The following is a 210478-nucleotide window of genomic DNA, read 5'->3' as shown; positions in this document are numbered from 1 at the left end:
CCCCATGCCGAACTCAGAAGTGAAACGCCGTAGCGCCGATGGTAGTGTGGGGTCTCCCCATGTGAGAGTAGGGAACTGCCAGGCATCAAATAAGTGAAGAGGCCATCCGAAAGGATGGCCTTTTTGCGTTTTTATCCCTTCCTCGTTGCTCTAAACTAATCACCTATCCCCCCGTATATACGGTAAACTATCCCGGTTTTTGTCTCAGGATAGCGTCTATGAATCACTCCCTTAAGCCCTGGAATACCTTTGGCATTCAACGTAATGCCAATAAAATTGTACGTGCCGATACTGCACAGCAGCTGCTGGATGCCTGGCAAAGCGCAACAGAACAAGACGAACCTGTACTGATTCTGGGCGAAGGAAGTAATGTCCTGTTTCTCGATGATTTTGCGGGAACGGTGATCGTTAACCGTATCATGGGAATTGATGTGGAAGAGCGCGCCGATAGCTGGTATCTGCACGTTGGCGCCGGTGAAAACTGGCATCATCTGGTGCAATACACCCTGGACAAAGGGATGCCTGGACTGGAAAACCTTGCCCTTATCCCTGGCTGCGCCGGATCATCCCCCATTCAAAATATCGGTGCCTATGGCATCGAACTGAAACACGTTTGTGAATACGTAGATTGTATTGAGCTGGCGACCGGCGCGGCTCAGCGTTTAACCGCTGAACAGTGCCGTTTTGGCTACCGTGACAGTATTTTCAAGCATGAATATCAGGATCGCTACGTGATTGTCGCCGTAGGCCTGCGTCTGTCAAAAAACTGGCAGCCGGTGCTGACCTACGGTGATTTAACGCGTCTCGATCCCGAAACGGCGACTGCCCGTGACGTTTTTGACTCGGTGTGCCATATGCGCACGACCAAACTTCCTGATCCTAAAGTGAATGGAAATGCGGGAAGCTTCTTCAAAAACCCGGTTATCAGCAGCGAAAACGCACAAGCGTTTCTTGCAGGTTGGCCTGCCGCCCCCCATTACCCACAGGCGGATGGTAGCGTGAAGCTGGCCGCGGGCTGGCTTATCGATCAGTGCCAGTTAAAAGGCGCCTCCGTGGGCGGTGCGGCCGTTCATCGCCAGCAGGCTCTGGTGCTGATTAATCAAAACGATGCGACCAGCGAGGATGTTGTCCAGTTGGCCCATCACGTCCGTCAGCAAGTGGGCGAAAAATTTAACGTCTGGCTGGAGCCAGAGGTCCGCTTCATTGGCCGTACGGGTGAAGTGAATGCCGTGGAGGTTATCGCGTGAAGGACAATACTATCCCTTTAACCCTGATAAGCATTCTTGCCGACGGTGAATTCCATTCCGGCGAGCAGTTGGGTGAACACCTGGGCATGAGCCGTGCCGCCATTAACAAGCATATCCAGACTCTCCGCGACTGGGGTGTTGATGTCTTTACGGTACCCGGAAAAGGCTATAGCCTGCCGGAGCCGATTCAGCTGCTGAATGAAGAGCTGATCCGCAGCCAGGTAGAGCATGGCAATGTTGCGGTCTTGCCGGTGATCGATTCGACCAACCAGTACCTTATGGATCGACTCAGCGAATTATCCTCCGGGGATGCCTGTGTAGCCGAGTACCAGCAGGCCGGGCGTGGCCGTCGAGGCCGCAAGTGGTTTTCGCCATTTGGTGCCAACCTCTATCTCTCCATGTACTGGCGTCTGGAGCAGGGTCCCGCTGCTGCTGTTGGCCTGAGTCTGGTCATCGGGATTGTGATGGCAGAAGTGTTGCACGATCTGGGCGCTGATAAGGTGCGGGTGAAATGGCCAAACGATCTTTATCTGAACGATCGTAAACTTGCCGGTATTCTCGTTGAATTAACGGGTAAAACAGGCGACGCGGCGCAAATTGTCATTGGTGCAGGCCTCAATATGGTGATGCGCAATGTACAAAATGACGTGGTGAATCAGGCGTGGACCAACCTGCAGGAAGCGGGGATCACCATCGATCGCAACACCCTTGCCGTGCGTATGATTAAAGAATTACGCAGTTCGCTTTCGCTCTTTGAACAAGAGGGGCTGGCATCCTTCCTGTCCCGTTGGGAAAAGCTGGATAACTTTATTAACCGTCCGGTGAAATTGCTGATTGGTGATAAAGAGATCTACGGTATTTCCCGCGGCATCGACGCACAGGGCGCGTTGCTCCTGGAGCAGGATGGCGTGATCAAACCCTGGGTGGGCGGTGAGATTTCACTGCGCAGCGCGGAATAACCCATTATGCGAAAACCCGCATGCGCCGCTCTGGCCGTCATGATGAGTTTACTGTTCTCCCCCCTCTCTCAGGCGGGCCAGGCCTGGGAGAGTTACAAAGCACGCTTCTTTACGCCGGAAGGGCGGATTGTCGATACCGGCAACGGCAATGTTTCGCATACTGAAGGCCAGGGCTTCGCCATGCTGATGGCGGTGGCTAACGACGATAAAGCCACGTTCGATAAGCTCTGGAAATGGACTGACGGTACGTTAAAGAACAAAGAAAATGGTCTGTTTTACTGGCGTTATAACCCTGCCGAGTCCAACCCGATTGCTGACAAAAATAACGCCGCCGATGGCGATGTCCTGATTGCCTGGGCGCTGTTGAAAGCGGATACGCGCTGGCATGACAAACAGTACAGCGCCGCATCGGATGCGATAACGAAAGCACTCATTAGCCACACCGTGACCCGTTATGCGGGTTACCGCGTGATGCTGCCCGGTGTCCAGGGGTTTACCCTCGACGGTGAGATCGTGCTTAACCCCTCTTATTTCGTCTTCCCGGCCTGGCAGGCCTTTGCCAGCCGCAGCCATTCGCCGGTCTGGGGCAAGTTGATTCAGGATGGCCATCGCTTGCTGGCAAAAATGGGATCGGGTAAAGCCAGACTTCCCACGGACTGGGTCTCACTGGGCTCTACGGGCACGCTGTCCCCGGCCAAAGCCTGGCCGCCACGGATGAGCTACGACGCGATCCGCATTCCACTTTACCTTGCCTGGTCTGATAAGAAGAGCCCGCTGTTAACGCCGTGGCGAGCCTGGTTCGGTCAGTTCCCCCGCGAACAAACTCCCGCATGGGTAAACGTGACGACCAATGAATATGCGCCTTACATGATGGAAGGGGGGCTGCTGGCGGTACGTGATTTAACGATGGGACAGCCATCCGGAGAACCCGAGATCACTGCAAAGGATGATTACTACTCCGCAAGCCTGAAAATGCTTGTATGGCTTGCTGAGCAGCCATAACGGAACGGGTGAGCCCTCTCCCCTGGGGGGAGAGGGAAATGCGGTTTACTGCGGATAAGGTACCCAGTCTCCACCGTTCAGGCGAACGTACGGTTTGTTCTGATACTGAATCACAACCGCGTTCGCGTTCTCAGAGACTTCGGCAGTTTGCGGCAGGTTACTGGTGAGCTGATCCCAGTTCACGCTGTCTTCCACAAACAGTTTGCCGTCAACCGCGCGGGCAACCAGTTCTGAAATGGCCAGATAGCTGGTTGGCTGAGCGATCTCAATCGGTGCGCCCTGATGAGGTGCCTTCATACCAAAGAATTTAATGCCTGCCGGTACGTTGGTAATAGACGGGCTAGGGATATCACGCAGACCTGACACCTGCATTCTGTCGCCTTTCAGCGCGGCGCCGTGTTCAGGTACCACAACCACCATCACTTTACGGCCCGATTTATCCAGCTCCGTAAAGAACGCGTCCAGTTCATCGAAGAATTTCTGCGCACGAACTTTATAATCTGCCGTTTTGCTCACGCCAGGGAAGTGGTTACCATCGTGAAGCGGCAGCGTGTTGTAGAACGTTGCACTGCGCGGATTACTGTCTTTTTCGATGGTCTTCAGCCAGCGTTGCAGCACGGCGGTATCGTCATAAACAGGTGAACCGTCAAAGCCCAGCAGAGTGACCGGCAGTCCGGTTTGATCCATCAGCTGTGCCTGCATACCACCCTGTTCGCGCACCTCTTTCAGGAAGTTACCGAACTGGCCGTTATGTCCCAGCATCAGATGCTGCGTGAAGCCCAGTTTTGAGAGGTTATCGAACAGATAACACTGGTTGCCGGCGGGTTGATACAGGTTCTTATGCGATGTCTGACCGCAGCTTGCGCGAAGCAGGCGAATTGCCGCCGGGCCGCTGTACGAAGTGGCAGAGTTAAAGTCTTTAAACTGGATATCGAAATGGGACCACAGCGGGTGAGACATCAAACCCGCGGCATCGACGTCAGCCCAGGAGAGGGAACAGATGTTGATCACCAGCAGCTCAAACGGCTGAGCATCCGCCGGCAGGGCTTCCGGGAATTTGGTCTGACGTTTATCTTCCGCGGTATAGAAGCTGGAGAGCCAGGCGTTCAGGTTAGTGGACGTCGGCGGTGCGGTCTGCGTCGGGATATCGCCGACCACAGGCGTATCACCTGCCGTCGTGACGGTTGCCGCTGCACTTCCCCCGGTAGTGGTCACCGTGGTCGTGGGTTGACCCGCGGGCCACAGGGAGAAGTCTGGACCTGCAAGCGTTAGCACGTTCAGCCAGATCATAATGGCGACGACAAATACCGTGACGCGGATCCATTGTGACAGGAACAGCCAGGCCACCAGCAGCACAAAGACGGCACCTATCATTTGCCAGTTAATAAAGCGCTCGGTCAGGTCAAGGACATAGCTGGCGCTAAACCCTGCCACCTGCGAACCCTGACTCATAATGCTGTCCGGTCCCGGCAGCCAGGTGTCATGCCAGAACAGAGCAAAGCCGACAGGGATAGCAATCCAGTGACGCAAGCGATGCAGCCTGATATTGGGCAAAGGCATCAGCAGGAAAGCCATAAACACCAGGTTGAGCAGGGGATGGAAATTCAGATAGCCTGCCCACAGCAGACCAAACTTCACCAGAAAGTAGAAGTTCCAGCCGGAAAGGCCGCGCCAGTATTGCCAGAGCGGCGATGGTGACGAAGCGGTATAGGTAGAATTAGTCATGTTTTCGGTCTGCCTTGACGTGTGATGCCCGTGTCAGTGTTCCGGCTGGTTTTACATAGCGAGGTTTTACAAACAGCACTCTGGCCGTATCGCGGATACGGCGTATGGAATGGCGTGCATAGTAGCCAAGCGGGAAAAAGATCAGCGCACAGAATACGACCAGTTGAATGATATCGCTGATATTCATGATGGTGCGTTCTCCCCATTCTCAGTTAACAGGCGAAGGGGTTCCGGTATTCGCCGCCAGACGTGTCCGTCATGTCGGGCGTTGAGAATCGGTTTGGCATCGCTCTTCACGGTGAGCGGTTTCGCCCATTGTTCAGGCTCGAGGGCGCGCATCTGCACCAGCTCTGCACTGATAGAATTATCTTCGAACCAGATCATACGGTTCGAGAAAATATCCCCGGTTGGCAGGGGGAAGATATGGTTAAGGGCGGTATCAAGATCGTTTATCCGGCAGAAGGACAAGAACAGCACCAGGCGGTTGTCGCCGATGGTCATAATGTCTCCTGTGCGGTTCGGACGGCATAACGTGAGCGCCTGTTCAACGCGGATACCCGGTACCGGGCGCAGGGCAACCATCACCCCTTTCCCGTCTGCAGGAAGCAGCGTGTTGCTCATCATGTTGCCGACGGCGTCGCAGAAGGTATCCCATTTCTGGTATCCGCGCAGCTTCATCGGCTGCGTCATGGAGAGCAGGGTGGAGATATCTTCCGGTACGTGACGGTTGAACTGCTGGCCCTGAACGCTTTCGAGAAGCGTCAGGCAGCGTGATAACGGCGCATTCCACGGAATCACCATATTGGCACCGCAGCCCAGAAGCAGGCGCTCATCCGTGGCGCGAAGGCTGGTGTTATTTTCGCGCACCACTATTTTTAAGGCGCTTCCGCGCTGGCGACGTAAGGTGTGGATCTGTCGCGCCAGCGTTTCAATCTGGTTATTTTGCATGAGCGAAAAAACAATGGTTGCTGCCTGGGTTGTGCGAGCTTCATTAAAAAGCGCTTCGTTAGAATCAAACAACGACCAATTTTCCGAGAGCGCAGGCGCCCCCTCTAAAACGGCAATATGGCTCAGGATTCGTTTTTCATCGCTGCGCGGTTGCACCACGGTTTCTTCCTGCTGCGCCAGGTGCCATTCGCCCTCAATATGTTTAAGGGTGAGCTGTTGTCTGGCGCTTACGCCTTTTTCATTACACCAGAACGCAATATCGTAGAGATAGCTGTCTGCCTGGTTCCGAAGACTCGCCAGACCAAACAGGGAGCGATATTCGCCCATTAAAAGGGAAAACAGTTTGTCGTTATTACTGCCAGGATTGACTATCAATAGCGTGCAATTTTGAAATTTTGCCCATTTATTGATTTTTTCCAGCCAGGGCAGTAGTTTTTCAGCAGGGATATTTTGCAGGGCGTTATTTGAGCATTTCAGAATCACCAGATAGTGATCCGGATCAATAGAGCACTGAATGTCGCGGGACAAAAAGTATAGACTATCGGCCTCCGCAGGCATGGAAAATAATCGCACCGTCTGCGGACCGCGATCGTTTTCAAGGGTGATAATTTTCTTTGGCTCTTCGCCCATGCTCACGACGGCCACGCGGGAATCCTTGCCCTGAGCGGCAATTGTCTTGTTTACCAGACTGATAGCATCTTCATTACGATCCGTATTAATCCACCAGACTCCTCCGACTGGCATGTGGCTCAATTCGTCCCATAATGACTGGATGCCAATAGAAAATATGGAGTCCACGGTGTCCCTCTTTTCGTTTAATTTCTCTGTATCTCAGTTTACTAGCGAAAGCGTAGAAATAAACCTAACATTGAAATTAAAGAACATCAGATTTAGCATGTAAATGAAATTTGATAGGGCAGGAAGCCTCGCTACTTCTGATTGTGCGATTTTACTCAAAGGGATGGAATAGAATGGATAATAACGAACCCGGCACCCCAGTCGACTCAACCCTGGGTTACACATTCCAGAACGACTTTCTGGCGCTGACGCAGGCGTTTTCATTACCTGAAATAGATTACACCGACATTTCCCAGCGGGAACAGTTGGCCGCGGCTATTAAACGTTGGCCGCTATTAGCTGAATTTGCCCAACAACAATAAGGGAGCCATTGATGGCCATACTAGGATTACAGGGCGTCCGTGGTGGAGTAGGTACAACATCCGTTACCGCGGCGCTGGCGTGGTCATTACAGCTTTTAGGTGAATCGGTATTGGTGATTGACGCCTGTGCCGATAATTTGCTGCGCATGTCGTTTAATGTCGACTTTACGCGTACAGAGGGTTGGGCTCGCGCGCTGCTTGATGATAAAGACTGGCGCGATGCGGGTATGCGTTATACCTCGCAGCTTGATGTACTGCCCTTTGGCCAATTGACCACTACCGAGCGTGAAAATGAAGCTGCCTATCAGCGTCTGTTTTCCCAGTTCACCGTCGCGCTGCAGGAGCTGAAAGAAAAAGGCCATTATAAGTGGATCCTTCTGGATCTGCCGCACGGCGCCGGCACGCTGACCCGACAGCTTATGGCGCAGTGCGATCGCGTGCTGTCGATTGTGAACGTCGACGCGAATTGCCATATCCGTCTGCATCAGCAAGGGTTGCCTGAAAATGGTCATATCCTGATTAATGATTTACGCATTGGCAGCCAGATCCAGGACGACCTGTATCAGGTTTGGCTGCAAAGCCAGCGCCGTCTGCTGCCGATTGTTATCCATCGTGATGAGGGCATGGCGGAATGCCTGGCCTCCAAACAGCCACTCGGTGAATACCGCAGCGATTCCCTGGCGGCAGAAGAGATCCTGACGCTGGCGAATTGGTGTCTGCTGCACTTTGCCAAAGGGGCAGAGCCTGCAGGGAGTTCTGTATGAGCCGTCTCGCCAGCTGGTTACTCATCCCGCCGGTCAGTTCGCGTCTGAGCGAACATTACCGGCATTTTCGCCGGCACGGAGCTTCGGCATTCAGCGCCGCGCTCGGCTGCTTCTGGATGATTCTGGCCTGGACGTTCATTCCTCTCGAACACCCGCGCTGGCAGCGCATTCGTGCGCAGCACAGTGAGTTATATCCGCATATTCATCCCGACCGCCCGCGACCGTTGGATCCGGCGCGTTATATCATTCAGGCTGTCTGGCTGGTGGCCACGTCGTCCCGCTCAGAACACAAAGCGCCGCGCTGGCGCAGCTTCTCCCGCGTGCAACATTTACGTGAGCGCTATCACCAGTGGCTGGACAGTTTGCCTGACCGTGTGGGTGACAAGACCAGCCATCTGGATAACCATAAAGAGCTCGGGCATCTGCACCCGGGCTTGCGGCGTTTTATACTCGGCGTAATCGTCGTTTTCTCGCTCATTCTGGCCCTGGTCTGTATTACGCAGCCCTTTAACCCTCTGGCGCAGTTCACCTTCCTGATCCTGCTGTGGGGCGTGGCATTGCTGGTGCGCCGTATCCCGGGACGCTTCTCCGCCCTGATGCTGATTGTGCTGTCACTGACCGTCTCCTGTCGCTACATCTGGTGGCGTTACACCTCAACGCTCAACTGGGATGACCCGGTCAGCCTGGTGTGCGGTCTGGTTCTGCTGTTTGCGGAAACGTACGCCTGGGTTGTACTGGTGCTGGGGTATTTCCAGGTCATCTGGCCGCTCAACCGTCAGCCGGTTCCGCTGCCAAAAGACACGTCACAATGGCCGTCTGTCGATCTCTTCGTGCCGACCTACAACGAAGACCTGAGCGTGGTAAAAAACACGATTTACGCCGCGCTGGGCATCGACTGGCCGAAAGATAAACTCAAAATCTGGGTCCTGGATGACGGCGGCCGCCCGGCGTTCCGCCAGTTCGCGGAAGAGGTGGGTGTCGAGTACATCGCCCGTACCACGCATGAACACGCAAAGGCCGGGAACATCAACAACGCCCTCAAGTATGCCAAAGGTGAGTTTGTCTCAATCTTTGACTGCGACCACGTGCCGACGCGCTCGTTCCTGCAGATGACGATGGGCTGGTTCCTGAAGGGGAAAGAGCTGGCGATGATGCAGACGCCGCACCATTTCTTCTCGCCGGATCCATTTGAACGTAACCTTGGCCGTTTCCGTAAAACCCCTAACGAAGGTACGCTGTTCTATGGCCTGGTGCAGGACGGGAACGACATGTGGGATGCGACTTTCTTCTGCGGTTCCTGTGCGGTTATTCGCCGTAAACCGCTGGATGAGATCGGTGGCATTGCCGTCGAAACGGTCACCGAAGATGCGCATACCTCGCTGCGCCTGCACCGTCGGGGCTACACCTCTGCGTATATGCGTATTCCGCAGGCCGCGGGTCTGGCAACGGAATCTCTCTCGGCGCACATCGGCCAGCGTATTCGCTGGGCGCGCGGCATGGTGCAGATTTTCCGTCTCGATAACCCCCTGATTGGGAAAGGGCTGAAACTCGCGCAGCGTCTGTGCTACGTCAACGCCATGTTCCACTTCCTGTCCGGTATCCCGCGCCTCATCTTCCTGACCGCGCCGCTGGCGTTCCTGCTTCTTCACGCCTATATCATCTACGCGCCTGCGCTGATGATTGCGCTGTTCGTTCTGCCGCACATGATTCACGCGAGCCTGACGAACTCGAAGATTCAGGGTAAATACCGCCATTCGTTCTGGAGTGAAATCTACGAAACGGTGCTGGCCTGGTACATCGCGCCGCCGACGATGGTGGCGCTGATCAACCCGCACAAAGGTAAATTCAACGTCACCGCGAAGGGCGGTCTGGTGGAAGAGGAGTATGTCGACTGGGTCATCTCCCGGCCGTACATCTTCCTGGTGTTGCTGAATATCGTGGGCGTGATTGCCGGTATCTGGCGCTACTTCTACGGCCCGGAAAACGAGATCCTGACCGTGTTCGTGAGCATGGCATGGGTGTTCTACAACCTGATTATCCTCGGCGGCGCGGTTGCGGTGTCGGTGGAGAGCAAACAGGTCCGCCGTGCGCATCGCGTGGAAATCTGCATGCCTGCGGCAATCGCCCGTGAAGATGGTCACCTCTTCTCCTGTACCGTGCACGACTTCTCAGACGGTGGTCTGGGGATAAAAATCAACGGTCAGGCGAAGGTGCTGGAAGGGCAGAAGGTTAACCTGCTGCTGAAGCGCGGCCAGCAGGAGTACGTCTTCCCGACGCAGGTGGTGCGTGTAGCCGGTAATGAAGTCGGTCTGCAACTGATGCCGCTGACGAAAAAGCAACATATTGATTTTGTGCAGTGTACGTTTGCCCGCGCGGACACGTGGGCTCTCTGGCAGGACAGCTTCCCGGAAGATAAACCTCTGGAAAGCCTGCTGGATATTCTGAAGCTGGGGTTCCGTGGCTATCGTCACCTTGCAGAATTTGCCCCGTCGTCGGTGAAATTAATTTTCCGGTCCCTTACTTCGCTGGTTTCCTGGATCGTATCGTTCGTTCCTCGTCGTCCCGAGCGGGATGAGGCGAAGCAGGCGGACCCGGTTATGGCTCAACAATGATGATAACGCGATGAAAACTAAACTTTCCTGGTTATGTGCAGTGGCAATGGGGGTAAGTGCGCTCCCCACAACGATGGCTAACGCAGCACCCGATAACGCAGCGGCAACGCCTGCTCCGACGGTACCTGTGGTCGCCCAGGCGACCGATCCGGTTATCACCGCGGCACCCGGTCAAACGGAAAACGTCATTCCGAACCAGCCTACGGACGGCAACACCCTGCCGGCAGACAGCAATGTCGTCGGTCAGGTGATGCCGGGCGTACAGGGAGCGAACGCGCCTATTGTCGCGGAAGATGCCCCGTCACGGGACGTGAAGCTGAGCTTTGCGCAGATTGCGCCGCCGCCGGGCAGCATGGTGCTGCGCGGTATTAACCCTAACGGCGGCATTGAGTTCGGTATGCGCAGCGATGAGGTTGTCTCTCACGCCATGCTGAACCTTGAATACACGCCATCGCCGTCGCTGTTGCCGGTACAGTCTCAGCTGAAGGTTTACCTGAATGATGAGCTGATGGACGTCCTGCCCGTCACAAAAGAGCAACTGGGTAAGAAAACACAGGCCCAGGTGCCGATTAACCCTCTTTTCATCACCGACTTTAACCGCATACGTCTGGAGTTTGTCGGTCACTACCGTGACGTCTGTGAGAACCCTGCCAGCAATACCCTGTGGGTAGACGTAGGACGCAACTCTTCGCTGCAGATGACCTACCAGTCGCTGGCGCTGAAAAACGACCTCTCGTCGTTCCCGGTTCCGTTCTTTGATCCGCGTGATAGTCGTCAGTTAGTGCTGCCAATGGTGTTTGCGGCGTCTCCGGACGTCACCGAGCAGCTGGCGGCCACCATTGTGGCATCGTGGTTTGGTTCACGTTCTGGCTGGCGCGGGCAGAACTTCCCGGTGATGTACGACAAAATGCCGGACAGAAACGCGATCGTGTTTGCGACCAACGCGAAACGTCCTGCCTTCCTGCGCGATCACCCGGACGTAAAAGCGCCGACCATTGAGATGATGAGCCACCCGGATAACCCGTACGTGAAGCTGCTGGTGGTCTTCGGGCGTGATGATAAAGACCTGGTGCAGGCGGCCAAGGGCATTGCCCAGGGTAACGTTCTGTTCCGTGGAAACAGCGTGGTGGTGGATGAGGTTAAACCGCTGCTGCCGCGTAAACCTTATGACGCACCAAACTGGGTGCGCACTGACCGTGCCGTCACGTTTGGCGAATTGAAAACGTATGAAGAACAGCTGCAGGCGACGGGGCTTGAGCCAGCCCCGATTAGTCTGTCACTGAATCTGCCGCCAGACCTGTACCTGCTGCGCACCAACGGTATTGATATCAATCTGAGCTACCGTTACACCGCGCCGGCAACCAAAGACAGTTCACGCATGGATATCAGCCTGAACAACCAGTTCCTGCAATCTTTCAGTCTGACAAGCACGCAGGATACTAACCGACTGATGCTCCGTCTGCCGGTGTTGCAGGGGCTGCTGGACGGGAAAACGGACGTCTCTATTCCGGCGCTGAAGCTTGGGGCGATCAACCAGCTGCGCTTTGATTTCCAGTATATGAACCCGATGCCTGGCGGCTCGGTGGATAACTGCATCACCTTCCAGCAAGTACAGAACCACGTTGTGATTGGGGATGAGTCAACCATCGACTTCTCGAAGTATTACCACTTCCTTGCCATGCCGGACCTGCGTGCATTTGCTAATGCCAGCTTCCCGTTCAGCCGTATGGCCGATCTCTCTGAATCCATTGTCGTCATGCCAAAAGCGCCAAATGAGGGCCAGGTGACGACCCTGCTGGACACCATGGCGTCCGTGGGTGCGCAGACCGGATTACCGGCAATTAACGTCACGTTGACTGACGATGGTAGCCAGATCCAGAACAAAGACGCGGACATCATGGTCATCGGTAACATCCCGGATAAGCTGAAGGATGACAAGCGTATCGATCTGCTGGTCAAAGCAGCCCAGTCCTGGGTTAACACGCCACTGCGTCAGACCGAGTTCCCGAGCATTATGCCGGATATTAACGATCGTCAGGCCAGCGTGCAGACAACCGTTACGTCTCAGGGACCAATGGCCGCGGTGGTTGGCTTCCAGTCACCTTACAACGAGCAGCGTAGCGTAGTGGCGCTCCTGGCGGACAGCCCGCGTGGGTATGCGTTACTCAACAGCGCGATGAACGACAGCGGCAAACGTGCCGCGATGTATGGTTCGGTGGCGGTGATCCGCGAGTCTGGGGTCAATAGCCTGCGCGTGGGCGATGTGTACTATGTGGGCCATCTGCCGTGGTTCGAGCGTCTGTGGTATGCGCTGGCTAACCATCCGGTTCTGCTGGCTATCCTGGCAGCCGTCAGCGTGGTGTTGCTGGCGTGGGTGCTGTGGCGTCTGCTGCGTATCATCAGCCGTCGTCGCCTTAACCCGGATGAGTAACAGGTGATGAAAGCGTTTCGCTGGTGTGTGTTAGCAGCGTTGATGCTGGCGGCGATCCCTCTTCGCGCCGCCTGCACCTGGCCTGCCTGGGAGCAGTTTAAAAAGGATTACATCAGTGAGAGCGGGCGTGTCATTGATCCCAGCGACACGCGCAAAATCACCACGTCGGAAGGGCAAAGCTATGCGTTGTTCTTTGCCCTGGCCGCGAACGATCGCAAAGCCTTTGATCAATTGCTGACGTGGACGCGCGACAACCTGGCCGGGGGCAATCTGAACGATAATTTGCCCGCCTGGCTATGGGGTCAGAAAGACCACGACAACTGGGCGATAATCGATACCAACTCCGCCTCGGATGCCGATGTCTGGATTGCATGGTCACTGCTTGAGGCGGGCCGGCTGTGGAAACATCCGGACTATACCCGCACGGGTAAGGCGCTCCTTAAACGCATTGCCCATGAGGAAGTGGTGAAAGTACCGGGACTCGGCTCCATGCTGCTGCCCGGGAAGGTCGGTTTTGCCGAGGAGAAAGCCTGGCGCTTTAACCCCAGCTATCTTCCTCCGCAGATAGCGAGCTATTTCACGCGCTTTGGTGCCCCGTGGACGACCCTTCGTGAAACCAACCTGCGCTTGTTGCTGGAAACGGCGCCAAAGGGGTTTTCGCCGGACTGGGTGCAGTATCAGAAAAACAGAGGCTGGCATTTGCAGCAGGATAAATCGCTGGTGGGCGGCTACGACGCCATCCGCGTCTACCTCTGGGTCGGAATGATGAGTGACAAAGACGCCCAGAAAGCCCGGTTGCTTACGCGCTTCCGGCCGATGGCGACAATGACAACGAAACACGGTGTACCGCCGGAAAAAGTGGATGTGGCGAGCGGGAAGCCTGCGGGCAAGGGGCCGGTCGGCTTTTCCGCTGCGATGCTGCCTTTTTTACAGCAGCGTGATGCGCAGGCGGTACAGCGCCAGCGCGTTGCAGATAATTTTCCCGATAATAATGCCTATTACAGCTACGTACTGACTCTCTTCGGGCAAGGATGGGATCAGCATCGTTTTCGCTTCACCGCTCAAGGTGAATTAATACCGGACTGGGGCCAGGAATGCGCAACTTCACAGTAAATCTTCTCAGTTTATCGCTTGGCCTGGCGCTGATGCCGCTGGCTCAGGCCGCTAACTCCCCGCAGCAGCAACAGCTGCTGCAACAGGTGCGGCTGGGTGAATCGACGCAGCGTGAGGATTTGGTTCGTCAGTCGCTCTACCGCCTTGAGCTGATTGACCCGAACAACCCCGACGTCATTGCGGCGCGCTTTCGTTACCTGCTTCGTCAGGGTGATAACGCCGGTGCGCAAAAAGAGCTGGATCGTCTGAAAGGGATCGCGCCGGGCTCCAGTGCGTATCAGTCCTCGCGCAATACGATGCTGCTTTCTACGCCTGAAGGCCGTCAGCAGTTACAGCAGGCCCGGTTACTGGCTACAACGGGTCATACTCAGGAGGCCATTGCGGCCTATGACAAGCTTTTTGACGGTAATCCGCCGGGCGGTGACGTGGCGACGGAATACTGGAATGTTGTGGCGAAAGATCCTGCCCGCCGTAGCGTCGCCATTAACCAGCTGAAGAAAATTAACGCCAGCAGCCCGGGCAATACGCAGCTGCAGGGCACGCTGGCACAGCTGCTGTTCCAGACCGGTCGTCGCGATGAAGGCTTTGCGGTGTTGCAGGAGATGGCCAAATCCAGCAATGGTCGCAGCCAGGCATCTGATATGTGGTATGAGCAGATCAAAGATCAGCCTGTCAGCAACGCCAGCGTCAGCGCGCTGCAAAAATACCTGAGCGTCTTCAGCGACGGCGACAGCGTAGCGGCGGCGCGTACTCAACTTGATACGCAGCAAAAACAGCTCGCCGATCCAACCTTCCGTGCGAAAGCACAAGGGCTGGCGGCGGTGGATGCCGGGCAGGGCGATAAGGCGGTGGCGGATCTGCAAAAAGCGGTCAGCGCAAATCATGCCGACAGCGAAGCCGTGGGCGCGCTTGGACAGGCGTACTCTCAGAAAGGCGATCGCGCCCGTGCGGTGGCGCAGTTTGAAAAGGCGATCGCCCTCGATCCGCAGAGCGATAACCGCGGTAAATGGGACAGTTTGCTGAAAGTTAACCGCTACTGGCTGCTGATCCAGCAGGGTGATACCGCCCTGAAAGCGAACAATACGGCGCAGGCGGAACGTTATTACCAGCAGGCGCGTGCCCTCGACAATACCGACAGTTATGCGGTGCTGGGGCTGGGAGATGCTGCGGCGGCGCGTAAAGACACGGCTGCGGCAGAACGTTATTACCGTCAGGCGCTGCGTATGGACAGCGGTAACAGCAATGCCGTTCGTGGCCTTGCCAATGTTTATCGTGCGCAGTCCCCGGAAAAGGCCTCGCAGTTTATCCAGTCGCTCTCTGCCAGCCAGCGCCGAAGCATTGATGATATTGAACGCAGCCTGACCAACGAGCAGCTGTCAGCCCAGGCGGAACAGCTGGAAAATCAGGGCCAATACGCTCAGGCGGCGGAAATTCAGCGTCGTCGTCTGGCACTCTCTCCGGGCGACGTCTGGATAACCTACCGTCTGTCGCGCGATCTCTATAGCGCGGGCCAGCGCAGCCAGGCGGATAACCTGATGCGCCAGCTTGCCAGCCAGAAACCGTCCGATCCGGAACAGGTGTATGCCAGTGGGCTGTATCTCTCCGGAAACGATCAGGACCGGGCCGCGCTCACGCATCTGGAGACGCTTCCGCGCAGCCAGTGGAACGCCAATATTAAGGAGCTTGCCGACCGCCTGCAGAGTAACCAGACGCTGGAAACGGCAAACCGACTGCGCGACAGCGGCAAAGAGCAGGAGGCGGAAAACCTCCTTCGCCAGCAACCGTCCTCTACCCGTATCGACTTAACCCTTGCGGACTGGGCGCAGCAGCGTGGCGATCTGGAGGCCGCGAAAACGGCTTACAACACCGTGCTGGAGCGTGAACCGCAGAACGAAGATGCGATCCTCGGTCTGACCGAAGTGTATAGCGCCCAGGGCAACAAAGAGGCAGCCCGTGCCGCGCTGGCAAAACTGCCTGCTGCGCAAAACGGAGAGCCGCTGTCGCTCAATATGCAGCGCCGGATCGCGATGGCGCAGGCAGGCCTTGGGGATTCCGCCGCCGCAGAGCAGACGTTCAGCAAGATTATTCCTCAGGCGAAATCACAGCCTGCATCTATGGAAAACGCGCTGGTATTACGTGATGCCGCCCGTTTCCAGACGCAAAATGGTCAGCCTCAGCAGGCACTGGAAACGTATAAAGATGCGATGGTGTCGTCAGGCGTCACGACGACACGTCCGGCTGACAATGACAGCTTTACCCGCCTGACGCGTAACGACGAAAAAGACGACTGGCTGAAACGCGGCGTGCGTAGCGACGCCGGTGATTTGTACCGTCAGCAGGATGTTAACGTCACGCTGCAGCATGATTACTGGGGCTCCAGCGGCACCGGCGGCTATTCCGATCTTAAAGCGCATACCACCATGTTACAGGCGGATGCACCACTGGCGGATGGCCGTATGTTCCTGCGTAGCGATTTGGTCAATATGGATGCCGGGTCCTTTTCCACCGATAACGGTACCTACGATCCGAAATGGGGCACTTGTGCCGAAACGCCGTGTAGTGGCAACACGCATCAGTCAGCAAATGGTGCGAGTATTGCCGTGGGCTGGCAGAACAAAACCTGGGCGTGGGATATTGGTACCACGCCGATGGGCTTTGACGTTGTCGACGTGGTCGGTGGTGTAAGCTACAGCAGTGACCTGGGGCCAATCGGTTATACCGTTAATGCCCATCGTCGCCCGATCTCCAGCTCTCTGCTCGCCTTTGCCGGGCAAAAAGATACCAACACCGGCACCACCTGGGGCGGCGTGCGCGCAACCGGCGGTGGCGCGAGCATCAGTTATGACAAAGGTGAGGCGCACGGCGTCTGGTCGAGCCTGAATGCGGAAACGCTGACGGGTAAAAATGTGGAAGATAACTGGCGCGTCCGCTGGATGACCGGTTACTACTACAAGCTCATCAATAAAAACAATGAGCGTCTGACCGTCGGCGTGAGCAACATGCTCTGGCACTACGATAAAGATCTGAGTGGTTATACCCTGGGTCAGGGCGGTTATTACAGCCCGCAGGAGTATGTCTCCTTCGCGTTGCCTGTCACCTGGCGTAAACGTACCGAGAACTGGTCCTGGGAGCTGGGCGGATCGGTGTCATGGTCTCATTCTAAAACTAACGACGTGATGCGCTACCCCATTCAGGGACTGATTCCGACCGATGAGCCCGGTCGCTACACCGACAGAGGCGAAATGGAAACCGGCAGCAGCTCCTCAGGCACGGGTTATACCGCACGGGCCATTATCGAGCGCCGGGTCACGTCCAACTGGTTTGTGGGCCTCGGTGTGGATATTCAGGAAGCAAAAGATTATACCCCAAGCCACGCACTGCTTTATGTACGCTACTCTGCTGCAGGCTGGCAGGGCGATATGGACTTACCGCCGCAGCCGCTGATCCCTTATGCGGACTGGTAATCGGATTTAACTTAATCCATTTGTAAGTCTCTCTTAAAAGTACAGCAATCGGGTATACTCAGGCGCACCAGGTTTACACCCTGGTGCGCCCTGCGCTTCGAGTTTTGTGGAGAGTCATTTTGCGTGTCAGCCGTTCCTTAACTATCAAACAGATGGCGATGGTTTCTGCCGTCACAATGCTGTTTGTACTCCTTTTTTGCGTAATTTTGCTGTTTCATTCCGTACAGCAGAATCGCTATAACACGGCTTCGCAATTAGAAAGTATTGCCCGCTCAGTGCGTGGCCCGCTCTCTGCCTCTATTTTGAAAGGGGATATTCCCGAAGCGGAAACCATTTTAAAACGCATTCAGCCTGCCGGTGTCGTGAGCCGCGCAGACGTGGTGTTACCCAATCAGTTTCAGGCGCTGCGGATGAGTTTTATCCCCGAGCGACCGGTTCCCATGATGGTGATGCGACTGTTTGAACTGCCGGTGCAGATTTCGCTGCCGGTCTATTCGCTTGAGCGTCCCGCGAATCCACAGCCGTTGGCCTACCTTGTTCTGCAGGCAGACTCGTACCGCATGTACAAGTTCGTCATGAGCTGGGTTGTCACGTTAGTGACCACTTGCTTACTTATGACGCTTATTCTGAGCGTGGCGCTGACCTGGTGTATTAACCGTCTGATTGTGCATCCGCTACGCCGGATTGCCCGGGAGTTGAACACGCTTTCACCGCAGGACCAGGTGGGGCATCAGCTTCCGCTGCCGCGTCTTCATCATGATGACGAGATTGGTATGCTGGTACGCAGCTATAACCTCAACCAGCAGCGGATGCAGCGCCAGCAGGATGAGCTGAACAGCAGCGCCACGCGCTTCCCGGTGTCGGAGCTGCCCAATAAAGCCTTCCTGATGGCGATGCTGGAACAGACTGTTGCCCGCCAGCAAACTACCGCGCTGATGGTGATCGCCTGTGAAACCCTGCAGGACACCGCCGGCGTGCTCAAAGAGAACCAGCGTGAAATGCTGCTCCTGACGCTGGTGGAGAAAGTGAAGTCCGTGCTGGCCCCGCGCATGGTGCTGACCCAGGTCAGCGGGTATGACCTGGTGGTAATTGCCAACGGCGTGAAAGAGCCGTGGCATGCGATCACGTTAGGTCAGCAAGTACTCACTGTCATTAATGAGCGGCTGCCCATTCAGGGCATCCAGCTTCGTCCAAGCGCCAGTATCGGTATTGCGATGTACTACGGTGACTTAACGGCGGAACAGCTTTACCGTCGTGCTTTCTCGGCGGCGTTTACCGCCCGGCGCAAAGGGAAAAATCAGATCCAGTTCTTCGACCCGGAACAGATGGAAAGGGCGCAGCAGCGCCTGACGGAAGAGAGCGACATTTTGACCGCGCTGGATAACCGTCAGTTTGCCCTCTGGCTCCAGCCGCAGGTGAATTTGCTGACGGGCGAGGTGATCAGCGCGGAAGCGCTGCTGCGCGTGCAGCAGCCGGATGGTTCATGGGAATTGCCGGAAGGGCTCATTGAGCGCATCGAATCCTGTGGCCTGATGGTCACCGTCGGTTACTGGGTGCTGGAGGAGTCGTGCCGACAGCTTGCTGCCTGGCAGGAACGAGGCGTGACGCTCCCGCTGTCGGTCAACTTGTCCGCCCTGCAGCTGATGCATCCGACCATGGTGTCTGAGATGCTGGAGCTGATCCATCGTTACCGGATCAAGCCTGATACGCTGACGCTGGAAGTCACGGAAAGCCGGCGTATTGACGATCCTAATGAGGCGGTCGCGATTCTGAAACCGCTGCGTAATGCCGGTATACGCATCGCGCTGGACGATTTCGGTATGGGTTATGCCGGGCTGCGTCAGCTCCAGCATATGAAAACCCTGCCGGTGGATGTGCTGAAAATCGACAAAGCCTTTGTTGAAGGGTTGCCGGAAGACAGCAGCATGGTCCAGGCCATTATCCAGCTGGCCCGCAGCCTGAAACTGCAGCTGATTGCCGAAGGGATTGAGACAGACGCGCAGCGCACCTGGCTGGCTGAAGCGGGCGTGGAGGGCGGACAGGGCTTCCTGTTTGCACCGGCTGTTCCGTCGGATGTCTTTGAACAACGCTACCTTTCCGGTGGGGACAATAGCGCAAACGTGTAATTTTGTTGCTGGCTTGTGCGAGCCAGCTCAAAGTTCTTAACATTTGTGTTTCAAATTTGAACTGGGTTTATTTCTGTCCTGTTATACGGGTGTTATTTTAAAGCCGCAGGTTAACCATAACCTTACAAAGCCTGTGGTTTTTCTTCCCAAGGACACCGTATGAAAACCTCACTCTTCAAAAGTCTCTATTTTCAGGTCCTGACAGCCATCGCAATCGGTATTTTGCTTGGTCACTATTACCCTGAACTTGGCGCACAAATGAAACCGCTTGGCGACGCATTCGTTAAGCTCATCAAAATGGTCATCGCCCCGGTGATCTTCTGTACCGTCGTGACGGGCATCGCTGGCATGGAAAGCATGAAGGCGGTAGGCCGTACCGGTGCAGTGGCGCTTCTCTATTTCGAAGTGGTCAGTACCCTTGCGCTGATTATTGGTCTTATCATCGTAAACGTGGTGCAGCCCGGCGCGGGGATGAACGTTGACCCGTCGACGCTGGATGCCAAAGCAGTCGCGGTGTATGCCGATCAGGCGAAAGACCAGGGGGTAGTGGCCTTCCTGCTGGACGTTATCCCAGGCAGCGTCATCGGTGCATTCGCCAGCGGTAACATTCTGCAGGTGCTGCTGTTTGCCGTCATGTTTGGCTTTGCCCTGCACCGTCTGGGCAACAAAGGCCAGCTGATCTTTAACGTCATTGAAAGCTTCTCGCAGGTCATCTTCGGCATCATCAATATGATCATGCGCCTGGCGCCCATTGGGGCCTTCGGTGCGATGGCATTCACCATCGGTAAGTACGGCGTGGGTACCCTGGTGCAGCTGGGCCAGCTCATCATCTGCTTCTATATCACCTGTATTCTGTTCGTGGTGGTGGTGCTGGGCTCAATCGCCCGCGCGGCAGGGTTCAGCATTTTCAAATTTATCCGTTATATCCGCGAAGAGCTGCTGATTGTTCTGGGGACCTCTTCATCAGAATCGGCCCTGCCGCGCATGCTCGATAAGATGGAAAAGCTGGGCTGCCGTAAATCGGTGGTGGGGCTGGTCATCCCGACGGGCTACTCCTTCAACCTTGATGGCACCTCGATATACCTGACAATGGCGGCCGTGTTTATCGCTCAGGCGACCAACAGCCATATGGACATTTTCCATCAGGTTACCCTGCTGGTGGTGCTCCTGCTCTCGTCTAAAGGGGCCGCAGGTGTCACTGGCAGTGGCTTTATCGTGCTGGCGGCCACCATTTCCGCGGTCGGACACCTGCCGGTGGCGGGGCTGGCGCTGATTCTCGGTATTGACCGCTTTATGTCTGAAGCCCGTGCCTTAACCAACCTCGTAGGTAACGGTGTGGCAACGGTAGTCGTGGCAAAATGGGTGAAAGAGCTGGATCACAAAAAGCTCGACGATACGTTAAATAATCGCCAGTCAGACAGCAAAACTCCTGGTTTATCCTCTTAATATTGTCACAAATGCCCGCATTCCCTTGTCGGGATGCGGGCTCCTGCGCATAATAACTGTTCGTACCTGTCATAATTCGACAAGATTTTTTTTGGGTATATTTCACTTCTGACCGTGACGTTTTGTAGAACACGCGGTCTAATCGACGTGTTTTCATCGTCATCTTTTAGAGTGAAACGCGTCGCGAGACACTCTCTTTAACCAGGAATGTTGATCAGGGGTTCACATGCAGGGCACAAAAATTCGACTCTTAACCGGCGGTTTGCTGATGATGGCAGCAGCCAGTTATGTGCAGGCAGATGCGCTCCAGCCAGACCCGGCCTGGCAACAAGGGACACTAGCGAACGGTTTTCAGTGGCAGGTTTTAGCCACCCCACAACGTCCAAGTGATCGTGTTGAAATCCGTCTGTCTGTTAATACCGGCTCCCTCACGGAAAGCACTCAGCAAACCGGTTTTAGCCATTTTATTCCCCGACTGGCGCTCACGCAGAGCGGCAGTTTGCAAGCAGTTCAGGTGCGTTCGCTCTGGCAACAGGCCATTGATCCGAAACGCCCGCTTCCGCCGGCAGTGGTCTCGTATGACTACACCATGTTCAACCTGAGCCTGCCAAATAACCGTAACGACCTGCTCAAAGAAGCCCTTACGTATCTCGCCGATGCGTCGGGCAATCTGGCGATTACGCCGGAAACCGTTAACTATGCGCTGAGCAACAGTGACATGGTTGCCACCTGGCCTGTGGACACCAAAGAGGGCTGGTGGCGTTACCGCCTGAAGGGTTCAACGCTGCTTGGGCATGACCCGGCCGAGCCGCTGAAACAGCCGGTGGACGCTGAGCAGGTAAAATCGTTCTACCAGAAATGGTACACCCCGGACGCGATGACGCTTATCGTGGTGGGGAATGTGGACAGCCGTGCGGTGGTGGAGCAGATCAACAAAGCGTTTGGCGAACTGAAAGGCAAACGCGAAACACCGGCCCCTGTCCCAACGCTCTCTCCACTGCGTGCAGAGCCTGTCAGCATTATGACGGATACCGTTCGTCAGGACCGCCTCTCCGTCATGTGGGATAACGCCTGGCAGCCAATTCGTGAGTCAGCGGCGCTGCTGCGCTACTGGCGTGCCGATCTGGCACGTGAAGCGCTGTTCTGGCACGTTCAGCAGACGCTCAGCAAGAATAACGTGAAGAATATCGGTCTCGGCTTTGACTGCCGCGTGCTGTTCCAGCGTGCACAGTGTGCCATTAACGTTGAATCGCCGGGCGATAAGCTGAATGCGAATCTGGGCGTGGTGGCAAAAGAGCTGGCAAAAGTGCGCAAAGAGGGCCTGTCGGAAGAAGAGTTCAATGCACTGGTCGCGCAGAAAAAACTTGAGCTGCAGAAGCTGTTTGCAACGTATGCCCGCGCCGATACCGACATTCTGATCAGCCAGCGTATTCGCTCACTGCAGAATCAGGTGGTGGATATCGCGCCGGAGCAGTACCAGAAGCTTCGTCAGGACTTCCTGGAGGGGTTGACCGTCGATATGTTGAATCAGGACTTACGTCAGCAGCTGTCGCAGGAAATGGCGTTGATTCTTCTGCAGCCGAAAGGCGAGCCGGAATATGACATGAAGGAACTTCAGTCGACCTGGAATACCATTATGGCCTCCGCGCCGCAGCCATCGCAGGCTGCTACGGCAGATGATTTGCACCAGGACGCAACGGATATCCCGCAGGGGCAGTAATGCCCCTCATCCAGAACCCTCTCCCTGTCGGAGAGGGTTTTTTTTACTGTGGCATTGCCTCACGCGGAATAATTGCCCCGCGATACTGGATCACGGTGCTCGCCGTCAGGTGTCCACGCTGGGCTGCCGCTTCAGGCGTCCCGCCCGTCAGACGCACCGCCAGATAGCCCGCACTGAATGAATCACCCGCCGCCGTCGTATCAATCACTTTCTCTTTCGGCAACGTCACCGCAGGAACGTCGATGACGGCTTCACCTGGGATGGCGACCAGACATGAATCAGCCCCGCGCTTAATCACCACTTCACTTACGCCGGCGGCCTGCGTACGCGCAATCACCTCATCAACGGGTTTCTCACCCCACAGCGCATCTTCATCATCGAGCGTCAGAAAGGCGATATCGGTGCATTGCAGTATCTGCTGATAAACCTGCTGCGTCTCTTCACGGCTGGCCCACAGGCGCGGGCGGTAGTTATTATCGAAAATAACCTTGCCGCCATTGGCGCGGCATTCACGCAGTAACGACAGCAGCTTTTCACGGCTGGCTGAGCTTAAAATAGCCAGGCTAATCCCGCTCAGATAAAGATAATCAAAGGTGGCTAACGCTTCGCAGATGGCTGCCGCAGCGTCGCTCTCCAGCCAGAATTTGGCCGCGGCTTCGTTACGCCAGTAGTAGAAGGTCCGCTCGCCGGTATCGTCGGTTTCAATGTAGTAAAGCCCCGGCAGGCGGTTTTCCATACGCTGTATCAGCGAGGTGTCCACCTGCTCACTCTGCCAGGCTTCCAGCATTTGCTGGCTGAAACTGTCCGTCCCCAGGGCGGTGACGTAGTTCACGGTAAGGGCCTCTGGGGCAACCTGACGGGCAATATAAACGGAGGTGTTTAACGTATCGCCACCAAAACCGCGGCTGACTTCCGCGCCTTTTTGTGACAGCTCAATCATGCATTCGCCAATCACGGCAATTTTCTTGGTCATAGTCGTGAACCTGAACAGAGTAATTTTCGGTAGTGTGCGCTGAGTGAATTATGCGGTCAACTATATTAAAACGACGTTCCATTATTTTATTTGAGCCAGCGCGTGTTCCTGTTAATTTCTGCCCGCTTAATTTCATTTTCCGGGTGAATTGAACATAAAGTTCTCAATTGCCGGGCCGATAACCCTTTGACGAGTCCAGAAAGGCCATCCAACAACAGGACATCTGAAATGAAGTCAGAGCAGGTTATCCAGCGGCTGAGCACTACGCCTGAGGCAAGTATTGAGAACTTGCAGGAGCATCGCTACTGGCTGCAATGTGAGCGTGCGTACACCTATCAGCCGATCTACCGAACGGACGGTCGACTGATGGCTATTGAAATTTTGACCGTCGTGACGCACCCGTCAAACCCCTCACAGCGTATCGCACCGGACCGCTATTTTGCCGAAGTTGCCGTGCGCCAGCGCCTGGATGTGCTGGAAGAACAGCTCCGTATGCTGGCAACCAAACAGGCCTTTTTCGAACAGCACGCCATCCTCGCCTCGGTCAACGTCGATGGACCCACCCTGCTGGCGCTGCGCCAGAACGCGAAATTACAGGAGCTGATCGCCTCCTTACCGTGGATGCGCTTTGAGCTGGTGGAGCATGTTCGTCTGCCACAGGACTCATCATTTGCCTCGATGTGCGAATTCGGCCCGCTGTGGCTGGATGACTTTGGCACCGGGATGGCGAACTTCTCTGCCCTCAGCGAAGTGCGTTACGACTACATTAAAGTGGCCCGCGACCTGTTCATTATGCTGCGCCAGACCCCGGAAGGGCGGAATCTGTTTACGCTGTTATTACAGCTGATGAACCGCTACTGCCAGGGCGTGATAGTGGAAGGTGTGGAAACGCTGGAAGAGTGGCGTGATGTGCAAAATTCTCCCGCGGCGGCGGCACAAGGCTATTTCCTCTCTCGTCCGGTCCCAATGGATACCCTCGATTCCGTGATAACGATCCTCTGATCTGCCCGCTTCCCTTTGTCTGAACTATAGTTTTACAGGTAAGGTCATCAGGAAAGGGGATAACAATGACAAAAACAACCAGGGTAATCTCCTGGACAGCAGGGATTTTATTGTTGTTGATCGTGGTCGCCGTCGTCATTATCGCGACGTTTGACTGGAACCGCCTTAAGCCGACCATCAACCAGAAAGTCTCCACCGAACTCAATCGCCCCTTCGCCATACGCGGCGATCTCGGGGTGGTGTGGGAACGCCAGAAAGAGGAGACCGGCTGGCGAAGCTGGATCCCCTGGCCGCATGTCCACGCCGACGACATCATTCTCGGCAACCCGCCGGATATTCCTGACGTGACTATGGTGCATCTGCCCCGCGTAGAAGCCACGCTGGCCCCGTTAGCGCTACTGACCAAAACGGTTTACCTGCCGTGGATCAAGCTTCAGCAGCCCGATGCGCGCCTGATCCGCCTTTCCGAAAAGAACAACAACTGGACATTTGATCTCGCCAGCAGCGACGAAAAAGATCCCAATGCGCAACCCTCATCATGGTCATTCCGTCTCGACAATATTCTCTTCGATCGCGGGCGGATCGCCATCGACGACAAAGTTAGCAAGGCTGATATTGAGATCCTGGTCGATCCGTTGGGCAAACCGCTGCCGTTTAGCGAAGTGACCGGTGCAAAAGCGAAGGGCGATAATGCCAAAGCCGGGGATTATGTTTTCGGCCTGAAGACCGAAGGGCGCTACAAAGGGCAGCCCCTGACCGGCACTGGCAAAATTGGCGGCATGCTGGCGCTTCGAAGCGACTCGACGCCATTTCCTGTGCAGGCGGATTTCCGCTCCGGGAACACGCGGGTGGCCTTCACCGGGACCGTCAACGACCCTATGAACATGGGGGGTGTTGATCTGCGGCTGAAATTTGCCGGTGATTCGCTGGGTGAACTGTATGAACTCACTGGCGTCCTGCTGCCAGATACGCCACCGTTTGAGACGGACGGACATCTGGTGGCAAAAATCGACACGGAAAAATCGTCGGTATTTGATTATCGCGATTTCAATGGCCGTATTGGCGACAGCGATATCCATGGCTCGTTGACCTACACCACCGGAAAATCGCGTCCGAAACTGGAAGGCGATGTGGAGTCTCGCCAGCTGCGGCTGGCCGATTTGGGGCCGCTGATCGGGATTGATTCCGGTAAAGGCACGAAATCGAAAGAGGTGAAGAAAGATCGCCAGCCGGCGGGGAAAGTCCTGCCTTACGATCGCTTTGAGACCGATAAGTGGGACGTAATGGATGCGGATGTTCGCTTTAGAGGGGGCAAAATCGAACATGGCAGTACGCTGCCGATCAGCAATCTTTCGACCCATATCCTGCTTAAAAATGCCGATTTACGCCTGCAGCCGCTGAAGTTTGGCATGGCGGGTGGGACCCTCTCATCGAACATTCACCTCGAAGGCGATAAAAAGCCGATGCAGGGGCGTGCCGATATTAAGGCCCGCCGGCTCAAACTGAAAGAGCTGATGCCGAACGTGGAATTGATGCAGAAAACCCTGGGTGAAATGAACGGCGATGCGGATATCCGCGGCGTGGGGAATTCCGTGGCTGCACTGCTCGGGAGCAGTAACGGTAACCTGAAGCTTCTGATGAACGACGGGCTGGTGAGCCGCAACCTGATGGAGATCCTTGGGCTGAACGTCGGGAACTACGTCATCGGGCAAATCTTCGGTGATGATGAGGTGCGGGTGAACTGTGCGGCGGCCAACCTGGATCTGGTCAACGGCGTGGCGCGCCCGCAAATTTTTGCCTTCGATACAGAGAACGCGGTCATCAACGTGACCGGCACCGCCAGTATGGCCTCCGAGCAGCTTGATTTAACCATCGATCCGGAAAGTAAGGGGATTCGTATCATCACCCTGCGTTCGCCGCTCTACGTGCGTGGGACCTTTAAAAATCCGCAGGCGGGTGTGAAACCCGGTCCGCTGATTGCGCGCGGCGCGGTGGCGGCAGCACTCGCGACGCTGGTTACGCCAGCGGCGGCGCTGTTGGCGTTAATTTCGCCGTCAGAAGGGGATGCGAATCAGTGCCGGAACATTTTGTCGCAGATGAAAAAATAACGTGCGGCTTTCGGGACCTTTACCCTCTCCCTGGGGGAGAGGGTATCAGGCCGCGGTGAATTACAGAGACTGGTGCTTCGTCTCGTGGGTCAGCAGCAGGGCAATCAGCGTCAACGCTGCCATGGCGGCCAGGTAAACGCCCACGTAGAACAGGCCATAATTTGCCTGCAGCCAGGTGGCGATATAAGGCGCAACGGACGCACCCAGAATAGAGGCAACGTTATAGGAGAACGACGCGCCGGTATAACGCACTTCCGTCGGGAACAGCTCTGGCAGCAGCGCGCCCATCGGGCCGAAGGTCAGGCCCATCAGGCTCAGACCAATGAGCAGGTACGCCATGACCAGCGCAGGGCTACCTGAACCCAGTAGCGGCGGGAAGACGAACAGGGCAAACAGAATGATCAGCGTGGTGATAACAATCATGCTTGAGCGACGACCAAACTTATCCGCCAGCAGGCCGGCAATCGGCACCATGACGCCAAACCCAATGACCGCCATCATCAACATCCACAGCACTTCGTTACGCGGCAGGCCGAGCCCAACCGGCGCGGCGGCGGTGCTGAACGTCATTGAATAGACCGTCATGATATAGAACAGCGTGTAGGTCGCGAGCATGATAAATGTGCCCAGTACCGTCACGCGGACGTGTTTAGTCAGCAGCGTACCCAGCGGCACTTTTACCTGTTTTTTCTCGGCGGCAACTTTAGCGAAAACCGGCGTTTCGTGAAGTGACACGCGGACATACAGGCCAATCAGTACCAGCACGGCGGAGAAGACGAACGGAATACGCCAGCCCCAGCTCATGAACTGTTCGTCCGTCAGCAGCCAGGAGAGCAGCAGGAAAGTCCCGTTCGCAAAGAAGAAGCCAATCGGTGCACCAAGCTGCGGGAATGAACCGTACAGCGCGCGTTTGCGTGCCGGTGCGTTCTCCGTGGCCAGCAGCGCCGCACCACCCCATTCACCGCCCAGCCCCAGACCCTGACCAAAACGCGCCAGCGCCAGCAGCATCGGGGCCAGAATACCAATGGTTTCGTAGGTAGGCAGCAAGCCGATAGCGACGGTGGAGATCCCCATCGTCAGCAGCGAGGCTACCAGCGTGACCTTACGGCCGATGCGATCGCCGAAGTGTCCGAACAGGGCAGAGCCAATCGGACGCGCAACAAACGCGATCGCAAAGGTAGCCAGAGACTGCAGCGTGGCTGCCGTCGGGTCACCCTGCGGGAAGAAAATATGCGGGAAGACAATGACCGCTGCGGTGGCATAAATGTAAAAGTCGAAGAACTCAATGGCGGTGCCAATCAGCGAGGCGACGACAACTTTGTTTCGCGAGTTAACCGGCGCGGTTTCCGCACCGGAGTCGAGTGTTGTGGCTGTTGCTTGCATAATATTTTCTTATTTTTAGTCGGACGAAAGGCCATATTACGCACAGCAAAAGCGACATTTCAATCTGTAACAAAGCCGCGCGCTGGTGATAAAAGCAACAAAAAGCGGATAATGTTCAGGCCAGACAAAACACTTCCATGAAATGCTTCACAGTTTTCAAATATCAGCTGATAAAACTGGTTTTTGGTTAAATAAAAGTTACGGACTGGATTTATATGCTGAAATGATGAATCGGGCTGAAGTTTCAGCCCGGGAGAGGCGTTATCGGTGTGTTTTACCCGGCATACGCGGGTCGTCTTTGTACTCGGCGGTGGCAATCCACGCCGCGCAGAACAAGGTCAGGCGGGCGAAGAAGTAGAAGAACGCCATCAGCCCCAGCACCGAGCCAAACGCCGCGCCAGAAGGGGATTTCACCAGCGATGGCAGAGTGTAAGTCATCACAATTTTGATCACTTCAAAGCCTATCGCCGCAATCAATGTGCCGCGGATCAGCGCCTTCTTACGCGGACGATGGCGGGGCAAGCGCCAGAAGATCCAGAAGAACAGCAGATAGTTGGCGAAGATGGAAATAGCCAGTCCAATGCCGCGCCACGCGGGCTTCAGCCACTCGATGTAATCCAGATAGAGCGCAGAGATAATCATCTGCTGCGCCGAACCGGCGACAGAGGTGATGGAGAGCGTCACAATCAGCGCGACGAGCAGGCCAATCAGCGAAACAAAGTCGCGAAGATACTTAACCCAGATTTTCTCCTGGTCCTGAGGCTTACGCTCCCACACCTCGCGCGACTGGGCACGAATGGCCTCGCGGAGGTTGCCCATCCAGTTAATCCCAGAGTAAAGGGCAATCAACAGACCGACGATACCGACCGTCGTACGTTGCTGTACGGCGGTATTAATGGTGTTTTTGAGCGTGGTGGCGAGGGTCGGATCACTGACGTTATTCAGGATTTTATTGAAGATATCCTGCAGCAGCGTTGGGTGTGACGCGAGCACAAAACCGGCTGCGGCAAAAGACACCATCAGGATCGGGATCATCGATAAAAAAGAGAAATAGGTGATGGCAGCCCCAAACTGGTTACCCATGCGGTCATTAAACCGCTCTGTCGCGCGTATCAGGTGCGCAATCATGGGGAACTGCTGTATCCGCTCTGCCAGGCTGGTGACAGTCCCCAGCGCTTTGCTGGCGGTGCCTGCCATTTTTACTTCTTCGGGCCCGGTTTCCATCTTCTGGATGGGTTCGTAATCTAAATGTTGGGTAGGTCGTTGCGGGTTGTTTTCCGGCGTCACGCGACTTTTCCTTTTCGTTTGGCTGGATGTTATTGAATTATAGCTTGCGACTAATCCACGTAAGCTTTTGTGAGTGCAGTCAGCCACTCCATAAACAGATGTACCCGACGGGAGAGGTTGCGCCGGTGGGGATAAATCAGCGATACCGGCATCGGTTCCGCCCGGTACTGCGGGAGAACTTCAATCAACTTCCTGGTGCGCAGAGCGTCACGCACGCCAACGCGCGGCACCTGGATAATACCCAGTCCGGCGATGCACGCCGCCTGATACGTTTCTGTGCTGTTGACGGTCAAAACCCCGCCCGTCTTCACCCACTGCGTCGTCGTGCCGTTATAAAATTCAAAGCCCTGGGGACGTGTTCCCAGCGTGGCGGCATAGTGAATGACGGCGTGTGAACCCAAATCTTCCAGCGTGTCCGGATAGCCAAAACGCGTGACATAATCCGGGCTGGCGCAGTTAATCACCGACAGCTTGCCCAGCGGGCGGGCGATAAGTCCCGAGTCTTTGAGCGCGCCGACGCGTACCACACAATCAAACCCTTCACGAATAACATCCACCAGGCGATCGCTGCTGCTAAGTTCCAGCTCGATGCCCGGATATTGCTGCAGAAAAGCAGGCAGTTTGGGGATGACTAAATTTCGAGCAACGCTGACGGGCATATCCACGCGTAACCGACCGCTGATGGTGGAGGGGTCATGCTGGAACATACCGTCCAGTTCATCCAGGTTTGTCAGAAGATCTTTTGCCCGCTCGTAATACACCATGCCGTCCTGCGTCAGGCTTACGCGACGCGTGGTTCGGTGCAATAGCTGGGTTCCCAGTCGGTTTTCCAGCGCCTGAATTTGCCGCGAAACACTGCCTTTCGGCAGCGTCAGTGACTCCGCCGCCCGGGAAAAACTCTCCAGTTCCGCGACACGAACAAACAGCTGCATTGCGTGAATTTTATCCATAGACGAAGCTCATTGTTGTTGCAATTGAAACAGTGAAGCGCTCTGCGACATCTTTATTGATCTTCTATCACCTAATAAGCTCTTTCTCAATCTCCACAACAGTCAAAACGAGGTTTCTTATGTCTGAACGTATTGCATTAGTCACAGGTGGTAGCCGTGGTCTGGGTAAAAACGCGGCGTTGAAGCTCGCAGCAGACGGAACGGGAATTATCCTGACCTATAACCGAAGCCAACAGGACGCGCTGGATGTTGTGCGCGAAATTCAGCAAAAAGGCGTTAACGCGGCAGCATTGCAGCTCAACGTCGGAGATGTTGCCAGTTTCGACCTTTTTGCCGCTCAGCTTCAGGAAATCCTTAAGACCGTATGGCAGCGTGAAACCTTTGATTATTTATTAAACAACGCCGGGACGGGCTTGTACGCGCCCTATGCCGAGACAACGGAAGCCCAGTTTGATGAGGCGCTGAATATCCATTTCAAAGGGCCTTTTTTCCTGACGCAGCGTTTGCTTCCCTTGCTGAACGACGGTGGGCGGATCCTGAACGTCTCCAGCGGGCTGGCCCGTTTTACGCAACCCGGTTCCGGCACCTATGCAGCAATGAAAGGGGCGATGGAAGTGCTGACCCGCTACCAGGCGAAAGAGCTGGGCGCGCGCGGTATCTCCGTCAATATCATTGCTCCCGGTGCGATAGAAACCGACTTTGGCGGCGGACGCGTGCGTGACAACGCGCAGCTTAATCAGATGCTGGCATCGCAGACGGCGCTCGGGCGCGTAGGGCTGCCGGATGATATCGGTGATGCCATTGCGGCACTGCTCAGCGATAAACTGGGCTGGATGAATGCGCAACGTATTGAAGTGTCAGGCGGTATGTTCCTGTGATGCCTTCGCTTAAGGGGAAGGAAACTCTTAAGGAAATCCTCAAATTGAATGTGTCCAGATACTGGGAGATATAAATAACACTGGTGGATTTGTAACGTCTCCGTTCATTGAGTTTTTTCTTAAATAATGCCTCTGTAGAATCTCCCTTCGCGACTCTCAGAGGGAGAAAAACGATGCGGGTAATTATGTTTGACAGGCAGTCCCTGTTTATTCACGGAGCGATACACAGTCTTCAGAAATTAATTCCGGAAATAAATATTACGGGAAGCTGTCAGGCAGAAGATTTATGGGCGCAAATTTCAGCGTCACCCACGGCTATCGTCATGATTGACGGGAATTTAATTGAGGATGAGGGGATCGCCTGGCTGGAAGCGATCATGCAGCGTTTTCCGTCGATACGCGTGGTAATGGTTCTGGCTAAAAAAGAGGCCCGATGGGTTGAGCAATTGCTGCAGCGAAACGTGATGGCCATTATTCCCCGCAATGCGCACCCGGAGCGCTTTTCCGCAGTGCTGGATTCGGTCTCCCGAGGAATGGTGTGCTTCCCCGGTGAGTGGGTGAGGCAACCGTCGGCGCCGCAGGCGTTATTATCCTTAAGCGAACGCCAGCGCGAAGTCCTGAAATTACTGGCGGCGGGGGAGTCCAACAAAGAGATCGGGCGCAATCTCAACATCAGCGCCGCCACGGTGAAAGCGCACCTGGAAGCGCTTTTCCGCCGCCTGGAGGTGAAAAACAGAACCCAGGCCGCGATGTACTATACCCGGGCGACGGCCTGAAGAATTGCGGTCGGGAGTGAGGTCGTCTCACCGAAACTGAGCATCATTAACACCAGCGCGTCGTGCTGCTGTTGGGTTAACGGGCGTTTAAATTTTTCCCGCAGCAGCGTTTCGCACAGCTGAATATCATCGTGAAGTAAATATTCAGCCTGTAGCGGCGTGATAAGACGCTGAAAACATTCGCCCTGGCGAATAACATGGCCATAGCCAATAACCCATAAACCGTTTTCATCACGATATTTCTCCAGAGAAAGCCCCTGGTGTTTTTTTATTAACGCAATGGCGGCAGAAGATATCTTCAGCGCATGACCTTTCATATTCGTTTCCTCTTAATGGCAATATTGTAGAGGAAACGACACACGCGAAATATCCGCCAAATGGCTATAGATCAGAAATGATTGCTGAGATATTCCTGCTTCAATAAACCGAACAGCCAGTCATTATGCCATTGTCCGCCAAGGTAATAACTCTCGCGTAACTCGCCTTCCAGACGAAAGCCCGTTTTTTCCAGCAGGCGTCTGGAGGCGATATTCCCCGCCGTGACGGTGGCGGTGAGGCGGCGTATGCCGCCCTGATGAAAGGCGTAACCGCACAGCGCCTGCAGCGATTCGAAGCCGTAGCCTTTCCCCTGGGCCGCAGGTGCAAAAAGAAAACCCACTTCCGCGCAATCGTCATCGCGATGAATATAACCGGTGACGCCGAGCGGTACGCCGGAGGTGGCGTCACGCACAACGAGGCAAAGCCAGTGCGCGCTGCCCGGCGTCCAGGGCGTCAGACGAGATTCGAACGCCTCGCGGATCGCCTCCACGGGGCGATCTTCCGCGACAAAACGCATCACCTCGGGGTCGTGCTGCAACGCCAGGAAAAAGGGCCAGTCATGGTCTTGCAGCGGTGAACAGATAAGACGCGATGTCGTTAAGACAGGCATTCAGATTCTCCTGAAACATTTAAAATGATTTTCGTGGTGTCACTTTATTTCAACAGAAAGTCAGGTATGGTTAACCTCGTATAAATAAAAAGAAAAACGGCCATTACGGGCCCATTCTGGTTGTCTTCGTTGTCGCTTAAGGAAAACAATGACTCTCAGCACAGCACACCCTATCCGCGAACAGTTCGAACACTGTCTGGCGGTTATTCGCCAGGCCTCGGTTGAAATTTTACTTCTCCTGAATGTACATGTTTCTGAGGGAAAAGATCCACGCTGGTTTCTGGAACAACTGGACAGCGCGCGTTTAGGCCTGGGGGGCTGGAATGCGGTTGCGAAGACGCTCAATTTGAATGACGCGGAGATGTCCGAATTCACGCTACAATTGCGTCTGCTTCAGCAGCGTGTTCCTCAGTACGAAAGCGGTCAGGATGTCAGTGAAAACCAGCTGATTGCTGCGATGCGGTTTGTGACCACCCTGGAGCACCTTCGTTTGCAGCAGCCTCTTCTGACCTACAGCACCGAAGTGGAGCCAGGCAGTGAACTCCAGCAACAACAGGCGCACAAGCAGGTGCGTACAATTGAGTTGATGATAAAAGGGCTCATCCAGCAGGCCTGGCCCGATCAGGTGCGGCTGAATAACCATCTTAAAACCCTGTTTAACGCGGACCGCGTGCGGCGCTGGCTGAAGCTTGGTGACATCAATGATGTACTGAGCGGCATGATGTTCAGTGAGCTGGCACAGATGCTGGTGGATAAAAAAGAGTTCAGCCGCTACTACGCCTCGCTGTTTAGCGATCCGTCAATGCTCACGCTGATGGTGGAACCGCGGAAAACCCTGCAAACCTTCCTCGATGATATTCGGCAAATCCGTAACAATATTACCGTGCAGAAGGCGTTAAGTTCGGCGCAAATCCAGCTGCTGGATAACTACTACACGCAGATCACCCGACCGGTTCAACGTGCTTTTGAAGAGGGGAGAACCCGCGTCAACCCGGCCGGACTGATGGCGGTGGATGCCAGCGAGCTGCATGCTTTCTGGGAAAAGGCGCAGAAAATGGATCGTGTGACCGGCGGGGATCTCTTTGAGGTTCGTGACACGATTGAAAAACCGACCCAGCGCGCACCGCGCACGCCAGAACAGCGTGAGCAGCTTATTTCCGGCGCGTTATGGGGGGCGGTTGGCGTGATGGTGATTGCCATTGTGGCGGGCGGCTTCTGGCTGGTAACCAGCAGTAAACCCCAGCCTGCAGCCGGGAACGTTGCAGAAACGGCCCAGCCTCAGGAGATGCGCGAAACCCCGTCCTCGCGCGAGACGCTGTCGCGCATGGGCGTGACCTGGGACGAGAATAATTTCCGCTCGGCGATTAACCGCAATGATACCCGGGTGGCACTGCTGTTTTTGCAGGGAGGGATGGACTGGAAGCTCTCCTGGACGGAAGAGGCGATGTCGGCTGACTATGACGACGTTCTGGAGCTGATGTTGCGCTACCGACAGAACATGGTGGAACAGAAGCCGTGCCGGCGCTTTATCAACACGCTCAGCCATGCCATGTCGAATGGCGAGTCCCTGACGTCAATGCGTAAACAGTATCTGAAGGCGTTTTGCACCGTGCCTGCCGTGGTGAAGCGCCAGCAGCATGATCTGGATTTGGCGACGCGTCGGGCACAATCACAGCCGGATGCCACCACAAAAAAATGGCAGTCCATCCAGACCGCCATTTATGAAGTGATTCGTTAATCCTGTCTTCTCCCTCTCCCGGCAGGAGAGGGATGGATACGGGCATCAGACCGCAGAAGGTCACGGCTCCCCATACAACCCTATCAACCGCCGTACCACGCCGTTAGTCCAGCCGAAGCCATCCTGCAGCGGGTACTCACCCCCGCCCCCTTCGCGCGGCGTACTGCTGGCGATGTGATATTTCTCAATCAGCTTATGGTGGGCTTTATAGAAATGATTCACCGTCTGCAGCCAGCTCCAGGCAATCTCATCGCCCAGCGAGTCATTGCCGTACTGTTTGAAGCCCTGAATCGCCATCCACTGCAGCGGCGCCCAGCCGTTGGGTTTATCCCACTGCTCGCCGGTCTCGTACTCGGTGGCCAGAATCCCGCCCGGCGTCAGCAGACGTGCTTTTACCGCATCAGACAAGCGTTCAGCCTGCTCGTGGGTCGCCATGCCAACGTACAGCGGCACAATGCTCGCCGCTGAGAACAGCGCCATGACCTCGCGGCGCCAGTCGTAGTCACGGTAACAGCCATTCTCGTCATCCCACAGATACCGGTTCACCGCGGCGCGGCGATCGCTGGCTTTCTGGCGGAACAGTTCCGCGGTCTCTTTATCCCCTTTCGATGCCGAAATATTGGCGATCGCGCTTTCCAGCTTGAACAGGAACGCGTTCAAATCGATAGGGATAAACTGCGTGGTGCGGATGCTGGCAAGTCGGCCAGGCTCCCGCAGCCAGCGCGAGGAGTAATCCCAGCCGGAGGCCGCACCTGCGCGCAAATCGCGATAAACCTCATTCGGCGGACGGCCAGAGTGACGGGCGGTTTCCACATCCTCAATCCATGATTCATCACGCGGCGTGTCACGGTCGTCCCAGTAGCGGTTTAACAGCGAGCCATCCGGCATACGCACCGCACTGCGATAGGCCTGATTAAGCAGCAGCGATTCCGCCCCGTCCATCCAGAAGGCATGCTCCATTTTGAGGTGTTCAAGGTAGCGCTTTGCACCGCGCACACCATCCTCTTCAAACAGCTCCACCATCAGGGCAAATACCGGCGGCTGGGAGCGGCTGAGATAATAGGTACGGTTACCGTTCGGGATATGGCCGTAGCGTTCAATCAACCACGCGAAGTTATCCGCCATACATTTCAGCAGATCGTTACGTCCGCTCTCTGCCAGACCCAGCATAGAGAAGTAGGAATCCCAGTAATAGGTCTCACTAAAACGCCCGCCGGGCACGATATAGGCCTGCGGCAGCGCCAGCAGAGAAGACCAGGGGATGTGGTCCTGCGGCTCGCGCGTCAGCACGGGCCACAGGCTGTCAATGTGCTCTTTTAGCGACAGGCCGGGGTCGGAGACATATTCCGTGGTATAGGTCTCTGGCAGCCAGAAGTGGTTCTCCACGAACCGGCGCAGGTCGAAATCCCGGTGGCGCCTGACCTTGCGATAGCGGATCAGAATATCCAGAGGATCCATCTTCGGGGCACAGTCGGGGAAGGTTTTGCTGTCCGCAAACAGCCGTGTCGACTGCACGTGCTCGAACAGTTCCAGATAGCGATCGGCGGGCGTCAGAGCATCAGAGGCGGGTAGCCCCTCAATCATTTCGGGTTCCGGCTCCGCCTCAATCATTTCATCCAGTTTTAACTCGCAGGGATCGGTCTCGTAGCGCAGCTCTTCTGCAATCTCGAACTCGATGTTCTCGGCAGCCTGTAGTTTCTGGTTGAACATGGCGATAAGGACCTCCGGTTGTGTGTTCAAAATAACAGTTTTTTCCGGGCGTCTTATAAGCGTAGACATTCGCTTCGGTGTTGGCTGAGGGAAATGTGCGGTTGATCACGTTTTTAAACGCGGGGTATTTGCGGAGTTAAAACAGTAATTGCCTGAAAAATAAAGGCTAAAAGGGATTTTGAGAAAGATTTATGGGGCAAATAATTCAGAGCATTCGTTGTGCAACGATTTATGTCTGAAACAAACGCCCCTCCGCAGAGGGGCATTTTGCTTAACGCATGGTGACAAATTCTTCGGCCGCTGTCGGGTGGATCGCAACGGTGTTATCGAAGTCTTTCTTGGTGGCACCCATTTTCAACGCCACGGCGAAGCCCTGCAGGATCTCGTCCATGCCAAAGCCAATGCCGTGGATACCGACAATCTTCTCTTCCGGACCCACGCAGACCAGCTTCATGCGGCATGGCTGACGGTGAGAGGTGACGGCGGTATACATCGCGGTGAACGCGGATTTATACACTTTCACCTGGTCGTCGCCATACTGCTCGCGCGCCTGAGGTTCTGTTAAGCCCACTGTGCCGATTGGCGGGTGGCTGAAGACCACGGTCGGAATGTTACTGTAGTCCAGATGCTCTTCCGGTTTGTTGTTAAACAGACGCTCAGAGAGGCGACGGCCCGCGGCAACCGCAACCGGCGTCAGTTCGACCGCACCGGTGTTATCGCCCACCGCGTAAATGCCCGGAACGCTGGTGTTCTGGAATTTATCGACAACGATATACCCTTTCTCATCGGTTTTAACGCCCGTCGCCGCCAGGTTGAAGTTGTCGTTAGCCGGTTCACGACCAATCGCCCAGATCAGGCAATCCACGGTCTGGCTACGGCCATCTTCCAGCTCAAGCGTCAGGCTACCGTCTGCATTTTTCACGACCGCTTTTGGCACGGCGTGGGTGTGCAGCGTTGGGCCTTCGGTATTCATCACTTCGACCAGCGTATCGACGATCAGCGGGTCAAAGTTGCGCAGCGGCGCGTGTTTACGCACGAACAGGTGCGTTTCTGCGCCCAGGCCATTAATCACACCGGCCAGTTCTACGGCGATGTATCCCGCGCCCACCACGGCAACACGTTCTGGCAGAGCAGGCAGCTCGAAGAAACCGTCGGAGTCGATACCGTATTCCACACCGGGAATATCCGGGTGGCTCGGACGCCCGCCGGTCGCGATCAGGATGTGATCGGCAGTGATCGTCTCACCGTTAACGTCGATCGTCTTCGCATCAATAAAGCGCGCAAAACCATGAATAACATCGACGTTGTTCTTGCCCAGCACATTGTCGTACGAGGTATGAATACGGTCGATATAGGCTGTACGGCTGGCGATCAGCTTGTTCCAGTCAAAGTTATTGATGGTGGTGTCAAAGCCGTAATCCGGACCATACATATGGATTGCTTCACGGATTTGGGCCGCATGCCACATCACTTTCTTCGGTACACAACCCACGTTGACGCAGGTGCCGCCCAGCGCTTTGGCTTCGATCAGCGCACATTTCTGGCCATACATGGCCGCGCGGTTGATGGAGGCGATGCCGCCGCTGCCGCCGCCGATTGCGATGTAGTCATAATGCTTAGTCATAGCTTTTATCCTTAATCGTGAATTGCCGCGATTGTATACCTGAAATCAATAGTTTCCACCGATGACTGCGATTACTCCGGCACGATCCAACTGACGGTGGCATGGCCCGTTCCGGCCGGCACCAGCGTCTTGTGCAGCCACGGCAGCACGTTGTTCATCTGCGCTTCGAGCTTCCATGGCGGGTTGATCACAATCATGCCGGAAGCGGTCATGCCGCGCTGGTCGCTGTCCGGGCGCACGGCCAGTTCAATTTGCAGAATTTTGCGGATACCGGTCGCTTCCAGGTCTTTGATCATGCGTTTAATTTGCGCACGCAGCACCACCGGATACCACAGGGCATAGGTGCCCGTCGCAAAGCGTTTGTAGCCGTCGTTAATACCGCTCACTACCGCCTGATAATCGGTTTTGATCTCATAAGGCGGGTCGATCAGCACCAGACCGCGACGGGATACCGGCGGCAGTTTGGCCTTCAGCTGCTGGTAGCCATCCGCCTTTTCCACACGGGCGCGGCTGTCTTTCTGGAATTCAGAACGCAGCAGCGGGAAGTCGCTTGGGTGCAGCTCGGTCAGCTGAAGGCTGTCCTGCTCGCGCAGCAGCTGGCGGGCAATCAACGGCGAGCCAGGGTAGTAGCGCAGCTGGCCGTTGCGGTTAAAATGATTCACCACACCAATGTAGGGCTCCAGCTCTGCCGGCAGGTCGTCCTGCTGCCAGATGCGGGCGATCCCTTCCAGGTATTCCCCGGTGCGTTCGGCATGTTCGCCGCTCAGCTGATAACGTCCCGCGCCCGCGTGGGTGTCCAGATAGAGAAACGGTTTATCTTTCTCTTTGAGTGATTCAATGATCAGGCTCTGAACGGTGTGTTTAAGGACGTCGGCGTGGTTGCCTGCGTGAAAGCTGTGGCGATAACTGAGCATGAATGAATGTGTTCCAGGTAGTAAACGTAGGCCTGATAAGCGTAGCGCCATCGGGCAAAAATAGAGCGTATCGCCACAGTATACAGAAAAGTTTATCCTGCCGCGAAAGCGCAACGTCTGGCATTGAAATCCTCTACACTTATCCCCATTCTAGATCGCATATGCACAGCGCCGGATGCGCGCTTCATTCATCTTATTCAACAGGACAGCGTTTATGACCAATCCATTACTGACGCCTTTTTCGTTGCCACCGTTTTCTAAAATCCGCCCTGAGCATGTGGTTCCAGCCGTAACACAGGCGCTGGACAACTGCCGTGCGGCGGTAGAAAGCGTGGTGGCGCAGGGCGCGCCGTACACCTGGGAAAATCTGTGTCAGCCGCTGGCCGAAGTGGATGACGTGCTGGGACGCCTCTTCTCCCCGGTAAGCCATCTGAATTCAGTGAAAAACAGCCCGGAACTCCGTGAAGCGTATGAACAAACCCTGCCGTTGCTCTCTGAGTACAGCACCTGGGTTGGTCAACACGAGGGGCTGTACAAAGCCTATCGCGACCTGCGCGATGGCGACCACTATGCCGAACTCAACACCGCGCAGAAAAAATCGGTCGATAACGCTCTGCGTGATTTCGAACTCTCCGGCATTGGTTTGCCGAAAGAGAAACAGACCCGTTACGGTGAAATTGCGGCCCGTCTGTCTGAGCTGGGCAACCAGTACAGCAACAACGTGCTGGACGCGACCATGGGCTGGACGAAGCTGATTACCGACGAAGCCGAGCTGGCCGGTATGCCGGAAAGCGCGCTGGCGGCGGCGAAAGCGCAGGCCGAAGCGAAAGAGCAGGAAGGCTTCCTCTTAACCCTGGACATCCCGAGCTACCTGCCGGTCATGACCTACTGCGACAATCAGGCGCTGCGCGAAGAGATGTACCGTGCGTACAGCACCCGCGCTTCCGATCAGGGTCCGAATGCCGGTAAGTGGGATAACAGCCCGGTGATGGCTGAAATCCTCGCGCTGCGTCACGAGCTGGCACAGCTGCTGGGCTTTGAGAGCTACGCCTCCAAATCCCTCGCCACCAAAATGGCGGAAAATCCACAGCAGGTCCTCGATTTCCTGACTGACCTGGCGAAACGTGCGCGTCCGCAGGGCGAGAAAGAGCTGGCACAGCTGCGCGCCTTCGCGAAAGCGGAATACGGTGTCGATGAGCTGCAGCCGTGGGATATCGCCTGGTACAGTGAAAAACAGAAACAGCACCTTTACAGCATCAGCGATGAGCAGCTGCGTCCTTACTTCCCGGAAAACAAAGCCGTTAACGGTCTGTTTGAAGTGGTTAAACGCATTTACGGGATCACCGCCAAAGAACGTACCGACATCGACGTCTGGCATCCGGACGTGCGCTTCTTCGAACTGTATGACGAGAAGAACGAGCTGCGCGGGAGCTTCTACCTGGATCTGTACGCTCGCGAGAACAAACGCGGCGGTGCATGGATGGATGATTGCGTCGGGCAGATGCGCAAAGCGGACGGTTCCCTGCAGAAGCCGGTGGCGTACCTGACCTGTAACTTTAACCGTCCGGTGAATGGCAAACCTGCGCTGTTTACCCATGACGAAGTGATTACCCTGTTCCACGAATTCGGTCACGGCCTGCACCATATGCTGACCCGCATCGAAACCGCAGGCGTTGCCGGTATCAGCGGTGTGCCATGGGATGCGGTCGAACTGCCAAGCCAGTTTATGGAAAACTGGTGCTGGGAGCCGGACGCGCTGGCGTTCATCTCCGGCCATTACGAAACTGGCGAGCCGCTGCCTAAAGAACTGCTGGATAAAATGCTGGCGGCGAAAAACTACCAGGCGGCGATGTTTATCCTGCGCCAGCTGGAGTTCGGCCTGTTCGACTTCCGTCTGCACGCCGAGTTTAGTCCGGAGCAGGGGGCGAAAATCCTCGAGACGCTGGCCGAGATCAAAAAGCAGGTCGCCGTTATTCCTGGCCCAACCTGGGGCCGCTTCCCGCACGCGTTCAGCCATATCTTCGCGGGCGGCTATGCGGCAGGCTATTACAGCTACCTGTGGGCCGACGTGCTGGCGGCGGATGCGTTCTCTCGCTTTGAAGAAGAGGGCATATTCAACCGTGAAACCGGCCAGTCGTTCCTTGATAACATCCTGACGCGCGGCGGTTCTGAAGAGCCAATGGTGCTGTTCAAACGCTTCCGTGGCCGCGAGCCGCAGCTGGATGCGATGCTTGAGCACTACGGAATTAAAGGCTAACCGTTACGTGAAGATTTGTTTAGTCGATGAAACAGGCGCCGGAGACGGCGCCTTATCTGTTCTGGCCGCCCGCTGGGGGCTGGAGCATGATGATGAAAACCTGATGGCGCTGGTGATGACGCCGGCGCATCTGGAATTACGTAAGCGTGACGAACCCAGGCTCGGCGGGATATTTGTCGATTTTGTGGGGGGCGCTATGGCGCACCGGCGCAAGTTCGGCGGCGGTCGCGGTGAAGCGGTTGCCAAAGCGGTTGGCGTCAAAGGAAGCTATCTTCCGGACGTGGTAGATGCCACGGCGGGTTTAGGGCGCGATGCGTTTGTCCTGGCCTCGGTAGGGTGTCACGTGCGGATGCTGGAGCGCAATCCGGTCGTGGCCGCGCTGCTCGACGACGGGCTGACGCGCGGCTATGCCGACCCGGAGATTGGACTGTGGCTGCAGGCACGCTTGCAGTTGATTCACGCCTCCAGCCTGACGGCCCTGACCGATATCACTCCGCGTCCGCAGGTGGTCTACCTCGACCCGATGTTCCCGCATAAGCAGAAAAGCGCGCTGGTGAAGAAAGAGATGCGGGTGTTCCAGTCGCTGGTCGGGCCGGATTTAGACGCGGATGGTTTGCTGGTGCCTGCTCGTCAGTTAGCCACGAAGCGCGTGGTGGTGAAACGCCCGGACTATGCGCCGCCGCTGGCGGACGTGGCCACGGCCAATGCGGTGGTTACCAAAGGGCACCGGTTTGATATTTATTCGGGGACGCCGGAACAGGAAGGTTAGGGTGTGCGGTTTGATGCCGTCACCCCAACCCGCGCTGGAAAGAGGCTCGAACGGTTCCCTCTCCCTTTGGGAGAGGGAAAGCAGACTTACTCGTCTTCTTCGTCACGCAGTGGAACAATCAGCATATCCACATGAACGGTGTTAATCAGTTGACGCGCTGAAGACATCAGCTTGCTCCAGAAGTCCTGGTGGTGACCACAAACGACCAGGTCCATATCGTATTTCTTAATCGCATCAACCAGCACCTGACCCAGATCGCCGCTGCCGCTTAAGGTTTCGGTGATAGGGTAGCCCGCGTTGGTGGACAGTTCGCTCAGGGCGTGGTGTGTCTCTTCAGAGATGCGTTTCTGCATATCACCGAGATTGACGTCAATCAGACCGGTATAGAGGTCGGAGTAATTCACATCAACGTGGATAAGAGAAACTTTCGCGTTGTAAGGGCGTGCCATGGATACCGCTTTATCAACCAGCACTTTACTCTCCGGAGAGAGGTCTACCGCGATGAGAATGTGTTTGTAAGCCATAGTGTTACTCCTTCCTTAAGTTATCGATGACTAAATGGAAAAGCCGTCGTCTGATGCTTTCATTACGGCCCAGTAAAACATATTTTTCAAGCTTTGGTGTTGATAACGATTAACCTTGTGGCAAAAAAATTAACGGATCTCCTACACTATTTAATGAGCCGTTCGGATATTAAAACGCGAACCGGATCGACTTTTGTTCATTCTTTCACTGAACTGTCTGTCAGGGCACTGGAGTGCGGTAGCTCAGAGGCCTTGCTTCGTGGGCGTACGCCGGGGAGGATGTATGATTAGCACCGTCGCATTGTTTTGGGCGTTATGCGTGGTTTGCATAGTGAATATGGCGCGCTACTTCTCATCGTTACGTGCGCTGTTAGTGGTACTTCGTGGTTGCGATCCGTTGCTTTATCAGTATGTGGACGGTGGAGGGTTCTTCACCTCGCACGGACAGCCCAGCAAGCAGATGCGTCTGGTAGGGTATATCTATTACCAGCGCTATCGCGATCACCACGATGAAGAGTTTATTCGCCGTTGCGAGCGTCTTCGCCGTCAGTTCATTTTAACCAGCGCTCTGTGTGGTCTGGTTGTGGTCAGCATGATTGCCTTGATGATTTGGCACTGAGCATAAAAAAAGCGGGTCAGTTTCCTGAGCCGCTTTTTTATCGCGTTCTGCCGATTAGATAAGCTTCAGCGAAATCCAGTACAACCCACCCGACAGCAGGATAGAGGCCGGAAGGGTAAATACCCAGGCCATCAGAATGTTGGTCACGGTTTTGCGTTGCAGACCGCCGCCGTCAACAATCATGGTCCCTGCCACGGAAGAGGAGAGTACGTGGGTGGTCGAAACTGGCATACCGGTATAGCTCGCCAGACCGATTGAAACCGCCGCCGTCATCTGCGCGGACATACCCTGCGCATACGTCATGCCTTTCTTACCGATCTTCTCGCCGATGGTGGTCGCCACACGACGCCAGCCAATCATCGTACCGATACCGAGAGCCAGTGCGACAGCCATGATGATCCAGATTGGCGCGTACTCAATAGTATTGAGCATATCGCCTTTCAGTTTCTTCAGCAGACGCTGGTCGTCAGCATTCACTTCTGGCAGCTTCGCCACTTTATCCGTGACATCAGAGATGCACAGCATAATGCGACGCAGTTGACCACGTTGCTCAACGGACAGTTTGTCGTAGCTTTCGATATTACCCAGCATGCCTTTGGCACGTTCCAGCGCGTTAATCGCGTTTGCCGGATGGCAGTGGAATTCGCCCGGCGCAGTGGTAGCGCCTGCTTCAGGAGAAGGGATCAACTGGTCAACGCCGGTTGCCTTCTTCAGCAGCTCAGGGTGTTGCTGGAAGTAGATTTCAACGTTGTTCACCGCATCACGGGTACGGGTGATTTCGTAACCGGAGGCGTTCATGTTAACCACGAATCCCGCCGGTGCGACGCCAATCAGTACCAGCATTACCAGACCAATGCCTTTCTGACCGTCGTTCGCGCCGTGAGAGAAGGCAACGCCGATAGCGGAAAGGATCAGGGCAATCCGCGTCCAGAATGGCGGCTTTTTCTTGCCGTCTTTCTTCTCACGCTCTGCAGGCGTCAGGTGAATACGGGAGCGTTTTTTTGTATTGCTCCAGTAACGACGCAGGATGAAAATCAATCCGCCTGCGACCACCAGACCCACGATAGGGGAGACAATCAGTGAGGCGAAAATTCCCAGCACTTTCGGGATGTTTAACGCATCAACAACCGAGGTACCGGTCATGAGGGCATTCGTTAACCCAATACCGATAATCGCGCCGATGAGGGTGTGAGAACTGGATGCAGGCAGGCCGAAATACCAGGTACCGAGGTTCCAGATAATTGCAGCAAGCAGCATTGAGAACACCATAGCGAGGCCATGGCCAGAACTAACGTTGAGAAGCAGATCCGTTGGCAACATATGCACGATCGCATATGCAACGCTCAGTCCACCCAGAAGAACACCAAAAAAGTTAAATACCGCCGCCATAACAACCGCGAGCTGCGATCGCATTGCGCGAGTGTAGATAACCGTTGCTACTGCGTTTGCAGTGTCGTGGAAGCCGTTGATCGCTTCGTAAAACAGTACAAAAACCAGAGCAAGCAATAATAAAAGCCCGGTATGTAAATCCAGGCCAGCAAACAAATGTAGCATAGGACGTTACGCCATTTTGAGGACATGAACGCGGCGCATTATCCAGGACAAATGCGCGGCGGGCAAAGTGAAATATAGCTTTTTTTTGATATAACTTCGGCTTTGTTGGCGTTAGGTAAAGAAATATATTTTATATTTCAAGTATATGACTGATATCTCGGTTAATTGCGCTGGTGTGACCACAGAGGAAACTTTACAATCCGCGGCAGTTAACGAAGAGGATTTTGACGTGGAAAGGTTTGATGCCGTGGTAATTGGCGCCGGTGCGGCGGGTATGTTTTGTGCGGCGATGGCCGGACAGGCGGGTCGTCGCGTGCTGTTGCTGGATAACGGTAAAAAGCCAGGACGTAAAATTCTGATGTCCGGTGGCGGGCGCTGCAACTTTACAAATCTCTATGTCGAACCCGCAGCTTATCTGAGCCAGAACCGTCATTTTTGCAAATCGGCCCTGGCGCGTTACACCCAGTGGGACTTTATCGACCTGGTGGGTAAGCACGGTATCGCATGGCATGAGAAGACGCTGGGCCAGCTGTTCTGTGATGACTCCGCCCAGCAGATTGTCGATATGCTGGTGGCCGAGTGCGAGAAGGGCGGCGTGGTAATGCGCCTGCGCACGGAAGTGCTGGAGGTGTCCCGCGATGAGCAGGGCTACACGCTGCAGTTAAACGGGGAAAGCGTCAGCGCCGATAACCTGGTGATTGCCAGCGGTGGCCTCTCCATGCCGGGGCTCGGTGCTTCACCATTCGGCTACAAGATTGCCGAACAGTTTGGCCTGAACGTGCTGCCCACCCGTGCGGGGCTGGTACCGTTCACCCTGCATAAGCCCCTGCTGGAACAGCTCCAGACGATTTCTGGCGTCTCGGTTCCGTCGGTCATTACGGCTGAAGACGGTACGGTGTTCCGTGAAAATCTGCTGTTTACCCACCGTGGTCTTTCCGGCCCGGCGGTACTGCAAATCTCCAGCTACTGGCAGCCGGGGGAGTTTGTCACGGTTAACCTGCTACCCGAATGCGACCTGGAGGCTTTCCTCAACGAGCAACGCGCGGCGCACCCGAATCAAAGCCTGAAAAACACGCTGGCCATGCAGTTGCCAAAACGTCTGGTGGAATGTTTGCAGGTGCTGGGTCAGATCCCCGATGTGTCGCTCAAGCAGCTTAACAGCCGCGAACAGGAGGTGCTGGTTGAGACGCTGACAGCCTGGCGGGTGCAGCCCAACGGCACCGAAGGCTACCGCACGGCGGAAGTGACGCTTGGCGGGGTCGACACCCATGAACTCTCCTCACGCACCATGGAAGCGCGCAACGTGCCGGGGCTCTATTTTATTGGTGAGGTGATGGATGTGACCGGCTGGCTCGGCGGATACAATTTCCAGTGGGCATGGGCAAGTGCCTGGGCGTGCGCTCAGGCGCTGGCAGAAGACAAGTGACATAAGAGCACTGCCACTCGTCACAGATGGCTTTACGGGCTGACGGTGGTTACGTCTGTTACAGCAAGAATATTGCTCGCGGCCACGGTCCCCATCTTGATATATGACGCTGCGGTAACGCCGCCAATATGCGGTGAAATAACCACGTTTTCTACGGACTGCCAGCGGTGCGGCGCCGTCAGCGGCTCGTGGGTAAAGCTGTCCAGCGCTGCGCTGTGCAGCGTGCCATCCCTGAGCGCCGCCAGTAACGATTCATCGTCGATCAGTCCGCCGCGTGCCGTATTTACCAGAATTGCGTTCCGCTTGCAGTGTGCGAGCGTCTGGCTATTGATCATCCCCCGATTCTCATCGGTCAGCGGACAGTGCAAAGAGATGACATCGGAACGGGAAAGAAGTCCTTTCAGCGTTTCTGCGCGTTCGCACAGGGCAGGCATGGACTTAGCATAGGGATCGTAAGCCAGCACCTTCATGCCGAATGCGTGACCAATATGTGCCACACGCGAGCCGATAGCACCCAATCCGATGAGCCCTAACGTTAAGCCCTCCAGTTCAATGGATTTATGCGTCGCCTTATCCCAGTGCCCGTCTCGCAGGCGCTTGTCCAGAGGCACCACCGACTTTGCGCAGGCGAGGATCTGCGCCCAGGTATGTTCAGCCACTGCCGCCGCGTTTGCACCTGGCGCAGCGCGGACGGCGATGTTGCGCTCGGCCGCTGCCGTCTGGTCTATCACATCGATCCCGCTTCCGTGCTTGGAAATAACCTGCAGAGCGGGGGCGGCATCCATGACTTTCGCGGTAATCTTGCCGTAACGTACCAGAATCGCCACAGGATTGTGTCGTTCACACAGCGCGATCAGTTCATCTTCTGTGGGCTGGCGGCCCGCAAACACCACCTCAAAGCCCTGCAACATCACCATGGCCTGCTCCGCCAGGTCGCTTCCGGTAACCAGAACTACGTCTTTGCCCCCCATCACAGCGTCTCCCCGTCATCTAACATACCTGCCTTACGCAGCGCGTCATCAAGCCAGTGTGGACGTAAATCGCCTTCACGGATGGCGGCAAGGCGTCGGGTCTCCATCTCCAGCTTTCCTTTTGCCAGCGCGATAACTTCCTGAACCTCATCGCGCGGGATGACTACCACGCCGTCGATATCCGCGACAACCAGATCCCCGGCCTGAACCGTCGCCCCGGCGACTGAAATGGGATGATTAACCCGACCAGAAATTAGCTTTGTCGGGCCGCAGGGGTTCAGACCGGCAGAAAAGACAGGGTAGTGACCTTTGCTTAAGGTATCGGCGTCACGTACAGCGCCGTCAATAATAATGCCCGCAATGCCGCTCGCCTGAGCCTGAGTGGCCATGATTTCCCCAAGCAGCGCGCAGCTCAGGTCGCCTTTGCCATCGACGATCAGGACATCGCCGGGCTGCGCCACCGCCATCGCGGCATGAATCGCCAGATTATCACCCGGACGGACTTCAACGGTGATGGCCGGACCCGCAACGGACATGTGTGGGGCCAGCGGTTTGATGCGGCCATGAAGCGTACCGCGGCGACCGGCCACGTCGGCCAGAATAGCGGCCTGATACTCGGCAGCCCGACGAACGTCCTCGGCAGAAACGCGATCAAACTGGCGATTAATCGGTTTTTTTTCAGTAACGGACATGAATGCCTCCATATTGTTTTACTAAGTACAATGCAGGTGTACAGTGCAAAACAACTATAGCGGTGTTGCTTTCCTTTTAGCCAGACCCGAGATGGCGTTTGTGATGTAAACACGAAGTGACTCACAAAATTTGAGGTACACTCACTGCCGGGCTAACAAGGAGATAATGATGGGGAATGAAGGCGTTGTAGCGGTTGAAAAAGCGCTGGCTTTACTGGATTGCTTCCGTCCTGGAGATGAGAGCCTGACGCTGACCGCGCTGGCACAGCTATCGGGTTATCACAAAACCACGGTTTACCGCTTGATGAATTCTCTTGAACGGATGAATTACGTCGTCAGGCATGAAGACGGCAATTATGCGCTGGGCCCACGTCTGCTTTACCTCGGCAAGCTGTATGAACAATCTTTCCATCTTTCCCGAGTGGTTCAGCCAGAGCTTCAGGCCTTATCCCTGGCGTCTCAGGAGAGTGCCAGCTGGTATGTGCTGGAGGGAGGGCAGCGGCTTTGCCTGTTTCGCGCTGAAGCGTCGCATGGCCTGCGACACAGCAATCTTCCCGGTAGCCAGTTTCCGCTCGATAATTCGGCCATCAGTAAGGTATTACGCCATTGGGGGCTCAATGAGAGCCTGCCGGAGGGAGACGCTGAACTCCCATTCTACACGTCAGGCGCACGCGATCCCCACACCGCTGCGTTTGCGATGCCTGTCTTCGGTGTTCACGACAAGCTGGTTGCGGCGTTAGCCCTGACCGGCCCCATCTCACGGCTGACGGAAGATCGTCGTGAGAAGGAGATAGGTCAGTTGATGAAGGCGGCAGCAAGCCGTCTGTCGCAGAAAATGGGAGCCAGTAAGCTCTTCTGTCAGCAGTTTTTTGGGGAAACGAGCGATACGGCGGAAGAACATCTTTAAATGCAGAAGCGGGACAGTTGTCCCGCTTCTGTCAACGCTAATGCGTGACCTGTTTTTCGTGTAGCTGAGCGTTGCGGGCCTGTCGGCCCATAATGAGCACCGCTATCCCCCCGGCCACGCACAGCGCGGCCAGTGGAAGCATCGCCAGCGTGTAGCTGCCCGTCCGCTCATTGATAATGCCGTACGCGTTTACCATCACCGCCCCGCCTATCAGGTTTGCGATGGCGCCAATCGCGGCCAGTCCCGCCGCCGCTGAGGTACTGCTCATCCAACCGGACGCCAGCGCCCAGAAAGGCCCTTTCATTGAATAGGCGCCTATCAGCATAATGCTGAGGATAACGATCGTGGCAGACAGCGAGACGCTCACAAAGGCGGCGAACACGCCGGCGGCAATTATGAATAGCGTGAGTGCGGTATGCCAGCGGCGTTCGTTGGTACGATCGGAATTCCGCCCCCATACAATCATGAGAACAGATGCCAGACCGTAAGGAATGGCGTTAAGCAGACCTGTCTCAAGATTATCGAGATGGAAGGATTTCAGCAGTTGAGGAGACCAGACGCTGATGGTGGTACCCGCGGACGATGCACCCGCGTAAATCAGCGCCATCAGCCAGATTTGGCGATGCTTTAACAACTGCCAGGTGGTCTGGTGTCCGATATTCTTTTGCTGATTGCGCTCGGTTTCCAGCGTGGTTTCCAGCCAGTGTTTCTGTTCACTGCTAAGCCAGCTCGCCTGATGAGGGCGATCCCGGAGAATAAACCAGGCTGCAATACCCAGCAGCACCGCCGGCAAGCCTTCAATAATGAACAGCAGATGCCAGCCGCGAAGACCCAGCCAGCCATCCAGGGACAGTATCAACCCGGAAAGCGGGGAGCCAATGAAGTTAGCGAGTGGGATGGCGACCATAAAGGACGCAATAATGCGTGCGCGGTAGCGGGACGGGATCCACCAGGTCAGATACAGCACGACGCCCGGGAAGAAGCCCGCCTCTGCAGCACCGAGAAGAAAACGGACGATATAGAGCGACGTGGTGTTCTGCACCAGGGACATACACATGGAGACGATGCCCCAACTGATCATAATGCGCGGGATCCACAGCCGGGCGCCGACTTTCTGCATGGCCAGGTTGCTGGGTACTTCAAACAGAAAATAGGCCACGAAATAAAGACTGCTGGCGAAGCCAAATGCAGCTTTGCTGAGGCCAAGGTCCTCATTCATCTGCAGCGAAGCCATGCCGATATTCCCGCGATCGATAATGGAGACCAGGTAACTGACAATCAGAAACGGGAGAATACGCCAGATCACCTTCCGCATCGTCTCTCTTTCTATGTCCTCGGTGGCGGTAGCACCGTTACGTAAATGTTCTGTCATTGTGTCCTCGCAGGGTATGTTCTTTGTTTTATTAGGTACAACTGAGTTTTATTAAACAAAACCACTATAGCGACGGCGCGTTCTTTTTATCCAGTTAATGGAAGGTTTAAATGATGTAAATAAGAGGTGACTCACAGATAGTGCGCTCCAGATATATCGCTCACAGCAGTCGAACCAGCCGCAAAGAGGAGACTCTAAAAGGGTGATAATCACGCAGCGCAATTATTGCACCAACTTTTTTCCTCCGATCCACTAAGCTTCGACCAGGCCAGACAACTCCAGGTGCCCCGCTGCGTTCGCGGGGTCATTTTTCTTCCCGGTCAGAGCACCTTTCATGCAGCTACTCAGCATCATTATTTTGCTTACCCTTACGGTGGTCATCCATTCGCTGTGGATGTTTTGCGTTTTAAAATTCATTAACTTAGAGGTCGACTCTGCGGTGCGTGTGGTTTTGCGTAACGTCGGGATCGTTATCTCCATGATCTTCGCCCATCTTCTTGAAGCCGGTCTCTTCGCCGGGTTTTATTTTGTTATTGATGCATTTAACGACTGGAACACCAGCTTCTACTTTTCGCTGGTCAGTTACGCCACGGTGGGATACGGCGATGTCACGTTGCCTCAGCACTGGCGGCTGATTGGGGGTGTGGAAGGTCTGGTCGGCGCCTTGATGGTGGGCTGGTCAGTGGCGGTTCTGGTGGCCGTACTGCAGCGTTTGCGCGGCATGAGCGCCTAAACGGCAGATGCGCGACCCCATGGAGTGCGGTAAAGTACCTCTCTTTGCCGGGCCTGGAAGGCCGCGGCTTTAAGGGGTAAAGGCTGGTAAACAGCCTGCCCCTTTCCGTTCCTGGTTTACGCCAGTTTGCATGGTGCTGTGTTTTGTCTGCCAAAAGGGTTGTGTATGTCTGCTGCTCATCTCGGTTTCCCGACTGAAACCGTTGTTGTCTTTGTAGTGATGGCCGTCGGGGCGATGTTTATCGACCTCTTTATGCACCGTCACGATAAACCGATCTCGCTGAAAAGCGCTGCCATGTGGTCCCTCTTCTGGGTCATGATGGCCATGGCTTTCGCCGGGTTCCTGTATGTTCACCACGGCGCAGAGATGGCAAGCCTGTTCCTCACCGGTTACGCGCTGGAAGAGGTGCTCTCCGTTGATAACCTGTTTGTGATGATGGCGATTTTTGCCTGGTTCGGCGTGCCGGATAAATATCGTCACCGCGTCCTCTACTGGGGCGTGCTCGGGGCGATTGTTTTCCGCGGTATCTTTGTGGCCATCGGGACCAGCCTGTTGAGTCTGGGGCCTTACGTCGAGGTTATCTTCGCGCTGGTCGTCGGCTGGACGGCGGTGATGATGCTCAGACGTAATGAAGAGAGTGACGAGGTTGAAGATTACTCCGGCCATCTGGCTTACCGTCTGGTGAAACGCTTCTATCCTGTCTGGCCTAAAATCAGCAGCAATGCCTTTATTCTGACCCAGAAAGAGGTGGACGCGGAGCTGGAGAAACCTGAAAACCAGGACGTAACGGTTGGACGCGTGAAGAAGGCGAAACGCTACGCAACGCCGCTGCTGCTTTGCGTGGCGGTCGTGGAACTCTCTGATGTGATGTTCGCGTTTGACTCCGTGCCGGCCATTATTGCCGTCAGCCGTGAGCCGCTTATTATTTACAGCGCAATGATGTTCGCCATCCTCGGCTTGCGTACGCTCTACTTCGTGCTGGAAGCGCTGAAGCAGTATCTGGTGCATCTGGAGAAAGCGGTGGTGCTGCTGCTGTTCTTCGTGGCGTTCAAGCTCGGATTAAATGCCACCGATCACTTCTGGCACCACGGTTACAGCATTGGTGCCACGGCAAGCCTGTTAGTGGTGCTTGGCGTGCTGGCGCTGGGGATTATCACCAGCGTGATGTTCCCGGGTAAGAAAGAAGCCCATTAAAAGCAAAACGGCAACCTTTGGTTGCCGTTTTCGGGTAGACAGTGTCTAACACTTAATCGGTGAATGTCGACGCTTGCGCGGTGGATGGAAGTGCCGCCAGTGTGCATCCTGCGCCGCCGCCAGCAGTTCATGGTCACCGCGGGTATCGCCCCACGCGCGCAGGTGGTAGCTATTCAGATCGCCATACACTTTTTCCAGCCTCGCCACCTTCTGGGCACAGCGGCAGTTGTTGCCGGTGATACGTCCGGTCAGCTTGCCGTCTTTCACTTCCAGCTGTGTGCCAATCAGCTTAATCCCTAGCTTGTCAGCCCATGGCTGGAGCACCAGCGCCGGAGAGGCGGAGCAGATGGTCACTTCCGCACCGGAATTCACCTCTGCGGCGACGGCCAGTACGCCGGCAGGGCGCATCAGCTTGTCCCAGTATTTTTCGCAAAACGCTTCCGCCTTCTGGCGTAGCCAGTGTTCATCCACGCCCGTCAGGAACGTTTTAATCAGCACTTCCTTCAGCTCATCGCGCGTCAGCTTACGACGCACGCAGTGGAGCGTGGGTAAGGCCATACGCACCAGGCGGCCCGCGAAGTAACGTTTACCAAAGGCAAAACGCAGGAAAGGGATAAAGCTGTCGTGGTGCGTCAGTGTTCCATCAAAGTCGAAGACGGAGAGCACGTTGGATTTGGCCACGGCCTCGTCGGCAATCATATTGGTCATAAATACGTCTTAGCTAAAATACACATTCTGTTGATTAGTTTACCTGCTTTACCCTGTCTGTCCTTCTGTCTTGAGCATTTTTTTCGCGATCTTGCGATCGGAAAGTGAGTCCATTTTTGGTCTCAATAATAATTGGTTGAAAAGCGAGCTGTCTATATTATCGCCACATTGAGCGCTATTTCGGGGGAACGTTGGCCCCCACCGGTAAGGAAAATATTCACTCACTGAATCTATTTTGATATGACGTTTAGATCGCTTATTTCAATCCTCTCGTTAAGTCTGGCTTCGTTTTCGGCATTGAGTTTTCAACTGCCGGCGTCGATGCTGTCAATGAACCGCGAGCTCACCCTTTCTCCGGCAAAATCCGCGCTGCTGCACCAGGAAACAGGACCACTGCGTACCCGGATCCTTGATCAATACCAGAAGTGGAAAGGCACCCACTATCAGTGGGGCGGGACCACACATCGGGGCGTTGACTGCTCCGCGCTGATGCAGCATCTGTTCAGCGATGCGGCGCACCTTAATCTGCCGCGCACGACGGGCGAACAGATCCATCGCGGCGTGAAGGTGGCGCAATACCGTCTGAAGGCGGGGGATTTGGTCTTCTTTCAGATCGGTCCAGACCGAAGGCACGTGGGCGTGTACATCGGCAATAGCCAGTTTATTCATGCTTCACGCAGCCAGGGCGTAACCGTCTCAACCCTGACTGATGACTACTGGCAGGCGCACTATATTACTGCCCGACGGGTCACAGACCGTTCTGTCTGAGGGATCAGATGATGTCATCCACCACGCCGCCATCGACGCGCAGTGCCGCGCCCGAGGTGGCGGAGGCCTGGGGCGAGCAGACATACACCACCATATTGGCGACTTCTTCCACCGTCGCGGCACGCTGGATAACCGAGCTCGGGCGGTGAGTCATCACAAACTCTTTCGCCAGTTCCTCCAGCGATTTGCCGGTTCTTTCGATCTCGTCTTTCATCATGCCGGCAAAACCGTCTGAAAGGGTGGGGCCGGGCAATACGCTGTTCACCGTGACACCGCTTCCCGCCACGAACTTCGCCAGCCCGCGAGCGAGCGACAGCTGCGCCGTTTTGGTCACGCCATAGTGGATCATGTCCGCCGGGATATTGCAGGCCGACTCGGACGAAATAAACACCACGCGTCCCCAGCCTTTCTGCACCATACCGGGCAGCAGCGCACGGGAGATACGCACGCCGGACATCACGTTTGTCTGCCAGTAACGCTCCCAGGTATCATCGTCGGTGCCATAAAAATCCTGCTGGCCGTAAATGCCGGCATTGTTGACCAGGATGTCGACGTGGGTCGCCACGTTCAGCAGCGATTCCACCCCTTCAGCCGTGCTGAGGTCGGCAATCGCGGCGCGTACCTGCACCCCAGGCACAACCTGTTGTAGCTGCTGGATACCTTTATTCACCGACTCCGTGCTACGGCCATTGATGATCACTTCCGCACCGCTTTCAGCCAGCCCTCGGGCTATGGCGAAGCCGATCCCGCCGGTAGAGGCGGTCACCAGCGCGACTTTCCCCGTAAAATCGATCTTCATCATCTGCTCCTTATCGTGTTTAACGTTCGGACCTTAAAGCGTAGCAGGTGAGGATGGCGGCTCCTGGCTAAAAAGGCGCAGCAGGGTCTCAACCTGTTCATCCAGCGGGCCGAGGGAGCGTTTCACAATCAGGTGCAGCGGCGTAGCCCGGCGTGCGCCATGGCTAAGCGGCAGGCGTTTAAGCACCCCCAGATCAAGCTGGGTCTGAATACGCTCCTCTGGCAGCCAGCCATAGCCGACCTGAGACATTACCGCTTCTATGGCTGCGTCAATGGTGGAAAAGGTCCACGACTCACCGGCCGCACGCGCGGCGGTCTGGCTGTCGGCTATCTGAATGAGCGGCCACGGGCGCAGCATATCGTCGTTAAGCGGCGCGTCGAGGCTAAAGAGGGGATGTTGATGATGCGCCACGGCAACAAAGTCGATATTCATCAGCCATTCGCCAAGACCGGTTATGTCCTGGCGGCGGGTTAACACCATCACGTCGGCTTCATCATTAATGACATCGGTGCGGCTATTTTCCAGCACTTCGGTGAGGCGGACCTGCGTTTGCGGATACAGCTGCTGGAACTGACGCAAAATAGCAAACAGGCGTCGGCGCGGGAAAATGCTGTCCACCACCAGATCTAACCGCGTGCGCATTCCGTTACGCAGGCTTGCCGCACGGGTCTCAACATAGGCGAAGGCTTTCAGCAACGGTTTAACCTGGTTGAGCAGGAGTTCGCCGGCCGGGGTCAAGACAGCCCGCCGCCCCTCAGGCACCAGCAGCGCCACGCCCAGCCGCTCCTGCAGCAGCGACAGGTTATAGCTGACCGAGGACTGGCTGCGGTTGGTCTCTTCCGCTGCTTTGGCAAAGCTGCCTGCCTCGACCACTCTTTCCAGTAATGACCATTGTTCAAGCGTCGTCTTATGCATGATTAATCTAAAATTTGGATGAATTTGATTCAAACATAGCGTTATTCATTCATTTTTTGAAGGGGTACGATCGTCTCATCAAAACAAAGGAGACACATTATGAACACCTTCGACAAACATGACTTAAGCGGCTTCGTCGGCAAACACCTTGTATATACCTATGATAATGGCTGGAACTACGAGATTTATGTCAAAAACGAAACCACCCTTGATTACCGTATTCACAGCGGGATTGTGGCGAACCGTTGGGTGAAAGATCAGCAGGCTTATATTGTTCGCGTAGGGGAGAGCATCTATAAAATTTCCTGGACAGAACCAACCGGTACCGACGTGAGCCTGATTGCAAACCTGGGTGACAAACTGTTCCACGGCACCATCTTCTTCCCACGTTGGGTGATCAACAATCCAGAAAAAACCGTCTGCTTCCAGAACGATCATATTCCATTGATGAATGCGTATCGTGATGCGGGTCCGGCATACCCCACTGAAGTCATTGATGAATTTGCGACGATCACCTTTGTTCGCGACTGTGGGGCGAATAATGAAAGCGTTATTGCCTGCGCGGCGAGCGAGTTACCAAAAAACTTTCCTGATAATTTAAAATAAGCGCGACAATTAACTAAAAAGAAAAGTTCCCGGCTATTTCTTCTTTTAAAAGAAATAGCCGGGATTTTTTTTGTTTGTTGATGTTATGTTTAAAAAATTGCAGGCAAAGGTCGAGTTTGATCACACAATAAATAATTCATAATAATTTAACTCTTTGTATTTTAAGTGGTTAATGGGTTGATAAAGTGAATGGAATGTCTTTCTTAATTTTTCCCTAAGAAATGTTAGCTACCTTGATATAAGTTTATGGTTCGTTGAAATAAACGAGCCGGCATTTGGTTAATATCAAAAGCGTGCCATTCTTATTTCAAGGAAATTAATGATGAGTGATTTTTTGCCTTTTTCCCGGCCGTCCATGGGTAGCGAGGAATTAGCGGCGTTGCAGGAGGTATTAACCTCCGGCTGGATCACCACAGGACCGAAAAATCAGGCGCTTGAAGAGGCATTCTGTCAGCTAACCGGGAATCAACATGCGATTGCCGTCAGCTCAGCGACCGCGGGAATGCATGTCACGCTGATGGCGCTGGGTATTGGTCCAGGCGATGAGGTGATTACCCCCTCCCTGACCTGGGTATCCACACTGAATATGATTGTGCTGCTGGGCGCAACCCCGGTGATGATTGATGTTGACCGGGATACGTTGATGGTCACGCCGGATGCGATCGACGCCGCCATTACGCCGCGCACAAAAGCGATTGTTCCGGTTCATTATGCCGGCGCGCCGTGTGACATCGACGCCATTCGCGCCATCGGGGAACGTCATGGTATCCCGGTCATTGAAGATGCGGCGCATGCAGCCGGCACGTACTACCACTCGCATCACGTGGGCTGGCAGGGCACCGCGATTTTCTCATTCCACGCCATTAAAAACATGACCTGCGCCGAAGGCGGGTTAGTGGTCACGGACGATGCGCAACTGGCGCAGCGGATCCGTAGCCTGAAATTCCACGGCCTGGGTGTGGACGCCTACGACCGCCAGACGCACGGTCGTGCGCCGCAGGCAGAAGTTATCACGCCCGGCTTCAAATACAACCTGGCGGATATCAACGCCGCGCTGGCGCTGGTGCAGTTGGGCAAACTGAAAGAGGCCAACGCACGACGTCATGACATTGCTGAACGCTATCTGCGCGAGCTTGCCGATACGCCGTTCCACCCGCTGCGTATTCCTTCATGGCCGCACGTCCACGCCTGGCATCTGTTCATCATTCGCGTGGATGAAGCCCGTTGCGGGATTTCTCGCGACAACCTGATGGCAGCCCTGAAGGAAAAAGGCATTGGCACCGGCCTGCATTTCCGCGCGGCGCACACGCAAAAATACTACCGCGAGCGTTTTCCTGATGTATCGCTCCCGAATTCTGAATGGAATAGCGCGCGTATTTGTTCTCTCCCCCTTTTCCCGGACATGACTCATGACGACACAACCCGCGTCATTACCGCGCTCCATCAGCTTGCAGGAAATTGATATGTTCAGCGCACCGCCTGTACAAAAAGTTTCTGTGGTTATCCCCGTTTACAACGAACAGGAGAGCCTGCCCGAACTGATCAGCCGCACGACGGCCGCCTGCGACACGTTCGGCAAAGCCTATGAAATACTGCTGGTGGATGATGGCAGTAGCGATAATTCCGCGCTGATGCTGACCGAAGCCGCGCAGGCCGAGGGCAGCCATATTGTTGCCGTGCTGCTTAACCGTAACTACGGCCAGCACTCCGCCATTATGGCCGGGTTCAGCCATGTGACGGGCGATCTGATTATTACGCTTGATGCCGATCTGCAAAACCCGCCGGAAGAGATCCCGCGTCTGGTTGCAAAGGCCGATGAAGGGTACGACGTGGTCGGCACGGTGCGGCAAAACCGTCAGGACAGCCTGTTCCGTAAGCTGGCTTCCCGCACAATCAACCGTCTGATCCAGCGGACCACCGGCAAAGCGATGGGCGATTATGGCTGCATGCTGCGCGCCTACCGCCGCCATATTGTCGACGCCATGCTGCACTGCCATGAACGCAGCACGTTTATTCCCATTCTCGCGAACACCTTTGCCCGTAAGGCGACGGAAATCCCGGTACTGCACGCCGAGCGCGAGCACGGGGAGTCGAAGTACAGCTTTATGCGTCTCATCAACCTGATGTACGACCTTATCACCTGCCTGACCACCACGCCGCTGCGCCTGTTGAGCGTTTTCGGCAGCATCATTGCCGTGTTCGGCTTCGCGCTCTCCGTGCTGCTGGTGTTACTCCGCCTGATCTACGGTCCCCAGTGGGCGGCGGAAGGGGTCTTCATGCTCTTTGCCGTGCTGTTTATGTTCATCGGCGCCCAGTTTGTCGGGATGGGCCTGCTCGGGGAATACATTGGCCGTATTTATAACGATGTTCGCGCACGTCCGCGCTACTTTATTCAACGTGTTGTCCGCCAGGAACACAAAGCATCTCAAGAGGAAATTCACCCATGAAAGCTGTTGTCTTTGCCTATCACGATATGGGGTGTGCGGGCACGCTGGCCCTGCTGGAAGCGGGCTATGAAATCGCTGCAATCTTCACGCATCCGGACACGGCCGGAGAGAATAACTTCTTTGGCTCGGTGGCGCGTATCGCCGCAGAGCGAGGTATTCCGGTTTACGCCCCGGACGATGTCAACCATCCGCTGTGGGTGGATCGCATCCGGGCGCTCGCGCCTGATGCCATCTTCTCGTTCTATTATCGCAACCTGATTTGCGATGAGATTTTAAGTCTGGCCGCAAAAGGGGCATTTAATCTTCACGGCTCTTTGCTGCCCGCCTACCGTGGCCGCGCACCGCTGAACTGGGTGCTGGTGAACGGCGAAACGGAAACCGGCGTCACTTTACACCGTATGGTGCACCGCGCAGATGCCGGTGCCATCATCGCGCAGCAGCGCGTGGCTATCGACGCGGATGAAACTGCGCTGCAGCTTCATCAGAAGCTCTGCACCGTAGCGCAAAGCCTGTTACGTGATGTGTTGCCGGCGATCCTTAACGGCACCTTCAGCGAGACCGCGCAGGATGAGAGCAAGGCGAGTTGTTTTGGCCGTCGCCGGCCAGAAGATGGTCGCCTGGACTGGAACAAGCCGGCTCGTCAGTTGCACAACCTGGTGCGTGCCGTTACCGACCCCTGGCCGGGGGCGTACAGCTTTGCAGGCGTAAGTAAATTTATCGTCTGGAAATCCCGCGTACGCGACGACATTTCTGCCGCCAAACCGGGCACCGTTGTCTCAGCTTCCCCGCTGATTGTCAGCTGCGGCGAGCAGGCGCTGGAGATCGTTACCGGGCAAACCGATAACGGCGTTTACGTTCAGGGCGCGCAGCTGGCTCAGTCTCTGGGGCTGGTCACTGGCGCACTGATCACCAGCGCACCGGTTGTGGCCATCAAACGCCGCACCCGCGTGCTGATCCTCGGCGTCAACGGTTTTATCGGCAACCACCTGACCGAGCGTCTGCTGAAAGACGATAACTACGAAATTTATGGTCTGGATATCGGTGCTGATGCCATCAGTCGTTTCCTCGACAACCCGCGTTTCCACTTTGTGGAAGGGGATATCAGCATTCACTCCGAGTGGATTGAATATCACATTAAAAAATGTGACGTGGTGCTGCCGCTGGTGGCGATTGCCACGCCGATTGAGTACACCCGTAACCCGCTGCGCGTGTTCGAGCTGGACTTCGAAGAGAACCTGAAGATCATCCGCGACTGTGTGAAATACGACAAGCGCATTATCTTCCCGTCAACTTCTGAAGTGTACGGCATGTGTACTGACAAAAACTTCGACGAAGACACTTCTAACCTGGTCGTCGGGCCGATCAACAAACAGCGCTGGATTTATTCCGTCTCCAAGCAGCTGCTCGACCGCGTGATCTGGGCCTACGGCGAGAAAGCGGGTCTGCGCTTTACGCTGTTCCGTCCGTTTAACTGGATGGGGCCACGTCTGGATAACCTTAACGCGGCGCGTATCGGCAGCTCACGTGCCATCACCCAACTGATCCTGAACCTGGTGGAAGGCTCGCCCATCAAGCTTATCGAAGGCGGTAAACAAAAACGCTGCTTTACGGATATCAGCGACGGTATCGAGGCGCTGTTCCGCATCATCGAAAACAAAGAGGGTCGCTGCAACGGAGAGATCATCAACATCGGTAACCCGGATAACGAAGCGAGCATTCGCGAGCTGGCTGAGATGCTGCTGGCAAGCTTTGAACGTCATCCGCTGCGCGATCGCTTCCCGCCGTTTGCCGGTTTCCGTGAAGTGGAAAGCAGCAGCTACTACGGTAAAGGTTATCAGGACGTTGAGCACCGTAAACCGAGCATTCGTAATGCGAAACGCTGCCTGAACTGGACACCGACGGTGAAGATGGATCAGACCATTGATGAAACGCTCGATTTCTTCCTGCGCACCGTGGAGCTGTCGGAACAGGTCTCATGAGAAAAGTCGGTTTACGCATTGATGTCGACACCTTCAGGGGGACGCGTGACGGCGTACCCAAACTGCTGGAACTGCTGAGCAAGCACAACGTGCGCTCATCCATTTTCTTCAGCGTGGGGCCTGACAATATGGGACGTCATTTATGGCGTCTGGTTAAACCGGCATTTCTGTTCAAAATGCTGCGCTCACGCGCAGCCTCTCTCTACGGCTGGGATATTTTGCTGGCCGGAACCGCATGGCCCGGCAGGCGCATTGGCGCGGGTAATGAAGCCGTTATCCGCGACGCGGCGCAGCACCATGAGGTTGGACTGCATGCCTGGGATCACCATGCCTGGCAGGCCTGGGCTGGCGTCTGGGATATTCCACGCCTGTCGCGTGAAGTTGAGCGCGGCATGCTGGAGCTGGAGGCCATTACCGGTCAGACGATTCGCTGCTCCGCCGTGGCGGGATGGCGTGCCGACCAACGCGTGGTGAAAGCCAAAGAACCCTTCGCGTTTCGCTACAACAGCGATTGCCGCGGCACAGGGCCTTTTTTGCCGCTCATCGGGGAGAATCGCCTGGGGACGGTGCAAATCCCGGTCACGCTTCCCACCTGGGATGAAGTGGTTGGCCGCGAGGTTAGTGCCGGAGGGTTCAATCGCTATATTCTGGACTGCATTCATCGCGACACCGGTACGCCCGTCTATACCATCCACGCGGAAGTGGAGGGGATTGCGTATCAGCATGATTTCGATGCACTGTTGACGATGGCCGCTCAGGAGGGCATTCAGTTTTGTCCATTGAGCGAATTGCTGCCAGAGGATCTTAGCGTCCTGCCCGTGGGCAAAATTGTGCGTAATGAACTGGCTGGCCGGGAAGGCTGGCTTGGCTATCAACAAACCGTGAGTCCGGTATCATGAAAGCAGCCCGTTATGGCTTAGCGCTTCTCGCACTGTTTATCGTTTACTACCTCATTCCGGTCGATATTCGCCTGCTGTGGCAGCCTGATGAAACGCGCTATGCGGAAATCAGCCGCGAAATGCTGGCGTCTGGAGACTGGATTGTCCCGCATTTTCTGGGGCTGCGTTACTTTGAAAAGCCGATTGCGGGCTACTGGATCAACAGTATCGGGCAACTGCTGTTTGGGCATACTAACTTTGCCGTGCGCGCCGGCGCCATATTCTCAACCGGGTTGACGGCTCTGCTGGTGATCTGGATGGCGTGGCGCCTGTGGCGGGATAAGCGCGTTGCCATTTTCTCCGGCCTTATCTTCCTGACCCTGTTCCTGGTGTATGGCATTGGTACGTACGCCGTGCTGGATCCCATCATTACCCTGTGGCTGGTGGCCGCTATGTGCAGCTTCTGGCTGGCCTCGCAGGCTGAAACCGTGGCCGGAAAAGCGGGTGGCTACGTGCTGCTCGGGCTTGCCTGCGGCATGGGGGTGATGACCAAAGGATTCCTGGCGCTGGCGGTGCCGGTGATAGGCGTGCTGCCGTGGGTGATTGCGCAGAAGCGCTGGAAAGAGGTGCTGATCTTTGGCTGGCTGGCCATCGTGAGCTGTGTGCTGATCGTCCTGCCCTGGGCGCTGGCCATTGCGCATCGAGAGCCTGATTTCTGGCGCTACTTCTTCTGGGTTGAGCATATTCAGCGCTTTGCCCAGAGCGATGCCCAGCACAAAGCGCCGTTCTGGTACTACCTGCCGTTCCTGCTGGCCGGCAGTCTGCCGTGGCTGGCGCTGTTGCCCGGCGCGTTTCGGCTGGGCTGGCGCGAAAGAGACAACACGGGCGGTGGCTTTTATCTGCTTGGATGGGTCGTGATGCCGCTGCTGTTCTTCAGCATTGCCAAAGGCAAACTGCCAACCTACATCCTGCCGTGTTTTGCTCCGCTGGCTATTCTGATGGCGCGCTATGCCTGCATCGCGGCGGACAAAGGGGCCAGAGCGTTACGCATTAACGGCGGGATTAACCTGGCGTTTGGTGTGATTGGCGTGGTGGCGGCGCTGGTGGTCTCGCCGTGGGGGATTGCTAAGCATCCGGTCTGGACATCCGTTGAGCTGTATAAAGTCTTCTGCGCGGTGCTGGCGTTTCTCGTCTGGGCGGCTGTCGGCTGGTTTACCGTGCGGCAAAGCGCGCAGCGCTGGTGGCTGGCGGCGTTGTGTCCTGCTGGCGTGGCGCTGCTGATTGGGTTTGCCATTCCTAACCTGGTGGTAGATTCCAAACAGCCGCAGTCGCTGGTGGATACCATCCGTGACCCGCTTCAGAGCAGCCGGTTTGTGCTGGCGAACAATGTTGGTGTGGCCTCCGGGCTGGCGTGGGAGCTTAAGCGTAATGACATCATTCTGTTTGGTCAGAGCGGCGAGCTGAGCTACGGGCTAGCGTACCCGGATGTGAAAGACCGGTTTGTCGAGAAAGATAATTTTGCGCAGTGGCTGGCAACGCATCGCCAGCAGGGGGGCGTGTCACTGGTGATCCTGCTGTCAAAACACGACGATATTAAGCGGGCTCATCTGCCAGAACCGGACAGCCTGTATATTCAGGGCCGTCTGGCCTGGCTGCAGTATTTACCGCAATGACGACCTGGCTCTGGTTGATACTGGCAAGCCTGCTGACCTGCGCAGGGCAGCTGTGTCAGAAGCAGGCCACCCGTCCGGCGAAAGCCGGGCGGCGTGGCGCGCATATTATGCTGTGGCTGGGCCTGGCATTGCTGGCGCTGGGCAGCGGCATGCTGGTCTGGCTGGTGGTCCTGCAGCGCCTGCCTGTCGGCGTTGCCTACCCTATGCTGAGCCTCAATTTTGTCTGGGTGACCCTGGCGGCGAAAGCATTCTGGCATGAAAAAGTCGCGTTGCATCACTGGCTGGGCGTCGGGTTCATCATCATCGGCATTGTTATCCTCGGAGGAAGCCTGTGAGAGGAACGTTCTGGGCGTTATGCAGCGTAATGCTGGTCAGCGCGGCGCAGCTGCTGCTGCGCTATGCCATGCAGGCTCTGCCGCCAGTCAGCGAGCTTTATGCGTTTGTCTCCGCGCTCTGGCACTTCTCATCCGGTACTGGCGCGCTGCTGCTGGGACTCATGGGGTATGTGGCCTCGATGGGCTGCTGGTATCTGGCGTTGCATCGCATGGCGCTCAGCAAAGCGTATGCCTTGCTGAGCCTCAGTTACATTCTGGTGTGGGCCGCGGCCATTTTGTTGCCCGGCTGGAACGAACACTTTTCCTGGCACGGGCTGGCGGGGGTCGGGATGATTATTCTCGGCGTGCTGGTGATTTTTATGCCACGGACATCCCGTGGTGAGCAATCGTCCCGGCGGTAAGGGTATAAGGCGTTGAGGTGCAGACGGCAAGACTGAGCGAGCCGAACTGGAGCTGGCTTACCGAATGCGTCTGCGACGTGCTGTCGATGCTGACAATCTGCCAGGCGCTGCCGCCTCGCTGCTTCACGATGGCCTCTTTACGCGTCCAGATCCCCCAGAAAGCAGAAAGCTTTGTCTCCGGGTCTTCGCGCTCCAGCTCCGCATGTTCCGCCACGCTGAAGACGGCGTTAGCCAGCGCCTGCCAGTTTTCACGTGGGCGGATAACTTCGATATCACATCCCACTTCGCCTTCGTCGCTCAGCAGCAGCGCGATATTATCGCCGCTGTGACTCAGGTTAAACCAGAAGGGCTGCGCATCCACGAAGGCCGGCTTCCCTTGCTCACCATAGACGATCTCGGGTAACGGAGAAGGAGAAAGCGTTTTGGCGAGCAGGGTTCTCCCCGCCAGCCAGGATGCATTTCGTGCACCCGCAGGTGCCATATGTGCAAGCGTCGACGCCAGCGGGTCTGCGCTCAGGGTGGAGATCTTTCCCAGTATAAACTGGTACATAGTTACGCCCAGCGTTTGATGATTATCGACGTGTTGATGCCGCCAAATGCGAAGTTATTGCTTTGCAGATACTCGCAGTCAATCTGACGGGCTTCACCCATAATATAATCTAAAGCACCACATTGCTCATCCGGTTGTCTTAAATTGAGCGTCGGGGCAAACCAGCCCTCACGCATCATCTGCAGACTCATCCAGGCTTCCAGCGCCCCACAGGCGCCTAACGTGTGGCCAAAATAGCTCTTCAGCGACGAAATTGGCACGTTGTCGCCAAAGATGGCGGCGGTGGCCTGGCTTTCGGCGATATCACCGCGATCGGTGGCGGTACCGTGCGCGGAGATGTACCCCATGTCCCGCGCGCTTAACCCTGCTAACGCCAGCGACTGCTCCATACAAATTTGCATGGTGTCACGTTGTGGCTGGGTGATATGGGCTGCATCACAGTTGGTGGCGAAGCCAACGATCTCGCCATAGATAGTTGCACCGCGTGCTCTGGCATGCTCAAGCTCTTCCAGAATCAGGGTGCCTGCGCCTTCCCCAATGACCAGACCATCACGCTGCGTATCAAATGGCGAAGGGGTGGTTTTCGGCGCATCGTTGCGCTGGCTGGTCGCGAATAAGGTGTCAAATACCGCCGCCTCTGACGGACAAAGCTCCTCTGCTCCGCCTGCGACCATCACGGTCTGATAACCGTGACGAATGGCTTCCCAGGCGTAGCCAATGGCCTGACTGCCCGACGTACAGGCACTCGACGTCGGGATAACGCGACCCCGAAGGCCAAAGAACAGGCCGGTATTCACCGCGGTCGTGTGCGGCATCATCTGCACATAGGTCGTACCGGTGATGTTGTGGGTGTGTTTTTCGGTGAGCATGGTGGCGAATTCGCTGACTGGCCCGGTACTGCCTGTGGAGGAGCCATAGGCGATACCGGTTTGGCCATTCGTGAGCACCGCCTCGCCAATCAGCCCCGCCTGCTCCAGCGCCAGCTCGGTGGCGCGGGTCGACATCAACGACACGCGGCCCATGGCGCGAATACGCTTGCGGGTATAGTGTTCCGGCAGGGTGAAATCATCAATCGGCGCGCCCAGCAGTGTGTGCAGGCCATCGTAAACCTGCCACTCCGGCATTTTGCGTACCGCGTTGTCATACGCCAGCAGCCTGCGGGAAACGGATTGCCAGTCCTCGCCGAAGGCGGTAACGCCGCCCATACCGGTAATCACCACGCGACGCGTCATAGCATTCCTCCGTTAATGGAAATGACCTGGCGGGTAACGTAGCCTGCAATATCTGACATCAGATAGCTGGCAAGTCCTGCAACCTCTTCGGCCTGGCCCATCCGTTTCATTGGAATGATGGACATTGCCTCTTTCAGCGCAGCCTCTTCCATTTCAATCATGCCGGTATCAATCAGCCCCGGCGCAATGCAGTTCACGGTGATGTTGCGTTTTGCCAGCTCAATCGCCAGTGCTTTGGTCGCGCCAATAATGCCCGCTTTTGCCGCGCTGTAGTTCACCTGACCGCGGTTGCCCATCATGCCGGACACGGAGGATAAGGTGATAATGCGCCCCCCTTTTCGGGTGGCGATCATCGGCATAATGCAGGGTTGAATAACGTTATAAAAACTGTCGAGGTTGGTATGGATGACGCTGTCCCAGTCGTCTTCGCTGAGGGCCGGAAACGCACCGTCGCGGGTGATACCGGCATTACTGACCACGCCATACCATGCGCCGTGGGCCTCGATATTCTGCTCCAGCACGTCACGGCACTGTTCGCGGTTACCTGCATCGAAAGAGAGCAGGCGACCCTGACCGCCCGCCTGTGTGATGGTATCCAGCGTCGCCTGCGCGCCTGCGGCGTCACGGTGGTAATGTACGCCTACGGTAAACCCGTCAGCGGCAAGCTGGCAGGCGATGGCACGACCAATGCCTTTGCTGGCCCCGGTGACCAGTACGGAACGACTCATGCGTGAGATCCCTGATTAAAAAGCGATGTTAATTCTTCTGCGCTCGGCTGGAAGGTATTGACCCGGCCCGTGGCCAGCGTCTCCTCACCTGAGGAGATCGTACATTCAAAACTGCCGAAGCGTTCATCCTGCATCAGCAGTCTGACGGTGATGTCCAGCGTCGCGTCTTTTGCGAAACGTCCGCTGGCGCAGACCAACTCGCGCGCACCCAGCACCATGCCCAGCGCAATATGATCTTGCCCTTTCTGCTGGCGATGCCAGCCTGACCAGACGCCAACGGTCTGCGCCATCAGTTCGAGCGCGTACCAGCCAGGCAAATCGCCCTCGGCATTTAAAAAGGGCGCCAGTACGCTTTGGCCGTTGACCGCGACACGGCATACGGCGGAATCGTCGGTGACGCGTTCAACGGATCCCAGCAGCATCATTGGCGCATCGTGCGGCAGATAGTCGACGGGTGATAAGTAGCTCATGACACTCTCCCCAGCAGGATGCTGGCGTTGTTGCCACCAAACGCGAACGAGTTAGATAAAATGACCGGTTTTTTCAGCGCGGTGCTCTGGTGCAGCACGCCGCACGGCGACAGCGTCTCGTCCGGCGCGTAGCGGGCGAAATCCTGTGGGGGTAACGGCAGGTCACGCGTCAGAATAAGCCAGCTCAACGCCGCTTCGGTGATACCGGCAGCGCCCAGCGTATGGCCGGTAAGGTGTTTGGTAGAACTGCAGGGCACGTTTTCTCCAAAGAGGTCGTGTACCACGTGTGATTCAATCTGGTCATTGAGCGGTGTGGCGGTGCCGTGCAGGTTGATATAGCCAATATCCTCCGGCTGCAGACCCGCGTCATTGAGCGCCTGGGTAATGGCGCGAATGGCGCCTTCACCCTGCGGATGCGGCGCCGAAATATGGTAAGCATCGCTGGACTCGCCTGTTCCCAGCAGCGCGACCCCGGCGGGTTCACGGCTCAACACCATCAGCGCAGCGGCTTCACCAATGGTGATACCCCGACGGTCGCGGCCAAACGGCTCGCAGAGCGTTGGAGAAAGCGATTCCAGACTGTGAAAGCCATTGACGGGCATCCGGCTCAGGGTATCTGCGCCGCCCACAATGGCAATATCCACCAGCCCGGCATCAATCAGACGCCGGCCGCTGATAATTGCCCGCGCGCTGGAGGAGCAGGCGGTCGAGAGGGTATATGCCGGGCCCTCAAGCTGTAACCAGTTAGCCAGAAAGCGGGACGGATCGCCCAGCTCCTGTTGCGGATACTGCCACCGGGTGCTGGCTTCGCCGTTGAGCGTTAATCGTACGTGCTCATCCCCTTCATTGAGGCCGGAGGTGCTGGTACCCAAAACCACGGCCACGCGGTCGCGGCCGACCCGGGTAATCGCGTCGTCAACGGTGGATTGAATCTGTGCCAGCGCGGCCAGCAGCAGCTGGTTATTGCGGGTGCGGTGCGCGGCCAGGGTATCTGGAATGGACGGCAACTCGCCTTCCACGCCGCCCAGCACGGCATCGGGCGCATCCTGCAACCAGCCGGACCGACAATGCATGCCGGGGGCTACGCCCGCCGTCAGGTTAGCGGCAATCTCATCCAGCGAGTTACCCAGCGCGTTGACCATGCCAACAGCAGAAATGTAAATCATCTCAGTCACCCAGATATTGAATGGTGATGTGGTAGTTAAAGACGTGTTGCTCGATGCTGATTGGCACGCGCTTGCCTTTGCGTTGCAGGTAGACAATGTCAGTGACCAGCTTGCCGCTGGCATTGCGTAGCTCGCGCCGATCGCCCTTGTCTTTAAGCGTCCAGCCCTTCGGCAGTTGTGGCTGCCAGGCGCTGAGTGGCCAGTGGCTGAGCATCACATCGGCCAGTACCTGGCTGGCGGGAGGCAGCTGCGGCACAACGATCGACTGTTCGGTGTGGATCCCGGTGTCGTCGTAAGTCGCCAGGAACAGACGGATACCGACGGAAGAGAGCCCGGCAAGCGTCACTTTGTGATCATCCGCGTTGAGCATGACCAGCAGAGACTGCGTTTGTCCGTTGAAGGTTCCGGTCAGCAGCTGCTGCGAACTGACCGCCGGGGTAATACCGGGCGGTGGCAGCGTCACTCGGGTTCCCGGCTGAAGCCAGGCCTGCGGACGTGTCCCTTCAGTATCGGTCGAATGGCTACAGCCTGCCAGCAACAGCGTCGCCACCAGCGCGGCTGCGCGGTAAAAAGCATTCATTTTCGTTTTCTCTCTTTCTTAACAGGCATCGCCAGTGGCGCCAGCAGGAAGGCGGTAAAAATGCCGCTCACCAGCACAATACCGAAGCTGCTGATGGCCTGCGTGGCGCTGAACACGAGCATGCCTAACGTCAGCAGCGTGGTCATCATCGCCAGCGTGATGGCCAGCATCGACGTCAGCGGCGTACCGCGCGGGTTGCCGAAAAACAGCGTGTAGTTAATGCCAATGCCGAGCACCAGGACCAGCGCCAGCAGTGAAAACAGATTTACCGGATGCCCCGTGACGGCCAGCGCGGCCAGCCCGCAGCTGAGCGACAGCACGGACGGGACCAGACTGATAAGCCCTTTTCGCCAGCCGAGGCGTACCATCGCCCCGCAGGCAATCACCGCCAGCGCGACAAACAAGAGTCCCGTTAACAGCGTGCGGTAGAGCTCAAACAGGCTGTCAAAACTGGCCTTGCGATCGACCCAGACGACGCCCGCATGACGGGCGGCTACTTCGCTGAGTGCGGCGCTGTTCCGGGCGTTGTCCACCGGCACTAACACACCGCTTTCGCCGTCAGGCAGGGTCTGCCACAGCAGACGCCAGCCTTCGCTGGCCGGGCTGGCGAGCCACGCCTCCACGCTCACGGGCATGGCATTCAGATTCGGTGTGACGGTGCTCAGTCCCGCGTTTCGCAGCGCGTTCGTTATGGCCGGCGCGGCCTGCTGCAACAGCAGCAGATCGCTTTTCTGGCGCGCCAGCGAATTTAAGGGCAGGGTCCGCCAGCGGGTAATATCCCCCGCTTTTTGGGCCTGGGCTAACGCCGGGGTAAAGGCTTCCAGCCGTTCCAGCGTTTGCTGCGGCGATGCGCCATACACCACAAACCATTTCTGATCGACACCTTGCCCGGTCAGGGCGGTAATGGTTTTCTCCTGCGCCAGAATGTCTTTGGGCAGCGCCTGTAGCTGGGCGATATCGTCGTTGACCTTCAGGGTGGCAAGCCCGGCAGCCGAGACCAGCGCCAGTACCACAGGCAGGCCCACAGAGAGTTTTTTATTGCGTCGCCAGGCGGCCAGCCAGCGCAACATCAGGACCATAAACGGAACCGGCCGCACCGGCAAACCACGACACAGCCAGGGATGCCAGAAAATCACCGTCAGGCAGGAGGCGCTCAGCCCCACCGCGGCAAACACTGCCATCTGGCGGATCCCGGGGAAGGGGGCCAGCATCATAATCAGGTAGGCGGCAACGGTCGTCAGCAGCGCCAGCAGCAGCGCATTACGTACTTTGGCCAGGCTTTGCCACGGGGAATGTTCTGCGCCGTGCACCATGCGTTCGGTGAGGTAATAGAGCGTGTAATCCGCTGAAATTCCGATGATGCTCATGCTCATCACCAGCGTCATCAGATGCAGTTCGCCAAACAGCAGCAGCGTCACCACCGTACCCGCCAGCGCACCTGTGGCAATGGAAATCAGACACAGCAGCAGGGGTTTCAGGGAACGAAACACTGCCAGGATGAGCAGGATAACCCCAAGGATCGTGACGATGCCCAGCGTGGAGATGTCCCGTTTTGCCTGCTGGCTGGCGTAATCACTGTAAAACACGGTACCGCGTGAGAGCAGCTGCGCCTGCGGAAAGCGTGTTTTCAGCGTCTCCTGCAGGGCAGTAAGGGTGGTTACCAGCTGATGGGTTTGCTGCATATCAAACGATGAGCCCGCCAGCTCACCGTGCAGCATATACCAGTAATTTCCACTGGCATCCTGGGTGACCAGCCAGCCGTCCATCAGCCGTAGCTTCTGGCTGTTTTGCGCCAGCGCCAGCTGCGAGCCGCGCATCAGCATCAGGGGATCGTTTTGCAACTCTTTGCCACTCACGCCGGAAAAGGCCGAGTAGAGCTGGGATAAAATCCACTGCGCCTGCGCCTCACCGCCGTTTTGCAGGCGGGCCCGGGTGGCCGAATCAATCAGGCCGTTGCGATGCTGCCAGAAGAACTCGCCCCAGGCTTTTTGCCCGGCGGCGTCCATCGGGCCTTTAACCTCCCTGAGCGAATGGCTGTTTTTCAACAGATCCAGCCACTGCTGCGCCACCCTCGGATCGGGTTCTTTACCGGGACTGACCAGCCAGACAAGCTGGCGGTCAAGACGCTGCATAAATGCGTCGTTGAGTGCCGGCGGGATTGCCCCGAGCGTCTGCTTCGGCAGCATAGCCAGTACGCTGCTGTTCAGGCGCGCGCCGGGCAGCAGGGACAGCAACACGCCCAACAGAATCAGGCATACCGTCGCCCACAGCAGCGCCGGGCGCAGGGATTTACGGTGCGGCAAAGCGTTGGCGTTCGTCATCGGTCAGGCTGGCGGGCGTCAGTGTGTGGCGGGAAAGGACGATATCGGTACGATCGCCCTGCTTATCGTTGAGGCGAATCGTCTCAAGGTAGGTCGCGCCGCCCAGATCGAGGGTGGCGAAAATTTTGTCCAGCGGTGTCGTTGTGGGGGTCAGCACCAGCGACCAGCGGCCTTCGCCGAGATCGCGAAAATCGATGCGGAAGTTCTCTTCCAGCACCTTGCGGTCGGCCTGGAACAGCGCCCGCAGCAGGTGGTTGAACTGGAACATCTGCGGATTATTGTCGGCGGTAATGGTCTGCGGAGGCTGGCCGTTGATCGTCTGGATCATCCGTTTATCATCCAGCAACAACGTCATGGGGAAAGGCGCTTTTTGATCCCACAGCAGGCCGCTGTCGCGTGCGATCAACATTTCGCCCTGCGAGCGCAGCGGCTGCGGCAGATCCTTAATCGTCCGGACCTGTTCGAAATGCGCGCGCACGACAGGTTGCCCGGTAAACCGCTGCTGCAGCTCATCCAGCGTCACGGCGCTCACCAGCGGGCTGATCATCAGTGCCAGCACAGGCAACCATTTCATGGCGTAACTCCCATTCGTTCAAACAATATAGCCGGGCTGACAAAGCACATTTCACGGCTGGCTTCTTTGACGGCCACCTGGATGGTATAGCCTGTGGTGGTGCGTTTACCGGTTTGCGCGTCGAAAATTTGATAGGCGATGCGCAGACGGTTTTCATACTCTTCGATGTGCGCGCGCACACGGATGCGCTGCTCAAAGGTCACCGCATCGCGGTATTTCACCCGGGTATCGACTACCGGCCAGACATAGCCTGACGCCTTCATCTGGCGATAGCCGTAGTTAAACTGGTTGAGCAGCGCCTCGCGGGCAATCTCAAAGTAGCGAAAATAGTTGCCGTGCCAGACCACGCCCATCATATCGACATCGTGGAACGGAACGGTGATTTCTACTTCGGTCGTAAAGCGGGGATCGGTCAGCACCCTTTACTCCTTCTCTTTGGCATCCGGCAGGTGCCAGAAATCGAAAAAATTAAACCAGTCGAGCGGTGACATTAAGGCGTAATACTCAAGCCGCTGTGCATAGCGATCGACGGCCTGTTGCAGCGCCTGCTGGCGCTCCCCGCGTGGCAGAAGCAGCGGGTCGGCAAACGGCTCGCAGTGTATCGTGAGCGCACCCTGCTGACGCAGGGCGTAAATCAGCACCACCGGGCAGCGCAGAATGGAGGCGAGAATAAACGGCCCTTGCGGGAATGGGGCGGGCTGTCCCATAAACGAACTCCAGATCACCCGCCAGTCGCCGCCGCGCTGTGGCGTGACCGCTATGCGATCGCCCACAATGGCGACCCATTCACCGCGCTCAAGCTTCTCTTTGATGGCGATGGCGGTATCTGGCCCAATGTCCGTCACGGGCATCAGGTTAACCCCCGCCTGGGGTGCCATCTCGGTCATGATCTGTTTAAAGCGCTGCGCGTTATCGCTAAAGACCAGCGCGTTGATGACTTTGCTGCCTTCCAGCTGAGCCAGTGCCCGGCAGGCTTCCACATCGCCAAGATGCGATGCGAGCAGCAGTTTGCCTTGCGATGCGTCAGCATCCAGCACGTCATACGCACCGGGAGCAAAGACCACGTCACGATGAAACTTCAGTTCGCCGCGCCAGCTGGCGACTTTATCCAGCATGGCGTTGCCGAAGCGCATAAAATGGAAAAAGCTGTTAAGGCGTGGCGGAACAGGCATGTTCCGCTGCGTCAGCACCTGCTTCACTCGTGCTGTCCACTGCTGCGAAGCCTGTCGCGCCTGTTGGGCCGTAAGCCAGTACACCCCGATAACCGGCCACAGCAGCACGGTAAAGGCCCGGCGGCCAAACAGCTGCCAGACGCGCAGCATCAGGCGCATTCCCCACAGGCCCTTCACCTCGTCCTGCTGCGCCCAGTGCTGGCGGCGACGACGAAGCAGCAGGGCGGGAATGCGGGGCAGCATGCCGAAGAACAGCCGGGTGTGCATCAGTGAGATCCGCACGTTGTCTTTGAGCGCGTCGAAATGGGATAACCCGTCCGGCGGATAGGTAACGCGGGTCGGCAGAAAATAGCTGGTATTGCCCTGCCAGTAGAGACGGACCATCACTTCGGTGTCAAAGTCCATACGTTTACCAAGCGGCACGCGTGCGGCCAGCTGCAGCGTGGGCGAGACCGGGTAGACCCGAAAACCGCACATGCTGTCTTTAAGTTGCAGGGACAGGGTTTCAATCCATACCCAGACGTGCGTTATCCAGCGACCGTAGAGGCGGGAGCGCGGAATGGAATCATCGTAAATGGGCTGGCCAGATATCAGCGCCTCCGGGTGACGCTCAGCCAGAGCCAGCATTTTGGGGATATCCTCAATAGCATGCTGGCCGTCGGCATCCACCTGTACGGCGTGGGTATAGCCCGCGCGGGCCGACTCTTCCAGCCCCTTAATGACCGCGGCACCTTTACCTGCGTTTTGCGCCAGACGTACCAGCGTAACCTGGGGCTGCCCGGCGGCCAGATGCTCCAGAATGCGGCGCGTCTGCTCGTCACTTCCGTCATCGACCACCAGGCAGGGCAAGCCGAACGGCGCCAGCCGCGACAGTACCTTTGCCATCATCGCGCCATGGTTGTAGCACGGGATCAGCACGCAGGGGCGGAAGGTTACTGACACAGGCGAATCTTCCCGCTGCTGGCAGTATGGCGATTGTCACCGGCATGGCGCTGGTAGCTGAAGGTCAGTATCTGACGTTCGGCATGCCAGTTAAGGACCAGCGTGACCGTGGTATCCGGTAGCAGAGGGGCCTGGAATTTCACATTTTGGATGCTGTGAAAACGGTAACCCGGTGCCAGCAGCGTGGTGGCGTAGTGCATGACCCAGTCAATCTGTGCCACGCCTGGCAGCAACGGCTGTACGGCAAAATGCCCCTGGAACCAGAACAGGGAGGGGTCAAGATGCAAAACGATTTCCAGGTGCTGCGGCTGTGCCTGGTGGCGTTCGATTTCATGAATTTTCATGAAACAACTCCTGTAACTGCGCATAGACACGCTTGTTCATACTGTTTACCGGCATCTCATCGATAATGCGCCAGTAGCGGGGGACGGCGACCGGCTCAAGCCAGGGCCGCAGGGCGCGGCGCCAGGCCAGTTCCTGCGTTTTTTTGCCCTGCTGATGCCAGCGCTGACGGGTCTTCTCATCCAGAACCAGCAGGACACCTATACCCTGACGACCTCCGCGGGTAACCGGTAATGCTGCGGCTTCACATATGCCCTCAAGCTCCAGCAGGCGACATTCAATCTCGTTCAGTGAGATACGCTTTTCTTCGATTTTGACCACCCGACCACGACGTCCGGCAATGCTAAAAAAACCGTTACTGTCGAAGTGCAGGATATCGTCCAGCTGTAACCCTGCGGCTTCGTGAATGAGCGGGGAGGTCACGCGGCAGATTTCCCCTTCACTCTGGAACACCACGCCGGGGAAGGCGAACCAGGGTACGCTGTCCGCCTGACGGTGCCGCCAGGCGAGGATCCCGGTTTCGGTGCTGCCGTAGATTTCATCCGGCCAGACGTTAAGCCAGCCATGGGACTCCGTGACATCGCACCAGGGCAGCATTCCCCCGGCGGAGATCAGCATCACGACAGGAGGGGCAGTCAGCTCGGTATCCAGCCGTTTCAGGAATGCCGGACTGCTGATAAAAAGGTAGTGCCTGTCGTGAGGGAGTGCCGCCAGTTGCTCAGCGTAATAGAGCATGGCGGCGTGCAGCGGAAGCCCCATCGCCATTGGCAACATGATGCGGAACGTCAGGCCATAGAGATGTTGTGGCACGACCGAGGCCACAATGCTGCAGCCCGCCAGGCGTTCGCCAAAACGGTTCGCCAGCAGGCATGCTTCACGGTCCAGGCTGGCGATGTGCTTAATGACCCGGCGTGGGGTGCCCGTGGAGCCCGATGTAAAAAGCTCAACAAAGCGCGCGTCGTCAATGACGGGCAACGGTGCCCATTGGCGCGCGGTCTGAGGGGAGGAGGTCACCACAATGACCTTTCCCTGAATATCCAGCGTCTGATCGCTCAGGACACCGCTAAACAGCGACCGCTGTTCGTCGAGCAGAGAGACCCGGCTATGGCCTGGAATGACCGGGGTTTTACCGGCATGCAGTGAGGCCAGCAGCGCAACAATAAACAGGTAGCTGTTTTCAAAGCACAGCGCCCAGCGTTCACCCTCCTGCTGTCGCAATGCTTCTACCAGCAAGGTGACATCGTGGCGCAACTCACCCAGCGTCCAGGTGCGATCGTCAAGCCAGGCGATCGGCGTGTCGTCAGGGCGTGGAGCATTTAACCACTGGCCCAGCGGGAGGGGTTTATTCATCGAGCTTCTCTTTTTTCATCACCCGTTGACGCACCAGCCACTCTGTCGCCATCAGCGTGCCCATCAGAAAATAAGCCACCATACCGTTCCACACTGTCCAGACATGCATATCGCCGTGTAGCACGGTAAACAGGGCTATCGCACCGTTACCGAGGAAAAACCCGCACCACACCAGCGTCACCTTACGGGTATATCGCACACCCGCCGGAGGCAAATTCGGTTCACGCAGACGTGCCAGCCGTTCAACCAGCGGCATGGTTGTCCACAGTGAGCCGCCAAACACGGCCAGCATCACGAGATTAACCACCACCGGATAGAGCAGCAGCCACTGGTGCGCTTTCAGCAGATAGCTCGCCGCGCAGAGCGCCAGGCCTGCCAGCGCAATACACTGCACCACATACCGCATCGGGCCTGCGTTTCGCCGCGCCTGATGCAGACGCAGCACCAGCACCAGGGCCATCAACGGCAACAGCCAGTGCAGACCGTTGTGCGTCAGCCCCAATCCAATCAGGAATGGCCACGCCAGCAACACGACTCCCGTCAGGAGTGGGATCGCCGGAAACGCTCGTCCTCCAGGCACGGTGGTTTACTCGTCGCGCAAAAGCTGAGCGACAGCGTCAACCACATCCTGCACGGTACGGACAGATTTGAAGGTTTCCGGTTTGATTTTCGTCCCCGTTTTCTTCTGCAGGTGAACAATCATGTCCACTGCATCGATACTGTCCAGATCCAGATCTTCGTACAGGCGAGCCTCAGGCGTGATTTCCTGTGGGTCGAGTTCAAACAGCGTAGCCAGGAGTTCGCAGACTTCCTGATAAATGGTTTCTTGTTCAGTCATAACGGATCACATCTCAGGCGCGTTGAGCGTTGATAAAAGAAGCCAGCGTGGCGACGGAAAAGAAGTGCTGACGCATCTCTTCGCTTTCGGCAGACAGCACCACGCCATACTGGTTTTTCACGGCCAGGCCAAGTTCGAGGGCGTCGATAGAGTCGAGACCCAGTCCATCACCAAACAGCGCAGCATCGGTATCGATATCCTCGGCGGTAAGCTCGTCCAGATTCAGCGTGGTGATGATGAGATTTTTAATTTCAAGATGAAGCGCTTGCATCATTAATTCCTGACAAAGATTGAAGGCCTGATGTTAATCGATGCTGCAGATGCCGGTTTAACTGCCTTGCCGCCAGTGCCGGTTCTTGTGTCTTTGCATCGTAAAAAGCGTCGATATTCACGCGATCGCGAACATCTACGGTGAAAACAGGTTTTACGGGCGGTACGTCGTACCAGTGACTTTTTTTATCCAGCAGAGGTTCGCTGCAGTGGATCACCACGATGCGCAGGTCGCTGTGGCAGCGCACGGCAATATTTGCCGCGCCGCGCTGGAGGGAGATTGCCTCTCCCGACCGGGTTCGTGTGCCTTCCGGGAAAATTAACAGCGTGTCGCCCTGGGCCAGACGCTGCTGGCTTGCACTGAGGAGCGTTTCCGCTTCGCTGTTAATCAGGTAATCCGCTGCGCGAATGACGCCGCTGACAAAGGGGTTGCGGAGCAACGCACTTTTCACCAGACAGTCGGTTTCGGGCATGACGGACGCCAGGATCACGTAATCAATCAGCGTCGGGTGATTGGCCACCACCAGACAACCGCGATCCCCGCGAAGGGCGTCAAGATTGTGAATGCGATAGTCCAGTACCCCGGTGCCACGGGCGACATGTAAGAAAAAGCGGAAGCTGGCCGCGATACTGCGACGCGCCAGGCGACGGCGTCTGGCGCGGTCGCGCTGAACCAGCAACAGCAGATTGAACCACACCAGCGACAGCAGCAACCCGCCCGTGCCAAACAGCACGAAGCAGAAGCCGGTCATCATCAGACGCCATAACCAGTTGATACGGGCAGTCAGGCGGCTCATTCGCGTGTCCATTGCCACAGCAGACGTTCGCCTGAAACCACAAACTGCCGTTCATCGCGGAGGTACCGTTGCAGGAACATCAGGCTCTGCGGCAGGGGAGGTTCTTCACCCGTGCTGCCGCTGCGGGTTTCGCACTGCAGTGTGCTCCCGGCTTCAATCACCAGGGCCAGCGCGTAGGGCCAGGTGGGCATCTGCGGCGGTAAACCCGGATGATAAAAATCGGGCAGGGCACCGTCAAAATCGACCAGCAAGACGCGGGAATAGCCCGCCTGAAGCAGGCTCAACACTTCACATAATGCCTGCTGGAAGGTGTCCAGCCCGGCAGAAACAGAAGACGAGACGATGGGGTGTCGCGCAGTGATCGTCAGGTTGCCCACCGCCGAATTGTGCACGGACATGGCAAAGTCTGTCGGCGAGACGGCCTGACCGGTCGCCAGGGAGTGCAGGATGCGGAAATTACGCTCCAGTTCGCCATGACGGCTGGAATAGACAACGGCATCAATCGCGTGGCGGCGAAGCAGGGTGAGTCCGAGGTCTACCGCCAGCTTACTGCCCGAGTTGAGGCGGCGCGCGGTCATCATCGGCAGTTCGGTAAGCTTAGGCAGCGGCGCAGCCGGGTCGAGGGTAAGGTGCTGGCGTGACCACGCCTGCCACTCTGCGGCATCGCTCAGGCCTGGCGCTCTTGCCTGCCAGTCAATTATGTTCAGTGAAAATTTCATCTACGCGCGTCCGCGGAAAACCATCATTAAAAGACAGGCAAGCCTGCCGGGCAGTTCAACTGCTCTATTGTTCAATTTTTTGACAAATCAATAGGGTATGACCTACCCCAAGGTTGTCCAGCCGCTGTTCTACGTGGAAACCGGCCCGCTCCAGATAGTGATAAAATTTCTCTACACTGTAAAACCGGCTGTTGCCGTTCGCCATACAGGTGAAATAAAGCGAGGTAGCATTCAGGCTGAATGAGGCGGCTTCAAATTTTTGGGCATCCCAGAACAGTTCCATGATGCACAGTCGCGCGCCGGGCTTCATAACCTGTGCAACGCGAGTCAACATGGCGACAATCTGGTCCGGAGAGAAACAATCCAGGAACTGGCTCATCCACCAGATATCGGCTTCACCCGGCAATGTCGCATGACTAAGCATATCGACAGCATGGAAGCCAATGCGATGAGATAAACCTGCTTTTTCGATGTTTTCCTGCGCCAGCGTTATCTGCTGTGGCAGGTCAAGGATCGTCACGGCAACATTGTCGTCATAGCGGCAGCAGCGTAACGCCCATTTACCCGTATTTCCGCCCACATCGTACAATTTTGTCGGCGAGCTTGCGAATATATATGGCAGCGCCGCGTCGAAAGCGGCATCAGAATAGTAATGATCAAAAGCGAACCAGCTCTCTTTTGCCTGCTCGGGTAATTGTGATAATGCCGGATAGATAGTTGGCCAGTTGCCAAACACGGATAATCCCGCCGGTTTTTCTTCCTGCAGGGCATCGGCCAGATGGAATAATCCCTGGTAACAAACATCCTGCGTGAAATCCATATTCACGCGGGTCATGGTGTCATGCAATAAGAAATGACCCACCTTTGCCAGGAAATAGCGCCCTTCTTTACAGGTAACGATCCGTCCGCTTAATCCCATATCCAGCAATACGCTTACGCTATAACTGCTCAGGGTACTGTTTTCGGTTATTTCCTCGAGACTTGCCCCTGTTTTCCCTTTTTTATCCAGCCAGGAAAGCACGCCCGAATTACGCAGACAACGCGCGGTCTGAAACAGCATCGGCGCAAAAGCGATGCGTTGCGCTTCGGTAATGGCGTCCAGCGCGTTGAGGGTGTCCTTTTCGTACATGCGTGCGTAACCTTATGAGGCCGAGAAAAACGTTATCGGGCCATGTCGGCCCGACATGAGGAAAATATTACAGCGCGGCGCCTGCAGAGAGGTTCATCTGAATATCGTGGTCGAGGTTATGAACCCAGCGGTTATAGTTCTTGTGGATTTTACCGTCGGCGGCTTTCAGGTTCATACTGCTTTCGTAATTAATTGAATAGCTTGTCGCAGAATAAGGAATACGGATTTCGACCGAGTGGTCGCGTGCCTGCAGACGGCCTTTAATTACGCCCGGGCCTGCTTCGCTCATGATCCAGTTGCGCTTCTGGCCTGCTTTCAGAATGGCGGTTTTCACCTGCTCAGCGGTGTGGCCTGTACTGACAGTAGCGTGAACCTGATCGATTGGGGCGGTACGCGCGCAACCGACCAGTGCGCCGACGACAGCAACAGCAGCAAACCATTTAATGATCTTTTTCATCAACAACTCCGTATCAATAATAACAATTTAAATCAGTAATTTTAAAAAATTATATTTTGGCGGAGTATTATCGCTAATGAGGATAATTTTTGTCGATATAAAAGTGGGTATTTGTTTTACGCGAGGGGAGGTGTAATGCATTGAAACGAAAGGGTGAGAATTATATGCCATGTAATTTGCGTTAAATAAATATTTGCATGACGATTCATTTATTATGGCAAGATAAATAACGCGAAATCCTCCTTAGCGAAAATGAAAATTACCGCGCGGTGAGCGTCGCGGTAATTTTCGGTGTGTTGCACAGTTACGCGCTGTGGGACCCGTTATCCCGGCAGTCGGCTTTTCGGTCGCCCGGGACCCAACAGGATCGCCAGTTTACTGCCACCTTTGGTGGTTTCCATCCAGATCTTACACACGCTGGTCAGCGGTACTGACAGTAACATCCCGACCGGCCCCAGCAGCCATCCCCAGATCAGCAACGACAAGAACACCACCAGCGTCGACATTCCGAGACGGTGGCCCATCATGCGCGGCTCAAGGATATTGCCCAGCACCATATGCACGACCAGGAACAGCGCCCCCACCAGCATGCACTCGTAAAAGCCATTGAACAGAAACGCCTGAATCATCGGCGGCACGGCGGAAAGCACCGCGCCGATGTTGGGTACGTAATTCAGCAGAAACGCCAGTACGCCCCACATCAGCGCGAACTGCACGCCCATCAGCATCAGTCCCAGCCAGACAATCACCCCGGTCCAGACGCTTAACAGCGTTTTCAGGGCCAGATATTTGGACACGCCCTTCAGGGCCCGGTGTAAACCCGCAATATGAATTTGCGGGTTATTCAGCGCAAAGCGCAGCTTATAAGGAACATGGCGGACCTCGAACAGCATAAACACCACCGTCATCACCAGCAGCAGGATGCTGGCCATCGCGCCGGAAAGGCCGGTCATCAGGGTGGTGGCGTAGGTCATGACCTTCTCTGAATCCATGCGGCGTAACATCCGCTCGGGTGAGATATGCAGGTTAAGAAAAGGCATCATCTCCTGAAGCGAAACGATCTTACGCGTCAGCTCTTTGTTGTACTGCGGGAGCATGGTGGAGAATTCACTGAGCGACGCCGCGAGCACGCCGAAAAGCGCCGTCAGGGCAATCATCATCACGATGACCACGATAGTAATGGCCACCGGACGGCTGATGCCCCGGCGCAAAAACCAGGTCACCAGCGGATTAAGCACAATGGCAAAAAAGAGCGCCAGCAGGAGCTGGACAATGATGTCAGCGGCAGCATGGATACCTGCGAGGATAACCACCAGGCAGGCGAGTTTTAATAAGATGTGAAGTCCTGCTTTGTCGGACTGGTTCGGTATCATGCGGGTTCCTTAATGTGATAGCCCGTTAAGTGTAGTGCCCGGTGGCCGCTTCGTCTGGAGCCGATAATCTGAAAGTCAGTGCTGATTTTCTTATCCTGCCGTGGTAATAGTGAAACACTGTTGTAAAAATTCAGGTTAAACCCCATGCCAGAGCATGCCGCCGAACCGGCGCTGAGCGGATTGCGCCTCAATCTGCGCATTGTTTCCGTTGTGATTTTTAACTTCGCCAGTTATCTGACGATTGGCCTGCCGCTGGCGGTGTTGCCGGGCTATGTCCATGACGTCATGGGTTTTAGCGCATTCTGGGCGGGGCTGGTCATCAGCCTGCAGTATTTCGCCACGCTCCTGAGCCGCCCGCATGCCGGGCGCTATGCGGATCTGTTTGGGCCAAAGCGCATCGTCATAGTGGGGCTCTGCGGCTGTTTTCTGAGTGGTCTGGGCTACCTGCTGGCCGCCACCACCAGCCACTGGCCGCTGGTCAGCCTGGCGCTGCTCTGTCTGGGGCGAGTGATTCTGGGTATCGGACAAAGTCTGGCGGGTACCGGTTCGACGCTGTGGGGCGTGGGTGTGGTGGGTGCGTCCCATATTGGCCGGGTGATCTCGTGGAACGGTATCGTCACTTACGGCGCAATGGCGCTGGGCGCACCGCTGGGGGTGATCTGTTATGCCTATGGCGGGCTATCCGGGCTGGCTATCACCATTATGGTCGTCGCGCTGCTCGCGATTCTGTTTGCCCTGCCGCGCCCGAAGGTGAAGGCCAGCAAAGGCAAGCCACTGCCGTTCAGGGCGGTGCTGGGGCGCGTCTGGCCTTATGGTATGGCGCTGGCGCTGGCAACCACCGGCTTCGGCGTGATCGCCACGTTCATCACTCTCTTCTATGACGCCAAAGGCTGGGACGGCGCAGCCTTTGCCCTGACGCTGTTTAGCTGTGCGTTTGTCGGCTCGCGTTTGCTCTTCCCGAACGGTATCAACCGTCTGGGGGGACTGAATGTGGCGTTGATCTGCTTTGCGGTAGAGATTGTCGGGCTGGTGTTGACCGGGATTGCCACCGCACCGTGGATGGCGAAAATGGGCGTTTTCCTCGCCGGCGCTGGCTTTTCGCTGGTCTTCCCGGCACTCGGCGTGGTCGCGGTAAAAGCCGTGCCGCAGCAGAACCAGGGGTCGGCGCTGGCGACCTACACGGTGTTTATGGACATGTCGCTGGGCATTACCGGGCCGCTGGCGGGGCTGGTGATGGCGTGGGCAGGGGTACCGGTAATCTATCTTGCCGCGGCGGGTCTGGTGGTTATCGCATTGATGCTGACATGGCGGCTAAAAAAATGGCCCCCGGTGCAGGCACCGGAGGCCACGTCATCATCGTGAAGAATTACTGGATCACGATGGTGTTAATGATGTTTTCAGCAGCCGTCTGCGCTTTCTGCTGATTTTCCGCCGGCAGAGTGATCTGCAGGGTCAGCAGTTTATTATCGACCTTGCCAAGCACCACGGAAGAGTAAGCGGTCTGGCCTTTTGCTGAAATGATGCTGTCCAGCTGTTGCAGCGTATGGCCTTTCAGTTCGATAGATTTATTGGTCACGACCTGCAGCTGCGGATCGCGGCTGCGCTGCTGATCTTCCAGACGTTTGGTCATGACGGCCAGGTCTTCGCTGGTGTCGTCGCCCACAATCACAATAACGGCTTTCTGCCCGGTTGCATCGGAGTAAACGTGCATATTGTTCGCCTGGGTACCCAGCTTGCCGCTCTGGTCAGTCATATCTGCCGGCAGAGAGAAACTGAGTTTACCGTCCAGCAGACTCACCGGATGACCGGTGGCGTTGCTCTCTGCAGACGCGCCCTGAGCAGGCGTTTTCGTGTCGCTGTTATCACAGGCTGCAAGGCCCACAACCAGCAGGCCAATCCCGACATATTTAACCAGATTGCGCATTAACTTCTTCCTTTCGATAAACGGCCATAACGGCTGATTGGCTCATCTTATCACAACTGATAAAGCGAACCCTTAACCAGCCTGCAATGCTGTGATTTCAGATTTATCTGCGAGTCTTTTCAGCAGCATATTTAGCAGGACGCCGTACATCGGCAGGAAGAACACAATGCTGATAAGCACCTTGAAGCAGTAGTCCACAAGGGCGATTTCCATCCAGTGCTGGGCCATAAATGCGTCCGGGCTACGCCAGAATGCGATAAAGAAGAAGGCCAGCGTGTCGCTGACGTTGCCGAACAGCGTGGACGCCGTGGGTGCCATCCACCAGCGATGATTTTGACGCAGGCGGTTAAACACGTGAACGTCGAGGATCTGCCCCAGCGCGTAGGCCATAAAGCTGGCGGAGGCGATACGGGCGACAAAGAGGTTGAAGTGTGTTAATGCCTCGAACCCCTGCCAGCTTCCCATATAAAACAGGGAAGAGATCACGTACGAAATGAACAGCGCCGGCAGCATGACCGCAAAAATAATGCGGCGAGCCAGCGGTGCGCCGAAAATACGCACGGTCAAATCAGTGGCGAGAAAAATAAACGGGAAACTGAACGCACCCCACGTGGTATGAAAACCAAAGATGGAGATCGGGAGTTGCACCAGATAGTTGCTGGAGGTAATCACCAGCAAATGAAAAAGCGAAAGCCAGAACAACGCTTTAACGCGCTGCGAATCAGAAAACTGCATCATGTTGTAACCTTTTTATACGTTGGGGTGAGGGAACCCAATAAAAACCGCAGCATGATACTGCTTTGGCCGGACATTGCAATGGTTAGTTTTTACGCAATCGTTAACCTGGTTGCATTGCCGACGATGGGGCGTAAACTACAGCCGTTTTTACCTGACCGAGAAGAACATGACCGATCTGTTTTCCAGCCCAGACCACACCCTTGATGCTCAGGGCCTTCGCTGCCCGGAGCCGGTAATGATGGTACGTAAAACCGTGCGCAACATGCAGACCGGTGAGACGCTGCTGATCATCGCCGACGACCCCGCCACCACCCGCGACATTCCCGGTTTTTGTACCTTTATGGAACATGAGCTGGTGGCACAGCAGACCGAAACGCTGCCGTACCGGTATGTGATCCGTAAGGGGTAAATGCGGCCTGATGGCCTCACCCCGACCCTCTCCCACAAGGAGAGGGAGAAAACCTTTCTAAACCATCGTTTCAAAATTTCACGCTTTTGTGAGGCGCTTCACCTCCGCTTTTCCGGCCGTAGTCTAGTTTTTAAGCGTACAAAAATAAAACACTGTTTTAACGCTTATCTCACTACCCTGGAGTTGACCCGATGAAAACGACCCTCAAGCCGTTACTGGCCGCCCTGTGCCTCTCCGCTTTTGCCTGCTCTGTCGCTGCGCAAACCATCAAAGCCGCCGATGTGCACCCTGAAGGCTACCCGAACGTGGTGGCGGTTCAGCAAATGGGTGAAAAACTCAAACAACAAACCGATGGCAAGCTGGAGATCAAGGTCTTCCCCGGCGGCGTGCTGGGGGATGAAAAACAGATGATTGAGCAGGCGCAGATGGGGGCGATCGATATGATCCGCGTCTCGATGGCGCCGGTGGCGGCCATCCTGCCCGATATCGAAGTCTTCACGCTGCCCTACGTTTTCCGCGATGAAGACCACATGCACAAAGTGATCGACGGGGATATCGGCAAGCAGATTGGCGATAAGCTAACCGCTAACCCGAAATCACGACTGGTGTTCCTCGGCTGGATGGACTCCGGCACCCGCAACCTGATCACCAAAGATCCGATTGTTAAACCCGACGATCTGAAAGGGAAGAAAATCCGCGTACAGGGCAGTCCGGTGGCGCTGGCGACGCTGAAAGATATGGGCGCTAACGCGGTGGCGATGGGGGTGAGCGAAGTTTACAGCGGGATGCAAACCGGCGTGATTGACGGCGCGGAGAATAATCCACCGACCTATGTCGCGCATAACTATATGCCGGTCGCCAAAAACTACACCCTCAGCGGCCACTTTATCACCCCGGAAATGCTGCTCTACTCAAAAGTGAAGTGGGACAAACTCAGCGCCGACGAGCAGAAAAAGATCCTGACCCTGGCCCGTGAAGCCCAGTTTGAACAACGTAAGTTGTGGGAAGCCTATAACGCCCAGGCGCTGGAAAAAATGAAGGCTGGCGGGGTGCAGTTCCACGAGATCGACAAAACGGTATTTATCAAAGCCACAGAGCCGGTGCGCGCCCAGTATGGCGAAAAGCATCAGGATCTGATGAAAGCCATCGCTGACGTCAAGTAACCGGAGTACGTATGTCCGAACTCTATCTGAAGTGGATGGACCGTCTCTACCTGCTGGCGATGGCCGTGGCGGGCATCTCGCTGCTGGTGATGACGATTGTGATCCCCATCGGCATCTTTTCGCGCTATGTGCTTAACCGCGGTGAATCCTGGCCGGAGCCGGTTGCCATCATCTGCATGGTGACCTTCACCTTTATCGGCGCGGCGGTCAGCTACCGTGCCGGTTCGCACATTGCGGTGAATATGCTCACCGACCGGCTACCCGGGCCGTTAAAAACCGTCTGCGCACGGGCCGTTGATCTGCTGATGCTGCTGATCGCTGGCCTGATGTTCTGGTACAGCTACTGGCTGTGCGTCGAACTCTGGGAGCAACCGGTCGCCGAATTTCCGGTCCTGACCTCCGGCGAGACCTATCTGCCGCTGCCGGTGGGCTCTGCCGTCCTGATCCTGTTTGTGATTGAGCGCCTGCTGTTTGGTTCGCAGGAAAACCGTCCCGTCGTGCTGATCGGCAACCACAGTTAAGGGGTGAACAATGGATGCATTCGTTTTGTTATTCACCCTCGCCATTTTGCTGGCGCTGGGGATGCCGGTGGCTTTTGCCGTCGGGCTAAGCGCCGTCGCGGGCGCGTTGTGGATAGATTTACCCCTCGAGGCGCTGATGATTCAGATAACCAGCGGGGTGAATAAATTCACGCTGCTGGCGATCCCCTTCTTTATTCTCGCGGGTGCGATTATGGCGGAAGGGGGGATTGCCCGACGGCTGGTCAATTTCGCCTACGTGTTTGTTGGCTTTATTCGCGGTGGGCTGTCGCTGGTGAATATTGTGGCCTCCACGTTCTTCGGCGCGATTTCCGGCTCGTCGGTGGCGGATACGGCCTCCATTGGCAGCGTAATGATCCCGGAGATGGAGAAGAAGGGCTATCCGCGCGAGTATGCGGCGGCGGTGACCGCCAGCGGGTCGGTACAGGCGATTTTGATCCCGCCCAGCCACAACTCGGTAATTTATTCCCTCGCGGCAGGCGGAACGGTCTCTATCGCGACGCTGTTTATCGCGGGGGTGCTGCCAGGGCTGCTGCTCGGCGTAAGCCTGATGGCAATGTGTCTGGGCTTTGCCCGCAAACGTGGCTACCCGAAAGGGGAAAAAATTCCCTTTAAGCAGGCGCTGAAAATCACGCTGGACGCGCTGTGGGGGCTGATGACCGTGGTGATTATTCTCGGCGGGATACTGTCCGGAATATTTACCGCAACGGAATCCGCTGCCGTGGCCTGTCTGTGGGCGTTCTTTGTCACCATGTTTATCTACCGGGACTACAAATGGAACGAGCTGCCGAAGCTGATGTGCAGGACGGTGAAAACCGTCACCATCGTGATGATACTGATTGGCTTTGCGGCGGCGTTTGGCGCGGTGATGACCTACATGCAGCTCCCGAGCCGTATCACCGAGTTCTTCACCTCGCTCTCCGATAACAAGTACGTGATCCTGATGTATCTCAACATCATGCTGCTGCTGATCGGCACGTTAATGGACATGGCGCCGATCATCCTGATCCTGACGCCAGTGCTGTTGCCGGTGACCAATTCGCTGGGCATCGATCCGGTGCATTTTGGGATGATCATGATGGTGAACCTGGGGATCGGGCTGATTACGCCGCCGGTCGGTTCGGTGCTGTTTGTGGCGAGCGCGGTAAGTAAACAGAAAATCGAGCATGTGGTTCGCGCCATGCTGCCGTTTTACGGCATGCTGCTGGTGGTGCTGGCGATGGTGACGTACATCCCGGCCATCTCGCTGTGGCTGCCGCGCGTGTTAGGGATGCAGTGACGCCGTTTTCCGCCCTCTCCCGGTGGGAGAGGGCATCTCGTGTTATTGTCGACGTAATAAGCGGAGCGCGTTCGCCGTCACCAGTACCGTCGCGCCGGTATCCGCCAGCACCGCCAGCCACAGGCCGGTTATACCGAGCAGCGTGGTGACCAGGAAAATTCCCTTCAGACCCAGCGCAATCCCGATGTTCTGACGGATATTGGCCCGCGTGGCGCGCGCCAGAGCAATCATCTGCGCCAGCCCGGTCAGGCGGTTGTGGGTGAGCGCCGCGTCGGCGGTTTCCAGCGCCACGTCGGTGCCGCTGCCCATTGCAATGCCAATGGTGGCGGCTTTCATCGCCGGGGCATCGTTGATTCCGTCACCCACCATTGCCAGTGGTGCATGGTTGTTCAGTTCCGTTACGGCGCGCACTTTATCCGCAGGCAATAACCCGGCTTTAAACGCCAGCCCCAGCTCACCGGCAATCGCTGCCGCGGCTCGCGGGTTATCCCCGGTGAGGATCACCCCCTGCACGCCCAGTTGATGCAGCGCGGCGACGGCGTCTTTTGCATCGTCACGCAGCGTGTCACGCAGTGCCAGCATCCCTATCGCCACGCCGTTTTGCACCACCATCACCACGGTTTGCCCGGCCTGTTCCAGCGCCTGGACTGGCTGGCTCAGCCCGTCCGCCGGAAACGTATTCGCGGCAACGATCAGGACGTTATTCCCTTCAACGTCGGCTTCAATTCCGGACCCGACCAGCGCCCGCTGTGCGGTGGCGGCAGGGATGTCCAGCCCACGCGACTGCGCCTCGCGAACTATCGCCTGTGCCAGCGGGTGGGTGGAGCCTTGTTCGACGGCAGCGGCCAGGGTGAGCAGCGTATTTTCACTGACCTCCTGAGGATAAATGCCCGTGACCTGCGGTTTACCCACCGTCAGCGTACCGGTTTTATCGAAGGCGATATGTTGCACCTGGCTCAGCTGCTCCAGCGCCGCACCGCCTTTAATCAGCGCTCCACGACGCGCCGCGGCCGCTAGACCGGAGGTAATGGCCGCCGGCGTGGAGATCACCAGCGCACACGGGCAACCAATCAGCAGCAACGTCAGACCTTTATAAACCCAGCCTTCCCAGGCTGCGCCCAGGAACAGCGGTGGAATAATTGTCACCAGCAGGGCGATCAGCATGATGGCGGGGGTGTAGATCCGGCTGAAGCGATCGATAAAGCGCTCAACGGGTGCGCGACGCTCCTCGGCCTCTTCTATCAGCTTCAGGATGCGGTCGATGGCGCTCTCACCCGGTCCGGAGAGGACCGTGAGTTGTACCAGACGATCGACGCTGGTGGCGCCTGCAGGCACTTTCTCGCCCGCTGAGCGTTCAACCGGAATCGACTCGCCGGTGAGGGCACTTTCATCGAAACTCGCCGTGGCGGTAAGCAATTCACCGTCCGCAGGCAGACGCCCGCCGGCGGCGACCTCAATCACATCACCCGGGCGCAGCGTGTTAATAGCCACCGTCTGGCGTTCGCTGCCTGTCACCCGCGTTGCGGTTTCCGGTTTCAGCGCCATCAGCGCGCTGACCCCTTTCCGTGCCCGACTCGCCGCCCAGCCCTCAAGGCGCTCGCCAATTAAGAACAGCAGCAGCACCATGGCCGCTTCCGCCGTCGCGCCAATAAACAACGCGCCGATCGCCGCCACGCTCATCAGCGTTTCGATGGCGAACCAGCTTCCGCTTTTCATCAGTCGCACGGCCTGACGGGCAATCGGGAACAGTCCGACAAGCGTCGTGGCGATGAACGCCAGGTTACCGAACGGGTGGTTAAACTGCTCCAGACCCCAGCTCAGGGCCATCATGATGACAAGGGTGATAATGGGCAGGTTTTCTCGCAGGGCTGACGTCTTTTCGACAGATGCGGTTTCGCTGCGCAGGCTGTAACCGGCCTTACTGACGGCGGCTTCAACCAGCGTGCTGATGTCATTATCGGCACTGACCAGAAGTTTCTCGGTGGCGAAGAGCACCTGGACGTGGCTGACGCCCGGGACCTGTTTTACCGCGTTTTCGACTTTACGGGCGCAGGCCGCGCAGTCCATACCGTTGACCACCCAGCTGTAGCGGTTTGCGCTTTCCGGGAGCGGCGGCGTGTTTTGCGTTTCGCATGCGCCGTCGCAGCAGCAGTCGTCCTTCACGGGAACGGGGCTGAGCTTAAGTGCCGAGAATTGTGGAACTTTTTTAGGTGTTTCTGGAGTCGACATGGCAGTCTCCGGTAATGATAATTTTCTCATTAACCGCAGCATACACTCTGGAGTCGACTCCAGAGTCAAGGCTTATTTAGATATACAGTGAACGCACAATCAGGAAGTGCCCGGCAAAGTAGCAGGCGGCGGCAATCGCGTTATCCGCACGGAAGCGGCGACGATAGTGGCTGCCCAGCCAGACGATATTCCCGAGTAACAGCAGCGTGGCACCAAAGAACGCGGACATTGCCGGTGCCGTCGGACGGAAGAACCACAGTTCACCCGCCAGCCATACCATCACCAGCGTCATGGCGATAAACGTGCAGACAGGCAAGCGCATCTCTTCCAGACGCGTCCAGATCACCGCGATCAACAGTGCGCCAATGACCAGCAGCACCAGCGGCAGCGGCCAGAAGAAGGAGAGCGTCATCTGGCTGGCGAAGTAAATGGTATAAAGCAGATGCGACAGGAAAAATGCCCCAACGGCATACAGCAGGCGCTGTCGCGGCAGCAGGGTTAAGGCATCACCAATCAGGGACGCACACAGACCGGCAAGAACCAGATAGCTGACGGCGTTAAACATGGGCGCTTGCCAGGCAAGCAGCAGGAGTAACAACAGCGTGACGGGTTTAAACAACCATCGCTGCCAGGCAGGGCCGCGATAGGATGCATCGACGTAAAGCCATGCGGAAAAACAGACAGCGATAAATGACCAAAGCATATTAACTCCCTGTAACTGTTGAGTCTGAATAATCAGTTTCTTATTCAGTGTAGTGATGGGGGCAGGCGTTTGGCAATGCCGGGGAAGGCAAGGTATCCTGAATTCCGTATAATCTGATGGGATTTTTGAATGAGCAAGATGCCGCTTTTTTTCGTTATCGTGGTGGCGATTATCGTCATTGCCGCCTCCTTTCGTTTCGTGCAGCAGCGCCGTGAGAAGGCGGACAACGATGCCGCGCCGCTGATGCAAAAACGCGTGGTGGTAAGCAATAAACGCGAGAAAGCCCTCAATGACCGACGCTCGCGCCAGCAGCAGGTTACGCCGGCGGGAGCCACCATGCGCTATGAAGCGAGCTTTAAGCCGGAAACCGGCGGGCTGGAGATGACCTACCGTCTGGAGGCGCAGCAGTACCATCAACTGACGGTGGGAGAAAAAGGGATTCTGAGTTACAAAGGGTCGCGGTTTGAAGGGTTTACGCCAGATCGGTAATGTTCCCTCTCCCGCAGGGAGAGGGGTAAGCTGAGGCTTGAGGCGCCTTACTTCTTCGCCTGGGCCTTAAATTTCTTCATCCACACCAGCAGTTCAAATACGCCAAAAATAAACACGCGCAGCTGCTGCCAGCCGGTCATCTGCGGACCGTCTTTTGGCAGGCCGTTTTTCAGCATCACCATCTGCAGGGCGTGCATGAAGGTGGTAAAGATAAAGGCCACGTTCACAAAGATGTTCATCGGGCGCGGGAACGGGTGCACCAGATTGAGGAGCAGAAATGCCCAGACGCCCAGCATCAACAAACGTCCCACATTAATCAGTACTGGCATTGGATTCTCCTTGTGCCTGACGGTGATACAGACGATAAGCGACCTGACCTGCCACTTTTTCTCGGTGCAGATCCCAGTGTACCGGGACCGGCGGTAAACCATTTTCGACTTCGCTTTCGACGTAGATTAACGCGTCATCCGCCAGCCAGCCGTTGTTTTCCAGCAGGGATAACGTCTCTTCCAGCAGCCCCTTGCGGAACGGCGGGTCGACAAACACCACGTTGTGCGGCGTGCCCTTTTGCGCGAGGAAGCTCAGTGTGTTGGTATTCACTACTTTGGCGTTGGTCGCTTTCAGCGTTGCCAGATTTTGCTGCAACGTCTGCGCAACGCCGCGCTCCATTTCCAGCAGCGTGGCGCTGGCGGCATAGCGCGACAGCGCCTCCAGACCCAGCGCGCCGCTGCCCGCGAAGCAGTCCAGGCAGTGGGCATCCACCATTGAGGGGGCCAGCCAGTTAAACAGCGTTTCGCGTACGCGGTCCGTGGTTGGGCGTAGTCCGGGGCTATCCGGCACCGGTAATTTCCGGCCTCGCCACTGGCCGCCGATAATACGAATTTGACCGGCTGGGGCGCGGTTGGGTTTCTTCATCTCTGGAAAGCTCTGTTAACAATTGGCCTGCGATTGCGGGCGGTGATGTCAATTAAGTAAAGTGTTAGACTATTTCATCATTTTTTTAGCTTCCATGTATATAGCGCCGCGAGGAGTGTAGTCGCAGATGGCAAAACAAAAAAAACGTGGCTTCTTTTCCTGGCTGGGCTTCGGTGAAAAAGAGCAAGAAACAGAGCAGAAAACCGAAGAACAACAAGCCGTTGAAGAGCAGTCTCAGCCTGAAACGCCGGTAGAAACTGCCGCCGTTGTCGACGCGGAAGAGCACGCGCACAGCAAAGAAGAGACCGAAGCCTTTGCTGAAGAGGTGGTGGAAGTTACCGAACAGGTTCAGGAAAGCGAGAAGCCAGAACCCGTTGTGGTAGAAGACGTTATCGATACGCCGCAGGCGATTATCGAGCATGAAACGTTGCCGCTGCCGGAAGAGGTGAAAGCCGAAGAGGTTTCAGCGCAGGAGTGGCAGGCCGAGGCAGAAACCGTCGAAATTGTTGAGGCGGTGGAAGAAGAAGCACAAGACGAGCCAGCGCTTACCGACGAAGAGCTGGAAGCCCAGGCGCTGGCGGCAGACGCGGCGGAAGAAGCGGTTATCGTCGTGCCGGTGGAAGCGCAACCAGAGCAGGGTGAAGAGGTTGCTCAGGAGCAGGAAAAACCCACCAAAGAAGGTTTCTTCGCCCGCCTGAAGCGTAGCCTGCTCAAAACCAAAGAAAACTTAGGTTCCGGATTTATCAGTCTGTTCCGCGGCAAGAAGATCGACGACGATCTCTTTGAAGAGCTGGAAGAGCAACTGCTGATCGCCGACGTTGGGGTGGAAACAACCCGTAAGATCATCGCCAGTCTGACCGAAGGGGCGAGCCGCAAGGCGCTGCGTGACGCCGAAGCGCTGTACGGTCTGCTGAAAGACGAGATGGGCGAAATCCTCGCAAAAGTTGACGAACCGCTTAATATTGAAGGCAAAACGCCATTTGTTATTCTGATGGTTGGCGTGAACGGTGTGGGGAAAACCACCACCATCGGCAAGCTGGCGCGACAGTTTGAGCAGCAGGGCAAATCGGTAATGCTGGCGGCAGGTGATACCTTCCGTGCGGCGGCGGTTGAGCAGCTGCAGGTCTGGGGCCAGCGTAACAACATCCCGGTGATTGCGCAGCATACCGGTGCGGATTCCGCCTCCGTTATCTTTGACGCCATCCAGGCGGCGAAGTCGCGTAACGTGGATGTGCTGATTGCCGATACCGCAGGGCGTTTGCAGAACAAAGCGCACCTGATGGAAGAGTTGAAGAAAATCGTCCGCGTCATGAAGAAGCTGGACGAAGAGGCACCGCATGAAATTATGCTGACCATTGATGCCAGCACCGGACAGAACGCCATCAGCCAGGCGAAGCTGTTCCATGAAGCGGTAGGGCTGACCGGGATCACGCTGACCAAACTGGACGGCACCGCGAAAGGCGGGGTGATCTTCTCCGTGGCCGATCAGTTCAATATTCCTATCCGTTACATCGGTGTGGGCGAGCGTATTGAGGATTTACGTCCGTTTAAAGCGGACGACTTTATTGAGGCACTATTTGCCCGAGAGGACTAACAATGATTCGCTTTGAACACGTCAGCAAGGCCTATCTCGGTGGGAGACAAGCGCTGCAGGGGGTGACATTCCACCTGCAGCCAGGCGAGATGGCATTCCTGACCGGCCATTCCGGCGCGGGGAAAAGTACCCTGCTCAAGCTTATCTGTGGGATCGAGCGGCCGAGCGCCGGGAAAATCTGGTTCAGCGGCCATGATATTAGCCGTCTGAAAAACCGTGAGGTGCCGTTCCTGCGTCGTCAGATTGGCATGATTTTCCAGGACCACCACCTGCTGATGGATCGCACCGTTTTCGATAACGTGGCCATTCCGCTGATTATTGCCGGTGCCAGCTATGATGATATCCGTCGTCGCGTCTCTGCGGCGCTGGATAAAGTCGGGCTGCTGGACAAAGCGAAGAACTTCCCGATCCAGCTGTCTGGCGGTGAACAGCAGCGTGTGGGGATTGCCCGTGCGGTGGTGAACAAACCTGCGGTACTGCTGGCGGATGAACCGACCGGTAACCTGGACGACGCCCTGTCAGAAGGGATTTTGCGTCTGTTTGAGGAATTTAACCGCGTTGGGGTGACGGTATTGATGGCAACGCACGACATCGGGCTGATTTCCCGTCGTTCGTACCGCATGCTGACCCTGAGCGACGGTCATTTGCACGGAGGCCTCGGTGAATAAGCGTGATGCAATAAACCAGATTCGGCAGTTCGGAAACCGGTTTGACCGCTTCCGTAAGCCGCAGGGCGGCGGTGACGGCAATCGTAATGCGCCAAAGCGTGCGAAAGCGGCGCCTAAGCCGAACTCCCGCAAAACCAACGTGTTCAACGAGCAGGTGCGTTATGCGTTCCACGGTGCGTTGCAGGACCTGAAAAGCAAACCGCTGGCGACGTTCCTGACGGTGATGGTGATTGCCATCTCCCTGACGCTGCCAAGCGTCTGCTACATGGTCTATAAAAACGTTAACCAGGCGGCGTCGCAGTACTATCCTTCTCCGCAGATCACGGTCTATCTGGATAAGGCGCTCGACGATAACGCGGCGGCGCAGGTTGTGGGGCAAATCCAGGCCGAACAGGGCGTAGAGAAAGTGAATTTTCTCTCTCGTGAAGAAGCCCTGGGTGAGTTCCGTAACTGGTCAGGCTTTGGCGGTGCGCTGGACATGCTTGAAGAGAACCCCCTCCCGGCCGTGGCGGTGGTGATCCCGAAACTCGATTTCCAGGGGACCGATTCGCTCAACACCCTGCGTGACCGCATCACCCGTATCAACGGGATTGATGAAGTGCGCATGGATGACAGCTGGTTTGCGCGTCTTGCTGCGCTGACCGGGCTGGTAGGGCGCGTGGCGGCGATGATTGGTGTGCTGATGGTGGCGGCGGTCTTCCTCGTCATCGGTAACAGCGTGCGCCTGAGCATTTTCGCGCGTCGCGACACCATCAACGTGCAGAAACTGATTGGTGCGACGGATGGCTTCATCCTGCGTCCGTTCCTGTACGGCGGCGCATTGCTCGGTTTTTCCGGCGCATTTCTTTCACTGATATTGTCAGAAATTTTGGTGATGCGGCTGTCCTCTGCCGTAACCGAGGTGGCGCAGGTTTTCGGAACGAAGTTTGATATCAGCGGCTTAGGGTTCGATGAGTGCCTGTTACTGCTGCTGGTGTGCTCGATGATCGGCTGGGTGGCAGCATGGCTGGCAACCGTGCAACATTTACGTCACTTTACTCCCGACTAATAAAAGCGTGATATAATCTTTCCCTGCACCGAGATGTTCGCTCTGCAGGGAAAGCGTCCCTGTTGTCTCTTCCCCTGTTATCATCTCCATGTCACAATTTGTGCGTAATTTATTCACCGTTGCACCTGGAACTTGTGGATAAAATCACTGTCTGATAAAAGAGTGAATGCTAATCTCGTGGCTCAAACGCTTTGGCATGGTTGTTGCCTGATGGGGACAGCCTGGACCAGAAGAAACATTGAGAGGAATGAATGACCAAAGAAATGCAAACTTTAGCTTTAGCCCCTGTTGGTAACCTGGAATCTTATATCCGGGCTGCGAACACCTGGCCGATGTTAACGGCCGAGGAAGAAAAGGAGCTTGCTGAAAAGCTGCATTACCAGGGCGATCTGGAAGCAGCGAAAAAGCTGATCCTGTCTCACCTGCGCTTTGTTGTTCACATTGCTCGTAATTATGCGGGCTATGGCCTGCCGCAGGCGGACTTGATTCAGGAAGGTAACATCGGTCTGATGAAGGCTGTACGTCGCTTCAACCCGGAAGTGGGTGTGCGACTGGTCTCCTTCGCCGTGCACTGGATCAAAGCAGAAATTCATGAATACGTGCTGCGCAACTGGCGTATCGTGAAAGTCGCCACGACAAAAGCGCAACGTAAACTGTTCTTCAACCTGCGTAAAACCAAGCAGCGTCTGGGCTGGTTCAATCAGGATGAAGTTGAAATGGTGGCGCGCGAGCTGGGCGTATCCAGCAAAGACGTGCGTGAGATGGAATCCCGTATGGCCGCGCAGGACATGACCTTCGATATGTCCTCCGACGACGACGGCTCTGACAGCCAGCCAATGGCACCGGTTCTGTATCTGCAGGATAAAACCTCTAACTTTGCTGACGGCATTGAAGAGGATAACTGGGAAGATCAGGCCGCGAACAAGCTGACTTCAGCAATGGAAGGCCTCGACGAACGTAGCCAGGATATTATCCGCGCCCGCTGGCTGGACGAAGACAACAAGTCCACGCTGCAGGAGCTGGCCGACCGCTACGGCGTCTCCGCTGAACGTGTGCGTCAGCTTGAAAAGAACGCCATGAAAAAACTTCGCGCCGCTATCGAAGCGTAATTTCCGCGATGTTCCCGATAACCCTCGAATGCAAATTCGGGGGTTTTGTTTTTTTATCTCCCGCTCTGGCGAATTCCCTCCCCCTGGCAAACACTTACAGATGCGCTAAGCAGGTGACTTTCTCAGGGGGACAGGGTGAAAAACAGTGAACTGAATGACCGGCGTTTGCAGGCGACGCCGCGCGGTATCGGCGTGATGTGTAACTTCTACGCCGATAAAGCCGAAAATGCCACGGTGTGGGACGTCGAGGGCAACGAGTATATCGACTTCGCCGCCGGGATCGCGGTGCTGAATACCGGCCATCGGCATCCAAAAGTTATTGCCGCCATCGAAAAACAACTCCACGCATTTACCCATACGGCATATCAGATTGTCCCGTACGAAGGCTATGTGGCGCTTGCCGAGCGCATCAACCAACGTGTACCTGTTGATGGGCCTGCCAAAACGGCTTTCTTCTCTACGGGAGCAGAGGCGGTCGAAAACGCGGTAAAAATTGCCCGCGCGTATACCCGTCGTCCTGGCCTGATCGCCTTTGGCGGTGCCTTCCACGGCCGTACCTTTATGACGATGGCGTTGACGGGGAAAGTGGCGCCGTACAAACTCGGTTTCGGTCCGTTTCCCGGATCGGTTTATCACGCACACTATCCAAATGATCTGTACGGCGTCAGCACGGCAGAAGCGTTAAAAAGTCTCGAACGCATCTTCAAAGCAGACATTGCGCCGGACCAGGTGGCGGCCATTATCCTGGAACCGGTTCAGGGGGAGGGGGGATTCAACATTGCCCCCGCCGATTTTATGCAGGCCCTGCGCGAACTGTGCGATACGCACGGAATTTTGCTGATTGCCGATGAAGTGCAAAGTGGCTTTGCGCGAACCGGCAAGCTATTCTCGATGGAACACCATTGCGTGAAGCCGGATCTGATCACCATGGCGAAAAGCCTGGCCGGCGGGATGCCGCTCTCGGCGGTCTCTGGCCGGGCGGAGGTGATGGATGCCCCCGCACCTGGCGGGCTGGGCGGGACTTACGCCGGCAACCCGCTGGCGATTGCCGCAGCCCATGCCGTGCTGGATGTGATTGATGAAGAGGATCTCTGCACACGCGCGGCGCATCTTGGCCATCATCTGGTGGAAGTGCTGAACAAAGCGAAGGGCGACTGTCCGTTTATTGCCGATATCCGTGCCCAGGGTTCAATGGTGGCGGTGGAGTTTAACGACCCGCAAACCGGGCTGCCGTCGCCGGAATTCACGCGTCAGGTCCAGGAGCTTGCGTTACAGGAAGGTCTATTGCTGCTGAGCTGCGGCGTGTACGGCAACGTTATCCGTTTCCTCTATCCGCTTACCATCCCCGAAGTTCAGTTCCGTAAAGCGCTGGATATTATCTCCGCGTCGCTGACACGTTAAAGCCCTGGCCCGGCGGTGATCCCTGCCGGGCTTATCATATATTCATTTCAAATTAGCTATTCCAAAATCATAAAAATGGGGTATGTTTTAGCAGAGTATGCTGAAAAAGCGCGACTGTCATACCTATAACTGAAATAAAGCGCTACACAACAACATCACGACAATCGTAATAACCATAATAATGGGGAATCTCAGGATGAATATGAAGGGTAAAGCGTTACTGGCAGGATGTATTGCGTTGGCATTCAGCACGATGGCACAGGCCGATATTAAAGTGGCTGTCGTGGGCGCGATGTCCGGTCCGGTAGCACAGTACGGCGACCAGGAATTTACCGGCGCAGAACAGGCGGTTGCAGACATTAATGCTAAGGGCGGCATCAAGGGCGAAAAACTGCAGATCGTAAAATATGATGATGCCTGTGACCCGAAACAAGCGGTTGCCGTGGCGAACAAAGTGGTGAACGACGGGATCAAATACGTTATCGGTCACCTGTGCTCCTCTTCCACGCAGCCCGCGTCTGATATCTACGAAGACGAAGGCATTCTGATGATCACCCCGGCTGCAACGGCGCCGGAGCTGACCGCACGTGGCTATAAGCTGACCCTGCGTACCACCGGTCTGGATTCAGACCAGGGCCCAACCGCGGCAAAATACATTCTGGACAACGTGAAGCCGAAGCGTATCGCGATTGTTCACGACAAACAGCAGTATGGTGAAGGTCTGGCGCGTGCCGTGCAGGATGGTCTGAAGAAAGGCAATGCCAATGTGGTCTTCTTCGACGGTATCACCGCCGGTGAGAAAGACTTCTCCACTCTGGTGGCGCGTCTGAAGAAAGAGAATATTGATTTCGTTTACTACGGTGGCTATCACCCTGAAATGGGCCAGATCCTGCGTCAGGCACGTGCGGCCGGCCTGAAAACCCAGTTTATGGGCCCGGAAGGGGTGGCGAACGTTTCCCTGTCTAACATTGCCGGTGAGTCTGCTGAAGGCCTGCTGGTGACCAAACCGAAGAACTATGACCAGGTGCCTGCGAACAAACCGATCGTAGATGCCATCAAGGCGAAGAAACAGGATCCAAGCGGCGCGTTCGTCTGGACCACCTACGCTGCGCTGCAGTCTCTGCAGGCGGGTCTGAACCAGTCAGCCGATCCGGCTGAGATTGCCACCTGGCTGAAGGCTAACTCTGTCGATACCGTGATGGGGCCGCTTTCCTGGGATGCGAAGGGCGATCTGAAAGGCTTCGAGTTCGGCGTGTTTGACTGGCATGCTAACGGAACGGCGACCGACGCCAAATAAAAGCAAACGGCAACCTTTCGGTTGCCGTTTTAGTATTTGCACCCTCTCCTGTGGGAGAGGGTCGGGGTGAGGGCATCAGGCGGCATTCAGCAAACCTGACGTTTCTCCCACCCGTTCTCCTGCGCCGTAAACCCTAACGCCTGCATAAACGCCGCCATCACACCGCGGTCTTCCACGCCCACGTCGGCCATCCACCAGGAGGTAACGTTCGGGTTTTCACGGATTATCTCTTCAATTAAATACTGCCCCACACCGCGACGACGGGTCACGTCACGTACGCGCAGTGAGTCCAGCGCCCCTTCGGTGCCGCTCAGGGTCACGCGAACCGCGGCGAGCAGACGCTCGTTAAAGCGTGCGGCGTAGATGCGGTGTGTCTCATCGACGCGGAGCGACGAAGGGGAATATTCCGGCCAGATCTTGCCCAGGTCGATATGATCCTGGTCGCTAAAGGTCACCAGACGCACGATAGTCAGTTTCATTAGCTGCTTGTCCAAATCAAATTGAGTAGGGGCAGTGTACTCAATTTATTCCCTCAGCGGCTTCCTCTTTTTATCCCGGCTCACCAGGTGATTAGTTTTTTGGCAGCGCAAAGGGCAGTTTGAAAACACATGGATCGAAAAATAAGCAGAATTTTAACCTGAATGGCAGTGAATTATTCGGCGCTTTGTACCGTTATTTTATGCTGCAAACTGCAATTTTATTTGTTTATCTCTGCCTTGTTTCAGAATATTATCTTTGCTTAATCGCCTGAAAAATCGAGATTTTAGTCTGGTTTTTATGAAAAAACTGCGCTAAACCATTAAAGGCGCTGGTAAAAATAGCGTTGTGCATTAAAAGTACAGAATGCTTTTTAACCATAATAAAACAAAATATATACACGACATCACGAATGGGGATTCAGAGATGAAAAGGAACGCGAAGACGTTACTCGCGGGGATGGTTGCATTGGCGATTTCGCATGCAGCCATGGCGGAAGATATTAAGGTTGCTGTAGTGGGTGCGATGTCCGGTCCTGTTGCCCAGTGGGGGGATATGGAGTTCAACGGTGCTCGCCAGGCAATCAAAGACATCAACGCCAAAGGCGGCATCAAAGGCGACAAGCTGGTTGGCGTGGAATATGACGACGCCTGCGATCCCAAACAGGCCGTCGCGGTTGCTAACAAAATCGTGAACGATGGTATTCAGTACGTGATTGGCCACCTGTGCTCGTCGTCCACCCAGCCTGCGTCGGACATCTACGAAGACGAAGGCATTCTGATGATTACCCCGGGCGCAACCAACCCTGAACTGACTCAGCGCGGTTATCAGCACATCATGCGTACTGCCGGTCTGGACTCGTCTCAGGGACCAACCGCCGCCCGATACATCCTCGACACCGTCAAGCCGACGCGCATCGCCATTATTTATGACAAACAGCAGTACGGCGAAGGCCTGGCGCGTTCCGTTCAGGACGGGCTGAAAAAAGGCGGCGCGAATATCGTCTTCTTTGATGGCATCACCGCTGGCGAGAAAGATTTCTCCGCGCTGATCGCCCGCCTGCAAAAAGAGAATATCGATTTTGTTTACTACGGCGGCTACTACCCGGAAATGGGTCAGATGCTGCGTCAGGCGCGTTCGGTCGGGCTGAAAACCCAGTTTATGGGGCCAGAAGGCGTCGGTAACGCCTCCCTGTCGAACATCGCCGGGGACGCAGGCGAAGGCATGCTGGTGACGATGCCAAAACGCTATGACCAGGATCCTGCGAACAAGGCTATCGTAGACGCGCTCAAGGCGCAGAAGAAAGATCCAAGTGGTCCGTACGTCTGGATCACCTACGCGGCGGTGCAGTCTCTGGCAACCGCGCTGGATCGCACCGGCAGCAAAGAACCGCTGGATCTGGTGAAAGATTTAAAAGCACACGGGGCGAACACCGTGATTGGGCCGCTGAACTGGGATGAGAAAGGCGATCTGAAGGGATTTGAGTTTGGTGTCTTTAAGTGGCACGCCGACGGTTCGTCCTCGGTCGCCAAATAATTATCCCACCGCCCGGACCGCCGGGCGGGTATAAAAAGGTTTGCATATGTCCGAGCAGTTTCTCTATTTCCTGCAGCAGATGTTTAACGGCGTCACGCTGGGAAGCACCTACGCGCTGATCGCCATCGGCTACACGATGGTTTACGGCATTATCGGCATGATTAACTTCGCCCACGGCGAGGTCTACATGATCGGTAGCTATGTCTCCTTTATGATTATCGCCGCCCTGATGATGATGGGTATCGACAGCAGCTGGCTGCTGGTCGCCGCCGGGTTTGTCGGCGCGATTGTGATTGCCAGCGCCTATGGCTGGAGCATTGAACGCGTGGCGTACCGGCCGGTGCGTAGCTCCAAACGCCTGATTGCGCTGATCTCCGCCATCGGGATGTCGATCTTCCTGCAAAACTACGTCAGCCTGACGGAAGGCTCGCGCGACGTGGCGCTGCCAAGCCTGTTCAACGGTCAGTGGGTGGTCGGTGCCAGCGAGAACTTCTCTGCCTCTATCACCACCATGCAGCTGGTGATCTGGGTGGTGACCTTCGTTGCAATGCTCGCCCTGACGGTCTTTATCCGCTACTCGCGTATGGGACGCGCCTGCCGTGCCTGCGCAGAAGATCTGAAGATGGCGAGCCTGCTTGGCATCAACACCGACCGCGTTATCGCCCTGACCTTTGTGATTGGGGCAGCGATGGCGGCGGTCGCGGGTGTCCTGCTGGGGCAATTCTACGGCGTTATCAACCCGTACATCGGCTTTATGGCCGGGATGAAAGCCTTCACCGCGGCGGTCCTGGGCGGTATCGGCAGTATTCCAGGCGCGATGATTGGCGGCCTGATCCTGGGCGTGGCCGAAGCGCTCTCCTCCGCGTATCTGAGTACGGAATATAAAGATGTGGTGTCATTTGCCCTGCTGATTCTGGTTCTGCTGGTAATGCCTACCGGTATTCTGGGTCGTCCGGAGGTAGAGAAAGTATGAAACCGATGCATTTCGCAATGGCGCTCCTCTCTGCCGCCATGTTCTTCGTGCTGGCAGGCGTCTTTATGGGCGTCCAGTTAGAGCTGGACGGCACAAAACTGGTGGTGGATACCGCCGCCGACATTCGCTGGCAGTGGATATTCATTGGCACCGCGGTCGTGTTTCTGTTCCAGATGCTGCGTCCTGTGTTCCAGAAGACGCTGAAAAGTGTCTCCGGTCCGAAATTCGTTCTGCCGGCTCTCGACGGCTCAACCGTTAAGCAGAAGCTGTTCTTCGTGGCGCTGCTGGTGGCTGCGGTGGCGTGGCCGTTTGTGGTCTCTCGCGGTACGGTCGATATCGCGACCCTGACCATGATCTACGTGATCCTCGGTCTGGGCCTGAACGTGGTGGTGGGGCTGTCTGGCCTGCTGGTGCTGGGCTACGGTGGTTTCTACGCCATCGGGGCCTATACCTTCGCGCTGCTGAACCACTATTACGGTCTCGGCTTCTGGACCTGTCTGCCGCTGGCGGGCCTGGTCTCCGCCGCGGCGGGCTTCCTGCTGGGCTTCCCGGTCTTACGCCTGCGCGGTGACTATCTGGCGATTGTGACCTTAGGCTTCGGCGAAATCGTGCGTATCCTGCTGCTCAACAACACCGAAGTGACCGGCGGCCCGAACGGGATCAGCCAGATCCCGAAACCGACCTTCTTTGGTCTGGAGTTCAGCCGTACGGCTCGCGAAGGGGGCTGGGATACCTTCAGCAACTTCTTTGGCGTGAAGTACGATCCGTCCGACCGGGTGATTTGGCTCTACCTGGTGGCGCTGCTGCTGGTGGTGCTTACCCTGTTCGTGATTAACCGTCTGCTGCGTATGCCGCTGGGCCGTGCGTGGGAAGCGCTGCGTGAAGATGAAATCGCCTGCCGTTCACTGGGCCTCAACCCGACCCGCATCAAGCTGACTGCGTTTACCATCAGCGCCGCGTTTGCCGGTTTTGCCGGTACGCTGTTTGCCGCGCGTCAGGGCTTTGTCAGCCCCGAATCGTTTACCTTTGCCGAATCTGCCTTTGTGCTGGCGATTGTGGTGCTCGGCGGTATGGGCTCGCAGTTTGCCGTTATCCTGGCGGCCATTCTGCTGGTGGTTTCCCGTGAGCTGATGCGCGACTTTAACGAATACAGCATGCTGATGCTGGGTGGTTTGATGGTGCTGATGATGATCTGGCGTCCGCAGGGCTTGCTGCCGATGACCCGTCCACAGCTGAAGCTGAAAAACGGGCAAGCGAAAGGAGAGCAGGCATGAGCCAGCCATTATTATCCGTTAACGGCCTGATGATGCGTTTTGGCGGCCTGCTGGCCGTCAACAACGTGAATCTGGATCTGCACAAGAAAGAGATTGTCTCCCTGATTGGCCCTAACGGCGCGGGGAAAACCACGGTCTTTAACTGCCTGACCGGTTTCTACAAGCCGACGGGTGGCACCATCAAGCTGCGCGATCAGCATCTGGAAGGGCTTCCGGGCCAGCAGATTGCCCGCATGGGGGTGGTGCGTACCTTCCAGCACGTGCGTCTGTTCCGCGAGATGACGGTGATAGAGAACCTGCTGGTGGCGCAACACCTGCAGCTCAAAACCGGCCTTTTCTCTGGCCTGCTGAAAACCCCGGCCTTCCGCCGTGCTCAGGATGAAGCGCTCGACCGCGCCGCCACCTGGCTCGACCGTATCGGCCTGCTGCAGCATGCGAACCGTCAGGCCAGCAACCTGGCCTACGGTGACCAGCGTCGTCTGGAGATCGTACGCTGCATGGTGACGCAGCCAGAAATCCTGATGCTCGATGAACCGGCGGCAGGGCTTAACCCGAAAGAGACCAAAGAGCTGGACGAGTTGATTGCCGAACTGCGCGATCATCACGACACCACCATCCTGCTGATTGAGCATGATATGAAGCTGGTGATGGGCATTTCTGACCGTATCTACGTGGTAAACCAGGGCACGCCGCTGGCAAACGGGACGCCGGAAGAGATCCGCAACAACCCGGACGTGATCCGTGCATACCTGGGTGAGGCATAAGATGGAAAAAGCGATGTTAACGTTCGACAAGGTTAATGCTCACTACGGCAAGATACAGGCGCTGCACGACGTCAGCCTGCATATCAATCAGGGCGAAATCGTCACCCTGATTGGCGCGAACGGTGCGGGTAAAACCACGCTGCTCGGCACCCTGTGCGGCGACCCGCGCGCCACCAGCGGGCGGATTGTCTTTGATGGCAAAGATATTACCGACTGGCAAACCGCCAGAATCATGCGTGAAGCGGTAGCGATTGTCCCGGAAGGGCGTCGCGTCTTCTCACGAATGACGGTGGAAGAGAACCTTGCGATGGGCGGCTTCTTTGCTGACCGCGACCAGTACCAGTCCCGCATCAAATGGGTCTATGAGCTGTTTCCACGTTTGTGGGAGCGCCGTATTCAGCGGGCCGGCACGATGTCTGGTGGTGAACAGCAGATGCTGGCGATTGGTCGCGCGCTGATGAGCCAGCCGCGTTTGCTGCTGCTGGATGAACCGTCGCTCGGTCTTGCGCCGATCATCATTCAGCAAATCTTCGACACCATCGAACAGCTGCGTAAAGAGGGGATGACCATCTTCCTCGTCGAGCAGAACGCCAACCAGGCGCTGAAGCTCGCCGACCGCGGCTACGTGCTGGAAAACGGCCACGTGGTGCTCTCCGATACCGGTGACGCGCTGCTGGCGAACGAAGCGGTGCGAAGCGCCTATCTCGGCGGCTAGATAAAAGCAAAAGTAAAAAGGCAACGTCAGTTGCCTTTTTTCATGCAGGGCACCAGACCGTACCGAACTTACCCCAACCGCCTTCACACAACCATCATCCGCCTGACGTTTTGTTGTCATCTCACTGTAAAGAAACAGTTATTTTTCTGTCATTCGAGCATGTCATGTTACCTCGCGAGCATAAAAACGCGTGATATCGCGCATCCGGCACAATAAGAGAGATGACAATGACATCGTTACGACACACAGCTTTGGGTCTGGCAATGGGGCTGACTTTTGCGGCGAACGCAATGGCTGTCACCACCATTCCGTTCTGGCATTCCATGGAAGGGGAGTTGGGTAAAGAAGTTGACTCCCTGGCGCAGCGTTTCAACGACACCCATCCGGATTACAAAATTGTGCCGGTGTACAAAGGTAACTACGAGCAGAGCCTGAGCGCGGGCATTGCCGCTTTCCGTACCGGTAATGCACCTGCGCTGCTTCAGGTTTACGAAGTCGGTACTGCGACCATGATGGCCTCTAAAGCCATTAAACCGGTCTACGAAGTGTTTAAAGACGCAGGTATCAACTTCGACGAATCGCAGTTCGTGCCGACCGTGGCGGGTTACTACACCGATTCCAAAACCGGTCATCTGCTGTCTCAGCCGTTTAACAGCTCCACGCCGGTGCTGTACTACAACAAAGACGCCTTCAAGAAAGCCGGTTTAGATCCGGAACAACCGCCAAAAACCTGGCAGGACCTGGCGGCGTACACCGCTAAGCTGAAAGCGGCGGGGATGAAGTGCGGCTACGCCAGCGGCTGGCAGGGCTGGATCCAGATTGAAAACTTCAGCGCCTGGCACGGCCTGCCGGTGGCCACCAAAAACAACGGCTTCGACGGCACCGACGCGGTACTGGAGTTCAACAAGCCAGAGCAGGTGAAGCACATCGCTCTGCTCGCCGATCTCAACAAGAAGGGCGATTTCAGCTACTTCGGGCGTAAAGACGAATCCACCGAGAAGTTCTACAACGGTGACTGCGCGATTACGACCGCCTCTTCCGGCTCTCTGGCGGATATCCGTCATTACGCAAAATTCAACTACGGCGTAGGCATGATGCCTTACGACGCTGATGTGAAAGGCGCACCGCAGAACGCCATCATCGGTGGGGCGAGCCTGTGGGTCATGCAGGGCAAAGACAAGGGCACCTACAAGGGCGTGGCTGAGTTCCTCGACTTCCTGGCGAAACCAGAGAATGCCGCCGAATGGCATCAGAAAACCGGCTACCTGCCTATCACCACGGCCGCGTATGACCTGACCCGCGAGCAGGGCTTCTACAGCAAAAACCCGGGCGCGGATATCGCGACGCGTCAGATGCTCAACAAGCCGCCATTGCCGTTCACCAAAGGCCTGCGTCTGGGGAACATGCCGCAGATCCGTACCATCGTAGATGAAGAGCTGGAAAGCGTGTGGACCGGGAAGAAAACCCCACAGCAGGCGCTGGATTCTGCGGTAGAGCGCGGTAATCAGCTGCTGCGCCGCTTTGAGCAATCAACAAAGTCTTAATCATTTTACCCTCATCCTGTCCCTCTCCCTGCGGGAAGGGCTGGGGTGAGGGCTACCTACGCTGAGCTAAACTATGTCCTCATCCCGTCCGGTGTTCCGTTCGCGCTGGCTGCCGTATTTGCTGGTCGCGCCGCAGCTGGTCATCACCGTTATCTTCTTTATCTGGCCTGCGGGCGAGGCGCTCTGGTACTCGGTACAAAGCGTCGATCCGTTTGGGCTTTCCAGCCAGTTTGTCGGGCTGGACAACTTTACCGCGCTGTTCCACGACAGCTATTACCTCGACGCCTTCTGGACGACCATGAAGTTCAGCGCGCTGGTCACTGTCAGCGGTCTTGTCGCATCGCTCTTTTTCGCGGCGCTGGTGGATTACGTGGTGCGCGGCAGCAGTCTGTATCAGACGCTGATGCTGCTACCTTACGCCGTGGCGCCTGCCGTCGCCGCCGTGCTGTGGATCTTCCTGTTTAACCCAGGGCGCGGGCTGATTACCCATTTCCTGGCGGAGTTCGGCTACGACTGGAACCACGCCCAGAACAGCGGTCAGGCGATGTTCCTGGTGGTCTTCGCGTCGGTGTGGAAACAGATCAGCTACAACTTCCTGTTCTTCTTTGCTGCGCTGCAGTCTATTCCGCGCTCGCTGGTTGAAGCCGCGGCGATTGATGGTGCAGGGCCGGTCCGTCGTTTCTTTAGGCTGTCGCTGCCGCTGATTGCCCCGGTGAGTTTCTTCCTGCTGGTGGTCAACCTGGTTTACGCCTTCTTCGACACCTTCCCGGTGATCGACGCCGCCACGGCCGGTGGCCCGGTGCAGGCCACGACGACGCTTATCTATAAGATCTATCGCGAAGGCTTTGCCGGTCTGGATCTCTCGGCATCCGCCGCCCAGTCGGTCGTGCTGATGTTCCTCGTCATCCTTCTCACGGTAGTGCAGTTCCGTTATGTCGAAAGTAAGGTGCGCTACCAATGATCGAGAACCGTCGCGGGCTGACGATGTTCAGCCACACCATGCTGATTTTGGGCATCATCGTCATTCTGTTCCCGCTGTATGTGGCCTTCGTTGCCGCCACGCTGGACACCAAAGCGGTGTTTGATACGCCGATGACGCTGATCCCAGGCGGGCATCTTTTCGAAAACATGAAAACCATCTGGACCCAGGGCGTGGGCGCTAACAGCGCGCCATTCTGGCTGATGATGCTGAACAGCTTCATCATGGCGTTCGGTATTACGGTGGGCAAAATCACGGTGTCGATGCTCTCGGCCTTCGCCATCGTCTGGTTCCGCTTTCCCCTGCGTAACCTGTTCTTCTGGATGATCTTCATCACCCTGATGCTGCCGGTCGAAGTGCGTATCTTCCCGACGGTGGAAGTGATCGCCAACCTGAAGATGCTGGACAGCTACGCAGGTTTAACCCTGCCGCTGATGGCCTCGGCCACCGCCACCTTCCTGTTCCGCCAGTTCTTTATGACCCTGCCGGACGAGCTGATTGAGGCCGCGCGTATTGACGGAGCCTCGCCGATGCGCTTCTTCCGTGACATCGTGCTGCCGCTGTCGAAAACCAACCTTGCGGCGCTGTTTGTCATCACCTTTATCTACGGCTGGAACCAGTATCTGTGGCCGCTGCTGATTATTCAGGACGTCAATCTTGGCACCGCCGTGGCGGGCATCAAAGGCATGATCGCCACCGGTGAAGGCACCACGCTCTGGAATCAGGTGATGGCGGCGATGCTGCTCACCCTTATCCCCCCGGTCGTTATCGTTTTAGCCATGCAACGTGCGTTCGTGCGTGGTTTAGTGGACAGTGAGAAATAACATGGCAGGTTTAAAATTACAGGCAGTGACCAAAAGCTGGGACAACAAAACCCAGGTCATTCAGCCGTTAACGCTCGACGTGGCGGACGGGGAGTTTATCGTGATGGTTGGCCCGTCAGGCTGCGGCAAATCGACGCTGCTGCGTATGGTTGCCGGGCTTGAACGTGTGACCAGCGGCGATATCTGGATCGATCGCCAGCGCGTGACCGAGATGGAGCCGAAGGACCGGGGCATCGCGATGGTGTTTCAGAACTACGCCCTTTACCCGCACATGAGCGTGGAAGAGAACATGGCCTGGGGGCTGAAAATCCGCGGGATGGGCAAAAGCCATATCGATGAGCGCGTGAAAGAGGCGGCGCGTATTCTGGAACTGGATGGCCTGCTCAAGCGACGTCCGCGTGAACTGTCCGGCGGACAGCGCCAGCGCGTGGCGATGGGGCGCGCCATTGTGCGTGACCCCGCGGTGTTCCTGTTCGACGAGCCGCTCTCAAACCTTGATGCCAAGCTGCGCGTGCAGATGCGCCTTGAGCTGCAGCAACTGCACCGTCGTCTGAAAACCACCTCCCTGTATGTGACGCACGATCAGGTGGAAGCGATGACCCTCGCCCAGCGCGTGATGGTGATGAACAAAGGCGTCGCCGAGCAGATTGGCACCCCGGTGGAGGTATACGAGAAACCGGCCTCCCGCTTTGTGGCAAGCTTTATTGGCAGCCCGGCGATGAACCTGCTGGAAGGGCGGATCAGCAGCGCCGGTACGCACTTTGAGCTGGAAAGTGGGATGGCGCTGCCCGTAAACGGGTACTATCGTGGCTATGCCGGGCGTAAGATGACGCTCGGTATCCGCCCGGAACATATTGGGTTAACCTCACAGGCGGAAGGCGGCGTGCCGCTGGTCATGGACACGCTGGAGATGCTGGGGGCTGACAACCTGGCGCACGGACGTTGGGGTGAACAAAAAATGGTGGTGCGTCTGGCCCATCAGGAGCGCCCTAAAGCAGGCAGCACGCTGTGGCTGCATCTGCCGGAAAATCACCTGCACGTATTCGACGGTGAAACAGGACAACGTATATGAGTAACTGGCCTTATCCCCACATCGTCGCCCACCGGGGCGGCGGTAAACTGGCGCCGGAAAACACGCTGGCGGCTATCGATATGGGCGCGCATTACGGTCACATGATGATCGAGTTCGACGCCAAACTATCGAAAGACGGCGAGATTTTCCTTCTGCATGATGACAACCTCGAACGCACCAGCAATGGCTGGGGCGTGGCGGGAGACCTGCCGTGGCGCGATCTGCTGAACGTCGACGCCGGAAGCTGGTACAGCAGCGAGTTCAAAGGCGAGCCGCTGCCGCTGCTGGCGGAAGTGGCCGACCGCTGTCGCCTGCACGGCATGATGGCCAATATCGAAATCAAACCAACCACCGGCACCGGGCCGCTCACAGGTAAAGTCATTGCGCTGGCCGCGCGTGAGCTGTGGGAGGGCATGACGCCACCCCTGCTGTCGTCGTTTGACATTGATGCCCTGGAGGCGGCGCAGGCGTCCGTTCCGGCGTTGCCGCGCGGACTGCTGCTCGACACGTGGCGTGATGACTGGCGTGAACTGACCAGCCGTTTAGGGTGTGTGTCGATTCACCTGAACCACGCGCTGCTGGATGAGGCGCGGGTAAAAATGTTGAAAGAGGCGGGGCTGCATATCCTGGTCTATACCGTCAACAAACCCCAGCGCGCGGCAGAACTGCTGCGCTGGGGGGTGGACAGTATCTGTACCGATGCGATTGACGCGATCGGCCCGAACTTTAGTTCTGCGAAGAATTAAGCATCCCGCCATTCGACGGTGACTGGGACGGCAGCATATGCTGCTGTCCGCTGCCCGACGAGGTCATGCCGCCCAGCATTCCGCCGTTCGGGTTAGGCAGCGGCTGCTCACGCACCTGACCCTGCTGTATGCGCTGGGTGTTGGTGTTCATCTGGTTTTGCAGGCTTTGCTGCTGCATCTGGGTCTGCGTTTTCAACTGCTGGTTCAGCATCCCTTTCTGCTGTTGCTGCTGGCTCATCATCTCCGTTTGCATACGCTGCTGGCTTGGAATGACGTAGCCCTGCTGGTTCGGGTTGTTCATCGTATTGAGTGGCTGTGCGAGCGCGGCAAACGGAAGCAGCGCCGTAAGAATCAGTAAGCGTTTCATTGTCATCTCCCTTCTTTTGAGGCTTCTCTTAAGTTTACCCTGATTTCACCATGACGATGATTTTTTAGGAGTTGTGAACCAGGCTTAAGCGGGGAATATGGCCCTCTTCACCTGGAGAACAATAATGATGAAACCAACGTTTTTGCGCTGGATAGCGATCGCCGCGCTGATGGCAGGCGGCACATTTAGCGTGGCGGCCAACCCGCCAGCGGCTCCGCCAGTCTCGTACGGCGTGGAGGAAGATGTTTTTCATCCCGTGCGGGCAACGCAGGGTATGGTGGCGTCGGTGGATGCGCTGGCAACGAAAGTGGGCGTCGATATTCTCCGGCAGGGCGGTAATGCGGTGGATGCGGCAGTCGCGGTGGGCTATGCGCTGGCGGTGACGCATCCGCAGGCGGGGAACCTGGGCGGCGGCGGCTTTATGATGCTGCGGACCAAAGACGGCAAAACCACCGCCATCGACTTCCGTGAGATGGCCCCCGGACAGGCTTCCCGCGATATGTTCCTTGACGATCAAGGCAACCCGGACAGCAAAAAATCCCTGACCTCGCATCTCGCCTCCGGTACGCCGGGCACCGTCGCAGGCTTCTCCCTGGCGCTGGAAAAATATGGCACCCTGCCGCTCAACAAAGTGGTACAGCCTGCGATTAAGCTCGCCCGCGAAGGTTTTGTGGTGAATGACGCCCTGGCTGACGATCTTAAAACCTATGGCAGCGAAGTGATTCCGAATCACGAAAACAGCAAGGCTATCTTCTGGAAAGACGGCGAACCGCTGAAGAAGGGCGATAAGCTGGTGCAGAAGAACCTGGCAAAAAGTCTGGAGCTGATTGCGGAGCACGGCCCGGATGCGTTCTACAAAGGGGCGATTGCCGACCAGATTGCCGAAGAGATGCAAAAGAACGGTGGGCTTATCACCAAAGCGGATCTCGCGGAGTACAAGGCCGTCGAGCGTGAGCCGATTCACGGAAGCTATCGCGGCTATGACGTTTTCTCAATGCCACCTCCGTCTTCCGGCGGCATTCACATCGTGCAGATCCTTAACATTCTTGAAAACTTCGATATGCACAAGTTCGGCTTCGGCAGCGCGGATGCCATGCAGGTGATGGCAGAGGCGGAAAAACGCGCCTACGCCGACCGTTCAGAATACCTGGGCGACCCGGACTTCGTGAAGGTGCCGTGGCAGGCGCTGACCAATAAAGCTTATGCTAAATCGATTGCTGATGAGATTGACATCAACAAAGCCAAACCGTCGAGCGAGATCCGCCCGGGCAAGCTGGCACCGTATGAGAGCAACCAGACCACCCACTTCTCGGTGGTGGATAAAGACGGTAACGCGGTGGCGGTGACCTATACCCTCAACACCACCTTTGGTACAGGCATCGTGGCAGGCAACAGCGGGATTCTGCTCAATAACGAGATGGATGACTTCTCGGCCAAACCGGGCGTGCCGAACGTCTACGGGCTGGTAGGTGGGGATGCAAATGCGGTCGGGCCGAAGAAGCGTCCGCTGTCGTCCATGTCGCCTACCATCGTGGTCAAAGACGGTAAAACCTGGCTGGTGACTGGTAGCCCTGGCGGCAGCCGTATTATCACCACGGTGCTGCAGATGGTGGTGAACAGCATCGACTTTGGAATGAATGTCGCCGAAGCGACGAATGCACCACGTTTCCATCATCAATGGCTGCCGGACGAGCTGCGTGTTGAGAAGGGCTTTAGCCCGGACACCTTAAAACTGCTGGAGCAGCGCGGACAGAAGGTGGCGCTGAAAGAGGCAATGGGCAGCACCCAGAGCATTATGGTCGGCCCGGACGGCACGCTGTTTGGGGCCTCGGATCCGCGTTCGGTGGATGATTTGACGGCGGGGTTCTGATTTTATTGCCCGGTAAGCGTCGCGCTACCGGGCAATTTATCACTTCAGCCGCGCCATGTAATACGCGTCCACATAGTCGCCGTTACGCAGGGCGAAGTTCCTGCCGGTCCCTTCGATTTCAAACCCAAACTTCTTATACAGCGCCAGTGCCGCAGGGTTATCCGCAAAAACCGTGAGCTCAATGCGTTCAATGCGCAACCAGTTGTCGCAGAGATTGACCATTTCGCGCATGAGCGCACGACCCACACCGCGTCCCTGTACATCAGCGGCCACGCTAATGCCGAACGTTGCAACGTGGCTGCGGCGGGGATTTTCCATCACATCGAGTGCCATATGGCCAACCACTCGCTGGTCCAGACAGGCGACGAGATGCCGTCTTCCCGGTTTCGTCGCGACCCGGTCATGCCACATATCCATTGAGGGATGGGGAAGTTGTAGTGTGTCGTGATACACCCCAGGATGCGACATAATGTCACGTAACGCTTCTGCATCGCGGGCTTCGATATGGCGTATCACAATCTCACTCATTCCTTCATCCTCAGTCAGTTAAACGTCCATTCCAACATCAGTGAGATTAAAATTTGAGTCAACTGCTAATTTTTGCAAAAAAGATTGGACAAGTGCGAATGAGAATGATTATTATTGCTCTGCGTTCAGGAAGACCACGACGGGAACCTGAAAGCACGACATTGCTCACATTGCTTCCAGTATTACTTTAGCCAGCTTTTCGCTGGCTTTTTTTTGTCTTTTTTCGCCCGCTCCCCGTGGAAGAGGGCTGGGGTGAGGGCAAAACTTGCGCTATGGTTGCACTCAGTAACCTTAAAAAGGACTGAGCCATGACATTACATTGCGCATTTATTGGATTTGGCAAAAGCACCACGCGTTACCACCTTCCGTATGTTCTCAACCGCAAAGACAGCTGGCACGTTGCCCATATCTACCGGCGTCGCGCGAAGCCGGAAGAGCAGTCTCCCCAGTACTCCCATATTCATTTCACCAGCGATCTTGATGAGGTCCTCAACGATCCGCAGGTCAAACTGGTGATTGTCTGTACCCACGCTGACAGCCATTTCGAGTACGCAAAACGCGCGCTGGAGGCGGGCAAAAACGTGCTGGTGGAAAAGCCGTTTACCCCGACAATGGCAGAGGCGAAAACGTTGTTTGACCTGGCGAAGCGCAAAGGGCTGACCGTCACGCCGTACCAAAACCGCCGCTTTGACAGCTGCTTCCTGACGGCAAAAAAAGTGATTGAGAGCGGTAAACTGGGTGACATCGTCGAGATTGAAAGCCACTTTGATTACTACCGTCCGGTGGCCGAAACGCATCCCGGCCTGCCGCAGGATGGCTCATTCTATGGTCTGGGCGTGCATACGCTCGATCAAATCATCTCTCTGTTTGGCCGACCGGACCACATGGCGTACGACATCCGCAGCCTGCGCAACAAAGCCAATCCGGATGATACCTTCGAAGCCCAGCTGTTTTACGGCGACCTGAAAGCCATCGTCAAAACCAGCCATCTGGTGAAAATTGACTACCCGAAATTTATTGTGCATGGCACCAGAGGCTCGTTTATCAAGTACGGTATCGACCAGCAGGAGACCAGCCTGAAGGCGAACATTATGCCCGGCGACCCGGAGTTTGCGGCGGATGACTCCGTGGGCGTGCTGGAGTACGTCAACGCAGAGGGCATCACCGTTAAAGAGGACGTGAAACCCGAAGCGGGTGACTATGGCCGCGTTTACGATGCGCTGTATGAGACCCTGACTAACGGTGCGCCCAATTACGTCAAGGAATCTGAAGTTATGACCAATCTCGAACTCCTTGAACGGGCCTTCGAACAGGCCTCTCCTGCCACGATAACCCTCGCCAGATAAGAAAACATGACTCCTCTTTGCTTGTTCTAAATTTTTGAACAGAGGAGTCAATTTTCACCCTCTATGATCCCAGGCCGTTTGCGTCCACACTTACTCCATCGAAACGAACTGAGGGTGAAACAATGATCTACTTACGCAAAGCAAACGAACGTGGTCACGCGAATCATGGCTGGCTGGACTCATGGCATTCATTCTCGTTTGCCGACTACTACGACCCGAACTTTATGGGCTTCTCCGCACTGCGCGTCATTAACGATGACGTGATTGATGCAGGCCAGGGCTTCGGTACCCACCCGCACAAAGACATGGAAATCCTGACGTATGTGCTGGAAGGGGCGGTTGAGCACCAGGACAGCATGGGCAACAAAGAGCAGGTTCCGGCGGGCGAGTTCCAGATTATGAGTGCGGGTACCGGGGTGCGTCACTCTGAATACAACCCAAGCAAAACGGAAAAACTGCACCTGTATCAAATCTGGATCATTCCGGAAGAAACCGGCATCACCCCGCGCTACGAACAGCGCCGCTTTGATGCTAAACAGGGCAAACAGCTGGTGCTCTCTCCGGATGCGCGTGACGGTTCGCTGAAAGTGCATCAGGATATGGAACTGTACCGCTGGGCGCTGGCAAAAGACGAACAGTCTGTCCATCAGATTGCCGCTAACCGCCGCGTCTGGATCCAGGTGGTGAAAGGCGAGGTGTCTATTAACGGCACGAAAGCCACCACGGCGGATGGTCTGGCAATCTGGGATGAGCAGGCACTGTCCGTGCATGCCGACAGTGAAAGCGAAATTCTGCTGTTTGATCTGCCACCGGTGTAATAAATCATAAATAAATGCCCATCCTTCCCTTTGACAGGGGAAGGATGGGCTTTGTCCGTGATAAACTGAGCAAATCTATCACTTACGATTTCTCAGGACGATGAAAAAGAAACGCCCCGTACTTCAGGATGTAGCCGATCGCGTCGGTGTGACCAAAATGACGGTCAGCCGGTTTTTACGTAACCCGGAACAGGTTTCCGTGGCGTTGCGTGGCAAGATTGCCGCTGCCCTCGATGAACTGGGGTATATCCCTAACCGCGCCCCCGATATTCTTTCGAATGCGACCAGCCGCGCGGTTGGCGTCCTCCTGCCTTCCTTAACCAACCAGGTTTTTGCCGAAGTGTTGCGCGGCATTGAAAGCGTGACCGATGCCTTTGGCTATCAGACCATGCTCGCTCACTATGGGTACAAGCCGGAACTGGAAGAAGAACGTCTTGAGTCCATGCTCTCCTGGAACATCGACGGCCTGATTTTAACCGAACGTACTCACACCCCCCGTACGCTAAAAATGATTGAAGTGGCAGGCATTCCGGTGGTGGAGCTGATGGACAGCCAGTCGCCGTGTCTCGATATTGCGGTGGGCTTTGATAACTTCGAAGCGGCGCGCCAGATGACGGCGGCCATCATTGCCCGCGGCCATCGCCATATTGCCTACCTGGGTGCACGTCTGGATGAACGTACTATCATCAAACAGAAGGGATACGAGCAGGCAATGCTCGACGCCGGTTTAACACCGTACAGCGTGATGGTTGAGCAGTCTTCATCCTATACGTCGGGTATTGAACTGATGCGTCAGGCACGACGCGAGTATCCGCAACTGGACGGTATTTTCTGTACCAACGATGACCTTGCGGTCGGTGCAGCGTTCGAATGCCAGCGTCTGGGGCTGAAGATCCCCGAAGACATGGCGATTGCCGGTTTCCACGGCCACGACATCGGCCAGGTGATGGAACCCCGTCTGGCGAGCGTCCTGACACCGCGTGAACGTATGGGCCGTATTGGCGCAGAACGCCTGCTGGCGCGCATACGTGGCGAGACGGTGACGCCGAAAATGTTAGATTTAGGTTTCACCTTGTCACCGGGTGGATCTATTTAAGCTGACAAATTTGAAGTGGGTCACACTTATTCACTTCGCGCACGTTTGGATATTGCTTCTCTTTTGCCCCGGCAGGACAATGTTACCGATAACTGTTACCCGTAACAATTGACTGAGGGACACCCTTTGAGCACGACTAATCATGATCACCACGTTTACGTCCTGATGGGCGTTTCCGGTAGCGGTAAATCTGCCGTGGCCAGCGAAGTGGCGCATCAACTTCATGCGGCGTTTCTTGATGGCGACTTCCTCCATCCGCGCAGCAATATCATGAAAATGGCCTCCGGCGAGCCGCTGAACGATGACGACCGCAAACCGTGGTTGCAGGCGCTGAATGACGCCGCGTTCGCGATGCAGCGTACCAACAAGGTCTCCCTGATCGTCTGCTCCGCGCTGAAAAAAACCTACCGCGACCTGCTGCGTGACGGCAACCCGAACCTCTCTTTCATCTATCTGAAAGGCGATTTCGAGGTGATTGAAAGCCGTCTGAAGGCGCGTAAAGGCCACTTCTTCAAAACCCAGATGCTGGTGACGCAGTTCGAAGCGTTGCAGGAGCCGGGTGACGATGAGAAAGACGTCTTAGTGGTTGATATCGATCAGTCACTGGAGGGTGTTGTTGCCAGCACCATCGAGGTCATTAATAAAAGGCAGTAAGTTTTGAGTACATTAACGCTAGTTTTAACAGCAGTTGGTTCCGTATTGCTGCTGCTGTTTTTAGTGATGAAAGCGCGTATGCATGCTTTCGTTGCCTTAATGGTGGTGTCTATTGGTGCAGGTCTCTTTTCCGGTATGCCGCTCGATAAGATCGCAGCGACGATGGAAAAAGGGATGGGAGGCACGCTGGGTTTCCTGGCCATTGTGGTCGCGCTGGGCGCGATGTTTGGCAAGATCCTGCATGAGACGGGCGCAGTCGACCAGATTGCCGTCAAAATGCTCAAATCTTTCGGACACAGCCGTGCGCACTACGCGATTGGCCTCGCCGGTCTGATTTGTGCGCTGCCGCTGTTCTTCGAAGTGGCCGTGGTGCTGCTGATTAGCGTGGCGTTCTCGATGGCGCGCCATACCGGCACTAACCTCGTGAAGCTGGTGATTCCGCTGTTTGCGGGCGTGGCGGCAGCGGCGGCGTTCCTGCTGCCTGGGCCTGCGCCGATGCTGCTGGCTTCTCAGATGCACGCCGATTTTGGCTGGATGATCCTGATTGGCCTGTGTGCAGCGATCCCGGGAATGATTATTGCCGGCCCGCTGTGGGGCAACTTCATCAGCCGTTACGTTGAGCTTCACATTCCGGATGACGTCACCGAGCCGCACCTTGGCGAAGGCAAAATGCCGTCCTTCGGCTTCAGCCTGGCGCTGATCCTGCTGCCGCTGGTGCTGGTGGGGCTGAAAACCATCGCCGCGCGTTTCGTGCCGGTGGGGTCTACCGCGTACGAATGGTTTGAGTTTATCGGCCACCCGTTCACCGCGATCCTGGTGGCGTGTCTGGTGGCGATGTACGGCCTGGCGATGCGCCAGGGCATGCCGAAAGACAAAGTGATGGAAATCTGCGGCCATGCGCTGCAGCCGGCGGGTATCATTCTGCTGGTGATCGGTGCCGGTGGCGTGTTCAAACAGGTGCTGGTGGATTCCGGCGTGGGTCCGGCGCTGGGCGAAGCCCTGACCGGCATGGGGCTGCCCATTGCGGTGACCTGTTTCGTACTGGCTGCGGCGGTGCGTATCATCCAGGGCTCTGCGACGGTGGCATGTTTAACCGCCGTGGGTCTGGTGATGCCGGTGATTGAACAGCTTAACTACTCCGGTGCCCAGATGGCCGCGCTCTCAATCTGTATTGCGGGCGGTTCGATTGTGGTGTCACACGTCAACGACGCCGGCTTCTGGCTGTTCGGTAAATTTACCGGTGCGACCGAAGCGCAAACCCTGAAAACCTGGACGCTGATGGAAACCATCCTCGGCACGACGGGTGCCATTGTCGGGATGATTGCGTTTACGCTGCTGAGTTAAACCCGGCTAAAAGCAAAAGGACAACGTGAGTTGTCCTTTTTTGTTGTCATCCCTAAACCACCTCCTGGGGAGGTGGTGATTGTTCCTGTAAGGCTCTAGCCTGAAGAATGCCCATGTCGGAATATCTTTGCTTACTCACCACAAGTAAAAGGAGACAAACCGACATGGGGCTTTACAGGAGTTCATCACATGTATATTGGCGTTGCAAATACCACATAGTCTGGACGCCGAAGTACCGTTTCAGGATCCTGAAAGATAAGCTGGGTAAAGAACTTTACAGGACAATCTACATTCTCTGCGGAATCAAAGATTGTGAGGTTCTGGAGCTAAATGTTCAGCCAGATCATGTACATCTCGTTGTCATTGTCCCACCGAAAATTTCTATATCCACTCTGATGGGGCATCTGAAAGGCCGCAGCGCTATCAGGCTCTACAATCGTTTTCCGCACATAAGAAAGAAGCTATGGGGCAATCATTTTTGGTCCCGCGGATACTTTGTAGATACGGTGGGGGTAAATGAAGAAATAATCAGACGATATGTGCGGCATCAGGAGAAAACGGAACAGACACATGAACAGCAGATGGAATTGTTAGAGTAGTTAGTGGAAAGTGATAGTAGCCCCCCTTACAGGGGGCATTCTCAAAAGCCACCTTCTAAGAAGGTGGTCTTTTACTTTTACCTAGCCCTTCATCCACGCGCGGATCCCGTCCAGGAACATCTGCGTTGCCATCATCACCAGAATCAACCCCATCAGGCGCTCCAGCGCGTTTACGCCTTTCTCACCCAGCAGACGCAGGAACAACGACGACTGCAGCAGAATGATAAACGTCCCGCCCCAGGCAATCAGCAAGGCAATCACCAGATGGCTCATCTGATTGGGGTACTGATGCGACAGCAGCATCAGCGTTGCCAGAATCGTCGGTCCGGCGACAAGGGGAATCGCCAGCGGCACAATAAACGGCTCTTCCCCCGCGGGCAGGCCGCTGCTGCTGCCTTCGGCGCTCGGGAAAATCATCTTAATCGCTATCAGGAACAGGATAATCCCACCGGAAATCGAAACCGTTTCGGCACGCAGATTCAGGAAGGCGAGGATTTTCTCACCGGCAAACAGGAAGATGAACATCACCAGCAGCGCGATAAGCAGCTCGCGGATCATGATCGCCCGACGGCGTTTGGGTTCGGTGTGCTTCAGCACCGACATGAAGATAGGCAGGTTGCCCAGAGGATCCATTATCAGGATCAATAAAACCGCCGCGGATATGATTTCACTCATTAAAATTATCCCTGAAACTCTCTATGGTTATTATGATGATTAGCGCTATTTCTGATTGGCGGGCCATCATCGATTAATTTCGCTTGCGACTTTGGCAGCATTTTGTAATGTGAAGCATATCCCAGTTGAATACTGGTTTGCACAATCAGCACACACCCTCTGCAGGAAAAAAATGCTATGAAAAACGTTGGTTTTATCGGCTGGCGCGGTATGGTCGGCTCTGTTCTCATGCAACGCATGGTTGAAGAGCGCGATTTTGACGCCATCCGCCCGGTCTTCTTCTCCACTTCCCAGCTCGGCCAGGCTGCACCTTCTTTTGGCGGCAGCACCGGTACGTTGCAGGATGCTTTCGATCTGGAAGCGCTGAAGGCACTCGACATTATTGTCACTTGCCAGGGCGGCGATTATACCAACGAAATTTATCCAAAGCTGCGTGAAAGCGGCTGGCAGGGCTACTGGATTGATGCGGCGTCTTCACTGCGCATGAAAGACGATGCCATCATCATTCTCGACCCGGTCAACCAGGACGTCATCACCGACGGCCTGAACAACGGCGTAAAAACCTTTGTCGGCGGTAACTGCACCGTCAGCCTGATGCTGATGTCACTCGGCGGCCTGTTCGCGCAGGACCTGGTGGAGTGGGTCTCCGTGGCGACTTACCAGGCCGCGTCCGGCGGCGGTGCGCGACATATGCGTGAACTGCTGACGCAGATGGGCCAGTTGCACCACAGCGTTGCGACCGAGCTGGCAAACCCGGCCTCCGCTATTCTCGATATCGAGCGTAAAGTCACCGAGCTGACCCGCAGCGGCGAGCTGCCGGTGGATAATTTTGGTGTACCGCTGGCCGGTGGTCTGATCCCGTGGATCGACAAACAGCTGGATAACGGCCAGACCCGCGAAGAGTGGAAAGGTCAGGCTGAGACCAACAAAATACTCAATACCGCGAACACCATTCCAGTTGACGGTCTGTGCGTACGTATCGGCGCGCTGCGCTGCCACAGCCAGGCCTTCACGATTAAACTGAAAAAAGATGTGTCGATTCCGACCGTGGAAGAGCTGCTGGCTGCACACAACCCGTGGGCGAAAGTGGTTCCAAACGATCGCGACATCACCATGCGTGAATTGACCCCGGCTGCCGTCACCGGCACGCTGACCACCCCGGTGGGTCGTCTGCGTAAGCTGAACATGGGGCCGGAGTTCCTTTCTGCATTCACCGTCGGCGACCAGCTTCTGTGGGGCGCAGCCGAGCCGCTGCGTCGCATGCTGCGCCAGCTGGCGTAATAATTTGTTAAACCCCGGGGGGTGATTTTCACCCCCTTTTCCGCGTACTACATGGAGTAAAACGCATATGTCTTATTTTTTATCAGGAGTCATTTAGAGCGTTGGCTATGCTTTAAGGAAGAGTTATTTCTTACCTGAGGTTAGGACGGGGCTGAGAGGATGCCCGTTCAGGTCACATTAAAGTCGTCCCAGGCGCTAAAAAAGGACGACATAAAAAACAGGATGAATACCATGTCCGATCGTGTGGATAGAGACGTGATTAATGCGCTTATTGCGGGTCATTTTGCCGACCCCTTTTCCGTACTGGGGATGCACCGTACCGAGGCCGGGCTGGAAGTCCGGGCACTGTTACCTGATGCCACAGAAGTGTGGGTTATCGAACCCAAAACCGGCCGCAAGGTCGGCAATCTGGAATGCCTCGATTCTCGTGGCTTCTTTTCGGGCGTAATGCCCCGTCGTAAAAACCCTTTTCGTTATCAGCTTGCCGTTATCTGGCATGGTCAGCAAAATCTCATCGATGATCCCTACAGCTTTGGGCCTCTTTTACAGGAGATGGACGCGTGGCTGCTGTCTGAAGGTACCCACCTGCGACCTTATGAAACGCTGGGTGCCCATGCCGATACGATGGATGGCATCACCGGCACGCGGTTTGCCGTGTGGGCGCCTAACGCCCAGCGAGTCTCCGTTGTTGGCCAGTTCAACTACTGGGATGGCCGTCGTCACCCGATGCGTCTGCGCCGTGAAAGCGGTATCTGGGAGCTGTTTATCCCCGGCGCGCACAACGGCCAGCTGTATAAATTCGAGATGATCGATGCGCACGGCAAGCTGCGTATTAAGTCCGACCCGTACGCCTTCGAAGCGCAGATGCGTCCGGAAACCGCGTCAATGATTTGCGGCCTGCCGGAGAAAGTTGTCCAGAGTGAAGAACGCAAGCAGGCCAACCGCTTTGATGCGCCAATCTCCGTCTACGAAGTGCATCTCGGTTCCTGGCGTCGCCATACCGATAATAACTTCTGGCTCAGCTACCGGGAGCTTGCCGACCAGCTGGTTCCGTACGCGAAATGGATGGGCTTTACCCACCTTGAGCTGCTGCCAATTAATGAACACCCGTTCGACGGAAGCTGGGGTTATCAGCCGACCGGGATGTACGCCCCGACGCGTCGCTTCGGCACGCGCGATGACTTCCGCTATTTTATCAATGCCGCGCACGCCGCCGGGTTAAACGTGATCCTCGACTGGGTGCCGGGCCATTTCCCGTCCGATGATTTTAGTCTTTCAGAGTTTGACGGCACTAAGCTGTACGAACACAGCGACCCGCGCGAAGGCTATCATCAGGACTGGAACACGCTGATCTACAACTACGGTCGTCGTGAAGTGGCAAACTACCTCGTGGGCAATGCGCTGTACTGGATTGAGCGCTTTGGCATTGATGCCCTGCGCGTTGATGCCGTGGCGTCGATGATCTACCGCGACTACAGTCGCAAAGAAGGCGAGTGGATCCCGAACGAGTATGGCGGCCGTGAAAACCTGGAAGCGATTGAGTTTCTGCGCAACACCAACCGTATTATCGGCGAGCAGGTAGACGGTGCGGTGACGATGGCGGAAGAGTCCACCGACTTCCCTGGCGTCTCCCGTCCACCGTCAACCGGCGGACTGGGGTTCTGGTACAAATGGAACCTGGGGTGGATGCACGACACGCTCGACTACATGAAGCTGGATCCCGTCTACCGCCAGTATCACCATGACAAGCTCACCTTCGGGCTGCTCTACAACTACACCGAGAACTTCATGCTGCCGCTGTCGCATGACGAAGTGGTGCATGGCAAAAAATCCATTCTCGACCGCATGCCGGGCGATGCATGGCAGAAGTTCGCCAACCTGCGCGCCTACTACGGCTGGATGTTCGCCTTCCCGGGTAAAAAACTGCTGTTTATGGGCAATGAGTTCGCCCAGGGGCGCGAGTGGAACCACGACACCAGCCTCGACTGGCATCTGCTGGAAGGGGGCGACAACTGGCACCACGGCGTACAGCGTCTGGTGCGGGACCTGAACCTGACCTACCGTCACCACAAAGCCCTGCATGAGCTTGATTTTGACCCGTACGGTTTCGAGTGGCTGGTGGTGGATGACCATGAACGCTCGGTGTTTGTCTTTGTGCGGCGGGATAAAGCCGGCAACGAAATTATCGTCGCCAGCAACTTTACCCCTGTACCGCGCCATCATTATCGCTTCGGGATTAACCAGGCCGGCAAGTGGCGTGAAATCCTGAATACCGATTCCACGCACTACCACGGCAGCAATGCCGGTAACGGCGGTCTGGTGCAAAGCGATGCCATTGAGAGCCACGGACGACCGAATTCCCTGAGCCTTACGCTACCGCCGCTCAGCACCATCTGGCTGATCCGGGAGGGGGAATGACCCAGCTTACGGCAGGTAAACCCGAACCGCTCGGGGCACATTTTGATGGAAAGGGGGTGAATTTCACGCTCTTTTCTGCCCATGCGGAGCGGGTTGAACTGTGCGTATTTGACGGCGAGGGTAATGAACATCGTTACGACCTGCCGTCTCGCACAGGAGATACCTGGCACGGCTACCTGGCCGGGGGACGGCCAGGAATGCACTACGGCTATCGCGTACACGGCCCGTGGGCACCTGCGCAGGGGCACTGGTTTAACCCGGCGAAGCTGCTGATCGATCCGTGTGCGCACCGCGTGGATGGCGAGTTTAAAGACGACCCTATTTTCCATGTCGGCTACGGTGAACCCGACCACCGCGACAGCGCCCCCGTGGCGCCTAAAAGCGTGGTGGTGAACGATCTCTACGACTGGGAAGACGATGCCCCGCCGCGCACGCCGTGGGGCAACACCGTTATCTACGAGGCGCATGTCAAAGGGCTGACGTATCTGCATCCGTCAATCCCGAAAGAGATGCGCGGCACCTACAAGGCGCTCGGTCATCCGACCATGATTGCCTACTTCAAGCACCTCGGGATCACGGCCCTGGAGCTGTTGCCCGTCGCGCATTTTGCCAGTGAACCTCGTCTGCAGCGGCTGGGGCTCAGTAACTACTGGGGCTACAACCCACTGGCGATGTTTGCGCTCGAACCCCGCTATGCCGCTCATCCGGACAAGGCGCGGGACGAGTTTCGTGATGCGGTAAAGGCGCTTCATGCGGCAGGCATTGAGGTCATTCTGGACGTGGTACTGAACCACAGTGCGGAAAGCGATCTCGATGGACCGACGCTCTCCATGCGCGGAATTGATAACCGTAGCTATTATTGGATCAGGGACGATGGCGATTACTTCAACTGGACCGGTTGCGGTAACACGCTCAATCTCAGCCACCCGGCGATCATGCATTTCGCGTATGAATGCCTGAAGTACTGGGTGGACACGTTCCACGTCGACGGTTTTCGTTTTGATCTGGCACCGGTTATGGGGCGTACGCCGGCCTTCAGCCAGCAGGCGCCGCTGTTTGAAGCGATCAAAAACTGTCCGGTGCTGTCACAGGTGAAGCTCATTGCCGAGCCGTGGGACATCGGTGAAGGGGGTTATCAGGTCGGGAATTTCCCGCCCCTGTTTGCCGAGTGGAACGATCACTATCGCGATGCCGCGCGCCGCTTCTGGCTGGAACGGAATCTGTCGCTGGGGGAGTTCGCCGGACGCTTTGCCGGGTCCAGCGATCTTTTTAAGCGCGATGGCAAACGACCGTCTGCGACGATCAACCTGCTGACGGCGCACGACGGTTTTACGCTCCGGGACTGCGTTTGTTTCAATCAGAAACACAATGAAGCGAACGGCGAGGAGAATCGCGATGGCACTAACAATAACCATAGCTTCAATCATGGTATAGAAGGGTTAGGCGGAAGCCTTGATGTTATCGAGCGGCGACGCGCCAGCGTGCATGCGCTGCTGACAACGCTGTTATTGTCGCAGGGCACGCCGATGCTGCTGGCAGGCGATGAACATGGTCACAGTCAGCATGGTAACAACAATGCGTATTGCCAGGACAACACGTTGACCTGGCTCGACTGGGGTGAAGCGAACAGCGGGTTGATTCACTTTACCGCTGCGCTGATCCATCTTCGCCAGCAAATTCCCGCGCTCACCGCCGATCGCTGGTGGGAAGAGGGCGACGGTAATGTCCGCTGGCTGAATCAAGACGCGCAACCCTTAAGCGCGCAAGAGTGGCAACACGGCGTACCACGCCTGCAAATCCTGCTTTCGGAGAGGTGGCTGGTCACGCTGAACGCGACGGATGACGTCGCTGAGATTGTTTTACCTGACGGGGAATGGCGCGCTGTTCCCCCATTTGCCGGAGCGGATAATCCGGTAGTAATGGCTGTCTGGCACGGGCCTGCGCACGGAGTGTGCGTATTCCAAAGATGATAAAAAAGGAGTTAGTCATGGTTAGATTAGAGAAGAACGATCCCTTAATGTTGGCACGCCAGCTACCATTAAAAACTGTTGCCCTGATACTCGCAGGCGGGCGTGGTACTCGTCTGAAAGATTTGACCATCAAACGCGCCAAACCTGCCGTCCACTTTGGTGGTAAGTTCCGTATTATCGACTTTGCGCTCTCCAACTGCCTGAACTCAGGCATTCGCCGCATTGGCGTCATTACGCAGTATCAGTCGCATACTCTGGTGCAGCACATCCAGCGCGGCTGGTCATTCTTCAGTGAAGAGATGAATGAGTTTGTCGATCTTCTGCCTGCCCAGCAACGCGTTCACGGTGAGAACTGGTATCGCGGGACGGCGGATGCGGTGACGCAAAACCTCGACATTATTCGCCGTTATAACGCGGAATACATCGTGATCCTCGCGGGCGATCATATCTACAAGCAAGACTACTCCCACATGCTGATCGACCACGTCGAAAAAGGGGCGCGTTGCACCGTGGCATGCCTGCCCGTGCCTGTTGCTGAGGCGACGGCATTTGGGGTGATGCATGTCGACGCCGACGACAAGATTATCGATTTTGTCGAAAAACCGGCGAACCCACCGACAATGCCAGGGGACGATACCAAATCGCTCGCCAGCATGGGGATCTATGTCTTTGATGCCGATTATCTTTACGCGCTTCTGGAAGAAGACGACAAAGACGAAAACTCCAGCCACGACTTCGGCAAAGATATCATTCCGAAAATTACCAAAGCTGGCATGGCGTATGCACATCCCTTCCCGTTGTCCTGCGTGCAGTCTGATCCGAATGCTGAACCTTACTGGCGCGACGTCGGAACGCTGGAGGCCTACTGGAAGGCAAACCTCGATCTCGCGTCGGTGACGCCTGAACTGGATATGTACGACCAGAACTGGCCAATCCGTACCCACATGGAATCGCTGCCGCCGGCGAAATTCGTTCAGGACCGCTCCGGCAGTCACGGCATGACGCTGAACTCGCTGGTGTCCGGCGGATGCATTATCTCGGGGTCGGTGGTGGTGCAGTCGGTGCTGTTCCCCCGCGTGCGCGTGAACTCATTCTGTAATATCGATTCGGCGGTGCTGTTGCCGGATGTCTGGGTCGGACGCTCATGCCGTCTGCGCCGTTGCGTTATCGACCGTGCCTGCGTCATACCTGAAGGCATGGTGATTGGTGAAAATGCGGAAGAAGACGCGCGTCGTTTCTACCGTTCGGAAGAGGGGATCGTGTTAGTAACACGGGAAATGTTGCGGAAGCTGCAGGTCAAACAGGAGCGATAATGCAGGTTTTACATGTATGTTCTGAGATGTTCCCGTTGTTAAAAACGGGCGGTCTGGCGGATGTTCTTGGCGCATTGCCTGCGGCGCAAATCGCCGGGGGTGTAGATACCCGAGTTCTGTTGCCCGCTTTTCCGGATATCCGGCGTGGTATTCCAGATGCAAAGGTGGTCACTCGTCGTGAAACCTTCGCCGGACGCATCACCCTGCTGTTTGGACATTACAATGGCGTAGGCATTTACCTGATTGATGCGCCGCATTTATACGATCGACCGGGTAGCCCGTATCACGATACGAACCTGTTCGCCTATACCGACAACGTGCTGCGTTTCGCACTGCTCGGCTGGGTCGGTGCTGAAATGGCAACCGGGCTGGATCCGTTCTGGCGCCCGAACGTGGTACACGCTCACGACTGGCACGCCGGGCTTGCACCGGCGTATCTGGCGGCGCGCGGCCACCCGGCGAAATCGGTCTTTACCGTTCACAACCTGGCGTATCAGGGCATGTACTATGCCCATCACATGAATGACATCGATCTGCCATGGTCGTTCTATAACATGCACGGGCTGGAGTTTAACGGGCAGATTTCGTTCCTGAAAGCCGGCATCTACTACGCCGATCACATTACGGCCGTGAGCCCGACCTACGCCCGGGAAATTACCCAGCCGGAGTTTGGTAACGGTCTGGAAGGGTTGCTGCGACAGCGCCATCGTGAGGGCCGCCTGTCGGGGATCCTCAACGGCGTTGATGAGCAGATCTGGAATCCGGAGACCGATCTTCTGCTGGCGGCACGCTATGGCCGCGATTCCGTGGAAGACAAAGCGGAAAACAAACGCCAGCTGCAGATTGCGATGGGGTTGAAGGTGAACGATAAAGTGCCGCTGTTCGCCGTCGTCAGCCGTCTGACCAGCCAGAAAGGGCTGGATTTAGTGCTGGAGGCGCTGCCGGGCTTACTGGAGCAGGGGGGGCAACTGGCGCTGCTCGGTGCCGGCGACCCGGTGCTGCAGGAAGGTTTCCTTGCGGCAGCGGCGGAACACCCCGGGCAGGTAGGGGTACAGATTGGCTATCACGAAGCGTTTTCGCACCGGATTATGGGCGGTGCTGACGTCATTCTGGTGCCGAGCCGTTTCGAACCGTGTGGCCTGACGCAGCTCTATGGCCTGAAATACGGCACGCTACCGCTGGTACGTCGTACCGGCGGGCTGGCGGATACCGTATCGGACAGTTCTCTGGAAAACCTTGCGGACGGTATCGCCAGCGGGTTTGTCTTTGAGGACAGTAATGCCTGGTCGCTGCTGCGGGCGATTCGGCGTGCTTTCGTCTTGTGGTCCCGTCCATCTCTGTGGCGTTACGTTCAGCGTCAGGCGATGTCTCTGGACTTTGGCTGGCACGTTGCGGCGCAGTCATACCGCGACCTTTATCAACGCTTGATGTAACGAGGCGAAGTTACTGATATGAATGCTCCTTTTAGCTATTCTTCACCCACGCTCAGCGTTGAGGCGTTAAAGCACTCTATCGCCTATAAGCTGATGTTCACCATCGGGAAAGACCCGGTCATCGCCAACAAACACGAGTGGCTGAACGCCACGCTGTTTGCCGTGCGTGACCGCTTAGTGGAACGCTGGCTGCGCTCTAACCGCGCCCAGCTCTCGCAGGAAACGCGGCAGGTTTATTACCTGTCGATGGAATTTTTGATTGGCCGCACGCTGTCCAATGCGCTGTTGTCGCTCGGTATCTATGACGACGTCAAAACCGCACTGGAAGAGATGGGGTTAGATTTAGAAGAGCTGATTGACGAAGAGAACGACCCGGGCCTCGGTAACGGCGGCCTGGGGCGTCTGGCCGCCTGTTTCCTGGACTCGCTGGCGACGCTGGCCCTGCCGGGCCGCGGCTACGGGATTCGCTACGACTACGGCATGTTCAAACAGAACATTGTGGAAGGCCGACAGAAAGAGTCTCCGGACTACTGGCTTGAGTACGGCAACCCGTGGGAATTCAAACGACACAATACGCGCTACAAAGTGCGCTTTGGTGGCCGTATCCAGCAGGAGGGAAAAAAATCCCGCTGGGTTGAGACGGAAGAGATCCTGGCCGTGGCCTATGACCAGATTATCCCCGGCTACGACACCGATGCCACCAACACCCTGCGCCTGTGGAGCGCCCAGGCCAGTAGCGAAATCAACCTCGGTAAATTCAACCAGGGCGACTATTTTGCGGCGGTGGAAGATAAAAACCACTCTGAAAACGTCTCCCGCGTACTTTATCCGGACGACTCGACCTATTCCGGACGCGAACTGCGTTTGCGTCAGGAGTATTTCCTTGTGTCCGCGACGATTCAGGACATCCTGAGCCGTCACTATCAGCTGCACAAAACCTACAGTAACCTGGCGGAAAAAACCGCCATTCACCTCAACGACACCCACCCGGTGCTTTCGATCCCCGAGCTTATGCGTCTGCTGATCGACGAGCACAAGTTCAGCTGGGATGATGCGTTTGAAGTGACCTGCCAGGTCTTCTCGTACACCAACCACACCCTGATGAGCGAAGCGCTGGAAACCTGGCCGGTCGACATGCTCGGTAAAATTTTGCCGCGCCATCTGCAGATTATCTTTGAGATTAACGACTACTTCCTGAAGACGCTGCAGGAGCAGTATCCAAACGATACTGGCCTGCTGAGCCGGGCCTCAATAATTGATGAATCCAACGGTCGCCGCGTGCGTATGGCCTGGCTGGCGGTGGTGATCAGCCACAAGGTGAACGGGGTTTCCGGACTGCACTCGAACCTGATGGTGCAGTCGCTGTTTGCTGATTTCGCGAAGATCTTCCCGACGCGTTTTTGCAACGTGACGAACGGTGTTACCCCGCGTCGCTGGCTGGCGCTGGCTAACCAGCCGCTCTCCGACGTCCTGGACGAACATATTGGCCGCACCTGGCGTACCGATTTGAGTCAGTTGGGCGAGCTTGAACAGCACCTGGATTTCCCGGCGGTGAACAAAGCCGTGCGTGAAGCCAAGCTTCTGAACAAGAAGCGGCTGTCGGTGTATCTTGCGCTGCACCTGAACGTGGTGGCCAACCCGAAAGCGTTGTTTGATGTGCAAATCAAGCGTATCCATGAGTACAAGCGACAGCTCATGAACGTGCTGCACGTCATCACGCACTACAATCGCATCAAAGCCGACCCAACGGCCGACTGGGTGCCACGGGTGAAAATCTTTGCCGGTAAGGCGGCGTCGGCATACTACATGGCGAAGCACATTATTCATCTCATCAATGATGTGGCGAAGGTGGTCAACAACGATCCGGATATCGGTGACAAGCTGAAGGTGGTCTTTGTCCCGAACTACAGTGTGAGTCTGGCGCAGTTGATCATTCCGGCGGCGGACCTGTCTGAGCAGATTTCCACGGCCGGTACGGAAGCCTCCGGCACCAGTAATATGAAGTTTGCCCTGAATGGCGCACTGACCATCGGTACGCTGGATGGCGCGAACGTTGAGATGCTGGAGCATGTCGGGGCAGAGAATATCTTTATCTTCGGTAACACGACGGAGGAGGTGGAGGCGCTTCGCAGGAAGGGCTACTCGCCGCGCGAGTACTACGAAGAAGATGAAGAGCTGCGCCAGGTGTTGACGCAAATCGCCACCGGCGTGTTTAACCCTGAAGAGCCGAGCCGCTATCGCGATCTGGTCGATTCACTGATTAACTTTGGTGACCACTATCAGGTGCTGGCGGATTACCGCAGCTATGTCGACTGCCAGGACAACGTGGACGAGTTGTACCGTCAGCAGGAGAAGTGGACCAGCGCCGCGATGCATAACATCGCCAATATGGGCTATTTCTCATCAGACCGTACTATCAAAGAATATGCTGAAACTATCTGGCATATCGATCCCGTGCGGTTATAAAAAAACAGAGCCGGGTGGCGGCTTCGCCTGACCCGGCTTATGCGATCTGCAGGCCCGGGAAGCGTAACGCCACCGGGCCTTTTTACATCACGATGCTAATGACAGCTCACGCTTTCCCGCGTTCTGCGCCAGCCACTGCGCCACGCGCGACTGCTGCTCGGCATCCAGCCACATCCCTTCTTTGGTACGACGCCAGATGGCATCATCCAGGCGGCGCACCCACTCGTTCTCAACCAGATAGCGCAGTTCGGCTTCGTAGAGTTCGTGACCGAAATGTTCACCCAGGTCGGCAAGCGTTTTGGCTTCACCCAGGATCCATTCCGTATTACTGCCGTAGGTACGGGCGTAGTGACGCGCCATCCCTTCGGTGATGAACGGGTAACGACGGCGCAGTTTCGCGGCATAATCATCGCGGTTATCCCCGATATCGCCGCCAGGCAATACGGCACCTTTAGTCCAGGCCGGGCCAATGCCCTTGTAGTACGGCACCAGTTTTTCCAGTGCGTGTTCGGCCAGCTTACGATAGGTAGTGAGCTTGCCGCCAAAGACCGACAGCAGCGGTGCCTGGCCGTCCACGTCATGAATATCCAGCGTATAGTCGCGGGTGATGGCCTGCGGTGAGTCCGATTCGTCATCACACAGCGGACGCACGCCGGAGTAGGTCCAGACCACGTCATCGCGTGCCAGCTGTTTTTTGAAGTGCGCGTTATACACTTTCAGCAGGTAGCTGACTTCACTTTCGTCGATCTCGACATTTTTCGGATCGCCTTTGTACTCCACGTCGGTGGTGCCGATGATGGAGAACTCGTCCATCCACGGGATCACAAACACGATACGTTTATCTTCGTTCTGCAGGATATAGGCCTGCTTCTGGGTATGCACGCGTGGCACGACAATGTGGCTGCCTTTGATCAGGCGGATGCCGTACGGCGAAGGCAGGTGCATTCCCTCATCAAAGAACTGTTTCACCCACGGCCCGGTGGCGTTTACCAGGCCGCGCGCTTTCCAGCTGAACTTCTCGCCGGTATCCACGTCTTCCGCTTCAACAATCCACAGGCCGTTTTCACGACGGGCAGCCGTGGCGCGGGTGCGGGTTTTCACCTCGCCGCCTTTTTTCACCACCATCTGCGCATTGGCAAGGACCAGACGCGCATCGTCTACCCAGCAGTCGGAATATTCGAATCCGCGCACGATTTCAGGTTTAAGGACCGATTCTGAGCCAAAACGCAAACCGGTCGATCCTGGCAGGCTGGTACGTTTGCCCAGATGATCGTACATAAACAGACCGATTCGAATCATCCACGCCGGACGCAGATGCGGGCGGTGGGGCAGGCGAAAGCGCATCGGAATCGCCAGATGCGGGGCCATTTTCAGCAGCACTTCACGTTCGGCCAGGGCTTCGCTGACCAGGCGGAATTCGTAGTGTTCCAGGTAGCGCAGGCCACCGTGGATCAGTTTGGAGCTGGCGGACGAGGTCGCGCAGGCGAGATCGTTAGCTTCCAGCATCAGCACGGATAAACCGCGTCCTGCAGCATCGGCCGCAATCCCGGCACCGTTGATGCCACCGCCTATCACAATCAGATCTTTGGTTTCCATAACACCCTCACGCACTTTCGTTAAAGCTCAGAAATGTTCGATATCGCTCATAATAGCAAAGGAACGCGCTTTTGGTAACATCAAAAAAACAATTTAGAGTGATATGGATAACATAATGGCGTTTACCCGCCGCCAGGACGTACACTACGGGGTAAAATAGTGCCGCTTGATGCCCTCGCCCAACCTTCTCACTTCAGGAGAGAGTGGGGTGAGAGGAAGCGCACCACACCTGAATATAAGATGAGAGCACCATGGATCAGTTTGAATGTATTAACGTAGAAGAAGCCCATCAGAAAATGCACCAGGGAACGGCTGTGCTGGTGGACATCCGCGATCCACAGAGCTTTGCGATGGGCCACACGCCAGGCGCGTTCCACCTGACCAACGACTCCCTGGGCGCGTTTATGCGCGATAACGATTTCGACACGCCGGTGATGGTCATGTGCTACCACGGTAACAGCAGTAAAGGTGCAGCGCAGTACCTGCTTCAGCAGGGCTACGATGCGGTTTACAGTGTCGATGGCGGCTTCGATGCCTGGCATCGTCATTTCCCGGCAGAAGTTGAATACGCGTTTGAGCGCTGATACCGCTATACTGTCCCCTTTTGTGTGGAAATAAGCGACGGCTGCCCATGTTGATGATCACCTCTTTTACCAACCCGCGCGTCGCCCAGGCGTTTGTCGACTATATGGCGACGCAGGGCGTTATTCTGACCATCCAGCAACATCATCAGACCGATGTGTGGCTGGCCGACGAGAGCCAGGCCGCGAGGGTAAATGAGGAGCTGGCGCGATTCCTTGAGAACCCCGGCGACCCGCGCTATCTGGCCGCAAGCTGGCAATCAGGCCAGACGGGCAGCGGGCTGCACTATCGTCGTTTTCCCTTCTTTGCCACCGTGCGCGAACGCGCGGGTCCGTTTACGCTGCTGCTGATGGCGGCCTGCATTATCGTGTTCATTATGATGAACGTGGTCGGCGACCAGAGCGTCATGATCGCCCTGGCATGGCCCTATGACCCTTCACTGGACGTTGACGTCTGGCGCTATTTTACCCACGCGTTGATGCACTTCTCGGTGATGCATATTCTCTTTAACCTGCTGTGGTGGTGGTACCTTGGCGGTGCCGTCGAGAAGCGTCTTGGTAGCGGGAAGCTGATTGTGATCACCGTCATCAGTGCCCTGTTGAGTGGCTATGTGCAGCACAAATTCAGCGGCCCGTGGTTTGGCGGATTATCAGGTGTTGTGTATGCCCTGATGGGCTACGTCTGGCTCAGAGGTGAGCGCGATCCTGAAAGTGGCATCTATCTGCAACGCGGGTTAATAACCTTTGCGTTAATATGGCTAATTGCCGGATGGTTTGATCTGTTTGGTATGTCTATCGCCAATGGTGCACACGTCACCGGGCTGGCCGTTGGGCTGGCGATGGCGTTTGCCGACACGCTCCATGCGCGAAAACGAACATAATTCTCAGGGATAATTGATGAAACAAACACAACGTCATGACGCCATTATCGAACTGGTTAAAAAACAGGGATATGTCAGCACCGAAGAGCTGGTCGAGCAGTTTGCCGTCAGCCCGCAGACCATTCGTCGTGACCTGAACGACCTTGCCGATCAAAACCGTATTCTGCGCCACCACGGCGGGGCGGCGCTGCCGTCCAGCTCGGTCAACACCTCATGGCATGACCGTAAAGCCACGCAAACGGCGGAGAAAGAGCGCATTGCGCGGAAAGTCGCCAGCCAGATCCCTAACGGGGCGACGCTGTTTATTGATATCGGCACCACGCCGGAAGCGGTCGCCCATGCACTGCTGGATCATGAAAACCTGCGCGTTGTGACCAATAACCTGAATGTCGCGAATACCCTGATGCAGAAAGACGATTTCCGCATCATTCTTGCGGGCGGCGAGTTGCGCAGCCGCGACGGCGGCATCATCGGTGAAGCGACGCTCGACTTTATCTCTCAGTTTCGTCTCGATTTCGGCATTCTCGGGATCAGCGGTATCGACAGCGATGGCTCCCTGCTGGAGTTTGATTATCATGAAGTCCGCACCAAGCGCGCGATTATTGAGAATTCACGCCACGTTATGCTCGTGGTGGACCACTCCAAGTTTGGCCGTAACGCGATGGTGAATATGGGCAGCATCAGCATGGTTGATGCGGTTTATACCGACGTGATGCCGCCGGCAGGCGTGATGCAGGTGATTAAGGATAATAATCTGCAGCTGGAACTGTGCTGACGTAAAAGCAAAACGGCAACCGAAGGTTGCCGTTTTTAGTTTCTGCAAAACAGGCCGGGTGAGGGCACCCACGCGCACCGGAATTACACGCCGTACCCCATCATCTTCAGCAGCTGCTGTGCATGCTGCACCGCATCCTGACGATGGGCGACGCCCAGCTTCTGATAGAGATTGCGGATATGGGTTTTGATGGTGGTCGCCGCCACCGCCAGTTCACCGGCGATCTGCTCGTTGCTGTAGCCTGAGTAGATCAGCCCCAGCACCTGCCATTCGCGCTGAGTGAGCGGGCTGGTGCGGATCAGTTCCGGTACTTCCGGATGGTTCAGCAGACGTTCCACGAAGTTCTCATCAAAGTGCGCAAACTTATGGCGATGGTGCTGGTTAATTTCGCGCAGAATACGCTGGGCACGATGCTGATCCAGCTCTGGCAGCGTATTGAGTTGAATCAACTGTCGCAGCTGCTGGGCCATCACTTCACCTTCAATGACAAAGTGGCTGATAAACCCGGTGCGGTTCGCCAGCTGCAGCGCTTCCAGCAGGACGCGCTGGGCATCGTTTTTGCGGCCCGCCTGCCAGTAAAGCTGGTTCAGCAGAAGGAGGTTGCGGTTGAGATCGCTCATCAGCCGCAGGCTGCGGGCGTTTTCATTAAGCTCTTCCAGCACGATTTCGGCAGGTTCTAATTCACCAAGCAGGATCTGGACGCGGGCAATGTTGCGCCACTGGCTCTGCAGGAAGTGGTTGTTGGCAAATTCCGGTTTAGGGGTCTGACGTAACCAGTTAGCGGCGGATTTTTTGTCGCCGGTCATCTGCCAGTAAATCACCCGCACCTTATCGGCGTTGGACACCCAGTCGCTGTGGTACTGACCGTTACCGAGCAGGTTTTCCAGACGGTTAAGGTGGTTGCGGGCGTTATCGAGATCGCCACGCGCCAGCGAGCACTGAACCAGCAGCGCCAGACACTGCAATTGCTGCTGTGGCTGGAAGCTGGAGAGAACGTCCACACCCTGACGGGCGCAGCTTTCCGCTTCATCCAGACGCGACCATGCCCAAAGGAGCTGTGCACGAATGCGCAGCAGGAACTCGTGCATCGGCAGCTGTTCCAGATGCTGCTCACGAATCAGCTGGAAGGCCTTTTCCTGATTTTCCCAGGCGGCCTGCAGGAACCCCTGCGCAAACAAAATTTCACTTTGCTGGATCAGGCTCCACAGCGCGTAATGCCAGACATCGTGGCGGCGGGCCATCTGTTCAGTTTGTTGCATGAGCGAAAGGGAGCGCGTCAGCTCGCCTTTGCAGTGCAGAACTTCACCGTGTACCGAGGTGGCCACAATACGGCTGTAGAAATTGGCCAGCGGCAGTTCATCCAGCGCAACCATCGCCAGGCGCTCAGCCTCTTCCGGGTCACCGTCGTTAATCGCCACCTGCGCCCGCAGGGCGTTGAATTCGCCGTGCAGGGTGGCATCCATATCGCTTTCCATCTCCTGCTCGGCACGTGCCAGCAGGGTATTTACTTCACTGTAGCGATGCTGGCTCTGCATCAGCCAGGCCTGCAGCAGCACCAGGCGCGGATTCTCCAGCAGGCTCTCCCACGGCAGGGCTTTCAGTGACTCTTCAAGCAACGTCAGCTCGCTGTGGTTAAACAAGCCCCATGCGTGGTTAAGGAGGATATCACGCAGCATGCCGGCATCACCGGCGGCAAGCGCGTGGTGAATCGCCTCGCTCGGGAAACCTTGTGCCATCCAGCTTTCGGCGGCGGCGCGATGGATTTCCGGCAGTTCCGTCGCAAGCTCCCACTGACAGCGCTGGCGCAGGAAGCTGCCAAACAGTGGGTGATAGCTGAACCACTCGCCGGGATCGTCCATTCGGGTCAGGAACAGGCCCTGGCGCTCAATCTCTTCCAGCTGCAGCTGACCGTTTTCACAGCCGGTCACGCGCACGATCAGCGCGTCGTTCATGGAACGCAGCAGAGAACTTTTGAGCAGGAAATTTCGGGTCGACGGATCAACGCTGTTCAGCACTTCGTCGACGAGATAATCAGAAAGATGGCTCGCGTTAATCCCCGCCAGGCGACGCGCAGACTGGTGCGTCGGGCTGTTATTTTGCCGGGCAGAGAGAGCAATCAGCTGCAGCGCCGTCGCCCAGCCGGCGACATCATCACACAGGCGGCTGCTTTCGGAGGCCTCAATTGGCGAGTTCAGTCGACAGTCAAAGAACTGTTTGGCTTCCTGATGGGTAAAGGCCAGCTGCTGGCTGCCGACTTCCAGCAGCTGATCGCGCACGCGCAGGTTGGCGATGCCCAGTTGCGGCAGGTTACGCGACAGCACGACCAGGGTCAGGTTTTCCGGCTGATGACGCAGGAAGAAACGCATCGATTCATGGATAACCGGGTTAGTGATGAGATGATAATCATCAATCACCACGTACAGCGGGCGATGCCATTCGGCCAGTTCGATAAACAGCTGTGAGAAAAGGGAAGACAGGCTGGCGTACTGGCGCTTTTGCACCATGACCTCACTGGCGACGCAGTGTCCGTTGGTTGCCTGCTGAATGGCGGCAATCAGATAGCTGGCAAAACGCTCTTGCTGGTTATCGCCCTCATCAAGGGAGTACCAGCCAAGGTCGCTCTTACCTGCGGCCCATTGCGAAATGAGCGTTGTTTTTCCATAGCCTGCAGGGCTCGTAACCAGCGCCAGTCGGAAATTATGCGCGCCGGAAAGTTTAGCCAGCAGACGCTCGCGGACCACTGTATGGTCAAGACGAACCGGGCGACTTAATTTAGACGGAATCAACATAGTTTTCACTTCACTGTGGGGAACGAGAGAATTTATTTTTTTTGCGCTTCGTAATTAATAGCTATAAGGTCGGCCAGAAAGAGAACTATTGCAAGTTATGTCTGGGTTTTGTGGCTCTGAATTTGCACTCTGTCACAAAACATTCAGGCGAGTACCGGAACTTTTCCAGAATGGCTTTAACACCGCGTCAGCGCTGGCTTGTCCCAGTGTCACACGGTTACGCTGAAACTGGTTTCAGAAAGGTATAGTGACGTCAAATTTAATAAAGTTCGGGTAAAGTTGAGTGAGATTAATAATCCCCTTAGGTAAGGCCCCATTGCAGAAATATTATTCTGCGTAAGTAATCATTTCGGCGCGGATTAATTTCATCCGAAACTGTATTTCATTTTTTTGACATTCTCCCCGGTTATCTTTTTTTCTTCCTGGCACACTCACACTATGCTCTCAGAGTGGCCTTGATCACACTTTTATGCTCATCCCCGCTACTCCTCCCTGCCTAATCCCCTGCGGGATGAGGAAGAGGCGAAATGAGCCTGGCACACTAGCGCCAACATGTGTTTTCTCTCTACAGGATGCCAATTCCCTATGTCACAGCCTACCTTTAACAAAGCTCAATTCCAGGCTGCCCTGACGCGTCAGTGGCAGCGTTTTGGCCTTCACGCTGCAAACGAGATGACGCCTCACCAGTGGTGGCAGGCAGTGAGCGGTGCGCTCGCGGAGCAGCTGGATGCTCAACCGTTGGCAAAACCGACGAAAGACCAGCGCCACGTTAACTACATCTCAATGGAGTTCCTGATTGGCCGTCTGACAGGTAATAACCTGCTGAACCTCGGCTGGTATCAGGAGGTGGGTGATGTGCTGAAAGAGCATGACATTAACCTGACCGACCTGCTGGAAGAAGAGATTGACCCGGCGCTGGGTAACGGTGGTCTGGGACGTCTGGCGGCCTGTTTCCTTGACTCGATGGCCACCGTCGGTCAATCGGCCATTGGCTACGGTCTGAACTACCAGTACGGCCTGTTCCGTCAGTCGTTTGCTGATGGTCATCAGATGGAAGCGCCGGATGACTGGCACCGCAATACTTACCCCTGGTTCCGCCACAATGCACAGCTTGATGTGCAGGTAGGCATTGGTGGTAAAGTCACGAAGCAGGGGCTGTGGGAGCCTGCGTTTACCCTGACCGGCGAAGCCTGGGATCTGCCGGTGCTGGGCTACCGTAACGGCGTGGCGCAACCGCTGCGTCTGTGGCAGGCAAAGCATGCTCATCCCTTCAACCTGACCAAATTCAACGACGGCGATTTCCTGCGTGCCGAGCAGCAGGGGATCGACGCTGAGAAACTGACCAAAGTCCTTTACCCGAACGACAACCATCTGGCGGGCAAGAAACTGCGTCTGATGCAGCAGTACTTCCAGTGTGCCTGTTCCATTGCGGATATTCTGCGTCGTCATCACCTGGCGGGCCGCAAGCTGGCGCAGCTGCCGGACTTCGAAGTGATCCAGCTTAACGATACGCACCCGACGATTGCGATTCCTGAACTGTTGCGCGTGCTGATTGACGAGCACCAACTGAGCTGGGATGACGCGTGGGCGATCACCAGCCGTACGTTTGCCTATACCAACCACACCCTGATGCCTGAAGCGCTGGAGTGCTGGGATGAGAAGCTGGTGAAAGCCCTGCTGCCGCGTCATATGCAGATCATCAACAAGATTAACGACGCGTTTAAAAAGCAAGTGGATAAAACCTGGCCGGGCGACAAAGCGGTGTGGGCGAAGCTGGCTGTGGTACATGACAAACAGGTGCGCATGGCGAACATGTGCGTGGTGAGCGGTTTTGCGGTGAACGGTGTGGCGGCGCTGCACTCGGATCTGGTGGTGAAAGACCTGTTCCCGGAATACCACCAGCTGTGGCCGACCAAATTCCATAACGTGACCAACGGCATCACGCCGCGTCGCTGGATTAAGCAGTGCAACCCGCTGCTGGCTGGCCTGCTGGACAAAACCCTGAAGAAAGAGTGGGCCAACGATCTGGACCAGCTTATCAATCTGGAAAAGTATGCCGACGACGCGGCATTCCGCGAGCAGTACCGCGCCATTAAGCTCGAAAACAAAGTGCGTCTGGCGCATTTTGTCAAAGCGCGTACCGGGCTTGAGATCAACCCGAACGCCATTTTCGATATTCAGATCAAACGTCTGCATGAGTACAAACGCCAGCACCTGAACCTGCTGCACATTCTGGCGCTGTATAAAGAGATCCGCGAGAACCCGCAGGCTGACCGCGTACCGCGCGTGTTCCTGTTTGGGGCGAAAGCCGCACCGGGCTACTACCTGGCGAAAAACATTATCCTCGCCATTAATAAAGTGGCCGCGGCCATCAATAACGATCCGAAAGTGGGTGACAAGCTGAAGGTGGTGTTCCTGCCGGACTACTGCGTCTCTGCAGCTGAGATGCTGATCCCGGCGGCGGATATCTCCGAACAGATCTCCACGGCAGGGAAAGAAGCTTCCGGTACCGGCAACATGAAGCTGGCGCTGAACGGTGCGCTGACCGTCGGTACGCTCGACGGCGCGAACGTCGAGATCGCCGAAAAGGTGGGGGAAGAGAACATCTTTATCTTCGGCCATACCGTCGAAGAAGTGAAAGCCCTCAAGGCCAAAGGTTACGACCCGGTGAAATGGCGTAAGAAAGACAAAGTTCTTGATGCGGTTCTGAAAGAGCTGGAAAGCGGTAAGTACAGCGATGGCGATAAACATGCCTTTGACCAGATGCTGCACAGCATGGACAAACACGGCGGTGACCCGTATTTGGTCATGGCGGACTTTACGGCCTATGTGGACGCGCAAAAACAGGTCGACGTGCTGTATCGCGACCAGGAAGCGTGGACCCGGGCGTGCATTCTGAACACCGCCCGCTGCGGGATGTTCAGTTCTGACCGCTCAATCCGTGATTATCAGGCTCGTATCTGGCAGGCAAAACGCTAAGGAAGCGCGATGGAGAGTAAACGTCTGGACAGTGCCGCGCAGGCGGCGGGGATCAGCCTCAGTTACATTAATGCTCACGGCAAACCACAGTCTATTGGCGCCGACACCAAAAGACGTTTGCTGGATGCCATGCACAAGACCGACGCGAAAGCGTCGGTTGCGCCGGTGCCGAACGTGAAGGTGTTTACCGCCGGTAAGAAGATGCCGCTTACGGTAAACGGGCGCGGCGAATTTAGCTGGCTGCTCACGACCGAAGAGGGGCAACAGCACAAAGGCCACGCCACCGGTGGCAAAGCACTTAACCTTCCGGCAAAACTGCCGGAGGGCTATCACACGTTAACCCTCACGCAGGACGACCAGCGTTTTCATTGTCGGGTGATTGTTGCGCCAAAACGCTGCTATGAGCCGCAGGCGTTGCTCGAGGGTAAAAAGCTGTGGGGGGCCTGCGTGCAGCTCTACACGCTGCGCTCTGACAGCAACTGGGGTATCGGCGATTTTGGCGACCTGAAAAAGATGCTGGCGGATGTGGGCGAGCGCGGCGGTGCGTTTATCGGCCTCAACCCCATTCATGCGCTCTATCCGGCGAACCCGGAAAGTGCCAGTCCGTACAGCCCGTCATCCCGTCGCTGGCTGAACGTGATTTACATTGACGTGAATGCCTTAGACGATTTCAAAAGCAGCAAAGAGGCGCAGGCGTGGTGGAACCTCACGACCACTCAGCAGGCGCTGAAGCAGGCGCGCGAGACGGACTGGGTAGACTATGCCACCGTCACCGCACTGAAAATGGCGGCGTTACGTCTGGCATGGAAAGGTTTTTCGCAGCGTGATGACGAGCAGATGTCGGCTTTCCGCCAGTTTGTGGCCCAGGAAGGCGAGAGCCTTTACTGGCAGGCGGCGTTCGATGCATTGCACGCTTATCAGGTAAAAGAGGACGAAATGCGCTGGGGCTGGCCGGTATGGCCGGAAGCGTATCAATCTGTCGATACGCCCGAAGTGCAGGCGTTCTGCAAAAAATATGCTGACGAGGTGGACTTCTTCCTCTGGCTGCAGTGGCTGGCTTACAGCCAGTTTGCCGCCTGCTGGCAGGTGAGCCAGGGCTATAAAATGCCGATCGGCCTGTACCGCGATCTGGCCGTTGGCGTGGCGGAAGGCGGGGCGGAAACCTGGTGTGACCGCGAGCTTTATTGCCTGAAGGCCTCCGTGGGCGCACCGCCGGATATTCTTGGCCCGCTCGGCCAGAACTGGGGTTTGCCGCCGATGGATCCGCACGTCATGGCTGCGCGGGCTTACGAGCCGTTTATCGACCTGCTGCGCGCCAACATGCAAAACTGCGGCGCGCTGCGAATTGACCACGTGATGTCCGTCCTGCGTCTGTGGTGGATCCCTTATGGTGAAACGGCTGACCACGGCGCGTATGTACAATATCCGGTTGACGATCTGCTCTCGATCCTGGCGCTGGAGAGTAAACGTCATCAGTGCATGGTGATCGGCGAAGATCTCGGTACCGTGCCGGTTGAGATTGTCAGTAAGCTCCGCGACAGCGGTGTTTACTCCTATAAAGTGCTCTATTTTGAAAACGACCATGAGAAAACCTTCCGCGCGCCGAAAGCGTACCCTGAACAGTCAATGGCAGTCGCGACGACGCATGACCTTCCTACGCTTCGTGGCTATTGGGAAAGCGGCGATCTGACGCTCGGTAAAACGCTGGGTCTGTATCCGGATGAAGAGGTCTTACGTGGGCTGTATCAGGATCGCGAGCTGGCGAAGCAAGGGTTGCTTGATGCGTTACACAAGCATGGCTGCCTGCCGAAACGCGCCGGGCATAAGGCATCACTGATGTCGATGACGCCTACGCTCAACCGCGGATTGCAGCGCTATATTGCCGACAGCAACAGTGCCCTGCTGGGTCTGCAGCCGGAAGACTGGATTGATATGGCGGAGCCGGTGAACATTCCGGGTACCAGCTATCAGTACAAGAACTGGCGTCGCAAATTGTCCATCACGCTTGAGAAGATGTTTGCCGATGAAGGGGTGAACAGGCTGATTAAGGATTTGGATAAGCGCAGAAAAGCGGTGGGTAAAACGCGGTAGTCTCACAGAGAGAAGAAAGCCGGGTAAGCGCAAGCTACCCGGCTTTTTGATATCAGATAACCATGTTCAACAGCAGAACCCCGACCAGACCACACACCGAAATAATGGTTTCCAGTGCAGACCAGGACTTGATGGTTTCACCGATAGTCAGGTTGAAATATTCCTTGAACAGCCAGAAGCCCGGATCGTTCACGTGAGAGAAAATCACGCTACCGGAACCTACCGCGATAACCATCAGCTCAGGGCTCACGCCCGTCGTCGCAATCAGCGGCGCAACGATACCACCGGCGGTGATTGCCGCAACGGTTGCAGAGCCGAGCGCGATACGCAGCACCGCAGCGATAGACCACGCCATCAGCAGCGGTGACACATTGGTTTCATGCATCATGGCCGCGATGTATTTATCCACGCCGCTGTCGACCAGCACCTGCTTGAACGCACCGCCACCACCGATAATCAGCAGCATCATGGCAATGATTTTGATGGAAGAGGTCAGCGTGTCGTTAATCTGATCCATTGAACGACCACGGTTCAGGCCGAAGGTGAACATCGCAATCAGTACCGCAATCAGCGTCGCCATCACCGGGTCGCCCAGGAATTCGGCAACGGACAGGAACGGGTGGCCTTTTGGCAGGATCATTTCCGCCACGGCACGCATCGCCATCAGGATGACCGGCACCAGAGAGGTCCAGACGCTGACGCCAAAACCAGGCATCTCTTCTTCCGTGAAGGTTTTCGCGCTGTACAGACCTTCCGGGATAGGCTTATCAATCCCTTTCAGGAAGCGGGCATAAACCGGGCCGGCCAGGATCACCGTCGGGATTGCCAGAATCGTACCGAACAGCAGGGTTTTACCCATATCGGCATGGAAGATGGTGGCGATCGCGGTTGGACCCGGGTGTGGTGGCAGGAAACCGTGCGTAACGGACAGCGCGGCGGCCATCGGTACACCGACATACAGCAGTGGAATGTTCGCTGCCGCTGCGATGGTGAACACCAGTGGCAGCATCAGCACGAAGCCCACTTCATAGAACAGTGCGAAACCGACGGTAAACCCGGTTAACACGACCGCCCACTGGATATTCTTCTTCCCAAATTTGGCAATCAGCGTGGTGGCAATACGCTGGGCGCCCCCACAGTCCGCCAGCATTTTGCCGAGCATAGCGCCAAAGCCCATGATCAGGGCCAGGCTACCGAGCGTGCCGCCGACACCGGCTTTAATGGAGCTGATAACTTTCACCAGCGGCATCCCTTGCATCAGACCGACTGCAAGTGCCACCAGAACCAGAGCGATAAACCCGTTCATTTTGAAACGGATCATCAAGAGCAGTAATAACACAACACCGATAGCAACGATGACTAATGGCATGATTTACCTGGCCTTTGAATTGTTATGGGTAACGTCATTGTTTCAACGACAAATTCCGATTGTCCCAACTGGGAACAGAGTGTTAACGGCACTAATACTGTTGCCTTGGAAACTATTAAGTTTAGTCGGCTGTTATGAAGGTGCTTAGTGCCCACGAGAATGATACGGGTAACATGTCGTGGTTGAGAATCACCCTGGGGGGCTAAATTTGAATTATGAGACGCAGGTCAACATATGGGGAGGCAAGGCAGGGAGGGGAAAACAGGCCCGGTAAGCATAGCGCCACCGGGCAAAAGCAGGCGGACGCTTAGTAGTAAGAGTGCTCGCCGCGCTGGTGTTCGGTCAGATCGCGCACACCTTTCAGTTCCGGGAATTCGTTCAGCAGCTGCTTCTCGATCCCTTCTTTCAGCGTGACATCAACCATTGAACAACCGTTACAGCCGCCGCCGAACTGCAGGATCGCCAGGCCGTCTTCAGTGATTTCCATCAGGGAAACACGACCGCCGTGGCCCGCCAGCTGTGGGTTGATCTGAGACTGCAGCAGGTACTCGACGCGCTCCATCAGTGGGGCATCGTCAGACACTTTACGCATTTTGGCGTTTGGCGCTTTCAGGGTCAGCTGAGAACCCAGCTGATCGGTGACGAAGTCGATCTCCGCATCTTCAAGATACGGTGCGCTCAGCTCATCAACGTAAGCCGTGAGCTGTTCAAATTTAAGGGCAGTGTCAGTCGCTTCCACTGCGTCCGGAGGACAATAAGAGACACCACATTCTGCATTCGGAGTGCCTGGATTGATCACAAACACGCGGATCTGCGTCCCTTCTTCCTGATTTGCCAGCAGTTTGGCAAAGTGCGCTTGTGCAGAATCGGAAATACGGATCATAGCTTTGGCCTAATAGTTGACTAAATTACCTGGGTATAATCATACGCCCATTGAAGAAGGGCTACAAGGTACGGCACAGACACCATACCTGAACCGACGCGGCGCCGCTTTGCAAAAGCAGTCGGGAAAGTTCAGCAACGGTACTGCCTGTGGTGACGACATCATCCACAATCGCGATATGGAGGCCTTTGACCGGGAATTCAAGACGAAAGGCATTTTTGAGGTTCCTTTTGCGAAGCCGGGCCGTGAGCTGATGCTGGATAGCCGTATTATGGACGCGTTTGAGCGCACGGGCGTCGTAACGGCAACCGAGCCATCGCGCGAGCGGGCGGCAGAGCAGGTCACTTTGGTTGTAGCCGCGTCGCCAGTGTCGGCGACGGTATAAAGGCACGTTAACCACCATGTCGATGTTCGGCAGGCCGCGGGTGCGTCGCGCCTGTAAAACGGCCAGCAGTAACAGGCGGGCGAGGGGACGCGCCAGCACACTCTGGCCGGCAAACTTCAGCGCATGAATAAGGCCGCTTAACGGCGCAACATAATCATCCACAGCCACCAGGGCACACCACGGCGGCGCTTTTTTCAGGCAGCGGCCGCAGGGAACGTCTCGCCCGGTGGCATTTAGCCCACACTGCGGACACGTCATCGCCTGCCTTTTCAGCGAGCGGGTGCAAACGGAGCAGACGCCCCATGCGCTGAGGGCAAGCGGCATCCGGCATAGCCAGCACAAGCCAGGCACTGTTAACATGTGCAACCTCCATGTGAAAAAAGAGAACAGTAACTGATGAAGACGCTGTGGTGGCAGACCGTAGGGACGGGAAATTGCCATCTTGTGCTGCTGCACGGATGGGGCCTGAATGCCGAAGTATGGAATTGCATAACCGGGGAACTCACCTCGCAATTTACCCTGCATCTGGTGGATTTACCGGGCTTTGGCCGCAGTCGCGGCTTTGGGGCAATGTCGGTTGAGGAGATGGCGCAGCAGGTGCTGGACGCTGCGCCGCAGCACGCCATCTGGCTGGGCTGGAGCCTGGGCGGGCTGGTGGCGAGCCAGATTGCCTTGACCCATCCCGAGCGCGTGCGTGCGCTGGTCACGGTAGCCTCGTCACCGTGCTTCAGTGCAAAGGACGACTGGCCGGGCATAAAACCGGATGTGCTGGCCGGGTTCCAGAAACAGTTGAGCGAAGACTTCCAGCGGACCGTTGAGCGTTTCCTGGCCCTGCAGACAATGGGAACCGACACCGCGCGTCAGGATGCCAGAGCGCTGAAGCAGACCGTGCTTTCCCTGCCGATGCCGGACGTTGAGGTGCTTAACGGGGGGCTTGAGATCCTCAAAACTGTCGATTTGCGTAAGCCGCTGGCCGCGCTGGCGATGCCGCACCTGCGAATCTACGGCTACCTCGACGGGCTGGTGCCGCGCAAAGTGGTTCCAGTGCTGGATTCACTCTGGCCACAAAGTGAGTCTCTGGTGATAAACAAAGCCGCGCATGCGCCGTTTATCTCTCATCCGGCGGAGTTTTGTTCAGCGCTCGTTGCGTTAAGTCAACGTTTAGACTGATTATTTTCTATCCAGCCTGGAAAAAGTTTCACACCGCAACCATACTCCAGATGTCGTTGCGGTTGTTCTGCCTACGATAATCAAAACAACAATCCTATGGAGAGTCAGGCTATGAAACTTGTTACAGGTATCGTCACTTCTCTGGTTATTGGGTCACTTTCATTTGGCGCCTTTGCGGCACAAGAGCTGGAAAAAGATAAAGTTGCCGGGATGAATCTGACCAAAGTTGGTGAGATTTCTACGTCTGACACGACCGCGCCGATGGACGCCAAAAAAGAGCTGTCTAAGAAAGCGGATGAGCTGGGTGGGAAGTACTACGTCGTCACCAGTGCCGAAAAACAAACCAAAAACGTGCGCGCAACGGCGGACGTCTATAAGTAATACGTTAATGCCGGGCAGCGATGCCCGGCTTTATGTGCGCAGTGCCCACCACTCTCTGAGGCAGGCTTTTCCTTCCGGGCAGCTTTTACAACTGCCGGACAGGCAGCCCTCCGCCTCTTCCTGAATACGCACCGCTTTTCCCATGGCTTCCAGTCTTTCCAGCATGGCATCGATCATCGGCTGCGGCGTATGCAGGGTGAGGCTCAGCTGTTTCGCCTCCATTCGCCCTTGTAACGCCAGCAGGTCGCGTACCTGAATCAACGATGCCATGGCTTACCCCTTAGTGACAGTCGCCCGCCGGGCTGTTGCAACAGCTGGCAGCCGTTTTGCGGTTTGCCAGCAGGTTGATATCAACCCGGCTGCGTGCCCGGCGTAGCAGGCCGAGAACGAGCACGTTAAACAGCACAACCGCCAGGATGCACACCAGGCTATACCGCGGGTGCTGGCTAAAGTTAACGGTCTGATAAAAGAGCGTCGCCAGCGAGTAAGCGATGTTGAGCCCCCACAGAATGGAGAAGCCCATCCAGCCACGGCTGGACTCGCGGGCAATCGCACCCATGACGGAGATGCACGGAATATAGAGCAGAACAAAGATGAGGTAGCTGTAGGCCGCAGAGGCGCTACCAAATTTCTCGCTCATCACGCCCATGGCACCCGTTGCCATTTCGCCGTCACCTTTACTGGCCTCAATAGGGTTCGCCAGCACGCTCAGGCTGAAGGTGTCTTTCAGGCTCTGCCATGTCTCTTCGACGGCGCCCAGCAGTTCGTTACCGAGATGAAACTCTGCCGGATTGAACGCTTGCTCCTGGATGTTCTCCGCGGTGTAGAGCGTATTCAGGGTCCCGACGACCACCTCTTTCGCCATCGCACCGGTGAACAGACCGACGGTCGCCTGCCAGTTATCGTCATGGACGCCGATCGGTTTGAAGACCGGGGTTATGACGCGGCTGACGGAGGCGAGGGCGGAGTCGTTGATGTTATCCGCAGCCTGTCCGCTCAGGGTGAAGCTGTTCAGCGCGCTCAGGAAAATACTCACGATAACAATCACTTTACCGGCACGCAGGACGAAGCCTTTCAGGCGCTGCCAGGTCTGGATCACCAGGCTTTTAAGATGGGGGACGTGGTAGACCGGCAGTTCCATAACGAACGGCGACGCTTCGCCGCGCATGATGGTGTGTTTCAGCATCAGCCCCGTGAGAATGGCCATGACGATACCCAGCACGTACAGCGAGAAGACCGCCAGTGCCCCCTGCTGCCCAAAGAAGGCCGCGGCAAAGACCGCGAAGATAGCCAGTCGTGCACCGCAGGACATAAACGGTGCCATCATAATGGTCATCAGACGTTCACGCGGTGCATCCAGCGTACGGGCACCCATAACCGAGGGCACGTTACAGCCGAAGCCCACGATCAGCGGCACGAAGGATTTGCCTGGCAGACCGAGCGCCTGCATCAGGCGATCCATGACGAAGGCGGCGCGTGCCATGTAACCGGAATCCTCAAGGAAGGAGAGGAACAGATACATCATGCCGATTTGCGGCACCAGAGGCAGTACGGTGTTGATACCACCGCCAATCCCCTGGGCAAGGAAGATGGTCAGCCATTCCGGGAAATGCAGGGTGTAACCCACCCACTGAATGCCATGAACAAAGATAGCAACGGAACCGGCATCGAAAATCGGCTGGAGTGCGCCACCAATGTTAATGGCGAGCAAGAACATCAGGTACATCACCAGCAAGAAGACCGGCAAACCGAGGAAACGGTTAAGCACAACCTTATCCACGGCAGCGGTGAAGCGGCTCGGTTCCGCCGTCAGGGCGTTACTGACCACGTCGCAAATCGCGGCGATGGCCTGATAGCGAGCATCAGCGATATGCAGGGCCGGGTCATCCAGCTCGTCGCTCAGACGGGCGAGGACCACGTCCAGTTCATCTGCCGCATGACCAGCATAGGCGCGGCTGTAGATATCCCCTTCCAGCATTTGCAGGCCGAGCCACAGGCGCTGTTTCGCGGGCATGCTTTTGTCCATCTCTTGCGCCAGCAGATCCGCTTCGCGCAGGAGCGGCTGGGCGTAGTGCACCAGCTCAACGTTACGATTGCCCGCGTGGCGATCGATAGCCAGTTTCAGGGCATCAATACCGCGGGCGCGCGTCGACACCAGCGGAACGACCGGGCACCCCAGCCGTGCGGAGAGGGCATCGACGTCGATACGCAGTTTCTGTTTCTCTGCAATGTCGAGCATGTTGAGCGCCACGATGCAGGGAATGCCCAGCTCCAGCAGCTGCAGCGTCAGGTAGAGGTTACGCTCAAGGTTTGAGGCATCAACCACGTTGATGAGCAGATCCGCGTCGCCGCTAAGAATATAGTGGCAGGCAATCTGCTCATCGAGCGAAGTTTGCGAGGAGATCGTGGTTAAGGAGTACGTGCCGGGCAGGTCAACCAGCGTGACCTGGTGATCTGTTGTTGAGAATAGGCCTTCTTTACGTTCAACCGTTACGCCAGCCCAGTTACCGACGCGCTGGCGCGCACCCGTGAGCTGGTTAAATAGCGTTGTCTTGCCGGAATTAGGATTGCCAATTAAGCCAATAGTTAATTTTTTCATTTTTCTGGACTCACTGAAACCGCTGGCTTGTTATCGGGATAAGGCTTCGACTTCTATTAATGCGAGATCTTTTTTACGCAATACCAGATTTACGCGTCGGGTTTCGATATGCACCGGATCACCTAACGGGGCGACGCGCACGACCTGAAATGACGAGCCGGGCAGCATGCCCAGCGACAGCAGCTTTTGTCGATAGGCCGGGCTAATTTCGTGGGTAAAACCGGTAATTTTCCATGCACTGTCTGGAGTGAATTGCATAATGCCTGATTCCACGAGAGGTTAAAATATCTACTATGGGATGATAATGAGAATAGTTTTTATCAGCAATAATAAAACTGTGACGGAATGTTGTTTGCGGTATTAATTTACGGCCTGTTTGACCTTGCTCAATATTTACTGATTCTGCGGCAGGGAGAGGAACGGCTTATTTGTTAATAGTGTGATCACTGGTGGTTGAAATATAGATATACAACCGGTTTCATATTTTACAATTAATTTCGGCGGGATAACGGCCCGGTGAGTGACGCATCACCGGGCCTTTTTTATGCGGTTAGCGTTTCTTACCCATTGCTGCCGCCAGCGCATCCATCATGGCGCTGTTGCCTGCAGGCTGGGCGTCACGTCCGCGTGGCTTCGCCGCTTTTGCGGCCGGGCGCTGCTGCTCGCGTCCGCCGCCGTTACTGCCGCGGCGCGCGCTGGTTTCACCTGGCTGCTCGTCCAGACGCATCGTCAGGGCGATACGCTTACGCTGCAGATCCACTTCCATCACCTTCACCTTCACGATGTCGCCCGCTTTGACCACGGTATGCGGATCTTCAACGAATTTATCGGCAAGGGAAGAGATGTGGACCAGACCGTCCTGGTGCACGCCGATATCGACAAACGCGCCAAAGTTGGTGACGTTAGTGACCGCCCCTTCGAGTACCATGCCTGGAAGCAGATCATTCATGGTTTCAACGCCGTCGGCGAAGGTCGCGGTTTTAAACTCAGGACGCGGATCGCGGCCTGGTTTTTCCAGCTCTTTGATGATGTCCGTGACCGTCGGCACCCCGAACTGTTCGTCGGTAAAATCGACCGCCTTCAGGTTACGCAGCGCGCTGCTGTCGCCCATCAGGTCTTTCAGCGCCTGCTGGGTTGCGGCCAGAATGCGTTCCACTACCGGGTACGCTTCCGGGTGAACGGTTGAGGCATCCAGCGGGTTATCGCCGTGGTTGATGCGCAGGAAGCCCGCGCACTGCTCAAACGCTTTTGGCCCCAGACGGCTCACCTTCAGCAACTGCTGGCGGTTCTGGAACTGGCCGTTTTCATCACGCCAGGCAACGATGTTTTGCGCCATCATGCGGGTTAAGCCCGCCACGCGGGTCAGCAGGGGAACAGAGGCCGTGTTCAGGTCAACGCCGACGGCGTTTACGCAGTCTTCCACGACCGCATCCAGCTTACGGGCCAGCTGAGTCTGGCTCACGTCATGCTGATACTGGCCGACGCCGATGGATTTCGGGTCGATCTTAACCAGCTCCGCCAGCGGATCCTGCAGACGGCGGGCGATAGAAACTGCACCGCGCAGGGAAACGTCCAGGTCCGGGAACTCCAGGGCGGCCAGTTCAGACGCCGAATAGACGGAAGCGCCCGCCTCGCTGACAATCACTTTCTGTGCGGTGACTTTCGGGAACTGTTTCTGCACATCGAGGTAGAAACGCTCGGTTTCACGGGAGGCCGTACCGTTGCCGATGGCCACCAGCTCCACGTTGTATTTCTCGCACAGCGCCGCAACCACGACGGCAGCCTTCGCCGCCTGGCCGGTATGCGGATAAATGGTGTCGGTAGCCACCAGCTTGCCGGTACCGTCAACCACGGCCACTTTTACGCCGGTACGCAGACCCGGATCGAGACCCATGGTGGCGCGCAGGCCGGCAGGTGCGGCCATCAGCAGGTCGTGCAGGTTACGGGCGAAGACGTTGATTGCTTCGTCTTCGGCGCGTTCACGCACGGTGCCCATCAGTTCGGTTTCGAGGTGCATTAGCACCTTGATGCGCCACGTCCAGCTCACCACGCCTTTGCGCCAGCTGTCTGCCGGCGCGTTGTTCAGGCGCAGGCCGAGGTGGTCGATAATGATCTGCTCGCAGTGGCTCTCTTTTGGTGGCTCGTCAAACTGTGGATCGGCATTCAGGGAGAGCTGGAGCACGCCTTCGTTGCGGCCGCGGAACATCGCCAGCGCGCGGTGTGAAGGGGTGGTAGAGATGGGTTCGTGATGATCGAAATAATCGCGGAACTTGGCGCCTTCTTCCTCTTTCCCGCTGACCACGGTAGAGACGATGTGGGCGTTTTTCCACAGATAGTCACGCACTTTCGCGAGCAGGGCGGCATCTTCGGAGAAGCGCTCCATCAGAATGTAGCGCGCGCCGTCGAGTGCGGCTTTGGTGTCTGCGACCCCTTTATCGGCATCGATAAACTTCGCGGCTTCGGTTTCCGGGTCGTGGGACGGTTCGTTCCACAGCAGTTCGGCCAGCGGCTCCAGGCCTGCCTCAATGGCAATCTGTCCACGGGTGCGGCGCTTCGGTTTGTACGGCAGATAAAGGTCTTCGAGTTCGGTTTTGCTCAGGGTGCCGTTGATTGCGGTTTCCAGCTCGCTGGTCAGTTTTCCCTGTTCGCCGATGGATTTGAGGATCGCCTGACGACGGTCTTCCAGTTCGCGCAGGTAACCGAGACGGGTCTCCAGGTTACGCAGCTGCGTGTCATCCAGACCGCCGGTGACTTCCTTACGATAACGTGCAATAAACGGCACGGTGTTCCCTTCATCAAGCAGGCGAACGGCAGCTTCTACCTGTTCGGCTCTGGCCTGAAGTTCACCCGCAATAATGCGGCAGAGCGAATCTTTCATCATGGCTTTATCATCTGTTGAGTCGAAAAAATCAGGGGATAGTTATACGGGCTGACACGGCAAAATGCCAGCCGCGGAGGGCGCTCTCGGACTATTTAACGTACGTAATTTCGTTGACGTACCAGCTGGCTTCGCCGCCAGGGGTCTGCACGACGGCCAAATCGCCCACTTCCTTTTTCAGCAGCGCACGGGCCATTGGTGAGTCGATAGAGATGTAATCCTTACGACCAAAAATTTCGTCATAGCCGACGATACGAAAACGCAGGGTATCGCCATCGTCGTTCTCAATCTCGACCCACGCGCCGAAAAACACTTTGCCTTCCTGCTGTGGGGAGTAATCCACTATTTTGAGGTTCTCAAGGCATTTGGTCAGATAGCGGACCCGGCGGTCGATTTCACGTAACCGTTTTTTGTTGTACTGGTAGTCAGCATTTTCACTGCGATCGCCCAGGCTTGCGGCCCAGGTCACTTTTTTGGTCACTTCAGGACGCTCTTCGCGCCACAGGTAATCCATCTCTTTTTTGAGTTTCTCATACCCTTCGCGGGTGATCAGGGGCGTTTTCATGGGGTGACCTTAAGACTCGACATCATTGCATTCTTTGCGCACATTACGTATCACGTAGTCTAACAGACAACGTTAATAATGATTTATGTGATGAAATGTGCAGATAAGCTGCTGTTAAATATGCTTTGTAACAATTTCGACTAGAATTTATACCAGAATTAGCTGGTCGAACACGTGCACTTTTTTAGAATACGCTGTTATTAGACTATCCGAACCTTTGGGAGTACACACAATGCAAGAGAACTACAAAATTCTGGTCGTGGATGACGACATGCGCCTGCGTGCGCTGCTTGAGCGTTATCTGACCGAGCAGGGCTTCCAGGTTCGTAGCGTGGCCAACGCTGAGCAGATGGACCGTCTGCTGACCCGCGAATCATTCCATCTTATGGTACTCGACCTGATGCTGCCTGGTGAAGACGGGCTTTCCATCTGCCGCCGTCTGCGTAGCCAGAGCAACCCTATGCCGATCATCATGGTGACGGCGAAAGGGGAAGAGGTTGACCGCATCGTTGGTCTGGAAATCGGCGCTGACGACTACATTCCAAAACCGTTCAACCCGCGTGAACTGCTGGCCCGTATTCGCGCCGTGCTGCGCCGTCAGGCGAACGAACTGCCTGGCGCACCGTCGCAGGAAGAAGCGGTGATTGCGTTTGGTAAGTTCAAGCTGAATCTCGGTACCCGTGAGATGTTCCGTGAAGATGAACCTATGCCGCTCACCAGCGGTGAGTTCGCGGTGCTGAAAGCGCTGGTCAGCCACCCGCGTGAGCCGCTTTCACGTGACAAGCTGATGAACCTGGCGCGCGGCCGTGAATACTCCGCAATGGAACGTTCCATTGACGTGCAGATCTCCCGTCTGCGCCGCATGGTGGAAGAAGATCCGGCGCATCCTCGTTATATTCAGACCGTATGGGGTCTGGGCTACGTGTTTGTCCCGGACGGCGCTAAAGCATGAGGCGAATGCGCTTCTCTCCGCGAAGCTCATTTGCCCGTACGCTGTTACTGATTGTCACCCTGCTGTTCGTCAGCCTGGTGACAACCTATCTGGTGGTGCTGAACTTTGCGATCCTGCCGAGCCTCCAGCAGTTCAATAAGGTTCTGGCATACGAAGTGCGTATGCTGATGACCGATAAACTGCAACTGGAGGACGGCACGCAGTTAGTTGTTCCCCCGGCGTTTCGCCGTGAAATCTACCGTGAGCTGGGTATTTCGCTTTACTCCAACGAAGCGGCAGAAGACGCTGGCCTGCGCTGGGCGCAGCATTATGAGTTCCTCAGCCAGCAGATGGCGCAGCAGTTAGGTGGCCCGACTGAAGTGCGCGTTGAGGTCAACAAAAGCTCGCCGGTCGTCTGGCTGAAAACCTGGCTGTCACCCAATATCTGGGTGCGCGTCCCGCTGACCGAAATTCACCAGGGTGACTTCTCACCGCTGTTCCGCTACACCCTTGCCATTATGCTGCTGGCGATAGGCGGCGCGTGGCTGTTTATTCGTATACAGAACCGACCGTTGGTCGACCTGGAGCACGCTGCGCTGCAGGTCGGTAAAGGGATTATTCCTCCGCCACTGCGTGAGTACGGCGCCTCAGAAGTGCGTTCCGTGACGCGGGCCTTTAACCATATGGCGGCCGGCGTGAAGCAGCTGGCAGACGACCGTACGCTGCTGATGGCGGGCGTGAGTCATGACCTGCGCACGCCGCTCACGCGTATCCGTCTGGCGACGGAGATGATGGGCGAAGAGGATGGTTATCTTGCGGAGTCCATTAACAAGGACATCGAAGAGTGTAACGCCATCATCGAGCAGTTCATTGACTACCTGCGTACCGGGCAGGAGATGCCGATGGAGATGGCCGATCTGAATGCGGTACTCGGTGAAGTGGTCGCGGCGGAAAGCGGCTACGAGCGGGAAATCGATACCGACCTGCAGGCCGGAGAAATTCAGGTGCGGATGCACCCGCTTTCCATTAAACGTGCTGTGGCTAATATGGTGGTTAACGCGGCCCGTTATGGCAATGGCTGGATTAAAGTCAGCAGCGGGTCTGAGCTCAACCGCGCCTGGTTCCAGGTCGAAGATGACGGTCCGGGCATTAAGCCAGAGCAGCGTAAGCATCTGTTCCAGCCGTTTGTGCGGGGCGATAGCGCGCGCAGTACCAGCGGAACCGGCTTAGGCCTGGCGATTGTGCAGCGTATTGTAGATAACCATAACGGCTTGCTGGAGATTGGGACCAGTGAGCGGGGCGGTTTAAGCATTCGCGCATGGTTACCGGTGCCGGTGACGCGCGGGCAGGTGAGAGAGAGTTAAAAAAGGGTGGCAAAAGCCACCCTTTTTTTTGCAGGTCGGGTCAGCTGTTACAGCTTCGGTCCCGCACTCACCAGCGCTTCACCTGCCGGGGTATCGGTATACTTCTCGAAGTTCTCAATAAAAAGTTTCGCCAGCGATTCTGCTTTCTCACGCCACTGCTCCGGTGAACCGTAGGTATTGCGTGGGTCGAGAATACGGGTCTCTACGCCCGGCAGCGCCGTCGGGATTGCCAGATCAAACATCGGCAGCGTGAAGGTTTCGGCGTTATCGAGTGAACCATCCAGAATGGCGTCGATAATGGCGCGGGTATCTTTGATGGAGATACGTTTGCCGGTGCCGTTCCAGCCGGTATTCACCAGGTACGCCTGTGCACCGGACGCCTGCATGCGTTTGACCAGCACTTCCGCGTACTGCGTCGGGTGCAGCGACAGGAACGCTGCGCCGAAGCAGGCGGAGAAGGTTGGCGTTGGCTCCGTCACGCCGCGCTCGGTACCGGCCAGTTTGGCGGTAAAACCAGACAGGAAGTGGTACTGCGTCTGGCTGGCGGTCAGGCGGGACACCGGAGGCAACACGCCGAACGCATCTGCCGTCAGGAAAATCACCTTCGTCGCGTGGCCCGCTTTTGACACCGGCTTCACGATGTTGTCGATGTGGTAGATAGGGTAAGACACGCGGGTGTTTTCGGTTTTCGAAGCATCGTCGAAGTCGATCGTTCCATCGGCACGCACGGTGACGTTTTCCAGCAGCGCATCGCGGCGGATGGCATGGAAGATATCTGGCTCCGCTTCTTCAGACAGGCGAATGGTCTTCGCGTAGCAGCCCCCTTCGAAGTTAAACACGCCGTCATCATCCCAGCCGTGCTCGTCATCGCCAATCAGACGACGTTTCGGATCGGTAGAAAGGGTGGTTTTACCGGTGCCGGACAGGCCGAAGAACACCGCCACATCCCCTTTTTCACCGACGTTTGCCGAACAGTGCATGGAGGCGATACCGCGCAGCGGCAGCAGGTAGTTCATCACCGAGAACATCCCTTTCTTCATTTCGCCGCCGTACCAGGTACCGCCGATCAGCTGAATACGCTCGGTCAGGTTGAAGGCGATGAAGTTCTCGGAGTTAAGACCCTGCTCTTTCCACTGTGGGTTCGTGCATTTCGCCCCGTTCATCACGATGAAGTCAGGGGTGAAATCCTGCAGCTCTTTGTCGTCAGGACGAATAAACATGTTTTTCACGAAATGCGCCTGCCAGGCCACTTCAGTGATAAACCGCACGGAAAGGCGGGTATCGGCGTTAGCGCCGCAGAAAGCATCAACGATAAACAGACGCTTGCCGGAAAGTTGATGGGTAACGAGCCCTTTCAGATGCTGCCAGGTTTCCGGAGAGAGCGGTTTGTTATCGTTCTTCCCTTTGCCTTTATCAGCCCACCACAGCGTGTCGCGGGTGGTCTCGTCTCGGACGATGTATTTATCTTTCGGCGAACGACCGGTAAAGATACCGGTATCGACGGCGATAGCACCAAGGTTAGTCAACACACCTCGCTCGTATCCTTCCAGTGCTGGATTGAGCTCTTCCTGATACAGCGTATCGTAATCGGGGTTGTAGACGATTTCCTGGACGTCGTGAATACCATAAGCCTTGAGATCTTGCGGGGTTAAACCAGTAACACGCATATCACTGCTCCTTAGCCAATATGTACTGTCTGAAATTGTAGGGTTTTTGTGAGGTTGTTAACCGCGACGGGGCTCATAGATTTACGCATCTGGACAAAACCCTTACTAACGGAAAACGCTGCGACTCCAGTCACAGGGCAGGCGGATTATCGCAGGAATCGCTTTTTGGTTGGGGAAAATGTTCCGAAAAGGTTAATGGCTGGTGATTTTATCGGAAGGAATGTGAATGTAATCGCATACACGTAAGAAAATTACGTAAGAGTTACAGTGTTAAAAACGATTCAGCCAGAGAGGGCTTTTTTGCACCTTACCCTCTCGCAAAAGGGAGAGGGCAAGGTGAGGGCAGGCTTTGCTTAGTGGACCTGAGGATCCGCCGGGGAGGCGTTGTTGCGGATCTCAGCAATATCCATCGAATTGAACACGTAGTGCGTACCGCAGTAGTCACAGTGCATATCGATTTCGCCGTCTTCCGCCATGATGCTGTCGATCTCTTCATCCGGCAGGGTCTTCAGCGCGCCAGCGCAGCGTTCACGTGAACAGGTGCACTTAAATTCCACCGACTGTGGGTCGTAAACCGTCACTTCTTCTTCGTGATAAAGACGCCACAGGACATCGGTCGCCGACAGGGTGAACAGCTCTTCTGCTTTGACGGTTTCCGTCAGAGTCGCGAGGTGCTCGAAGTCGTTGGTCTGCGCGTCCTGCGCAGGCAGAACCTGCAGCAGCATACCGCCAGCAGCAGGCTGACCGTCTACTTCACCGGTGCGGATGAACAGACGTGTCGGCAGCTGTTCAGAACGCATGAAGTAATCTTCCAGGCAGGCCGCCAGCGTATCGCCTTCGAGGCCAACCACGCCCTGATAGCGCTCACCTTCCTCCGGGGAGATGGTGATGACCAGATAGCCATTACCCACCAGCGTTTTCAGGTCCGCGTTTTCAGGAACATCGCCCTGTACGCGCGCCACGCCGCGCATCTGCTGCTGGTTATTTCCGTTAATGACCGCCAGGGTCATAGGGCCATCACCCTGCAACTGCACGGTGATATCCCCGGCAAATTTCAGGGTGGCAGTCAGCAGGCTGGTGGCAACCAGCAGTTCGCCCAACAGGGTTTTCACCGGCAGCGGGTAGTTGTGGTTTTCCAGAATCTGTTTCCAGGTTTCGGATACGGTGACCAGCTCGCCGCGCACGGCGAATTGTTCAAACAGGTAGCGGTGTAATTGGTCGTGTTGGGCCATAATAGTCTCTCGTGCAGGTGAGGGTTACTCGGTCTCACCGTGTTTAAATTTCATCAGATCGCGGCGCTCTTTTTTATCCGGACGCCGGTCCGGGTGGGGCATTGTCAGCGCATTCATTTTGCGCGCCAGCGCGGTCTTCTTGCGTTTTTCAATGCTCTCAGCCGTCTCTTCATACAGCAGTACGGCTTCGGTTGCGGGCCGTCGTTGTTCAGTAATGGCTTTAATCACAACGGTACGTTCATCGTTGCCCTGACGCAGCGTTAAGGTGGCATTCAGTTCGACCAGCTTGCTCGGTTTGCTGCGCTGGCCGTTGTAATGCACTTTACCGCCGTCGATCATGTCGCGGGCAAGGGCGCGCGTTTTATAAAAACGGGCTGCCCACAGCCATTTATCCAGTCTTACCCCTTCAGCGGGTTTTTCTTTCATGGCCTCTCCTTCACGGTCAGTGAGGGGATCATCTGGCGATAGTCGTTCAGCCCCGGATGGCGCAGATAGCTTTTTTCAGCCAGGCCAGAGTCAGGGTTGGTAACGCCCAGACAATAGCGAATGCCAAACCTGGCCGCGGAATCCAGAATAGGCTCGCTGTCATCAATAAACAGCGTGCGTTCCGGCTGCAAACCGGTCTCTTCCGCCACCGCATGCCACAACCGCTGATCCTCTTTCGGATAACCAAATGTGTGGGTGGAAAGTAATAAATCAAGGTGCGAAGCAAGACCCGTATGCTCCAGCTTCACGGCCAGATTGTGAGGATGGGCGTTGGTCAGCAAGATACGGCGCTTGCCGCTCGCTTTTAGCGCATCCAGAAAAGGCACGGTATCCTCACGCAGTACGGCGCGCGGGCCCTGGGCGGTGGTCATGGCACAAATATCCAAACCGAGGCGCTCGCTCCAGTAGTCAAGACAGTACCAGTTTAGCGTATGCTGCACCGCGCTATATTGCGAACGAATGAATTCCTGCGCTTCTGCCGGGGAGATCCCCTGCTGTTCACCATAGGTTTCCGGAACCAGCTTTTGCCAGAAATAGTTATCAAAGGCGAGATCGAGCAGCGTGCCGTCCATATCCAGCAGAACGGTATCAACCTCCTGCCAGGCGATATCAAGATGCATAAGGGGGAACTCCAGCCTGAAGAAACGTGCGCGACAGGGTAGCACATCTTGTCGCGCATCGACGTTATCAGATCAGGCTCTCAGACGAGGGGATCAGCTTAGGGTTAAGGCAATTTTCGTAATACTGCTGGATGTCGGCAAGCCTGGTGCGTGAGCGCTGATAGCGACGCAGCGCCATAAAACCGTTCCAGCAAATGCATACCAGCATCGCAATCATCAGCAGCGAGGTGCCGATGTAGCGCCACAGGCCTGCGCTGTCCGGCATGCGGTGCAGGCCGATGTGGCGCGTGCCGTTGGCATCGGTAAAGATACTCGTCACAATCCCTTCAGCGCTAAACGGCGTCTGCATCAGCATCTGCGCCAGGCGCTGGAACTGGCCCCACTGTTCCTGAGCCGGGTAGTCATAAAGTGCGACCTGCGGGTATGGCTGATCGACCAGGTCGCTCCCTTCATCACTGACGATCACAAAGCCGCCCGGTGCCGGGCTGTTCAGCGCCTGCGCCGCGCGGGTGGTTTCGCGCATCACGAAGGGTGCGGTTGACGTGGCGACCAGATTATCCAGCGACTCGGCGCTGACCGGACGCAGCAGCACGTTAACGCCATCCAGCCGGCCCGCTTCCGCGCGTTTCACCAGCGAATCCCAGTCTTTACTGTTACCCAGGTTCACAAGGGCGTTTTTGAGACGTACGCATTCGTCCTGAGCGGAACACAAATCCTGTGTTTTCAGAACGATGTCACCAAAGTCGTCCAGAAGCACCATCCCCGATTTCTGAATGGCCGAGCGCAGGGCAGGGCTCACGCGCGAGTCGTCATCGGGTTTCGGGTGCAGCTGGCGGTTGACCGTCTGGGTAAGCGACGTGGCTTTATTGACAACCTCAGATTCAGGCAGCGGCAGCGGCGGCGCATCATTCCAGATAATTTGTGAGCAATCGAACGGCATGAACGGCGAGCTCTGACGCGTATTCCATGCGCCAGGCGTATGAATGTTACACATGCCGGTGCCCTTCAGGCGCAGCGTATCACCGACCCGCACGCCAGCCTCGTCCAGTTGGTTGACGCTGGTTGCCTCAATGGTTTGCGCCCCTTTTATCCATGACAGGGTAAATTTAATGGGCATATCCAGCGGGACAAACAGCAGAAGCATGATAAAGACCAGCGCTGCCCCCCCGGCAATGACCGCACTGCGTAACCAGTGCTGAAGCGGGAAATTTTTTACTTCATCATGCAGGGATAAAAAGCGCCCCTGGCGCACCACATGGCGGTCAAGATAGATATCGATATCGGTTTTCTGCCCTAAATCCTGGGCAATCCACGGCTGCCAGTGGCGCGGGTAGATAAGATCGATAATACCGAGCGAGATATTATTGAGGTGCTCCTGGTCACTCTCACCGAACAGACCCCAGCGCTTAGGAGTACCGCGCAGGCAGTGGATCTCACGTAGCGAGGTTTTTGCCGGCGGGGCAAAGAGCCCCCACAGTCCGGCTGCCAGCAACAGCACCGCACCGCCAGCCAGCCAGGGGACAAACACATCCGGCGTCAGCAGGCAGATGAAAAAGAGCAGGAACGCGGCCACGATCAGAATCGCTTCGCGAATGCCGTCAGGGCGGCTCAGAGCGTACTCTTCATGCGTCTCCTGGCGAATGTTCAACAGCTCGATCTGCTCTGTCTCTTCGCCACGAATGGAGGCCTGCGTTGAGCTTGCGCGTTCCAGCGCAAAACGCGGGGCTTCCTGAAGATATTCATTCAACGTATGGCCGTTGAGCGAGATAACCAGCGGCAACGAATCGGTATGGATCAGCTCTACGCTGTTTTCGTCATTAATGTACTGCTCCCAGGACGGGGGCAGATGCACTTCAACCGAATCCAGGTAATAGCGCCATTTATTGGGATCGTCTGTGGTGATGCCATAGCGGGTGATGGAGCGCGTCACACTGAGCACTGTGTCACTTTGCGCATTTAACTTGAGCGCCACCGGCGCAGCAGTTGCCCCCGTCGGCCCAGGTGTTAACTGAGAACGGTTCAGTGTTTCGAGATAGTTTTCTACTGCATCGCGCTCTTCTTGCGTCAGTTTACGCGTCGTCGCACCGGCAAAGGCGTTTAAAAAGGGCAGCCGGTAACGACGCCTTACGCGACGCCTGTATACCCACCCTGCAACCAATGCGCCGGCCAGCATAGCAGCGAGAACAATCAAAATGGTGCTCATGCTTTCCCCATCTTACTTATCTTCTTACAGGTGTAGTCAGTAGCACCTTTAACATTGAATGAGAGTCTGTGGTTGGCTATCGGCAAGTATGGAGTCGAACTTGAGCATTCTGAAGCGCATCCCAGTGACCGATGATGATAGCAAAGCCTGTTATGGCGCGATATCAGCAAATTCCTGGAAACATTTCAACCTCTTGACATTTGTTTTGAATTGAGGATTGATTCCTGTTACGTTGCATAAATGTAAATACAGAACAATTGACATTGCCGAAACCGTGCGGCGTATCGCACAATAAAGCCAGTTCCCACTGCTAAGACCCCATCACGATGAGCAAACCATTACAAAAACCCACCATTCTGAATGTTGAAACAGTCGCAAAATCGCGCCTGTTTAATGTCGAAAGTGTGGATCTGGAGTTCAGCAACGGTGTGCGTCGCGTTTACGAACGTATGCGCCCTTCTTCGCGCGAAGCGGTGATGATTGTTCCTGTCGTCGACGACCATCTGATCTTAATCCGCGAGTATGCCGTGGGAACCGAATCTTACGAACTTGGGTTCTCGAAAGGGCTCATCGATCCGGGTGAAACGGTCTTTGAGGCGGCCAATCGCGAGCTGAAAGAAGAGGTCGGTTTTGGCGCGAACGAACTGACGTTCCTGAAAAAACTGAGCATGGCACCCTCCTATTTTTCCAGCAAAATGAACATTGTGGTTGCTGAGGATCTCTATCCAGAATCGCTGGAGGGGGACGAGCCGGAGCCACTGCCACAGGTTCGCTGGCCGCTGGCCCATATGATGGACCTGCTCGAAGACCCTGACTTTAACGAGGCCCGCAACGTGAGCGCGCTGTTCCTGGTACGCGAATGGCTGAAGGGGCAGGGGCGGTTATAGCAGCCTGATGCCGCAACGTGTGAGAGAACAAAAAAAACGGCAACCTGAGGTTGCCGTTTTTACGTTGCCCGTTAGAACAACTCGTGCGTTTCGCCGTTATCAATGATTTCTGTACCCACCTCATGCACCGCCTGTGTGGTCGGCTGCGTGCCCTCGATGAAATACTCTGCACGGCTATTGCCGCCATTGGCGAGCTGCCCGGTGCTGCGGTCGATATTGACGGTAACCACGCCCGGTGGTGGTGTCAGCGGCTGCTCCGGAACGCCTTCCAGCACGGATTTCATATAGGCATCCCAGGCCGGTTGCGCACTCTTCGCGCCGCCTTCGTAGCCAGAAATCTGATCTTTAATCGCGCCTGAAGCCGTGGTGCGGCCTAAATCACGGCGATGATCGTCAAAACCGATCCAGACTGACGTCACCACGCCCGGGCCGTAACCGGAGAACCACGCATCTTTCGAGCTGTTTGTTGTCCCCGTTTTACCGCCGATATCATGGCGCTGTAAATCACGTCCTGCCCGCCAGCCGGTCCCTTGCCAGCCAGGTTCGCCGAAGATGTTGGTGTTCAGTGCGCTCTTTATCAGGAACGACAGCGGCGTGTTGATGACATGCGGTGCATACTCCTGCGCCCCGCTCTGCGCCACCAGCGACTGGTTAGCCTGTTCCAGCTGCGGCTGCGGCAACACAGGGTTCGTCTGCTCCTGAGACACGGCAACGTCTTCCATGTCCTTGTTTTCAATCACTTCAGATTTTGGCGTATTGCCGTAAATGACCGGAATATCGCAGTCAGGGCAGGCAATTTTCGGCTTCGCTTCAAACAGCACACCACCCTGGTCGTTCTCGATTTTACTGATGAAGTACGGGTCAATCAGGAAGCCGCCGTTAGCCATCACCGAGTACCCCCGCGCCACCTGAAGCGGCGTAAAGGACGCAGAGCCTAACGCCAGCGATTCGGTGCGCACGATGTTCTGAGCCGGGAAACCGAAGCGTTGCAGATATTCCGCGGCATAGTCGACACCCATCGCACGCATTGCGCGCACCATCACCACGTTTTTCGACTGCCCAAGACCCTGACGAAGACGAATAGGGCCTGAATATTCCGCCGGTGAGTTCTTCGGCTGCCAGTCAGAACCGGCACCAGCATCCCAGCGGGAGATAGGCACGTCGTTCAGGATACTGGCGAGAGTCAGTCCCTTATCCATGGCTGCGGTGTAGAGGAACGGCTTGATGTTGGAGCCAACCTGACGCAACGCCTGGGTGGCGCGGTTAAATTTGCTCTGGTTGAAATCGAACCCACCGACCAGGGCCAGCACGGCACCGTTCTGCGGATTGATAGACACCAGGGCCGAGTTAACGTCTGGCACCTGCGCCAGCCACCAGCTGTCGCTCACCTTGCGTACCCAGATTTGCTGTCCGGTCTGGACGACATCCGTCACTTTACGCGGCGTCGGGCCTTGCAGGGTGTCTGAGCGGTACGGGCGAGCCCAACGGATCCCGTCCATACGCAGGGAGACAGACGTTCCATCCGCCAGCGTTGCCACCGCTTCCTGCGGATCGGCCTGAGTCACCACGGCGGGAAGGAGCGGGCCATAGGTGGGCAGCGCTTTCAGCGTACTGGTGATTTTTTTGCTGTCCCAGGCGCTTTCGCCGACTTTCCACAGCACATTCGACGGGCCGCGATAACCGTGGCGCATGTCGTAATCCATCACGTTGTTACGCACCGCTTCCTGAGCCGCCTGCTGAACGTTGCGGGTCACGGTGGTGTAAACGCGGTAGCCATCTTCGTAGGCTTTATCGCCGTAGCGGCTCACCATCTCCTGACGCACCATTTCGGTGAGATAAGGGGCAGAGAAGGCAATTTCCGGCGCATGGTAGTTGGCATCGATGACATCGTTGCGCGCCTGTTCGTACTCGCTCTGGCTGATATAGCCTTCGCTCAGCATACGTGACAGGACGACGTTACGACGCGCCGTAGCGCGTTCAAGCGAGTAGAGCGGGTTGAAGGTCGATGGTGCTTTAGGCAGACCGGCAATGGTCGCCATTTCGCTTAACGTCAGCTGCTCGACAGGTTTACCAAAGTACACCTGCGCGGCCGCACCAACACCGTAGGCGCGGTAGCCGAGGTAGATTTTATTGAGGTACAGCTCAAGGATCTCGTCTTTGCTCAACAACTGCTCAATACGGATCGCAAGGAACACCTCTTTGATCTTACGGGTCAGGGTCTTTTCTGGGCTAAGGAAGAAGTTACGCGCCAGCTGCTGTGTAATGGTGCTTGCCCCCTGAGAGGCATGACCGGAGAACAGCGCAATACTTGCAGCACGGAAAATCCCCACCGGATCGACACCGTGGTGCTCGTAAAAACGGCTGTCCTCGGTAGCGATAAAGGCTTTGACCATCACGGGCGGAATTTGATTTAAGGTCAGCGGGATACGACGCTTTTCGCCGTACTGCGCCATTAACTCGCCATCGGCGCTGTAGACCTGCATCGGGATCTGGAGTCGCACATCGCGAAGCGTAGCGACATCAGGCAGCTGCGGCTCAATATATTTGTACAAACCATAAATCGAGCCTGCTCCCAGCAGAATGCAACAGACTGCAAGGATTAATAAATACTTTACGAACTTCACCGGAGATTTCCCATTTGGTTTCACTTGGGCAGTTTCTAAACAATCGCGCGGTAGTATAAAGGCAAGCCTGATTCATTGATATAGCCGTCACCTGACGGGCGATAAGGAGATCGTGAAGCATGGCTTTCAAAATATGGCAAACAGGCGTTCATATTCAACAGGATAGGGTGCAGATAGTGGCGCTGGCCCGGGAGCGGTCGGGCTGGCGTTTGTGCCGCTGGTGGGCTATCACTCTGGCCGACGGGATTATCCGGGATGGCAAAATTTGCCAGCCTGAACAACTGGTTGACGCCCTGCGCGACTGGCGGAAAACGTTGCCACACTCCCATCGGGTGTTTCTCTCATTTCCGGCGGCACGCACGCTGCAACGATCGCTCCCCCGTCCGGGCGTGGCGCTGCGCGACAGCGAACAGCTCTCCTGGCTGGGGGCGACGCTCGCGCGTGAACTGGAGATGGCTGCTGACACGCTCTGTTTTGATTATGCGCAGGATACGTTCAGCAATACATTCCATGTCACCGCTGCACAAAACAACGAGATTCACCCCCTGCTGACGCTGGCAAAGATGTTGCGTTTACGGCTCGTGACGATCACCCCGGATGCCAGTGCGCTGGCGAACCTTCTCCCTGCGGTAGCGCCGGCGCAGTGTGTCGCCTGGCGGGATGGGCATCAGTGGCTGTGGGCGATGCGCCATCAGTGGGGACGGCGTTTTACCACGGAAGCGGAAAACGTGGCCGATCTCGCGGCACTGCTGGCCCTCACGCCGGAGGACATTGCCCTCTTTGATAGCCAGCGAGACCCCTGGGACGCCCTGGTTCGTTGCCATGCTCCTCTGCCGGCGTGCGGCGCTGATTATACCGTCGCGCTGGCGCTGGCCATGAGTGAGGTGCCGGAATGAGCATGACGAACTTTCTGCCGTGGCGGCGGCAGCGACGCGTGCGCTGCCTGCGATTCTGGGGCGTACTGTTTGTCGCTACGTGGCTGCTGATACTGATGGGGGTTTTCAGCCTGCGGATGAACCCTCTCGTGATGTCGCGTGCGCTGCATATTCAACTGGCGGGCATGCAGTCCGTGCAGCAGGTGCTGGTGTCTCGTACAAGGTCAGGCACAGAGACGCCCGCGCCAGCGCCAGCGCCTCAACGACGCGACTGGCAGCCGGTGCTGGAGTCCTTTGCCGGGATGATGCCATCCCAGGTCTGGCTGACCGAACTGCGCTATCAGCCCCCTACACTGATGTTAACCGGATATGCCGCAACACTCCCCGCGCTCTCTGCTCTGCGGGATGGGCTCGGAAAGATGGCGGGGTTTACCCCGGGGCCGACGGGGGAATTACAGCAGGATGACCAGGGTCGCTGGATGTTCACTTTTCATCTGCGAAGCGAGGGCTAATACGTGGAAACCTTGTTCGAACGCTGGTGCGAAAGCAGCCCCCGATGGCGGGTGCTGTGCTGGTGTCTGAGCGTTTTCTTTCTGGGGAGTATGACGTGGGGCATGGTGATTCGACCGGTAACAAAGCAGGTGGCTGAACTTCAGCGGCAGGTCAGCGAGGCCGCACAGGCTAATGTCTCGCTATGGCCCGCCGCAAGTCATGTTCCGCGGCGTCACGCCCCCCGTGAAGCCACGGTAATGACGCCTTTTTCGCCACTCGAGTTTCATGGGGCGGGTACAAGACTGGTTCACTGGAAGCCGTTGCAAAACGGAGGGGAACTGACGCTGGATGCTGAATGGCAGGCCATCCCGACTGTTTTCACTCGGCTGGCGCAGCGGGATGTTCAGGTTGCCGCCTTTGCTCTCTCTGCACAGGGTTCGGCATTACGCCTGCGGGTGGAGCTGGAGGAGCAGCATGCGAAATAGCGCGCGTTGCCTGCTGGTGTGTTGCGCCCTGTTAGTGACCGGGATGCGGGATCCTTTTCGCCCGCCGGATGACCCTTGTGCGGTAGGGCAACTGGCGCAGTGGCATTACCACGGGATGGTGGGCGGCACTCAGGACACTGGCATTTTACAGGACGGGCAAAAGCGCTGGCATCGCCTGACACCGCAACAGCATCTCCCGGTGGGCTGGCGGGTAACGGCCCTCAATGAAAGGGAACTGGTCGTCGATGTGGGGGATGCATGTGAACCCAGACAATGGACGTGGCAACGAGAAGGAACGAAAAAGAATGAACATAAGGATAACGCTGTGGCTGCTGGCGTTCAGTCATCCGCTGTGGGCCGCCGCGCCAAAGCCGGTCACGCTGGTGGTGGATGAGGTACCGGTGGTGCAGGTGCTACAGGCGCTGGTCGCGCAGGAGAACCGTAATCTGGTGGTGTCGCCAGATGTCAGCGGCACGCTGTCGCTCAATCTGACACGCGTCCCCTGGCGACAGGCGCTACAGACGGTCGTCACCAGCGCCGGACTTGTTCTGCATGAAGAAGGGGGCATTTTTTATGTTCACACCGCAGCCTGGCAGCGTGAACAGCTGGAACGCAAAGAGCAGGAGCGGACACGCCGACAGCTTGATGCGCCGCTGGTCTCGCACAGCATACCTTTTTCTTACGCTGACGCCGGGGAGCTGCAAAAAGCGGCGGAAAAACTGCTCAGTCCAAAAGGGAGTTTGTCTATCGACAAGCGCACGAACCGTCTGCTGATACGGGATAACCAGGCGGTGCTTGATACGCTGCAGCACTGGGCGACGCAGATGGATATCCCTGTCGAGCAGGTGGAACTGGCGGCGCATATCGTGACCATCAATGAAAAAAGCCTGCGTGAGCTGGGGGTGAAGTGGAATCTCGCCGACGCAACGGAGGCGGGCAAGGTCGGGCAACTCACAACGCTTGGCAGCGATCTGTCCGTGGCAAACGCCACCACCCATGTGGGTTTTAACATTGGGCGGATTAACGGCAGGCTGCTGGATTTGGAATTGTCGGCGCTGGAGCAAAAGCAGCAGGTCGATATCATCGCCAGCCCACGACTGCTGGCCTCGCATATGCAACCGGCCAGTATTAAGCAGGGCAGTGAGATCCCATATCAGGTCTCCAGCGGTGACAGCGGGGCGACCTCCGTGGAATTCAAAGAGGCGGTGTTAGGCATGGAGGTGACGCCGGTGGTGCTGCCCGGCGGTCGCGTACGCCTGAAGCTGCACATCAGTGAAAATATGCCAGGACAGGTGCTACAGCAGGCCGATGGTGAAACGCTCGCCATCGATAAACAAGAAATTGAAACCCAGGTGGAAGTAAAAAGTGGAGAAACGCTGGCGCTGGGCGGAATTTTTTCGCAAAAGAATAAAACCGGAAGCGATCGCGTGCCTGGGCTGGGCAATATCCCGTGGCTTGGACAGCTTTTTCGCCATGACGGAAAGGACAATGAACGACGGGAGTTAGTGGTGTTTATTACACCACGACTGGTCGGTATTCGCTGAAGAGTCACGATCCTCCCAATGATTTTGCATTCAGATTGTTGCAGATGTTTGACGTGGGGCATGAATTAGCATACAAGGAGTACCGATTTGAGTTGGACTTACGTCTTATTGCCTTATGCGTCTGGTGCGGTGATTTAATCAGTTGCCAAACAAGCCGGAGTATTGAGATAATTTTTAGTCTGACTCTCGCTCTATTGCATATGAGGTTTCAGTTCATGTCCTGCTACGCCGGGTGTCTGCGAAGCGGGGATTACCATTAACGAATAGTCTTAGTAGTACCGATAAAATGGCAGAGAAACGCAATATCTTTCTGGTTGGGCCTATGGGTGCCGGCAAAAGCACTATTGGGCGTCAGTTAGCTCAACAACTCAATATGGAATTTTACGATTCTGATCAAGAGATTGAGAAACGAACCGGAGCTGATGTGGGCTGGGTTTTCGACGTAGAAGGCGAAGAAGGTTTCCGTGACCGAGAAGAAAAAGTGATCAACGAACTCACGGAAAAGCAGGGCATTGTTCTGGCAACAGGCGGTGGCTCTGTCAAATCTCGCGAAACCCGCAACCGTCTCTCCGCCCGTGGCGTAGTGGTCTATCTCGAGACGACCATCGAAAAACAGCTGGCACGTACGCAGCGCGATAAAAAGCGCCCGCTGCTGCAGGTTGAAACGCCACCACGCGAAGTTCTGGAAGCGTTGGCCGATGAACGCAATCCGCTGTACGAAGAGATTGCTGATGTGACCATTCGTACTGACGATCAGAGCGCTAAAGTGGTTGCAAACCAGATTATTCATATGCTGGAAAGCAACTGATTCTGGCTTTATATACAATCGCCTGCGGGTAAAAGCATTAAAGGTGGATGTCGCGTCATGGAGAGGATTACCGTTACTCTCGGGGAACGTAGTTACCCAATCACCATCGCGGCTGGTTTGTTTAACGACCCAGCTTCCTTTTTACCACTGAAAGCGGGTGATCAGGCGATGCTGGTCACCAATGAGACGCTGGCTCCGCTTTATCTCGACCGCGTTCGCCACCTGCTTGAACAGGCGGGCGTTAAAGTCGACAGTGTGATTCTGCCCGATGGCGAGCAGTATAAAAGCCTGGCGGTACTGGATACCGTCTTTACCGCATTGCTGCAAAAACCGCATGGTCGCGATACAACACTGCTTGCCCTGGGCGGCGGTGTTGTGGGCGATCTGACGGGCTTTGCGGCTGCAAGTTATCAACGTGGTGTGCGTTTTATTCAAATCCCTACCACGTTACTGTCTCAGGTCGACTCTTCTGTCGGCGGCAAAACGGCCGTTAACCATCCGCTCGGTAAAAATATGATTGGCGCGTTCTACCAGCCGGCATCGGTGGTGGTGGATCTCGACTGTCTGAAAACCCTACCGAAACGCGAGCTGGCTTCTGGCCTGGCTGAAGTGATCAAATACGGCATTATTCTGGATGGCGAGTTCTTTGACTGGCTGGAAGAGAATATGGATGCGTTGCTGCGCCTGGATGAGGCGAAACTGGCTTACTGCATTCGTCGTTGTTGTGAGCTGAAAGCGGAAGTTGTCGCTGCAGACGAGCGTGAAACGGGCTTACGTGCTTTACTGAATCTTGGGCATACGTTTGGTCACGCGATTGAAGCCGAAATGGGTTACGGTAACTGGCTTCACGGTGAAGCAGTCGCTGCCGGAATGGTAATGGCTGCCCGCACTTCTGAACGTCTGGGGCAGTTTAAACCGGCAGAGACGGCACGCATCATCACGCTGCTTGAGCGTGCGGGCTTGCCGGTAACCGGGCCGAAAGAGATGTCGGCACAAGCGTATTTACCCCACATGATGCGCGATAAAAAAGTATTGGCAGGTGAGATGCGTCTTGTACTCCCGCTTGCAATAGGGAAGAGTGAAGTACGCGGCGGAGTGCCGCATGATGTGGTTCTTGGCGCTATTGCTGACTGTCAGCAGGCGTAACAACTAGAAAGGTCAGGCCACTGTTACAGGTGGTCGTTTAGCTTCAGGCGAAATGCAAAGTCGTTGGCATAAGCCTTTGAGTGGGGTGTTAAATGGATGAATTCAAACCAGAAGACGAGCTGAAACCCGATCCCAGCGATCGTCGTACTGGTCGTTCTCGTCAATCTTCAGAACGTGATAACGAGCCGCAGATCAACTTTGACGATGTTGATCTGGATGCAGACGATCGTCGCCCTTCGCGTAGCCGCAACGCGCGTGATGAGCGAGAAGAAGAGGGTTATGAGTCCGAAGAAGATTCAATGGACGAAGAGCCTGTAGAGCGTCGCCCACGTAAACGTAAAAAAGCCGCTGCGCAGAAACCCGCCTCCCGCCAGTACATCATGATGGGACTCGGCGTTCTGGTGCTCGTGCTGCTGATTGTCGGTATTGGTTCTGCGCTAAAAGCGCCTTCGACCCCTTCCGGTGAGCAAGCGGCATCCACTGAGAAGAGCATCAGCCTCTCTGGTAACGATGCGACCGATCAGGCGAATGGTGCACAGCCAGCGCCGGGTACCACCTCCGCCGAGCAGACTGCCGGAAATACAACACAGCCGCAGGATGTTTCTCTGCCGCCAGTTTCTTCTACCCCCGCACAGGGTCAGGCACCTGCCACGCCGGAAGGCCAGCAGCGTGTAGAAGTTCAGGGCGACCTGAACAATGCCCTGACGCAGCCGCAAAATCAGGCGCAGGTGGACAATGCCGTGGTTAACTCTACGCTGCCAACTGAACCTGCGACCGTTGCACCGATCCGCGGTGGTAACGCTCAGCCGCAAACGGCTGCAACCGAAACCAAACCGCGCCAGACGCAACCTGCGACCCGTCCTGAACGTAAGCAGGCTGTGATTGAACCTAAGCGTGAAACCAAACCTCAGGCAGTCGTCAAAGCGCCTGAAGTGAAAGCGCCGGCTCAGACAAAACGTACTGAAACGGCCACGGTGAGCGAACCGGCAAAAGCACCGGTTACGCAGACAGCACCGAAAGCAACGGCGACCACCACGGCACCGGCTGCCACTTCGGCACCAGCTGCAACTGCACCTACTGCAACTGCACCTGCAGCGACGGCAACAACCAGCGCCGCAGCAGGCAAGACTGCAGGTAATGTCGGTTCGCTGAAGTCAGCCCCGTCCAGCAATTACACGCTGCAGCTGAGCAGTTCGTCTAACTATGACAACCTCAACGGTTGGGCGAAGAAAACGAATCTGAAAAACTATGTGGTTTATCAGACGACCCGTAATGGTCAGCCGTGGTACGTGCTGGTAAGTGGCGTTTATGCTTCAAAAGATGAAGCGAAACGTGCTGTCGCAACGCTGCCAGCCGACGTTCAGGCGAAAAACCCATGGGCTAAGCCAATTCATCAGGTTCAGGCTGATCTGAAGTAATGTTTAAAGCGCAGGATGCTGTCGGAGCTTTCTCCACAGCCGGAGAAGGTGTAATCAGTTAGTCAGCATGAAAAAAAATCGCGCTTTTCTGAAATGGGCAGGGGGGAAATACCCCCTGCTCGATGATATTAAAAAGCACCTGCCGAAAGGCGAGTGTCTTATCGAGCCCTTTGTGGGCGCTGGATCGGTATTCCTGAATACCGATTTTTCTCGTTATATCCTGGCGGATATCAACAGCGACCTCATCAGCCTCTACAACATCGTCAAGCTGCGGACCGACGAGTACGTGGAAGAGGCTCGGAAGCTGTTTACACCCGAGCACAATAATCCGGACGTTTACTACCAGTTCCGCACTGAATTTAATCAGAGTCAGGATCCGTTCCGTCGGGCGCTGTTGTTCCTCTATCTCAATCGACACGGCTACAACGGCCTGTGCCGGTATAATCTTCGTGGTGAATTTAACGTGCCGTTTGGCCGTTATAAGCGTCCGTATTTCCCACAGGATGAGTTGTATCACTTTGCTAAAAAAGCGCAGAATGCCGAATTCCACTGCCTCTCCTATGAAGAGTGCATGGAGCTGGCAGGCGTAAACTCGGTGGTCTATTGCGACCCGCCTTACGCACCGCTGTCCGCGACGGCAAATTTCACCGCTTATCACACCAACAGCTTCAGTCCGGCCGAGCAGGCCCGTCTGGCGGAGATGGCGGAAAAGCTGGTCAGCAAAAGAATTCCGGTGTTAATTTCGAATCACGATACCCCTGATACGCGCGAATGGTACAAAGCCGCGAAGCATTTTCAGGTTAAAGTGCGGCGTAGCATAAGCAGCAACGGCGGCACACGTAAAAAGGTGGACGAACTCCTGGCTCTTTATCGCCCCTGAGCCGTTTTGCCCGCCGGTAAACACATTTCAAGGAGATGCGGATGAAACAGTTTTTGATTGCTCCCTCAATTCTGTCGGCCGATTTTGCCCGCCTGGGTGAAGACACTGCAAAAGCACTCGCGGCGGGCGCGGATGTCGTCCATTTCGACGTTATGGATAACCACTACGTTCCTAATCTGACCATTGGCCCGATGGTGCTTAAAGCGCTGCGTAACTACGGTATTACCGCGCCGATTGACGTCCATCTGATGGTGAAGCCTGTTGACCGTATCGTGCCTGATTTTGCCGCTGCGGGAGCCAGTATCATCACCTTCCACCCTGAAGCGTCTGAACACGTGGATCGCACGCTGCAGCTCATCAAAGAGAATGGCTGTAAAGCGGGTCTGGTTTTCAACCCGGCTACGCCGCTGAGCTATCTCGACCATGTGATGGATAAGCTGGATGTCATTTTGCTGATGTCCGTTAACCCGGGCTTTGGCGGTCAGTCGTTTATCCCTCATACGCTGGATAAACTGCGTGAAGTGCGCCGTCGTATTGATGAGTCAGGTTACGACATTCGTCTGGAAGTCGACGGTGGCGTAAAAGTGAATAACATTGGTGAAATTGCGGCAGCGGGTGCGGATATGTTCGTTGCAGGTTCAGCGATTTTCGACCAACCGGATTACAAAAAAGTCATTGATGAAATGCGCCGTGAACTGGCGAAGGTAAGTCATGGATAAATTGCAGGCAACCCGGGGTATCGCATTTGACCTCGACGGCACGCTGGTCGACAGCGCGCCGGGCTTAACCAGCGCCGTAGACCAGGCGCTGTATGCTCTTGAACTGCCCGTTGCGGGCGAAGAGCGTGTCATCACGTGGATTGGCAATGGCGCCGATGTTCTGATGGAGCGCGCGTTGACATGGGCCCGCCAGGAGCGTGTGTCCCAGCGTTCCGCACAGGGTAAACCGAGCGTGGATCATGCGGATATCCCGCAGGAAGAACAGCTGCGTATCCTGCGTAAATTGTTCAATCGTTTCTATGAAGAGACGGTCGAAGAGGGCAGTTTCCTGTTCCCGGATGTCGCAGAAACGCTGAGTGCGCTTCATGCCAACGGCATTCCGCTGGGGCTGGTGACAAACAAACCGACACCTTTTGTCGCCCCTCTGCTGGAAGCGCTGGATATCGCGAAGTATTTTTCCGTCATTGTTGGCGGTGATGATGTGCAGAACAAAAAGCCGCATCCGGAACCGTTACTGCTGGTGGCAGGAAAATTATCCTTAACGCCTGCGGAGCTGCTCTTTGTCGGTGATTCCCGCAATGATATTCTGGCTGCCAGAGCGGCGGGTTGTCCTTCAGTGGGATTAACCTATGGCTACAACTACGGTGAGGCCATCACGCTGAGTGAGCCGGACGTCGTGTTCGACCACTTCAAAGATTTGTTGCCCGCACTCGGGCTTTCGCACAGTGATAATCAGGAATTGAATAATGACTAAGCCCATCGTTTTTAGTGGCGCACAGCCGTCAGGTGAATTGACCATTGGTAACTACATGGGTGCGTTACGTCAGTGGGTCAGCATGCAGGATGATTACCATTGCATTTACTGCATCGTAGATCTGCATGCTATCACTGCACGTCAGGATCCTGAGAAGCTGCGTAAAGCCACCCTGGACACCCTGGCGCTGTATCTGGCCTGCGGAATTGATCCTGAGAAGAGCACCATTTTCGTTCAGTCTCACGTTCCAGAGCATGCGCAGCTGGGCTGGGCGCTGAACTGCTACACCTACTTCGGCGAACTGAGCCGCATGACGCAGTTCAAGGATAAATCCGCGCGCTACTCAGAAAACATCAACGCCGGTCTGTTTGATTACCCGGTACTGATGGCAGCAGACATTCTGCTGTACCAGACCAACCAGGTGCCGGTTGGCGAAGATCAGAAACAGCATCTGGAACTGAGCCGCGATATCGCCCAGCGCTTTAACGCGCTGTATGGCGACGTGTTCAAAGTGCCTGAGCCGTTCATTCCAAAATCCGGCGCACGCGTGATGTCGCTGCTGGAGCCAACCAAGAAGATGTCCAAGTCTGACGATAACCGCAACAACGTTATCGGCCTGCTGGAAGACCCGAAATCGGTCGTTAAAAAGCTCAAGCGTGCGGTGACCGACTCCGATGAGCCACCTGTTGTGCGTTACGACGTGCAGAACAAAGCGGGCGTCTCCAACCTGCTGGATATCCTCTCCGGTGTGACGGGGCAGAGCATTCCTGAGCTGGAACAACACTTCGAAGGCAAGATGTATGGTCACCTGAAAGGGGAAGTGGCGGATGCCGTTTCCGGCATGCTGACCGAGCTGCAGGAGCGTTATCACCGCTACCGTAACGACGAAGCTTTCCTGCAGAAAGTGATGAAAGAGGGCGCGGAAAAAGCCAGTGCCCGCGCGTCTGAAACCCTTAAGGCGGTGTACCAGGCGATTGGGTTTGTGGGTAAACCATAACCCTGTTTTGTCGGGTAAGCATGAGTGCTCCCCGACAAAAAACGCGCTGAGCCAGACAAAAAACCGGGAAATTCCCGGTTTTTTTACGCCTGAAAAACGCTTACTGCTGTGCGGCCGGGCCGCAGCCACCGATGATCTTCGAAATGGAAATTGCCGGGTGCAGCAGGTAATCATAGCTGCAATTATTTTTGGTATTTTGAACGTGACCGGTGCAGGCGGTCAGAGTCGATAACATGCCTACCAGAACGGCGGCTTTTGCCAGTTTAAACATACGCATTCCTTGTCTGAAAAAAACGAAAATTGGATCTAACGTGAGGGAATAAATGGAAAAATTCCATTTCGCGGGCGGTATGTTATCGGGAGCGGTAAGAGGGGAGTAGTCCGCATAAGGACTACTCCGGGAAGGGGGAATATGCGTTAGTGATTCGAGAACCAGTTCAGTTTATCGCGCAGCTCCACCACGCGTCCGACAATAATCAGCGCCGGGCTTTCAACCTGCTGTGCCAGCTCACCTAACTGCGTCAGCACGCCGTTCACCACGCGCTGCTTAATGGACGTGCCGTTTTCCACCAGCGCGACGGACATATCCTCTTCCATGCCGTGCTCAAGCAGTTTGGCCTGAATGGTCGCGGCCTGGTTTAACCCCATATAGAACACCAGCGTCTGTTTTTCGGCGGCCAGGTTATGCCAGTCCAGCTCACTGCCGGTTTTCAGGTGTCCCGTCACCAGGCGTACGCTCTGGGCATAGTCACGGTGGGTCAGTGGAATGCCCGAGTAAGCTGAGCAGCCGGAGGCTGCCGTGATGCCCGGTACCACGGAAAACGGAATGCCCGCGTTGCACAACGTTTCCAGCTCTTCACCGCCGCGACCAAAGATAAACGGATCGCCACCCTTGAGGCGCACCACGCGTTTTCCTTTTTGCGCTTCGCGCAGCAGGATCTGGTTAATCTCCTCCTGCGGCACACAGTGGTACCCGGCACGTTTACCGACAAATACGCGGTCAGCATCGCGGCGGACCAGGTTCATTATCTCATCGGAGACCAGACGGTCATAAACCACAATATCCGCCTGCTGGATCTGCTGCAGCCCTTTCAGCGTCAGCAAACCGGCATCGCCCGGGCCGGCACCCACCAGCACCACTTCACCACGATGATCCAACGGCTCGCAGAGCAACTGCGCCGTCGTCTCTTCCACCGCTTTATGATCCTGATTCGCCAGCGACTGGGCCAGCCTGTCATTCACAAAGAATTTTTCCCAGAAGCGACGGCGTTCACCCACGGTCGCGAAGGTTTGCTTAACCCGTGAACGCAGCTGTCCGGCATAGTGGGCAATCTGGCCAAGATGCTGCGGCAGGATGGCTTCCAGTTTTTCCCGCAGCAGGCGGGCCAGAACGGGAGAGCGGCCGCCGGACGATACCGCAATCATCAGCGGCGAACGGTCAATGATCGACGGCATGATAAAGCTGGCTTCCTTCGGGGCATCCACCACGTTACAGAAGATGCGGCGCGCTTCACAGGCGTCGCTGACGCGCTGATTCACTTCATCGTCATCCGTGGCGGCAATGGTCAGCCAGCAGGTATCAAGCAGGGATTCATTAAACCCCCCCTGCACCAGCGTGAGCATCCCTTCTTTTTCCCAGGCCTCAAACTGCGGGGCAAAAGCCAGGGCGTTAACGGTGAGTCGGGCTCCTGCTTCTAACAGCAAGCGCGCTTTGCGTTCAGCCACATCGCCGCCGCCTACAAGCAGACAGTCGCGATGGCGTAATTGACAGAAAATCGGCAGGTGGTCCACGACATTACCTCACAGCATTCAAGGAGGGGGTAAGAAATTGAGGTCAGGATAACAGCAGGAATCGTACAGAACATACGGTTTTTCCTGCCGTTACCCATAAGGGGTCATAAGCTTTTCATATTGAAAAGGCGAGAGATTAGCCTTTCAGCTGCACCTTACCGTCCTTCACGCGGACATCGTAGGGCTTCACGGAATAATGCTCATCTTCCATGCAATACCCGTCGCGTAAACGAAAACGCTGTTTCTTCAACGGGCTGGCGACCCAGAGTTCACCCTGATGCTCCGCGATTAATCCCCGGGACAGGACGCTGGCCTCAAAGAACGGGTCGATATTGCTGATGGCAAAAACCTGTTCATCATGGCGAGGGCGGAATATCGCGACCTGCTCGTTACCCAGCAGGGCACAGACCCCGGTGGCAGGCAGAATGTCGTTAATGTTGCAGATGTTTACCCACTGGCTCATGCGTTTTCCTCCACCAGAGTCACCGGAATACGTTCATAAGGTGTCGCCGGACGATGCTGCTCGCGTTCTGCCACAACCTGCACATTCGGGTCGCGCTGGGTGCTGTTGATAAAGTGTCTGAAGCGAGTCTGCGCCGCCGGGGTGTTGACGGTTTCAGTCCACTCGCAGATCACCGCCTCGCGCAGGCGCGCCATTTCCGCTTCCAGATGGTCGTTCAGGCCCAGTTTGTCGTCAATGATGACCGATTTCAGGTACTCGATACCGCCTTCCAGGTTATCGAGCCAGGACGCGGTACGGGTCAGCTTATCGGCGGTACGGATGTAGAACATCATAAAGCGGTCGAGATACTGAATCAGCGTATCGCGGTCGAGGTCTGCAGCCAGCAGGTCTGCATGGCGTGGTTTCATGCCGCCGTTACCACAGACGTACAGGTTCCAGCCTTTCTCGGTGGCAATGATACCCACATCTTTACCCTGCGCTTCCGCACATTCGCGGGTACAGCCGGAAACGCCAAACTTCATTTTATGCGGTGTACGGATGCCTTTGTAGCGGTTCTCCAGCTCCACACCGAAGCCGACGCTGTCGCCTACGCCGTAACGGCACCAGGTGCTGCCCACACAGGTTTTCGCCATACGCAGCGCTTTCGCGTAGGCGTGGCCGGTTTCGAATCCCGCGTCAATCAGCTGACGCCAGATTTCAGGCAGGTCATCTTTCTGCGCACCAAACAGGCCGATACGCTGAGAGCCGGTGATTTTGGTATACAGGTTAAATTCGCGCGCGATACGGCCAACGGCGACCAGCCCTTCCGGGGTGATTTCGCCACCGGCGGAGCGTGGGATGACGGAGTAAGTCCCGTCTTTCTGAATGTTCGCCAGGAAGTTATCGTTGGTATCCTGCAGCGGCGTATGTTCTGGTTTGAGAATGTACTCGTTCCAGCAGGAGGCCAGCAGGGAACCCACGGTAGGTTTACACACTTCACAGCCATAACCCTGACCGTGTTTCGCCAGCAGTTCGTCGAAGGATTTGATGCCTTCCACGCGGATCAGGTGGTACAGCTCCTGGCGAGAGTAAGCGAAATGCTCGCAGAGGTTATTGTTGACTTCGATACCCTGTTTCGCCAGTTCTGCGTTTAGAACCTGTGTGACCAGCGGGATACACCCACCGCAGCCGGTACCGGCTTTGGTTTCCGCCTTCAGGGCCGCGACGGTATGGCAGCCTTTATTGATGGCCGAAATCAGCATGCCTTTGGTCACATCGAAGCAGGAGCAAATCTGCGCGCTGTCGGGCAGTTTATCCACGCCAATCGACGGCTTACCGCTGGACGCATGCGCCGGAAGGATCAGCGCGTCCGGGTTTTCCGGCAGTTCGATGGCGTTCAATACCAGCTGAAGCAGGTTACCGTAGTCGCTGGTATCGCCCACCAGCACCGCGCCGAGCAGGGTTTTGTTGTCCTGACTGACGATAAGACGTTTGTACACCTCTTTGCTTTCATCGAGGTAAACATAGCTGCGTGCGCCCGGCGTGCGGCCATGCGCATCGCCAATACCGCCTACGTCTACGCCCAGCAGTTTAAGTTTGGCGCTCAGGTCAGCCCCTTCGAAGGCGTTCTGGTTGCCGAGAATATGGTCAACGGCAACCTGCGCCATTTTGTAGCCAGGCGCGACCAGACCGTACACGCGGTTGTTCCAGCTGGCGCATTCGCCGATGGCGTAGATATCCGGGTCGGAGGTCTGGCAGGTATCGTTAATCATGATCCCGCCGCGCTGAGCGACGGCCAGACCGCACTGGGTGGCCAGCTTGTCGCGCGGGCGAATACCGGTAGAGAAGACGATAAAGTCCACTTCCAGTTCGCTGCCATCGGCAAAGCGCATGGTTTTCCGCGCTTCGGTGCCTTCCTGCACAATCTCTTTGGTATTTTTGCTAGTGTGAACCTTCACGCCCATGCTTTCGATTTTACGGCACAACTGGTCACCACCCATGTGGTCAAGCTGCTCTGCCATCAGCATCGGGGCAAATTCGATGACGTGGGTTTCAACACCGAGGTTTTTCAGCGCACCGGCGGCTTCCAGACCCAGCAGCCCCCCCCCGACCACGGCGCCACGTTTACTGCGGCGTGCACATGATTCGATCGCATTGAGATCTTCGATGGTACGATAAACGAAGCAATCCTGCGTTTCCGAGCCTTTGATCGGCGGGATCCACGGGTACGAGCCAGTCGCCATGATCAGCTTGTCGTAAAAAACCGTACGTCCGGCGCTGGAGTGGATCACTTTTTCCTGACGGTTGATGGTGATAGCGCGTTCGCCCACCAGCACTTTCACGCCATGCTTCTCGTAGAAACCATCGCGCACCAGAGAGAGCTCTTCAGCGGTATGATGGGAGAAGTAGGAAGACAAGTGCACACGGTCGTACGCCTTGCGGGGTTCTTCACAGAACACGGTAATATCGAACTGGTTAGCATCGGCTTTATCGAGAAGATCCTCAATAAAGCGGTGGCCGACCATGCCGTTACCGATGATAGCGAGTCTGACTTTGCTCATTTTTGCCTCGATTTCTTTTCTATTACTGCCTACCTTAACGATTCAGCAGTGGCACTTATTGATGCAAATCAAATACGCCTTCGCCTACTCCTTAGGTGGTATATGACTGATTTGTCAGGATTTTTATAAGTTGTGGAAATCGCTGGCTTTTCGAGGTCGCCGATTTTGTGTACAAATTAAGGGGCGCATTGTCAAAAATGCGTACTCCCAAATATCAGCCGCGTTTTTCAGGGGAAAGGCATGTCTACAACACCGCTTGGGCTTATTCAGAATGTTCGCTTACCGGGTCGCGAAGGGCTGTGGCAAATCGCCATTGAGCAGGGCCGTTTTGGTGGCATAACGCCGATGGGCGATACCGAAGACGAAAACGTAAGAATCTTAAACGCGCGTGGCGGCCTTGCCATCCCCCCGTTTATAGAACCGCATATCCACCTTGATACCACCCAGACGGCAGGCGAGCCGAGCTGGAACCAGTCCGGTACGCTGTTTGAAGGCATTGAGCGCTGGGCGGAGCGTAAGGCACTGCTTAGCCATGAGGATGTAAAAGCGCGCGCCTGGAAGACGCTGAAAGGGCAAATTGCCAACGGTATTCAGTTTGTGCGCACGCACGTGGACGTCTCTGACCCGACGCTCACCGCCCTGAAGGCCATGCTGGAGGTGAAGCAGGAAGTTGCGCCGTGGATCACGCTGCAAATCGTGGCGTTCCCGCAGGAAGGCATCCTTTCTTACCCGGACGGCGCGGCGCTGCTTGAGGAGGCGTTGAAGCTGGGCGCCGATGTGGTCGGGGCAATCCCGCATTTTGAATTCACCCGCGAGTATGGCGTGCAATCGCTGCACATTGCCTTTGAACTGGCGAAGAAATATGACCGTCCGCTGGATATCCACTGCGATGAAATTGACGATGAGCAGTCCCGGTTTCTGGAAACGGTGGCCACTCTGGCTTATGAATCCGGGATGGGCCCGCGGGTCACGGCCAGCCATACCACGGCGATGCACTCCTATAACGGGGCATACACCTCGCGGCTTTTCCGCCTGCTGAAGATGTCAGGCATCAACTTTGTCGCCAATCCACTGGTGAATATCCATTTACAGGGACGCTTTGACGATTATCCCAAACGACGCGGGATTACCCGAGTGAAGGAGCTGCTGGAGGCGGGGATCAACGTCTGTTTCGGGCATGATGATGTCTTCGACCCGTGGTACCCGCTTGGCACCGGCAATATGCTGCAGGTACTGCATATGGGGCTGCATGTGTGTCAGATGATGGGGTATTCGCAAATCGACAACGGTTTGAACCTGATAACCCACAACAGCGCCCGAACCTTCGGCCTGACGGATTACGGTATCGAAACGGGAAATCTGGCTAACCTGATCGTGCTGCCTGCGGAGAGCGGGTTTGAGGCGGTGCGCTGCCAGGTGCCGGCGCGCTGGTCGATTCGGGAGGGGCGAGTGATTGCCACGACGCAGCTTGCGCAGACGTGGATCAAAATGGACGACGTTGCGGAAGAGCACATCTTCACGAAAAACAGCCCCTTCGCTGAGCGCAAAGGGGCGTAGGGGATCAGTGGGACGCCGCTGCCGTATTATGCTGGCGGTGGCGGGTCACAAAGCCCAGAACCAGGCACATCACAAACACCACCGCGTACAAACCGTTAGCGGTATGCAGCGCGGCCAGTGGGCCGCTGTGGGCGACGATCGGGCCGGTGACCACGAAGGTCAACATGGTGCCGATGGTGCCGCAGGTCAGCACGAAGTTCACCAGTTTCGGTGACGCCACTTTGGTCTGCAGAGAGCCCAGCGTAATGATAGAGGTGTAAATCGCGCTGGAGAAGAAGCCCAGGGTCAGGATGAACCACGGCATATGCTCCGGTGAACCGTTAATGAACAGGTACATCAGCACGGTTGCCATGCCCGCCAGCACGGTCAGAATGCGCTGCAGGTCGAAGAAGCGCAGGATGAAGCTAAACGCCCACATGCCGAACATGTAAGACATCCAGAAATCGCTCACCAGTTTACCCGCGTCGTTCAGGCTCATGCCCAGGCCTTTGGCGTATTCCGGTACCCAGGAGATAAAGCCCAGCTGACCGAGGATGTAGCACAGTGCGGCAACGGAGAGGAACAGTACGCCGATACCCCATTTCTCTTTCGCGACCGGCTCGTCCGTGGATTGTGCTTTTTTGCCCAGAACCGGGAATTCACAGCCGAAGGTCAGAATAAAGATTGCCACGTAGACCAGACCGATACAGGCATAAACCCAGTACCACTCAATGCTGCGTGCCAGCAGAACGGCCGCTACCATCGGGAAAATCATCCCCGCCATGCTGAAGAAGGAGTCGGTAAACAGCAGACGTGCGCCACGCTGACGACCTTCATACATATGGGTAATCAGGAACGTACCGATGGACATCGTGATACCGCTCACCAGACCCAGCACAAACATGGCGGCAGAGAACAGGGCGATGCTGTGGCTCACCATTAAACCCGCTACCGCGGCGACCATCAGCACGAAACCAAAACGCAGCTGCGTTTTCAGTGGAACAATTTCCATCAGCCAGGCATTCAGGAAAATGGAGATCAGGATCCCGGCGTTGAGGAAGGTAAAGGTGTTACTCATGCTGGAAACGGGCAGCTGGAAGTAGTCTGCGATATTACCCATCACCATCCCGGTGACGATCACCAACGCGCCGGTAAGGGCGTAGGAGAAGAAGCTGATCCATGTGAGCTTGATACGATTGCTGTTAGTCATGTCTGGCCTGTTCAGGAAAAGAAAAGCGCCCGAGGGGCGCTGAGAGCGGGCAGATTTTAGACATTAAAGTGATCCATTCATATCTTTTAAGAGAAATTCGATCGCTATTGCAGGTTTTTATGTGATTCAGATCACATTAATGGGCGTCATAACCAATCGTTTGCGTGGTTACAACTGTTTCAATTTCGTAAAATTAGGTAAAAGGCTGGTCTCCGTTCATACTGCTCTTTAGAATCAAGCCATTCGCTTTTTATACTGCGCTTTGTTAAGGAATTCTCATGCTCAAATCAACGCTGGCGGCTGTCGCAGCTGTGTTTGCTCTTTCTGCCGTTTCCCCTGCTGCGCTGGCAGCCAAAGGAGACCCTCACGTTCTGCTGACCACCTCCGCCGGGAATATTGAGCTGGAACTGAATAGCCAGAAAGCTCCGGTTTCTGTGAAAAACTTCCTCGACTACGTGAATAACGGTTTCTATAACGGCACCACTTTCCACCGTGTGATCCCGGGCTTTATGGTGCAGGGCGGTGGTTTTAACGAGCAAATGCAGCAAAAGCAGCCTAACGCACCGATTAAAAACGAAGCGGATAACGGCCTGCGCAACACCCGCGGTACCATCTCTATGGCGCGTACGGCAGATAAAGACAGCGCCACCAGCCAGTTCTTTATCAACGTGGCGGATAACGCCTTCCTCGACCACGGCCAGCGCGACTTCGGTTACGCGGTCTTCGGTAAAGTGGTGAAAGGGATGGATGTGGCTGACAAGATTTCTCAGGTGCAGTCCCATGACGTTGGCCCGTACCAAAATGTGCCGACGAAACCGGTTGTGATCCTCTCTGCAAAAGTTCTGCCGTAACCTTCTTTGACACGGGCGCTTCTCGCCCGTGTTTCGCTCCCCTCCCTGCGAAAGCGCGTTTTGCTGCTTATACTTGTGGCACACGGACATCTTCAGGGAGGCCTTAAGTGAAAAAACTCACCGATAAGCAAAAATCCCGTCTCTGGGAGCAGCAGCGAAACAGTAATTTCCAGGCCAGCCGCCGCCTTGAGGGGGTTGATAGCCCGCTCGTTACGCTAAACGCCCAGGATGCGCAAAGCCGTCTTGAAGAACTCAGGAGGCACTATGAGCGATAAAATCGGTGACGATCGTGACCCGTATCTCTACCCGGGTCTGAATGTGATGCGTAACCGTCTGAATATCCGCCAGGCTGACCGTCTTGCAAAGGCATCCTATGAGATCACCGCGCTGCGGGTGGCGACGCTCGGCTTAGGCCCGTCGGCGCCGGGGTTGCCGCATCTCTGTGCAATCCACCGCCACCTTTATCAGGATATTTTTGACTGGGCGGGCGATATCCGCGAAATCGATATTTATCAGGGCGACACCCGCTTCTGCCACTTCGCCTACATCGAGAAAGAGGGCAATGTCCTGATGCAGGATCTCGAGGAAGAGGGGTATCTCAACGGTCTGCAAAAAGAGGAGTTTGTGGCCCGCCTGAGTCACTACTATTGTGAGATCAACGTGCTCCATCCCTTCCGGATTGGCAACGGTATCGCTCAGCGGATCTTCTTCGAACAACTCGCCATCCATGCAGGCTATCAGCTGAGCTGGAAAGATATCGACCCGGGCAAATGGGCGGCGGCCAACCAGAGTGGCGCAATGGGCGATTTAACGGCCCTGAACGCCATCTTTGCCAAAGTAGTGAGCGAAGCGCGGGAAACTGAGTAGAATAGGGCGGCACGTTTTTCTGGAGCCGCCATGATTCTGCTGATTGATAACTACGATTCCTTCACCTGGAACCTTTACCAGTATTTTTCTGAACTGGGTGCAGAGGTGGTGGTCCGCCGCAACGACGACATCAGCCTGGCCGAAATCGACGCGCTTGCCCCGCAGAAAATCGTTATCTCGCCGGGGCCCTGCACGCCGTCGGAATCGGGCATTTCGCTGGATGTCATTCATCATTACGCCGGTAAGCTGCCCATTCTTGGCGTCTGCCTGGGCCACCAGGCCATTGGGCAGGTGTTTGGTGCCACCATTGTGCGCGCCGCCAAAGTGATGCATGGCAAAACCGCGCCGGTGACCCATACCGGCACGGGCGTGTTTATGGGGCTTAATAATCCGCTTACCGTGACGCGCTACCATTCGCTGGTCATTGACCCATCAACGCTGCCGGAATGCTTTGAGGTTACCGCCTGGAGCGATACCCGGGAGATCATGGGGATTCGGCATCGTGAATGGGACCTCGAAGGGGTGCAATTCCACCCGGAGAGTATCCTCAGCGAGCAGGGACACCAGCTGCTGGCAAATTTCCTCAATCGTTGAATAGTGGTTGCCTTGCTGTGATTTTTTATGCATATTTTGTGATTATATTTTCACAATCACTGTGACATAAAATGGATGGTCATGACATGGCAACTGAACAATCTGCAATTACCCGCGCGACATTCGATGAAGTCATTCTGCCGATTTATGCACCGGCTGAGTTTATCCCGGTAAAAGGGAAAGGCAGCCGAGTCTGGGATCAGCAGGGGAAAGAGTATGTTGATTTCGCCGGTGGGATTGCGGTGACGGCACTGGGTCATTGCCATCCTGTGCTGGTGGAGGCGCTGAAAACCCAGGGGGAAACCCTGTGGCATACCAGCAACGTCTTTACCAACGAACCGGCGCTGCGTCTGGGCCGCAAGTTAATCAGCGCGACCTTCGCCGAACGCGTGCTGTTTATGAACTCCGGTACCGAAGCGAACGAAACCGCCTTCAAACTGGCGCGCTACTATGCCTCCACGCGCCACAGCCCGTACAAAACCAAAATCATTGCTTTCCACAACGCCTTCCACGGTCGCTCGCTGTTTACCGTTTCCGTCGGCGGACAGCCAAAGTATTCCGACGGTTTTGGACCAAAACCGGCCGATATTATCCATGTGCCGTTTAACGATCTGCATGCGGTAAAAGCGGTAATGGATGATCACACCTGTGCGGTGGTGGTGGAGCCGATCCAGGGAGAGGGCGGCGTAACGGCTGCCACGCCTGAGTTCCTGAAAGGGCTGCGCGACCTGTGCGATGAGCATCAGGCGCTGCTGGTATTTGATGAAGTGCAGTGCGGGATGGGCCGTACCGGCTCCCTGTTTGCCTACATGCATTACGGCGTGACGCCGGATATTCTGACCAGCGCCAAAGCGCTCGGCGGCGGCTTCCCGGTCAGTGCGGTATTAACGACGCAGGAGATTGCCTCCGCGTTCCACGTGGGTTCCCACGGTTCCACATACGGCGGTAACCCGCTGGCGAGTGCCGTCGCGGGTGCCGCGTTCGACATTATCAACACCCCTGAGGTTCTGAGCGGCGTCAACGCGAAGCGTGAGCTTTTCGTGACGCATTTGCAGCAGATTGATGACCAGTATGACGTCTTCAGCGAGATCCGCGGGATGGGGTTACTGATCGGCGCGGAGTTGAAGCCACAGTACAAAGGCCGCGCGCGCGATTTCCTGCACGCCGCCGCCCATGAAGGGGTGATGGTGCTCAATGCCGGGCCGGACGTGATGCGCTTTGCGCCGTCGCTGGTGGTCGAAAATCAGGACATTGAAGACGGGTTAAACCGTTTTGCCGCGGCGGTCGCGAAGATCGTAAACGCTTAAGACTCCGTTCGCGTTAAGCGACGGGTTAACCATATCCCGTGGTGAGGGCGCTGACGCCATGCTACCGACGAAATGGTGTGCATGGTGTTCAGATGCCCGAGAACGCGCTGCAGATGCTGCTCCAGGGTGCTCATTGGCCCGTGGGTGAGCGTCTCTGGCGCCTCCAGAATGTTCGAATCCCCTGACTCGCCAGGCGCGTCATACTCGAGTCGCTGCTGACACCGCTGCAGGGCAATCTCACACGACTGCAGGTAGCGCTGCGCCAGATCGGGCGTCAGCATCGTATGTTCCCGCGCCAGCGTGGTCATGGCGTTGATATGCTCAACGATAAACTGGCTGTGCGTCACCCAGAGCTTCATGTCCGCCAGATAGTGCGAGTTAAAGCCGGGCTCCTGCATGGCCTGATTCAGCGAGTTAAACAGGGCGTTATGCGCCTGGTTGACCTTCATCCGCTGATACGCCAGCGGAGAGGGCTGCGGGTCGTCACTCAAGATCAGGCGAATGGCCTGCTGGTCGGCCTCCAGCGCATCATGGGCGTTCTGTCTGAGCAGCCCGCTTTGCCACTGAGGCCACAGCCAGACCATGCCGCCAAAGGCAATCAGGCAGCCGATCAGGGTATCGACCAGCCTGGCGATAATAAACTGCTCGCCGTTGAGCGTGAGCAACTGCAGGGTATACACCGCCGTTACCGTAAAGCCCACCATCGCCCAGCCGTAGTTTTTGCGGATGATCAGGTAGCTCACCATCGTGATCACCAGCATCCCTGCCAGCGTATAGCCTTCCGGCACGTGAAAGTGCAGCGTAACGCCCGCAATGATCAGCCCCGCCATCGTTCCGCCTGCCCGGTGCAGAATGCGCACCCGCGTCGCGCCATAGCCGTTCTGGGTGACAAAGAGGATGGTCATTAAAATCCAGTACGGTTTGGGCAGATGCAGCGCCATGCCCATCAGGCTGGCAATGCTTAGCATCACGCTAATTCGCGCGGCGTTGCGCAGGGCAGATGATTTAAGGGAGAGGTAGCTTCTGAGCGCCGGCAGCAGCGGCAGGCGTTTTTGTTTGTCGGCCATCAGGTCGCGCGGATAAAGCGGACGCTGGGTTCGTAACACGCGGGCGATACGGCTGAAGTGCCAGGCGGCAAACTGACCCACCGGGTTGTCTTCATGCTGACGGGCAATCTTCTCCAGCGCGCCGAGCTGTTTGTCCATGTTAAAGCGCGTGGGGTAGCGGTGATACAGAATATCGTCAGCCAGCACCCGAAGGCGCGCGGAGACGGTTTGCGCGTTCCAGCGGATCACCGCTTCGGCATGGCTGCGCTCGACCAGTTTTTGCACCTCCTGCGGCTGGTGCAGGCTCACGGAGATATGCTCCTGTAAGTCCAGCCCCACCTGGAAGACGCGCAGCAGCCGCTTATATTCGTGGTTCTTATTGGCGGCGAGCATATGCAGCTGTTGATAACACTGGCTTATCAGGTCCACCACCTTTTGCTGACGCGTCAGCAGCGGCGGCAGTGATTTTTCTGGATCGGTATGCTGGGTGAGCAAGGTGTATTTGGCTTCACAGTAATCCGCCAGCTGCACGTAGAGCAGGCTCAGGGATTCCCGCAGCGGCTGTTCCCGCCACAGCCAGAACCAAAACCAGTTAAACAGCCCGTACCACAGCGTACCGAGGGCGTAGATCAGCAGCGGCTCCCACACCGGCATGTTGCCCGCAAGGCTCAGCGTGAAGATGGCGGCAATCAGCGACGCGGGAAGCAAACGTGCGTGCAGTGAGCTGATCTCAGCGGTTACGCCCAGGGTCATCGCCAGGACGGTGAGGATCAGCGGCAGCGGGATATCGCGGGCCAGCAAAAGCTGTACGGCGAGGCTACAACCCGCAAACAGCGAGCCGCCCACGATCAGCCGTTTGAAAAAGCGCTTATGCGGTGTATCCAGACCGGCAATGTTGCAGCAGGCGGGAACGAGAGAGAAGAGCAGACCTTGCTGAAGATGGCCCAGAATCAGGCCCACGGCCACAGGAAGGCACAACACCAGCGTTTGCCGCAGTGCGTAGTTAACTTCCGGGTGATAAATCAGCCTGCGCCACATGGGGAATAGAGACAAAAACGGCGTGACACCTTGCGATGGCACGCCGTTTGAGCGGAATTAACGCGTTCCGTAAACCACGATGGTTTTACCGTGTGCGGAGATCAGGTTCTGATCTTCCAGCATTTTCAGAATACGGCCCACTGTTTCACGGGAGCAACCGACAATCTGACCGATTTCCTGACGGGTAATTTTAATTTGCATGCCATCAGGGTGAGTCATCGCATCGGGTTGTTTCGCCAGATTCAGCAGGGTCTGAGCGATACGGCCGGTCACGTCCAGGAAGGCGAGGTTACCCACTTTCTCAGATGTCACCTGCAGACGGCGCGCCATCTGCGAAGAAAGACGCATCAGGATGTCAGGGTTAACTTGAATCAACTGACGGAATTTCTTGTAGGAAATTTCAGCCACTTCACATGCTGTCTTTGCACGAACCCAGGCGCTACGTTCCTGGCCTTCTTCAAACAGGCCCAGTTCACCGATGAAATCGCCCTGGTTCAGATAAGAAAGGATCATCTCTTTCCCTTCTTCATCTTTGATCAGCACTGCCACCGAGCCTTTGACGATGTAATACAACGTTTCCGCTTTTTCACCCTGGTGAATCAGCGTGCTCTTCGATGGGTACTTATGAATGTGGCAATGAGACAAGAACCATTCGAGAGTCGGGTCTGTTTGCGGTTTGCCAAGCACCATGCGCTGTTATCCTCTGTTATAAGCTGTCACCAGAGTCATAAGATGCATCCGGACTCTGGGGTTGCAATCGAATTCTTACCCATACCCTGGGAAGTCGGCTATCGTAACGTTTCGCAGCCAGTAAAGTTTGATGTCCTCTGCATACATGTGTAACGTCAATGTATTACTGTAGCATCCTGAGTGTTTTAGCATAGCTTTCGCCGCGTGTCTCCTGGTGTCTCGCTTCAGCATGACGCAGGTCGCCTTCCATTGCGAGAAATGTAACGCACGCGTAATCTGTCACCAAAAATGCAACGTTGGAGTGAGTGAATATGCAAGCGCGTGTGAAATGGGTTGAAGGTTTAACGTTCCTGGGCGAGTCCGCTTCAGGACACCAGATTTTGATGGATGGTAACTCCGGCGATAAAGCACCAAGCCCAATGGAAATGGTGCTGATGGCAGCAGGTGGATGCAGCGCAATTGATGTGGTGTCGATCCTGCAAAAAGGCCGGCACGATGTGACCGACTGCGAAGTAAAACTCACCTCAGAACGCCGCGAAGAGGCACCACGCCTGTTCACCCACATTAACCTGCATTTCATCGTCAGCGGGAAAGAACTGAAAGACGCGGCGGTCTCACGCGCGGTCGATCTTTCAGCGGAGAAATACTGCTCGGTCGCGTTAATGCTCGAGAAAGCGGTAAAAATTACGCATTCGTATGAAGTGATCGACGCCTGATATTGGGGGGCATCGTTCACCCCGATGCCCTCACCGAAGCCCTCTCCCACGCGGAGAGGGAAATCATCAGGCGATTTTCTTCCCTTCTATCAACCGCTGCACCAGCGGCATCATAATTAATTCCATTGCCAGCCCCATTTTTCCGCCCGGAACCACTAACGTATTCATGTGCGAAATAAATGAGCCCTGCAGCATCGCCAGCAGCCAGGGGTAATCAATGCCGTCGAGATTGCGGAAATGGATAACCACAAAGCTCTCATCCAGCGACGGGATACTTTTGGCGGCGAACGGGTTAGAGGTGTCCACTGTCGGTACGCGCTGGAAGTTGATATGCGTGCGGGAGAACTGCGGCGTCAGGTAAGTAATGTAGTCTTCCATGGAGCGCACGACGGAATCCATCACCGCCTCGCGTGAATGGCCGCGCTCGCTGATGTCACGCGTCAGCTTCTGGATCCACTCAAGGTTCACGATGGGCACCACGCCAACCAGCAGATCCACGTGACGCGCCACGTCATGCTGCGGCGTCACCACGCCACCGTGCAACCCTTCGTAAAACAGGACGTCGGTCGGTTCCGGCAGCGGTTGCCAGGGGGTAAAGGTGCCGGGCACCTGGTTCCAGGGAACGGCTTCATCGTAGGTGTGCAGATATTTGCGTGACTGCCCCTTGCCGCTCTGGCCGTACTCCTGAAAGGTTTGCTCCAGCAGGCCGAAGTCATTGGCCTCCGGGCCGAAGTAGCTGATGTGTTTACCCAGATCGCGCGCCTTGCGGATAGCCATATCCATCTCCGGGCGCGTGTAGCGGTGAAAGCTATCGCCTTCGACCTCCGCCGCACGGAGATTCAGTTGGGCGAAAATCTTACGAAAAGCGAGGCTGGTCGTGGTGGTTCCCGCACCACTCGAACCCGTAACGGCAATAACCGGATGTCTGGCAGACATAGCAACTCCCTGACTGGAAAGGTTTAAAGATCAGCCATGAAACGCGTTGCGGGGCATGATATTGACCGTCTCATGCAGTTCAGACCATACCAGCACCACGTCGCCGCTTTTGAGCTGGCGCTTCACATCGTTGACCTTTTGCTCAAGCGAACGTTCATGTTCACCATAATCGGTACCTTCGCGCAAGACAAAGCTTTCAATCAGATTATCGAGCGTTTCGGGGGAGAGGTCCTGCCACGGAATAATCATTTTGCACCGTCCAGATAAGGGGTAAGCCAGTCAGGAATACGCGACTCCAGCCACATTTTCGGGCGACGCAACGTTCCACCGATGAACCCCACGTGACCACCATGCTCTGTCAGCTGGTAGTGAACGTTGGCAGGCAAAAATTCCTGCGCGGGGATAGAGTGATGATCCATAAACGGGTCATCTTTGGCATGAATGATAAGCGTCGGTTGCGTGATCTTACTGAGCAGCGGCATGGCGCTGCACTGACGATAGTAGTCAATCGCATCGGCAAAACCGTGAATTTTGGCGGTGATCAGATCGTCGAATTCGCGGATGCGACGGACCTTTTTCAACTGACGCAGGCTCACGGGCAGCGTATCCGGATAGGCCTTCAACTTGCGCGCCGCGTTGGCTTTCAGCAGGTTGAGCAGGTAACGCTGATAGACCCGGGAAAAGCCTTTCTCCATATGGTAGCTGCACTGCTCCAGCATAAAGGGCGCGGAGACAATGACGGCCGCATCCAGCGGCACGGTGTCGGCCTCTTTTGCCAGCAGGCAGGCCAGCATATTGCCGCCCAGCGAGTAGCCCACGGCCGCTGTCGGGACGGTACCAAAGTTTTCCCGTAACCAGTGTAAAAACCAGGTGCCGTCTTCGGTTTCACCCGAGTGATAGATGCGCTTCTGGCGATTCGGTTCGCCGCTACAGCCGCGAAAGTGCATCACCACGCCGAGCCAGCCCCGCGCTTTGGCTGCCTGGATGAGCCCGTGTGCATAGGGGCTGTGCAGACTGCCTTCCAGACCGTGAAAGACCACCAGACGCGGCTTGTGGCGCGCCTGTTCTGGCTCTTCGCTCCATGCCAGGTCCAGAAAGTCACCGTCCGGTAAGTCCAGCCGTTGCCAGTGCGGCGTGAACTGAACCTTACGGCGGATGAGTCGCGGCAGCATGGTCTGCAGATGGCAATTGGCCACGCCGCGCATGGGCACGAACTCGGTGCTGTCTTCGGCGATGATGTCGAAGTCTGATGGAATGATTTGGCTCATAACGGCGATGCTAATTCTTGTCAGTTATTTTCTGTTCTTTCCGAATTGTACCCCGTTTAGCCTGGTTTTCCGAAACATGAACTGATCTCGATCACAAATATTTACCTTGATTATTACTCTCAGGCTAATGATTCCGCCCTGCGCTTAATTGATGACTTCCTCGCCACAGCGCACACTTTACTCAACGTTAAGCAAATCAGAATGATGTGCTGAATCAGGAGGTTAATAATGTTATCTGGGCAAACACCCACCCGGCAATGGAACACACGACGCACCGAGAAAGCGCGTCGTCTGGCCTCCGTACCGGTGCAGGGCAAGGTACTGCCAACCGGCGATCTTGTCGCCATGCTGGAAAAACTGATCGCGCCTGGCGACAAAGTCGTTCTGGAAGGTAATAACCAGAAGCAGGCCGATTTCCTTTCACGCTCGCTGGCTGAAGTGAACCCGCAAATCGTGCATGACCTGCACATGATTATGCCAAGCGTGGGCCGTAGCGAGCATCTGGATATCTTTGAGAAAGGTATCGCCCGCAAGCTGGACTTCTCCTTCTCCGGTACCCAGAGCCTGCGCATCTCGCAGCTGCTGGAAGATGGTCAGCTCGAAATTGGCGCTATCCATACCTACATAGAACTCTATTCACGTCTGTACGTGGATCTCTCGCCAAACGTGGCGCTGATTGCCGGCTTTAAAGCGGACCGAAAAGGTAATCTTTATACCGGCGCAAGCACTGAAGATACCCCCGCGCTGGTGGAAGCGGCCGCGTTCCATGACGGCATTGTCATCGCACAGGTGAATGAGCTGGTGGACGACGAATGCGACCTGCCGCGCGTGGATATTCCCGGCTCCTGGATTGACTTCGTGGTGGTGGCCGACAAACCGTTCTTTATCGAACCGCTGTTTACCCGCGACCCGCGTCTCATCAAACAGGAACATATCCTGATGGCGATGATGGCCATTAAAGGCATTTATGCGGAACATCAGGTGCAATCCCTGAACCACGGGATTGGTTTTAATACCGCGGCGATTGAACTGCTGCTGCCGACCTACGGTGAACAGCTCGGCCTGAAAGGCAAAATCTGTAAACACTGGACCCTTAACCCGCACCCAACCCTGATCCCGGCGATTGAAAGCGGCTGGGTGGAAAGCGTGCACTGCTTCGGCGGCGAACTGGGGATGGAAGAGTACATTCGTGCACGTCCGGATATCTTCTTTACCGGTGCCGACGGCTCTATGCGTTCCAACCGCGCCTTCTGTCAGCTGGCAGGCCAGTACGCCGTTGATATGTTCATCGGCTCAACCCTGCAGGTCGACGGGTATGCCAACTCCTCAACCGTGACCCGTGGTCGTCTCTCTGGTTTCGGCGGTGCGCCAAACATGGGCCATGACCCGCATGGTCGTCGTCATGCCACCCCGGCCTGGCTGAACATGATCACCGAACCTGATCCGATGCAGCGCGGTAAAAAACTCGTCGTCCAGATGGTGGAAACCTTCCAGGCAGGCGTGAAACCGACCTTTGTGGAAAAACTCGATGCTGTTGACGTTGCGAAAGCGTCCGGGATGCCTCTGGCTCCGGTCATGATCTACGGCGACGACGTGACACATGTACTGACGGAAGAGGGGATTGCTTACCTCTATCGCGCAGAAAGTCTTGAAGAGCGCCGGGCGATGGTTGCGGCCGTCGCGGGGATCACCGATATCGGTCTGGGCGTCGATGCCAAACGTGTGGCGCAGTTGCGCCAGAGCGGCAAAGTGGTTTACCCGGAAGATATGGGGATTCGCCGCACCGATGCCACCCGTTCTCTGCTGGCAGCAGGCAGCGTGTCAGACCTGGTTGAATGGTCTGGCGGTCTTTACAACCCACCTGCGAAATTCCGGAGCTGGTAATGAAACTTCTGCCCCAGATTCAGGTTGAAGGCGGTGCCGAATGGCTGGCGCGAACCGCCACGCAGTGTCTGATTGACGAAGCACAGTTAAGCCCGAAACCCGGTCTGGTGGACAGTCGGGGGAACGGCGCGCACCACGATCTGTCGCTCGCGTTGATGGAGCGTTCCGCGCGCAGCCTGACCCCCACGTTTCAGGCGCTGGCGCAACACAGCTGGCAGCGTCCGGCGGATATTGCGCTCAGGCAAACCATAGGGCGACTCGGCCGTGAAGGTGAGCAGCAGATGATGGCGGCTACCGACGGTGTAAATACCCACCGCGGCGCGATTTGGGCGCTGGGGCTGCTGGTCAGTGCCGTGGCGATGCTCGGTGGTGATGCCAGCGCGCAGGCGGTAGCGAATACCGCGGCACAGCTGGCGAAACTGCCCGATGACGCGGCGCCGAAAGTGTTCAGCAAAGGGCTACGCGCCACGCGCCGCTACCGGGTTCCGGGCGCACGTGAAGAGGCTCAGCAGGCATTTCCACACGTGATGCAGCGTGCTCTGCCGCAGCTTCGTCTGAGCCGTCTTAACGGCAGCAGCGAAACGTACGCAAGGCTCGATGCGCTGATGGCCATCATGACGTCGCTTACCGACACCTGCGTGCTGTCGCGCGCCGGGATGGCGGGGCTGGAGGCCATGCAGAACGGTGCGCGTGCGGTGCTGAGCGCCGGAGGATGCGCGACATCCGCAGGCCAGATGGCGCTGGCGAGGTTAGACCGCCACATGCTGGCACTCAATGCCTCACCGGGCGGAGCAGCCGACCTGCTTGCCGCCACGCTGTTTCTCGATCGCATCGAAACGCCTTATTCAAAGCATTAAGAGGATGTTATGGAAAAAATCACATTAACCATGCCAGCGAGCCGCGCGTTAAGCGGCAAAGCGCTCGCAGGGGTTGTTGGTTCCGGGGATATGGAGGTGCTGTTTGCCGCCGAACCGGGCCAGACGTTAACCATTGATATCACCACGTCCGTCGACAACAGCCGCGGTCGCTGGGAGGCGTTATTCAACCGCCTGCACACCGTCAGCAGCCTGCCTGCAGGAAAACTGACGATCCACGACTTTGGCGCGACGCCGGGGGTGGCACGCATTCGTATCGAACAGGTTTTTGAAGGGGTGAGCCATGCGTGATGATCGGAGTTTTATTGAATTAAAAGCTCGCCAGCGTGCGCAGGCATTGCTGGACGACGGGAGCTATCGCGAACTGCTGGATCCTTTTGAAGGCATTATCTCCCCGTGGCTGGGGCCGCAGGGCATCGTTCCTCAGGCCGATGACGGCATGGTGGTCGCCAAAGGCACCCTCAACGGCCAGCCTGCGGTAGTGGTGGCGATCGAAGGTGCGTTCCAGGGCGGCAGCATGGGCGAAGTGTCCGGCGCCAAAATGGCGGCGGCGCTGGAGCTGGCAGCAGAAGATAACCGCAACGGGATCCCGACGCAGGCGGTACTGTGTCTCGAAACCGGCGGCGTGCGTCTGCAGGAAGCCAACCTGGGCCTGGCGGCCATTGCCGATATTCATGCGGCAATTGTTGATCTGCGCCGTTACACCCCGGTGGTCGGGATTGTGGCCGGGACCGTGGGCTGCTTCGGTGGGATGTCTATCGCTGCTGCACTGTGCAGCTACCTGATTGTCACCCGCGAAGCGCGTCTCGGTCTGAATGGTCCTCAGGTTATCGAGCAGGAAGCGGGGATTGAAGAGTATGACTCCCGCGACCGTCCGTTTATCTGGAGCATGACCGGTGGCGAAGTCCGCTATGAAAGCGGCCTGGTAGATGCACTGGTTGGCGATGGCGTGAACGCGGTGAAAGCGGCGATGAACGACGCGATTGCCAAAGGCGTGCCTGCGAAACATCGCACCGATAACTATGACGATTACCTGAACCGTCTGACGAATTTCGACACCCGCAAACAGGCCGATGCCGAACAGATTAAAGCGCTCTTTGCCCGGGAGGTGAAATGATGACTAACTCAGTAAGCCGTGGCGAACTCTGGCTGCAAACGCTCGCGCCGAACGCCAGACGCCTGGAGGGTTTATGCCCGTCCGTACAGGCGGCCGATGGTGAACTTAACGGTGAAACGGTACGTTTTGTTGCCGTGGAACCGGATGCCAACAACCACTTCCCGCGCGCGGCGAAAGGGGAAGTCGGTCTGCTGGAAGGCTGGACGCTGGCAAAAGTGGTGAGCGAAACCGTTGCCGCCGATGCTAACAGCGCCGTGAAGCGCCCGATCGTGGCGGTGATTGATGTGCCAAGTCAGGCCTATGGCCGTCGTGAAGAGGCATTTGGTATTCACCAGGCGTTGGCCGGCGCGGCGGCGGCCTATGCTAACGCGCGTCTGGCCGGTCATCCGGTGATTGGGCTTATCGTTGGTAAAGCGATGTCCGGCGCGTTTCTGGCGCACGGGTACCAGGCAAACCGCCTGATTGCCTTTAACGATAAAGGCGTGCTGATCCATGCCATGGGTAAAGAGTCTGCGGCGCGTATTACGCTACGTACCGTGGACGCGCTGGAAAAACTGGCGGCAACGATCCCGCCAATGGCCTATGACATCAGCAACTACGCCACACTGGGGCTGCTTTCCAACCTGCTGGACATCAGCAACCCGGATGCCCCTTCTGAAAACGATCTGACGCAGGTGAAAACCACGCTGCAACAGGCCATCCATGACGCTCGCCAGGACAACACCCTGAAAAACCGTCTCGGTGCTGACAATCGCCGCAGCTCTGCCCTCGTACGCGAACGCATGCGGGCAAGCTGGTAAGTAAAAAGAGACCTGCCAGATGCACTCCCCGCGGACGTAACCGTGACGTCCGCGCGGGAACCTGCATCCTGAAAATAATAATCATCGCGCCAGTGCTTAAACTTTTTTACTACAGGTGAATTATGACTTACGTAATTGTTCATGCTCTTGCACCGATTTTCGTCATCATGCTGCTGGGATTCTGGGCCGGTAAGGCAAAGATGGTCGATAACAAAAATGTCTCCCTGCTCAATATTTTCGTCATGGATTTTGCTTTGCCTGCCGCGCTGTTCAGCGCCACGGTGCAAACCCCGTGGACCGGCATCGTAGCCCAGTCACCGCTGATTCTGGTGCTGACCCTGGCGATGTGGATAACCTACGCGGCCATTTACTTCCTCGCGACCAGCGTCTTTAAAAAATCCCCACAGGATGCCGCCGTGCTTACGCTGACGGTGGCGCTGCCAAACTATGCCGCGCTTGGCTTGCCGATTCTGGGCAGCGTGCTGGGTGAAAGTTCTTCAACCTCACTGTCCGTGGCGGTCTCTATTGCCTGTGGTTCGGTACTGATGACGCCGTTCTGCCTGCTGATTCTGGAACGTGAAAAAGCGCGTGCCGAAGGCAATAACTCCGGTTCAACGCTCTCGATGCTGCCGGTGCTGATGTGGCGTTCGATTAAAAAACCGATTGTGATGGGTCCCCTGCTGGGTGTGATTTTGTCTGCTATCGGCATCAAAATGCCTGAACTTGTTCTGGCCGCCATTAAGCCACTGGGCCTTTCTGCAACGGCTGCCGCGCTGTTCCTGACCGGGGTGATCCTTTCTGCGCGTAAGCTGCAGATCAACACCATGGTGATTACCTCAACCGTTGCCAAGCTGCTGATCCAGCCTGCGATTGCCTGGGGTATCGTTCTGATCTTCGGTCTGCACGGCTCCGTGGCGATCACCGCTATCCTGATGATTGCGCTCTCTGCCGGTTTCTTCGGCGTGGTGTTCGGTAACCGCTTTGGCGTGCAGTCTCCGGATGCGGAAGCGGTGCTGCTGTTAAGCTCGGTACTGTGTATCCTGTCGCTGCCACTGTTTATCTCGCTGACTTCAGGAATGTAATTATGACCACAACATTACGCCCTCACGACCTCATCTGGCTTAACGCGCGTGACGCGCTGGAAGGCATCACTGACGACTGGGTGGATGCGGTATGGCATACCGGTTTACCGGTGGTCGTGCGGCGTGATGTTGATAATGCTGGCCGTATTCCCGTTGGCGTACGCGGTTTACGCCGCGACCAGCGGGCGGCCGGTTGGGTGAAGCCAGACAACGTCGTGCGGGTGGTCTCACCCGAGGCGTTGAGCGTGACCGCCGATCTTCTGCGTTCACCGTTTGTGACTCAGCCACCGGTTCAGGTGGCGTTGCAACTTTCTCAGCAGTCATGGCCGTGGACGTGGGGAATTACGGGCAGCACGGGCTACGCCCTGGCGACCGGTATCCCGGTCATTCATGCCGACAGCGATCTCGATCTGCTGGTGCGAGCCCCTCAGCCTCTGTCGGCTGACGCTTTTCGTGTCTGGGCGTCACAGCTCAGCCGCGCGTTATGTCGGGCAGACACCCAGGTCGACACCCCTGAAGGCGGCTTTGCGCTGACGGAGTGGCTGCGCGACGGCAAAACGTTGCTGAAGACCCGCCGTGGGCCGCGCCTGGTGGCGGACCCGTGGCACAGGGAGGAGTGATGAAAATACTGTTTACCTTTCCAGGGCAGGGCACCCAGCATGTCGGTATGCTGCAAAACCTGCCTGGCACGACGCTGGAGCAGGCCCGCGAGGTATTGGGTGGCGAAGTCGATACGCTGGATACCGCGGCAGCGTTAACCCACACGCGAGCCGTTCAGCTTTCGTTGTTAATTGCCGGTGTTGCCTGGGCGCGTGAGCTTGAACAACGCGGCGTGGCACCGGATATCGTCAGCGGTCTGTCTATTGGCGCGTATCCGGCCGCGGTCATTGCCGGTGCGCTGGAATTTGCCGACGCGCTGAAGCTGGTCGCGCTGCGTGGCGATCTCATGGAGCAAGCCTATCCGCACGGTTATGGCCTGACCGCGATAATGGGTCTGACCCTGCCTCAGGTTGAAGCGTTGCTAGAAGGCACCGGAACGTATATCGCCAATCTGAACGCGGAAACGCAGATTGTGATCGCCGGCACCGATGAGGGGATGGCGCAGGTGGCGAAACGCGCGCTGGCAAAAGGGGCTAATAAGGCGCATCGGCTGACCGTCAGCGTGCCTTCCCATTGCGAGCTGTTGGCGGAGCCGGCGCACAAGCTGGTGGAGGCATTCACATCCGTCACGCTCACACGCCCGCGCTGTGCTTACCTGAGCGGCAGCACAGGACGCGTGCTCTGGACGCCTGAGAAAATCGCGGACGATCTGGCGATGAATATGGCGCGCACGGTGCGCTGGCAGGAAGCGGTGATTTCTGCCAACGAGCGTGAAGCTCGGCTGGCGATTGAAATGCCACCTGGCGGAGTACTGACCTGCCTGACGCGTCAGGCGGCCTGGGAAGGGGAGTCAGTTTCGCTGGAGCGCAGTGGTGTTGACGTGGCGGTACACCTGGCTAAGCGGCTACAGCGGTAGGGTCTGCGCAGGGTCGATGGCGATACTGCGGGCATACATTCGCCCTTCGGCTGCCAGTGCCCGCAGGCTGGGGTCTTGCTCGCGGTTGCGGGCAAACACAATGGCAATCAACTGCTGCATCTGATACGGCTGGGCCAGCTTCAGTAGCTGTACTGAGTTCTCATACACTTTCTTCATTCTGCCTGGCATGAGCGTAAAGCCCACGCCCGCCTGCACCAGACTCAGCATCGAGAAAATGTCATTTACGCGGGTGACGATTTCCGGTTCGAAACCGGCAATATGAAACGCCTCCTGAAACCCGGCGTAGGTGGCAAACCCTTCCGACAGCGCGACAAACTTCTGGTCTTTGTAATCACGTAAGTCGGCAGGCCCGCTGGTGTTCAGCGTGGCAGAGGCCGGTGCGGCAAGAAAAATGTCGTCATGGAACAGGGGGAGCACTTCCAGACTGTTGCGGTCGATATCGCTTTCGGAAATAGAGATGAGGATGGCGTCGAGCAAACCGTCGTCCAGCATACGCAACAGGGTCTCGTTAGAGCCCATCGTCAGGTCCATCTCCAGGTCCGGACGGCGCAGTTTCATCCCCATAATCAGGCGTGGCACGGTTTCCAGCGTCAGCGAGTAGAGCGTGCCGACGCGCAGTCGTCCCTGGCCAACACCGGCCGTTTTGCGCGCTTCTTCCAGCCCGCGCGCCATTACCTGCATCACTTCCTGACAATATTCCAGCAGCGTCCAGGCTGAAGGCAGCGCAATGAGATTGCGACCTTTGTGCGTAAAGAGCGGGCAGCGCACATTTTCTTCGAGAGTATGCAGCGCGCGGTGCACGCTAACGCCGCTCAGGCCAAGCGCTTCGGCGGTACGGGCGATATTGCCCTTCTCCATAAAGGTCATGAAGATGCTGAGTTTACGAAATGTAATGTCGCTCGTGATATCGAAACTCATAACCCTCCCGGGGATTTAGTCGGCCTGCAGCATGGCTTCCAGCTGTTCCTGGGCGTCCAGCCACGCCATCTCGCACGCTTCGAGGCTGGATTTCGTCTTCGCCTGTGTCTGCAGGCAGTCGGTCAGTTCCGCCTTACGGCTCTGGTCATACAGACCGCTGTCACCCAGCTTCTCTTCAACGGTAGCCAGCAGAGCGTTAAGTTTCTCCATCTCCTTTTCGAGACGGGCAATCTCTTTACGCAGCGGCTGGGTTTGAGTACGCAGTTCCGCTTCACGGCGCTTCTGGTCTTTACGCGCCTGGGCGCTGTTGGCGTTATCTTTCGACGAGTCGTCCGGCTGGTTTTCCTGCTTCTGCACGTCCGTCAGCCACTGCTGGTAGTCTTCCAGATCGCCATCGAACGGCTCGACTTTGCCATCGTGCACTAAATAGAGATCGTCCGTTGTGGAGCGGATCAGGTGACGATCGTGCGAGACGACAACCAGCGCGCCTTCAAACTCAATTAACGCTTCGGTCAGCGCCTGACGCATGTCGAGATCGAGGTGGTTTGTAGGTTCATCGAGCAGCAGCAGGTTTGGACGCTGCCAGACGATAAGCGCCAGCACCAGACGCGCTTTCTCGCCGCCGGAGAAACGTTCGGTGTTTTCGGTGACTTTATCGCCCTGGAAGCCAAAGCCGCCAAGGTAATCGCGTAGCTTCTGCTCCATCTCCTGCGGCGCCAGTCGCGCGAGGTGCTGGATGGGCGATTCATCCGCGCGTAAGAATTCCAGCTGATGCTGGGCGAAGTAGCCAAGCTTAATGCCTTTTGCCAGGCCGATCTCGCCGCTGACCGGGTTAAGCTCGCTCGCGAGTAGTTTAATCAGCGTCGATTTACCGGCGCCGTTACGCCCCAGCAGACCAATACGTGAACCCGGCACCAGGTTGAGCTTGATGGAGTCGAGAATAATGCGATCGCCATAGCCTGCGCTCACCTTTTCCATCTTCAGCAGTGGGTTCGGCAGGCTCTCGGGCTCGCGAAAACTGAAGTGGAACGGGTTATCGACGTGCGCCGGGGCGATCATCTCCATGCGTTCCAGCATCTTGATGCGGCTCTGGGCCTGCTTGGCTTTAGACGCTTTTGCCTTGAAGCGGTCAACAAAGCTTTGCAGATGCGCCACGCGCTGCTGCTGGCTTTCGTACATCGCCTGCTGTTGAGCAAGGCGCGTCGCGCGCTGGCGCTCGAATGAGCTGTAGTTGCCGGTGTATTCAAACAGGCTTTGCTGTTCGATATGAATGATTTTATCCACCACCGGGTCGAGGAAGTCGCGGTCGTGGGAGATCAGAATCAGAGTGCCCTGATAGCTCTTGAGCCACTTCTCCAGCCAAATAACCGCATCGAGATCGAGGTGGTTAGTGGGTTCATCAAGCAGCAGCAGGTCGGAACGGCAAATCAGTGCCTGCGCCAGGTTAAGGCGCATACGCCAGCCGCCGGAGAAGTCGCTAACGGGGCGTTCAAGCTGTTCGTTGCTGAAACCCAGACCGTGCAGCAGGCTGGAGGCGCGGGAGCGAATTGTCCATGCGTCGATGGCGTCCAGCTTACCGTGGACGGTGGCGATAGCATGACCGTCATTACGCTCGTTGGCGGCGTTCAGTTCAGCTTCCAGCTTACGGTATTCACGATCGCCGTCGATAACATAGTCGAGAGCGGGTTCGCTCAGGGCAGGCGTCTCCTGATTTACCCAGGCAAGCTGCCAGTTGCCCGGATAGGTAAAGTTACCGCCGTCAGCGCTAATCTCGTTTTTCAGCAGCGCAAGCAGGGTCGATTTTCCGCAGCCGTTTTTGCCGACCAGACCCACTTTTTGACCGGGATTGATGGTGGCGGAGGCGTTATCCAGCAGGACGCGCACGCCGCGGCGAATTTGTAACGAGGAGAAAACAATCATAGAAGCGCCGTATGTTCCGACTATGTTAATTTGTCATTATGATAATGTAAGGTGTGGGCCATTTTCCGCACCGGGCCGCCATGGTAGCCCAAAACAACGACGATACACAAAAACAGAAACAGAACCGGGAGGGGAGTGATGTCTCAGACAGCGAAAGTGCTGCTGCTGTATGCCCATCCGGAATCTCAGGACTCGGTGGCAAACCGGGTTCTGCTTAAGCCGGCTACTCAGCTCAGCAATGTGACGGTGCACGATCTCTACGCGCACTATCCTGATTTCTTTATTGATATTCCTTACGAGCAGGAACTGCTGCGTCAGCATGACGTGATAGTGTTCCAGCATCCGCTTTATACCTATAGCTGTCCGGCACTGCTGAAAGAGTGGCTGGACCGTGTGCTGAGCCGGGGGTTCTCCAGCGGGGTGGGGGGCAACCAGCTGGCGGGAAAGTACTGGCGCAGTGTCATTACGACCGGTGAGCCAGAGAGCGCTTATCGCCACGACGGTCTTAACCGTTATCCCATGAGCGATATCCTGCGGCCGTTTGAGCTGACGGCCGCGATGTGCCGCATGCACTGGATGAGCCCGATTATTGTCTACTGGGCGCGTCGCCAGAAGCCTGAAGCGCTGGCGAGCCACGCCAGAGCGTATGGCGATTGGCTGGCATCACCGATTTCGGCGGGAGGTCGCTAATGGAAGGATCGAATTTACTCCTGGCCGGCGTGCTGTTTTTATTTGCCGCAGTGGTGGCGGTTCCGCTGGCCGCCCGGCTGGGCATTGGCGCAGTGCTGGGCTACCTGCTGGCCGGGATCGCCATTGGCCCCTGGGGGCTGGGGTTCATCAGCGATGTGGATGAAATTCTCCACTTCTCTGAACTGGGCGTGGTGTTCCTGATGTTCATCATTGGCCTCGAACTGAACCCGTCAAAACTGTGGCAGCTCCGGCGATCGATATTTGGCGTGGGGGCGGCGCAGGTCTTGTTCAGTGCCGCGATTCTGGCCGGGCTGTTAATGCTGACCAACTTCTCGTGGCAGGCGGCGGTGATCGGCGGAATAGGTCTTGCGATGTCGTCGACAGCGATGGCGCTGCAGTTAATGCGTGACAAAGGGATGAACCGCAACGAGGCAGGACAGCTGGGCTTTTCGGTACTGCTGTTCCAGGACCTGGCCGTGATCCCGGCGCTGGCACTGGTGCCGTTACTGGCAGGCTCTGGTGACGATCATTTTGACTGGGTCAAAATCTCCATGAAGGTGCTGGCCTTCGCCGGCATGCTGATTGGCGGACGTTTCCTGCTGCGGCCGGTGTTTCGTTTTATTGCCGCCTCTGGCGTGCGCGAGGTGTTTACTGCCGCGACGCTGCTGCTGGTGCTGGGCTCGGCATTGTTTATGGACGCGCTGGGGCTGTCGATGGCGCTCGGTACGTTTATCGCCGGGGTGCTCCTTGCCGAAAGCGAATATCGTCACGAACTGGAAACGGCTATCGATCCGTTTAAAGGGCTGCTGTTAGGGCTGTTCTTTATTTCGGTGGGAATGGCGCTCAACCTGGGCGTGCTCTATACCCATTTGCTGTGGGTGGTGATGAGCGTTGTTGTGCTGGTGGCGGTAAAAACGCTGGTGCTGTACGTCATGGCACGGATATACGGGCTGCGCAGTTCCGAGCGCATGCAGTTTGCCAGCGTCTTAAGTCAGGGCGGAGAGTTCGCGTTCGTGCTGTTCTCCACCGCCTCCTCCCAGAAGCTGTTTAAAGACGATCAGATGGCGCTGTTGCTGGTGACGGTCACGCTGTCGATGATGACCACCCCGCTGCTCATCAGGCTGGTGGATAAGCTGCTCTCGCGACGCTTAAATCCGACAGAGGATGAAGATGAGATGCCGTGGGTGGAGGATGATAAGCCGCAGGTGATTGTGGTGGGCTTTGGCCGCTTTGGGCAGGTGATTGGACGTCTGCTGATGGCGAACAAAATGCGCATCACGGTGCTGGAGCGCGATATCAGCGCGGTGAACCTGATGCGTAAATACGGCTACAAGGTGTACTACGGCGACGCGACCCAGCTCGAACTGTTGCGTTCAGCGGGAGCAGAAGCGGCAGAATCCATCGTGATTACCTGCAACGATCCGGAAGATACAATGAAGCTGGTGGAACTGTGCCAGCAGCATTTCCCGCATCTGCATATTCTGGCGCGTGCGCGTGGACGTGTTGAAGCGCACGAACTGCTGCAGGCAGGTGTGAAACACTTCTCCCGTGAGACATTTTCCAGTGCGCTGGAGTTGGGGCGTAAAGCGCTGATTTCGCTGGGCATGCATCCCCATCAGGCTCAGCGGGCCCAGATGCATTTTCGCCGGCTGGACATGCGAATGCTGCGCGAATTAATGCCGGTACACTCTGATACGGCGCAGATCTCCCGCGTGCGGGAAGCGCGTCGCGAGCTGGAAGAAATTTTCCAGCGAGAGATGCAACAGGAACGACGCCAGCTCGATGGCTGGGATGAATTTGAATAAAGGGTAACGAAAGATGGCTGTACGTAAACGCTTTATTGCGGGCGCAAAATGCCCGAGCTGCCAGGCGCAAGATACGCTGGCGATGTGGCGGGAAAATAATATTGATGTCGTAGAGTGTGTTAAGTGCGGTCATCAGATGCGCGAGGCGGATAAAGAAGCCCGCGATCATGTTCGCAAAGAAGAGCAAGTTATCGGGATTTTTCATCCGGACTAGCGATATGCCCTGAGTTTTTTTAAGCTAAAGGGTACACGGGTGCAGATTTCCGCTACAATCTGCGCCAGCAATTTTCCCTTGCTCAGGAGATATCATGAAAGTAGCAAAAGACCTGGTGGTCAGCCTGGCCTATCAGGTACGTACAGAAGACGGTGTGTTGGTTGATGAGTCTCCGGTGAGTGCGCCGCTTGACTACCTGCATGGTCACGGTTCCCTGATTTCCGGCCTGGAAAACGCGCTGGAAGGTCACGACGTTGGCGACAAATTCGACGTTGCTGTTGGCGCGAACGACGCTTACGGTCAGTACGACGACAACCTGGTGCAGCGTGTTCCTAAAGACGTGTTCATGGGCGTTGACGAACTGCAGGTTGGCATGCGCTTCCTGGCGGAAACTGACCAGGGTCCGGTTCCTGTTGAAATCACTGAAGTGGAAGACGACCACGTTGTGGTTGACGGCAACCACATGCTGGCTGGCCAGAACCTGAAATTCAACGTAGAAGTTGTTGCGATCCGTGAAGCGACCGAAGAAGAGCTGGCTCATGGCCACGTTCACGGTGCGCACGGTCACGACCATGACCACGATCACGGCCACGACGGCTGCTGCGGTGGTCACGGCCACGATCACGACCATGGTCACGACCACGGTAAAGGTGGTTGCGGTAACGGCGGCTGCGGTTGCCACTAATTCCGTTATGCGGAAAATAAAAAAGCGGGATAATAATCCCGCTTTTTTTACGCCTCAATAATGAGGTGGTGGCGTCTCTTCTGACTGAGAGGCAATATGTGACGGCTGTGTGGCCTTCAGTTTGTCCGTCAGCAGGCGCATGAGATCCCGCAGTTTCGCCATTTCCAGTTCATGTGCGGTCACAGTCTGGTTTAGCTCTTCGATGGTGATGTCCTGAAAAGCCAGGCGGCTTTCCAGCTCAGCCATTCTCGCTTCTAACATTGTGTCCTTCATCATTCACCTCGTTGTATCTCATTAACCACAATCGGCCAGCGGCGGCGAAGTTTAACTGAGTTTATCCTTAAGTTCAGTATCTATCCCCTTGGCAAGAAACTTATTTAAACAAAAATAGTCTGAAAAGTGGCGAGAATCGGGAGAGTCTGTCTGTAGATTTCTTCCGCAACGTTTTATAGTACGTAACTCATTTACGTTTAACGCTGGGGTGAGAGTCCCCAGGCCCTGGAGATATGGATGAAATCACTGTTTAAAGTAACGCTGCTGGCGACGACGATGGCTGTTGCGCTGAACGCGCCGCTGTCCTTCGCTGCTGATACTGCTGCGAAGCCTGCTGCAACTGCAGACAGCAAAGCGGCGTTCAAAAATGACGACCAGAAATCCGCCTACGCACTTGGCGCATCTCTGGGTCGTTACATGGAAAACTCTCTGAAAGAACAAGAGAAACTGGGCATTAAACTGGACAAAGCTCAGCTGATCGCGGGCGTTCAGGACGCATTTGCAGATAAGAGCAAACTGTCTGACCAGGAAATTGAACAGACTCTGCAGGCGTTCGAAGCACGTGTAAAAGGTGCCGCTCAGACTAAGATGGAAGCGGATGCAAAAGACAACGAAGCGAAAGGCAAAGCCTACCGCGATACCTTTGCTAAAGAGAAGGGCGTGAAAACCTCCTCTACGGGTCTGGTGTACAAAGTTGAGAAAGAAGGTACCGGTGATGCGCCTAAAGACAGCGATACTGTCGTGGTTAACTACAAAGGTACGCTGATCGACGGTAAAGAGTTCGATAACTCTTACACCCGTGGTGAGCCTCTCTCCTTCCGTCTGGATGGTGTGATCCCAGGCTGGACTGAAGGTCTGAAAAACATCAAGAAAGGTGGCAAGATCAAACTGGTTATTCCACCGGATCTGGCATATGGCAAAACCGGCGTTCCAGGTATCCCTGCTAACTCTACCCTGGTCTTTGACGTAGAGCTGCTGGACATCAAGCCAGCGCCGAAAGCTGATGCGAAACCAGAAGCGCAGGCAGAACAGAAAGCTGCGACAGACGCGAAGAAGTAATGGAATGAAAACCGCCGCCTTTAAGGCGGCGGTTTTTTTTATTGTGGGGCAGATATAATTAACACTGGAAAGCGTTATGCACGCTGTATTAATTTAGTTGTCCGTGTAGATAATGAGCCTGCCCTGAAAACCTAACGACAGGCTCCTGAAAAGGAGTGTTTTTTTCATGTCCAGGTCGCTTTTAACCAACGAAACCAGTGAACTTGATTTACTGGATCAACGTCCTTTCGACCAGACCGACTTCGATATTCTGAAATCCTACGAGGCGGTAGTGGACGGGTTAGCGATGCTCATTGGGTCCCACTGCGAAATCGTATTGCACTCCCTGCAAGATCTTAAGTGTTCCGCCATCCGCATTGCTAATGGTGAGCATACTGGCCGTAAAATTGGTTCGCCAATCACCGACCTTGCATTGCGTATGCTGCATGACATGACCGGCGCGGACAGCAGCGTCTCCAAATGTTATTTCACCCGCGCCAAAAGCGGCGTACTGATGAAATCAGAAACCATCGCGATTCGAAATCGCGAGCATCGCGTGATCGGTCTGTTGTGCATCAACATGAACCTTGATGTGCCGTTCTCGCAAATCATGAGCACTTTCATACCGCCTGAAACGCCGGACGTTGGGTCCTCAGTTAACTTTGCCTCCTCTGTTGAAGATCTGGTGACGCAGACGCTTGAGTTCACTATCGAAGAGGTGAATGCCGATCGCAACGTATCGAACAACGCCAAGAATCGTCAGATCGTGCTGAATCTCTATGAGAAAGGGATTTTTGACATCAAAGACGCCATTAACCAGGTGGCCGATCGCCTGAACATTTCCAAGCATACGGTCTACCTCTACATCCGCCAGTTCAAAAGCGGTGATTTCCAGGGGCAAGACAAGTAATGCGTTTTTCGCTGATGGTGACAGGCCCGGCGTATGGTACTCAGCAGGCCAGCAGCGCGCTGCAGTTTGCGCATGCGTTACTGGCTGCCGGACATGAGCTGGTGAGCGTCTTCTTTTATCGGGAAGGGGTGTATAACGCCAACCAGTTTACCTCACCGGCCAGCGATGAATTTGATCTGGTGCGCGCCTGGCAGACGTTGAACGAGACAAGGGGGGTTGCCCTGCATATCTGCGTGGCGGCAGCCCTGCGTCGCGGCGTGACCGATGCCACCGAAGCTGAACGTCTTGGCTTGCCAGGGGCCAACCTGCAGCCGGGGTTTTCGTTGAGCGGTCTGGGCGCACTGGCACAGGCTGCGTTAACCTGCGACAGAGTGGTGCAATTCTGATGAAACGCGTGGCGTTTGTTTTTTCATCTGCTCCGCACGGTAGTGCGTCCGGCAGAGAAGGGCTGGATGCGTTGCTCGCAACATCAGCACTGACCGAAGACATCGGTGTCTTCTTTTTAGGGGATGGCGTGTTTCAGCTTCTGGCAGGCCAGCAGCCGCAGGCTATTCTGGCGCGGGATTACATCGCGACCTTTAAAGTGCTGCCGCTTTACGACATTGAAACCTTTTTTGTCTGCGCTGATTCTCTTGCTGCGCGCGGTCTGAGCGATAAGACGTCTTTCGTGCTGGATGTAACACTCCTCCCGGCCGACGCGCTGCGCGACCAACTTTCCCATTACGACACTGTTCTGAATTTCTGAGGCTGACATGCTCCATACCCTGAGCCGTTCACCGTGGCATTGTGATATCGACGCATTACTGAGTATGCTGCGCGAAGGTGATGACCTGCTGCTGATTCAGGATGGCGTACTGGCTGCGCTTGAAGGGAGTCGTTTCGTTGAAATTCTCAGCAATGCCCCCATATCCGTCTCTGCGCTGAAAGACGATCTTGAGGCGCGAGGTCTTTCTGGTCAAATTTCAGCCAAAATTGACGTGGTTGGCTATACTGATTTCGTCAATCTTACTGTGACGCACGCCAGTCAAATGAACTGGTGATCCGAGATCGCTGTATATTTCTTGACACCTTTTCGACGTAGCCCTAAAATTTCGCGTCCTCATATTGTATGAGGTCGTTTTATTACGTGTTTACGAAGCAAAAGCTAAAACCAGGAGCTATTTAATGGCAACAGTTAACCAGCTGGTACGCAAACCACGTGCGCGCAAAGTTGCAAAAAGCAACGTGCCTGCACTGGAAGCCTGCCCGCAGAAACGTGGCGTATGTACTCGTGTATATACCACCACTCCTAAAAAACCAAACTCCGCACTGCGTAAAGTATGCCGTGTGCGTTTGACTAACGGTTTCGAAGTGACTTCCTACATCGGTGGTGAAGGTCACAACCTGCAGGAGCACTCCGTGATCCTGATCCGTGGCGGTCGTGTTAAAGACCTTCCGGGTGTTCGTTACCACACCGTTCGTGGTGCGCTGGACTGCTCAGGTGTTAAAGACCGTAAGCAGGCTCGCTCCAAGTACGGCGTGAAGCGTCCTAAGGCTTAATGGTTCTCCGTTAAGTAAGGCCAAACTGATTTATCTTAATGTCAAACTAAACTCGTAGAGTTTTGGACAATCCTGAATTAACAACGGAGTATTCCCATGCCACGTCGTCGCGTCATTGGTCAGCGTAAAATTCTTCCAGATCCGAAATTCGGATCAGAACTGCTGGCAAAATTTGTAAATATCCTGATGGTAGATGGTAAAAAATCTACTGCAGAAGCAATCGTATACAGCGCGCTGGAGACCCTGGCTCAGCGCTCTGGTAAAAATGAACTGGAAGCTTTCGAAGTCGCTCTCGACAACGTGCGCCCGACTGTAGAAGTTAAGTCTCGCCGCGTTGGTGGTTCTACTTATCAGGTTCCAGTTGAAGTTCGTCCGGTTCGTCGTAATGCTCTGGCAATGCGTTGGATCGTTGAAGCTGCTCGTAAACGCGGTGATAAATCCATGGCTCTGCGTCTGGCGAACGAACTTTCTGATGCTGCAGAAAACAAAGGTACTGCAGTTAAGAAACGTGAAGACGTTCACCGTATGGCAGAAGCCAACAAGGCGTTCGCACACTACCGTTGGTAATCCCTTCGGAGTATTAGTCACCAGGCGGGCGCTTCAGCGAAGCTGCCCGTCCTGGGTTACTTAACTGAACGCCTAAAGAAACAAACGAGGAATCAAATGGCTCGTACAACACCCATCGCACGTTACCGTAACATTGGTATCAGTGCGCACATCGACGCCGGTAAGACCACTACTACCGAACGTATTCTGTTCTACACCGGTGTAAACCATAAAATCGGTGAAGTTCATGACGGCGCAGCCACCATGGACTGGATGGAACAGGAGCAGGAGCGTGGTATTACTATCACCTCCGCAGCGACTACTGCATTCTGGTCAGGTATGGCTAAGCAGTACGAACCGCATCGCGTTAACATCATCGATACCCCAGGGCACGTTGACTTCACCATCGAAGTAGAACGTTCCATGCGTGTTCTTGACGGCGCGGTAATGGTTTATTGCGCAGTTGGTGGTGTTCAGCCACAGTCTGAGACCGTATGGCGTCAGGCGAACAAATATAAAGTTCCACGCATCGCGTTCGTTAACAAAATGGACCGTATGGGTGCTAACTTCCTGAAAGTTGTTGGTCAGATCAAATCCCGTCTGGGCGCGAACCCTGTTCCGCTGCAGCTGGCAATTGGTGCTGAAGAAGGCTTCACCGGCGTTATCGACCTGGTGAAAATGAAAGCCATCAACTGGAACGATGCAGACCAGGGCGTTACCTTCGAATACGAAGATATCCCAGCTGAGATGCAGGACCTGGCTGACGAATGGCACCAGAACCTGATCGAATCCGCTGCTGAAGCTTCTGAAGAGCTGATGGAGAAATACCTGGGTGGTGAAGAACTGACTGAAGAAGAGATCAAAAAAGCTCTGCGTCAGCGTGTTCTGAACAACGAAATCATCCTGGTAACCTGTGGTTCTGCATTCAAGAACAAAGGTGTTCAGGCGATGCTGGATGCGGTAATTGATTACCTGCCATCCCCGGTTGACGTTCCTGCGATCAACGGCATCCTGGACGACGGTAAAGATACTCCGGCTGAACGTCACGCAAGCGACGAAGAGCCGTTCTCTGCACTGGCGTTCAAAATTGCTACCGACCCATTCGTGGGTAACCTGACCTTCTTCCGCGTTTACTCTGGTGTGGTTAACTCCGGTGACACCATCCTGAACTCCGTGAAAACGGCGCGTGAACGTTTTGGCCGTATCGTACAGATGCACGCTAACAAACGTGAAGAGATCAAAGAAGTTCGTGCGGGCGACATCGCTGCAGCAATCGGTCTGAAAGACGTGACTACTGGTGACACCCTGTGTGACCCGGATCACCCGATCATTCTGGAGCGTATGGAATTCCCTGAGCCGGTAATCTCCATCGCGGTTGAACCAAAAACCAAAGCTGACCAGGAAAAAATGGGTCTGGCTCTGGGCCGTCTGGCGAAAGAAGACCCATCATTCCGCGTATGGACTGATGAAGAATCTAACCAGACCATCATCGCTGGTATGGGTGAACTGCACCTGGACATCATCGTTGACCGTATGAAGCGTGAATTCAACGTTGAAGCGAACGTGGGTAAACCTCAGGTTGCTTACCGCGAAGCGATTCGTGCGAAAGTTACCGATGTTGAAGGTAAACACGCTAAGCAGTCTGGTGGTCGCGGTCAGTACGGTCACGTTGTGATCGACATGTACCCACTGGAGCCGGGCTCTAACCCTAAAGGTTACGAGTTCATCAACGACATCAAAGGTGGTGTAATTCCTGGCGAATACATCCCAGCCGTTGATAAAGGTATCCAGGAACAGCTGAAAGCGGGCCCTCTGGCTGGCTATCCGGTTGTTGACATGGGTGTCCGTCTGCACTTCGGTTCTTACCACGACGTTGACTCCTCTGAACTGGCGTTTAAACTGGCTGCGTCTATTGCCTTTAAAGAAGGCTTTAAGAAAGCAAAACCAGTTCTGCTTGAGCCAATCATGAAGGTTGAAGTAGAGACTCCTGAAGAGAACACCGGTGACGTTATCGGTGACTTGAGCCGTCGTCGCGGTATGCTGCGCGGTCAGGAATCCGAAGTAACTGGCGTTAAGATCCATGCTGAAGTTCCGCTGTCTGAAATGTTCGGATATGCAACTCAGCTGCGTTCTCTGACCAAAGGTCGTGCATCATACACCATGGAATTCCTGAAGTATGATGATGCGCCTAACAACGTTGCTCAGGCCGTTATCGAAGCCCGTGGTAAGTAATCCACAGGATTAAAACCTAAGTCCCGTGCTCTCTCCGAAGGGGAGAGCACTATAGTAAGGAATATAGCCGTGTCTAAAGAAAAATTTGAACGTACAAAACCGCACGTCAACGTTGGTACTATCGGCCACGTTGACCATGGTAAAACTACCCTGACCGCTGCAATCACTACCGTACTGGCTAAAACCTACGGCGGTGCTGCTCGTGCATTCGACCAGATCGATAACGCACCAGAAGAAAAAGCGCGTGGTATCACCATCAACACTTCTCACGTTGAATATGACACCCCGACTCGCCACTACGCACACGTAGACTGCCCAGGCCACGCCGACTATGTTAAAAACATGATCACCGGTGCTGCGCAGATGGACGGCGCGATCCTGGTTGTTGCTGCGA

197 protein-coding genes and 1 rRNA gene are annotated in these 210478 nt (G+C 56.0%); 119 read left to right on the top strand and 79 right to left on the bottom strand.

Annotated features, from left to right (window positions below; translation table 11 throughout):
* The 4 genes from rrf to AC2FAP_RS19380 all read left to right on the top strand — a co-directional run.
* Positions 1-84 (top strand): 5S ribosomal RNA (gene rrf / locus AC2FAP_RS19395); the annotation flags it as partial.
* 134 nt (positions 85-218) lie between these two features.
* A complete protein-coding gene (gene murB / locus AC2FAP_RS19390; RefSeq protein WP_429862634.1) occupies positions 219-1247 on the top strand; it encodes a UDP-N-acetylmuramate dehydrogenase in 1029 nt (342 codons plus the stop codon).
* Positions 1244-2206: a bifunctional biotin--[acetyl-CoA-carboxylase] ligase/biotin operon repressor BirA gene (gene birA, locus AC2FAP_RS19385; protein WP_032680102.1), complete on the top strand. Its 963-nt coding sequence runs from the start codon at positions 1244-1246 to the stop codon at positions 2204-2206. Before murB ends, birA begins: the two co-directional genes overlap by 4 nt.
* A 6-nt stretch (positions 2207-2212) precedes the next feature.
* Positions 2213-3208 carry a family 8 glycosyl hydrolase gene (locus AC2FAP_RS19380; RefSeq protein WP_020884478.1) on the top strand — a complete coding sequence of 332 codons (996 nt, stop codon included), beginning with the start codon at positions 2213-2215 and terminating at the stop codon, positions 3206-3208.
* A gap of 45 nt (positions 3209-3253) precedes the next feature.
* Here the strand turns inward: AC2FAP_RS19380 and bcsG are convergent, their stop codons facing one another.
* From bcsG to bcsE, 3 genes are read right to left on the bottom strand one after another with little or no spacing between them, the layout of a single operon-like run.
* Positions 3254-4933 carry a cellulose biosynthesis protein BcsG gene (gene bcsG / locus AC2FAP_RS19375; RefSeq protein WP_020884479.1) on the bottom strand — a complete coding sequence of 560 codons (1680 nt, stop codon included), beginning with the start codon at positions 4931-4933 and terminating at the stop codon, positions 3254-3256.
* A complete protein-coding gene (gene bcsF / locus AC2FAP_RS19370) occupies positions 4926-5123 on the bottom strand; it encodes a cellulose biosynthesis protein BcsF (RefSeq protein ID WP_025202797.1) in 198 nt (65 codons plus the stop codon). Before bcsF ends, bcsG begins: the two co-directional genes overlap by 8 nt.
* A complete protein-coding gene (bcsE, locus tag AC2FAP_RS19365; RefSeq protein WP_020884480.1) occupies positions 5117-6679 on the bottom strand; it encodes a cellulose biosynthesis c-di-GMP-binding protein BcsE in 1563 nt (520 codons plus the stop codon). Before bcsE ends, bcsF begins: the two co-directional genes overlap by 7 nt.
* Before the next feature lie 173 nt (positions 6680-6852).
* Between bcsE and bcsR the strand changes: the two genes are divergently transcribed.
* The 9 genes from bcsR (at position 6853) to AC2FAP_RS19320 (ending at position 22717) form a co-directional block, all read left to right on the top strand.
* Positions 6853-7041 (top strand): cellulose biosynthesis protein BcsR, encoded by a 189-nt coding sequence (gene bcsR, locus AC2FAP_RS19360; RefSeq protein WP_020884481.1) that lies wholly within the window; start codon positions 6853-6855, stop codon positions 7039-7041.
* A gap of 11 nt (positions 7042-7052) precedes the next feature.
* Positions 7053-7805 carry a cellulose biosynthesis protein BcsQ gene (gene bcsQ / locus AC2FAP_RS19355; protein ID WP_025202798.1) on the top strand — a complete coding sequence of 251 codons (753 nt, stop codon included), beginning with the start codon at positions 7053-7055 and terminating at the stop codon, positions 7803-7805.
* Complete coding sequence (gene bcsA, locus AC2FAP_RS19350) at positions 7802-10417, top strand: UDP-forming cellulose synthase catalytic subunit (protein ID WP_449541983.1); 2616 nt, start codon at positions 7802-7804, stop codon at positions 10415-10417. The genes bcsQ and bcsA overlap by 4 nt, the downstream gene beginning before the upstream one ends.
* A gap of 10 nt (positions 10418-10427) precedes the next feature.
* Positions 10428-12848, top strand: coding sequence for a cellulose biosynthesis cyclic di-GMP-binding regulatory protein BcsB (bcsB, locus tag AC2FAP_RS19345; protein ID WP_322416226.1), 2421 nt, complete (start codon positions 10428-10430; stop codon positions 12846-12848).
* Positions 12849-12854: 6 nt separating this feature from the next.
* Positions 12855-13961: a cellulose synthase complex periplasmic endoglucanase BcsZ gene (gene bcsZ / locus AC2FAP_RS19340; protein WP_020884485.1), complete on the top strand. Its 1107-nt coding sequence runs from the start codon at positions 12855-12857 to the stop codon at positions 13959-13961.
* Positions 13943-17425 carry a cellulose synthase complex outer membrane protein BcsC gene (bcsC, locus tag AC2FAP_RS19335; RefSeq protein ID WP_449541982.1) on the top strand — a complete coding sequence of 1161 codons (3483 nt, stop codon included), beginning with the start codon at positions 13943-13945 and terminating at the stop codon, positions 17423-17425. Before bcsZ ends, bcsC begins: the two co-directional genes overlap by 19 nt.
* 119 nt (positions 17426-17544) lie before the next feature.
* Positions 17545-19551 (top strand): biofilm formation regulator HmsP, encoded by a 2007-nt coding sequence (gene hmsP / locus AC2FAP_RS19330; RefSeq protein WP_025202803.1) that lies wholly within the window; start codon positions 17545-17547, stop codon positions 19549-19551.
* A gap of 159 nt (positions 19552-19710) precedes the next feature.
* Entirely contained in the window at positions 19711-20997 is a 1287-nt protein-coding gene (locus AC2FAP_RS19325) for a dicarboxylate/amino acid:cation symporter (protein ID WP_014172087.1), read from the top strand.
* Between the two features lie 226 nt (positions 20998-21223).
* Positions 21224-22717 (top strand): M16 family metallopeptidase, encoded by a 1494-nt coding sequence (locus AC2FAP_RS19320; RefSeq protein ID WP_014172086.1) that lies wholly within the window; start codon positions 21224-21226, stop codon positions 22715-22717.
* A gap of 43 nt (positions 22718-22760) precedes the next feature.
* Here AC2FAP_RS19320 and kdgK read toward each other — a convergent pair whose 3' ends face one another.
* Positions 22761-23690 (bottom strand): 2-dehydro-3-deoxygluconokinase, encoded by a 930-nt coding sequence (gene kdgK, locus AC2FAP_RS19315; RefSeq protein WP_014172085.1) that lies wholly within the window; start codon positions 23688-23690, stop codon positions 22761-22763.
* 228 nt (positions 23691-23918) lie between these two features.
* Here kdgK and pdeH point away from each other — a divergent pair, with 228 nt between their 5' ends.
* Positions 23919-24692: a cyclic-guanylate-specific phosphodiesterase gene (gene pdeH / locus AC2FAP_RS19310; protein WP_020884490.1), complete on the top strand. Its 774-nt coding sequence runs from the start codon at positions 23919-23921 to the stop codon at positions 24690-24692.
* Positions 24693-24757: 65 nt separating this feature from the next.
* Positions 24758-26800, top strand: a complete 2043-nt coding sequence (locus AC2FAP_RS19305) for an AsmA family protein (protein WP_449541981.1) — start codon at positions 24758-24760, stop codon at positions 26798-26800.
* A 60-nt stretch (positions 26801-26860) separates the two neighbouring features.
* On the opposite strand, the gene AC2FAP_RS19300 is transcribed toward AC2FAP_RS19305, so the two are convergent.
* The 3 genes from AC2FAP_RS19300 to AC2FAP_RS19290 form a co-directional block, all read right to left on the bottom strand.
* Entirely contained in the window at positions 26861-28183 is a 1323-nt protein-coding gene (locus tag AC2FAP_RS19300; protein ID WP_309163653.1) for an MFS transporter, read from the bottom strand.
* 261 nt (positions 28184-28444) lie between these two features.
* The gene (yhjD, locus tag AC2FAP_RS19295) at positions 28445-29470 is read right to left on the bottom strand and encodes an inner membrane protein YhjD (RefSeq protein WP_449541980.1); all 1026 of its coding nucleotides are present in this window, start codon (positions 29468-29470) and stop codon (positions 28445-28447) included.
* Positions 29471-29520: 50 nt separating this feature from the next.
* Positions 29521-30420, bottom strand: a complete 900-nt coding sequence (locus AC2FAP_RS19290; protein ID WP_449541979.1) for a LysR family transcriptional regulator — start codon at positions 30418-30420, stop codon at positions 29521-29523.
* A gap of 119 nt (positions 30421-30539) precedes the next feature.
* Between AC2FAP_RS19290 and AC2FAP_RS19285 the strand changes: the two genes are divergently transcribed.
* Entirely contained in the window at positions 30540-31298 is a 759-nt protein-coding gene (locus tag AC2FAP_RS19285) for an SDR family NAD(P)-dependent oxidoreductase (RefSeq protein WP_044857220.1), read from the top strand.
* Positions 31299-31471: 173 nt separating this feature from the next.
* On the top strand, positions 31472-32074 hold the full coding sequence (locus tag AC2FAP_RS19280) for a response regulator transcription factor (RefSeq protein ID WP_277493204.1): 603 nt from the start codon (positions 31472-31474) through the stop codon (positions 32072-32074).
* Here AC2FAP_RS19280 and AC2FAP_RS19275 read toward each other — a convergent pair.
* Positions 32053-32391 carry a lysozyme gene (locus tag AC2FAP_RS19275; RefSeq protein WP_014172077.1) on the bottom strand — a complete coding sequence of 113 codons (339 nt, stop codon included), beginning with the start codon at positions 32389-32391 and terminating at the stop codon, positions 32053-32055. The two genes, AC2FAP_RS19280 and AC2FAP_RS19275, sit on opposite strands and share 22 nt — an antisense overlap.
* Before the next feature lie 71 nt (positions 32392-32462).
* Positions 32463-33002, bottom strand: a complete 540-nt coding sequence (locus AC2FAP_RS19270) for a GNAT family N-acetyltransferase (RefSeq protein WP_449541978.1) — start codon at positions 33000-33002, stop codon at positions 32463-32465.
* Between the two features lie 148 nt (positions 33003-33150).
* Here AC2FAP_RS19270 and AC2FAP_RS19265 point away from each other — a divergent pair, with 148 nt between their 5' ends.
* Positions 33151-34740, top strand: coding sequence for an STY4199 family HEPN domain-containing protein (locus AC2FAP_RS19265; protein WP_449541977.1), 1590 nt, complete (start codon positions 33151-33153; stop codon positions 34738-34740).
* Positions 34741-34800: 60 nt separating this feature from the next.
* On the opposite strand, the gene AC2FAP_RS19260 is transcribed toward AC2FAP_RS19265, so the two are convergent.
* The 3 genes from AC2FAP_RS19260 to AC2FAP_RS19250 all read right to left on the bottom strand — a co-directional run bounded on the left by AC2FAP_RS19260 (position 34801) and on the right by AC2FAP_RS19250 (position 38988).
* Positions 34801-36450: an alpha,alpha-trehalase gene (locus AC2FAP_RS19260; RefSeq protein WP_020884498.1), complete on the bottom strand. Its 1650-nt coding sequence runs from the start codon at positions 36448-36450 to the stop codon at positions 34801-34803.
* Positions 36451-36721: 271 nt separating this feature from the next.
* Entirely contained in the window at positions 36722-38074 is a 1353-nt protein-coding gene (gene gorA, locus AC2FAP_RS19255; RefSeq protein ID WP_047954796.1) for a glutathione-disulfide reductase, read from the bottom strand.
* Positions 38075-38145: 71 nt separating this feature from the next.
* Positions 38146-38988, bottom strand: coding sequence for a 23S rRNA (adenine(2030)-N(6))-methyltransferase RlmJ (locus AC2FAP_RS19250; RefSeq protein WP_020884500.1), 843 nt, complete (start codon positions 38986-38988; stop codon positions 38146-38148).
* A 214-nt stretch (positions 38989-39202) separates the two neighbouring features.
* Here AC2FAP_RS19250 and prlC point away from each other — a divergent pair, with 214 nt between their 5' ends.
* Positions 39203-41245 carry an oligopeptidase A gene (prlC, locus tag AC2FAP_RS19245; RefSeq protein WP_032680115.1) on the top strand — a complete coding sequence of 681 codons (2043 nt, stop codon included), beginning with the start codon at positions 39203-39205 and terminating at the stop codon, positions 41243-41245.
* Positions 41246-41252: 7 nt separating this feature from the next.
* A complete protein-coding gene (rsmJ, locus tag AC2FAP_RS19240; RefSeq protein ID WP_044857865.1) occupies positions 41253-42014 on the top strand; it encodes a 16S rRNA (guanine(1516)-N(2))-methyltransferase RsmJ in 762 nt (253 codons plus the stop codon).
* An 86-nt stretch (positions 42015-42100) separates the two neighbouring features.
* On the opposite strand, the gene uspA is transcribed toward rsmJ, so the two are convergent.
* Positions 42101-42538: a universal stress protein UspA gene (gene uspA, locus AC2FAP_RS19235; RefSeq protein WP_003861223.1), complete on the bottom strand. Its 438-nt coding sequence runs from the start codon at positions 42536-42538 to the stop codon at positions 42101-42103.
* A gap of 283 nt (positions 42539-42821) precedes the next feature.
* On the opposite strand from uspA, the gene uspB reads away from it, so the two are divergent.
* Entirely contained in the window at positions 42822-43157 is a 336-nt protein-coding gene (gene uspB, locus AC2FAP_RS19230) for a universal stress protein UspB (RefSeq protein ID WP_003861224.1), read from the top strand.
* Positions 43158-43211: 54 nt separating this feature from the next.
* Here uspB and pitA read toward each other — a convergent pair whose 3' ends face one another.
* Positions 43212-44711, bottom strand: coding sequence for an inorganic phosphate transporter PitA (gene pitA / locus AC2FAP_RS19225; RefSeq protein ID WP_014172068.1), 1500 nt, complete (start codon positions 44709-44711; stop codon positions 43212-43214).
* A gap of 229 nt (positions 44712-44940) precedes the next feature.
* Between pitA and AC2FAP_RS19220 the strand changes: the two genes are divergently transcribed.
* Positions 44941-46137, top strand: a complete 1197-nt coding sequence (locus tag AC2FAP_RS19220) for a BaiN/RdsA family NAD(P)/FAD-dependent oxidoreductase (RefSeq protein WP_449541976.1) — start codon at positions 44941-44943, stop codon at positions 46135-46137.
* 32 nt (positions 46138-46169) lie between these two features.
* Here AC2FAP_RS19220 and AC2FAP_RS19215 read toward each other — a convergent pair whose 3' ends face one another.
* Positions 46170-47108, bottom strand: coding sequence for an NAD(P)-dependent oxidoreductase (locus AC2FAP_RS19215; RefSeq protein WP_449541975.1), 939 nt, complete (start codon positions 47106-47108; stop codon positions 46170-46172).
* On the bottom strand, positions 47108-47800 hold the full coding sequence (locus AC2FAP_RS19210; RefSeq protein WP_025202818.1) for an RraA family protein: 693 nt from the start codon (positions 47798-47800) through the stop codon (positions 47108-47110). Before AC2FAP_RS19210 ends, AC2FAP_RS19215 begins: the two co-directional genes overlap by 1 nt.
* A 169-nt stretch (positions 47801-47969) precedes the next feature.
* On the opposite strand from AC2FAP_RS19210, the gene AC2FAP_RS19205 reads away from it, so the two are divergent.
* A complete protein-coding gene (locus tag AC2FAP_RS19205; RefSeq protein WP_020884507.1) occupies positions 47970-48707 on the top strand; it encodes an IclR family transcriptional regulator in 738 nt (245 codons plus the stop codon).
* A 37-nt stretch (positions 48708-48744) separates the two neighbouring features.
* On the opposite strand, the gene AC2FAP_RS19200 is transcribed toward AC2FAP_RS19205, so the two are convergent.
* Complete coding sequence (locus AC2FAP_RS19200) at positions 48745-50079, bottom strand: MFS transporter (RefSeq protein WP_078774775.1); 1335 nt, start codon at positions 50077-50079, stop codon at positions 48745-48747.
* A 334-nt stretch (positions 50080-50413) separates the two neighbouring features.
* On the opposite strand from AC2FAP_RS19200, the gene AC2FAP_RS19195 reads away from it, so the two are divergent.
* Together AC2FAP_RS19195 and AC2FAP_RS19190 are read left to right on the top strand one after the other, a co-directional pair.
* The gene (locus AC2FAP_RS19195) at positions 50414-50812 is read left to right on the top strand and encodes a potassium channel family protein (protein WP_020884509.1); all 399 of its coding nucleotides are present in this window, start codon (positions 50414-50416) and stop codon (positions 50810-50812) included.
* Between the two features lie 165 nt (positions 50813-50977).
* The gene (locus AC2FAP_RS19190) at positions 50978-52006 is read left to right on the top strand and encodes a TerC/Alx family metal homeostasis membrane protein (protein ID WP_449541974.1); all 1029 of its coding nucleotides are present in this window, start codon (positions 50978-50980) and stop codon (positions 52004-52006) included.
* Between the two features lie 45 nt (positions 52007-52051).
* On the opposite strand, the gene AC2FAP_RS19185 is transcribed toward AC2FAP_RS19190, so the two are convergent.
* Positions 52052-52714 (bottom strand): HAD family hydrolase, encoded by a 663-nt coding sequence (locus AC2FAP_RS19185; protein ID WP_080337456.1) that lies wholly within the window; start codon positions 52712-52714, stop codon positions 52052-52054.
* Positions 52715-52954: 240 nt separating this feature from the next.
* Between AC2FAP_RS19185 and AC2FAP_RS19180 the strand changes: the two genes are divergently transcribed.
* Entirely contained in the window at positions 52955-53482 is a 528-nt protein-coding gene (locus AC2FAP_RS19180) for an NlpC/P60 family protein (RefSeq protein WP_449541973.1), read from the top strand.
* A 4-nt stretch (positions 53483-53486) separates the two neighbouring features.
* Here the strand turns inward: AC2FAP_RS19180 and AC2FAP_RS19175 are convergent, their stop codons facing one another.
* Together AC2FAP_RS19175 and AC2FAP_RS19170 are read right to left on the bottom strand one after the other, a co-directional pair.
* Positions 53487-54281 (bottom strand): SDR family NAD(P)-dependent oxidoreductase, encoded by a 795-nt coding sequence (locus tag AC2FAP_RS19175; protein ID WP_025202822.1) that lies wholly within the window; start codon positions 54279-54281, stop codon positions 53487-53489.
* 33 nt (positions 54282-54314) lie between these two features.
* Positions 54315-55196, bottom strand: coding sequence for a LysR family transcriptional regulator (locus AC2FAP_RS19170; RefSeq protein WP_020884513.1), 882 nt, complete (start codon positions 55194-55196; stop codon positions 54315-54317).
* Positions 55197-55295: 99 nt separating this feature from the next.
* On the opposite strand from AC2FAP_RS19170, the gene AC2FAP_RS19165 reads away from it, so the two are divergent.
* From AC2FAP_RS19165 to arnF, 8 genes are all read left to right on the top strand, one after another.
* Positions 55296-55802: a phenolic acid decarboxylase gene (locus AC2FAP_RS19165; RefSeq protein ID WP_020884514.1), complete on the top strand. Its 507-nt coding sequence runs from the start codon at positions 55296-55298 to the stop codon at positions 55800-55802.
* Positions 55803-56124: 322 nt separating this feature from the next.
* Positions 56125-57264: a UDP-4-amino-4-deoxy-L-arabinose aminotransferase gene (arnB, locus tag AC2FAP_RS19160; RefSeq protein ID WP_449541986.1), complete on the top strand. Its 1140-nt coding sequence runs from the start codon at positions 56125-56127 to the stop codon at positions 57262-57264.
* Between the two features lies 1 nt (position 57265).
* Entirely contained in the window at positions 57266-58249 is a 984-nt protein-coding gene (arnC, locus tag AC2FAP_RS19155; RefSeq protein ID WP_449541985.1) for an undecaprenyl-phosphate 4-deoxy-4-formamido-L-arabinose transferase, read from the top strand.
* A complete protein-coding gene (gene arnA / locus AC2FAP_RS19150) occupies positions 58246-60228 on the top strand; it encodes a bifunctional UDP-4-amino-4-deoxy-L-arabinose formyltransferase/UDP-glucuronic acid oxidase ArnA (RefSeq protein ID WP_449541972.1) in 1983 nt (660 codons plus the stop codon). The genes arnC and arnA overlap by 4 nt, the downstream gene beginning before the upstream one ends.
* Positions 60225-61127 carry a 4-deoxy-4-formamido-L-arabinose-phosphoundecaprenol deformylase gene (arnD, locus tag AC2FAP_RS19145; protein ID WP_020884517.1) on the top strand — a complete coding sequence of 301 codons (903 nt, stop codon included), beginning with the start codon at positions 60225-60227 and terminating at the stop codon, positions 61125-61127. Before arnA ends, arnD begins: the two co-directional genes overlap by 4 nt.
* Positions 61124-62779, top strand: coding sequence for a lipid IV(A) 4-amino-4-deoxy-L-arabinosyltransferase (gene arnT, locus AC2FAP_RS19140; protein WP_449541971.1), 1656 nt, complete (start codon positions 61124-61126; stop codon positions 62777-62779). Before arnD ends, arnT begins: the two co-directional genes overlap by 4 nt.
* Positions 62776-63114: a 4-amino-4-deoxy-L-arabinose-phosphoundecaprenol flippase subunit ArnE gene (arnE, locus tag AC2FAP_RS19135; protein ID WP_014172049.1), complete on the top strand. Its 339-nt coding sequence runs from the start codon at positions 62776-62778 to the stop codon at positions 63112-63114. The genes arnT and arnE overlap by 4 nt, the downstream gene beginning before the upstream one ends.
* A complete protein-coding gene (arnF, locus tag AC2FAP_RS19130; protein ID WP_049021795.1) occupies positions 63111-63515 on the top strand; it encodes a 4-amino-4-deoxy-L-arabinose-phosphoundecaprenol flippase subunit ArnF in 405 nt (134 codons plus the stop codon). The genes arnE and arnF overlap by 4 nt, the downstream gene beginning before the upstream one ends.
* Here arnF and acpT read toward each other — a convergent pair.
* The 20 genes from acpT to AC2FAP_RS19030 all read right to left on the bottom strand — a co-directional run bounded on the left by acpT (position 63472) and on the right by AC2FAP_RS19030 (position 80525).
* Complete coding sequence (gene acpT / locus AC2FAP_RS19125; protein ID WP_025202827.1) at positions 63472-64065, bottom strand: 4'-phosphopantetheinyl transferase AcpT; 594 nt, start codon at positions 64063-64065, stop codon at positions 63472-63474. The two genes, arnF and acpT, sit on opposite strands and share 44 nt — an antisense overlap.
* A 2-nt stretch (positions 64066-64067) precedes the next feature.
* Entirely contained in the window at positions 64068-65297 is a 1230-nt protein-coding gene (locus AC2FAP_RS19120; RefSeq protein WP_020884520.1) for a beta-ketoacyl-ACP synthase, read from the bottom strand.
* The gene (locus tag AC2FAP_RS19115; protein WP_020884521.1) at positions 65294-66025 is read right to left on the bottom strand and encodes a 3-ketoacyl-ACP reductase FabG2; all 732 of its coding nucleotides are present in this window, start codon (positions 66023-66025) and stop codon (positions 65294-65296) included. Before AC2FAP_RS19115 ends, AC2FAP_RS19120 begins: the two co-directional genes overlap by 4 nt.
* The gene (locus tag AC2FAP_RS19110; RefSeq protein WP_025202828.1) at positions 66022-66495 is read right to left on the bottom strand and encodes a hotdog family protein; all 474 of its coding nucleotides are present in this window, start codon (positions 66493-66495) and stop codon (positions 66022-66024) included. The genes AC2FAP_RS19115 and AC2FAP_RS19110 overlap by 4 nt, the downstream gene beginning before the upstream one ends.
* Positions 66492-67661, bottom strand: coding sequence for a beta-ketoacyl-[acyl-carrier-protein] synthase family protein (locus AC2FAP_RS19105; RefSeq protein WP_449541970.1), 1170 nt, complete (start codon positions 67659-67661; stop codon positions 66492-66494). The genes AC2FAP_RS19110 and AC2FAP_RS19105 overlap by 4 nt, the downstream gene beginning before the upstream one ends.
* A gap of 1 nt (position 67662) precedes the next feature.
* Entirely contained in the window at positions 67663-68241 is a 579-nt protein-coding gene (locus tag AC2FAP_RS19100; protein WP_014172042.1) for a DUF3261 domain-containing protein, read from the bottom strand.
* Entirely contained in the window at positions 68238-70562 is a 2325-nt protein-coding gene (locus AC2FAP_RS19095; RefSeq protein ID WP_449541969.1) for an MMPL family transporter, read from the bottom strand. The genes AC2FAP_RS19100 and AC2FAP_RS19095 overlap by 4 nt, the downstream gene beginning before the upstream one ends.
* A complete protein-coding gene (locus tag AC2FAP_RS19090) occupies positions 70531-71136 on the bottom strand; it encodes an outer membrane lipoprotein carrier protein LolA (RefSeq protein ID WP_032679154.1) in 606 nt (201 codons plus the stop codon). Before AC2FAP_RS19090 ends, AC2FAP_RS19095 begins: the two co-directional genes overlap by 32 nt.
* On the bottom strand, positions 71133-71555 hold the full coding sequence (locus AC2FAP_RS19085) for an acyl-CoA thioesterase (protein ID WP_449541968.1): 423 nt from the start codon (positions 71553-71555) through the stop codon (positions 71133-71135). Before AC2FAP_RS19085 ends, AC2FAP_RS19090 begins: the two co-directional genes overlap by 4 nt.
* 3 nt (positions 71556-71558) lie before the next feature.
* Complete coding sequence (locus tag AC2FAP_RS19080) at positions 71559-73250, bottom strand: glycosyltransferase family 2 protein (RefSeq protein WP_449541967.1); 1692 nt, start codon at positions 73248-73250, stop codon at positions 71559-71561.
* Positions 73241-73594, bottom strand: a complete 354-nt coding sequence (locus tag AC2FAP_RS19075; RefSeq protein ID WP_050737707.1) for an ApeI family dehydratase — start codon at positions 73592-73594, stop codon at positions 73241-73243. The genes AC2FAP_RS19080 and AC2FAP_RS19075 overlap by 10 nt, the downstream gene beginning before the upstream one ends.
* Positions 73581-74942 carry a class I adenylate-forming enzyme family protein gene (locus AC2FAP_RS19070; RefSeq protein WP_449541966.1) on the bottom strand — a complete coding sequence of 454 codons (1362 nt, stop codon included), beginning with the start codon at positions 74940-74942 and terminating at the stop codon, positions 73581-73583. The genes AC2FAP_RS19075 and AC2FAP_RS19070 overlap by 14 nt, the downstream gene beginning before the upstream one ends.
* A complete protein-coding gene (locus AC2FAP_RS19065; RefSeq protein ID WP_014172034.1) occupies positions 74935-75522 on the bottom strand; it encodes a COG4648 family protein in 588 nt (195 codons plus the stop codon). The genes AC2FAP_RS19070 and AC2FAP_RS19065 overlap by 8 nt, the downstream gene beginning before the upstream one ends.
* A 6-nt stretch (positions 75523-75528) precedes the next feature.
* Positions 75529-75780: an acyl carrier protein gene (locus AC2FAP_RS19060; protein ID WP_014172033.1), complete on the bottom strand. Its 252-nt coding sequence runs from the start codon at positions 75778-75780 to the stop codon at positions 75529-75531.
* 13 nt (positions 75781-75793) lie between these two features.
* Positions 75794-76051: a phosphopantetheine-binding protein gene (locus AC2FAP_RS19055; protein ID WP_020884530.1), complete on the bottom strand. Its 258-nt coding sequence runs from the start codon at positions 76049-76051 to the stop codon at positions 75794-75796.
* The gene (locus tag AC2FAP_RS19050; protein ID WP_025202835.1) at positions 76032-76847 is read right to left on the bottom strand and encodes a lysophospholipid acyltransferase family protein; all 816 of its coding nucleotides are present in this window, start codon (positions 76845-76847) and stop codon (positions 76032-76034) included. Before AC2FAP_RS19050 ends, AC2FAP_RS19055 begins: the two co-directional genes overlap by 20 nt.
* On the bottom strand, positions 76844-77566 hold the full coding sequence (locus AC2FAP_RS19045) for a beta-ketoacyl synthase chain length factor (RefSeq protein WP_040018231.1): 723 nt from the start codon (positions 77564-77566) through the stop codon (positions 76844-76846). Before AC2FAP_RS19045 ends, AC2FAP_RS19050 begins: the two co-directional genes overlap by 4 nt.
* A 64-nt stretch (positions 77567-77630) precedes the next feature.
* Complete coding sequence (locus tag AC2FAP_RS19040; protein ID WP_078774766.1) at positions 77631-78695, bottom strand: methyltransferase; 1065 nt, start codon at positions 78693-78695, stop codon at positions 77631-77633.
* A gap of 67 nt (positions 78696-78762) precedes the next feature.
* Complete coding sequence (locus AC2FAP_RS19035; RefSeq protein ID WP_151712567.1) at positions 78763-79152, bottom strand: hypothetical protein; 390 nt, start codon at positions 79150-79152, stop codon at positions 78763-78765.
* Positions 79153-79475: 323 nt separating this feature from the next.
* A complete protein-coding gene (locus tag AC2FAP_RS19030; protein ID WP_014172027.1) occupies positions 79476-80525 on the bottom strand; it encodes an AI-2E family transporter in 1050 nt (349 codons plus the stop codon).
* A 144-nt stretch (positions 80526-80669) separates the two neighbouring features.
* On the opposite strand from AC2FAP_RS19030, the gene AC2FAP_RS19025 reads away from it, so the two are divergent.
* Positions 80670-81887: an MFS transporter gene (locus tag AC2FAP_RS19025; RefSeq protein WP_449541965.1), complete on the top strand. Its 1218-nt coding sequence runs from the start codon at positions 80670-80672 to the stop codon at positions 81885-81887.
* Positions 81888-81891: 4 nt separating this feature from the next.
* Here AC2FAP_RS19025 and AC2FAP_RS19020 read toward each other — a convergent pair whose 3' ends face one another.
* Positions 81892-82449, bottom strand: coding sequence for a DcrB family lipoprotein (locus tag AC2FAP_RS19020; protein WP_449541964.1), 558 nt, complete (start codon positions 82447-82449; stop codon positions 81892-81894).
* Between the two features lie 72 nt (positions 82450-82521).
* On the bottom strand, positions 82522-83187 hold the full coding sequence (locus AC2FAP_RS19015) for a 7-cyano-7-deazaguanine/7-aminomethyl-7-deazaguanine transporter (RefSeq protein ID WP_020884536.1): 666 nt from the start codon (positions 83185-83187) through the stop codon (positions 82522-82524).
* 166 nt (positions 83188-83353) lie between these two features.
* Here AC2FAP_RS19015 and tusA point away from each other — a divergent pair, with 166 nt between their 5' ends.
* The 4 genes from tusA (at position 83354) to AC2FAP_RS18995 (ending at position 86577) form a co-directional block, all read left to right on the top strand.
* Positions 83354-83596: a sulfurtransferase TusA gene (gene tusA, locus AC2FAP_RS19010; protein WP_020884537.1), complete on the top strand. Its 243-nt coding sequence runs from the start codon at positions 83354-83356 to the stop codon at positions 83594-83596.
* Positions 83597-83787: 191 nt separating this feature from the next.
* On the top strand, positions 83788-84759 hold the full coding sequence (locus tag AC2FAP_RS19005; protein ID WP_014172022.1) for a TRAP transporter substrate-binding protein: 972 nt from the start codon (positions 83788-83790) through the stop codon (positions 84757-84759).
* An 11-nt stretch (positions 84760-84770) separates the two neighbouring features.
* Entirely contained in the window at positions 84771-85280 is a 510-nt protein-coding gene (locus AC2FAP_RS19000) for a TRAP transporter small permease (protein ID WP_063925807.1), read from the top strand.
* Between the two features lie 10 nt (positions 85281-85290).
* On the top strand, positions 85291-86577 hold the full coding sequence (locus AC2FAP_RS18995) for a TRAP transporter large permease (protein ID WP_020884539.1): 1287 nt from the start codon (positions 85291-85293) through the stop codon (positions 86575-86577).
* 42 nt (positions 86578-86619) lie between these two features.
* Here AC2FAP_RS18995 and zntA read toward each other — a convergent pair whose 3' ends face one another.
* Both zntA and AC2FAP_RS18985 read right to left on the bottom strand, forming a co-directional pair.
* A complete protein-coding gene (zntA, locus tag AC2FAP_RS18990; RefSeq protein WP_337275923.1) occupies positions 86620-88806 on the bottom strand; it encodes a Zn(II)/Cd(II)/Pb(II) translocating P-type ATPase ZntA in 2187 nt (728 codons plus the stop codon).
* 76 nt (positions 88807-88882) lie between these two features.
* Positions 88883-89509, bottom strand: coding sequence for a lysoplasmalogenase (locus AC2FAP_RS18985; RefSeq protein ID WP_014172018.1), 627 nt, complete (start codon positions 89507-89509; stop codon positions 88883-88885).
* Positions 89510-89638: 129 nt separating this feature from the next.
* Here AC2FAP_RS18985 and AC2FAP_RS18980 point away from each other — a divergent pair, with 129 nt between their 5' ends.
* Positions 89639-89998 (top strand): DUF2500 domain-containing protein, encoded by a 360-nt coding sequence (locus tag AC2FAP_RS18980; protein WP_032679142.1) that lies wholly within the window; start codon positions 89639-89641, stop codon positions 89996-89998.
* Positions 89999-90045: 47 nt separating this feature from the next.
* Here AC2FAP_RS18980 and AC2FAP_RS18975 read toward each other — a convergent pair whose 3' ends face one another.
* On the bottom strand, positions 90046-90327 hold the full coding sequence (locus tag AC2FAP_RS18975; protein WP_014172016.1) for a DUF1145 family protein: 282 nt from the start codon (positions 90325-90327) through the stop codon (positions 90046-90048).
* Positions 90311-90913 (bottom strand): 16S rRNA (guanine(966)-N(2))-methyltransferase, encoded by a 603-nt coding sequence (gene rsmD, locus AC2FAP_RS18970; RefSeq protein WP_020884541.1) that lies wholly within the window; start codon positions 90911-90913, stop codon positions 90311-90313. The genes AC2FAP_RS18975 and rsmD overlap by 17 nt, the downstream gene beginning before the upstream one ends.
* 127 nt (positions 90914-91040) lie before the next feature.
* On the opposite strand from rsmD, the gene ftsY reads away from it, so the two are divergent.
* The 6 genes from ftsY to livJ all read left to right on the top strand — a co-directional run bounded on the left by ftsY (position 91041) and on the right by livJ (position 98030).
* A complete protein-coding gene (ftsY, locus tag AC2FAP_RS18965; RefSeq protein WP_044857784.1) occupies positions 91041-92507 on the top strand; it encodes a signal recognition particle-docking protein FtsY in 1467 nt (488 codons plus the stop codon).
* A gap of 2 nt (positions 92508-92509) precedes the next feature.
* Positions 92510-93175, top strand: coding sequence for a cell division ATP-binding protein FtsE (ftsE, locus tag AC2FAP_RS18960; protein ID WP_014172013.1), 666 nt, complete (start codon positions 92510-92512; stop codon positions 93173-93175).
* Positions 93168-94223, top strand: coding sequence for a permease-like cell division protein FtsX (ftsX, locus tag AC2FAP_RS18955; protein ID WP_485453006.1), 1056 nt, complete (start codon positions 93168-93170; stop codon positions 94221-94223). The genes ftsE and ftsX overlap by 8 nt, the downstream gene beginning before the upstream one ends.
* 251 nt (positions 94224-94474) lie before the next feature.
* The gene (gene rpoH, locus AC2FAP_RS18950; protein WP_014172011.1) at positions 94475-95332 is read left to right on the top strand and encodes an RNA polymerase sigma factor RpoH; all 858 of its coding nucleotides are present in this window, start codon (positions 94475-94477) and stop codon (positions 95330-95332) included.
* A gap of 135 nt (positions 95333-95467) precedes the next feature.
* Positions 95468-96733: a 4-aminobutyrate--2-oxoglutarate transaminase gene (locus tag AC2FAP_RS18945; RefSeq protein WP_020884543.1), complete on the top strand. Its 1266-nt coding sequence runs from the start codon at positions 95468-95470 to the stop codon at positions 96731-96733.
* Positions 96734-96929: 196 nt separating this feature from the next.
* Positions 96930-98030 (top strand): branched chain amino acid ABC transporter substrate-binding protein LivJ, encoded by a 1101-nt coding sequence (gene livJ / locus AC2FAP_RS18940; RefSeq protein ID WP_072126534.1) that lies wholly within the window; start codon positions 96930-96932, stop codon positions 98028-98030.
* Positions 98031-98116: 86 nt separating this feature from the next.
* Here the strand turns inward: livJ and panM are convergent, their stop codons facing one another.
* Positions 98117-98509: an aspartate 1-decarboxylase autocleavage activator PanM gene (gene panM / locus AC2FAP_RS18935; RefSeq protein WP_020884545.1), complete on the bottom strand. Its 393-nt coding sequence runs from the start codon at positions 98507-98509 to the stop codon at positions 98117-98119.
* Between the two features lie 424 nt (positions 98510-98933).
* Between panM and livK the strand changes: the two genes are divergently transcribed.
* The 10 genes from livK (at position 98934) to ugpQ (ending at position 108934) form a co-directional block, all read left to right on the top strand.
* Positions 98934-100043 carry a high-affinity branched-chain amino acid ABC transporter substrate-binding protein LivK gene (gene livK / locus AC2FAP_RS18930; RefSeq protein WP_449541963.1) on the top strand — a complete coding sequence of 370 codons (1110 nt, stop codon included), beginning with the start codon at positions 98934-98936 and terminating at the stop codon, positions 100041-100043.
* 46 nt (positions 100044-100089) lie between these two features.
* Positions 100090-101016, top strand: a complete 927-nt coding sequence (gene livH, locus AC2FAP_RS18925) for a high-affinity branched-chain amino acid ABC transporter permease LivH (RefSeq protein ID WP_020884547.1) — start codon at positions 100090-100092, stop codon at positions 101014-101016.
* A complete protein-coding gene (gene livM / locus AC2FAP_RS18920) occupies positions 101013-102290 on the top strand; it encodes a branched chain amino acid ABC transporter permease LivM (RefSeq protein WP_014172003.1) in 1278 nt (425 codons plus the stop codon). Before livH ends, livM begins: the two co-directional genes overlap by 4 nt.
* A complete protein-coding gene (gene livG, locus AC2FAP_RS18915) occupies positions 102287-103054 on the top strand; it encodes a high-affinity branched-chain amino acid ABC transporter ATP-binding protein LivG (RefSeq protein ID WP_014172002.1) in 768 nt (255 codons plus the stop codon). Before livM ends, livG begins: the two co-directional genes overlap by 4 nt.
* Before the next feature lies 1 nt (position 103055).
* Positions 103056-103769 (top strand): high-affinity branched-chain amino acid ABC transporter ATP-binding protein LivF, encoded by a 714-nt coding sequence (gene livF, locus AC2FAP_RS18910; RefSeq protein WP_020884549.1) that lies wholly within the window; start codon positions 103056-103058, stop codon positions 103767-103769.
* Between the two features lie 227 nt (positions 103770-103996).
* Entirely contained in the window at positions 103997-105313 is a 1317-nt protein-coding gene (ugpB, locus tag AC2FAP_RS18905; RefSeq protein WP_032679132.1) for a sn-glycerol-3-phosphate ABC transporter substrate-binding protein UgpB, read from the top strand.
* 73 nt (positions 105314-105386) lie between these two features.
* The gene (gene ugpA / locus AC2FAP_RS18900; RefSeq protein ID WP_485453005.1) at positions 105387-106274 is read left to right on the top strand and encodes a sn-glycerol-3-phosphate ABC transporter permease UgpA; all 888 of its coding nucleotides are present in this window, start codon (positions 105387-105389) and stop codon (positions 106272-106274) included.
* A complete protein-coding gene (ugpE, locus tag AC2FAP_RS18895; protein WP_014171997.1) occupies positions 106271-107116 on the top strand; it encodes a sn-glycerol-3-phosphate ABC transporter permease UgpE in 846 nt (281 codons plus the stop codon). Before ugpA ends, ugpE begins: the two co-directional genes overlap by 4 nt.
* Before the next feature lies 1 nt (position 107117).
* A complete protein-coding gene (locus AC2FAP_RS18890; RefSeq protein WP_020884551.1) occupies positions 107118-108188 on the top strand; it encodes a sn-glycerol-3-phosphate import ATP-binding protein UgpC in 1071 nt (356 codons plus the stop codon).
* Positions 108185-108934: a glycerophosphodiester phosphodiesterase gene (gene ugpQ, locus AC2FAP_RS18885; protein ID WP_449541962.1), complete on the top strand. Its 750-nt coding sequence runs from the start codon at positions 108185-108187 to the stop codon at positions 108932-108934. The genes AC2FAP_RS18890 and ugpQ overlap by 4 nt, the downstream gene beginning before the upstream one ends.
* On the opposite strand, the gene AC2FAP_RS18880 is transcribed toward ugpQ, so the two are convergent.
* The gene (locus AC2FAP_RS18880; protein WP_020884553.1) at positions 108915-109301 is read right to left on the bottom strand and encodes a DUF2756 family protein; all 387 of its coding nucleotides are present in this window, start codon (positions 109299-109301) and stop codon (positions 108915-108917) included. The two genes, ugpQ and AC2FAP_RS18880, sit on opposite strands and share 20 nt — an antisense overlap.
* Before the next feature lie 127 nt (positions 109302-109428).
* On the opposite strand from AC2FAP_RS18880, the gene ggt reads away from it, so the two are divergent.
* Positions 109429-111171 carry a gamma-glutamyltransferase gene (gene ggt, locus AC2FAP_RS18875; RefSeq protein ID WP_025202845.1) on the top strand — a complete coding sequence of 581 codons (1743 nt, stop codon included), beginning with the start codon at positions 109429-109431 and terminating at the stop codon, positions 111169-111171.
* Positions 111172-111210: 39 nt separating this feature from the next.
* Here the strand turns inward: ggt and yhhY are convergent, their stop codons facing one another.
* Entirely contained in the window at positions 111211-111699 is a 489-nt protein-coding gene (gene yhhY / locus AC2FAP_RS18870; protein ID WP_014171992.1) for an N-acetyltransferase, read from the bottom strand.
* Positions 111700-112007: 308 nt separating this feature from the next.
* Between yhhY and AC2FAP_RS18865 the strand changes: the two genes are divergently transcribed.
* The 6 genes from AC2FAP_RS18865 (at position 112008) to tnpA (ending at position 117556) form a co-directional block, all read left to right on the top strand.
* Positions 112008-113045, top strand: coding sequence for an oxidoreductase (locus AC2FAP_RS18865; RefSeq protein ID WP_014171991.1), 1038 nt, complete (start codon positions 112008-112010; stop codon positions 113043-113045).
* Positions 113046-113167: 122 nt separating this feature from the next.
* Positions 113168-113863 (top strand): pirin family protein, encoded by a 696-nt coding sequence (locus AC2FAP_RS18860; RefSeq protein WP_014171990.1) that lies wholly within the window; start codon positions 113168-113170, stop codon positions 113861-113863.
* 100 nt (positions 113864-113963) lie between these two features.
* Positions 113964-114959: a gluconate operon transcriptional repressor GntR gene (gene gntR / locus AC2FAP_RS18855; protein ID WP_014171989.1), complete on the top strand. Its 996-nt coding sequence runs from the start codon at positions 113964-113966 to the stop codon at positions 114957-114959.
* A gap of 126 nt (positions 114960-115085) precedes the next feature.
* Positions 115086-115613, top strand: a complete 528-nt coding sequence (gntK, locus tag AC2FAP_RS18850; RefSeq protein ID WP_020884556.1) for a gluconokinase — start codon at positions 115086-115088, stop codon at positions 115611-115613.
* Positions 115614-115616: 3 nt separating this feature from the next.
* Positions 115617-116957, top strand: coding sequence for a gluconate transporter (gntU, locus tag AC2FAP_RS18845; RefSeq protein ID WP_014171987.1), 1341 nt, complete (start codon positions 115617-115619; stop codon positions 116955-116957).
* Positions 116958-117121: 164 nt separating this feature from the next.
* Positions 117122-117556, top strand: a complete 435-nt coding sequence (gene tnpA / locus AC2FAP_RS18840; protein ID WP_041162689.1) for an IS200/IS605 family transposase — start codon at positions 117122-117124, stop codon at positions 117554-117556.
* 81 nt (positions 117557-117637) lie between these two features.
* Here the strand turns inward: tnpA and yhgN are convergent, their stop codons facing one another.
* Positions 117638-118231: an NAAT family transporter YhgN gene (gene yhgN / locus AC2FAP_RS18835; RefSeq protein ID WP_003861574.1), complete on the bottom strand. Its 594-nt coding sequence runs from the start codon at positions 118229-118231 to the stop codon at positions 117638-117640.
* A gap of 177 nt (positions 118232-118408) precedes the next feature.
* On the opposite strand from yhgN, the gene asd reads away from it, so the two are divergent.
* The 6 genes from asd to glgP all read left to right on the top strand — a co-directional run bounded on the left by asd (position 118409) and on the right by glgP (position 129112).
* Positions 118409-119512 carry an aspartate-semialdehyde dehydrogenase gene (asd, locus tag AC2FAP_RS18830; RefSeq protein WP_014171986.1) on the top strand — a complete coding sequence of 368 codons (1104 nt, stop codon included), beginning with the start codon at positions 118409-118411 and terminating at the stop codon, positions 119510-119512.
* A gap of 231 nt (positions 119513-119743) precedes the next feature.
* Positions 119744-121930 (top strand): 1,4-alpha-glucan branching enzyme, encoded by a 2187-nt coding sequence (gene glgB, locus AC2FAP_RS18825; RefSeq protein ID WP_047954779.1) that lies wholly within the window; start codon positions 119744-119746, stop codon positions 121928-121930.
* Positions 121927-123900 carry a glycogen debranching protein GlgX gene (gene glgX / locus AC2FAP_RS18820; protein ID WP_449541961.1) on the top strand — a complete coding sequence of 658 codons (1974 nt, stop codon included), beginning with the start codon at positions 121927-121929 and terminating at the stop codon, positions 123898-123900. The genes glgB and glgX overlap by 4 nt, the downstream gene beginning before the upstream one ends.
* 17 nt (positions 123901-123917) lie before the next feature.
* Complete coding sequence (gene glgC, locus AC2FAP_RS18815) at positions 123918-125213, top strand: glucose-1-phosphate adenylyltransferase (protein ID WP_020884559.1); 1296 nt, start codon at positions 123918-123920, stop codon at positions 125211-125213.
* The gene (gene glgA, locus AC2FAP_RS18810; RefSeq protein ID WP_014171982.1) at positions 125213-126646 is read left to right on the top strand and encodes a glycogen synthase GlgA; all 1434 of its coding nucleotides are present in this window, start codon (positions 125213-125215) and stop codon (positions 126644-126646) included. The genes glgC and glgA overlap by 1 nt, the downstream gene beginning before the upstream one ends.
* Before the next feature lie 18 nt (positions 126647-126664).
* Positions 126665-129112: a glycogen phosphorylase gene (glgP, locus tag AC2FAP_RS18805; protein WP_014171981.1), complete on the top strand. Its 2448-nt coding sequence runs from the start codon at positions 126665-126667 to the stop codon at positions 129110-129112.
* Between the two features lie 87 nt (positions 129113-129199).
* Here the strand turns inward: glgP and glpD are convergent, their stop codons facing one another.
* Positions 129200-130708, bottom strand: a complete 1509-nt coding sequence (glpD, locus tag AC2FAP_RS18800) for a glycerol-3-phosphate dehydrogenase (protein ID WP_025202849.1) — start codon at positions 130706-130708, stop codon at positions 129200-129202.
* A gap of 251 nt (positions 130709-130959) precedes the next feature.
* On the opposite strand from glpD, the gene glpE reads away from it, so the two are divergent.
* Genes glpE through AC2FAP_RS18785 form a run of 3 tightly spaced genes read left to right on the top strand, consistent with a single transcriptional unit; the run spans position 130960 to position 132945 of the window.
* A complete protein-coding gene (gene glpE / locus AC2FAP_RS18795; RefSeq protein ID WP_020884562.1) occupies positions 130960-131292 on the top strand; it encodes a thiosulfate sulfurtransferase GlpE in 333 nt (110 codons plus the stop codon).
* A gap of 47 nt (positions 131293-131339) precedes the next feature.
* Entirely contained in the window at positions 131340-132170 is an 831-nt protein-coding gene (gene glpG / locus AC2FAP_RS18790) for a rhomboid family intramembrane serine protease GlpG (RefSeq protein ID WP_032679123.1), read from the top strand.
* 16 nt (positions 132171-132186) lie between these two features.
* Positions 132187-132945 carry a DeoR/GlpR family transcriptional regulator gene (locus AC2FAP_RS18785; protein ID WP_008503060.1) on the top strand — a complete coding sequence of 253 codons (759 nt, stop codon included), beginning with the start codon at positions 132187-132189 and terminating at the stop codon, positions 132943-132945.
* A gap of 83 nt (positions 132946-133028) precedes the next feature.
* On the opposite strand, the gene malT is transcribed toward AC2FAP_RS18785, so the two are convergent.
* The gene (malT, locus tag AC2FAP_RS18780; protein WP_020884564.1) at positions 133029-135734 is read right to left on the bottom strand and encodes an HTH-type transcriptional regulator MalT; all 2706 of its coding nucleotides are present in this window, start codon (positions 135732-135734) and stop codon (positions 133029-133031) included.
* 585 nt (positions 135735-136319) lie between these two features.
* Between malT and malP the strand changes: the two genes are divergently transcribed.
* Together malP and malQ are read left to right on the top strand one after the other, a co-directional pair.
* On the top strand, positions 136320-138713 hold the full coding sequence (gene malP, locus AC2FAP_RS18775) for a maltodextrin phosphorylase (RefSeq protein ID WP_449541960.1): 2394 nt from the start codon (positions 136320-136322) through the stop codon (positions 138711-138713).
* Positions 138714-138722: 9 nt separating this feature from the next.
* Positions 138723-140804, top strand: a complete 2082-nt coding sequence (malQ, locus tag AC2FAP_RS18770) for a 4-alpha-glucanotransferase (protein WP_449541959.1) — start codon at positions 138723-138725, stop codon at positions 140802-140804.
* Between the two features lie 52 nt (positions 140805-140856).
* Here the strand turns inward: malQ and gntT are convergent, their stop codons facing one another.
* The 3 genes from gntT to gntX form a co-directional block, all read right to left on the bottom strand.
* A complete protein-coding gene (gene gntT / locus AC2FAP_RS18765) occupies positions 140857-142173 on the bottom strand; it encodes a gluconate transporter (RefSeq protein WP_014171973.1) in 1317 nt (438 codons plus the stop codon).
* A 307-nt stretch (positions 142174-142480) separates the two neighbouring features.
* Positions 142481-143056, bottom strand: a complete 576-nt coding sequence (gene nfuA, locus AC2FAP_RS18760; RefSeq protein WP_003861601.1) for a Fe-S biogenesis protein NfuA — start codon at positions 143054-143056, stop codon at positions 142481-142483.
* 61 nt (positions 143057-143117) lie between these two features.
* On the bottom strand, positions 143118-143801 hold the full coding sequence (gntX, locus tag AC2FAP_RS18755; RefSeq protein WP_020884567.1) for a DNA utilization protein GntX: 684 nt from the start codon (positions 143799-143801) through the stop codon (positions 143118-143120).
* A gap of 36 nt (positions 143802-143837) precedes the next feature.
* Here gntX and bioH point away from each other — a divergent pair, with 36 nt between their 5' ends.
* Both bioH and AC2FAP_RS18745 read left to right on the top strand, forming a co-directional pair.
* The gene (bioH, locus tag AC2FAP_RS18750) at positions 143838-144611 is read left to right on the top strand and encodes a pimeloyl-ACP methyl ester esterase BioH (protein WP_185791836.1); all 774 of its coding nucleotides are present in this window, start codon (positions 143838-143840) and stop codon (positions 144609-144611) included.
* Between the two features lie 111 nt (positions 144612-144722).
* Entirely contained in the window at positions 144723-144992 is a 270-nt protein-coding gene (locus tag AC2FAP_RS18745) for a YdgH/BhsA/McbA-like domain containing protein (protein ID WP_025202855.1), read from the top strand.
* 30 nt (positions 144993-145022) lie between these two features.
* Here the strand turns inward: AC2FAP_RS18745 and feoC are convergent, their stop codons facing one another.
* The 5 genes from feoC to greB all read right to left on the bottom strand — a co-directional run bounded on the left by feoC (position 145023) and on the right by greB (position 151034).
* Positions 145023-145262, bottom strand: coding sequence for a [Fe-S]-dependent transcriptional repressor FeoC (gene feoC / locus AC2FAP_RS18740; RefSeq protein WP_063215539.1), 240 nt, complete (start codon positions 145260-145262; stop codon positions 145023-145025).
* Between the two features lie 10 nt (positions 145263-145272).
* Complete coding sequence (feoB, locus tag AC2FAP_RS18735) at positions 145273-147591, bottom strand: Fe(2+) transporter permease subunit FeoB (RefSeq protein ID WP_449541958.1); 2319 nt, start codon at positions 147589-147591, stop codon at positions 145273-145275.
* Positions 147592-147621: 30 nt separating this feature from the next.
* On the bottom strand, positions 147622-147849 hold the full coding sequence (gene feoA, locus AC2FAP_RS18730) for a ferrous iron transporter A (RefSeq protein WP_020884570.1): 228 nt from the start codon (positions 147847-147849) through the stop codon (positions 147622-147624).
* A gap of 292 nt (positions 147850-148141) precedes the next feature.
* Complete coding sequence (locus tag AC2FAP_RS18725) at positions 148142-150472, bottom strand: Tex family protein (protein WP_014171965.1); 2331 nt, start codon at positions 150470-150472, stop codon at positions 148142-148144.
* A gap of 88 nt (positions 150473-150560) precedes the next feature.
* The gene (greB, locus tag AC2FAP_RS18720; protein WP_014171964.1) at positions 150561-151034 is read right to left on the bottom strand and encodes a transcription elongation factor GreB; all 474 of its coding nucleotides are present in this window, start codon (positions 151032-151034) and stop codon (positions 150561-150563) included.
* A 232-nt stretch (positions 151035-151266) separates the two neighbouring features.
* Between greB and ompR the strand changes: the two genes are divergently transcribed.
* Both ompR and envZ read left to right on the top strand, forming a co-directional pair.
* Positions 151267-151986, top strand: coding sequence for an osmolarity response regulator transcription factor OmpR (gene ompR, locus AC2FAP_RS18715; protein ID WP_006177890.1), 720 nt, complete (start codon positions 151267-151269; stop codon positions 151984-151986).
* Complete coding sequence (gene envZ, locus AC2FAP_RS18710; RefSeq protein ID WP_014171962.1) at positions 151983-153329, top strand: two-component system sensor histidine kinase EnvZ; 1347 nt, start codon at positions 151983-151985, stop codon at positions 153327-153329. The genes ompR and envZ overlap by 4 nt, the downstream gene beginning before the upstream one ends.
* Positions 153330-153376: 47 nt before the next feature.
* On the opposite strand, the gene pckA is transcribed toward envZ, so the two are convergent.
* The 5 genes from pckA to AC2FAP_RS18685 all read right to left on the bottom strand — a co-directional run bounded on the left by pckA (position 153377) and on the right by AC2FAP_RS18685 (position 159537).
* Positions 153377-154996: a phosphoenolpyruvate carboxykinase (ATP) gene (pckA, locus tag AC2FAP_RS18705; RefSeq protein WP_014171961.1), complete on the bottom strand. Its 1620-nt coding sequence runs from the start codon at positions 154994-154996 to the stop codon at positions 153377-153379.
* Between the two features lie 353 nt (positions 154997-155349).
* Positions 155350-156228, bottom strand: coding sequence for an Hsp33 family molecular chaperone HslO (hslO, locus tag AC2FAP_RS18700; RefSeq protein WP_014171960.1), 879 nt, complete (start codon positions 156226-156228; stop codon positions 155350-155352).
* A gap of 24 nt (positions 156229-156252) precedes the next feature.
* The gene (hslR, locus tag AC2FAP_RS18695) at positions 156253-156654 is read right to left on the bottom strand and encodes a ribosome-associated heat shock protein Hsp15 (RefSeq protein WP_449541957.1); all 402 of its coding nucleotides are present in this window, start codon (positions 156652-156654) and stop codon (positions 156253-156255) included.
* On the bottom strand, positions 156651-157334 hold the full coding sequence (gene yrfG, locus AC2FAP_RS18690; RefSeq protein WP_025202858.1) for a GMP/IMP nucleotidase: 684 nt from the start codon (positions 157332-157334) through the stop codon (positions 156651-156653). Before yrfG ends, hslR begins: the two co-directional genes overlap by 4 nt.
* A 67-nt stretch (positions 157335-157401) precedes the next feature.
* Positions 157402-159537, bottom strand: a complete 2136-nt coding sequence (locus AC2FAP_RS18685; RefSeq protein WP_032679110.1) for an intracellular growth attenuator family protein — start codon at positions 159535-159537, stop codon at positions 157402-157404.
* A gap of 326 nt (positions 159538-159863) precedes the next feature.
* Here AC2FAP_RS18685 and nudE point away from each other — a divergent pair, with 326 nt between their 5' ends.
* Complete coding sequence (gene nudE / locus AC2FAP_RS18680; RefSeq protein WP_014171956.1) at positions 159864-160424, top strand: ADP compounds hydrolase NudE; 561 nt, start codon at positions 159864-159866, stop codon at positions 160422-160424.
* Between the two features lie 71 nt (positions 160425-160495).
* Here the strand turns inward: nudE and mrcA are convergent, their stop codons facing one another.
* On the bottom strand, positions 160496-163048 hold the full coding sequence (gene mrcA / locus AC2FAP_RS18675; protein WP_307374057.1) for a peptidoglycan glycosyltransferase/peptidoglycan DD-transpeptidase MrcA: 2553 nt from the start codon (positions 163046-163048) through the stop codon (positions 160496-160498).
* Positions 163049-163167: 119 nt separating this feature from the next.
* On the opposite strand from mrcA, the gene AC2FAP_RS18670 reads away from it, so the two are divergent.
* The 12 genes from AC2FAP_RS18670 (at position 163168) to trpS (ending at position 173166) form a co-directional block, all read left to right on the top strand.
* Positions 163168-163944, top strand: a complete 777-nt coding sequence (locus AC2FAP_RS18670) for a type IV pilus biogenesis protein PilM (protein WP_307374054.1) — start codon at positions 163168-163170, stop codon at positions 163942-163944.
* Entirely contained in the window at positions 163941-164435 is a 495-nt protein-coding gene (locus AC2FAP_RS18665; RefSeq protein ID WP_449541956.1) for a PilN domain-containing protein, read from the top strand. Before AC2FAP_RS18670 ends, AC2FAP_RS18665 begins: the two co-directional genes overlap by 4 nt.
* 3 nt (positions 164436-164438) lie before the next feature.
* Complete coding sequence (locus tag AC2FAP_RS18660; RefSeq protein WP_449541955.1) at positions 164439-164900, top strand: HofO family protein; 462 nt, start codon at positions 164439-164441, stop codon at positions 164898-164900.
* Positions 164890-165294, top strand: a complete 405-nt coding sequence (locus tag AC2FAP_RS18655) for a HofP DNA utilization family protein (RefSeq protein WP_059305538.1) — start codon at positions 164890-164892, stop codon at positions 165292-165294. The genes AC2FAP_RS18660 and AC2FAP_RS18655 overlap by 11 nt, the downstream gene beginning before the upstream one ends.
* Complete coding sequence (gene hofQ, locus AC2FAP_RS18650; protein ID WP_449541954.1) at positions 165206-166444, top strand: DNA uptake porin HofQ; 1239 nt, start codon at positions 165206-165208, stop codon at positions 166442-166444. Before AC2FAP_RS18655 ends, hofQ begins: the two co-directional genes overlap by 89 nt.
* A gap of 286 nt (positions 166445-166730) precedes the next feature.
* Positions 166731-167252 carry a shikimate kinase AroK gene (gene aroK, locus AC2FAP_RS18645; RefSeq protein ID WP_003861630.1) on the top strand — a complete coding sequence of 174 codons (522 nt, stop codon included), beginning with the start codon at positions 166731-166733 and terminating at the stop codon, positions 167250-167252.
* Positions 167253-167309: 57 nt separating this feature from the next.
* The gene (aroB, locus tag AC2FAP_RS18640; RefSeq protein ID WP_044866298.1) at positions 167310-168398 is read left to right on the top strand and encodes a 3-dehydroquinate synthase; all 1089 of its coding nucleotides are present in this window, start codon (positions 167310-167312) and stop codon (positions 168396-168398) included.
* Positions 168399-168490: 92 nt separating this feature from the next.
* The gene (gene damX, locus AC2FAP_RS18635; RefSeq protein WP_151887749.1) at positions 168491-169816 is read left to right on the top strand and encodes a cell division protein DamX; all 1326 of its coding nucleotides are present in this window, start codon (positions 168491-168493) and stop codon (positions 169814-169816) included.
* Positions 169817-169883: 67 nt separating this feature from the next.
* Positions 169884-170696 (top strand): adenine-specific DNA-methyltransferase, encoded by an 813-nt coding sequence (gene dam, locus AC2FAP_RS18630; RefSeq protein ID WP_014171946.1) that lies wholly within the window; start codon positions 169884-169886, stop codon positions 170694-170696.
* A 41-nt stretch (positions 170697-170737) separates the two neighbouring features.
* The gene (rpe, locus tag AC2FAP_RS18625) at positions 170738-171415 is read left to right on the top strand and encodes a ribulose-phosphate 3-epimerase (RefSeq protein ID WP_014885523.1); all 678 of its coding nucleotides are present in this window, start codon (positions 170738-170740) and stop codon (positions 171413-171415) included.
* Positions 171408-172169 carry a phosphoglycolate phosphatase gene (gph, locus tag AC2FAP_RS18620; RefSeq protein WP_020884582.1) on the top strand — a complete coding sequence of 254 codons (762 nt, stop codon included), beginning with the start codon at positions 171408-171410 and terminating at the stop codon, positions 172167-172169. The genes rpe and gph overlap by 8 nt, the downstream gene beginning before the upstream one ends.
* Positions 172162-173166 (top strand): tryptophan--tRNA ligase, encoded by a 1005-nt coding sequence (trpS, locus tag AC2FAP_RS18615; protein ID WP_014171943.1) that lies wholly within the window; start codon positions 172162-172164, stop codon positions 173164-173166. Before gph ends, trpS begins: the two co-directional genes overlap by 8 nt.
* A gap of 100 nt (positions 173167-173266) precedes the next feature.
* Here trpS and AC2FAP_RS18610 read toward each other — a convergent pair whose 3' ends face one another.
* The 4 genes from AC2FAP_RS18610 to nirB form a co-directional block, all read right to left on the bottom strand.
* On the bottom strand, positions 173267-173437 hold the full coding sequence (locus AC2FAP_RS18610) for a YhfL family protein (protein ID WP_020884583.1): 171 nt from the start codon (positions 173435-173437) through the stop codon (positions 173267-173269).
* A 146-nt stretch (positions 173438-173583) separates the two neighbouring features.
* The gene (gene cysG, locus AC2FAP_RS18605; protein WP_020884584.1) at positions 173584-174957 is read right to left on the bottom strand and encodes a siroheme synthase CysG; all 1374 of its coding nucleotides are present in this window, start codon (positions 174955-174957) and stop codon (positions 173584-173586) included.
* A gap of 136 nt (positions 174958-175093) precedes the next feature.
* Positions 175094-175420 carry a nitrite reductase small subunit NirD gene (gene nirD / locus AC2FAP_RS18600; RefSeq protein WP_020884585.1) on the bottom strand — a complete coding sequence of 109 codons (327 nt, stop codon included), beginning with the start codon at positions 175418-175420 and terminating at the stop codon, positions 175094-175096.
* A complete protein-coding gene (gene nirB / locus AC2FAP_RS18595; RefSeq protein ID WP_485453004.1) occupies positions 175417-177960 on the bottom strand; it encodes a nitrite reductase large subunit NirB in 2544 nt (847 codons plus the stop codon). Before nirB ends, nirD begins: the two co-directional genes overlap by 4 nt.
* A gap of 240 nt (positions 177961-178200) precedes the next feature.
* Here nirB and AC2FAP_RS18590 point away from each other — a divergent pair, with 240 nt between their 5' ends.
* Positions 178201-179517, top strand: coding sequence for a cytosine deaminase (locus tag AC2FAP_RS18590; protein ID WP_032679098.1), 1317 nt, complete (start codon positions 178201-178203; stop codon positions 179515-179517).
* Positions 179518-179521: 4 nt separating this feature from the next.
* Here AC2FAP_RS18590 and tsgA read toward each other — a convergent pair whose 3' ends face one another.
* The gene (tsgA, locus tag AC2FAP_RS18585; RefSeq protein WP_020884588.1) at positions 179522-180706 is read right to left on the bottom strand and encodes an MFS transporter TsgA; all 1185 of its coding nucleotides are present in this window, start codon (positions 180704-180706) and stop codon (positions 179522-179524) included.
* Positions 180707-180984: 278 nt separating this feature from the next.
* Here tsgA and ppiA point away from each other — a divergent pair, with 278 nt between their 5' ends.
* The 5 genes from ppiA (at position 180985) to argD (ending at position 184325) form a co-directional block, all read left to right on the top strand.
* Positions 180985-181557 (top strand): peptidylprolyl isomerase A, encoded by a 573-nt coding sequence (ppiA, locus tag AC2FAP_RS18580; protein ID WP_014171936.1) that lies wholly within the window; start codon positions 180985-180987, stop codon positions 181555-181557.
* A gap of 107 nt (positions 181558-181664) precedes the next feature.
* Positions 181665-181832: a YhfG family protein gene (locus AC2FAP_RS18575; protein ID WP_014171935.1), complete on the top strand. Its 168-nt coding sequence runs from the start codon at positions 181665-181667 to the stop codon at positions 181830-181832.
* Positions 181822-182424 (top strand): putative adenosine monophosphate-protein transferase Fic, encoded by a 603-nt coding sequence (locus tag AC2FAP_RS18570; protein ID WP_025202869.1) that lies wholly within the window; start codon positions 181822-181824, stop codon positions 182422-182424. The genes AC2FAP_RS18575 and AC2FAP_RS18570 overlap by 11 nt, the downstream gene beginning before the upstream one ends.
* A 30-nt stretch (positions 182425-182454) precedes the next feature.
* On the top strand, positions 182455-183018 hold the full coding sequence (pabA, locus tag AC2FAP_RS18565; RefSeq protein WP_449541952.1) for an aminodeoxychorismate synthase component 2: 564 nt from the start codon (positions 182455-182457) through the stop codon (positions 183016-183018).
* Positions 183019-183104: 86 nt separating this feature from the next.
* A complete protein-coding gene (argD, locus tag AC2FAP_RS18560) occupies positions 183105-184325 on the top strand; it encodes a bifunctional acetylornithine/succinyldiaminopimelate transaminase (RefSeq protein ID WP_479435902.1) in 1221 nt (406 codons plus the stop codon).
* Here the strand turns inward: argD and AC2FAP_RS18555 are convergent.
* Positions 184322-186409 (bottom strand): YccS/YhfK family putative transporter, encoded by a 2088-nt coding sequence (locus tag AC2FAP_RS18555; protein ID WP_020884592.1) that lies wholly within the window; start codon positions 186407-186409, stop codon positions 184322-184324. The two genes, argD and AC2FAP_RS18555, sit on opposite strands and share 4 nt — an antisense overlap.
* A gap of 57 nt (positions 186410-186466) precedes the next feature.
* Positions 186467-187099 (bottom strand): cAMP-activated global transcriptional regulator CRP, encoded by a 633-nt coding sequence (gene crp, locus AC2FAP_RS18550; RefSeq protein WP_000242758.1) that lies wholly within the window; start codon positions 187097-187099, stop codon positions 186467-186469.
* Between the two features lie 311 nt (positions 187100-187410).
* Here crp and AC2FAP_RS18545 point away from each other — a divergent pair, with 311 nt between their 5' ends.
* Complete coding sequence (locus AC2FAP_RS18545; protein ID WP_025202873.1) at positions 187411-187815, top strand: OsmC family protein; 405 nt, start codon at positions 187411-187413, stop codon at positions 187813-187815.
* A 66-nt stretch (positions 187816-187881) separates the two neighbouring features.
* Here AC2FAP_RS18545 and AC2FAP_RS18540 read toward each other — a convergent pair whose 3' ends face one another.
* The 3 genes from AC2FAP_RS18540 to AC2FAP_RS18530 are packed head-to-tail and all read right to left on the bottom strand — an operon-like array spanning position 187882 to position 190019.
* A complete protein-coding gene (locus AC2FAP_RS18540) occupies positions 187882-188751 on the bottom strand; it encodes a phosphoribulokinase (RefSeq protein ID WP_014171927.1) in 870 nt (289 codons plus the stop codon).
* 30 nt (positions 188752-188781) lie between these two features.
* Positions 188782-189000, bottom strand: a complete 219-nt coding sequence (locus AC2FAP_RS18535) for a YheU family protein (RefSeq protein WP_003861664.1) — start codon at positions 188998-189000, stop codon at positions 188782-188784.
* Positions 188997-190019 carry a hydrolase gene (locus AC2FAP_RS18530; protein ID WP_449541950.1) on the bottom strand — a complete coding sequence of 341 codons (1023 nt, stop codon included), beginning with the start codon at positions 190017-190019 and terminating at the stop codon, positions 188997-188999. The genes AC2FAP_RS18535 and AC2FAP_RS18530 overlap by 4 nt, the downstream gene beginning before the upstream one ends.
* Positions 190020-190247: 228 nt before the next feature.
* On the opposite strand from AC2FAP_RS18530, the gene mdcA reads away from it, so the two are divergent.
* The 8 genes from mdcA (at position 190248) to mdcH (ending at position 197293) form a co-directional block, all read left to right on the top strand.
* Complete coding sequence (mdcA, locus tag AC2FAP_RS18525) at positions 190248-191903, top strand: malonate decarboxylase subunit alpha (protein ID WP_014171924.1); 1656 nt, start codon at positions 190248-190250, stop codon at positions 191901-191903.
* Positions 191903-192760 (top strand): triphosphoribosyl-dephospho-CoA synthase, encoded by an 858-nt coding sequence (locus AC2FAP_RS18520; protein ID WP_020884594.1) that lies wholly within the window; start codon positions 191903-191905, stop codon positions 192758-192760. The genes mdcA and AC2FAP_RS18520 overlap by 1 nt, the downstream gene beginning before the upstream one ends.
* Positions 192761-192769: 9 nt before the next feature.
* Positions 192770-193069, top strand: coding sequence for a malonate decarboxylase acyl carrier protein (mdcC, locus tag AC2FAP_RS18515; RefSeq protein ID WP_020884595.1), 300 nt, complete (start codon positions 192770-192772; stop codon positions 193067-193069).
* Positions 193062-193895 carry a biotin-independent malonate decarboxylase subunit beta gene (locus AC2FAP_RS18510; protein WP_014171921.1) on the top strand — a complete coding sequence of 278 codons (834 nt, stop codon included), beginning with the start codon at positions 193062-193064 and terminating at the stop codon, positions 193893-193895. The genes mdcC and AC2FAP_RS18510 overlap by 8 nt, the downstream gene beginning before the upstream one ends.
* Positions 193895-194695 (top strand): biotin-independent malonate decarboxylase subunit gamma, encoded by an 801-nt coding sequence (gene mdcE / locus AC2FAP_RS18505; protein ID WP_449541984.1) that lies wholly within the window; start codon positions 193895-193897, stop codon positions 194693-194695. Before AC2FAP_RS18510 ends, mdcE begins: the two co-directional genes overlap by 1 nt.
* Before the next feature lie 122 nt (positions 194696-194817).
* A complete protein-coding gene (locus AC2FAP_RS18500) occupies positions 194818-195777 on the top strand; it encodes an AEC family transporter (protein WP_014171919.1) in 960 nt (319 codons plus the stop codon).
* 2 nt (positions 195778-195779) lie between these two features.
* Complete coding sequence (locus tag AC2FAP_RS18495; RefSeq protein ID WP_047954759.1) at positions 195780-196397, top strand: malonate decarboxylase holo-ACP synthase; 618 nt, start codon at positions 195780-195782, stop codon at positions 196395-196397.
* Positions 196397-197293 (top strand): malonate decarboxylase subunit epsilon, encoded by an 897-nt coding sequence (gene mdcH, locus AC2FAP_RS18490; protein WP_020884598.1) that lies wholly within the window; start codon positions 196397-196399, stop codon positions 197291-197293. The genes AC2FAP_RS18495 and mdcH overlap by 1 nt, the downstream gene beginning before the upstream one ends.
* Here the strand turns inward: mdcH and AC2FAP_RS18485 are convergent.
* Together AC2FAP_RS18485 and AC2FAP_RS18480 are read right to left on the bottom strand one after the other, a co-directional pair.
* Complete coding sequence (locus tag AC2FAP_RS18485; RefSeq protein ID WP_020884599.1) at positions 197282-198232, bottom strand: LysR family transcriptional regulator; 951 nt, start codon at positions 198230-198232, stop codon at positions 197282-197284. The genes mdcH and AC2FAP_RS18485 overlap by 12 nt on opposite strands.
* 15 nt (positions 198233-198247) lie before the next feature.
* Positions 198248-200152, bottom strand: a complete 1905-nt coding sequence (locus tag AC2FAP_RS18480; RefSeq protein ID WP_149376947.1) for an ABC transporter ATP-binding protein — start codon at positions 200150-200152, stop codon at positions 198248-198250.
* Positions 200153-200290: 138 nt separating this feature from the next.
* Between AC2FAP_RS18480 and kefG the strand changes: the two genes are divergently transcribed.
* From kefG to slyD, 4 genes are all read left to right on the top strand, one after another.
* Positions 200291-200842 (top strand): glutathione-regulated potassium-efflux system ancillary protein KefG, encoded by a 552-nt coding sequence (gene kefG / locus AC2FAP_RS18475; RefSeq protein ID WP_020884601.1) that lies wholly within the window; start codon positions 200291-200293, stop codon positions 200840-200842.
* Positions 200842-202647 (top strand): glutathione-regulated potassium-efflux system protein KefB, encoded by a 1806-nt coding sequence (gene kefB, locus AC2FAP_RS18470; protein ID WP_020884602.1) that lies wholly within the window; start codon positions 200842-200844, stop codon positions 202645-202647. The genes kefG and kefB overlap by 1 nt, the downstream gene beginning before the upstream one ends.
* 13 nt (positions 202648-202660) lie before the next feature.
* Positions 202661-202861 (top strand): YheV family putative zinc ribbon protein, encoded by a 201-nt coding sequence (locus AC2FAP_RS18465; RefSeq protein ID WP_013099038.1) that lies wholly within the window; start codon positions 202661-202663, stop codon positions 202859-202861.
* Positions 202862-202955: 94 nt separating this feature from the next.
* Positions 202956-203546 carry a peptidylprolyl isomerase gene (slyD, locus tag AC2FAP_RS18460; RefSeq protein ID WP_014171912.1) on the top strand — a complete coding sequence of 197 codons (591 nt, stop codon included), beginning with the start codon at positions 202956-202958 and terminating at the stop codon, positions 203544-203546.
* Between the two features lie 54 nt (positions 203547-203600).
* Here the strand turns inward: slyD and AC2FAP_RS18455 are convergent, their stop codons facing one another.
* Positions 203601-203819: a protein SlyX gene (locus tag AC2FAP_RS18455; protein WP_020884603.1), complete on the bottom strand. Its 219-nt coding sequence runs from the start codon at positions 203817-203819 to the stop codon at positions 203601-203603.
* Positions 203820-204056: 237 nt separating this feature from the next.
* On the opposite strand from AC2FAP_RS18455, the gene fkpA reads away from it, so the two are divergent.
* From fkpA to AC2FAP_RS18410, 9 genes are all read left to right on the top strand, one after another.
* The gene (gene fkpA / locus AC2FAP_RS18450; RefSeq protein WP_014171910.1) at positions 204057-204878 is read left to right on the top strand and encodes an FKBP-type peptidyl-prolyl cis-trans isomerase; all 822 of its coding nucleotides are present in this window, start codon (positions 204057-204059) and stop codon (positions 204876-204878) included.
* 166 nt (positions 204879-205044) lie between these two features.
* On the top strand, positions 205045-205767 hold the full coding sequence (locus AC2FAP_RS18445) for a helix-turn-helix transcriptional regulator (RefSeq protein ID WP_014171909.1): 723 nt from the start codon (positions 205045-205047) through the stop codon (positions 205765-205767).
* Positions 205767-206153, top strand: a complete 387-nt coding sequence (gene tusD, locus AC2FAP_RS18440; RefSeq protein ID WP_014171908.1) for a sulfurtransferase complex subunit TusD — start codon at positions 205767-205769, stop codon at positions 206151-206153. The genes AC2FAP_RS18445 and tusD overlap by 1 nt, the downstream gene beginning before the upstream one ends.
* Complete coding sequence (tusC, locus tag AC2FAP_RS18435; RefSeq protein WP_014171907.1) at positions 206153-206512, top strand: sulfurtransferase complex subunit TusC; 360 nt, start codon at positions 206153-206155, stop codon at positions 206510-206512. Before tusD ends, tusC begins: the two co-directional genes overlap by 1 nt.
* A gap of 7 nt (positions 206513-206519) precedes the next feature.
* On the top strand, positions 206520-206807 hold the full coding sequence (gene tusB, locus AC2FAP_RS18430; protein WP_014171906.1) for a sulfurtransferase complex subunit TusB: 288 nt from the start codon (positions 206520-206522) through the stop codon (positions 206805-206807).
* A gap of 124 nt (positions 206808-206931) precedes the next feature.
* Entirely contained in the window at positions 206932-207306 is a 375-nt protein-coding gene (gene rpsL / locus AC2FAP_RS18425; protein ID WP_000246815.1) for a 30S ribosomal protein S12, read from the top strand.
* 96 nt (positions 207307-207402) lie between these two features.
* On the top strand, positions 207403-207873 hold the full coding sequence (rpsG, locus tag AC2FAP_RS18420; protein WP_003861706.1) for a 30S ribosomal protein S7: 471 nt from the start codon (positions 207403-207405) through the stop codon (positions 207871-207873).
* A 96-nt stretch (positions 207874-207969) separates the two neighbouring features.
* Complete coding sequence (gene fusA / locus AC2FAP_RS18415) at positions 207970-210084, top strand: elongation factor G (RefSeq protein WP_014171904.1); 2115 nt, start codon at positions 207970-207972, stop codon at positions 210082-210084.
* A 69-nt stretch (positions 210085-210153) separates the two neighbouring features.
* Positions 210154-210478 (top strand): GTP-binding protein (locus tag AC2FAP_RS18410; protein WP_032314999.1); only part of this gene is annotated, 325 nt, incomplete at its 3' end.

The organism is Enterobacter cloacae complex sp. 394I7 (genome assembly GCF_057320345.1).
Note: the sequence above shows the minus strand (reverse complement) of the source record. Positions and strands in the feature narration are given on the sequence as shown.

What these genes read in the sequence shown, in the direction of transcription:
- glpE (WP_020884562.1), top strand. Translation starts at nt 130,960, where the DNA reads ATGGATCAGTTTGAATGTATTAACGTAGAAGAAGCCCATCAGAAAATG.
- argD (WP_479435902.1), top strand. Translation starts at nt 183,105, where the DNA reads ATGGCAACTGAACAATCTGCAATTACCCGCGCGACATTCGATGAAGTC.
- glgA (WP_014171982.1), top strand. Translation starts at nt 125,213, where the DNA reads ATGCAGGTTTTACATGTATGTTCTGAGATGTTCCCGTTGTTAAAAACG.
- AC2FAP_RS18665 (WP_449541956.1), top strand. Translation starts at nt 163,941, where the DNA reads ATGAGCATGACGAACTTTCTGCCGTGGCGGCGGCAGCGACGCGTGCGC.
- hofQ (WP_449541954.1), top strand. Translation starts at nt 165,206, where the DNA reads ATGAACATAAGGATAACGCTGTGGCTGCTGGCGTTCAGTCATCCGCTG.
- mdcA (WP_014171924.1), top strand. Translation starts at nt 190,248, where the DNA reads ATGTTATCTGGGCAAACACCCACCCGGCAATGGAACACACGACGCACC.
- murB (WP_429862634.1), top strand. Translation starts at nt 219, where the DNA reads ATGAATCACTCCCTTAAGCCCTGGAATACCTTTGGCATTCAACGTAAT.
- AC2FAP_RS19320 (WP_014172086.1), top strand. Translation starts at nt 21,224, where the DNA reads ATGCAGGGCACAAAAATTCGACTCTTAACCGGCGGTTTGCTGATGATG.
- livG (WP_014172002.1), top strand. Translation starts at nt 102,287, where the DNA reads ATGAGCCAGCCATTATTATCCGTTAACGGCCTGATGATGCGTTTTGGC.
- AC2FAP_RS18500 (WP_014171919.1), top strand. Translation starts at nt 194,818, where the DNA reads ATGACTTACGTAATTGTTCATGCTCTTGCACCGATTTTCGTCATCATG.
- AC2FAP_RS19250 (WP_020884500.1), bottom strand. Translation starts at nt 38,988, where the DNA reads ATGCTCAGTTATCGCCACAGCTTTCACGCAGGCAACCACGCCGACGTC.
- panM (WP_020884545.1), bottom strand. Translation starts at nt 98,509, where the DNA reads ATGAAACTGACTATCGTGCGTCTGGTGACCTTTAGCGACCAGGATCAT.
- AC2FAP_RS19020 (WP_449541964.1), bottom strand. Translation starts at nt 82,449, where the DNA reads ATGCGCAATCTGGTTAAATATGTCGGGATTGGCCTGCTGGTTGTGGGC.
- tusA (WP_020884537.1), top strand. Translation starts at nt 83,354, where the DNA reads ATGACCGATCTGTTTTCCAGCCCAGACCACACCCTTGATGCTCAGGGC.
- AC2FAP_RS19325 (WP_014172087.1), top strand. Translation starts at nt 19,711, where the DNA reads ATGAAAACCTCACTCTTCAAAAGTCTCTATTTTCAGGTCCTGACAGCC.
- arnB (WP_449541986.1), top strand. Translation starts at nt 56,125, where the DNA reads ATGAGTGATTTTTTGCCTTTTTCCCGGCCGTCCATGGGTAGCGAGGAA.
- pckA (WP_014171961.1), bottom strand. Translation starts at nt 154,996, where the DNA reads ATGCGTGTTACTGGTTTAACCCCGCAAGATCTCAAGGCTTATGGTATT.
- AC2FAP_RS19005 (WP_014172022.1), top strand. Translation starts at nt 83,788, where the DNA reads ATGAAAACGACCCTCAAGCCGTTACTGGCCGCCCTGTGCCTCTCCGCT.
- bcsG (WP_020884479.1), bottom strand. Translation starts at nt 4,933, where the DNA reads ATGACTAATTCTACCTATACCGCTTCGTCACCATCGCCGCTCTGGCAA.
- rpe (WP_014885523.1), top strand. Translation starts at nt 170,738, where the DNA reads ATGAAACAGTTTTTGATTGCTCCCTCAATTCTGTCGGCCGATTTTGCC.
- kefG (WP_020884601.1), top strand. Translation starts at nt 200,291, where the DNA reads ATGTCTCAGACAGCGAAAGTGCTGCTGCTGTATGCCCATCCGGAATCT.
- AC2FAP_RS18570 (WP_025202869.1), top strand. Translation starts at nt 181,822, where the DNA reads ATGAGCGATAAAATCGGTGACGATCGTGACCCGTATCTCTACCCGGGT.
- slyD (WP_014171912.1), top strand. Translation starts at nt 202,956, where the DNA reads ATGAAAGTAGCAAAAGACCTGGTGGTCAGCCTGGCCTATCAGGTACGT.
- AC2FAP_RS19100 (WP_014172042.1), bottom strand. Translation starts at nt 68,241, where the DNA reads ATGAATGCTTTTTACCGCGCAGCCGCGCTGGTGGCGACGCTGTTGCTG.
- bcsA (WP_449541983.1), top strand. Translation starts at nt 7,802, where the DNA reads ATGAGCCGTCTCGCCAGCTGGTTACTCATCCCGCCGGTCAGTTCGCGT.
- AC2FAP_RS19030 (WP_014172027.1), bottom strand. Translation starts at nt 80,525, where the DNA reads ATGATACCGAACCAGTCCGACAAAGCAGGACTTCACATCTTATTAAAA.
- zntA (WP_337275923.1), bottom strand. Translation starts at nt 88,806, where the DNA reads ATGTCGACTCCAGAAACACCTAAAAAAGTTCCACAATTCTCGGCACTT.
- nudE (WP_014171956.1), top strand. Translation starts at nt 159,864, where the DNA reads ATGAGCAAACCATTACAAAAACCCACCATTCTGAATGTTGAAACAGTC.
- AC2FAP_RS18445 (WP_014171909.1), top strand. Translation starts at nt 205,045, where the DNA reads ATGTCCAGGTCGCTTTTAACCAACGAAACCAGTGAACTTGATTTACTG.
- dam (WP_014171946.1), top strand. Translation starts at nt 169,884, where the DNA reads ATGAAAAAAAATCGCGCTTTTCTGAAATGGGCAGGGGGGAAATACCCC.
- AC2FAP_RS19000 (WP_063925807.1), top strand. Translation starts at nt 84,771, where the DNA reads ATGTCCGAACTCTATCTGAAGTGGATGGACCGTCTCTACCTGCTGGCG.
- AC2FAP_RS18495 (WP_047954759.1), top strand. Translation starts at nt 195,780, where the DNA reads ATGACCACAACATTACGCCCTCACGACCTCATCTGGCTTAACGCGCGT.
- ugpB (WP_032679132.1), top strand. Translation starts at nt 103,997, where the DNA reads ATGACATCGTTACGACACACAGCTTTGGGTCTGGCAATGGGGCTGACT.
- AC2FAP_RS18725 (WP_014171965.1), bottom strand. Translation starts at nt 150,472, where the DNA reads ATGATGAAAGATTCGCTCTGCCGCATTATTGCGGGTGAACTTCAGGCC.
- AC2FAP_RS19115 (WP_020884521.1), bottom strand. Translation starts at nt 66,025, where the DNA reads ATGAGTCGTTCCGTACTGGTCACCGGGGCCAGCAAAGGCATTGGTCGT.
- AC2FAP_RS19110 (WP_025202828.1), bottom strand. Translation starts at nt 66,495, where the DNA reads ATGAGCTACTTATCACCCGTCGACTATCTGCCGCACGATGCGCCAATG.
- uspB (WP_003861224.1), top strand. Translation starts at nt 42,822, where the DNA reads ATGATTAGCACCGTCGCATTGTTTTGGGCGTTATGCGTGGTTTGCATA.
- AC2FAP_RS19075 (WP_050737707.1), bottom strand. Translation starts at nt 73,594, where the DNA reads ATGAAAATTCATGAAATCGAACGCCACCAGGCACAGCCGCAGCACCTG.
- AC2FAP_RS19070 (WP_449541966.1), bottom strand. Translation starts at nt 74,942, where the DNA reads ATGAATAAACCCCTCCCGCTGGGCCAGTGGTTAAATGCTCCACGCCCT.
- arnD (WP_020884517.1), top strand. Translation starts at nt 60,225, where the DNA reads ATGAGAAAAGTCGGTTTACGCATTGATGTCGACACCTTCAGGGGGACG.
- AC2FAP_RS19280 (WP_277493204.1), top strand. Translation starts at nt 31,472, where the DNA reads ATGCGGGTAATTATGTTTGACAGGCAGTCCCTGTTTATTCACGGAGCG.
- gntX (WP_020884567.1), bottom strand. Translation starts at nt 143,801, where the DNA reads ATGTTAACAGTGCCTGGCTTGTGCTGGCTATGCCGGATGCCGCTTGCC.
- tusD (WP_014171908.1), top strand. Translation starts at nt 205,767, where the DNA reads ATGCGTTTTTCGCTGATGGTGACAGGCCCGGCGTATGGTACTCAGCAG.
- AC2FAP_RS19260 (WP_020884498.1), bottom strand. Translation starts at nt 36,450, where the DNA reads ATGTTCAACCAGAAACTACAGGCTGCCGAGAACATCGAGTTCGAGATT.
- fusA (WP_014171904.1), top strand. Translation starts at nt 207,970, where the DNA reads ATGGCTCGTACAACACCCATCGCACGTTACCGTAACATTGGTATCAGT.
- prlC (WP_032680115.1), top strand. Translation starts at nt 39,203, where the DNA reads ATGACCAATCCATTACTGACGCCTTTTTCGTTGCCACCGTTTTCTAAA.
- AC2FAP_RS19190 (WP_449541974.1), top strand. Translation starts at nt 50,978, where the DNA reads ATGTCTGCTGCTCATCTCGGTTTCCCGACTGAAACCGTTGTTGTCTTT.
- AC2FAP_RS18785 (WP_008503060.1), top strand. Translation starts at nt 132,187, where the DNA reads ATGAAACAAACACAACGTCATGACGCCATTATCGAACTGGTTAAAAAA.
- AC2FAP_RS18545 (WP_025202873.1), top strand. Translation starts at nt 187,411, where the DNA reads ATGCAAGCGCGTGTGAAATGGGTTGAAGGTTTAACGTTCCTGGGCGAG.
- livM (WP_014172003.1), top strand. Translation starts at nt 101,013, where the DNA reads ATGAAACCGATGCATTTCGCAATGGCGCTCCTCTCTGCCGCCATGTTC.
- AC2FAP_RS19210 (WP_025202818.1), bottom strand. Translation starts at nt 47,800, where the DNA reads ATGTCCGTTACTGAAAAAAAACCGATTAATCGCCAGTTTGATCGCGTT.
- AC2FAP_RS19035 (WP_151712567.1), bottom strand. Translation starts at nt 79,152, where the DNA reads ATGAAAAAGATCATTAAATGGTTTGCTGCTGTTGCTGTCGTCGGCGCA.
- AC2FAP_RS18890 (WP_020884551.1), top strand. Translation starts at nt 107,118, where the DNA reads ATGGCAGGTTTAAAATTACAGGCAGTGACCAAAAGCTGGGACAACAAA.
- glpG (WP_032679123.1), top strand. Translation starts at nt 131,340, where the DNA reads ATGTTGATGATCACCTCTTTTACCAACCCGCGCGTCGCCCAGGCGTTT.
- rpoH (WP_014172011.1), top strand. Translation starts at nt 94,475, where the DNA reads ATGACCAAAGAAATGCAAACTTTAGCTTTAGCCCCTGTTGGTAACCTG.
- arnE (WP_014172049.1), top strand. Translation starts at nt 62,776, where the DNA reads ATGACGACCTGGCTCTGGTTGATACTGGCAAGCCTGCTGACCTGCGCA.
- gntR (WP_014171989.1), top strand. Translation starts at nt 113,964, where the DNA reads ATGAAAAAGAAACGCCCCGTACTTCAGGATGTAGCCGATCGCGTCGGT.
- gph (WP_020884582.1), top strand. Translation starts at nt 171,408, where the DNA reads ATGGATAAATTGCAGGCAACCCGGGGTATCGCATTTGACCTCGACGGC.
- mdcC (WP_020884595.1), top strand. Translation starts at nt 192,770, where the DNA reads ATGGAAAAAATCACATTAACCATGCCAGCGAGCCGCGCGTTAAGCGGC.
- yhgN (WP_003861574.1), bottom strand. Translation starts at nt 118,231, where the DNA reads ATGAGTGAAATCATATCCGCGGCGGTTTTATTGATCCTGATAATGGAT.
- AC2FAP_RS19060 (WP_014172033.1), bottom strand. Translation starts at nt 75,780, where the DNA reads ATGACTGAACAAGAAACCATTTATCAGGAAGTCTGCGAACTCCTGGCT.
- rsmD (WP_020884541.1), bottom strand. Translation starts at nt 90,913, where the DNA reads ATGAAGAAACCCAACCGCGCCCCAGCCGGTCAAATTCGTATTATCGGC.
- AC2FAP_RS18535 (WP_003861664.1), bottom strand. Translation starts at nt 189,000, where the DNA reads ATGATTATTCCGTGGCAGGACCTCTCCCCCGAAACGCTCGATAATCTG.
- kdgK (WP_014172085.1), bottom strand. Translation starts at nt 23,690, where the DNA reads ATGACCAAGAAAATTGCCGTGATTGGCGAATGCATGATTGAGCTGTCA.
- AC2FAP_RS19175 (WP_025202822.1), bottom strand. Translation starts at nt 54,281, where the DNA reads ATGAAGATCGATTTTACGGGGAAAGTCGCGCTGGTGACCGCCTCTACC.
- ugpA (WP_485453005.1), top strand. Translation starts at nt 105,387, where the DNA reads ATGTCCTCATCCCGTCCGGTGTTCCGTTCGCGCTGGCTGCCGTATTTG.
- livK (WP_449541963.1), top strand. Translation starts at nt 98,934, where the DNA reads ATGAAAAGGAACGCGAAGACGTTACTCGCGGGGATGGTTGCATTGGCG.
- AC2FAP_RS18530 (WP_449541950.1), bottom strand. Translation starts at nt 190,019, where the DNA reads ATGAGCCAAATCATTCCATCAGACTTCGACATCATCGCCGAAGACAGC.
- feoC (WP_063215539.1), bottom strand. Translation starts at nt 145,262, where the DNA reads ATGGCATCGTTGATTCAGGTACGCGACCTGCTGGCGTTACAAGGGCGA.
- AC2FAP_RS18670 (WP_307374054.1), top strand. Translation starts at nt 163,168, where the DNA reads ATGGCTTTCAAAATATGGCAAACAGGCGTTCATATTCAACAGGATAGG.
- glgB (WP_047954779.1), top strand. Translation starts at nt 119,744, where the DNA reads ATGTCCGATCGTGTGGATAGAGACGTGATTAATGCGCTTATTGCGGGT.
- gorA (WP_047954796.1), bottom strand. Translation starts at nt 38,074, where the DNA reads ATGACTAAGCATTATGACTACATCGCAATCGGCGGCGGCAGCGGCGGC.
- tsgA (WP_020884588.1), bottom strand. Translation starts at nt 180,706, where the DNA reads ATGACTAACAGCAATCGTATCAAGCTCACATGGATCAGCTTCTTCTCC.
- rpsG (WP_003861706.1), top strand. Translation starts at nt 207,403, where the DNA reads ATGCCACGTCGTCGCGTCATTGGTCAGCGTAAAATTCTTCCAGATCCG.
- AC2FAP_RS18520 (WP_020884594.1), top strand. Translation starts at nt 191,903, where the DNA reads ATGAAACTTCTGCCCCAGATTCAGGTTGAAGGCGGTGCCGAATGGCTG.
- AC2FAP_RS18745 (WP_025202855.1), top strand. Translation starts at nt 144,723, where the DNA reads ATGAAACTTGTTACAGGTATCGTCACTTCTCTGGTTATTGGGTCACTT.
- damX (WP_151887749.1), top strand. Translation starts at nt 168,491, where the DNA reads ATGGATGAATTCAAACCAGAAGACGAGCTGAAACCCGATCCCAGCGAT.
- glgP (WP_014171981.1), top strand. Translation starts at nt 126,665, where the DNA reads ATGAATGCTCCTTTTAGCTATTCTTCACCCACGCTCAGCGTTGAGGCG.
- AC2FAP_RS18455 (WP_020884603.1), bottom strand. Translation starts at nt 203,819, where the DNA reads ATGAAGGACACAATGTTAGAAGCGAGAATGGCTGAGCTGGAAAGCCGC.
- AC2FAP_RS19180 (WP_449541973.1), top strand. Translation starts at nt 52,955, where the DNA reads ATGACGTTTAGATCGCTTATTTCAATCCTCTCGTTAAGTCTGGCTTCG.
- aroB (WP_044866298.1), top strand. Translation starts at nt 167,310, where the DNA reads ATGGAGAGGATTACCGTTACTCTCGGGGAACGTAGTTACCCAATCACC.
- ggt (WP_025202845.1), top strand. Translation starts at nt 109,429, where the DNA reads ATGAAACCAACGTTTTTGCGCTGGATAGCGATCGCCGCGCTGATGGCA.
- gntT (WP_014171973.1), bottom strand. Translation starts at nt 142,173, where the DNA reads ATGCCATTAGTCATCGTTGCTATCGGTGTTGTGTTATTACTGCTCTTG.
- AC2FAP_RS19275 (WP_014172077.1), bottom strand. Translation starts at nt 32,391, where the DNA reads ATGAAAGGTCATGCGCTGAAGATATCTTCTGCCGCCATTGCGTTAATA.
- AC2FAP_RS19205 (WP_020884507.1), top strand. Translation starts at nt 47,970, where the DNA reads ATGGGGAATGAAGGCGTTGTAGCGGTTGAAAAAGCGCTGGCTTTACTG.
- AC2FAP_RS18590 (WP_032679098.1), top strand. Translation starts at nt 178,201, where the DNA reads ATGTCTACAACACCGCTTGGGCTTATTCAGAATGTTCGCTTACCGGGT.
- AC2FAP_RS18480 (WP_149376947.1), bottom strand. Translation starts at nt 200,152, where the DNA reads ATGATTGTTTTCTCCTCGTTACAAATTCGCCGCGGCGTGCGCGTCCTG.
- AC2FAP_RS18865 (WP_014171991.1), top strand. Translation starts at nt 112,008, where the DNA reads ATGACATTACATTGCGCATTTATTGGATTTGGCAAAAGCACCACGCGT.
- pitA (WP_014172068.1), bottom strand. Translation starts at nt 44,711, where the DNA reads ATGCTACATTTGTTTGCTGGCCTGGATTTACATACCGGGCTTTTATTA.
- pdeH (WP_020884490.1), top strand. Translation starts at nt 23,919, where the DNA reads ATGAAGTCAGAGCAGGTTATCCAGCGGCTGAGCACTACGCCTGAGGCA.
- AC2FAP_RS19050 (WP_025202835.1), bottom strand. Translation starts at nt 76,847, where the DNA reads ATGAGCCGCCTGACTGCCCGTATCAACTGGTTATGGCGTCTGATGATG.
- AC2FAP_RS19290 (WP_449541979.1), bottom strand. Translation starts at nt 30,420, where the DNA reads ATGGATAAAATTCACGCAATGCAGCTGTTTGTTCGTGTCGCGGAACTG.
- AC2FAP_RS19165 (WP_020884514.1), top strand. Translation starts at nt 55,296, where the DNA reads ATGAACACCTTCGACAAACATGACTTAAGCGGCTTCGTCGGCAAACAC.
- arnT (WP_449541971.1), top strand. Translation starts at nt 61,124, where the DNA reads ATGAAAGCAGCCCGTTATGGCTTAGCGCTTCTCGCACTGTTTATCGTT.
- greB (WP_014171964.1), bottom strand. Translation starts at nt 151,034, where the DNA reads ATGAAAACGCCCCTGATCACCCGCGAAGGGTATGAGAAACTCAAAAAA.
- AC2FAP_RS19185 (WP_080337456.1), bottom strand. Translation starts at nt 52,714, where the DNA reads ATGACCAATATGATTGCCGACGAGGCCGTGGCCAAATCCAACGTGCTC.
- glpD (WP_025202849.1), bottom strand. Translation starts at nt 130,708, where the DNA reads ATGGAAACCAAAGATCTGATTGTGATAGGCGGTGGCATCAACGGTGCC.
- kefB (WP_020884602.1), top strand. Translation starts at nt 200,842, where the DNA reads ATGGAAGGATCGAATTTACTCCTGGCCGGCGTGCTGTTTTTATTTGCC.
- trpS (WP_014171943.1), top strand. Translation starts at nt 172,162, where the DNA reads ATGACTAAGCCCATCGTTTTTAGTGGCGCACAGCCGTCAGGTGAATTG.
- crp (WP_000242758.1), bottom strand. Translation starts at nt 187,099, where the DNA reads ATGGTGCTTGGCAAACCGCAAACAGACCCGACTCTCGAATGGTTCTTG.
- bcsC (WP_449541982.1), top strand. Translation starts at nt 13,943, where the DNA reads ATGCGCAACTTCACAGTAAATCTTCTCAGTTTATCGCTTGGCCTGGCG.
- rpsL (WP_000246815.1), top strand. Translation starts at nt 206,932, where the DNA reads ATGGCAACAGTTAACCAGCTGGTACGCAAACCACGTGCGCGCAAAGTT.
- AC2FAP_RS18980 (WP_032679142.1), top strand. Translation starts at nt 89,639, where the DNA reads ATGAGCAAGATGCCGCTTTTTTTCGTTATCGTGGTGGCGATTATCGTC.
- ppiA (WP_014171936.1), top strand. Translation starts at nt 180,985, where the DNA reads ATGCTCAAATCAACGCTGGCGGCTGTCGCAGCTGTGTTTGCTCTTTCT.
- uspA (WP_003861223.1), bottom strand. Translation starts at nt 42,538, where the DNA reads ATGGCTTACAAACACATTCTCATCGCGGTAGACCTCTCTCCGGAGAGT.
- envZ (WP_014171962.1), top strand. Translation starts at nt 151,983, where the DNA reads ATGAGGCGAATGCGCTTCTCTCCGCGAAGCTCATTTGCCCGTACGCTG.
- arnC (WP_449541985.1), top strand. Translation starts at nt 57,266, where the DNA reads ATGTTCAGCGCACCGCCTGTACAAAAAGTTTCTGTGGTTATCCCCGTT.
- AC2FAP_RS18975 (WP_014172016.1), bottom strand. Translation starts at nt 90,327, where the DNA reads ATGCCAGTACTGATTAATGTGGGACGTTTGTTGATGCTGGGCGTCTGG.
- AC2FAP_RS18485 (WP_020884599.1), bottom strand. Translation starts at nt 198,232, where the DNA reads ATGAGTTTCGATATCACGAGCGACATTACATTTCGTAAACTCAGCATC.
- acpT (WP_025202827.1), bottom strand. Translation starts at nt 64,065, where the DNA reads ATGTACCAGTTTATACTGGGAAAGATCTCCACCCTGAGCGCAGACCCG.
- AC2FAP_RS19170 (WP_020884513.1), bottom strand. Translation starts at nt 55,196, where the DNA reads ATGCATAAGACGACGCTTGAACAATGGTCATTACTGGAAAGAGTGGTC.
- AC2FAP_RS19215 (WP_449541975.1), bottom strand. Translation starts at nt 47,108, where the DNA reads ATGGGGGGCAAAGACGTAGTTCTGGTTACCGGAAGCGACCTGGCGGAG.
- AC2FAP_RS19285 (WP_044857220.1), top strand. Translation starts at nt 30,540, where the DNA reads ATGTCTGAACGTATTGCATTAGTCACAGGTGGTAGCCGTGGTCTGGGT.
- AC2FAP_RS19195 (WP_020884509.1), top strand. Translation starts at nt 50,414, where the DNA reads ATGCAGCTACTCAGCATCATTATTTTGCTTACCCTTACGGTGGTCATC.
- ugpE (WP_014171997.1), top strand. Translation starts at nt 106,271, where the DNA reads ATGATCGAGAACCGTCGCGGGCTGACGATGTTCAGCCACACCATGCTG.
- hslO (WP_014171960.1), bottom strand. Translation starts at nt 156,228, where the DNA reads ATGGCCCAACACGACCAATTACACCGCTACCTGTTTGAACAATTCGCC.
- bcsR (WP_020884481.1), top strand. Translation starts at nt 6,853, where the DNA reads ATGGATAATAACGAACCCGGCACCCCAGTCGACTCAACCCTGGGTTAC.
- tusC (WP_014171907.1), top strand. Translation starts at nt 206,153, where the DNA reads ATGAAACGCGTGGCGTTTGTTTTTTCATCTGCTCCGCACGGTAGTGCG.
- AC2FAP_RS19095 (WP_449541969.1), bottom strand. Translation starts at nt 70,562, where the DNA reads ATGACGAACGCCAACGCTTTGCCGCACCGTAAATCCCTGCGCCCGGCG.
- asd (WP_014171986.1), top strand. Translation starts at nt 118,409, where the DNA reads ATGAAAAACGTTGGTTTTATCGGCTGGCGCGGTATGGTCGGCTCTGTT.
- AC2FAP_RS19270 (WP_449541978.1), bottom strand. Translation starts at nt 33,002, where the DNA reads ATGCCTGTCTTAACGACATCGCGTCTTATCTGTTCACCGCTGCAAGAC.
- ompR (WP_006177890.1), top strand. Translation starts at nt 151,267, where the DNA reads ATGCAAGAGAACTACAAAATTCTGGTCGTGGATGACGACATGCGCCTG.
- AC2FAP_RS18555 (WP_020884592.1), bottom strand. Translation starts at nt 186,409, where the DNA reads ATGTGGCGCAGGCTGATTTATCACCCGGAAGTTAACTACGCACTGCGG.
- AC2FAP_RS19200 (WP_078774775.1), bottom strand. Translation starts at nt 50,079, where the DNA reads ATGACAGAACATTTACGTAACGGTGCTACCGCCACCGAGGACATAGAA.
- bcsQ (WP_025202798.1), top strand. Translation starts at nt 7,053, where the DNA reads ATGGCCATACTAGGATTACAGGGCGTCCGTGGTGGAGTAGGTACAACA.
- hslR (WP_449541957.1), bottom strand. Translation starts at nt 156,654, where the DNA reads ATGAAAGAAAAACCCGCTGAAGGGGTAAGACTGGATAAATGGCTGTGG.
- glgX (WP_449541961.1), top strand. Translation starts at nt 121,927, where the DNA reads ATGACCCAGCTTACGGCAGGTAAACCCGAACCGCTCGGGGCACATTTT.
- AC2FAP_RS18540 (WP_014171927.1), bottom strand. Translation starts at nt 188,751, where the DNA reads ATGTCTGCCAGACATCCGGTTATTGCCGTTACGGGTTCGAGTGGTGCG.
- arnA (WP_449541972.1), top strand. Translation starts at nt 58,246, where the DNA reads ATGAAAGCTGTTGTCTTTGCCTATCACGATATGGGGTGTGCGGGCACG.
- feoA (WP_020884570.1), bottom strand. Translation starts at nt 147,849, where the DNA reads ATGCAATTCACTCCAGACAGTGCATGGAAAATTACCGGTTTTACCCAC.
- AC2FAP_RS18995 (WP_020884539.1), top strand. Translation starts at nt 85,291, where the DNA reads ATGGATGCATTCGTTTTGTTATTCACCCTCGCCATTTTGCTGGCGCTG.
- AC2FAP_RS18465 (WP_013099038.1), top strand. Translation starts at nt 202,661, where the DNA reads ATGGCTGTACGTAAACGCTTTATTGCGGGCGCAAAATGCCCGAGCTGC.
- tnpA (WP_041162689.1), top strand. Translation starts at nt 117,122, where the DNA reads ATGGGGCTTTACAGGAGTTCATCACATGTATATTGGCGTTGCAAATAC.
- mdcH (WP_020884598.1), top strand. Translation starts at nt 196,397, where the DNA reads ATGAAAATACTGTTTACCTTTCCAGGGCAGGGCACCCAGCATGTCGGT.
- nirB (WP_485453004.1), bottom strand. Translation starts at nt 177,960, where the DNA reads ATGAGCAAAGTCAGACTCGCTATCATCGGTAACGGCATGGTCGGCCAC.
- AC2FAP_RS19265 (WP_449541977.1), top strand. Translation starts at nt 33,151, where the DNA reads ATGACTCTCAGCACAGCACACCCTATCCGCGAACAGTTCGAACACTGT.
- livH (WP_020884547.1), top strand. Translation starts at nt 100,090, where the DNA reads ATGTCCGAGCAGTTTCTCTATTTCCTGCAGCAGATGTTTAACGGCGTC.
- livF (WP_020884549.1), top strand. Translation starts at nt 103,056, where the DNA reads ATGGAAAAAGCGATGTTAACGTTCGACAAGGTTAATGCTCACTACGGC.
- malP (WP_449541960.1), top strand. Translation starts at nt 136,320, where the DNA reads ATGTCACAGCCTACCTTTAACAAAGCTCAATTCCAGGCTGCCCTGACG.
- yrfG (WP_025202858.1), bottom strand. Translation starts at nt 157,334, where the DNA reads ATGCATCTTGATATCGCCTGGCAGGAGGTTGATACCGTTCTGCTGGAT.
- ftsE (WP_014172013.1), top strand. Translation starts at nt 92,510, where the DNA reads ATGATTCGCTTTGAACACGTCAGCAAGGCCTATCTCGGTGGGAGACAA.
- AC2FAP_RS18655 (WP_059305538.1), top strand. Translation starts at nt 164,890, where the DNA reads ATGCGAAATAGCGCGCGTTGCCTGCTGGTGTGTTGCGCCCTGTTAGTG.
- aroK (WP_003861630.1), top strand. Translation starts at nt 166,731, where the DNA reads ATGGCAGAGAAACGCAATATCTTTCTGGTTGGGCCTATGGGTGCCGGC.
- AC2FAP_RS19040 (WP_078774766.1), bottom strand. Translation starts at nt 78,695, where the DNA reads ATGTACGAAAAGGACACCCTCAACGCGCTGGACGCCATTACCGAAGCG.
- AC2FAP_RS19055 (WP_020884530.1), bottom strand. Translation starts at nt 76,051, where the DNA reads ATGCAAGCGCTTCATCTTGAAATTAAAAATCTCATCATCACCACGCTG.
- ugpQ (WP_449541962.1), top strand. Translation starts at nt 108,185, where the DNA reads ATGAGTAACTGGCCTTATCCCCACATCGTCGCCCACCGGGGCGGCGGT.
- tusB (WP_014171906.1), top strand. Translation starts at nt 206,520, where the DNA reads ATGCTCCATACCCTGAGCCGTTCACCGTGGCATTGTGATATCGACGCA.
- pabA (WP_449541952.1), top strand. Translation starts at nt 182,455, where the DNA reads ATGATTCTGCTGATTGATAACTACGATTCCTTCACCTGGAACCTTTAC.
- nirD (WP_020884585.1), bottom strand. Translation starts at nt 175,420, where the DNA reads ATGAGCCAGTGGGTAAACATCTGCAACATTAACGACATTCTGCCTGCC.
- malT (WP_020884564.1), bottom strand. Translation starts at nt 135,734, where the DNA reads ATGTTGATTCCGTCTAAATTAAGTCGCCCGGTTCGTCTTGACCATACA.
- AC2FAP_RS18880 (WP_020884553.1), bottom strand. Translation starts at nt 109,301, where the DNA reads ATGAAACGCTTACTGATTCTTACGGCGCTGCTTCCGTTTGCCGCGCTC.
- mdcE (WP_449541984.1), top strand. Translation starts at nt 193,895, where the DNA reads ATGACTAACTCAGTAAGCCGTGGCGAACTCTGGCTGCAAACGCTCGCG.
- nfuA (WP_003861601.1), bottom strand. Translation starts at nt 143,056, where the DNA reads ATGATCCGTATTTCCGATTCTGCACAAGCGCACTTTGCCAAACTGCTG.
- ftsY (WP_044857784.1), top strand. Translation starts at nt 91,041, where the DNA reads ATGGCAAAACAAAAAAAACGTGGCTTCTTTTCCTGGCTGGGCTTCGGT.
- livJ (WP_072126534.1), top strand. Translation starts at nt 96,930, where the DNA reads ATGAATATGAAGGGTAAAGCGTTACTGGCAGGATGTATTGCGTTGGCA.
- AC2FAP_RS19300 (WP_309163653.1), bottom strand. Translation starts at nt 28,183, where the DNA reads ATGCAAGCAACAGCCACAACACTCGACTCCGGTGCGGAAACCGCGCCG.
- AC2FAP_RS19025 (WP_449541965.1), top strand. Translation starts at nt 80,670, where the DNA reads ATGCCAGAGCATGCCGCCGAACCGGCGCTGAGCGGATTGCGCCTCAAT.
- malQ (WP_449541959.1), top strand. Translation starts at nt 138,723, where the DNA reads ATGGAGAGTAAACGTCTGGACAGTGCCGCGCAGGCGGCGGGGATCAGC.
- glgC (WP_020884559.1), top strand. Translation starts at nt 123,918, where the DNA reads ATGGTTAGATTAGAGAAGAACGATCCCTTAATGTTGGCACGCCAGCTA.
- AC2FAP_RS19120 (WP_020884520.1), bottom strand. Translation starts at nt 65,297, where the DNA reads ATGACGCGTCGCGTGGTGATTACCGGTATGGGCGGCGTTACCGCCTTC.
- AC2FAP_RS19105 (WP_449541970.1), bottom strand. Translation starts at nt 67,661, where the DNA reads ATGATTTACATTTCTGCTGTTGGCATGGTCAACGCGCTGGGTAACTCG.
- AC2FAP_RS18685 (WP_032679110.1), bottom strand. Translation starts at nt 159,537, where the DNA reads ATGAGCACCATTTTGATTGTTCTCGCTGCTATGCTGGCCGGCGCATTG.
- AC2FAP_RS19090 (WP_032679154.1), bottom strand. Translation starts at nt 71,136, where the DNA reads ATGAAATGGTTGCCTGTGCTGGCACTGATGATCAGCCCGCTGGTGAGC.
- bcsB (WP_322416226.1), top strand. Translation starts at nt 10,428, where the DNA reads ATGAAAACTAAACTTTCCTGGTTATGTGCAGTGGCAATGGGGGTAAGT.
- fkpA (WP_014171910.1), top strand. Translation starts at nt 204,057, where the DNA reads ATGAAATCACTGTTTAAAGTAACGCTGCTGGCGACGACGATGGCTGTT.
- AC2FAP_RS18985 (WP_014172018.1), bottom strand. Translation starts at nt 89,509, where the DNA reads ATGCTTTGGTCATTTATCGCTGTCTGTTTTTCCGCATGGCTTTACGTC.
- feoB (WP_449541958.1), bottom strand. Translation starts at nt 147,591, where the DNA reads ATGAAAAAATTAACTATTGGCTTAATTGGCAATCCTAATTCCGGCAAG.
- AC2FAP_RS19380 (WP_020884478.1), top strand. Translation starts at nt 2,213, where the DNA reads ATGCGAAAACCCGCATGCGCCGCTCTGGCCGTCATGATGAGTTTACTG.
- AC2FAP_RS18860 (WP_014171990.1), top strand. Translation starts at nt 113,168, where the DNA reads ATGATCTACTTACGCAAAGCAAACGAACGTGGTCACGCGAATCATGGC.
- AC2FAP_RS19015 (WP_020884536.1), bottom strand. Translation starts at nt 83,187, where the DNA reads ATGATGCAGTTTTCTGATTCGCAGCGCGTTAAAGCGTTGTTCTGGCTT.
- AC2FAP_RS19305 (WP_449541981.1), top strand. Translation starts at nt 24,758, where the DNA reads ATGACAAAAACAACCAGGGTAATCTCCTGGACAGCAGGGATTTTATTG.
- bcsZ (WP_020884485.1), top strand. Translation starts at nt 12,855, where the DNA reads ATGAAAGCGTTTCGCTGGTGTGTGTTAGCAGCGTTGATGCTGGCGGCG.
- yhhY (WP_014171992.1), bottom strand. Translation starts at nt 111,699, where the DNA reads ATGAGTGAGATTGTGATACGCCATATCGAAGCCCGCGATGCAGAAGCG.
- AC2FAP_RS18610 (WP_020884583.1), bottom strand. Translation starts at nt 173,437, where the DNA reads ATGTTTAAACTGGCAAAAGCCGCCGTTCTGGTAGGCATGTTATCGACT.
- bioH (WP_185791836.1), top strand. Translation starts at nt 143,838, where the DNA reads ATGAAGACGCTGTGGTGGCAGACCGTAGGGACGGGAAATTGCCATCTT.
- AC2FAP_RS19045 (WP_040018231.1), bottom strand. Translation starts at nt 77,566, where the DNA reads ATGAAATTTTCACTGAACATAATTGACTGGCAGGCAAGAGCGCCAGGC.
- AC2FAP_RS18510 (WP_014171921.1), top strand. Translation starts at nt 193,062, where the DNA reads ATGCGTGATGATCGGAGTTTTATTGAATTAAAAGCTCGCCAGCGTGCG.